225 protein-coding genes and 6 pseudogenes (2 of these 231 running past the window's edge) are annotated in these 224,576 nt (G+C 73.0%); 119 read left to right on the plus strand and 112 right to left on the minus strand.

The window, feature by feature from the left end:
- The 4 genes from BJ983_RS28665 to BJ983_RS28680 form a co-directional block, all read right to left on the minus strand.
- On the minus strand, positions 1-926 hold the 5' portion of the coding sequence (locus BJ983_RS28665) for a methyltransferase domain-containing protein (RefSeq protein ID WP_179796932.1). Its footprint begins 532 nt before the window's first position; only the first 926 of its 1,458 coding nucleotides appear in the window; its start codon is at positions 924-926; its stop codon lies off the left edge, out of view.
- A gap of 45 nt (positions 927-971) precedes the next feature.
- A complete protein-coding gene (locus BJ983_RS28670) occupies positions 972-1,448 on the minus strand; it encodes a hypothetical protein (RefSeq protein ID WP_179796933.1) in 477 nt (158 codons plus the stop codon).
- A gap of 100 nt (positions 1,449-1,548) precedes the next feature.
- Positions 1,549-1,860, minus strand: coding sequence for a hypothetical protein (locus BJ983_RS28675; RefSeq protein WP_179796934.1), 312 nt, complete (start codon positions 1,858-1,860; stop codon positions 1,549-1,551).
- A 41-nt stretch (positions 1,861-1,901) separates the two neighbouring features.
- Positions 1,902-2,606, minus strand: coding sequence for an RraA family protein (locus BJ983_RS28680; protein WP_179796935.1), 705 nt, complete (start codon positions 2,604-2,606; stop codon positions 1,902-1,904).
- Between the two features lie 202 nt (positions 2,607-2,808).
- Between BJ983_RS28680 and BJ983_RS28685 the strand changes: the two genes are divergently transcribed.
- Complete coding sequence (locus tag BJ983_RS28685) at positions 2,809-3,246, plus strand: ATP-binding protein (protein ID WP_179796936.1); 438 nt, start codon at positions 2,809-2,811, stop codon at positions 3,244-3,246.
- 32 nt (positions 3,247-3,278) lie between these two features.
- On the opposite strand, the gene BJ983_RS28690 is transcribed toward BJ983_RS28685, so the two are convergent.
- Both BJ983_RS28690 and BJ983_RS28695 read right to left on the minus strand, forming a co-directional pair.
- Entirely contained in the window at positions 3,279-4,082 is an 804-nt protein-coding gene (locus BJ983_RS28690; protein ID WP_179796937.1) for an enoyl-CoA hydratase-related protein, read from the minus strand.
- A gap of 41 nt (positions 4,083-4,123) precedes the next feature.
- Positions 4,124-5,734, minus strand: coding sequence for an adenylate/guanylate cyclase domain-containing protein (locus BJ983_RS28695; protein ID WP_343054399.1), 1,611 nt, complete (start codon positions 5,732-5,734; stop codon positions 4,124-4,126).
- Between the two features lie 232 nt (positions 5,735-5,966).
- Between BJ983_RS28695 and treS the strand changes: the two genes are divergently transcribed.
- Positions 5,967-8,183 (plus strand): maltose alpha-D-glucosyltransferase, encoded by a 2,217-nt coding sequence (gene treS, locus BJ983_RS28700; protein WP_179796938.1) that lies wholly within the window; start codon positions 5,967-5,969, stop codon positions 8,181-8,183.
- Between the two features lie 33 nt (positions 8,184-8,216).
- On the opposite strand, the gene BJ983_RS28705 is transcribed toward treS, so the two are convergent.
- On the minus strand, positions 8,217-9,890 hold the full coding sequence (locus BJ983_RS28705) for a Na+/H+ antiporter (RefSeq protein WP_179796939.1): 1,674 nt from the start codon (positions 9,888-9,890) through the stop codon (positions 8,217-8,219).
- Between the two features lie 76 nt (positions 9,891-9,966).
- Here BJ983_RS28705 and BJ983_RS28710 point away from each other — a divergent pair, with 76 nt between their 5' ends.
- The 4 genes and pseudogenes from BJ983_RS28710 (at position 9,967) to BJ983_RS28725 (ending at position 13,415) form a co-directional block, all read left to right on the plus strand.
- On the plus strand, positions 9,967-11,148 hold the full coding sequence (locus BJ983_RS28710) for an MFS transporter (protein WP_179796940.1): 1,182 nt from the start codon (positions 9,967-9,969) through the stop codon (positions 11,146-11,148).
- Between the two features lie 153 nt (positions 11,149-11,301).
- A pseudogene (locus tag BJ983_RS32755) lies at positions 11,302-11,643 on the plus strand (ATP-binding cassette domain-containing protein); the annotation flags it as partial.
- Between the two features lie 182 nt (positions 11,644-11,825).
- The gene (locus BJ983_RS28720) at positions 11,826-12,599 is read left to right on the plus strand and encodes an ABC transporter permease (protein WP_179796941.1); all 774 of its coding nucleotides are present in this window, start codon (positions 11,826-11,828) and stop codon (positions 12,597-12,599) included.
- A gap of 9 nt (positions 12,600-12,608) precedes the next feature.
- Positions 12,609-13,415: an LLM class flavin-dependent oxidoreductase gene (locus BJ983_RS28725; RefSeq protein ID WP_179796942.1), complete on the plus strand. Its 807-nt coding sequence runs from the start codon at positions 12,609-12,611 to the stop codon at positions 13,413-13,415.
- Here the strand turns inward: BJ983_RS28725 and BJ983_RS28730 are convergent.
- A complete protein-coding gene (locus BJ983_RS28730) occupies positions 13,348-13,659 on the minus strand; it encodes an STAS domain-containing protein (protein ID WP_179796943.1) in 312 nt (103 codons plus the stop codon). The genes BJ983_RS28725 and BJ983_RS28730 overlap by 68 nt on opposite strands.
- A 257-nt stretch (positions 13,660-13,916) precedes the next feature.
- Between BJ983_RS28730 and fdh the strand changes: the two genes are divergently transcribed.
- The 4 genes from fdh (at position 13,917) to BJ983_RS28755 (ending at position 19,967) form a co-directional block, all read left to right on the plus strand.
- Positions 13,917-17,162, plus strand: coding sequence for a formate dehydrogenase (gene fdh / locus BJ983_RS28740; protein WP_343054401.1), 3,246 nt, complete (start codon positions 13,917-13,919; stop codon positions 17,160-17,162).
- Positions 17,163-17,207: 45 nt separating this feature from the next.
- Positions 17,208-17,810 (plus strand): hypothetical protein, encoded by a 603-nt coding sequence (locus tag BJ983_RS28745; RefSeq protein WP_179796945.1) that lies wholly within the window; start codon positions 17,208-17,210, stop codon positions 17,808-17,810.
- Between the two features lie 73 nt (positions 17,811-17,883).
- On the plus strand, positions 17,884-18,765 hold the full coding sequence (locus BJ983_RS32590) for a Rieske 2Fe-2S domain-containing protein (RefSeq protein ID WP_179796946.1): 882 nt from the start codon (positions 17,884-17,886) through the stop codon (positions 18,763-18,765).
- A 254-nt stretch (positions 18,766-19,019) separates the two neighbouring features.
- A complete protein-coding gene (locus BJ983_RS28755; protein ID WP_179796947.1) occupies positions 19,020-19,967 on the plus strand; it encodes an SDR family NAD(P)-dependent oxidoreductase in 948 nt (315 codons plus the stop codon).
- A 145-nt stretch (positions 19,968-20,112) separates the two neighbouring features.
- Here the strand turns inward: BJ983_RS28755 and BJ983_RS28760 are convergent, their stop codons facing one another.
- The 3 genes from BJ983_RS28760 to BJ983_RS28770 all read right to left on the minus strand — a co-directional run bounded on the left by BJ983_RS28760 (position 20,113) and on the right by BJ983_RS28770 (position 22,087).
- On the minus strand, positions 20,113-20,706 hold the full coding sequence (locus BJ983_RS28760; protein WP_179796948.1) for a hemerythrin domain-containing protein: 594 nt from the start codon (positions 20,704-20,706) through the stop codon (positions 20,113-20,115).
- A gap of 86 nt (positions 20,707-20,792) precedes the next feature.
- The gene (locus BJ983_RS28765; protein WP_179796949.1) at positions 20,793-21,200 is read right to left on the minus strand and encodes a hypothetical protein; all 408 of its coding nucleotides are present in this window, start codon (positions 21,198-21,200) and stop codon (positions 20,793-20,795) included.
- 146 nt (positions 21,201-21,346) lie between these two features.
- Entirely contained in the window at positions 21,347-22,087 is a 741-nt protein-coding gene (locus BJ983_RS28770) for an AfsR/SARP family transcriptional regulator (RefSeq protein WP_179796950.1), read from the minus strand.
- 189 nt (positions 22,088-22,276) lie between these two features.
- Between BJ983_RS28770 and BJ983_RS28775 the strand changes: the two genes are divergently transcribed.
- Positions 22,277-23,116, plus strand: coding sequence for a manganese catalase (locus BJ983_RS28775; RefSeq protein WP_179796951.1), 840 nt, complete (start codon positions 22,277-22,279; stop codon positions 23,114-23,116).
- 894 nt (positions 23,117-24,010) lie between these two features.
- Here the strand turns inward: BJ983_RS28775 and BJ983_RS28780 are convergent.
- Together BJ983_RS28780 and BJ983_RS28785 are read right to left on the minus strand one after the other, a co-directional pair.
- Complete coding sequence (locus tag BJ983_RS28780) at positions 24,011-24,424, minus strand: AAA family ATPase (protein WP_179796952.1); 414 nt, start codon at positions 24,422-24,424, stop codon at positions 24,011-24,013.
- A gap of 82 nt (positions 24,425-24,506) precedes the next feature.
- Positions 24,507-25,079, minus strand: a complete 573-nt coding sequence (locus BJ983_RS28785; protein WP_179796953.1) for a hypothetical protein — start codon at positions 25,077-25,079, stop codon at positions 24,507-24,509.
- A gap of 421 nt (positions 25,080-25,500) precedes the next feature.
- Here BJ983_RS28785 and BJ983_RS28790 point away from each other — a divergent pair, with 421 nt between their 5' ends.
- Positions 25,501-25,992, plus strand: coding sequence for a nuclear transport factor 2 family protein (locus BJ983_RS28790; RefSeq protein ID WP_179796954.1), 492 nt, complete (start codon positions 25,501-25,503; stop codon positions 25,990-25,992).
- Positions 25,993-26,038: 46 nt separating this feature from the next.
- Here BJ983_RS28790 and BJ983_RS28795 read toward each other — a convergent pair whose 3' ends face one another.
- The 6 genes from BJ983_RS28795 to BJ983_RS28820 all read right to left on the minus strand — a co-directional run bounded on the left by BJ983_RS28795 (position 26,039) and on the right by BJ983_RS28820 (position 31,131).
- Complete coding sequence (locus BJ983_RS28795; RefSeq protein ID WP_218890526.1) at positions 26,039-26,698, minus strand: glycosyltransferase family 2 protein; 660 nt, start codon at positions 26,696-26,698, stop codon at positions 26,039-26,041.
- 11 nt (positions 26,699-26,709) lie between these two features.
- Complete coding sequence (locus tag BJ983_RS28800; RefSeq protein WP_179796956.1) at positions 26,710-27,315, minus strand: class I SAM-dependent methyltransferase; 606 nt, start codon at positions 27,313-27,315, stop codon at positions 26,710-26,712.
- 5 nt (positions 27,316-27,320) lie between these two features.
- On the minus strand, positions 27,321-28,052 hold the full coding sequence (locus tag BJ983_RS32595) for a PIG-L family deacetylase (RefSeq protein ID WP_179796957.1): 732 nt from the start codon (positions 28,050-28,052) through the stop codon (positions 27,321-27,323).
- Complete coding sequence (locus BJ983_RS32600; RefSeq protein WP_179796958.1) at positions 28,049-28,984, minus strand: acyl-CoA dehydrogenase; 936 nt, start codon at positions 28,982-28,984, stop codon at positions 28,049-28,051. Before BJ983_RS32600 ends, BJ983_RS32595 begins: the two co-directional genes overlap by 4 nt.
- Positions 28,985-29,094: 110 nt before the next feature.
- Positions 29,095-30,270 carry a zinc-dependent alcohol dehydrogenase gene (locus BJ983_RS28815; RefSeq protein ID WP_179796959.1) on the minus strand — a complete coding sequence of 392 codons (1,176 nt, stop codon included), beginning with the start codon at positions 30,268-30,270 and terminating at the stop codon, positions 29,095-29,097.
- Between the two features lie 42 nt (positions 30,271-30,312).
- A complete protein-coding gene (locus tag BJ983_RS28820; protein ID WP_179796960.1) occupies positions 30,313-31,131 on the minus strand; it encodes an MBL fold metallo-hydrolase in 819 nt (272 codons plus the stop codon).
- A 119-nt stretch (positions 31,132-31,250) separates the two neighbouring features.
- Between BJ983_RS28820 and BJ983_RS28825 the strand changes: the two genes are divergently transcribed.
- A complete protein-coding gene (locus BJ983_RS28825) occupies positions 31,251-32,687 on the plus strand; it encodes an alpha,alpha-trehalose-phosphate synthase (UDP-forming) (RefSeq protein ID WP_179796961.1) in 1,437 nt (478 codons plus the stop codon).
- 17 nt (positions 32,688-32,704) lie between these two features.
- Here the strand turns inward: BJ983_RS28825 and BJ983_RS28830 are convergent, their stop codons facing one another.
- On the minus strand, positions 32,705-33,007 hold the full coding sequence (locus BJ983_RS28830; RefSeq protein ID WP_179796962.1) for a hypothetical protein: 303 nt from the start codon (positions 33,005-33,007) through the stop codon (positions 32,705-32,707).
- Positions 33,008-33,203: 196 nt separating this feature from the next.
- Between BJ983_RS28830 and BJ983_RS28835 the strand changes: the two genes are divergently transcribed.
- Positions 33,204-34,346 carry a hypothetical protein gene (locus tag BJ983_RS28835; protein ID WP_218890528.1) on the plus strand — a complete coding sequence of 381 codons (1,143 nt, stop codon included), beginning with the start codon at positions 33,204-33,206 and terminating at the stop codon, positions 34,344-34,346.
- A gap of 22 nt (positions 34,347-34,368) precedes the next feature.
- On the plus strand, positions 34,369-34,659 hold the full coding sequence (locus BJ983_RS28840; protein ID WP_179796963.1) for a hypothetical protein: 291 nt from the start codon (positions 34,369-34,371) through the stop codon (positions 34,657-34,659).
- An 11-nt stretch (positions 34,660-34,670) separates the two neighbouring features.
- Here BJ983_RS28840 and ilvD read toward each other — a convergent pair whose 3' ends face one another.
- Positions 34,671-36,410, minus strand: coding sequence for a dihydroxy-acid dehydratase (ilvD, locus tag BJ983_RS28845; protein ID WP_179796964.1), 1,740 nt, complete (start codon positions 36,408-36,410; stop codon positions 34,671-34,673).
- A gap of 19 nt (positions 36,411-36,429) precedes the next feature.
- Positions 36,430-37,149 carry a DUF1990 family protein gene (locus tag BJ983_RS28850; protein WP_343054402.1) on the minus strand — a complete coding sequence of 240 codons (720 nt, stop codon included), beginning with the start codon at positions 37,147-37,149 and terminating at the stop codon, positions 36,430-36,432.
- 203 nt (positions 37,150-37,352) lie between these two features.
- On the opposite strand from BJ983_RS28850, the gene BJ983_RS28855 reads away from it, so the two are divergent.
- From BJ983_RS28855 to BJ983_RS28875, 5 genes are all read left to right on the plus strand, one after another.
- Positions 37,353-38,639 (plus strand): ammonium transporter, encoded by a 1,287-nt coding sequence (locus BJ983_RS28855; RefSeq protein WP_179796965.1) that lies wholly within the window; start codon positions 37,353-37,355, stop codon positions 38,637-38,639.
- A 7-nt stretch (positions 38,640-38,646) separates the two neighbouring features.
- On the plus strand, positions 38,647-38,985 hold the full coding sequence (locus BJ983_RS28860) for a P-II family nitrogen regulator (RefSeq protein ID WP_179796966.1): 339 nt from the start codon (positions 38,647-38,649) through the stop codon (positions 38,983-38,985).
- Positions 38,986-39,085: 100 nt separating this feature from the next.
- Positions 39,086-40,774, plus strand: a complete 1,689-nt coding sequence (locus BJ983_RS28865) for an HD domain-containing protein (RefSeq protein WP_179796967.1) — start codon at positions 39,086-39,088, stop codon at positions 40,772-40,774.
- Between the two features lie 239 nt (positions 40,775-41,013).
- Positions 41,014-41,637 carry a hypothetical protein gene (locus tag BJ983_RS28870; RefSeq protein WP_179796968.1) on the plus strand — a complete coding sequence of 208 codons (624 nt, stop codon included), beginning with the start codon at positions 41,014-41,016 and terminating at the stop codon, positions 41,635-41,637.
- A gap of 118 nt (positions 41,638-41,755) precedes the next feature.
- The gene (locus BJ983_RS28875) at positions 41,756-42,622 is read left to right on the plus strand and encodes a 3-keto-5-aminohexanoate cleavage protein (RefSeq protein WP_343054404.1); all 867 of its coding nucleotides are present in this window, start codon (positions 41,756-41,758) and stop codon (positions 42,620-42,622) included.
- A 19-nt stretch (positions 42,623-42,641) separates the two neighbouring features.
- On the opposite strand, the gene BJ983_RS28880 is transcribed toward BJ983_RS28875, so the two are convergent.
- Entirely contained in the window at positions 42,642-43,130 is a 489-nt protein-coding gene (locus BJ983_RS28880) for a hypothetical protein (protein ID WP_179796969.1), read from the minus strand.
- 138 nt (positions 43,131-43,268) lie between these two features.
- Entirely contained in the window at positions 43,269-43,964 is a 696-nt protein-coding gene (locus tag BJ983_RS32605; protein WP_179796970.1) for an ANTAR domain-containing protein, read from the minus strand.
- A 207-nt stretch (positions 43,965-44,171) separates the two neighbouring features.
- Here BJ983_RS32605 and BJ983_RS28890 point away from each other — a divergent pair, with 207 nt between their 5' ends.
- The 4 genes from BJ983_RS28890 to BJ983_RS28905 all read left to right on the plus strand — a co-directional run bounded on the left by BJ983_RS28890 (position 44,172) and on the right by BJ983_RS28905 (position 48,804).
- On the plus strand, positions 44,172-44,525 hold the full coding sequence (locus tag BJ983_RS28890) for a hypothetical protein (RefSeq protein WP_179796971.1): 354 nt from the start codon (positions 44,172-44,174) through the stop codon (positions 44,523-44,525).
- A 96-nt stretch (positions 44,526-44,621) separates the two neighbouring features.
- A complete protein-coding gene (locus BJ983_RS28895) occupies positions 44,622-45,629 on the plus strand; it encodes a chemotaxis protein CheB (RefSeq protein ID WP_179796972.1) in 1,008 nt (335 codons plus the stop codon).
- On the plus strand, positions 45,623-47,551 hold the full coding sequence (locus BJ983_RS28900; protein ID WP_179796973.1) for a CheR family methyltransferase: 1,929 nt from the start codon (positions 45,623-45,625) through the stop codon (positions 47,549-47,551). Before BJ983_RS28895 ends, BJ983_RS28900 begins: the two co-directional genes overlap by 7 nt.
- 32 nt (positions 47,552-47,583) lie before the next feature.
- Positions 47,584-48,804: a helix-turn-helix transcriptional regulator gene (locus BJ983_RS28905; protein ID WP_343054406.1), complete on the plus strand. Its 1,221-nt coding sequence runs from the start codon at positions 47,584-47,586 to the stop codon at positions 48,802-48,804.
- A 28-nt stretch (positions 48,805-48,832) separates the two neighbouring features.
- Here BJ983_RS28905 and BJ983_RS31325 read toward each other — a convergent pair whose 3' ends face one another.
- Positions 48,833-49,837 carry an ANTAR domain-containing protein gene (locus tag BJ983_RS31325; protein ID WP_179796974.1) on the minus strand — a complete coding sequence of 335 codons (1,005 nt, stop codon included), beginning with the start codon at positions 49,835-49,837 and terminating at the stop codon, positions 48,833-48,835.
- A gap of 232 nt (positions 49,838-50,069) precedes the next feature.
- Here BJ983_RS31325 and BJ983_RS31945 point away from each other — a divergent pair, with 232 nt between their 5' ends.
- Together BJ983_RS31945 and BJ983_RS28915 are read left to right on the plus strand one after the other, a co-directional pair.
- Complete coding sequence (locus tag BJ983_RS31945) at positions 50,070-50,198, plus strand: hypothetical protein (RefSeq protein WP_281376308.1); 129 nt, start codon at positions 50,070-50,072, stop codon at positions 50,196-50,198.
- A 125-nt stretch (positions 50,199-50,323) separates the two neighbouring features.
- Positions 50,324-51,280, plus strand: a complete 957-nt coding sequence (locus BJ983_RS28915) for a manganese catalase family protein (protein WP_179796975.1) — start codon at positions 50,324-50,326, stop codon at positions 51,278-51,280.
- A gap of 106 nt (positions 51,281-51,386) precedes the next feature.
- Here the strand turns inward: BJ983_RS28915 and BJ983_RS28920 are convergent, their stop codons facing one another.
- The 12 genes from BJ983_RS28920 to BJ983_RS28975 all read right to left on the minus strand — a co-directional run bounded on the left by BJ983_RS28920 (position 51,387) and on the right by BJ983_RS28975 (position 59,176).
- Entirely contained in the window at positions 51,387-51,560 is a 174-nt protein-coding gene (locus BJ983_RS28920; RefSeq protein WP_179796976.1) for a CsbD family protein, read from the minus strand.
- A 76-nt stretch (positions 51,561-51,636) separates the two neighbouring features.
- A complete protein-coding gene (locus BJ983_RS28925) occupies positions 51,637-52,803 on the minus strand; it encodes a hypothetical protein (RefSeq protein WP_179796977.1) in 1,167 nt (388 codons plus the stop codon).
- A complete protein-coding gene (locus BJ983_RS28930; protein WP_179796978.1) occupies positions 52,800-53,387 on the minus strand; it encodes an alkaline shock response membrane anchor protein AmaP in 588 nt (195 codons plus the stop codon). Before BJ983_RS28930 ends, BJ983_RS28925 begins: the two co-directional genes overlap by 4 nt.
- A gap of 5 nt (positions 53,388-53,392) precedes the next feature.
- On the minus strand, positions 53,393-53,986 hold the full coding sequence (locus BJ983_RS28935) for a DUF6286 domain-containing protein (RefSeq protein ID WP_179796979.1): 594 nt from the start codon (positions 53,984-53,986) through the stop codon (positions 53,393-53,395).
- Positions 53,983-54,381, minus strand: a complete 399-nt coding sequence (locus tag BJ983_RS28940; protein ID WP_179796980.1) for an Asp23/Gls24 family envelope stress response protein — start codon at positions 54,379-54,381, stop codon at positions 53,983-53,985. The genes BJ983_RS28935 and BJ983_RS28940 overlap by 4 nt, the downstream gene beginning before the upstream one ends.
- The gene (locus tag BJ983_RS28945; protein ID WP_179796981.1) at positions 54,378-54,584 is read right to left on the minus strand and encodes a DUF2273 domain-containing protein; all 207 of its coding nucleotides are present in this window, start codon (positions 54,582-54,584) and stop codon (positions 54,378-54,380) included. The genes BJ983_RS28940 and BJ983_RS28945 overlap by 4 nt, the downstream gene beginning before the upstream one ends.
- Before the next feature lie 48 nt (positions 54,585-54,632).
- Complete coding sequence (locus BJ983_RS28950) at positions 54,633-54,953, minus strand: Asp23/Gls24 family envelope stress response protein (protein ID WP_179796982.1); 321 nt, start codon at positions 54,951-54,953, stop codon at positions 54,633-54,635.
- The gene (locus BJ983_RS28955; protein ID WP_179796983.1) at positions 54,950-55,393 is read right to left on the minus strand and encodes an Asp23/Gls24 family envelope stress response protein; all 444 of its coding nucleotides are present in this window, start codon (positions 55,391-55,393) and stop codon (positions 54,950-54,952) included. The genes BJ983_RS28950 and BJ983_RS28955 overlap by 4 nt, the downstream gene beginning before the upstream one ends.
- A gap of 93 nt (positions 55,394-55,486) precedes the next feature.
- Positions 55,487-56,224 carry an Asp23/Gls24 family envelope stress response protein gene (locus BJ983_RS28960; protein ID WP_179796984.1) on the minus strand — a complete coding sequence of 246 codons (738 nt, stop codon included), beginning with the start codon at positions 56,222-56,224 and terminating at the stop codon, positions 55,487-55,489.
- A complete protein-coding gene (locus BJ983_RS28965) occupies positions 56,221-56,859 on the minus strand; it encodes an RNA polymerase sigma factor (RefSeq protein WP_343054407.1) in 639 nt (212 codons plus the stop codon). The genes BJ983_RS28960 and BJ983_RS28965 overlap by 4 nt, the downstream gene beginning before the upstream one ends.
- Before the next feature lie 260 nt (positions 56,860-57,119).
- Positions 57,120-58,010, minus strand: coding sequence for a DUF2188 domain-containing protein (locus tag BJ983_RS28970; RefSeq protein ID WP_218890534.1), 891 nt, complete (start codon positions 58,008-58,010; stop codon positions 57,120-57,122).
- Between the two features lie 179 nt (positions 58,011-58,189).
- Positions 58,190-59,176: an alpha/beta fold hydrolase gene (locus BJ983_RS28975; protein WP_218890535.1), complete on the minus strand. Its 987-nt coding sequence runs from the start codon at positions 59,174-59,176 to the stop codon at positions 58,190-58,192.
- 80 nt (positions 59,177-59,256) lie between these two features.
- Here BJ983_RS28975 and BJ983_RS28980 point away from each other — a divergent pair, with 80 nt between their 5' ends.
- From BJ983_RS28980 to BJ983_RS28995, 4 genes are read left to right on the plus strand one after another with little or no spacing between them, the layout of a single operon-like run.
- On the plus strand, positions 59,257-59,904 hold the full coding sequence (locus BJ983_RS28980) for a hypothetical protein (RefSeq protein ID WP_179796986.1): 648 nt from the start codon (positions 59,257-59,259) through the stop codon (positions 59,902-59,904).
- A gap of 29 nt (positions 59,905-59,933) precedes the next feature.
- The gene (locus BJ983_RS28985) at positions 59,934-60,233 is read left to right on the plus strand and encodes a YrhK family protein (RefSeq protein ID WP_179796987.1); all 300 of its coding nucleotides are present in this window, start codon (positions 59,934-59,936) and stop codon (positions 60,231-60,233) included.
- A 4-nt stretch (positions 60,234-60,237) separates the two neighbouring features.
- Entirely contained in the window at positions 60,238-61,326 is a 1,089-nt protein-coding gene (locus tag BJ983_RS28990) for a glycosyltransferase (RefSeq protein WP_179796988.1), read from the plus strand.
- Between the two features lie 36 nt (positions 61,327-61,362).
- Complete coding sequence (locus BJ983_RS28995; protein ID WP_179796989.1) at positions 61,363-62,079, plus strand: hypothetical protein; 717 nt, start codon at positions 61,363-61,365, stop codon at positions 62,077-62,079.
- Here the strand turns inward: BJ983_RS28995 and BJ983_RS29000 are convergent, their stop codons facing one another.
- Both BJ983_RS29000 and BJ983_RS29005 read right to left on the minus strand, forming a co-directional pair.
- Positions 62,080-62,334, minus strand: a complete 255-nt coding sequence (locus tag BJ983_RS29000) for a hypothetical protein (RefSeq protein WP_179796990.1) — start codon at positions 62,332-62,334, stop codon at positions 62,080-62,082.
- A 341-nt stretch (positions 62,335-62,675) separates the two neighbouring features.
- On the minus strand, positions 62,676-63,599 hold the full coding sequence (locus BJ983_RS29005; RefSeq protein ID WP_179796991.1) for a type IV toxin-antitoxin system AbiEi family antitoxin domain-containing protein: 924 nt from the start codon (positions 63,597-63,599) through the stop codon (positions 62,676-62,678).
- A gap of 194 nt (positions 63,600-63,793) precedes the next feature.
- Between BJ983_RS29005 and BJ983_RS29010 the strand changes: the two genes are divergently transcribed.
- Genes BJ983_RS29010 through BJ983_RS29020 form a run of 3 tightly spaced genes read left to right on the plus strand, consistent with a single transcriptional unit; the run spans position 63,794 to position 65,377 of the window.
- Complete coding sequence (locus BJ983_RS29010) at positions 63,794-64,285, plus strand: VOC family protein (protein ID WP_179796992.1); 492 nt, start codon at positions 63,794-63,796, stop codon at positions 64,283-64,285.
- 40 nt (positions 64,286-64,325) lie between these two features.
- Entirely contained in the window at positions 64,326-64,505 is a 180-nt protein-coding gene (locus BJ983_RS29015; RefSeq protein WP_179796993.1) for a hypothetical protein, read from the plus strand.
- 53 nt (positions 64,506-64,558) lie between these two features.
- The gene (locus tag BJ983_RS29020; RefSeq protein WP_179796994.1) at positions 64,559-65,377 is read left to right on the plus strand and encodes a TIGR03619 family F420-dependent LLM class oxidoreductase; all 819 of its coding nucleotides are present in this window, start codon (positions 64,559-64,561) and stop codon (positions 65,375-65,377) included.
- Positions 65,378-65,454: 77 nt separating this feature from the next.
- Here BJ983_RS29020 and BJ983_RS29025 read toward each other — a convergent pair whose 3' ends face one another.
- On the minus strand, positions 65,455-65,745 hold the full coding sequence (locus tag BJ983_RS29025; RefSeq protein ID WP_343054408.1) for an IclR family transcriptional regulator domain-containing protein: 291 nt from the start codon (positions 65,743-65,745) through the stop codon (positions 65,455-65,457).
- Positions 65,746-65,869: 124 nt separating this feature from the next.
- Between BJ983_RS29025 and benA the strand changes: the two genes are divergently transcribed.
- From benA to BJ983_RS29055, 6 genes are read left to right on the plus strand one after another with little or no spacing between them, the layout of a single operon-like run.
- Positions 65,870-67,279 carry a benzoate 1,2-dioxygenase large subunit gene (gene benA, locus BJ983_RS29030; RefSeq protein ID WP_179796996.1) on the plus strand — a complete coding sequence of 470 codons (1,410 nt, stop codon included), beginning with the start codon at positions 65,870-65,872 and terminating at the stop codon, positions 67,277-67,279.
- 2 nt (positions 67,280-67,281) lie between these two features.
- Positions 67,282-67,836, plus strand: coding sequence for a benzoate 1,2-dioxygenase small subunit (gene benB, locus BJ983_RS29035; RefSeq protein ID WP_218890536.1), 555 nt, complete (start codon positions 67,282-67,284; stop codon positions 67,834-67,836).
- Positions 67,837-67,845: 9 nt separating this feature from the next.
- Positions 67,846-70,647 (plus strand): benzoate 1,2-dioxygenase electron transfer component BenC, encoded by a 2,802-nt coding sequence (gene benC, locus BJ983_RS31950; protein ID WP_179796997.1) that lies wholly within the window; start codon positions 67,846-67,848, stop codon positions 70,645-70,647.
- A 5-nt stretch (positions 70,648-70,652) separates the two neighbouring features.
- Positions 70,653-73,331, plus strand: a complete 2,679-nt coding sequence (locus BJ983_RS29045; RefSeq protein ID WP_179796998.1) for a LuxR C-terminal-related transcriptional regulator — start codon at positions 70,653-70,655, stop codon at positions 73,329-73,331.
- The gene (locus tag BJ983_RS29050; protein ID WP_179796999.1) at positions 73,328-73,999 is read left to right on the plus strand and encodes a maleylpyruvate isomerase family mycothiol-dependent enzyme; all 672 of its coding nucleotides are present in this window, start codon (positions 73,328-73,330) and stop codon (positions 73,997-73,999) included. Before BJ983_RS29045 ends, BJ983_RS29050 begins: the two co-directional genes overlap by 4 nt.
- Before the next feature lie 25 nt (positions 74,000-74,024).
- Positions 74,025-74,648, plus strand: a complete 624-nt coding sequence (locus tag BJ983_RS29055) for a TRIC cation channel family protein (protein ID WP_179797000.1) — start codon at positions 74,025-74,027, stop codon at positions 74,646-74,648.
- Between the two features lie 28 nt (positions 74,649-74,676).
- Here the strand turns inward: BJ983_RS29055 and ybiA are convergent, their stop codons facing one another.
- Positions 74,677-75,138, minus strand: coding sequence for a riboflavin biosynthesis intermediates N-glycosidase (gene ybiA / locus BJ983_RS29060; RefSeq protein WP_218890537.1), 462 nt, complete (start codon positions 75,136-75,138; stop codon positions 74,677-74,679).
- A gap of 235 nt (positions 75,139-75,373) precedes the next feature.
- Here ybiA and BJ983_RS29065 point away from each other — a divergent pair, with 235 nt between their 5' ends.
- Together BJ983_RS29065 and BJ983_RS29070 are read left to right on the plus strand one after the other, a co-directional pair.
- Entirely contained in the window at positions 75,374-75,976 is a 603-nt protein-coding gene (locus tag BJ983_RS29065) for a TetR/AcrR family transcriptional regulator (RefSeq protein ID WP_218890538.1), read from the plus strand.
- A 59-nt stretch (positions 75,977-76,035) separates the two neighbouring features.
- A complete protein-coding gene (locus tag BJ983_RS29070; protein ID WP_179797001.1) occupies positions 76,036-76,242 on the plus strand; it encodes a hypothetical protein in 207 nt (68 codons plus the stop codon).
- A 49-nt stretch (positions 76,243-76,291) separates the two neighbouring features.
- On the opposite strand, the gene BJ983_RS29075 is transcribed toward BJ983_RS29070, so the two are convergent.
- Positions 76,292-76,738, minus strand: coding sequence for a cupin domain-containing protein (locus tag BJ983_RS29075; protein ID WP_179797002.1), 447 nt, complete (start codon positions 76,736-76,738; stop codon positions 76,292-76,294).
- 45 nt (positions 76,739-76,783) lie between these two features.
- A complete protein-coding gene (locus tag BJ983_RS29080; protein WP_179797003.1) occupies positions 76,784-77,191 on the minus strand; it encodes a MerR family transcriptional regulator in 408 nt (135 codons plus the stop codon).
- 111 nt (positions 77,192-77,302) lie between these two features.
- Here BJ983_RS29080 and BJ983_RS29085 point away from each other — a divergent pair, with 111 nt between their 5' ends.
- The 3 genes from BJ983_RS29085 to BJ983_RS29095 all read left to right on the plus strand — a co-directional run bounded on the left by BJ983_RS29085 (position 77,303) and on the right by BJ983_RS29095 (position 80,063).
- Positions 77,303-78,805: a SulP family inorganic anion transporter gene (locus BJ983_RS29085; protein WP_179797004.1), complete on the plus strand. Its 1,503-nt coding sequence runs from the start codon at positions 77,303-77,305 to the stop codon at positions 78,803-78,805.
- 14 nt (positions 78,806-78,819) lie between these two features.
- Complete coding sequence (locus BJ983_RS29090; protein WP_179797005.1) at positions 78,820-79,155, plus strand: hypothetical protein; 336 nt, start codon at positions 78,820-78,822, stop codon at positions 79,153-79,155.
- 71 nt (positions 79,156-79,226) lie between these two features.
- A complete protein-coding gene (locus BJ983_RS29095; protein ID WP_179797006.1) occupies positions 79,227-80,063 on the plus strand; it encodes a CHASE3 domain-containing protein in 837 nt (278 codons plus the stop codon).
- Between the two features lie 32 nt (positions 80,064-80,095).
- On the opposite strand, the gene BJ983_RS29100 is transcribed toward BJ983_RS29095, so the two are convergent.
- Positions 80,096-81,499, minus strand: coding sequence for a mycothione reductase (locus BJ983_RS29100; protein ID WP_179797007.1), 1,404 nt, complete (start codon positions 81,497-81,499; stop codon positions 80,096-80,098).
- Positions 81,500-81,584: 85 nt separating this feature from the next.
- Between BJ983_RS29100 and BJ983_RS29105 the strand changes: the two genes are divergently transcribed.
- Complete coding sequence (locus tag BJ983_RS29105) at positions 81,585-83,591, plus strand: FAD-dependent oxidoreductase (protein ID WP_179797008.1); 2,007 nt, start codon at positions 81,585-81,587, stop codon at positions 83,589-83,591.
- A gap of 60 nt (positions 83,592-83,651) precedes the next feature.
- On the opposite strand, the gene BJ983_RS29110 is transcribed toward BJ983_RS29105, so the two are convergent.
- Positions 83,652-84,236, minus strand: a complete 585-nt coding sequence (locus BJ983_RS29110; RefSeq protein WP_179797009.1) for an NAD(P)H-dependent oxidoreductase — start codon at positions 84,234-84,236, stop codon at positions 83,652-83,654.
- Between the two features lie 92 nt (positions 84,237-84,328).
- On the minus strand, positions 84,329-85,246 hold the full coding sequence (locus BJ983_RS29115; protein ID WP_179797010.1) for a LysR family transcriptional regulator: 918 nt from the start codon (positions 85,244-85,246) through the stop codon (positions 84,329-84,331).
- A 74-nt stretch (positions 85,247-85,320) separates the two neighbouring features.
- Between BJ983_RS29115 and BJ983_RS29120 the strand changes: the two genes are divergently transcribed.
- A complete protein-coding gene (locus tag BJ983_RS29120; RefSeq protein ID WP_343054410.1) occupies positions 85,321-86,193 on the plus strand; it encodes a formylglycine-generating enzyme family protein in 873 nt (290 codons plus the stop codon).
- A 32-nt stretch (positions 86,194-86,225) separates the two neighbouring features.
- Here BJ983_RS29120 and BJ983_RS29125 read toward each other — a convergent pair whose 3' ends face one another.
- From BJ983_RS29125 to BJ983_RS29135, 3 genes are all read right to left on the minus strand, one after another.
- Positions 86,226-88,577, minus strand: coding sequence for an arylsulfatase (locus tag BJ983_RS29125; protein WP_343054411.1), 2,352 nt, complete (start codon positions 88,575-88,577; stop codon positions 86,226-86,228).
- 173 nt (positions 88,578-88,750) lie between these two features.
- Positions 88,751-89,347, minus strand: a complete 597-nt coding sequence (locus tag BJ983_RS29130) for a hypothetical protein (RefSeq protein WP_179797011.1) — start codon at positions 89,345-89,347, stop codon at positions 88,751-88,753.
- Positions 89,348-89,430: 83 nt separating this feature from the next.
- Positions 89,431-89,928 carry a MarR family transcriptional regulator gene (locus BJ983_RS29135; RefSeq protein WP_179797012.1) on the minus strand — a complete coding sequence of 166 codons (498 nt, stop codon included), beginning with the start codon at positions 89,926-89,928 and terminating at the stop codon, positions 89,431-89,433.
- Positions 89,929-90,027: 99 nt separating this feature from the next.
- Here BJ983_RS29135 and BJ983_RS29140 point away from each other — a divergent pair, with 99 nt between their 5' ends.
- The 3 genes from BJ983_RS29140 (at position 90,028) to BJ983_RS29150 (ending at position 92,889) form a co-directional block, all read left to right on the plus strand.
- Complete coding sequence (locus BJ983_RS29140) at positions 90,028-90,966, plus strand: NADP-dependent oxidoreductase (RefSeq protein ID WP_179797013.1); 939 nt, start codon at positions 90,028-90,030, stop codon at positions 90,964-90,966.
- Positions 90,967-91,072: 106 nt separating this feature from the next.
- On the plus strand, positions 91,073-92,446 hold the full coding sequence (locus BJ983_RS29145) for a SpoIIE family protein phosphatase (protein ID WP_179797014.1): 1,374 nt from the start codon (positions 91,073-91,075) through the stop codon (positions 92,444-92,446).
- A gap of 116 nt (positions 92,447-92,562) precedes the next feature.
- Positions 92,563-92,889 carry a hypothetical protein gene (locus BJ983_RS29150; RefSeq protein ID WP_343054412.1) on the plus strand — a complete coding sequence of 109 codons (327 nt, stop codon included), beginning with the start codon at positions 92,563-92,565 and terminating at the stop codon, positions 92,887-92,889.
- 12 nt (positions 92,890-92,901) lie between these two features.
- Here the strand turns inward: BJ983_RS29150 and BJ983_RS29155 are convergent, their stop codons facing one another.
- From BJ983_RS29155 to BJ983_RS29165, 3 genes are all read right to left on the minus strand, one after another.
- On the minus strand, positions 92,902-93,540 hold the full coding sequence (locus BJ983_RS29155; protein WP_343054413.1) for a TetR/AcrR family transcriptional regulator: 639 nt from the start codon (positions 93,538-93,540) through the stop codon (positions 92,902-92,904).
- 14 nt (positions 93,541-93,554) lie between these two features.
- The gene (locus tag BJ983_RS29160) at positions 93,555-94,727 is read right to left on the minus strand and encodes an acyl-CoA dehydrogenase family protein (RefSeq protein ID WP_343054414.1); all 1,173 of its coding nucleotides are present in this window, start codon (positions 94,725-94,727) and stop codon (positions 93,555-93,557) included.
- Between the two features lie 61 nt (positions 94,728-94,788).
- Complete coding sequence (locus BJ983_RS29165; protein ID WP_179797017.1) at positions 94,789-95,583, minus strand: SDR family oxidoreductase; 795 nt, start codon at positions 95,581-95,583, stop codon at positions 94,789-94,791.
- 70 nt (positions 95,584-95,653) lie between these two features.
- On the opposite strand from BJ983_RS29165, the gene BJ983_RS29170 reads away from it, so the two are divergent.
- Positions 95,654-96,925 carry a cytochrome P450 gene (locus BJ983_RS29170; protein ID WP_179797018.1) on the plus strand — a complete coding sequence of 424 codons (1,272 nt, stop codon included), beginning with the start codon at positions 95,654-95,656 and terminating at the stop codon, positions 96,923-96,925.
- Entirely contained in the window at positions 96,922-97,716 is a 795-nt protein-coding gene (locus tag BJ983_RS29175; RefSeq protein ID WP_179797019.1) for an enoyl-CoA hydratase-related protein, read from the plus strand. The genes BJ983_RS29170 and BJ983_RS29175 overlap by 4 nt, the downstream gene beginning before the upstream one ends.
- Here BJ983_RS29175 and BJ983_RS29180 read toward each other — a convergent pair.
- The 6 genes from BJ983_RS29180 to BJ983_RS29205 form a co-directional block, all read right to left on the minus strand.
- Positions 97,713-98,864, minus strand: a complete 1,152-nt coding sequence (locus tag BJ983_RS29180; protein ID WP_179797020.1) for an acetyl-CoA C-acetyltransferase — start codon at positions 98,862-98,864, stop codon at positions 97,713-97,715. The genes BJ983_RS29175 and BJ983_RS29180 overlap by 4 nt on opposite strands.
- Before the next feature lie 130 nt (positions 98,865-98,994).
- Positions 98,995-99,618, minus strand: coding sequence for a TetR-type transcription factor C-terminal domain-containing protein (locus BJ983_RS29185; protein WP_179797021.1), 624 nt, complete (start codon positions 99,616-99,618; stop codon positions 98,995-98,997).
- Positions 99,619-99,627: 9 nt separating this feature from the next.
- Positions 99,628-99,870, minus strand: coding sequence for a hypothetical protein (locus BJ983_RS29190; protein WP_218890548.1), 243 nt, complete (start codon positions 99,868-99,870; stop codon positions 99,628-99,630).
- A complete protein-coding gene (locus tag BJ983_RS29195) occupies positions 99,870-100,409 on the minus strand; it encodes an aromatic-ring-hydroxylating dioxygenase subunit beta (RefSeq protein ID WP_179797022.1) in 540 nt (179 codons plus the stop codon). The genes BJ983_RS29190 and BJ983_RS29195 overlap by 1 nt, the downstream gene beginning before the upstream one ends.
- The gene (locus BJ983_RS29200) at positions 100,406-101,671 is read right to left on the minus strand and encodes an aromatic ring-hydroxylating oxygenase subunit alpha (protein WP_179797023.1); all 1,266 of its coding nucleotides are present in this window, start codon (positions 101,669-101,671) and stop codon (positions 100,406-100,408) included. The genes BJ983_RS29195 and BJ983_RS29200 overlap by 4 nt, the downstream gene beginning before the upstream one ends.
- Before the next feature lie 10 nt (positions 101,672-101,681).
- Positions 101,682-102,887 carry an enoyl-CoA hydratase-related protein gene (locus BJ983_RS29205; protein ID WP_179797024.1) on the minus strand — a complete coding sequence of 402 codons (1,206 nt, stop codon included), beginning with the start codon at positions 102,885-102,887 and terminating at the stop codon, positions 101,682-101,684.
- A gap of 62 nt (positions 102,888-102,949) precedes the next feature.
- Between BJ983_RS29205 and BJ983_RS29210 the strand changes: the two genes are divergently transcribed.
- Together BJ983_RS29210 and BJ983_RS29215 are read left to right on the plus strand one after the other, a co-directional pair.
- Positions 102,950-103,708 carry an enoyl-CoA hydratase/isomerase family protein gene (locus BJ983_RS29210; RefSeq protein WP_179797025.1) on the plus strand — a complete coding sequence of 253 codons (759 nt, stop codon included), beginning with the start codon at positions 102,950-102,952 and terminating at the stop codon, positions 103,706-103,708.
- Positions 103,709-103,909: 201 nt separating this feature from the next.
- Positions 103,910-105,616, plus strand: a complete 1,707-nt coding sequence (locus BJ983_RS29215; RefSeq protein ID WP_179797026.1) for a class I adenylate-forming enzyme family protein — start codon at positions 103,910-103,912, stop codon at positions 105,614-105,616.
- A 69-nt stretch (positions 105,617-105,685) separates the two neighbouring features.
- Here the strand turns inward: BJ983_RS29215 and BJ983_RS29220 are convergent, their stop codons facing one another.
- Entirely contained in the window at positions 105,686-106,999 is a 1,314-nt protein-coding gene (locus BJ983_RS29220; protein ID WP_179797027.1) for a phytoene desaturase family protein, read from the minus strand.
- 73 nt (positions 107,000-107,072) lie between these two features.
- On the opposite strand from BJ983_RS29220, the gene BJ983_RS29225 reads away from it, so the two are divergent.
- The 4 genes from BJ983_RS29225 to BJ983_RS29240 are packed head-to-tail and all read left to right on the plus strand — an operon-like array spanning position 107,073 to position 110,676.
- The gene (locus tag BJ983_RS29225; protein WP_179797028.1) at positions 107,073-107,525 is read left to right on the plus strand and encodes a MaoC family dehydratase; all 453 of its coding nucleotides are present in this window, start codon (positions 107,073-107,075) and stop codon (positions 107,523-107,525) included.
- A 13-nt stretch (positions 107,526-107,538) separates the two neighbouring features.
- On the plus strand, positions 107,539-108,402 hold the full coding sequence (locus BJ983_RS29230; protein WP_179797029.1) for an SDR family NAD(P)-dependent oxidoreductase: 864 nt from the start codon (positions 107,539-107,541) through the stop codon (positions 108,400-108,402).
- Positions 108,399-109,568, plus strand: coding sequence for a thiolase family protein (locus tag BJ983_RS29235; RefSeq protein ID WP_179797030.1), 1,170 nt, complete (start codon positions 108,399-108,401; stop codon positions 109,566-109,568). Before BJ983_RS29230 ends, BJ983_RS29235 begins: the two co-directional genes overlap by 4 nt.
- Before the next feature lie 7 nt (positions 109,569-109,575).
- Positions 109,576-110,676 carry an LLM class flavin-dependent oxidoreductase gene (locus BJ983_RS29240; RefSeq protein ID WP_179797031.1) on the plus strand — a complete coding sequence of 367 codons (1,101 nt, stop codon included), beginning with the start codon at positions 109,576-109,578 and terminating at the stop codon, positions 110,674-110,676.
- Here BJ983_RS29240 and BJ983_RS29245 read toward each other — a convergent pair.
- A complete protein-coding gene (locus tag BJ983_RS29245; protein WP_218890549.1) occupies positions 110,664-111,407 on the minus strand; it encodes an SDR family oxidoreductase in 744 nt (247 codons plus the stop codon). The two genes, BJ983_RS29240 and BJ983_RS29245, sit on opposite strands and share 13 nt — an antisense overlap.
- A gap of 18 nt (positions 111,408-111,425) precedes the next feature.
- Between BJ983_RS29245 and BJ983_RS29250 the strand changes: the two genes are divergently transcribed.
- Positions 111,426-112,580 (plus strand): CaiB/BaiF CoA transferase family protein, encoded by a 1,155-nt coding sequence (locus tag BJ983_RS29250; RefSeq protein ID WP_179797032.1) that lies wholly within the window; start codon positions 111,426-111,428, stop codon positions 112,578-112,580.
- Positions 112,581-112,703: 123 nt separating this feature from the next.
- A complete protein-coding gene (locus tag BJ983_RS29255; protein WP_179797033.1) occupies positions 112,704-113,546 on the plus strand; it encodes a GH12 family glycosyl hydrolase domain-containing protein in 843 nt (280 codons plus the stop codon).
- A 6-nt stretch (positions 113,547-113,552) separates the two neighbouring features.
- Here the strand turns inward: BJ983_RS29255 and BJ983_RS29260 are convergent, their stop codons facing one another.
- From BJ983_RS29260 to BJ983_RS29270, 3 genes are read right to left on the minus strand one after another with little or no spacing between them, the layout of a single operon-like run.
- On the minus strand, positions 113,553-115,151 hold the full coding sequence (locus BJ983_RS29260; RefSeq protein ID WP_179797034.1) for a class I adenylate-forming enzyme family protein: 1,599 nt from the start codon (positions 115,149-115,151) through the stop codon (positions 113,553-113,555).
- Positions 115,152-115,175: 24 nt separating this feature from the next.
- Positions 115,176-116,372, minus strand: a complete 1,197-nt coding sequence (locus BJ983_RS29265) for an acyl-CoA dehydrogenase family protein (RefSeq protein ID WP_218890550.1) — start codon at positions 116,370-116,372, stop codon at positions 115,176-115,178.
- Between the two features lie 8 nt (positions 116,373-116,380).
- Positions 116,381-117,355 (minus strand): acyl-CoA dehydrogenase family protein, encoded by a 975-nt coding sequence (locus tag BJ983_RS29270; protein WP_343054415.1) that lies wholly within the window; start codon positions 117,353-117,355, stop codon positions 116,381-116,383.
- A 253-nt stretch (positions 117,356-117,608) separates the two neighbouring features.
- Between BJ983_RS29270 and BJ983_RS29275 the strand changes: the two genes are divergently transcribed.
- The 3 genes from BJ983_RS29275 (at position 117,609) to BJ983_RS32760 (ending at position 121,315) form a co-directional block, all read left to right on the plus strand.
- Positions 117,609-117,767, plus strand: coding sequence for a DUF6131 family protein (locus BJ983_RS29275; protein WP_179797037.1), 159 nt, complete (start codon positions 117,609-117,611; stop codon positions 117,765-117,767).
- 105 nt (positions 117,768-117,872) lie between these two features.
- On the plus strand, positions 117,873-118,679 hold the full coding sequence (locus tag BJ983_RS29280; RefSeq protein WP_179797038.1) for a COG4705 family protein: 807 nt from the start codon (positions 117,873-117,875) through the stop codon (positions 118,677-118,679).
- Positions 118,676-121,315, plus strand: coding sequence for an AMP-binding protein (locus BJ983_RS32760; RefSeq protein WP_179797039.1), 2,640 nt, complete (start codon positions 118,676-118,678; stop codon positions 121,313-121,315). The genes BJ983_RS29280 and BJ983_RS32760 overlap by 4 nt, the downstream gene beginning before the upstream one ends.
- On the opposite strand, the pseudogene BJ983_RS30310 reads toward BJ983_RS32760, so the two are convergent.
- A pseudogene (locus BJ983_RS30310) lies at positions 121,213-121,728 on the minus strand (GNAT family N-acetyltransferase); the annotation flags it as partial. The gene BJ983_RS32760 and the pseudogene BJ983_RS30310 sit on opposite strands and share 103 nt — an antisense overlap.
- A 10-nt stretch (positions 121,729-121,738) precedes the next feature.
- On the minus strand, positions 121,739-122,554 hold the full coding sequence (locus BJ983_RS29290; RefSeq protein WP_179797040.1) for a UTRA domain-containing protein: 816 nt from the start codon (positions 122,552-122,554) through the stop codon (positions 121,739-121,741).
- Between the two features lie 504 nt (positions 122,555-123,058).
- Between BJ983_RS29290 and eat the strand changes: the two genes are divergently transcribed.
- The 3 genes from eat to eutC are packed head-to-tail and all read left to right on the plus strand — an operon-like array spanning position 123,059 to position 126,584.
- Positions 123,059-124,471: an ethanolamine permease gene (eat, locus tag BJ983_RS29295; protein ID WP_179797041.1), complete on the plus strand. Its 1,413-nt coding sequence runs from the start codon at positions 123,059-123,061 to the stop codon at positions 124,469-124,471.
- A complete protein-coding gene (locus BJ983_RS29300) occupies positions 124,468-125,847 on the plus strand; it encodes an ethanolamine ammonia-lyase subunit EutB (protein ID WP_179797042.1) in 1,380 nt (459 codons plus the stop codon). Before eat ends, BJ983_RS29300 begins: the two co-directional genes overlap by 4 nt.
- Positions 125,844-126,584, plus strand: coding sequence for an ethanolamine ammonia-lyase subunit EutC (gene eutC, locus BJ983_RS29305; RefSeq protein ID WP_179797043.1), 741 nt, complete (start codon positions 125,844-125,846; stop codon positions 126,582-126,584). Before BJ983_RS29300 ends, eutC begins: the two co-directional genes overlap by 4 nt.
- A gap of 40 nt (positions 126,585-126,624) precedes the next feature.
- On the opposite strand, the gene BJ983_RS29310 is transcribed toward eutC, so the two are convergent.
- On the minus strand, positions 126,625-127,338 hold the full coding sequence (locus BJ983_RS29310; RefSeq protein ID WP_179797044.1) for an SGNH/GDSL hydrolase family protein: 714 nt from the start codon (positions 127,336-127,338) through the stop codon (positions 126,625-126,627).
- Positions 127,339-127,397: 59 nt separating this feature from the next.
- Positions 127,398-127,664: a DUF2277 domain-containing protein gene (locus BJ983_RS29315; protein WP_179797045.1), complete on the minus strand. Its 267-nt coding sequence runs from the start codon at positions 127,662-127,664 to the stop codon at positions 127,398-127,400.
- A gap of 157 nt (positions 127,665-127,821) precedes the next feature.
- On the opposite strand from BJ983_RS29315, the gene BJ983_RS29320 reads away from it, so the two are divergent.
- Positions 127,822-128,967: a hypothetical protein gene (locus BJ983_RS29320; RefSeq protein ID WP_179797046.1), complete on the plus strand. Its 1,146-nt coding sequence runs from the start codon at positions 127,822-127,824 to the stop codon at positions 128,965-128,967.
- A gap of 27 nt (positions 128,968-128,994) precedes the next feature.
- Here the strand turns inward: BJ983_RS29320 and BJ983_RS29325 are convergent, their stop codons facing one another.
- On the minus strand, positions 128,995-129,624 hold the full coding sequence (locus BJ983_RS29325; protein WP_343054416.1) for a GAF and ANTAR domain-containing protein: 630 nt from the start codon (positions 129,622-129,624) through the stop codon (positions 128,995-128,997).
- A 69-nt stretch (positions 129,625-129,693) separates the two neighbouring features.
- Here BJ983_RS29325 and BJ983_RS29330 point away from each other — a divergent pair, with 69 nt between their 5' ends.
- A complete protein-coding gene (locus BJ983_RS29330) occupies positions 129,694-130,482 on the plus strand; it encodes an alpha/beta fold hydrolase (protein ID WP_218890555.1) in 789 nt (262 codons plus the stop codon).
- A 4-nt stretch (positions 130,483-130,486) separates the two neighbouring features.
- On the opposite strand, the gene BJ983_RS29335 is transcribed toward BJ983_RS29330, so the two are convergent.
- From BJ983_RS29335 to BJ983_RS29345, 3 genes are read right to left on the minus strand one after another with little or no spacing between them, the layout of a single operon-like run.
- Positions 130,487-131,818 carry an amidase family protein gene (locus BJ983_RS29335; protein ID WP_179797048.1) on the minus strand — a complete coding sequence of 444 codons (1,332 nt, stop codon included), beginning with the start codon at positions 131,816-131,818 and terminating at the stop codon, positions 130,487-130,489.
- A gap of 9 nt (positions 131,819-131,827) precedes the next feature.
- Positions 131,828-133,288 carry a phytoene desaturase family protein gene (locus tag BJ983_RS29340; RefSeq protein ID WP_343054417.1) on the minus strand — a complete coding sequence of 487 codons (1,461 nt, stop codon included), beginning with the start codon at positions 133,286-133,288 and terminating at the stop codon, positions 131,828-131,830.
- A complete protein-coding gene (locus BJ983_RS29345; protein WP_179797049.1) occupies positions 133,285-135,144 on the minus strand; it encodes a DUF3556 domain-containing protein in 1,860 nt (619 codons plus the stop codon). The genes BJ983_RS29340 and BJ983_RS29345 overlap by 4 nt, the downstream gene beginning before the upstream one ends.
- 147 nt (positions 135,145-135,291) lie before the next feature.
- Here BJ983_RS29345 and BJ983_RS31955 point away from each other — a divergent pair, with 147 nt between their 5' ends.
- Positions 135,292-136,506, plus strand: a complete 1,215-nt coding sequence (locus BJ983_RS31955; protein ID WP_179797050.1) for a PucR family transcriptional regulator — start codon at positions 135,292-135,294, stop codon at positions 136,504-136,506.
- A 2-nt stretch (positions 136,507-136,508) separates the two neighbouring features.
- On the opposite strand, the gene BJ983_RS29355 is transcribed toward BJ983_RS31955, so the two are convergent.
- The gene (locus BJ983_RS29355; RefSeq protein ID WP_179797051.1) at positions 136,509-137,126 is read right to left on the minus strand and encodes a TetR family transcriptional regulator; all 618 of its coding nucleotides are present in this window, start codon (positions 137,124-137,126) and stop codon (positions 136,509-136,511) included.
- Positions 137,127-137,268: 142 nt separating this feature from the next.
- Here BJ983_RS29355 and BJ983_RS29360 point away from each other — a divergent pair, with 142 nt between their 5' ends.
- The 3 genes from BJ983_RS29360 (at position 137,269) to BJ983_RS29370 (ending at position 140,597) form a co-directional block, all read left to right on the plus strand.
- On the plus strand, positions 137,269-138,804 hold the full coding sequence (locus BJ983_RS29360; protein WP_179797052.1) for an acyl-CoA synthetase: 1,536 nt from the start codon (positions 137,269-137,271) through the stop codon (positions 138,802-138,804).
- 43 nt (positions 138,805-138,847) lie between these two features.
- The gene (locus tag BJ983_RS29365) at positions 138,848-139,603 is read left to right on the plus strand and encodes an SDR family NAD(P)-dependent oxidoreductase (RefSeq protein WP_179797053.1); all 756 of its coding nucleotides are present in this window, start codon (positions 138,848-138,850) and stop codon (positions 139,601-139,603) included.
- A 64-nt stretch (positions 139,604-139,667) separates the two neighbouring features.
- Positions 139,668-140,597: a CorA family divalent cation transporter gene (locus tag BJ983_RS29370; protein ID WP_179797054.1), complete on the plus strand. Its 930-nt coding sequence runs from the start codon at positions 139,668-139,670 to the stop codon at positions 140,595-140,597.
- Positions 140,598-140,604: 7 nt separating this feature from the next.
- Here BJ983_RS29370 and BJ983_RS29375 read toward each other — a convergent pair whose 3' ends face one another.
- The 5 genes from BJ983_RS29375 to BJ983_RS29395 form a co-directional block, all read right to left on the minus strand.
- The gene (locus tag BJ983_RS29375) at positions 140,605-141,399 is read right to left on the minus strand and encodes an alpha/beta fold hydrolase (RefSeq protein WP_179797055.1); all 795 of its coding nucleotides are present in this window, start codon (positions 141,397-141,399) and stop codon (positions 140,605-140,607) included.
- Positions 141,396-142,133, minus strand: a complete 738-nt coding sequence (locus BJ983_RS29380) for a DUF998 domain-containing protein (protein WP_179797056.1) — start codon at positions 142,131-142,133, stop codon at positions 141,396-141,398. Before BJ983_RS29380 ends, BJ983_RS29375 begins: the two co-directional genes overlap by 4 nt.
- A gap of 80 nt (positions 142,134-142,213) precedes the next feature.
- Positions 142,214-144,157 carry an acetoacetate--CoA ligase gene (locus BJ983_RS29385; RefSeq protein ID WP_179797057.1) on the minus strand — a complete coding sequence of 648 codons (1,944 nt, stop codon included), beginning with the start codon at positions 144,155-144,157 and terminating at the stop codon, positions 142,214-142,216.
- Positions 144,158-144,214: 57 nt separating this feature from the next.
- Positions 144,215-145,198 carry a TIGR03617 family F420-dependent LLM class oxidoreductase gene (locus BJ983_RS29390; protein WP_179797058.1) on the minus strand — a complete coding sequence of 328 codons (984 nt, stop codon included), beginning with the start codon at positions 145,196-145,198 and terminating at the stop codon, positions 144,215-144,217.
- Positions 145,195-146,775 carry a fatty acyl-CoA synthetase gene (locus BJ983_RS29395; RefSeq protein WP_343054418.1) on the minus strand — a complete coding sequence of 527 codons (1,581 nt, stop codon included), beginning with the start codon at positions 146,773-146,775 and terminating at the stop codon, positions 145,195-145,197. Before BJ983_RS29395 ends, BJ983_RS29390 begins: the two co-directional genes overlap by 4 nt.
- Positions 146,776-146,919: 144 nt before the next feature.
- Between BJ983_RS29395 and BJ983_RS29400 the strand changes: the two genes are divergently transcribed.
- The 3 genes from BJ983_RS29400 to BJ983_RS32615 all read left to right on the plus strand — a co-directional run bounded on the left by BJ983_RS29400 (position 146,920) and on the right by BJ983_RS32615 (position 150,107).
- Entirely contained in the window at positions 146,920-148,035 is a 1,116-nt protein-coding gene (locus BJ983_RS29400) for an NDMA-dependent alcohol dehydrogenase (RefSeq protein ID WP_179797059.1), read from the plus strand.
- Between the two features lie 301 nt (positions 148,036-148,336).
- Entirely contained in the window at positions 148,337-148,561 is a 225-nt protein-coding gene (locus tag BJ983_RS29405; protein ID WP_179797060.1) for a hypothetical protein, read from the plus strand.
- 142 nt (positions 148,562-148,703) lie between these two features.
- Positions 148,704-150,107 (plus strand): wax ester/triacylglycerol synthase domain-containing protein, encoded by a 1,404-nt coding sequence (locus BJ983_RS32615; protein WP_179797061.1) that lies wholly within the window; start codon positions 148,704-148,706, stop codon positions 150,105-150,107.
- Between the two features lie 6 nt (positions 150,108-150,113).
- Here the strand turns inward: BJ983_RS32615 and BJ983_RS29415 are convergent, their stop codons facing one another.
- From BJ983_RS29415 to BJ983_RS29425, 3 genes are read right to left on the minus strand one after another with little or no spacing between them, the layout of a single operon-like run.
- The gene (locus tag BJ983_RS29415; protein ID WP_179797062.1) at positions 150,114-150,416 is read right to left on the minus strand and encodes a hypothetical protein; all 303 of its coding nucleotides are present in this window, start codon (positions 150,414-150,416) and stop codon (positions 150,114-150,116) included.
- A gap of 50 nt (positions 150,417-150,466) precedes the next feature.
- Positions 150,467-150,703 (minus strand): hypothetical protein, encoded by a 237-nt coding sequence (locus BJ983_RS29420; RefSeq protein WP_179797063.1) that lies wholly within the window; start codon positions 150,701-150,703, stop codon positions 150,467-150,469.
- Positions 150,700-151,266, minus strand: coding sequence for a DUF5994 family protein (locus tag BJ983_RS29425; protein WP_179797064.1), 567 nt, complete (start codon positions 151,264-151,266; stop codon positions 150,700-150,702). Before BJ983_RS29425 ends, BJ983_RS29420 begins: the two co-directional genes overlap by 4 nt.
- A gap of 273 nt (positions 151,267-151,539) precedes the next feature.
- On the opposite strand from BJ983_RS29425, the gene BJ983_RS29430 reads away from it, so the two are divergent.
- The 5 genes and pseudogenes from BJ983_RS29430 (at position 151,540) to BJ983_RS32770 (ending at position 155,547) form a co-directional block, all read left to right on the plus strand.
- Positions 151,540-152,229, plus strand: a complete 690-nt coding sequence (locus BJ983_RS29430) for an ANTAR domain-containing protein (protein ID WP_179797065.1) — start codon at positions 151,540-151,542, stop codon at positions 152,227-152,229.
- A gap of 368 nt (positions 152,230-152,597) precedes the next feature.
- Positions 152,598-153,194: an ANTAR domain-containing protein gene (locus BJ983_RS31970; protein ID WP_179797066.1), complete on the plus strand. Its 597-nt coding sequence runs from the start codon at positions 152,598-152,600 to the stop codon at positions 153,192-153,194.
- Positions 153,191-153,943, plus strand: a complete 753-nt coding sequence (locus BJ983_RS29440; protein WP_179797067.1) for a GAF and ANTAR domain-containing protein — start codon at positions 153,191-153,193, stop codon at positions 153,941-153,943. Before BJ983_RS31970 ends, BJ983_RS29440 begins: the two co-directional genes overlap by 4 nt.
- Positions 153,944-154,548: 605 nt before the next feature.
- Positions 154,549-154,875: pseudogene (locus BJ983_RS32765) on the plus strand (cyclic nucleotide-binding domain-containing protein); the annotation flags it as partial.
- Between the two features lie 93 nt (positions 154,876-154,968).
- Entirely contained in the window at positions 154,969-155,547 is a 579-nt protein-coding gene (locus BJ983_RS32770) for a helix-turn-helix domain-containing protein (RefSeq protein WP_246326724.1), read from the plus strand.
- Between the two features lie 603 nt (positions 155,548-156,150).
- On the opposite strand, the gene BJ983_RS29450 is transcribed toward BJ983_RS32770, so the two are convergent.
- Both BJ983_RS29450 and BJ983_RS29455 read right to left on the minus strand, forming a co-directional pair.
- Positions 156,151-157,119, minus strand: a complete 969-nt coding sequence (locus BJ983_RS29450; protein ID WP_179797069.1) for a helix-turn-helix transcriptional regulator — start codon at positions 157,117-157,119, stop codon at positions 156,151-156,153.
- A gap of 413 nt (positions 157,120-157,532) precedes the next feature.
- Entirely contained in the window at positions 157,533-157,730 is a 198-nt protein-coding gene (locus BJ983_RS29455; RefSeq protein ID WP_179797070.1) for a hypothetical protein, read from the minus strand.
- A 396-nt stretch (positions 157,731-158,126) separates the two neighbouring features.
- Here BJ983_RS29455 and BJ983_RS29460 point away from each other — a divergent pair, with 396 nt between their 5' ends.
- Entirely contained in the window at positions 158,127-158,627 is a 501-nt protein-coding gene (locus BJ983_RS29460) for a protein disulfide oxidoreductase (RefSeq protein WP_179798427.1), read from the plus strand.
- Between the two features lie 11 nt (positions 158,628-158,638).
- Complete coding sequence (locus tag BJ983_RS29465; RefSeq protein WP_179797071.1) at positions 158,639-159,520, plus strand: cytochrome c biogenesis protein CcdA; 882 nt, start codon at positions 158,639-158,641, stop codon at positions 159,518-159,520.
- A 99-nt stretch (positions 159,521-159,619) separates the two neighbouring features.
- Here the strand turns inward: BJ983_RS29465 and BJ983_RS29470 are convergent, their stop codons facing one another.
- The 4 genes from BJ983_RS29470 to BJ983_RS29485 form a co-directional block, all read right to left on the minus strand.
- Positions 159,620-159,964, minus strand: coding sequence for a twin-arginine translocase TatA/TatE family subunit (locus BJ983_RS29470; RefSeq protein ID WP_179797072.1), 345 nt, complete (start codon positions 159,962-159,964; stop codon positions 159,620-159,622).
- A gap of 25 nt (positions 159,965-159,989) precedes the next feature.
- On the minus strand, positions 159,990-160,808 hold the full coding sequence (gene tatC, locus BJ983_RS29475) for a twin-arginine translocase subunit TatC (RefSeq protein WP_179797073.1): 819 nt from the start codon (positions 160,806-160,808) through the stop codon (positions 159,990-159,992).
- Positions 160,809-160,902: 94 nt separating this feature from the next.
- Complete coding sequence (tatA, locus tag BJ983_RS29480; protein ID WP_179797074.1) at positions 160,903-161,163, minus strand: Sec-independent protein translocase subunit TatA; 261 nt, start codon at positions 161,161-161,163, stop codon at positions 160,903-160,905.
- A 96-nt stretch (positions 161,164-161,259) separates the two neighbouring features.
- The gene (locus BJ983_RS29485; protein ID WP_179798429.1) at positions 161,260-162,207 is read right to left on the minus strand and encodes a ferritin-like domain-containing protein; all 948 of its coding nucleotides are present in this window, start codon (positions 162,205-162,207) and stop codon (positions 161,260-161,262) included.
- Between the two features lie 532 nt (positions 162,208-162,739).
- Here BJ983_RS29485 and BJ983_RS32775 point away from each other — a divergent pair.
- Entirely contained in the window at positions 162,740-163,150 is a 411-nt protein-coding gene (locus BJ983_RS32775) for a single-stranded DNA-binding protein (protein ID WP_179797075.1), read from the plus strand.
- 464 nt (positions 163,151-163,614) lie between these two features.
- Here BJ983_RS32775 and BJ983_RS29495 read toward each other — a convergent pair whose 3' ends face one another.
- From BJ983_RS29495 to BJ983_RS29525, 7 genes are all read right to left on the minus strand, one after another.
- On the minus strand, positions 163,615-163,926 hold the full coding sequence (locus tag BJ983_RS29495) for a hypothetical protein (RefSeq protein WP_179797076.1): 312 nt from the start codon (positions 163,924-163,926) through the stop codon (positions 163,615-163,617).
- A 759-nt stretch (positions 163,927-164,685) separates the two neighbouring features.
- Positions 164,686-165,909: a CaiB/BaiF CoA transferase family protein gene (locus BJ983_RS29500; RefSeq protein ID WP_179797077.1), complete on the minus strand. Its 1,224-nt coding sequence runs from the start codon at positions 165,907-165,909 to the stop codon at positions 164,686-164,688.
- Between the two features lie 7 nt (positions 165,910-165,916).
- Positions 165,917-166,774, minus strand: a complete 858-nt coding sequence (locus BJ983_RS29505; protein ID WP_343054419.1) for an enoyl-CoA hydratase/isomerase family protein — start codon at positions 166,772-166,774, stop codon at positions 165,917-165,919.
- 148 nt (positions 166,775-166,922) lie between these two features.
- Positions 166,923-167,816 (minus strand): alpha/beta hydrolase, encoded by an 894-nt coding sequence (locus BJ983_RS29510; protein ID WP_179797078.1) that lies wholly within the window; start codon positions 167,814-167,816, stop codon positions 166,923-166,925.
- Between the two features lie 77 nt (positions 167,817-167,893).
- On the minus strand, positions 167,894-169,549 hold the full coding sequence (locus BJ983_RS29515; protein WP_179797079.1) for a linalool dehydratase/isomerase domain-containing protein: 1,656 nt from the start codon (positions 169,547-169,549) through the stop codon (positions 167,894-167,896).
- A gap of 12 nt (positions 169,550-169,561) precedes the next feature.
- On the minus strand, positions 169,562-170,125 hold the full coding sequence (locus BJ983_RS29520) for a hypothetical protein (protein WP_179797080.1): 564 nt from the start codon (positions 170,123-170,125) through the stop codon (positions 169,562-169,564).
- Between the two features lie 82 nt (positions 170,126-170,207).
- Entirely contained in the window at positions 170,208-170,573 is a 366-nt protein-coding gene (locus BJ983_RS29525; protein ID WP_179797081.1) for a SaoD/DsrE family protein, read from the minus strand.
- A 184-nt stretch (positions 170,574-170,757) separates the two neighbouring features.
- On the opposite strand from BJ983_RS29525, the gene BJ983_RS29530 reads away from it, so the two are divergent.
- From BJ983_RS29530 to BJ983_RS29545, 4 genes are all read left to right on the plus strand, one after another.
- Entirely contained in the window at positions 170,758-171,225 is a 468-nt protein-coding gene (locus BJ983_RS29530; protein ID WP_179797082.1) for a winged helix-turn-helix transcriptional regulator, read from the plus strand.
- Between the two features lie 135 nt (positions 171,226-171,360).
- Positions 171,361-171,852 (plus strand): hypothetical protein, encoded by a 492-nt coding sequence (locus BJ983_RS29535; RefSeq protein WP_179797083.1) that lies wholly within the window; start codon positions 171,361-171,363, stop codon positions 171,850-171,852.
- A 310-nt stretch (positions 171,853-172,162) separates the two neighbouring features.
- Entirely contained in the window at positions 172,163-173,023 is an 861-nt protein-coding gene (locus tag BJ983_RS29540; protein WP_179797084.1) for an alpha/beta fold hydrolase, read from the plus strand.
- Between the two features lie 55 nt (positions 173,024-173,078).
- Positions 173,079-174,125, plus strand: a complete 1,047-nt coding sequence (locus BJ983_RS29545) for an NADP-dependent oxidoreductase (RefSeq protein ID WP_179797085.1) — start codon at positions 173,079-173,081, stop codon at positions 174,123-174,125.
- A gap of 66 nt (positions 174,126-174,191) precedes the next feature.
- Here BJ983_RS29545 and BJ983_RS29550 read toward each other — a convergent pair whose 3' ends face one another.
- The 6 genes from BJ983_RS29550 to BJ983_RS29575 form a co-directional block, all read right to left on the minus strand.
- A complete protein-coding gene (locus BJ983_RS29550) occupies positions 174,192-174,716 on the minus strand; it encodes a DUF302 domain-containing protein (RefSeq protein ID WP_179797086.1) in 525 nt (174 codons plus the stop codon).
- A gap of 70 nt (positions 174,717-174,786) precedes the next feature.
- On the minus strand, positions 174,787-176,346 hold the full coding sequence (locus BJ983_RS29555) for a class I adenylate-forming enzyme family protein (protein ID WP_179797087.1): 1,560 nt from the start codon (positions 176,344-176,346) through the stop codon (positions 174,787-174,789).
- Positions 176,347-176,389: 43 nt separating this feature from the next.
- Positions 176,390-177,625, minus strand: coding sequence for a thiolase family protein (locus BJ983_RS29560; protein ID WP_179797088.1), 1,236 nt, complete (start codon positions 177,623-177,625; stop codon positions 176,390-176,392).
- Positions 177,626-177,721: 96 nt separating this feature from the next.
- On the minus strand, positions 177,722-178,534 hold the full coding sequence (locus BJ983_RS29565) for an enoyl-CoA hydratase-related protein (protein ID WP_179797089.1): 813 nt from the start codon (positions 178,532-178,534) through the stop codon (positions 177,722-177,724).
- Positions 178,535-178,695: 161 nt separating this feature from the next.
- Complete coding sequence (locus tag BJ983_RS29570; RefSeq protein WP_179797090.1) at positions 178,696-180,105, minus strand: aldehyde dehydrogenase family protein; 1,410 nt, start codon at positions 180,103-180,105, stop codon at positions 178,696-178,698.
- A gap of 422 nt (positions 180,106-180,527) precedes the next feature.
- Positions 180,528-181,241, minus strand: coding sequence for an FCD domain-containing protein (locus tag BJ983_RS29575; RefSeq protein ID WP_179797091.1), 714 nt, complete (start codon positions 181,239-181,241; stop codon positions 180,528-180,530).
- A 578-nt stretch (positions 181,242-181,819) separates the two neighbouring features.
- On the opposite strand from BJ983_RS29575, the gene BJ983_RS29580 reads away from it, so the two are divergent.
- The 8 genes and pseudogenes from BJ983_RS29580 to BJ983_RS31370 form a co-directional block, all read left to right on the plus strand.
- On the plus strand, positions 181,820-182,221 hold the full coding sequence (locus BJ983_RS29580) for a tautomerase family protein (RefSeq protein WP_179797092.1): 402 nt from the start codon (positions 181,820-181,822) through the stop codon (positions 182,219-182,221).
- A 13-nt stretch (positions 182,222-182,234) separates the two neighbouring features.
- The gene (locus tag BJ983_RS29585) at positions 182,235-183,563 is read left to right on the plus strand and encodes an MFS transporter (RefSeq protein WP_179797093.1); all 1,329 of its coding nucleotides are present in this window, start codon (positions 182,235-182,237) and stop codon (positions 183,561-183,563) included.
- A 20-nt stretch (positions 183,564-183,583) separates the two neighbouring features.
- Positions 183,584-183,955 carry a tautomerase family protein gene (locus tag BJ983_RS29590; RefSeq protein ID WP_179797094.1) on the plus strand — a complete coding sequence of 124 codons (372 nt, stop codon included), beginning with the start codon at positions 183,584-183,586 and terminating at the stop codon, positions 183,953-183,955.
- Between the two features lie 249 nt (positions 183,956-184,204).
- Positions 184,205-185,164, plus strand: a complete 960-nt coding sequence (locus BJ983_RS29595) for a fumarylacetoacetate hydrolase family protein (RefSeq protein ID WP_179797095.1) — start codon at positions 184,205-184,207, stop codon at positions 185,162-185,164.
- An 11-nt stretch (positions 185,165-185,175) separates the two neighbouring features.
- A complete protein-coding gene (locus tag BJ983_RS29600; RefSeq protein ID WP_179797096.1) occupies positions 185,176-186,420 on the plus strand; it encodes a cytochrome P450 in 1,245 nt (414 codons plus the stop codon).
- A 135-nt stretch (positions 186,421-186,555) separates the two neighbouring features.
- On the plus strand, positions 186,556-188,157 hold the full coding sequence (locus tag BJ983_RS29605) for a GMC family oxidoreductase (RefSeq protein ID WP_179797097.1): 1,602 nt from the start codon (positions 186,556-186,558) through the stop codon (positions 188,155-188,157).
- A 423-nt stretch (positions 188,158-188,580) separates the two neighbouring features.
- Positions 188,581-188,778 carry a hypothetical protein gene (locus BJ983_RS29610; protein ID WP_179797098.1) on the plus strand — a complete coding sequence of 66 codons (198 nt, stop codon included), beginning with the start codon at positions 188,581-188,583 and terminating at the stop codon, positions 188,776-188,778.
- 369 nt (positions 188,779-189,147) lie between these two features.
- Positions 189,148-189,423: pseudogene (locus BJ983_RS31370) on the plus strand (hypothetical protein); the annotation flags it as partial.
- A 698-nt stretch (positions 189,424-190,121) separates the two neighbouring features.
- On the opposite strand, the gene BJ983_RS31375 reads toward BJ983_RS31370, so the two are convergent.
- The 4 genes from BJ983_RS31375 to BJ983_RS29635 all read right to left on the minus strand — a co-directional run bounded on the left by BJ983_RS31375 (position 190,122) and on the right by BJ983_RS29635 (position 193,875).
- Positions 190,122-190,715: an ATP-binding protein gene (locus tag BJ983_RS31375; RefSeq protein ID WP_246325683.1), complete on the minus strand. Its 594-nt coding sequence runs from the start codon at positions 190,713-190,715 to the stop codon at positions 190,122-190,124.
- A gap of 30 nt (positions 190,716-190,745) precedes the next feature.
- A complete protein-coding gene (locus BJ983_RS29625) occupies positions 190,746-191,522 on the minus strand; it encodes an ABC transporter permease (protein ID WP_179797100.1) in 777 nt (258 codons plus the stop codon).
- Positions 191,519-192,169 (minus strand): ATP-binding cassette domain-containing protein, encoded by a 651-nt coding sequence (locus BJ983_RS29630; RefSeq protein ID WP_179797101.1) that lies wholly within the window; start codon positions 192,167-192,169, stop codon positions 191,519-191,521. The genes BJ983_RS29625 and BJ983_RS29630 overlap by 4 nt, the downstream gene beginning before the upstream one ends.
- A gap of 68 nt (positions 192,170-192,237) precedes the next feature.
- Positions 192,238-193,875, minus strand: coding sequence for a Na+/H+ antiporter (locus BJ983_RS29635; protein ID WP_179797102.1), 1,638 nt, complete (start codon positions 193,873-193,875; stop codon positions 192,238-192,240).
- A 179-nt stretch (positions 193,876-194,054) separates the two neighbouring features.
- On the opposite strand from BJ983_RS29635, the gene BJ983_RS29640 reads away from it, so the two are divergent.
- Positions 194,055-195,332, plus strand: coding sequence for a PP2C family protein-serine/threonine phosphatase (locus tag BJ983_RS29640; protein WP_179797103.1), 1,278 nt, complete (start codon positions 194,055-194,057; stop codon positions 195,330-195,332).
- A 42-nt stretch (positions 195,333-195,374) separates the two neighbouring features.
- Here BJ983_RS29640 and BJ983_RS29645 read toward each other — a convergent pair whose 3' ends face one another.
- Positions 195,375-196,118, minus strand: coding sequence for an adenylate/guanylate cyclase domain-containing protein (locus BJ983_RS29645; protein ID WP_179797104.1), 744 nt, complete (start codon positions 196,116-196,118; stop codon positions 195,375-195,377).
- 277 nt (positions 196,119-196,395) lie between these two features.
- On the opposite strand from BJ983_RS29645, the gene BJ983_RS29650 reads away from it, so the two are divergent.
- Both BJ983_RS29650 and BJ983_RS31975 read left to right on the plus strand, forming a co-directional pair.
- Complete coding sequence (locus BJ983_RS29650) at positions 196,396-196,722, plus strand: hypothetical protein (RefSeq protein ID WP_179797105.1); 327 nt, start codon at positions 196,396-196,398, stop codon at positions 196,720-196,722.
- A gap of 247 nt (positions 196,723-196,969) precedes the next feature.
- On the plus strand, positions 196,970-197,392 hold the full coding sequence (locus BJ983_RS31975; RefSeq protein WP_179797106.1) for an ANTAR domain-containing protein: 423 nt from the start codon (positions 196,970-196,972) through the stop codon (positions 197,390-197,392).
- 293 nt (positions 197,393-197,685) lie between these two features.
- Here BJ983_RS31975 and BJ983_RS29660 read toward each other — a convergent pair whose 3' ends face one another.
- Positions 197,686-198,441: an MIP/aquaporin family protein gene (locus BJ983_RS29660; RefSeq protein ID WP_179797107.1), complete on the minus strand. Its 756-nt coding sequence runs from the start codon at positions 198,439-198,441 to the stop codon at positions 197,686-197,688.
- A gap of 233 nt (positions 198,442-198,674) precedes the next feature.
- On the opposite strand from BJ983_RS29660, the gene BJ983_RS29665 reads away from it, so the two are divergent.
- The 9 genes from BJ983_RS29665 (at position 198,675) to BJ983_RS29705 (ending at position 203,762) form a co-directional block, all read left to right on the plus strand.
- Positions 198,675-199,304: a sigma-70 family RNA polymerase sigma factor gene (locus BJ983_RS29665; protein ID WP_179797108.1), complete on the plus strand. Its 630-nt coding sequence runs from the start codon at positions 198,675-198,677 to the stop codon at positions 199,302-199,304.
- Positions 199,301-199,933 (plus strand): Asp23/Gls24 family envelope stress response protein, encoded by a 633-nt coding sequence (locus BJ983_RS29670; RefSeq protein ID WP_179797109.1) that lies wholly within the window; start codon positions 199,301-199,303, stop codon positions 199,931-199,933. The genes BJ983_RS29665 and BJ983_RS29670 overlap by 4 nt, the downstream gene beginning before the upstream one ends.
- 136 nt (positions 199,934-200,069) lie before the next feature.
- A complete protein-coding gene (locus BJ983_RS29675; protein ID WP_179797110.1) occupies positions 200,070-200,564 on the plus strand; it encodes an Asp23/Gls24 family envelope stress response protein in 495 nt (164 codons plus the stop codon).
- 140 nt (positions 200,565-200,704) lie between these two features.
- Positions 200,705-201,019, plus strand: coding sequence for a hypothetical protein (locus BJ983_RS29680; protein WP_179797111.1), 315 nt, complete (start codon positions 200,705-200,707; stop codon positions 201,017-201,019).
- A 177-nt stretch (positions 201,020-201,196) separates the two neighbouring features.
- On the plus strand, positions 201,197-201,391 hold the full coding sequence (locus BJ983_RS29685) for a DUF2273 domain-containing protein (RefSeq protein ID WP_179797112.1): 195 nt from the start codon (positions 201,197-201,199) through the stop codon (positions 201,389-201,391).
- A 106-nt stretch (positions 201,392-201,497) separates the two neighbouring features.
- Positions 201,498-201,947, plus strand: coding sequence for an Asp23/Gls24 family envelope stress response protein (locus BJ983_RS29690; RefSeq protein ID WP_343054420.1), 450 nt, complete (start codon positions 201,498-201,500; stop codon positions 201,945-201,947).
- A complete protein-coding gene (locus tag BJ983_RS29695; protein ID WP_179797114.1) occupies positions 201,944-202,492 on the plus strand; it encodes a DUF6286 domain-containing protein in 549 nt (182 codons plus the stop codon). The genes BJ983_RS29690 and BJ983_RS29695 overlap by 4 nt, the downstream gene beginning before the upstream one ends.
- Before the next feature lie 11 nt (positions 202,493-202,503).
- A complete protein-coding gene (locus BJ983_RS29700; RefSeq protein WP_179797115.1) occupies positions 202,504-203,076 on the plus strand; it encodes an Asp23/Gls24 family envelope stress response protein in 573 nt (190 codons plus the stop codon).
- 134 nt (positions 203,077-203,210) lie between these two features.
- Positions 203,211-203,762, plus strand: coding sequence for an HD domain-containing protein (locus tag BJ983_RS29705; protein ID WP_179797116.1), 552 nt, complete (start codon positions 203,211-203,213; stop codon positions 203,760-203,762).
- Here the strand turns inward: BJ983_RS29705 and BJ983_RS29710 are convergent.
- Both BJ983_RS29710 and BJ983_RS30315 read right to left on the minus strand, forming a co-directional pair.
- The gene (locus BJ983_RS29710) at positions 203,759-204,226 is read right to left on the minus strand and encodes an NUDIX domain-containing protein (protein WP_179797117.1); all 468 of its coding nucleotides are present in this window, start codon (positions 204,224-204,226) and stop codon (positions 203,759-203,761) included. The genes BJ983_RS29705 and BJ983_RS29710 overlap by 4 nt on opposite strands.
- 10 nt (positions 204,227-204,236) lie before the next feature.
- Positions 204,237-205,070: a DUF5919 domain-containing protein gene (locus BJ983_RS30315; RefSeq protein WP_218890559.1), complete on the minus strand. Its 834-nt coding sequence runs from the start codon at positions 205,068-205,070 to the stop codon at positions 204,237-204,239.
- 196 nt (positions 205,071-205,266) lie between these two features.
- Between BJ983_RS30315 and BJ983_RS29720 the strand changes: the two genes are divergently transcribed.
- From BJ983_RS29720 to mobF, 10 genes and pseudogenes are all read left to right on the plus strand, one after another.
- A complete protein-coding gene (locus BJ983_RS29720) occupies positions 205,267-205,551 on the plus strand; it encodes a helix-turn-helix domain-containing protein (RefSeq protein WP_179797118.1) in 285 nt (94 codons plus the stop codon).
- Positions 205,551-205,766 carry a hypothetical protein gene (locus BJ983_RS29725; protein ID WP_246325685.1) on the plus strand — a complete coding sequence of 72 codons (216 nt, stop codon included), beginning with the start codon at positions 205,551-205,553 and terminating at the stop codon, positions 205,764-205,766. The genes BJ983_RS29720 and BJ983_RS29725 overlap by 1 nt, the downstream gene beginning before the upstream one ends.
- 325 nt (positions 205,767-206,091) lie before the next feature.
- A pseudogene (locus tag BJ983_RS31385) lies at positions 206,092-206,322 on the plus strand (WhiB family transcriptional regulator); the annotation flags it as partial.
- A 323-nt stretch (positions 206,323-206,645) separates the two neighbouring features.
- Positions 206,646-206,918 carry an RRQRL motif-containing zinc-binding protein gene (locus BJ983_RS32780; protein ID WP_425484820.1) on the plus strand — a complete coding sequence of 91 codons (273 nt, stop codon included), beginning with the start codon at positions 206,646-206,648 and terminating at the stop codon, positions 206,916-206,918.
- The gene (locus BJ983_RS29735; RefSeq protein WP_179797120.1) at positions 206,884-207,312 is read left to right on the plus strand and encodes a hypothetical protein; all 429 of its coding nucleotides are present in this window, start codon (positions 206,884-206,886) and stop codon (positions 207,310-207,312) included. The genes BJ983_RS32780 and BJ983_RS29735 overlap by 35 nt, the downstream gene beginning before the upstream one ends.
- A complete protein-coding gene (locus BJ983_RS29740) occupies positions 207,309-209,306 on the plus strand; it encodes a type IV secretory system conjugative DNA transfer family protein (RefSeq protein ID WP_179797121.1) in 1,998 nt (665 codons plus the stop codon). The genes BJ983_RS29735 and BJ983_RS29740 overlap by 4 nt, the downstream gene beginning before the upstream one ends.
- Positions 209,303-210,373: a hypothetical protein gene (locus BJ983_RS29745; protein ID WP_179797122.1), complete on the plus strand. Its 1,071-nt coding sequence runs from the start codon at positions 209,303-209,305 to the stop codon at positions 210,371-210,373. The genes BJ983_RS29740 and BJ983_RS29745 overlap by 4 nt, the downstream gene beginning before the upstream one ends.
- Positions 210,370-211,080 carry a hypothetical protein gene (locus BJ983_RS29750; protein ID WP_179797123.1) on the plus strand — a complete coding sequence of 237 codons (711 nt, stop codon included), beginning with the start codon at positions 210,370-210,372 and terminating at the stop codon, positions 211,078-211,080. The genes BJ983_RS29745 and BJ983_RS29750 overlap by 4 nt, the downstream gene beginning before the upstream one ends.
- Positions 211,077-211,910 carry a hypothetical protein gene (locus BJ983_RS29755; RefSeq protein ID WP_343054421.1) on the plus strand — a complete coding sequence of 278 codons (834 nt, stop codon included), beginning with the start codon at positions 211,077-211,079 and terminating at the stop codon, positions 211,908-211,910. Before BJ983_RS29750 ends, BJ983_RS29755 begins: the two co-directional genes overlap by 4 nt.
- Before the next feature lie 328 nt (positions 211,911-212,238).
- Positions 212,239-216,603 carry a MobF family relaxase gene (gene mobF, locus BJ983_RS29760; RefSeq protein WP_343054422.1) on the plus strand — a complete coding sequence of 1,455 codons (4,365 nt, stop codon included), beginning with the start codon at positions 212,239-212,241 and terminating at the stop codon, positions 216,601-216,603.
- Here the strand turns inward: mobF and BJ983_RS29765 are convergent.
- From BJ983_RS29765 to BJ983_RS29775, 3 genes and pseudogenes are all read right to left on the minus strand, one after another.
- A complete protein-coding gene (locus BJ983_RS29765; protein ID WP_179797125.1) occupies positions 216,600-217,007 on the minus strand; it encodes a hypothetical protein in 408 nt (135 codons plus the stop codon). The genes mobF and BJ983_RS29765 overlap by 4 nt on opposite strands.
- Positions 217,008-217,508: 501 nt before the next feature.
- The gene (locus tag BJ983_RS29770; protein WP_179797126.1) at positions 217,509-219,197 is read right to left on the minus strand and encodes a DUF6119 family protein; all 1,689 of its coding nucleotides are present in this window, start codon (positions 219,195-219,197) and stop codon (positions 217,509-217,511) included.
- Positions 219,130-219,618: pseudogene (locus BJ983_RS29775) on the minus strand (alpha/beta hydrolase); the annotation flags it as partial. The pseudogene BJ983_RS29775 and the gene BJ983_RS29770, both read right to left, overlap by 68 nt.
- Positions 219,619-219,919: 301 nt before the next feature.
- Between BJ983_RS29775 and BJ983_RS29780 the strand changes: the two are divergent.
- The gene (locus BJ983_RS29780) at positions 219,920-221,230 is read left to right on the plus strand and encodes a hypothetical protein (RefSeq protein ID WP_179797128.1); all 1,311 of its coding nucleotides are present in this window, start codon (positions 219,920-219,922) and stop codon (positions 221,228-221,230) included.
- Positions 221,231-221,322: 92 nt separating this feature from the next.
- On the opposite strand, the gene BJ983_RS29785 is transcribed toward BJ983_RS29780, so the two are convergent.
- Entirely contained in the window at positions 221,323-222,204 is an 882-nt protein-coding gene (locus BJ983_RS29785) for a hypothetical protein (RefSeq protein ID WP_179797129.1), read from the minus strand.
- Between the two features lie 715 nt (positions 222,205-222,919).
- On the opposite strand from BJ983_RS29785, the gene BJ983_RS29790 reads away from it, so the two are divergent.
- The gene (locus tag BJ983_RS29790) at positions 222,920-223,486 is read left to right on the plus strand and encodes an RNA polymerase sigma factor (RefSeq protein ID WP_179797130.1); all 567 of its coding nucleotides are present in this window, start codon (positions 222,920-222,922) and stop codon (positions 223,484-223,486) included.
- Positions 223,487-223,558: 72 nt separating this feature from the next.
- The gene (locus tag BJ983_RS29795; RefSeq protein WP_179797131.1) at positions 223,559-223,828 is read left to right on the plus strand and encodes a hypothetical protein; all 270 of its coding nucleotides are present in this window, start codon (positions 223,559-223,561) and stop codon (positions 223,826-223,828) included.
- 47 nt (positions 223,829-223,875) lie between these two features.
- Here BJ983_RS29795 and BJ983_RS29800 read toward each other — a convergent pair whose 3' ends face one another.
- On the minus strand, positions 223,876-224,576 hold the 3' portion of the coding sequence (locus tag BJ983_RS29800; protein WP_179797132.1) for a phage integrase central domain-containing protein. The gene runs 460 nt beyond the window's last position; the window shows 701 of its 1,161 coding nt (coding positions 461-1,161); its start codon lies beyond the right edge, outside the window — the gene reads right to left on this strand; its stop codon occupies positions 223,876-223,878.

Consider the following 224,576-nt stretch of genomic DNA (forward strand, 5'->3'; position numbering starts at 1 on the left):
AGCGGCCCGTCGGTGGGGGCGAGGCGGGCGTTGCCGAGCCGGTCCAGCAGCACCGTGTCCGCCACCGCGACCCGCCGTAGCTCGTCGAGCGAGCCCTGCTGCGCGTCGAAGTAGTGGAAGGCGTCCGAGCACACCGACGCGGCGAACGCGTCGTCGTCGAACGGCAGCGCGTCCACGCGGTCGGCGCACACGAAGCCCTGCGTCGGCGCGACGTAGCGCCGCCCGACCCACAGCTGCAGGAAGTTCCGGTCCACCCCCACCACCGGACGCGGGTCCGGGCGGTGCGCGAGGTGGTGCGCCACGTGCCCGAAACCGCAGGCCAGGTCGAGGACCGGGCGCGACCCGGCGTCGGGAACGGCATGCAGCAGCGACGTCGTCGCGAGGAAGCGCGGCTGCCCGAACCGGGCGAGGAAGTAGGGCAGCAGCTCGGCGTCGATGCGGTCGCTGGAGCGCGCGTAGGCGAGCTCCATCCAGTCCTGCGCGGTGAGCCGGTCGAGGTCGGAGAGCATCGCGCGGACCTCCGCGCGGCGGGCGGCGAGCGCGACCCGCGGCCACGGCCCCCGCGTGAACGGCAGGCGCACCCCGGGCCGCGACGACGGCGCGGGCGGCGGGAACGCGAGGAGCGCGACCAGCGCGTCGAGCGGACGGTCGGCGGCGAGCAGGGCGACGAGCTCGTCCGCGGTCGGGCCGGCGACCTCGCAGCGACCGGTGAGGTGGTCCTGCGAGTCGATGCGGCCCCGGCGCAGGACGGGGATGTCGTCGATCTGCGGGTAGGTGGAGCACGTGCAGCGCAGCAGCCCGAAGGTCCCGCCCGGCAGGGGCTGGGTGGGGGTCGGGGTGAGGGTCGGGCGGTCACCGCAGTCGGGGCAGCGCAGCGCCGCCACGGCGGGGGTGCGCACGGTGGGCAGGGCAGGGGAGAGCGTCACGGGACCTCGCGCGGGGAGTCGACGGGGAGCGGGCGCGGAACGGGATCAGGCGCGCGGGGGTCCGCGCCGCGGCAGGCAGCGCGCGAGATCGACCCCGGCGAGCCCGACGGCGGGTGCGGCCGCCGGGACCGGACGGCTCGGCCCGTCGGGCACGAGGGTGGTCAGCAGGCGGACCAGCGGCGGCAGGGACACGGCCGCGAGCAGGGGTTCGCTGAGGGCGACCGTGACGACGAGGAGGGTCGTCGCGAGCTGCAGCGCCACGTGCGACGTACCGCCGGCGGGCGGGGTCAGCGCGGTGACGGCGAGCGCGGCGGGCTGGGCGAGCACCGCGAGGTTCAGCAGCGCGAACGGCCCGGGCGACCGGTGGGGGAGCGTGAGGCGCGCGATCCCGACGACGGCCGCGGCCAGCGCGACCCCCAGCACGTGGGCGCCGGCGGCGTGGGCGACGACGTCGAACGCCACCGCGGTGATCAGCACCACGACGGCGCTGAATCCCCTCGGTGTCATTCCTGCCCCGGCCATGGCGGCGAACCGTAGCAGCGGGATCCGGGCACTTCCGGGGGGTCCGGTGCCCGCGGACGACGCGCCGAGGGCCGGGTGACGGGCCCTGCGGCGCGCCGCGTCAGGGGCCGGTCAGACCCAGCCGTCCGTCGGGATCCGAGGTCGGGTTCGGCTCCGGCTCGAGGACCGTGCCCGCCTCGCCGATGACCGACGCGTCGCCCTCCACCGACCAGGTGCGTCCGTCCGCCTCGACCTCGGCGCCCTCGGCGGGAGCCGGCTGATCGAGCCGGCCCGCGTACCGGAACTCGTCGTCCTCGAGGAGCCAGGCGTCGTCGGGGCGACCGACGGGTGCGCCCGCGGTCGGGCCGCCCTCGGGGCGGTACTGCACGTCGGCGCGGGGGCGCGTGGCGTCGTCGGGGGCCGGGCGGACCATGGGTTTCTCCCTCTCGCGTGCTCGCGGGAGGAATGCCCTCCTCAGGGCAGGTGTACGCCGACCGCCTCGCGCCGGGCGCGGATCACGTCGTCGATCCCCGTGGCCTCTGCGAGGCCCGCGCCCTGCTCCATCGCGTCGAGCCAGACGCGCTCCCGGTCCTCCACGGCCTGCGTGAGCCGGACGACCTCCTCGACGTGCTCGCGGGGCACGACGACGAGCCCGCTCGCGTCGCCGCGGACGACGTCACCGGGACGCACCGCGACCCCGCCGAGGACGACGTCGACGTTGATCGCGCCCGGCCCCTCGTTGGACGCCGTCGTCGGGTAGACCCCGCGGGCGAAGACCGGGAGTCCGATCCCGTCGATGCCGTCGGCGTCGCGGATGACCCCGTCGATCGCGATGCCCACCGCGCCGATCCGCGCGAGCGCGCCGCTCATGATGTCGCCGAGGACCGCCGCGTCCGTGCGGCCGCCGCCGTCGACGACGAGCACGTCGCCCGCCCGGGCGAGGTCCGGAGCCTTCAGCAGGAAGAGGATGTCGCCGGGCTTGGTCCACACCGTGAGTGCCGGGCCGCAGAAGTCGCGGCCGCCCGCCTGGCGCACGATCCCGGGCCCGACCACCGACACCGGTCCGCCGCAGTCGGCGATCTGCGTGGTGGGGAACGCCGCGAGGGCGGCGACGGCGGCCGGGTCGGGCCGGTGGTCGTCGTCGTTGATCGTCCACTGCTGCGGGTGCGCCTTGCTCACGACGACGGAGCCTTCCGCACCCGGGGGCGACGCGCAGCCCGCCGTCCGGAAGAGCCCGGTGGTCGTGCGTCGCGGGCCGTCGATCGCACGGCGTCGGGGCGCGGGGAATGGAGGGACGGTGCGCCGGGCTACCCGGTCCCCGAACGATGTCTGCATCGATCGCGTCCAGTCACGGCGGGTCGGGCCACCGGGAGGACCGAGCATGGACGCCGTCGAGTTCGAGCGCGTCGAGTACAGCGCCGACGTGGGCCAGGGCCCGCGCATCCGGGACGACCTGCGGCAGTGGCTGCGCTCCTCGGCGGTGCCGGGCGGCGTCGCCGACGGCATGGTGCTGGCGGCGAGCGAGGCGATCGACAACGTCGTCGTGCACGCCTACGACGACGATCACCGCCGCGACGGTGTCGCCCGGATCGACCTCACCGTGATGCTCGACGACGGCGAGGTGCTGGTGACCGTCGCGGACGGCGGGCGCTGGCGGGAGCCGACGAGCCCCGACCTCGAGCACGACGTGGTCGGGAAGCCCGCGCTGCACGGGCGCGGGATCACGCTGATGACCTCGCAGGTCGACGAGGTCGCCATCAAGCACGGCCTGCGCGGGACCACGGTGCTGCTGCGCTCGAGGTGGGCTCCGCCCTCGTGAGTACTCATCCGTGCTGGAGCACGGATTACTGCTCACAGGGGCTCGGCCCACCTCGGCGGACGCTTTTCCGCGAAGGCCCGTAGCCCCTCCGCGCGCTCCGCACCGTCCACGATCGCGGCGACCGCCGTGTCGGTGTCGGCCCACCCGCGGGCGTCGGTCTCGAGCACGGCGGAGTCGACGGCGGCGAGCGTGGCGGCGACCGCGGCGGGGGAGCGTTCGGCGATCCGGTGCGCCACGGCCAGCGCCGCGTCCTCGGCGCCGCCCGGCTCGGTCAGGTCGGTGACCAGGCCCAGCTCGTAGGCCCGGCCCGCGTCGATCGGGTCGCCGGTGAGCAGCAGCCGCTTCGCGACGGCGGGAGTGAGGGCCCGCGGGGTGCGGAACAGGGCGCCGCAGTTCGCGACCAGGCCGAGCCCCACCTCCGGCAACCCGAAGCGGGCTGCGGTGGAGGCGACCACCAGGTCGCATGCGAGCGCGAGCTCGAACCCGCCGCCGAACGCGATGCCCTCGACCGCGGCGATCAACGGGGTGCGGCGCCGGCGGGCGACCACGCCGTAGTTCCCACCCCGAGGGGTCGGCGCCCCGGGCCCGACCGCCACGTCGGTGCCGGCGCAGAACGCCCTGGCGCCGCCGAGCAGCACCCCGCAGCGCAGGGCGGGGTCGTCGTCGAGGCGGTTCAGCGCGTCGTCGAGCCCGCGGGTCATCGCGGCGTCGATCGCGTTGTGCTTCTCCGGCCGCGTCATCCGGATCATGAGCACATGGACGTCAAGCTCCGTCCGCACCCGGGCGGCGACCTCCTCGGCGGTCGGCTCGGGTCGGTCGGGCCAGGGGTAGGTCACGCCGTGACCCTAGAGCTGCCGGCGGCGCCGCGAGGTTCACCTCAGGCAGGCGCGGCGGCCTCGGACTCTGCCTGACGTACACCTCGCGCCGCGGCCGCGTCGACCGGAGCGAGGAGTTCGGTCTCGGTCGTGCGGCCGCGCAGGGTGCGGGAGCCGATGGAGGTCCAGCGCGACGCCTCGTCCCCGGCCCGGGCGACGGCGGCTCCGGACCCGACGACGCCGCCCTCGACGTCCTTGGCCAGGTCGCACAGGCGGGCGGCCTCGTTCACCGGGTCGCCGATCACGGTGTACTCGTAGCGGCGGCGGTCGCCGATGTTCCCGGCCACCGCCTCCCCGGCCGACACCCCGATCCCCGCACCCAATTCAGCCGAGCCGGAGAACACCTCCTCGGCCAACCGGACCGCCATCACCCGCCCCGCCGCCAACGCACACCCCGCCGCGTCTGCCATGTCGGTCGGGGCGCCGAACACCGCCAGCGCGGCGTCGCCCTCGAACTTGTTGATCCACCCGCCGTGGTGCTCGACCACGTCGATCACGACGGCGAAGAACTCGTTGAGCAGCTCCACGACCTCGGTCGGTGGGCGGGTCGCGGCCAGTGTGGTGGACCCGACGAGGTCGACGAACAGCACGGCGACCTCGCGGACCTCCCCGCCGAGCTCGACGTCGTTCTCCAGCGCGTGGCGGGCGACGTCCTCGCCGACCTGGCGGCCGAAGAGGTCCCGGACCCGTTCCCGGTCGCGCAGTCCGGAGACCATGGTGTTGAACCCGGCCTGGAGCAGTCCGAGTTCGGTGGTGTCGAAGACCGGGACGTCGACGTCGTACTCGCCGCGTTCGACCTTCTTCAGTGCCCGGCGCACCGCGAGCACCGGCGCGGCGGTCGACAACGCGGTCAGGGTGATCACCGCCCCGCCCAGGACCAGTGCGACCCCGCCGAGCACCACCACCACGATCGCCAACCGCGTCACGTCGTACGTCCCGAACGCCAGCGCCGCGACCGCCGCCAGCACCACCCCGAGCAGGGGCACCGCCGTGCCGAACAGCCAACCGCCCAGCGTGCGCATGAGCACCCCCGGGAGCACCCGTCCCGACGGCGGACGTGCGCTCAGCACCCGCCGGGCGGCCGGCCGCAGCACGGTCTCCACGAGCCGGTAGGTGATCGACACCGTCGCGAGCCCGCCGAGCAGCACCGTCGCCAGGACCTGGAGCGCGATCCGCCAGGAGTCGAGCACGTTGAGCAGCAGGAACACCACGGACGCGACGCCCCACAGGGTGGTCTGCACCGCGGCGAGCCGGACCGGCCCGCCGAGCACGACCCGCCGGAACCGCCGCTCCCACCCGCGCCGCTGCCGCTCGTCGGCCCCGTCGCGCAGCGGCCGGACCCGCATCAGCAGGTGTCCCCACCCGGCGCCGACACCGACCGCGAGCAGCACGTAGCCGGCGAAGACGATCAGGTTGCGCAGGAGCAGCGACGGGGTGTCGACGAGATCGCGCGGCAGGATCCACGCGGCCAGGACCAGCACGATCCCCGCGCCGATCACGTTGGGCAGCACCACCACGAGCAGCAGCAGTGCCCGGGTCCCGGCGCTCAGCCCCCGGTCGCCGGCGCGGGCCTCGATGGGCGGGCCGGACCGGCGGGAACGACGACGGGCCACACGACCTCCTAGCGGTACCACGGGTACCGGAAAGATAGCCCAGGTGCGCTCCGCGCCTGTGAGCAGTGATCCGTGTCAGGGCACGGACAAGTACTCACGGGGGCGCAGCCCACCCCTGGATCGAGTCAGTTCGCGACACCCCCCGACGGTGCGCGATCCCGACGGCGGTCCCGTCGGGACTGCGTGTGACCATGTCGCCGCGAAAAACGCGCGGGGAGCAGGAGGTACGTCGGTGACGGACGGGGCGGACGGCGGCACGGTCGACGAGGGCACGGGGCCGATCGACCTCACCTACGCCGAGCACTTCCATCCCGCCCGACCCCGCGCCCTGCGGCACCGCCCGAAGGTCCGCTCACCGTTTGAGCGGCGCTCCGCGGGCCGTGACGGCGAGCCGATCGGCACCAACCCGGCCTACGTCGCGTGGCTGCGCGGGCAGTCGATGCTTGCCGACGCCGACGCCATCGCCCGGCAGTTCTCGGGACGCGGCGCGATGTGGCAGAACCCGTACGCCGACCCCGACCCGCGGGGCGCCGTCGACACCGCGAGCGTGTGGTTCACCGCCTACCCGCTGTCGTTCATGACACGCCCGGGCCAGCCCTTCCTCGCCGCGATGGCGGAGGAGGAACTGTGGCGGGCGTTCGCCGCGATCGGGGTCGAGGGCGTGCACACCGGCCCGGTGAAGCGGGCGGGCGGCATCTCCGGCTGGGAGCACACCCCGAGCGTCGACGGCCACTTCGACCGCATCTCCACGGTGATCGACCCGGCGTTCGGCTCCGAGGCCGACTTCCGCGCGATGTGCGGCATGGCGACCTTCCACGGCGGCACCGTGATCGACGACGTCGTGCCCGGCCACACCGGCAAGGGCGCCGACTTCCGCCTCGCCGAGATGGGCTACGCCGACTACCCGGGCATCTTCCACATGGTCGAGATCGACCCGGAGGACTGGTCGGAGCTGCCGGTCGTGCCGCCGGGGCGGGACTCGGTCAACCTCGACGTCGCCACCGAGGAGCGCCTGGAGAAGGCCGGCTACATCATCGGCGCCCTGCAGCGGGTGATCTTCCACGCGCCCGGGGTGAAGGAGACCAACTGGAGCGCGACGAAGGCCGTCGTCGGGGTGGACGGCATCGCCCGGCGCTGGGTGTACCTGCACTACTTCAAGGAGGGGCAGCCCTCGATCAACTGGCTCGACCCGTCGTTCGCGGGGATGCGCCTGACGATCGGCGACGCGCTGCACTCGCTGGCCGACCTCGGCTCCGGGGCGCTGCGCCTGGACGCCAACGGCTTCCTCGGCGTCGAGAAGTCGGCCCTCGGCGGCCCGGCGTGGTCGGAGGGCCACCCGCTCTCCGGTGCCGCGAACCACCTCATCGCGAGCATGGTCCGCAAGGTCGGCGGGTTCACCTTCCAGGAACTGAACCTGACGATGGACGACATCCGGGAGGTCGGGCGCGCCGGCGCGGACCTCTCCTACGACTTCGTCAACCGTCCCGGCTACCACCACGCCCTCGCCACCGGCGACGCCGAGTTCCTGCGCCTGGGCCTGCGCACCGCCCGCGACCTCGGGATCGACCCCGCGTCGCTGGTCCACGCGCTGCAGAACCACGACGAGATGACCTACGAGCTCGTGCACTGGGCGGCCGGGCACCGCGACGAGACGCTCGTCTTCCGCGGCGAGGAAATGACCGGCGCGCACCTGGCCGAGATCGTCCGCGGGGAGCTGCTCGACGCCCTCGCCGGGCCCGGGCACCCCTACAACCTGGTGTTCACCACCAACGGGATCGCCTCGACGATCGCGACCGTCATCGCCGCCTCGATCGGTATCGCCGACCTCGACGACATCGGTGCCGCCGAGGCCGAGGAGATCCGCGCGGTCCACCTCATGCTCGCGATGTTCAACGCGATGCAGCCCGGCGTCTTCGCGCTCTCGGGCTGGGACCTGACCGGGATGCTGACGCTGCCCGTCGACGACGTCGCCGACCTGGTCTCCGAGGGCGACACCCGCTGGGTCCACCGCGGCGCGCACGACCTCATGGGTTTCGCGGGCGACGCCGAGCGCTCCGCCGAGGGGATGCCGCGCGGCCGGAGCCTCTACGGCACGCTGCCCGAGCAGCTCGCCGACGAGGCCAGCTTCGCCCGCCAGCTCCAGGCGATCCTCGCTGTGCGCAAGCACTACCGCATCGCCACCTCGCGCCAGGTCGACATCCCCGACGTCTCCCACCCGGGGCTGCTCGTCCTCGTGCACGAGCTCGACAGCGGCTCGCACGCCCTGACGGTGCTCAACTTCGCCGGCGAGCCCGTCCGCGGCACGGTCCGCTCCGAGGCCCTCGCGACGGGCGGAGCGGTGCTGGACATGTTCAGCCAGGAGCCCCTGGGCTTCGTCGACGACCTGCACGCCTTCGCCGTCGACCTGCCCGCGCGCCGGGGCATGGCGCTGCTGGTGGAGCCTTCCTGACGCCGGGTCCTCCCGGGCCCTGACGGCGCGGTGCTACCGGACCGTGAGGGCCGCCTGCTCCAGGTCGAGCTCGTGCTGGAGGCGCACGAACGCCTCCTCGCCGAGCGTCCCGGCGTCGCGCAGGGCCAGGAGGCGGGAGCGTTCGGCGACGAGCATCGCCTGCCCGTAGCGGCGGTAGGTCTCGCGGACGCCCTCCGAGCTGCTCGCGGAGTCGTCCTCGTCGCCCTCCGCGTCGGCCTCCGCCACCGACTCGACGGCCCCGCCGCGACCGGCGGACTCGGCGCCGCCCTCGGGGTCGAACGCGTCGGACGCGGCCTCGAGGGACTCGCGGGCGTCCTCCATCCGGTTGTTCACCCGGCGTCGCAACTGCTCGACGACCGGTTCGCGGCCCGGGTTCTCCCGCTCGATCTCCTCGAGGCACTCTAGCGCCGCGTCGGCCGCGAGCCGCCGGGCGCGGGCCTCCTCCTTGGCCTCCTCGCCGGCCTCGTTGCGGGCGCTCGGCAGGCGGCGCGCCAGCGCGGGCAGCGACAGCCCCTGGCCGAGGAGCGTCACCAGGATGACGACGAAGGTGACGAAGACGATGAGGTCCCGCTGCGGGAAACCGGCCGGGAGGGTGAGCACGGCGGCCAGCGAGACCGCTCCTCGCATCCCCGCCCAGGAGGTCAGGATCGACTCCGACCACGACGCGTGCCGTCGGCCCAGCGCGGTGCCCGCCACCTGCTCGGAGAGCACCACCCACGCGAACCGCACCACGATCAGGGCCCCGACGACGGCGGCGGTCACCCCGGCCACCTGCAGCGCCGGCATGCCGGAGATCCCGCTGACGACGCTGCGCAGCTGCAGGCCCACGAGCAGGAACACCATGCCCTCGAGCAGCCACGACACGGCGGTCCGCACTGCGCCGGTGACCACCCGCGCACCCGGTTCCATGATCGTGGTCGCCCGGTGGCCCAGGTAGAGCCCGGCGACGACGACCGCGACGAGGCCGGACACCCCGAGCTCCTCGGCCGGCAGGTAGACCACGAACGGCGCGACGAGGAAGACGACCACGTCGGTGTAGGGGTGGAGCACCCGGCGCCGGACCCAGCCGATCGCGAATCCCACGACCGCGCCGACCGCGACCCCGCCGAGCGCCACGAGCAGGAACTCCCCGGCCGCGCCCGCGAACGACGTCGCCCCGGTCACGGCGGTGACCGCGACGGTGAGGGCGGTCAGGGCCGCGGCGTCGTTGAACAGGCTCTCGCCCTCGAGCAGCGCGACCACGCGGCGGGGCAGCCGGATGGTGCGCGCGATCGCGGTCGCCGCCACCGCGTCGGGCGGTGCGACGACCGCCCCGAGCGCGCACGCCGCCGCGAACCCGAGCCCGGGCACGAGCGGCGACGCGACCGCCCCGACGACGAGCGTCGAGGCGAGCGTCAGACCGACGGCGAGCAGCAGGATCGGTCGCAGGTGGATGCGGAAGGCCGGCACCGAGGCGGCGAACCCGGCGCAGTAGAGCAGCACCGGGAGGATGACCACGAGCACCAGGTCGGGGTCGATGCGGTAGTCGGGGAGCCCGGGGATCCACGACGCGGCGACGCCCACGAGCAGCAGGGCGATCGGGTCGGGCACCCCCGTGCGTCGCGCCCCGGCGCGGACCAGGGCGGTGACGATCACGAGGCCGACGACCGCGGCGACCAGGTGGACCATGAGGCGTGGACTACCCACCTCGCGCCCAGAACCCCGCACGATGTGCTGTTCCTGACGGCCCTCACGTCCGCTATGTCCATTAGCGTGGCTCACGATGACGGAACAGACGGCGTGGCGGGTCGGGGCCGGGGCGGTCGCGATCACCACGTCGACCGTGCTGCCCGTGTTCCTGCTCGGGGCGTCCTCGGTGCAGGTGGGCGCCGAGCTCGGCTTCGACCCGGCGGTGCTCGGCCTGCTCGTGGCCGCGTACTTCGCGGTCTCGGCGCTGACGTCGCTGCCCGTCGGCCGGCTCGTCGAACGGTTCGGCTCGCGGGTGACCAGCCGGGTCGCGGTGCTGGGCTCCGCCACGGGGCTCCTCGCGACGGCGCTGCTCGCCCGCTCCCTGACCACCCTCACCGTGATCCTGTTGAGCTCGGCGTGGTGCAACGTGATGGGCCAGCTGTCGTCGAACCTCACGCTCGCGCGCTCGATGCCGCAGCGCCGGATGGGGCTCTCGTTCGGGGTCAAGCAGGCCTCGGTGCCGCTCGCGACGCTGCTCGCCGGGATCGCCGTGCCCGCGCTCGCCCTCACCGTGGGCTGGCGCTGGTCCTACGTCGGCGCGGCGGCGCTCGCCGTCACCGCCTTCTTCGCCGCTCCGCGGGGCTCGGCCGCCCGCGAGGCCGACGCGGGGCGAGACGCCGACCGCGCGACGGGGGCGCTCGCCGTCATCGGGGCCGCGTCCGGACTCGGCGCCGCGGCCGCGACCGGGCTCGGCATCTTCCTCGTGGCCTCCGCCGTCGACCGCGGCATCTCACCCGGGCTCGCCGGACTGGTGCTGACGCTGGGCAGCGTCGTGGGACTCGCCATGCGGGTGCTGCTCGGGTGGCTCGCCGACCGGCGCTCCGGCGGACACATCGCGGTGGTCGCGGGATGCCTGCTCGCCGGCGCCGTCGGGCTCGTGCTGCTGGCCCTGCCGGGCCCGGTGGCGCTCGTCGTCGGGGTGGTGCTCGGGTTCGGTCTGGGGTGGTCCTGGCCCGGCCTGCTGCAGTTCGCGGTGGTGCGCCTCAACCCGGAGGCACCGGCGGCGGCGACCTCGATCGTGCAGGTCGGGGTGTACGCCGGTGGCTTCCTCGGACCGGTGGGCTTCGGCCTCCTGGCGGGCACCGTGTCCTTCACCGCGGCCTGGCTGGTCGCGGCAGCGGCCATGATCCTCGCGGGGATCGGGGTACTCGTCGGACGACGGATGCTGCTGGCCCACCGGGCGGCGCGGTCTGCGCCACCGGTCGCGGTGCGCTGAGGAGGCGATCATGACGGCGGGCTTCGTCCTGCGCGGGGTGACGGTCCGCCGTGGCGGACGCACCGTCCTCGACGGCGTGGACGCCGAGATCCCGGCCACGGTGTCACGGCCCTCTGGGGTCCGTCCGGCGCGGGGAAGTCGACGCTGCTGCGCCTGCTCGACCGCCTCGACGTTCCCGACGACGGGTCCATCACCTACGAGGGCACGCCGCTCGACGAGCTCGACCCGCACCGCCTCCGTCGTCGGGTGGGCATGGTCTTCCAGCGGGCGACGCCGTTCGCGGGCACCGTGGCCGACAACCTGGCCGTGGCCGCCCCGGACGCCGACCGCGCGCGGATGTCCGGGGCGCTGGAGCGGGTGTCGCTCGATCCGGAGCTGCTCGACCGCGACGCCGACACCCTGTCCGGCGGCGAGCTGCAGCGGATGTGTCTGGCCCGCACGCTCATCACCTCGCCGGAGGCCCTGCTGCTCGACGAGCCGACGTCGGCGCTGGACGCCACGCCCGCGCGCGAGTTCGAGCGCACGGCGCTCCGCCTGGTCGACGACGGGGACCTCACTGTGGTCTGGGTCGGGCACGACGACGCGCAGGTGCGCCGGGTGGCCGACCGCGTGCTCGAGCTGCGCGACGGCGCCCTCGCCGAGAGCGGCGCGTGGGAGCTGGCCCGGGGGAGGACGTCATGAGGATCAGCTGGACCGGACTCGCCGTCTCGCTGGTCCTCGTCGTCGTCGCGGCGGGTATCTCGCTCGCGTGGCGGCTCGGGCTCGAGCGCAGCATCGTCTGGGCCGCGCTGCGCGCCCTGGTGCAGCTGCTGATCGTCGGCGGCGTCCTCGCGCTCCTGCTCCTGCCCGGGGTGTCGCTGTGGTGGTCGTGGCTGTGGGTGGCGGCGATGCTCGCCTACGCCGCGTGGACCGCGAAGCAGCGGGCGCCGTCGATCCCGGGCCTGCTGCCGGTGGCCGGGCTCGCCTTCCTCGCGGCCGGGACGGTGTGTCTGGCGGTGCTGTTCGGGCTCGGGGTCTTTCCGCTGACCTCCCGCACGCTGGTGCCGATGGCGGGCCTGATCGTCGGCAACGCGATGACGTCGACGGTGCTCGCCGGGCGGCGCCTGCAGGAGGAGTTCGCCGACAAGCGGGCCGAGATCGAGGCGCGCCTCGCGCTCGGGCAGTCCGGCCGGGACGCCGCCCGGCCCTATCTGCGTGGCGTCCTGCGCTCGGCGCTCAGCCCCCAGATCGAGACGACGAAGGCGACCGGGCTGGTCTTCCTGCCGGGCGCGATGACGGGCCTGATCCTCGCCGGGGTGCCGCCTGTGCAGGCCGTCCTCGTCCAGGCCGTCGTCATGTTCCTCGTGCTCGCGGCCGCCGCCACGACGACGAGCGTGGTCGCACTCGGCCTGGTCCGGCGGCTCTTCACCCCCGACGACCGGCTCCTCGCGCTGTCGCGCGAGCGGGTGTAGGAGGTCCGGGTGCGGCTCGGGGCGACCCTCGTCCGCCTGTCCCCGGGCGACCCCTACCCGGTGGCCGAGTGGGCGCGTCGTCTGGCGGGGGAGGGCTTCGAGAGCCTCTGGACCCCCGAGATCGTCGGCCGCGGCCCGCTCGTGCCCGACCCGTGCGTCACGCTCGCCGTCGCGGCCGCCGTCACCGCGGGCGTCGAGCTGGGGACGGCCACCGTGCAGGTCCCGCTGCACCACCCGGCCGACCTCGCACACCGGTTCCTCTCGCTCGCGCAGGTCTGCGGGGACCGGCTGACCCTCGGCCTCAGTCCGGGCTCCACCGTCGACGACCACGCCGCCCTCGACGTCGACTTCGGTGCCCGCTTCCGGGTCTTCGGCGCACACGTCGAGCGGCTCCGGACCCTGCTCGCCGACGGCGGGGACGACCGCGCCCGCCTCGCCCCGCACGGGATCGCGGTGCCGCTGCTGCTCGGCTCCTGGGGCGCGAACGTGGAGCGGGCGGCCCGGGCGTTCGACGGCTGGTTGGCCTCCGGGTACCGCACCTCGCCCGATGAGATCGTCGAGGCCCACGCCCGCTACCGCGCGGCGGGTGGTGGGCGCGCGCTCGTCTACGCCGTCCCGACGACGGATCTCGGCGCCACGCGGGACGCCCTGGCGCGCTACGCGGAGGCCGGGTTCGACGACGCGATCGTGCTGATCGAACCCGGGGGTCCCGACCCGGCGGCGGTCCGGGCGCTGGTGGGTCGACCCGTCAGCGGCGCAGCAGCAGGGCCCCGTCCAGGCCCGCCATCGTCAGCGCCCGACGACCGCGCGGGTTGACGCACACGACCCAGTCCAGGCCGTGGCTCTCGGCCACGCCGCGCGCCCGGAGCAGCACCGTCATCCCCGCCGCGGCGAGCAGGTCGACCGCCTCGAGGTCGATCGTCATGCGGACGACCGACGTCCGCGGACCTTCCACGACCTGCGCGATCGTGTCGGTGAGCACCCGGTGGAGCCGGGGGGCCGCCCCGGCGTCGAGATCGCCGTACATGCGGATGCGGACGGCGCGCGGATGCACGTCCACGCCGATCGTGCACCGACCGGGGCCCTCGCCACCGTGCACGGTTCCTCCTCGGGGGACGCAGCTCGCACCGACGAGCTGCGCTCGTCAACCCGAGTGCGCCCGATCCGATCGCGGACCCGGCGTGCTGCCGAGGGTAGTGGCTCCGGAGCCCTGCGTGTACCACCCGAACGGCGGCGGGCACCCGCACCTGGCACCCTTCCTGGTGCGCGGTTGACCTCTCAGCCGGATCCGACCCGTCGTCGTCCGAGAGGTCTGCCGTGGATCCGTTGGAGCTCGTCCGTCGTTGGCCCGTGGTCCGCCAGCTCACCGGAGGCGACCCGCTCGGGCGGGGCGAGGCCGTGCGCTCGAACGCCCCGGAGCCCTGGAAGCCCCGCACGGACGAGGCGGACACCGTCACCCGGTCGATCTGCCCGTTCTGCGCGGTCGGCTGCGGGCAGAAGGTCTACTCGAAGCAGGGCCGGGTCACGCAGATCGAGGGCGACCCCGACTCGCCGATCAGCCGCGGCCGGCTCTGCCCCCGCGGCTCGTCGAGCCTGTCGCTGGTCACCTCGCCGTCGCGCATCACGAAGGTCCGCTACCGGCGTCCCGGCGGGACCGACTGGGAGGACCTCGACCTCGACACGGCGATGGACATGATCGCCGACCGCGTGGTGGACACCCGCGCCCGGACCTGGCAGGACACCGACGACGAGGGCCGCGTGCTGAACCGGACCCTCGGGTTCGCCCACCTCGGCGGCGCCACCCTGGACAACGAGGAGAACTACCTCCTCATGAAGCTCTACACCGCGCTCGGCGCCGTCCAGGTGGAGAACCAGGCGCGCATGTGACACAGCTCCACCGTCCCCGGTCTGGGGACCAGCTTCGGGCGCGGCGGCGCCACCAACTCCCAGCAGGACATCGCGCAGGCCGACTGCGTGGTCCTGGAGGGCTCGAACATGGCGGAGGCCCACCCGGTGGGCTTCCAGTGGGTGATGGAGGCCAAGCGCCGCGGCGCGAAGATCATCCACGTCGACCCGCGCTTCACCCGCACCTCCGCGGTGGCCGACACCCACGTGCCGATCCGTCCCGGGACGGACATCGCGTTCCTCGGTGGACTGATCAACCACGTGCTGTCGAACGAACGCGACTTCCGGGACTACGTCGTGGCCTACACCAACGCCCCGATGCTCACCCGCGAGGGATTCGTCGACGCGGGTGACGACGACGGGCTGTTCTCCGGCTGGGACCCCGAGACGCGCAGCTACGACACCTCGACCTGGCAGTACGAGGGCGTCGAGGTGGCGGCCGCCTCGGGCAACCGGGACCGGTGGGGGAGCGGCGACCCGGAGACCCACCGGGTCAGCCACCTGCTCGGGCAGTCCGAGAGCACCGGGTCGGGCGGGGCGACGCTGCGCGGCGACCCGGTCCGCGACGACACGCTCCAGCACCCGCGGTGCGTCTACCAGGTGCTCAAGCGGCACTTCGCGCGCTACACCCCGGAGATGGTGTCGTCGGTGTGCGGGATGAGCCCCGAGCAGTTCACTGAGGTCGCGGAGGCGATCTGCGCGGACTCCGGACGCGAGCGCACGACGATGTGGGTCTACTCCGTCGGCTGGACGCAGCACACCGTCGGCGTGCAGTACATCCGGTGCGCCTCGATCCTGCAGGCACTGCTGGGGAACATGGGGCGCCCCGGTGGCGGGATCATGGCGCTGCGGGGGCACGCGACGATCCAGGGTTCGACGGACATCCCGATGCTCTACGACCTGCTGCCGGGCTACATCCCGATGCCGAACGCCCACAAGGAGATGCACCTCCCCGACTTCCTCGCCGCGGACGCCGCACAGAAGGGCTTCTGGGGCAACATGCCCGCCTACATGATCAGCATGCTCAAGGCGTGGTGGGGTGGGGCGGCGACCGCGGAGAACGACTACTACTTCGACCGGATGCCGCGGATCACCGGCGACCACTCCACGTTCCCGACCGTGCTGAACATGATCGACGGCCGCTGCGAGGGCTACTTCGTCCTCGGGGAGAACCCGGCGGTCGGCACCACCAACTCCAAGCAGCAGCGCCACGGGCTGTCGAACCTGAGATGGCTCGTCGTGCGGGATCTGCAGGAGAACGAGACCGCGACGTTCTGGAAGAACGGCCCCGAGATCGAGACCGGGGAGATGCGCACCGAGGACATCGACACCGAGGTCTTCCTGCTCCCCGCGGCCACGCACATCGAGAAGGCCGGCTCGTTCACCAACACCCAACGACTGCTGCAGTGGCGCCACCAGGCGGTCCAGCCACCGGGCGACGCCCGCAGCGACCTCTGGTTCGTCCACGAGCTCGGACACCGCATCCGCGCCCGGCTCGCGGCCTCGCAGCTCGACCGGGACCGCCCGATCCTCGACCTGACCTGGGACTACCCGACCGAGGGTCCGCACGCGGAGCCCGACGCGCACGCGGTGCTCGCCGAGATCTCGGGCTACCGGGTCGCCGACGGCACGCCGGTCGACGGGTACACCGACCTGCGCGACGACGGGTCCACGGCCTGCGGGTGCTGGATCTACTCCGGCGTGTACGCCGACGGCGTCAACCAGGCCGCGCGGCGGACGCCGGCGGGCGGGGAGAGCCCGGCCGCGCTGGAGTGGGGCTGGGCGTGGCCGATGAACCGGCGGGTGCTCTACAACCGCGCGTCGGCCGACCCCGAGGGCCGGCCGTGGAGCGAGCGCAAGGCCTACGTGTGGTGGGACGAGGAGGCGCAGCGCTGGACCGGGCACGACGTCCCGGACTTCGAGGCCGACAAGCCTCCGTCGTACCGGCCGCCCGAGGGGGCGGTGGCGCAGGACGCGATCGGCGGCGACGAGCCGTTCATCATGCAGGCCGACGGCCGCGCGTGGCTCTACGTGCCGACCGGCCTGGCCGACGGTCCGCTCCCGGTGCACTACGAACCGGAGGAGTCGCCGAGCCGCAACGCGATGCACCCCCGCACCCGCGCGAACCCGGTCCGGGAGCGGTTCGACCGGCCGGACAACCGGTACAACCCGCCGGACGGCGAGCCGGGGTCGGAGGTCTACCCGATCGCGTTCTCGACCTTCCGGATCGCCGAGCACCACACGGCGGGCGGGATGAGCCGGTGGACGCCCTACCTCGCGGAGCTGGCGCCCGAGATGTTCGTCGAGGTCTCCCCGGCGCTGGCCGCCGAGCGGGGGCTCGAACACACCGGGTGGGCCACCATCGTCACCGCGCGGTCGGCGATCGAGGCCCGGGTGATCGTCACCGAACGGTGCAAGCCCCTGCGGATCGACGGGCGGGTGGTGCACCAGATCGGGCTGCCCTGGCACTGGGGGCCGAACGGCCTCGTCACGGGCGACGCGGCGAACGAGCTGATCGGCATCTCGCTCGATCCCAACGTCCACATCATGAGCACCAAGACCGGGACCTGCGACGTCGTCGCCGGGCGGCGTCCGCGGGGGCCCGCGCTCCCGGAGTTCGTCGCGTCCTATCGACGTCGGGCCGGTATCGGGAATTAACGTGCGCCTGGTGTGAGCTGCGGGTCGGATCGGGTTATCTGGGCCATGAGCGAGCGATCGACCGATTACGACCCCGCCGCGCAGAGCGAGAACGCCGGGCGATCGCGCGCCCACGACGAGTCCGCCCAGGGGGCCGGACCGTACGTCCAGCCCGGGCACGACGAGCAGGGCAACCCGGTCCCGTCGGTGCCGCACGAGGGCGTCCTCGGTCGGATCGCCACCTCGATCCTCCTCGGGCAGAGCGTGGTGCTCGCGGTGCTCGCGATCTGGGCGTTCATCGCGAACGCCGTCTCCGGGAGCCCGGCGCAGGTCCTCAACCTGACGATCGGCCCGACGCACGCGACGCTGCTGGCCGCGACCGCGGTGCTGGGTGCCGCCTCGACGGTGACCCGGCGGTGGGTGCGCCGCTGGTGCGTGCTGCAGGTGCTGGCCTACCTCGTCATCTACCTGATCGGGCTCACGAGCCCGGGATGGTTGACGCTCGGCACCGCCGACCACTTCCTGCACCTCGCGCTGGCCCTCCTCGGCTTCGTGATGATGATGCTGTTCAGCGCCCGCATCGTGGAGCCGCCGCCCGGGCCGGAGCCCTACCCGAACAACCGCACGGACGACCCCGACGCCGAGGCGCAGCAGCCCGGGCAGGGCTGAGAACCGGGTGTGACGCCGCCGGGGGGCGGGGCACCCGCGCCGACCACCACCCTCCGGCGAGAGCGAGCGACCTGTGCGCCCCTTCGACGACATCGACCGGATCGCCGCCACCGAGGCGCTCGACCGCGTCGCCGCCCCCGCGCGCGACCTCGTCAACAAGCTCCTGACCAATCAGAAGGTCGCCGACGTCCTGCACGGCGTCCCGATCGGCCACCCGCTGCACCCGATCCTCGCGCAGGCGTCCTTCGGCAGCTTCCTGTCCGCCGGCCTGCTCGACCTCGTGCCCCGCACCCGCCGTCCCGCCACCGCGCTCATCGGTGTCGGGCTCGTCGCGGCCGTCCCGACCGCCGCGGCAGGCTGGGCGGACTACTCGCAGGCCCACGAGGAGCGGCAGCGCGTCGGCATCGTGCACGCGGCCGCCAACATCGCGATGCTCTCCGGCTACGTCGTCTCGCTCGGGGCCCGCCTGCGCGGGCGCAGCACCCGCGGTGCTCTCTGGGGGTGGACCGCGCTCGCGATCGGCTCGGCGGGTGCCGCCCTCGGCGGCCACCTCAGCTACCACCAGGCCCTCGGGGCCAACCACGCCGAGGACTACCCGCACATCGGCCCGGAGGACTGGACCGACGCCGGGACCCTCGAGGAGCTTCCCGACGGCGAGCCGGTGGAGCGTCGGGTCGGCGAGGTCCGGGTCGTCGTGGTGCGTCACGGGGACCGGATCCGCGCTCTCGGGCAGCGTTGCCCGCACGCGTCGGCCCCGCTGTCCGACGGCGAGCTCACCGACGTCGACGGCGACGCCTGCATCGAGTGCCCCTGGCACGGCAGCGTGTTCCGCCTCGAGGACGGCCGCGTCATGCGCGGCCCCGCGACCGCTCCCGCGGCGCCGTTCCCGGCCCGCGTGCGCGAGGGCCGGGTGGAGCTGCGCGTCGCGACCTGGCCGGGCGTCCCGGCCGGCTGAGCCGACCGCCTCCCACGCCGAGGTGCGGGGCCGCGCGGCGACGTGATCCGTGCGGTCGAGGGTCGAGGGTCGAGGGTCGAGGGTCGAGGGTCGCGGTCGGCGCGAGGTGGGCCGGGCCCCAGCAGGCGCCGATCACGCGGTCTCCTCGGCGATCGGCTGGTAAGCCCGACCCGGACCGGCCCGAGGTACCCGGGTGGGCGCGTCCGCGTCGCGCCGGACGTTTCGGGCGATGAGGGGCCCGTCCACCCGCAGGGATGACTTCGCAGCGTCGCCCCGGTGCCCTCGTCCTCGGCGCCAGCCGCGGGCTCGGACTGTTGGTGGCCACCGAGCTCGGTCGGGCCGGCTACGACCTCGCCGTGGCCGCCCGGACGGCCGACGACCTCGAGGCCGCGCGCCCCGAGCTCGAGGCCACCGGCGCCCAGGTGACCACGCATCCGGCCGACCTCGCGGAGCGCGATCAGGCGGAGGCCTGTGTCGACGCGGCCGAGCAGGCCCTGGGCGGGCTCGACGTCGTGGTGGCCTGTGCCGGGGTGATCGGGGTGGGCCCGCTCGAGGCGCTGTCGGCGGGGGAGGTGGTGGGCCTGCACGACGCCGTCTTCCGGCCGGTCGCCTACCCGGTGCTGCACGCCGCCGAGGCGATGCGCCGTCGCGGCTCCGGGCGGATCGGGATCGTCAGCTCCGTGGGCGGCGCCGTGCCGGTGCCGCACCTGCTGCCCTACACGGCGGGCAAGTTCGCGGTGCGTGGGTTCTCCGAGGCGCTGCGCACCGAGCTCGCGCCGCACGGGGTCACCGTGACGACCGTGCTGCCCGGCCTGCTCCGCACCGGGTCGCCCCGCCAGGCCCTCGTGGCCGGCGACCGGCAGGCCGAGTACCGCTGGTTCGCCGCCCTGGACAGCCTCCCGGTGGTGTCGACGTCCGCACCGCACGCCGCGCGCACGATCGTGTCGGCGACGCTGTCCGGCCGCGCGGAACGGTTCCTGACCCCCGCCGCCATGATCGGCGCCCGCCTGCACGGGGTGGCCCCGGGCCTCACCACCCGGCTCAGCGGGCTCCTCGCGCGGGTGCTGCCGGACGCCGACGGCGGAGCCGACGCCGGGGTCGCCCGACCGGGCTGGACCCTGCCGGAGCAGCCGGGCTGGTTCCGTGCCCTCACCACGCTCACCCGCCGGGCGGAGGCCCGCTTCCAACCGGCGGACCGCTGACCATCCGTCCCCGGTTTCGAGCGAAGGGCCCCCTCGGTCGAATAGGCCGTCCGGGGGCGCCCTTCGCCAGAGGCGCCCCGCCCCGAGCAAAGGGGCCCTTCCTTCGACCTATGCGACGGAAGGGCCCTTCGCTCACCAGGGCGGGTCAGCTGCGGAACAGGTCCCGCACCCTGTCCACCAGGCCCGCGCCCGGAGCCGCCGCCGCGAGGGCCGCGCCCTCGCGCGGGGCGTGCGGGTGCGGGTGGGTCGGCGCCGTGCGCGCCGTCCTCGCCGCCCTGGCGCCGGCGTCCCGCAGTTCCCCGGCCGGGCAGGCCGCGGCCAACGCGGGGAACACGTGGCTCTCGAGCTCACCGGCGTGCTGGGTCACGAGGGCGTCCACGATCTTGAGGTGGATCCAGAAGTCGCCTTTCATCGGGAGCCGTTCGAGCTGCTGCAGCTGGTACTCGAGCTTCTGCTGCCCGGCGTCGATGCGGTCGGCCGCCGCGTCGCCCTCGGGGACGTAGCGCCGCACGAGGGGCAGCAGGTGGATCCGCTCGGCCACCGAGTGCCGCACCAGGTCGGTGATGAGCTCACGGGCCGTCTCGACCGGGTCGCCCGCGCCGGACCCGGTCCAGCGCTGCAGGGCGAGCACGAGGCCTGCCGCATCGCGGTGCTCACGCGTCAGGCGCAGCAGCAGGTCCTCGCCGTCGGTCTCGGGCGCGGGACGGGTGGTGCTCTGGTCGGCGGTGCTCGGCAGCATGGGGACCCTCCTGTCGTCCGGACCTGACGGCTGGGAGGTCAACCGTCCGGCGCGTACCCGGCGGCCCCGATCCGGCAACCTCGCCCTCAGCGCGACCACTCGTCTCTCCAGGGCAGGAAACGGCTCGTGCGCAGGGCGTCGACGAGCCGGTCGGCGACGTCGACGAGGACGTCGTCGGCATGGGGGGCGGCGGTGGCGATCGCGGGCAGGCCGATCAGCGCCGACCCGCACCGCCCGTCCTGCCGCCGGGCCACGAACGGCTGGTCACCCGCGATCGAGGGCAGCGCGACCACCGCCAGGGTGAGGTCCCACCCGTCGTGCGGACCCGGGCACGAGCTCTTCTCCCAGGCGACGTCGAGGTCGGTCTCGCGTTCCAGGCGGGCGGCGACGACCCGCGCCAGGGCCGACACCGCAGCACCCGGCACCGATCCCGCGGCCCACAGCCCGAGGACGAGCGGACGGCCGCCGCAGGGGCCGCCCGCCGTCGGTGTCATCGACCCGCGGGCTGCGCACCCGAGAGCCGGGCGAGGTACTGCACCGATACGAGGTCGACGCCGACGTCGTCGAACCCGGTCTCGCCAGTGGCCATGGTGGTCCTCCCGAACGGGGGTCGTGCGTCGTCGGGCCCGGCTGGGCGAGGTCAACCGGCGTGCCCGCGTGCGGCGCGGGTGACCGACGGCACGGCCCGTCGAAACGACGGATCGTCGACGACGCCGTCGAGGTGCTCGTCGATCACGCGGCGCAGGGCGGGAGAGGGTGCGAGATCGAGTTCCGAGTGGAGGAGCCGGCGGTACCCGTCGTACTGCCGCAGCGCCTCCACGACGTTGCCCTCGTCGAGGTGCACCTCGATCACCTCGCGCTGCGCGGTCTCGCGGAGCGGGTCGCACGCGACGGCGACCAGGCCGAGCCGCAGTGCGTCCGCGAAGCGCCCGGAGCGGCGGTGGGTCGCGCACAGGTCCTCCAGGGCGTGCAGGCGCAACTGCCGGAACCGTTCGCGCTCGGAGTCGACCCAGGGGTCGTCCCAGCCCGGCAGCAGGTCACCCGCGAGCAGGCGGTGCTCGGCGTCGGTGGCGGGGCCGGCCTCGAGGTCCCACAGGTCGATCCGGACGTGCGGGGCGATCGAGACGTAGCCGTCGGCGGCCTCGGCCAGGGGCTGCTCCGCGACGCGGCGCAATCGCCACAACGTCGAGCGCAGGTTCCCCGCCGCCCGGTCCTCCCGATGATCGCCCCAGAGCGCCGCGGTGAGCTCCTCGCGGCGGACCGAGCGTCGGGCGAGGGAGAGGAACGCCATCAGGCGCTCGGCGCGGGGGGCGAGCAGCAGCGGCCGCTCGTCCTCGCGGCAGGTGAAGCGACCGATGACGGTCAACTGCACGGCGCACATGCGGGCCTCCGGTCGGTCGACGACACGGGCTCGCAGGTGAACCTCCTCCACCCGGGAGATGACCCCCGCCGCGATGCGGGCAAACACGCCGCGGTGACGCGGCGGGGCACGGCGGCGACACGACCGCCGTCGAGGGTGCGGTCGTCGTCGGGGCGTCCGCCCCGGCGCGAGCCGTCCCGAGGAGAGCGCGTGTTCTACCACTACAAGGGTCTGCAGTTCGAGGCGTCGCCCGAGCGGCCCGACCCGGTCTTCGCCATGAAGCTCCAGGAGCTCATCGGGGGCCACTGGGGCGAGATGACCGTGGCGATGCAGTACCTGTTCCAGGGCTGGAACTGTCGGATCCCGGGGAAGTACAAGGACCTGCTGCTCGATGTCGGCACCGAGGAGCTGGCGCACGTCGAGATGCTCTCGACGATGGTCGCGAAGCTGCTCGAGGGTGCGCCCGCCGAGGCCACGGCCCGTGCGTGCGAGGACGACCCGATGCTCGCGGCGATCGTCGGCGGGATGAACCCGCAGCACTCCATCGTCTCCGGCGGTGGCCCGGTGCTCGCCGACTCCGCGGGTACGCCGTGGAGCGGGAAGTGGATCGTCGCCAGCGGCAACCTGCTGGCCGACTTCCGCGTCAACGCCGCCGCGGAGGGCCAGAGCAAGCTGCAGGCCGCCCGCGTGTTCAACATGACCGACGACCCCGGCGTCAAGGAGATGCTGCGGTTCAACCTCGCCCGCGACACCGCGCACCAGAACATCTGGCTCGCCGCGATCGAGGAGCTCAAGGACGAGGGCCTCGAGTACGACCCGGTCCCCGCCGGCATCCTCCCCGAGGAGAACAAGGAGCACGACCACACGCTGTGGAACCTCTCCGCCGGCGGTGATTCGGCGCAGGGTCGCTGGGCCACCGGGCAGCGCCCGGACGGCCGGGGCAGCTTCGAGTACCTCGACAGTCCGGAGCCCCTCGCCCCGGAGCCCACGCCACCGACGGCGGACCCGTACCTCTACGCGACGGTGCCCGGCGGGCCCAACGGCTCCTAGGTCCCCGTCCTGACGGCGGGTCGGTCCGGCTCGCACCTGGCCGTCGCCGGTGCGGCCGCCCCTCCGCGTCCACGGACCGGAAGGGCGGCGCGTCGTGCCGACCGGCCGGACCGGATCGGATCGGATCGGATCGGATCGGATCGGTCGACCGTCCGGCCACCGCATCTCGTCGCGACCGACGGCCGGGCCGAACGGGGGGCCCGGCCCGCAGGTCGTCGGCGGCGGCGGGACCGCTGACGGTCGCGCGCGGGAGACGTCCGGCGACCAGCGCGGACTTCGGGGCGCGCCGGCGGACCGTCGTCCTCGTCCGCGCTCTCGCCGTCCGGCGATCGGGCTGCACTGCGGCCGGGCTCGTCGGGCGTCCTGCCGTCGACGGCAGCGGTGTCGGTCGTGGGCCGCGGCGATCCTGGGCCCGTCGGGCGTCGAGCCATCGATGGCAGCCGCGGCAGTCGCGCTCGCGGCACTCACGGGCTCGTCGGATACGGGCTCGCCGATGCAGGCTTCGTCGCTCCCGGCCCCGTCGTTCCCAAGGGCTTCGGCCCAGGCCTCGTCGTCATCCAGCTCGTCCTGCTCGTCCTCGGCCAGGTGCGGCCGCAGGACCTCGTCGCAGTGCACGCGCAGCTCCCGCTCGACGGACGCGGGGTCGGTGGCCGCGGCGATGGAGGTCAGGAACTCCTCGGCCTCCGCCAGGGCCGCGGCGTCGTGGCCGTCGGCGGCCAGCGAGGCCAGGCAGTCGAGCACCGCGCGCACGCCCGTACCACCGATCGCACCGGCGGCGACGGCGCGCGCGAGCAGCGGCAACCCGGAGGTGGCGAGGGTCGACGCCACCTCGGTGCGGGGGTCGGTGAGCAGGTCCTGCGGCATGATTCGAACACTAGTACGAGGGTCCGACAGTCACGGGTGCTCGACCAACTCGTCGAAGCCCTCGTCGAGCCGGGGCTCCTCCCATCGCGCCGACGCCGCGTAGAGACCGACGAGGGGCACCGGCTCGGCGCGCCGGGCGTTGCGCTCCAGCGAGAGCGGCAGGTCGGGGTGCCACCAGTGCCCGACCACCTGCGCCCCGGCCGCACGGGCCGCCGCGATCACCCCGGCTCGTTCCGCGGCCGACGGCTGGGTGTTGTCGACGCACACGTCGTGCCCGGCCGCCAGCGCCGCCGCCAGTTCCCGGATCAGTCGCGCCTCCCTGTGCCGCGCCGAGCGGGGCATGGCGTCCTTCGACACCAGCACGTGGGTCGACCCCAGGTGCACGCGGAAGAACGTCGTCTTCCCGCATGCCTGCAACCCGATCACCAGCACCACCTCTGCCACACCGGGGAGTGGACCACGCGCAGCACGACACCCGCCGTCGGGAAGGAGCTTCCCGACGGCGGGTGCGGTGCGGTGCGGTCGCTCAGCGCGGCGGCACGTTCGACGTGCCGGTGCGGCCACGGCCGGTGTCGCGGGTCAGGGCCGCGCCACCGACGGCGGCGAGGAACGAGACGCCGAGCCAGACGGCGGCCCAGCCGGCCCCGTCGCGGACTGCGTCCGTCGCGGCCGCGGGGTCGGCGGGCGTCGCGACGACGGCGGTGTCACCGATGCTCCCGACCGCACCGAGGACCGCGCCGGCACCCGCCACGCCGAGGGCGAGGATCCCGACGACGGCCAGTGCCCAGACGGCGGCACCCTCGAGGAGGGCGGTCGACGACGGCGAGCAGCTGCCCGCGGCACCGGAGGCCGCGCCGCCGATCGCGAGCGCGACGATCCCGAGGATCGCCGAGATGATGCCGCCCCCGTCGCTACCGGCGCCGGGGGTGATCCAGCCGAAGGCGACGGCGAGGAGCTGCAGGACGAGGAAGACGGGCACCGCGGTGAGCGCGCCCACCCAGGCCGCGCTCCACCGCACGGTGCTGTGTCCGTGGCCGCCGTCCGGGACGTCCGGGGCGCGGGCGCCCGTCGTGCGGGTGTCGGTGTCCATGTCGGTCATGAGGATGGTCCCCTCGCGAGATGCGCCCCGTCGGGGCGCTCACGGACGCCGACGCCTCGAGGGTTGGAGCGCCGACGCGAATGCAGCCGTCGGGTCGCCGATCGCCTCCGGGCGGCAAACGTCGGTCTGGGGCGACCATGAGGTAGTCCGAGGGCATGTCGCGGCCGTCGGCGAACGCGTCGAGCATCTCGCGGACGCCGAAGTCCTGCCAGACCGTCGCGAGCGCCGCGTCCCGCAGGGCGGTGTCGAGGTCGGGCGCCATGTCGGGTCATGTATCCACCACGGGCCGCGCCCGCGTCGAGGACCCCGGCTGTGCGATCGACCGTTCGGGTTGGGTAGCGACCGGGTCACGTTTGTCGTGGCAGCGGTCGCGCGCACCCGACGGCCGACACCGCCGGACCACACTCGTGGAGGACGACTCATGGCATCGGAAGGCGCCGAGACGCAGTTGACCTCGGCCACCGCCCGGACGTTCGTGGACGCGCTGCGCGCAATCGAGAACGACGGCGACCCCGAACCGATGGCAGGGCTCGCCACCGACGGAACCCGGTGGACCAGTTCGGGGGCGGCACACTCGTCGACCGGCGCGGAGGGCGCGCGGCAGTTCTGGGAGGCCTACCGCCGGGCCTACGCCGACATCACCTCGCACTTCACCACCGTCACCGAGACCGACTCGCGAGCCGTCCTGGAGTGGGTCAGCACCGGTCACCACCACGACGGGCAGCCGGTCCGCTACGTGGGCGCGACGATGATCGACCTGGACGGCGAGAAGGTCCGCGAGGTGCGTCTGTACTTCGACACCACCGCCGCCCGAGCGGTCGCCACCGAAGGCTCCGGCGACGCGGAGGCGGCCGCGGACATGCTCGACGACTCGACGGCGGCCTCGGGCCGGAACTCCGGCCTGGCGCCGTAGCGCGGCCGGAGCGGACGACCGGCACCCCGCCGTCACGGGGTGCCGGTCAGCCGACCTCCAGCTCGCCGAGCCGGGCCGCGAAGCCGCCGGCCGCCCGGGCGAGCCGACGACCGCTGGTGAGCACCGGGCTGCGCCGCGAGCGATGCACCCCGCCGTCGGCGTCGAGGGCCGCGACCAGTGCCACGTCCTCCCCGAGCGCCAGCCCGCGGAACCCGCCGCACCGCTCGTAGGCCTCCCGACGCACCCCGAGGTTCGCCCCGTGGACGTGCGGGTGGGGGTCGGCGGCCGTGTCGTAGACGGTGCGGAACCACTCGCGGGTCGAGCCGCCGTGGCCGTCCCAGTCGTCGACGTAGACCGCGCCCACCCGGGCGTCGGCGCCGCGCTCGTAGGCCGCGAGCTGCGCGAGCAGCCAGTCCGGGGGCACCCGTGAGTCGGCGTCGGTGGTGGCGATCCAGTCCGGGATCGCCCCCGGCCCGTCCAGCAGCGCCCGGAACCCGGCGTCGCGGGCCGTCCCGACGTTGCGGGCGGCCACCGCGACCGCCTCGACGCCGTGTGTACGGGCGATCTCCCGGCTGGCGTCGCGGCACGAGTCGAGGACCACGAGGGTGCGCACCGTGGCGCTGCCCCGGGCCCAGCGCGCGGCCCGGTCGAGGGCCTCGAGGCAGCCGTCGAGCAGGGCCTCCTCGTCGTGCACGGGGACCACCACCCCGAGGACCGTCACCGCAGGCCCACGCGCTGTGCCACGGAGCGGGGGGCCGGTGGGGTACGCCCGTAGACGTCGAGCCGGAAGTCCGCCTCGCGGTGCTCGGCGACGCGGCCGAGGCCGGGCCGGTCGGCCAGCTCGTCGTGCACGCGGTTCCCGTCCACGGGGTACTCCGGCGCCGGACGGATCCAGTGCACGGCGAGCAGCGTGCCGCCGGGCTCGAGCGCGTCGACGACGCCGGTCCAGAACGCGTCCCGGTCGGCCGCGCCGAAGTAGTAGGCCAGCTCCGAGACGACGACGAGGTCGAAGCGACCGGCCGGGAAGGCGGGCGTCTGCTCGACGCGGACGTGGTCGAAGCCCGCGAGGCGGCTGCGGGCCCGTCCCACCGCGGTGGCACTGACGTCGGTGCAGACGAGCTCGGCGCAGCGCGGCGCGAGCTGGACCGACAACGCCCCGCCGGCACACCCGGGCTCGGCGGCCCGCCGGTACTGCGCGTCCGGAAGCGCGGCGAGCACCAGGGACCGCTTGCGGTCCTCGTAGAAGGAGGACTCGAGTCCCCACGGGTCCGCCTCGGCGGCCCACAGGTCGTCGAAGTGCTCGCGCGGCAGGCTGGTGTCCATCGGCGTCACCTCCACAGCACCTCGTCCCGGCGCACCAGGCGCTCCAGCACCGGCCGCGGCAGGATCGCCGCGTCCGCCGGGTGGTCCGACAGCGGCTCGACCTGGGTGCGGAAGCAGGCCACCGCCTCCCGCTTGGCCTGCCGCGCGGCGGCGTCGGGCTCGACGACGACCGCCCCCGGCCGCAGCTGCCCGGCGTCGGCCCAGTGCCACCACCACACCGCGTAGCCCAGCACCGGCACCCCGGCCCCCGCCGCCACCTCGGCGACGGCGTCGTGGTCGGGGTGGCCGTCGCCGGGGACCGGGGCGAGCAGGGTGTCGCCGGGCGCGACCAGGTCGGCGAGCAGGTCCGCGAGCTCCGCGCGATGCGCGGCGACCCCGCCGTCGGCAAGACCGGCCCGGACGACGGGGGCGCCGGCGAGGCCGAGGCGGTCCAGCGCGGCCGTGCGCTCGGCGACGCGACGCTCGACGAGCTGGGCGGGGGACAGGGTCGGGCTGCCGGGGTGGCTCGCCTCGCCGTCGGTGACCGCGAGGACGGTGACCGGTGCACCGCTGCGGGCCCAGGCCGCGAGGGTCGCGCCGGCGCCGAGCGTCTCGTCGTCGGGATGGGGGGCGAGCACGACGACCCGCCCCGCGGGGCGGACGTCGTCCGGCCTCGTCCGGGGGAGTGCGGCGAGGACGCCGGAGGCCCGCCAGTCCTCCTCGGCGGTCCCGGTGCCGGTGAGGTCCCGGTCGGTCACAGCGTCACCTCCGGGGCCGTGGCGGCGAGGCCGCCGAGCGTCGCGAGGTCCCGTTCGGCGTGGCTCTGGCGGACGTAGACCTCCAGGTCGGCGACGTGCCGGGCGTGCCGGGCGTCGTGGGCGAGCGGCGCGGGACCGGTCGCGCGGCCGGTGCTGCGCAGGGCGGTCTCGACGGCGGTCTCCACCGTCGCGCGGACCACGAGGGCCCGCCGACGGGCCCCGTCGAGCGGGTCGGTGCCCGCGTCGGCGGCCGCCGCGGCCTCCCGCAGCAGCGCCGCCGCTGCGCCGAGTGCGGCGTCGACCCGGCCGAGGTGCGCCGCGTCGTGCGCGTCGCCGCGCCCGGAGCGGATCCGGCGGCGCAGGGGTCCCGAGACCCCGACCGCGCCGCCGAACCAGACCGCCGCCACCCCGGCGGCCGCGTGCCAGAACCCGGGGCGGTCGAGGTAGTCCCCGGGGCCGCCGACGGGGTGGGCCACGGTGCCGTGGAACCGGACGGTGGTGGTCCCGGCCCCGGCCATGCCGAGACCGCGCCACGGGTCCTCGCCCGGGACCACGGTGGGGTCGTCGAGCCGGACCGCGAAGAGCCGGTCGCCCGCCACCACGAGGGCGTCGGTGCACCGGTCACTGCCCGAGCTCCACGGGGTCGCGCCGTGCAACGTCCAGCCCTGCGGGCCGTGCTCGGCCTCGAGCACCGCGTGCGGTGCCCGCGCGGCCCACACCCCCCACAACGAGCCCGGGGCCGGCGGATCGCCACCGAGCTGGCGCAGGATGCCGGTGGCGTCGAGGTGGGCCTCCGCGAGGCGGGCGGCGACGAGGTCCCGGGACGCGGTCGCGGCGAGCACCCGCCAGGAGCCGAGCGTGTCCGCCGTCGTGCCGAGAGCGTCGAGGGCGGCCGGCAGGGGGTCCACCGGGCCCGTGTCGAGATCGAACACGGGCGCCGGGTGGGCGTTCGACCCCCGTGTGCAAACGCCGAGGTGCGCCGAGCGCCTGTGAGCAGAAATCCGTGTCAGAGCACGGAGAAGTGCTCACGGGGCGAAGCCACCTACGGCTTGAGCACGACCTTGATCGCGTTGTCGGCCTTGCGCTGGAAGATGTCGTAGCCGTGCGCGGCCTCGTCCAGCGGCAGGGCGTGGGTCTCGAGGTCGTGCACGCCGAGCGGGTCGTCGTCGGTCAGCAGCGGCAGGATCTCGGGGACCCACTGCTTCACGTGCGCCTGGCCCATCGCGAGCCGGATGCCCTTGTCGAACATGGTGAGCATCGGCAGCGGGTCGGCCATGCCGCCGTAGACCCCGGAGATCGAGACGGTGCCCGAGCGCCGGACCGCGTCCACGGCGCCGAGCAGCGCCGCGGTCCGGTCGACACCGGCGACCTTCATCAGCGGGGCGGAGATCGCATCGGGCAGCTTCGCCGCCACCTTCTGCACCGCCTGGGGCAGCGGCGAGCCGTGCGCCTCCATCCCGACGGCGTCGATCGCGGAGTCGGTCCCGCGCCCGTCGGTCCGGTCCCGGATCTCCTGCGTCACATCGGTGTCGGCGCCGTTGATCGTCTCGATCCCGTGCCGCTGGGCCATCGCGAGCCGCTCGGGCACGGAGTCGACCGCGATCACGCGGAACCCGAGGTGCCTGGCGATGCGCGAGGACATCTGCCCGATGGGGCCGAGACCGAACACCGCGACGCTCCCGCCGTCGGGGATGTCGGCGTACTGCACGGCCTGCCACGAGGTGGGCAGCACGTCGGAGAGGTAGAGGAAGCGCTCGTCCGGCGGGCCGTCCGGGACCTTGATGGGACCGAACTGGGCCTGCGGCACCCGCAGGTACTCCGCCTGACCGCCGGGCACCTGGCCGTAGAGCTTGGTGAAGCCGAACAGCGAGGCACCGCAGCCCTGGTCGCGGTTCTGCGTGGTCTCGCACTGGGCGAAGAGCCCGCGCGAGCACATCCAGCAGTGCCCGCAGGAGATGTTGAAGGGGATGACCACGCGGTCGCCGACGGCGAGGTCGCCCGCCTCGGAGCCGACCTCCTCGACGATGCCCATGGGCTCGTGGCCGAGGATGTCGCCCTGGTCGAGGAACGGGCCGAGGACCTCGTAGAGATGGAGGTCGGAGCCGCAGATCGCGGTGCTCGTGACCCGGATGATCGCGTCGTTGGGCTGCTGGATCCGCGGGTCCGGGACCTGCTCGACCCGCACCTCGTCGGGCTTCTGCCAGGTGACTGCCTTCATGGCCGACGGCTCCCCGATCATGCGCGAGCGGGAAACGACCGGCTACAACGGGATCGTGTCGCCACGGCCGACGTAGTCCACCCGGTCCGCCCAGCCCCGCCGTTCCACCTCGGCGACGAAGTCCGACAACGGGGAGCGGAAGACGGTGTAGTCGTCGTAGTGCACCGGGGTGGCGCGCCGCGGCGCCAGGATCTCGAGCGCGTCCGCGCCCTGCCGACCGTCCATCGTCACCATCACGCCACCGGGCAACGTGGTGCCGCCCAGGTGCAGGACGGCACGGTCGACCTCGCCCACGCGCTCCGCGAGGTACTCGCGGATCCGATGGAGACCGTCGAACAGGAGGGTGTCGCCGGAGAGGTAGATCCGCTGCACCGTGCACCCGCCCGCCGCGCGGAACTCCAGCAGGCTGCCCATCACGGGCGGCAGCAGCCGCTGCACCGGGTCGGGCGCGTGCCGGCCCGGCAGCGCCGTGACGGTGCACGTCGCACCGTCGGGGCCGGCGAGCACGTGGGACTCCCACGTCGTGAGTCCGATCGCCCGCGGGAAGCCGTGCCGGGTCTGCAGCCGCCGCGACGCGTGGCTCGTCGTGACGATCGGCGTGCTGCGCGGCAGCCGGCGGCGCGTCTCGCGGTCCCAGTGGTCGCCGTGCAGGTGCGAGAGCACGACGGCGTCCACCGGCGCGAGCTCCTCGGGGGTCCACGCCGGGTCGGTCAGCCGCTTCGAGGTCAGGCCGTGCCCGAGCCAGGCCCGTTGCCCACGGTGCAGGAAGTTCGGGTCGGTGAGCACGCGCATCCCCGCGCACTCGAGCAGCACGGTCGCGGTCCCGACGAAGGAGAGCGTCCCCCCGGTTCCGGAATCCATCACGAATCACCCCTGTCGTCGAGCCTGTCGTCACCGAAGGCGGCTGGGGTGTCAACCGGGGAGTGCGGATAGCCCGCCCGCGGGCGTGCCGACACGTGCTCTCCGGGTAGCCGCCGCGCATGCCCGAACCGGTCGACTTCGTCGTCGTCGCCAACCGCCTGCCCGTCGACCTCGTCACCGATCCCGACGGCGGGCAGCGCTGGCAGGCCTCCCCGGGCGGGCTCGTGAGCGCGGTGGCCCCCGCCCTCGCCGGACGTCGCGCCGCCTGGGTCGGGTGGCCGGGCGTGCCCGACGCCGAGCCGGAGCCGTTCACCGACGACACCGTCGGCGACGACGTGACCCTCACCGCCGTCGCGCTGACCGCCGACGAGATCGCGGCGCACTACGAGGGCGCCGCGAACGCCACGCTGTGGCCGCTGTACCACGACCTCGTCGCCACCCCGGTCTACGACCGCGACTGGTGGGAGACCCACCGCGCGGTGAACCGCCGCTTCGCCGACGCGGCCGCGACGGTCGCGGCCGAGGGCGCCACGGTGTGGGTGCAGGACTACCAGCTCCAGCTGGTGCCCCGGATGCTGCGCGAGCAGCGCCCCGACCTGCGCATCGGGTTCTTCCTGCACATCCCGTTCCCGCCGGTCGAGCTGTTCCGGCAGCTGCCGTGGCGCCGCGAGGTGGTCGACGGCCTGCTCGGCGCCGACCTCGTCGGGTTCCACACCCCGGGCGGCGCGGCGAACTTCCGGTGGCTGGCCGAGCGGCTCTGCGGGGCGGAGGTCGACGACGCCCCGATCGCGCTGCGCAGCGCGACCGGCGAGGTGCACCTCGACGGCCGCACCACCCACGTCGGGGCGTTCCCCATCTCCATCGACAGCGCCGCCTTCGCCCGCCGTGGGGCCGATCCCGCCACCGCGGAGCGGGCGCACGCGCTGCGCCGCGAACTCGGGGACCCGACGACGCTGCTCCTCGGGGTGGACCGCCTCGACTACACCAAGGGCATCGAGGTCCGGCTCGACGCGCTCGGCGAGCTGTTCGACGCCGGGCGGCTCGATCCGGCCGACACGGTGTTCGTGCAGGTCGCGACGCCGAGCCGGGAGCGGGTCGACGCCTACCGGCGCACGCGGGACCGCGTGGAGCGGACGGTCGGACGCATCAACGGCGATCACGCCGGGATCGGTCGGCCGGCGATCCACTACGTGCACCGCTCGCTGCCGCCCGACGAGCTCGCGGCGCTCTACCTCGCCGCCGACGTGGCGCTCGTGACCCCGCTGCGCGACGGCATGAACCTCGTCGCCAAGGAGTACGTCGCCACGCGCACCGACGACTCGGGCGACCTCGTCCTCTCCGAGTTCACCGGCGCCGCGGAGGAACTCACCGCCGCCCGCCTGGTCAACCCGCACGACCTCGACGGGGTCGCCGCGGCGATCGCGGACGCCGTCGCCGGGCTCGGGTCGGAGGGTTCCCGACGACGGATGGCGGAGCTCTCCGCGCAGGTCGCCGAGCACGACGTGGCGGCCTGGGCGGAGGCGTTCCTCGCCGCCCTCGGTGCGCCGCCCGCCTGACGGCGCACCGGGCGAGGTCAGCGCGGGAACAGGCTCCGCACCTGGTCGATCGCGAGGAACGCCTCCTCGGCCGAACCGGCCGCCACGTGGGCACTCGCGACGCCGATGACCGCGGCCGCCCGCCCGTCGGTGCCGTCCTCGCCGGACGCCGCGGCGGCCCGGGCGTGGGACAGCGCGGCCAGCAGCGTGCGGTCCTCGGTCACGCTGGCCGGGTCGCCGGTGATGAGCACGTGGGCGGCGGTCTCGGTCGCCTGGATGATGGCGCGCTGCGCCGGCGCGGAGCCGGCGGCGCGGGATACGGGGTCACGGTCGATCGTCACGGGTCACTCCCGTCGTCGGGAACTGCATCCGACGGCTGGAAGCGGTCAACCGGCGACGGCGGGTTACCCGACGTGCGCCGCTTCACACGGCCTGCATCACGTGTAGGACGCGAGGCCGGTGGGCAGCCCGGGGGCCGCCCGTCGAGACCGGACGCGGGCTCGCCCGTCGGCCGCCCGTCGTCCTCCGGAGCCTCGCGTGACCTCGTCCGACACCTCCACCGCCCGCGTCACTCCGACCGAGCAGGGCGAACTCGTGGTGGGCCTGCTCGCCGATCCCGGCCTCGCCACCGACCTCGTGGCCCGCGTCGCCACCGATCTGCCCGGCGCCCTCGCCTCCGCCGCCCCCGACCACCGCTGGCACGTGGAGACCGCGCAGGGACCGGTCGGGCTCGACTCCGAGGGCCTGCTGCCGATGCTGCGCCGCGGCGCACGGTTGCGTCAGGACCACGACTGGGACGTGGTCGTCCTCGTCACCGATCTACCGCGCCGCGCCGGCACGCAGCCGCTGGTGTCGGACTACGGCTCCGACGAGGGCGTCGGGCTCATCTCGCTGCCCGCGCTCGGCACCGTGAGCCTGCGGCGGCGGTTGCGCCGTGCGGTGGTCGACCTCGTCGCCGACGGCCTCGTCGGTCGACGTGCGGCCGCGCCCGTGACCGGGCCGCACTGGCCGCGGTTCTCCCCGCCCGTCGCCCGGATCGCCTCCGAGGAGCCGGGGATCGACTCGCACCTGGCGTTGCAGGGCACCCGCGGGACGGTGCGGCTGCTCGGCGGGCTGGTGCGGGCGAACCGGCCGTGGCGGCTCGTGCCCTCCCTCTCGCCCGCGCTGGCCGCCGCGGCCGCCGGGGCCGCCTTCGGCGTCTTCTACTCGAACATCTGGCAGCTCGCGGCCGTGTTGTCGGTCCAGCGCCTCGCCGTCGTCGCGGTCCTCGCGGTGACCGCGATGGCGACGTGGCTCGTCGTCGACAACGGGCTCTGGGAACGCGCCGCCGCCCGCCACCACCGTCGCGAGGCGACCCTGTTCAACGCGGCCACCGCCGCCACGATCGGCCTCGGCGTGGCGTGCATGGCCACCGTGCTGATCGTCATGACCACCCTCGCCGCCCTGCTGGTCATCCCGCCGTCGCTGCTGCCCGGCCCCGACGGCTGGCCCGACGTGCTGACGGTCTACCTGCGCCTCGGCGTGCTCTCCGGGTCGATGGGCATCGTCGCCGGCGCGCTCGGATCCGGTCTGACCAGCCCCGAGGCCGTGCGTCAGGCCGCGTACAGCACGCGGGAGCAGCAACGCCGGGCCCTCATCGACGACGAGGAGCCGAACGCCCACGCCGACGACGCGGCTTGACGGCACCGGACACTGGATCGGTATGAGCGACACGCAGACCACCGCGGTCACGGCCCTGCGCGAGGCGGGCGAGGCGCTGCGCATCGGCGGGCGCACCGGCGGGATCGCCGGCCGCCTGCCCGAGGACGGGCTCCCGCTGCTCGCGGGGGAGGTCGGTCAGGTGCTCGACGCCCTGGTCGACCTGCTCCGCCAGGCCGGCCTCGACCCGGTCCCCACCGACCCGCGTGAGCACGGGATGCACGCCGTCACCCAGCACCTCGTCGCGGGCGCCGACGCCGCCCGCGCCGTCGCGCGGCCGGACGGGAGGACCTGAGTCGGGGCCGGTCAGTCGAAGCCCACCACCGCTCCCTCGGCGGCCGAGCCGACGAGCCGCGAGTACTTGCCGAGCACGCCCGTGCGGTGCTTGCGCGGGGGAGTGGTCCACCCCTCGCGGCGCGTGGCCATCTCCTCGTCGGACACCAGCAGGTCCAGCGTGCGGGCCGCCAGGTCGAGGCGGATGCGGTCGCCGTCACGGACGAAGGCGATCGGCCCGCCGTGGTCGGCCTCGGGCGCCACGTGGCCGACGCACAGCCCGGTGGTCCCGCCGGAGAAGCGCCCGTCGGTCAGCAGCAGCACGTCCTTGCCGAGGCCCGCGCCCTTGATGGCACCGGTGACGGCGAGCATCTCGCGCATCCCCGGCCCGCCACGCGGCCCCTCCTGGCGGATCACCACCACGTCGCCGGGGTTCAGCGTGTCGTTCGAGACCGCCTCCATCGCGCCGGCCTCGCCGTCGAACACGCGCGCGGTGCCCTCGAACGACGCCGAGTCGAAGCCCGCCGACTTGACCACGGCCCCGTCGGGGGCCAGGGAGCCGCGGAGGATCGAGAGCCCGCCGGTGGGGTGGATCGGGTTCGTCAGCGGCCGCAGGACGTCGCCGTCCAGCCCCGCGGGCTCGAGCGCCTCGAGGTTCTCGGCCACGGTGCGGCCGGTGACCGTCAGGCAGTCGCCGTGGATCAGCCCGGCGTCGAGCAGGGCCTTCATGACGACGGGCACGCCCCCGACCCGGTCGACCGTGTTCATCATCCAGCGGCCGAACGGCTTCACGTCGGCGAGGTGCGGGACCTTGTCGCCGATCCGGTTGAAGTCGTCGAGGGTCAGCGGCACGTCGGCCTCGCGGGCGATCGCGAGCAGGTGCAGCACCGCGTTGGTGGACCCGCCGAACGCCATGACCACGGCGATCGCGTTCTCCAGCGACTCGCGCGTGATGATGTCCCGCGCGGTGTGCCCGCGCTGCAGCATCCCGACGACGGCCTCGCCCGACGCGCGGGCGAACCCGTCCCGGCGCCGGTCGGCCGAGGGCGGCGAGGCGGAGCCGGGCAGCGACATGCCCATCGCCTCGGCGGCCGACGCCATCGTGTTCGCCGTGTACATGCCGCCGCAGGCGCCCTCACCGGGGCAGATGGCGCGCTCGATCTCGTCGACCTTCTCGCGGGTGATCAGCCCGCGGGCGCACGCGCCGACGGCCTCGAAGGCGTCGATGATCGACACCTCCTTGCCGTCGACGTAGCCCGGGGCGATCGAGCCCGCGTAGATGAACACCGACGCCAGGTCGAGGCGGGCGGCCGCCATGAGCATCCCGGGCAGCGACTTGTCGCAGCCGGCCAGCAGGATCGTGCCGTCGAGCCGCTCGGCCTGGACCACCGTCTCCACCGAGTCGGCGATGATCTCCCGGGAGACCAGGGAGTAGTGCATCCCCTCGTGGCCCATGGAGATGCCGTCGGACACCGAGATCGTGCCGAACTCCATCGGGAAGCCGCCCGCGGCGTGCACGCCCTGCTTGGAGGCGTCGGCCAGGCGGTCCAGCGACAGGTTGCACGGCGTGATCTCGTTCCACGAGGACGCGACGCCGATCTGCGGCTTGGTGAAGTCGTCGTCGGTCATGCCGACCGCGCGCAGCATCCCGCGCGCCGCGGCGCGCTCCAGCCCGTCGGTGACGTCGCGGCTGCGGGGCTTGACGTCGTGCTCGGTGGTGGTGGCCCCGGAGCCGCCGGGTCGAGCTCCGCTGCGCTGCGTCTCCGTCGTCATACCGCGCGACGCTAGTGCCTCAGGCCGCCTCCCGGCCCTCCGAGGCCGCCACGCGCCGGGTGTGGGCGTACACCTGGCCGGCCGGCCCTCGGCCCGCGATCCGGGTGGCGGCGAGGCACGCGCGCACCCACATGAACAGCTGCATCTCCTTGGCCACCCGCAGGTGGGTGAAGAACAGGTTCACCAGTGCCGTCCCCGGTCGGGCCCAGGTCTCGATGGTGAACCGCAGGCCCTCGGCGGTGTCGTCGGCCCGGAACTCGATCTGGCCCGCCTCGAGGTGCCCGGTCAGCGTCGTCAGCCGCAGGTGGGTGTCGTCGCTCGCGATCACGCGCACCGGCCCGTCCCACGGCCCCGGCATCCGCACGACGAACTCGTCCCCGGGCTTCGGCGGCGTCCCGTCGCCGTGCGGGGTCACCGCCGCGACCTCCTTCGGCAGCAGCCGTTCCAGGTCGCCCCGGACCACCGACATCAGGCCCTCGGCGTCGGTCGTCGCCCCCTCGACCAGCACCGTGAAGCGGCGGTGGAAGAGCGGTCCCCGGCCGTGCTCCTGGGTCTGCACCCGGTCGTCGTGCAGGTCGGCGGGCACGCTCGCGGGGAGGTCGGCGTCGTCGCCGGGCTCCTCCGAGCGGACGACGAGGTGGCGGTCGCGCAGGTAGCTGACGGTCATCAGACCCATGCCGGCCATCCAGCGCAGCACGCGGGTCGGACCACTCAGGCTGTCGGGGTGAGGGGTGGGCACGGCCCGGACTTCCCGACGGCGGGTGCGGTCGACACGTATTCCTGCGCGTCACGAGGTCGTCACCCGTCAGGGCACGACGTAACACTCCCGACTCTTCGCACGCGATCGTCCGAAACATCCCGAAGAGAACGTTCGACGCGAATTGTCCGGTTGAGGAAGGGAAGCCGCCTGCCGTGGAACTCGACAGCGGAACGATCGCCTGGATGTTGACCAGCTCCGCGCTGGTCCTGCTCATGGTCCCCGGTCTGGCCCTGTTCTACGGCGGCCAGGCCCACTCCAAGAGCGTCCTCAACATGATGATGATGGTCTTCTCCACGTTCGCCACGGTCGGCGTCCTGTGGGTGATCGTCGGCTACTCGCTCGCCTTCGGCGACAACACCGTGGGCGGCTGGTTCGGCAACCCCGCCCAGTACTTCATGCTCTCGAGCCTGCTCTCGGAGACGGTGCAGACCGACGGACTGCCCGACGTCGCGTTCGCGGCGTTCCAGGCGATGTTCGCGATCCTCACGGTGGGCCTGATCGCCGGTGCGGTCGCCAACCGGATGAAGTTCACCTCCTGGATGGTGTTCTCGCTGCTCTGGGCGCTGCTCGTCTACTTCCCGATCGCGCACTGGGTCTTCGACCTCGACGCCGGCTGGATCGCGAGCGGCATCGGTGCGGTCGACTTCGCCGGTGGTACCGCCGTGCACATCAACGCCGGCATGGCCGCCCTCGTCCTCGCCCTGCTGCTGGGCAAGCGCCGGGGCTGGCCGAACGACTCCGCGCGCCCGCACAACCTGACCATGGTCATGCTCGGCGCCGGGATGCTGTGGTTCGGCTGGTTCGGGTTCAACGCCGGCTCGGCCGCGGTCGCGGGCTACGCCGCTTCGTACGCGTTCCTCAACACCGTCGTCGCCACCTGCACCGCCATCTGCGGCTGGCTGATCATCGAGCAGGTCCGGGACGGCAAGCCCACCTCCCTGGGCGCGGCCTCCGGCATCGTCGCGGGCCTCGTCGCGATCACCCCGGCCTGCGCCGCGGTGACGCCGCTCGGAGCCATGGCGATCGGCTTCATCTCCGGCCTCGCCTGCGCCTTCGGGGTCGGCCTCAAGTACCGCTTCGGCTTCGACGACGCGTTCGACGTCGTCGGCGTCCACCTCGTCGGCGGCCTCGTGGGCACGCTGCTCATCGGCTTCTTCGCCTGGGACGGCGCGCCGGCGGCGGCGGGCGGCGTCTTCTACGGCGGCGGCTGGGGCCAGCTCGGCATCCAGGCCCTCGCGGCGGTCGCGGTCATGGCCTACTGCGGCGTGGTCACCGCGATCATCGCGCTGATCGTCAAGGCGACGATGGGGCTGCGGATCGAGTCCGAGGCCGAGGCGGTCGGCATCGACGAGTCCGAGCACGCCGAGTCCGGCTACGACTACTCCGGCATGACCAACCGGACGACCTCGGGCCTCGGGGCCGGCGCCCCGACGACGCAGGTGCCCGCGGGCACGACGGCGGAGCGCTGACGCCGCCGTGCGGATGGTCACGGCCATCATCAAGCCGTTCGTCCTGGAGGACGTGAAGTCCGCGCTCGAGCAGCTCGGCGTCCTCGGGATGACGGTGAGCGAGGTCCAGGGCTACGGCCGGCAGAAGGGCCACACCGAGGTCTACCGGGGTGCGGAGTACTCGGTGGACTTCGTGCCGAAGGTCCGCATCGAGGTCGTCACCGACGACTCCACCGCGGTGAAGGTCCTCGACGCGATCGCCGAGACCGCCCGCACCGGCAAGATCGGTGACGGCAAGGTCTGGGTGACCCCGATCGAGACCGTGGTGCGCGTGCGCACCGGCGAGCGCGGCATCGACGCGCTCTGACGCGGTCCGCGTCCGGACCCGCCGTCGGGAAGCCTCCCGACGGCGGGTCCGGGCCCGCGTCCGACCCCCAGCCCGACCACCCCGCCGACGAGAGGACCGGATGGTCGGAGCCGGCCCCGTCCCGCCACTGCCCCACGACGACCCCGCGACGGACCTCCTCCGGGCCCGCGACGCCCTCCTCGCGCCCCCGCCCGGCGCACGCCGCCTCGCCCCCGCGGCCCTCCGGGCCGCCCTCGTCGACCTCCACGACCTCTGGCTCGCCACGCGGGCCCGCGCGCTCGGGGTGGGTCGGGGCAGCGCCCTCGTCGCGATCGGGTCCCTCGGCCGCCGGGAGCTCGCCCCGTTCTCGGTGCCCGACCTCCTCCTGGTGCACGACGGCACGCGGCCCGGGCCGCACGGCATCCGCGCGGTCGCCGCGGCGCTCGGGGCGCCGGTGCACGCGGTGTGCACCGTCGGCGAGGCGGTGGAGGCCTCGCTGGCGGATCTGCCGACCGCGCTGGGCCTGCTCGACGCCCGCCTCGTCGCCGGCGACGCCGAGCTGGCGGAGCGGCTGGTGGGGACGGCCCGGCGCGCCTGGCGCGCGGGTGCCGCGACCCGCGGCGCCGACCTCGTCGAGCTCACCCACGACCGCTGGCGGCGGGCCGGGGACGTCGCCCACCGTGTGGAGCCCGACCTCGTGCACGGGCGGGGCGGGTTGCGCGACCTCACGCTGCTCGACGCCCTGGTCACCGCGGGGACGACGGACCGGCTCCCGCCCGAGATCCGGGCGGCCCGCGGGGTGCTGCTCGACCTGCGCACCGACCTGCACCGGCACGCGGGCCGCGCGCGGGACGTCCTGCGCGCGGAGGACGCGCCCGACCTCGCCGAGCCGCACGACCTCCGGCGCGCGCTCGGGGGCGCGGGCCGCGCCGTGGCGGCGGCCACCGGCGCGGCGCTGCGGGCCCTCCGTCCGCCCACGTGGGGGTCGGCGCCCGCGTCCGGGTCCGACCTCGGCGACGGTGTCGTCGTCCACGCCGGTGAGGTGACGCTCGCGCGGGGCGCGAGCACGGCGCGCGACCCGGTGCTCGTGCTGCGCCTGGCCGCCGCCGCCGCGCGGTCCGGCCGTCCGATGGCGCCGTCGGCCCTGCGACGGCTCGCCGACGCCGCGCCCGAGCTCCGGGCGCCCTGGCCCGACGCCGCGCGTGCCGCTCTGCTCGCGCTGCTGGGCGCGGGGGAGGGACTGGTCGAGGTGGTGGAGGCGCTCGACCGCGCCGGGTTGTGGGGCCGGCTCCTGCCGGAGTGGGGCGCCGTGCGGGATCTCCCGTCGTCCCGCTCGCGGCACGCCTTCACCGTCGGGCGCCACCTGCTCGAGACGACCCGGTGGGCGGGCGTCGTGGCGGAGCGGGTGGTGCGGCCCGACCTGCTGCTGCTCGCAGCACTCGTGCACGATCTCGGGCGGGGCCGCGCGGAGGACCCCGTCGTCGTCGCGACCACGCTGGCCGGTCACGTCGGGCGACGGCTCGGCCTGCACGACGACGACGTCCGGCTCCTCGCGGCGGTGGTGCGCCACCAGGACCTGCTGCCCCGCACCGCTCTCCGGTGCGACCCCGACGACCCGGCGACCGTCCGTGGCGTCCTCGACGCACTGGGCGGCGACCCACAGCTGCTCGAGCTCCTCCACGCCCTGGCCGAGGCGGACGCCCGCGGTGCCGGGCCGGACCTGTGGACCCCGTGGCGGGCGCGCCTCGTCGGCGACCTCGTGGCCCGGTGCCGGGCCGCCGTGCGGGGCGTGCCGGCGACGCGGCGATAGGCGCGCCGGGGTGAGGCCGCTCACCCCGCCCCCGTGGAGGGAGGGATCGTCGGAGATCACCCGCGAACTGCAGCGCCTGGGCGGGGTCGCCGACGTCGTCACGCCGCTCGTCGGCCGCCTCGCCGCCGTGCTCAAGGGCACGTTCGAGCAGGCCGAGCCCGTCGACGAGGCGATCCTCGGCGACCTGGTGCTCGAGCACCAGCTGCACGATCGCGCGACCTACCTCCGCGGCCCTCGCCGTGTCCGCGCACGACACCTCGGTGCGGTCGCTGGCCGACCGGCTCATCGAGGCGCACCGTGCCACCGTCGAGTGGCTGACCACCGTGCTGGCCGAGCACGCGCTGGGCGGCCCGCCCGCGCTGCGCGCGACGCCGACGCAGGTCGTCGCCGGCGGGGTCACCCGCGCGGTGAACTACCCGGTGCGGTTCGCCCGTGACCAGGTCAACCGCGCGTTCGGCCGCGTCCAGCGCACGGGGGAGCAGGTCCGCAGCGGGGTCACCCAGGTCGCCGGCAAGGCCGCGCAGTTCAGCGACAACGCCCGCGACGTCCTCGTCACCGGTCGGGACGCCTCGTTGGAGCGTGCCGAGCACGTCGCTCGCGCGCAGGGCGACGCGGCCACGGCCCGCTCGGTGCACGAGACCCGCGCGGGGCTCGGCGCCCTCGAGGCCTCCGAGCTGCCGATCGCCGGGTACGAGAAGCTCGGTGCCGCTGAGGCCGTGCAGGCGATCAAGCAGCTCACCACGGTCGACGCCCTGAACACGGTGGTCCACTACGAGGAGGCCCACAAGAACCGCAGCAGCGCGGTGTCCGCGGCGCAGACGCGGCACGCGGCCCTCGCTCAGGAGGTCGTCGGCCTGCGCTGACGTCACCTCCCCGCCGGTGCGCGGCACCCTCCCCGGGTGCCGCGCACCCGTGTGTCCGGACCTGTCACCGATCGGGACGAACCGTTCACGTCGGGCGTCGGCCCACGGAGCGGGGACGGTGCCAGGATGGACCTGGGGGATCGGCCGTACGGGGGAGAACGACGTGCTGCAGTGCTGTCCCAACGGGGCACGGGCCGGAGGCGACACCCCGGCCCTGCCCGCGACGGCCGCCGATCTGGCCCGGGACGCCGCCGCGGTCGCCGCCCTGGGCGTGCGCAGCTTCCACGTCCACCCGCGCGACGACCAGGGCCGCGAGAGCCTCGAACCGGCCGTGGTCGCCGAGACGGTGGGGGCGATCCGCCGGGCCGCACCCGCGCTCGAGATCGGGGTCCCGCTCGCGCGATGGGTGGAGCCGAACGCGTTCCGGCGGACCGAGATCGCCCAGGAGTGGGCGCGCCTGCCGCGTCACCAGCGCCCTGACGTCATCGCGGTCAGCGTGCACGAACGCGGCTGGGAGTCCGTCTGCGAGGCCGTCGCCTCCGTCGGACTCGGCATCGAGCTCGGCGTGTGGACCACCGGCGACGCCGTCCAGCTGCGCCTGGCCGGGGTGCCGGTCAACACGGTGCGGATCGCGGTCGAGGTGACCGTGACCGACCCGGACCACGCCGTCGCCGAGGCCGTCCGCCTCCTGCGCGCGCTGCAGCCGATGCCGGTGCCCGTGCCGGTGCTGCTCCACGGCGAGGAGGACGGCGCCTGGCCCGTGCTGGAGTACGCGCGCCGCCAGGGCTTCGACACCCGGATGGGGTTCGAGGACACCCTCTACGGTCCGGACGGGATCTGGATCGCGACCGGCAACGAGGAGCTCATCCGGTTCGCCCTCGGCCAGCCGGTCGCCCCCCGGACGGGGCCGCGCCGCAGCCCGCGCCGCGGTCTGTTCGGCGGCGGGTTCGGGTTCGGCGGCCCGCGCGCCGCGCACCGGGGCTGAACGGCGCCCCGCCGGGGCGTCAGTCCGGCGGTCGGGTGATGTCGGAGAACGCCCGGGCGAGGCGACGTTGCTGCGCCGCGGTGGGGACCAGCGGCGGACGGTCGGTGAGCGGGACGACGCGGTCGATGTCGCACGGCTCGATCCGGCAGGCCTCGAACAACGCGTCGTCGATGCGGATCGGGACCCTCGTCCGGTGCGCGAGGCTCAGGGCCTCCACCCACGAGGTCGCCCGGCCGGAGGCGGGGGCCGGCACCAGCCCGTCGGTCTGCTCCACCACCTCGACCACCGGACACAGCCCGCCGTCGTCCCGGACGATCCGGATGGTGACCTCCCGTCCCGCCGGCACCGTCCCCAGCCACGGGTCGAGGAGGCGCACCAGTCCCAGCAGTTCCCCCGATCCGAGCGGCACCGTCATGAGCCGCGGGACGTCGCCGTCGTCGGAGAGCACCGCGCAGGGCTCGTCGAACATCGTGCGGCGCGCGACCGCGACGAGGCCGACGACAGCCATCCCCGGTCCTCTCCACGGGCGCGGCCGGGAGGCAACGCCCGGGTCGCACGTCGGTCCGGTGTCGACGGCGCCGCGGGGTGGACGGTCGTCGCTGGTCCACCCAGCATCGCACGGCGCCCCGGTCCGCCCGGGTCCGGCTCAGCCCCGCGCGGCGTCCTCCACCAGCCACCGGGCGACCTCGAGGAGCTTGAGGTTGGTGTGTTGCGAGGCGGCCACGAGCCGGTCGAACGCCACGTCGGGCCCGATGCCGTCGCGCTGCATCAGCACCCCCTTGGCCTGCCCGATGAGGTCCCGCGAGCACACGGCCTGGTCGAGCCCCGCCATGCGGCGGGCGGCGTGCAGCGCCATGGCGGCGGGCATCGCGAAGGCGGACAGCTGGGCCGCTGCGGTCCCGGGCAGAGCGCTGTCGCGGGCGTAGAGCGTGAGCGCGGCCAGCGGGCGGTCGCGGGGCACGAGGGCGATCGAGAGCAGGGCGGTGACCCCGCGTTCCCGGGCCGCCGGGGCGAACGCGGGCCACCGCGCGTCGGCGCCGGTGAGGTCGGTGACCTCGATGACGGCGGAACCCGCGGCCCGGAGCATGTCGACGGCGGGCCCCTCGCCCAGGTCGATCTGCAGGCGGTCGAACTCGGTGGCGGGCGTCGGAGAGCCGGCGGGCTCCGGATGCCCCCGACGGCAGAGGACGAGACCCGCGCACTCGGCGCCGGGCGCCATCCGCAGCGCCAGCGAGGTGATCGCGGTGAGCGTCGCCGCCAGGGCGTCCTCACGGTCGCTCAGACCGGCGTTGAGTGCACTCGCGGCGACGGCGAGTTCGACCGCGGGCGTCTCGACGGGCACGGCTGGAAGGAGAGTCTGTCGCGGCTGCATCGTCGCCCCCGGGGGTCGGCTGCGATTCCCGCCTCACTGGTGAAACAGAGTCTTCTGGGGCGCACAGCCTAGCCGTGCAACGCACGGATCGACACCCCGATCGCGGTCCGGCCGTGCCACCATGGGCGGAGGTTGACCCCCCAGCCGCCGACCACGGCGAGGGGAGGGATCGTGCGGGTGCCCAGTCCCACGGTCGATCTGGTGGTCCGGCGCCCGGCTGCGGGTCGGGTCGTGATCCACGTGTCCGGTGTCCCGGGGCGGGCCGACGTCGCGGTCCTGCGGCGCACCCTCGACGAGGAGCTCGACCGGAGCCCGGCGCTCGTCGTGGTGTCGGTGGACCGGAGCGGCATCACCCCCGACCTCCGCGCAATCCTCGGCGCGGCCCGCGACCGGGCCCGGTCCGGCGGCGGCGGGCTGCGGGTGGTGCGCACCGACCCCGACCGGTCGGTCGAGGTGACCGACCTCCTGGGCGAGGCCCCGGGCGGGGTCGGAGCCGGGTCTCCGGATCCGTCCGGACTTCGCGTGCCGTGATATCACCGTCGTGGGTTGACCCGCTCCAGCCCGGCCCGACGCCTGTCGTCCGGAGGAGCCCGTGACCATGCCCTTCCCCTCAGTCCGGCACGACCGATGAGCCCCGGCGAGACCGACCCTGCGCGGGTGATCGGCATCGGCGCGTCGGCCGGCGGCCTGGAGGCGGTCGGCGCGGTGCTGGCCGGACTCCCGGCCTCGCTGCCGGCCGCCGTCCTCGTCGTGATCCACCAGTCCGACAGCGCGCCGGGACGGACGGCGGACCTGCTGGACCGCCGGACCGACCTCCCCGTCCGACCTGCGTCCGACGGCGACGTCCCGGCCGCGGGCCTGGTGCAGGTCGCGGTGCCCGGGCACCACCTGCTGCTCGAGAAGGGCACGCTGCGCGTCACCCGCGCGCCGCGCGAGAACGGGCACCGTCCCGCGATCGACCCGCTCTTCCGCTCCCTCGCGCTCGAGGTGGGCGCGGGCGCGATCGGGGTGGTGCTGAGCGGCATGCTCGACGACGGGGCGGCGGGGCTCCTCGAGATCGTCCGGCACGGGGGCGCGGCCGCGGTGCAGGAGCCCGCCGACGCGGCCTTCGACGCGATGCCGGACGCGGCGCTGCGCCAGGTGCCGGGCGCCGTGGTCCGCCCTGCGACGGAGCTGGCCGGGGCGCTGCTCCCGCTCCTCGCCCGGCCGCTGCACGACGTCGGCCGTGGGAGCGAGCGCCTCGCCGAGGAGGTCGACGTCGCCCTCGGCCGACGCCCTATGGGCTCGGAGCCGTTCCGGGAGGCCGCGGGTCTGTCCTGCCCCGACTGCGGTGGCCCGCTCTACGGGGCGGACGGGCCCCCGCAGCTGTTGCGCTACCGGTGCCGCATCGGGCACGCCTGGACCCAGGAGAGCCTGCGGCAGGCGCAGACCGCCGGGGCGGAGCGGGCGCTCGAGACCGCCCTGCGCGCCCTCGAGGAGAAGGCCGCCCTCCACCATCGCATCGCCCGCAACGCCGAGGGGCGGGGCTCCTCGCGCCTGGCGGGTCGGGCGCGCGAGACTGCACACGACGCCCTCGCCTCCGCGGCCGTGGTGCGTGACCTGCTGTCGAGCCCCGGGGACGGAGAGGCGTGGTGACCGACGACGACGCCGAGGACGAGTACGCGACCGAGAGCGGGCTCCCCGGCGACCGGCCCGCGCTCACCCCGGCCGAGGAGGTCGAGTTCGAGGCCCTGCTCTCGTTCCTCAAGGAGAGCCGGGGGTTCGACTTCACCGGGTACAAGCGCTCGAGCATCCGTCGCCGGGTCACGCGACGGATGCAGCAGGTCGACGTGGCGACGTTCGCGGAGTACCTCGACCTGCTGCAGGTGGACACCGAGGAGTTCACGCAGCTGTTCAACACCGTGCTCATCAACGTGACCGGTTTCCTGCGCGACACCGAGGCGTGGGAGGAACTGGCGGAGCAGATCGTCCCGCAGCTCCTCGCCCCCAAGCCGCGCGGCGAGGCGGTCCGGGTCTGGTCGGCCGGGTGCGCCAGCGGCGAGGAGGCCTACGGGCTCGCGATGGTGTTCGCCGAGGCGCTCGGGATCGAGGAGTTCCGCGCCCGGGTGAAGGTCTACGCCACCGACGTCGACGAGGACGCGCTCGCGGCGGCCCGCCAGGCGACCTACGCCGAGAAGGAGCTGGCGGCCCTGCCCGCGGGGTGGCGGGAGCGCTACTTCGAGCGCACCGGCTCCCGCTGGACCTTCCGCAGCGACCTCCGGCGCTGCGTGATCTTCGGCCGCAACGACCTCGTCCAGGACGCGCCGATCGGTCGGCTGGACCTGCTGGTCTGCCGCAACACGCTGATGTACCTCAACGCCGAGACGCAGTCGCGCGTGCTGCGCCGGTTCCACTTCGCGTTGAACACGGCCGGGGTGCTGTTCCTGGGCAAGGCCGAGATGCTCCTGAGCCACGGGCGCCTCTTCCTGCCCGTCGACCTCAAGCGCCGGTTCTTCCGCAAGGCCGACCAGGTCGACCCCAGCGGACGCGGCGTCGGCCCCGTGGGTCGCCTCCAGGCGTCGAGCGCGGTCGCCGACCCGCAGGTCGAGGACGAGGCCCTGTTGTTCAGCCCGCTCGCGACGCTGGTGGTGACCGCCGACGAGGTGGTCGCGACGGCGAACCGGCGGGCGGAGGCGCAGCTCGGGGTGACGAGCCGGGAGATCGGGCGCCGGTTCACCGAGCTGGAGCTCTGCCACCGCATCGCGGGGCTGCGGTCGTCCTACGAGGACGTCCGCCGCAACCGCACCGCGCTCTGGCAGCACGAGGCCGAGTTCGCGCGCTCGTCCACCGAGACCCTCTACTTCGATATCCAGGTCGTGCCGCTGCAGGGACAGGTCGACACCGGCCCCGCGGTCGCCCTGTTCTTCACCGACGTCACCCGCTACCGGCGGATGACCGGGGAGCTCCAGGCGGCGCACCGCCAGGTGGAGACCGCCTACGAGGAGCTGCAGTCGACGGTCGAGGAGCTGGAGACGACCAACGAGGAGCTCCAGTCCACCGTCGAGGAGCTGGAGACCACCAACGAGGAACTGCAGTCCACCGTCGAGGAGCTGGAGACCACCAACGAGGAACTCCAGTCCACCAACGACGAGCTGCAGTCGATGAACGACGAGATGCGCCAGCGCACCTCGCAGCTCGACCGGGCCAACGACTTCCTCGAGTCGGTGCTCGGCGGTCTGCGCACCGCCGTCGTGGTCGTCGACGGCGAGCTCATCGTCCAGGCCTGGAACAGCCAGGCCGACGACCTGTGGGGACTGCGCTCGGACGAGGCGGTGGGGCAGCACCTGCTCAACCTCGACATCGGCCTCGCGACCGACCGGCTCCGTCCCCTGGTGCGCGAGGTCCTGCACGGCGACGGCGTCCGCGAGGATCCGTTGCGCGTCGAGGCGATCAACCGCCGGGGTCGCACGGTCCAGCTCTCCATCGGGGTCTCGCCCCTCGTGGGGCGCCAGGGGCGTCCGGACGGCGCCATCATCCTGATGGACCAACGCGATGTCGGTTCGGCGCACGCAAGGTGACGAAACGGATGTCAGGGGAGGAGAGTGGAGACGTGGATCGGGAGGGGATCGACGACGGGTTGGCCGGGCTCGTCGTGATGCTGGAGACGGTGTCCGAACGCCTCGATGCGTTCCACCGGCTCGCCGGCGAGGACGGATCGGCGCAGGAGAACCGCACGATCCGGCAGGGCCGGGCCCACCTGGCCCGCGTGGAGGCCCGCCGGGTCCGGGACGAGGTGGCCGAGGTCCGTCGTCGGGCCCGGGATCTCGCGCGCCGCTCGGAGCTGATCCGGCACGTCGCGGCCACGGTCACCGCGTCCCCGCTCCCGGACGCCGACGGGGGGCCCGCCGAGCTCGCCGCCGCGCGGACCGCGGCGGCGGTCCGGCCGTCCGGCGACCGGCGGGACCGCCTCGTCGAGCTCGCGCGCCGGGTGACGCCCGGCGTGACCTGGTGCCGCTTCGTCGCCCCCGCCGGTGAGGTCTCGGCCTCCGCCGGGGCCCTCGCGGCGACCGCGGTCGACGCGGTCGACGCCGCCGTCCGCACCGCGCTCGCCGGGGGGACGGCCGAGGTGACGGTGTCCGGCGCGCCGGACGACCCGACCTGGGGCGCCGCGGCCCGGGCCGCCGGGGCGCGGACGCTGCTGCTGCGGGCCGTGGGCGATCGCGCGGGTCTGGTCCTCGGGTGGGGGCAGGACGTGGTCGTCGACGGGACCGCGCGCGCCGTGGTCCGCGGGGTCGCGCTGCAGCTCGAGCGGACGGAGGCCGTCCCGGCCCCCGACCTGACCGGGGCGTCCACGGTCCTCGCCCGGCACCTCGACCTGGCGGAACCCGAGGCCTTCGAGGTGCTGCTCGAGACGGCGACGGCCCTGCACGAGCCCGTCGTCGACGTGGCCCGGCACATCGTCTCGGCCCTCGTCCCGCCGCTGCGCGAGGAGCGGTCGGAGGCCGAACCCGCGGCCCTCCGCCGGGCCGTCGACTACATCGAGTCCCACGCCTGCGAGGACGTCACGCTCGACGAGATCGCCCGGGTCGCGCGGATCGGACCCCGGGCGCTGCAGCTGGCGTTCAACCGGCACCGCGGCGGGTCCCCGATGGCCTACCTGCGCCAGGTGCGGCTCGCCCGCGCGCACCGCGACCTGGAGACGGCCGACCCCACGCGCGGCGACACCGTCGCGGCCGTCGCCGCCCGGTGGGGCTTCGCCAACCCCGGCCGGTTCGCGACGATGTACCGCGAGAGCTACGGCGTGTCGCCGAGCCGGACGTTGCGGGCCTGACGGTCGGCGGCCACCCGGACAGCGGGACTCACTCCGTCGTGGGCCGCCAGGTCTGGTCCACCAACCAGGCCGCGACGTCGCGGAGCTTCACGTTCGTGGACTGGGAGGCCTCGGTCAGCCGGGCGAAGGCCTCGTCCGGCGAGATGCCGTCCCGGGCCACGAGGACACCCTTGGCCTGACCGATGACGTCGCGGCTGTCGAGGGCCCGCAGCAGCCCGGCGGCCCGCCGCGAGCCGAGCAGGAGGATCGCGGCCTGGCGGGCGAACAGCCGGCCGGCCGTCACGGCGGTGACCCCGAACGCGTGCGGCCGCGGGGCGTGGAACACCGCGGCGACGTGGGGCCCACGGTCACGGCCGCGGTCCTGGCCCGCCACGGTGAGGCGCACGGCCAGCAGGCTGACCGCGCCGACGCGCTCGGCATCGGCGGCGAGGCCCGGCCAGCGTCGGTCGTGGCGGAGATCGGGGACGTGGACGACGCCCTCGGCGAGCGCCGCCGTCGCGGGTCCGCCCCTGCTGCGGCGGACGTGCTCCGCGAGGGCGTCGAGCACGGGGTCGTCGCGGTGGAGCGCCTCGAACACGCCGCCGTCGCCGCACCACACGAGACCCGCACCGGCCGCGGCCGGGACCGCCGACCCGGCCGCCTCGAGGAGGCGGTGCCGCACGTCGTCGGGGTCCTCGAGACGGGCGTCGAGGAGCCGGTCCGCCGCGGCGGTCACCGCGTCCCACCAGGTGGCCACGGGGCCCGGCGCCTCGTCGTCGCGGGTCCGCCGGTCCCGCCGGTCCCGGCGGTCGCGCATGTCGGCGGCGACGGCCTCGGCGCGACGACGGACCTCCTCGAGGCCCTCCCGCATCTCCTGCGTCCGCTGCTGGGCGTGCGAGGCCCGCGTGCGGTGCATCGCCCCGGTTTCGGCGAGTACGGCGGCACCGTCCGGGGGCGTGCCCGTCAGGGCATCGAGTCGGGCGCCGACCCGGTCGAGCAGGTCGATCACCTCCGCGAGCGTGGCCTGCGGCTCGTCGGGCACCGTCGTCCTCATCTCCCGCTGCACGGCGCGGGCGCGCGCCGCCGGGCCGGCACCGGAGGCCGGCCGTCACACCCCTCGATCGGCCGCCCCCGGGGTGGAGCGGCGACCGCTGACACGCGCGAGCGGTCAGTAGACCGTGTGCCCCGTCATCGGGCAAGCGCACCCGCCACAGCCGGACGGTTGGGTCGGGTCCCCGGTCGGCCATCCGCTCGTGTCGTCCCCCGTCGACCCGAGGAGATCCCTGATGACGAGCCCGTCCGACCCCCCGCCCGACGACGACGCCGAGGACCGGTCGCTGGACACCGTGCCGGCCGACCAGGACCCGGCCGACGACCGCGAGGCGGCCGACCCGGAGCCCCCCGGGGACCGCTGAACCGGACGGCGGGGGAGATCCGGGCGTTTGCCCGACCGCCCCCGCCGTCCATCCGCGCCGCGTCGTCGACGCCGTTCCAGCCCCGGACGCGTCGCAGTGCCTTCATGTCCCCGAGGGGCTCCACCGTGTTCCTTCACGTCCAGCGCATGCTCAACGAGATCGCCCCCGACGAGCCGGACCCGGCCGCCGCGAACGCCCTGCAGGAAGGGCTGGGCGGCCAGTTCGGCGAGATGCGCACGATGATGCAGTATCTGTTCCAGAGCTTCAATTTCCGTGGCCCGACGGGCAAGCCGTTCCGCGACCTGCTCTACGGCATCGGCACCGAGGAGATCGGCCACGTCGAGCTGATCGCGTCCACCATCGCGCAGCTGGTGGACGGGTCGCCGCGCTACCAGGGCAACCCGTCGAACCTCGACGAGCCCGGCGCCGGGGGCGCGACGCCGCTGAACATCGCCCTGTCGGGCGGGAACATCCACCACTGGCTGGTCGGCGCCCAGGGCGCGCTGCCGGTGGACGCGCAGGGCGACCCGTGGACGGGGAAGTACGTCTACGACTCGGGCAACCTGCCGCTGAACCTGCTCTACAACCTCATGCTCGAGTCCACCGGCCGACTGCAGAAGTGCCGGCTCTACGAGATGACCGACAACAAGACGGCGCGGTCGACGATCGCGTACCTGATCGTCCGGGACCAGGCGCACGAGAACTCCTACGCGAAGGCGCTGGAGTGCCTCGGGGTGGAGTGGAACAAGCTCCTGCCGATCCCGAAGACGAACGCGGAGCAGTTCCCCGAGGTCAAGCAGCTCACCGACCAGGGTCTGCAGTCCAAGCAGTACACGTTCAGCCTCGACCAGCTCTCCGAGGCGGGCCGGATCATCCAGGGCACCTCGCCGTCGAAGGACGGGACCTCGATGTCCATGGAGCAGGCGCCCGAGGGCATCCCGTTCCCGGGGATCGCCGTCGAGCGTCCGGAGGAGTTCGGCCCGGGTCTCGACCCGGACCTGATGGAGCTCGTCCAGGCCACCGCCGAGATGGAGATGCAGGCCGAGAGCGCCCCGCCGCAGTGGGGTCCGGCGAACGCCTGACCATCCTTCGGTGACCGGGGTCCCGATGCGTCGGGACCCGGGGAACGACGAACGGGCCGCCCGTCGCCTTCGAGGGTGACGGACGGCCCGTCCGGAGTGGGGGCGATCAGGACTTGAAGGCGTCCTTGATCTTCTCGCCGGCCTGCTTGACGTTGGCCTTGCCCTGCTGGGCGCGACCCTCCGCCTCGAGCTTCTCGTTGCCGACGGTCTTGCCCACGGTCTCCTTGACCTTGCCCGTGAGCTCGTCGATCTTGTTGCCGGCCTTGTCGTCCGCGCTCATGTGGACTCCTCTCTCCTGGCGGCTCTGCTCACCGCCACTGGCTGGCTAGTACCCCGTCCAGGGGTACGTGTTGCACCTAGGCCAGCGTGATTTGCAGCTGGCCGGTGCGGGGGCTCGCGACGTAGACCCGTCCCGTGCCGAGGGCGATCAGGTCGGGCTGCGCGATCGTCGCGAGGTCGAGCACCACCCGCGGCTGGTCCACCGAGCTCAGGTCGACCGCCACGAGGCGGTCCGTCCCGGTCAGCGTGACCCACAGGCGGTCGGTGGTCGCGTCGTACGCCGTCCCGTACGGGGCGGTCGACGCGCCGAGCTGGATCGGCGCCAGGGGCGCCGGGCTCTGCCCGCTGAGGTCGTAGCGCCGGATCACCCCGGCGCGGGTGTCGGTGACGAGCAGCCGGCCGTGCCGGTCGATCGTCACGCCGGTCGGACCGTCGCCGGCCGGCACGGAGGTCTGTTCGCGCAGCGTGGCGAGGTCGACGAGATGGACCACGTTGCGGGCGGTGTCGAGCACCGCCACGCGGTCCCCGGCCACGGCGATCGCGACCGGGCGGCCCAGACCGCCGACGCGACCGGCCGCGCGGCCGTCGCGCAGCACCGTGAGGCTGCCGTCGACGTCCACCCCGGCGGCCTCGCGGCGCGCGTCGCCGGCGACCCCGGTCGCCGCGACCAGGAGCTCCCCGGCCGGACCGACCGCGAGGGCCTGCGGTCCGGTCGGCGCGCCCTGCGGGGCGTTCGTGTCGGACCCGGAGGGCAGGGCCACCCCGACCAGTCCGCTCGACGGGTCCGCGAGCACGAGGCCCGAGCGGTCGGTGCTGGGGACGGCGGCCCGCGGGCTGCCGGTCACGGTCGAGCGGGTGGCGACGGCCGCGGTGTCCGGGTTCACCTGCACGGTCGCGGCGGACCCGGACCCGGACCCGACCAGGGTCACCACCGCCCGCTGGTCGACGGGGGAGACGGTCAGCGTGGTGGCGGCCCCGTCGCCGAGATCGAGGACCCGGCCGGAGGGGGCCGCGGTGGCCTCGGGCGAGGTGGCCGGCTGCGCGGTCGCCGGGGGTGCGGTCGGCGCGGCCGGTACCGGGGAGGCGCCCGGGGCCTGGCCGGCACCGGGAGCCGCGGTGGCCGACGGGGCGGCGGTGGAGGTCGGTGCCCCGGTGTTCGGGGGCACCACCAACGGGGTGTCGGCGCAGGCGCCGAGCAGGGCCGCGAGGGCCACCGTCACCACCGCGGCCCGTCGGGCGCTCACGCGACCCGCCGCTCGTCCCGGCCGCCGCGCCCGGTGCGCAGCAGCAGCTGCGTGGGCAGCGTGTCGGCGCCGAGTGCGGTGCGCAGCCGCGGCAGGGCGTGCTGCTCGAGGTGCGCCCGGGCGGCCGCGGCGTCAGCCTCCGCGTCGACCGCGAGCTCGACGTACAGCGTCGGACGCGGGCCGGGGGCGGTCAGCCGCGCGGTGGCGTCGGCGATCGCGGGGTGGGCGGTGAGGTCGTCGCACAGGGCGTCCGCGATCACCGAGGACGACGCGGTGGTGCGGCCCTCGACGGGTCCCGCGGACTCGGCCGACCACGGCGAGCCGGCGGGCCGGCGCCGGGCCTGGGCGATCAGCCAGCGCAGGGCGAGCAGCCCCACGACGATGCCGACGACGGCCACGACCCAGGCGGCCCAGGAGGGCAGCGAGGACGACGGCACGACCGCGGCGTTCGACGCGATCAGCGGGAGCTGCCCGGTGGAGATGCCCGCGGCCAGCAGTGCCGCGGCGATCAGGACGATCCCGATCACCGCCAGCAGGCTGCGGTTGAGCCGGGCGGGCGGATTGGTGGCACGGCCACGAGCCATGACGATCACCGCTCCTTGCGGGTGGAGGACACGCTCACGCGCAGCCGCGGACGACGGGCGAGACCGAGCGTGTCGAGGTCGGTGGACAGGGCGGACTCGACGGCTTGGCGCAGCTCGTCGGTGGTCGCCCGGTGGGTCCGGGCGATAACCTTGATGCTGCGCTTCCGGACCGTCGCGGAGGCGCCGGTGACGCCCTCGACGGTCTGGGCGCGGCGGCGCAGCCGGACGCCGAGGTCGTGGCGGTGCCAGCCGGCCTCCTCGACGCCGCCGCCGGACCAGGGACCCCACTCGCCGGTGTCGCCGGTGGTGGCGGGGGCCGGCCCGGAGGTGGTGGACAGGGGCAGCACGTGGGACGGCCCGGGCAGGATCGCCGCGAGCAGGAGCACGAGGCCGACGAGGGCGGCCGCACCGGCCGCGATCAGGACGGCCGGGGACTCCCAGGCGACCCCGGACAGGGCCGAGGGCACGGCGTCGAGCGACACGACGGGCGTGCGGCCGAGCAGCGTCTGGATGGCACTGGTCGCCGCGAGGGCCCCGAGGGCCAGCAGCACGAGGGCCACCAGCAGCGCGGGCACGGTGCGGCGGGGTCGGCGGGTCATGAGACCTTCCTCCCGGTCGGGCGCGGCGCGGCGCCGGTCAGCACGCTGACCGTGACGTCGATCCGCGTCACCTGCAGTCCCGTGTACTCGTCGATCCGCGTGCGGATCCGATCGCGGGCGGCGTCGGCGGTGGCGGCCAGGCCGTACGGGTACCGCACGGCCGTCTGGAGGTCGGCCTCCACCTGGTCGCCGCTGCGTCGTACTCCGGCCCGGGCCGAGCGGCCGAGCGTGCCCGACCTCGAGGTCGTGTCGACCCCCTCGATCTCGGCCGCGGCGGCGACGACGAGCTTCTCGACGACCGAGTCCGCGATGGTCAGCGTTCCCCGGTCATCGGCGGACGCGGGCACGGACACCGGCGTGGTGACGGGATCGAGGTCGGTCGTCGCCGCGGTCACAGTCGGTTCCTCCCCCGGTCGGCACCACGGAGCTGGTCGGAGATCTCGGCGAGGTCGAGCTGCCCGTCGAGCCATCGGCCGACGGCGAGGCCCACGGCGCCGAGGACGAGGACCAGCAGGAAGGCGCCGAAGCCGCCGAAGGCGCCGGCGAAGCCGAGGGCGATGCCGATGGCCAGCCCCAGGACGGTGTTGGTGGTGAACATGGGATCTCCTTCTCCGGGAGGGGGGTGGGGCGCGGTGCGCCCGCTCGGTCAGATGACGTCGGCGACGGTGACGTCGGCCGGGAGGCCGGGGGCGAGCGCCGCGACAGCGGCGCGGACCTGCTCGCCGACCCGGTCCAGGACCGCGCCGTAGGGCGCGGTCACCGCGATCTCGAGTCCGACGGCGCGGCCGTCGACCTCGAGGACCCGGATGCCCGGCACCCGTCGTCCGGGGAGCAACGTGGCGACGGCGCCGTGCGCTCCGGGGTGCAGGCCGGCCACGAGGGGGCAGGCCTGCACCGCGGCCGCGATCCGGTCGACGTCGAGCCCGTCGATCACCGCGGGGGTGGAGTGGGGCCCGGGGGAGCTCATCGCACGCGGGCGGGCTCGGCCGGGGTCTCGTCGGCGCCGTCGTCGTCGCTGGGCAGGTGCAGGTCGACGACGTCGACGTTGACCTCGGTGACCTCGAGGCCGGTCATCCGCTCCACGGCGGAGATGACGTTGCGGCGCACGGAGCGCGCCAGCTCGGCGATCGCGACGCCGTACTCGACGACGATCGTCAGGTCGACGGCGGCCTGGCGCTCGCCGACCTCGACCGAGACGCCCTGGGTGACCGACGAGCGGCTGCCGGGGATGCGCTCGGTGATGGCGCCGAAGGCGCGGGCGGCGGACCCACCGAAGCCGTACACGCCGTTCACCTCGCGGGCGGCGAGACCGGCGACCTTGGCGACGACCGCGTCGGCGATCGTGGTCTTGCCCTGGGTGCTCTCGAGCGCGCCGGTGGCCTTCGGGGTGGTGGCCGGGGTGGTCATCGCGGTGTCCTCCTTCGCGTCGACGGGGGCCGCCCCGGGTGGGCGGCCCTGCCCGTCGAACTCAGTGGTGAGACACCTGGTCGCGCACGATCCTCACGCACCTTTCGAGTGAGCTGGCTCTCCCGCCGGATCCCGGGGCATCAGGACCTCGTCGATGACGACGGAGACCGACACCGGCTCGAGTCCGGTGTAGGCCCGGACCCCGGCGACGACGGCGGCGCGGACCTGCTCGGCGAGCGCCACGAGGTCGCGGCCGTAGTCGGCGGCCAGCACGATCTCGATCGCGGTCGACGCCCCGGCCACCCCCGCACTCGCGCGTGGTCCACGCGCCATGTCCGCCGGTTGGGCGGCGTGCACCGAGGTCTCCGGATACTGCGGGTCCGGGTCGCCGTGACGATGCCCGGCCCGGTCGAGCTTGCCCAACGCGCCGCGCACCCCGGCCACCCGCGCGGCGTGGTGCCGCGCGATGGAGGCCACCACCCGCCCGGAGATACGGGTGTGCCCGAACCCTTCGTCGAGGCGGGCGAACTCCGGGTCCTCGCTGACCCCGCGGATGCTGGAGAGCACCGAGTCGAGCACCCCCGGCGGGGCCTGCGGCCGGTCCGCCGCCACGCTCCGCATCGGTGCCCACAGGCGGTCGAACTCGGCCAGCGCGGCCTGGCAGTGCAGACAGCCGCGCTGGTGGTCGTCCCGAGCTTCGGCGCCGTGTTCGGCGACCTGGTCGAGCAGCTGCTGCGGGTCCCGCCCGCACGGCAGCACGGACTCGGCGTCGAGCAACTCGACCGCCGACTCCGACGAGGCGGGGGTGCCCGGAGCGGGCCCGTCGGTCATGACCAGCTCCTCATCGACTTGACCAGCTGCGCGCGGCCGCGCGCCAGCCGGCCGCGGACGGTGGCCTCGGGGACCTTGAGCACCGCGGCGGCCTGGGCGTAGCTCAACCCCTCGAGCTGGATCAGCACGAGTGCGACCCGGAGTTCCTCGGGCATGTCGGCCAGCGCGGCGATCCCGGCCTCCAACTCCTGGCCGGCGACCACCCGGGCCTCCGGGCCGGGCGCGGTGGGGTGGGTGGCCTCGGTGAGCTCCTCGGTACGCCGCCGGCGCCGCCTCAGGTTCAGACACCGGTTGACCACCACCCGGTAGAGCCAGGTGGTGAACGCGGCGCTGCCGGTGAAGCTCGACAGGCCGGTCCAGAGCTGGATGGCGATGTCCTGGGTGACGTCGTCGGCGTCGGCGGGGTCGGCCAGCACCCGCAACGCGATCCGGTAGATCCGGTCGCGGTGACGGCGCAGCAGCTCCTCGTAGGCCTCGACGTCCCCGGCGACCACGCGACCGACCAGCCACCGGTCGACGTCCGGGTCGTCCCCGGGCCCGCGCGGGGCGGGCCTGGTCGAGGCGGCGCTGCCCGCGGCGGCGCCGGCAGGGGGCGCGTCCGGTGGGGGATCCGGATCGAGCAGGGACGCCTCCACCCGGTCCACCATGACCTTCCACTGGGTCGTGACCCGCTGCCCGAGCCACGCCTCAGCAATCCAGTACCCGGATGGTTGAACGCTCTCCCATTGCGTGCCACCGATCACACGGCCGGGTGAGAACGACTGGGCCGTCCGTGGTGATCGGCGCGTGCACCGGGTCGCGGCGGGGCGCCGAGCGCCCGGTCCCGACGGACGGGACCCGGACACAGATCGGCGCCGGACCCGTGTCGGGTCCGGCGCCGATCGGAGCATCGTCGTCAGCGGTTCGCGAGCTTGCGCGCTCCGCGCTCGGCCTGGGCGCTGCCGCGGGCCGCCCCGAGGCCGACGAGCCGCAGGCCGCCGGTCGCCACCGCGCCGACGACCCGACCGGTCACGCGCACCGGGTTCAGGAGCACCGCGAGCCGGTCGAACGGCGTCGCGGCCGCCTCCGTGGCGGCGTGGATGGCGTTCCCGGTGCGGTCGGCGACCGAGTCGAGCTCGCGCTGCGCCCGCTGTCCCTCGCGTGCGGCGCGGTCGGTGGCGTCCACCAGCCGCTCGCCGGCGTCCTCGGCGGTCTCCCCGACGACGGACGCGGCACGGCGGCCGAGGCCCCGGGCCTCCCCGGCGATCTGACGGCCGGTGCGGTCGGCCTGGTCGGCGACCTGGCGGCCGGTCGTCTGCGCGATCGACGAGACGTCGCGGGCGGCGGAGCGGGCCGACTTGGTGCCGGAGCGGACCTCCTCGACCTCCTGCGCCACCCCGTCGGCGGCGGCGGCCGCGGTGGCGGCGACCTTCTCGGCGCCGTCCTGGGCCTGCCCGGCGGTCTTCTTCCCGACCGTCCTCGCGTCGGCCGAGATCTCCTCCGCGTCCTCCTTGACGGCCTTGCCGGCCGCCTTCGCCGTCTCCTTGCCCTTCTTGCCGGTCACGGCGGTGGCGAGCTCGGTGGCGATCGCGCCGGCGTCGTCGGCGGCCCGCTCGACGGTGCGCCGCTCGACCTCCTTGCCGTCCAGGTCGTGGACGATGACGGCCCCGCCGCCGTCGTTGGCCACGATCTCGACCGCGCGGGCGATCGCCTCCGCCTGGACCGCGAGCACGGCGCTCGCCCGGCTGGCGTCGGTCTTCTCGACGGCCCAGCCGTCGTCCACCGCGCGTACGTGTCGATCCGACATGGTTGTCCTCCCGTGTGTTCGAGTGGCTCGTCGTCCGCCTCGTGTCCGGCGCATGACCCGGACGGACTCCACGAGGCGATTTCCCCCTACGACACGCCGGGCGCCGGATCGTCATCGACGTGTCGCGTGAGCCCCGACACACCGCAGTCCGGGCGAAGCATCCGTCGTCGGGACCGCGGTCAGCCCGGCGCGGGCTCGAGGTCCGCGTGGGCGGCGATGCGGGCGGCCTGCTCGCGGACGCTGCGGTGGCCGGGCTCGGTGCCGTCGAGGAACTCGACGAGCAGCGCGGTGAACCGGGCCGGGTCGTCCGCGTGCGGGAAGTGTCCGGCGCCCTCGAACAGCTCGAGCCGGCTCCCCGGGATCAGGGTGTGCGCCCGGTGGCCGTGCGCCACGGGGATCATGGAGTCGGCCGTGCCCCAGACGATGAGGGTCGGCAGGCCCTCGGTGAGGTAGAGCCGCTCCGTCGCGCGCACCCGTTGTCCGCCCGGGTCGAGGACGCTGCGGGCGGTGTGCAGGAACGCCCGGCGGTGGTCCGGATCGGCGAGCGAGGCGAACGCCCGGGCCGACTCGCCGACCGAGCCCCGCAGCAGGCCGAGCCCGGGCAGCGTGTGCACGGCCCGGTCGATCCCGGCGGCGACCTGACGGTTCGCGAGGACGGGCAGCACCCACTCGGCGCCGGGGAGGGTCGCGGCGCGCAGGACCGGGCTCACCTCACGCCCGAGGCCGCCGGACGCGACCAGCACGAGCCGGTCGCAGTGCTCGGGGAACTGCAGCACGAACTGCTGCACCACCCCGCCGCCGAGCGAGTGCCCGACGACCGCCGCGTGGTCGTAGCCGAGGACCGCGAGCAGGTCGCGCAGGCCGGTGGCGTAGCCGCCCAGCGAGTAGTCGGCCCATGGCGCGGAGGACGACCCGTGACCCACCAGGTCGGGGACGATGACGTGCCGGCCGTCACGGCGACGGGCGAGCTCGGCGAGCACGGGACCCCAGGTCGCCGCGCTGCCCGCGATACCGTGCACGAGCAGGACGACCTCGCCGTCGGGATGGGTCCACGGCCCGTCGTGGTCGGGCCCGACGTGGTGGGCCGGGATCGACTCCCAGAACCCGACCGACTCGCCGTGCACGGTCACCGTGCGCCGGCGGGTGCGCCGGCCGTGCGTCTCCATGGAACGGGTTTCCCGACGGCGGGTGCCCGGGCACGTGACGCCGACGACCCGGCCGGATGTGGCCGGGGGATCATCGGGGGATGACCCGCGTCGAGGAGCAGCGTCCCGTGGTGCCCCGGGTGCTCGCGATCCTCGGTGTTGCGGTCCTCGGCGCGGCGCTCGGCGTCGGGGTGGTGCTCGCGGCCTCCTCCGCCGGGCTGCGGCCCTGGCGCTATCCCGGTCTGTCCCCGCTGGTCACGGTGTCCTACGCGCTGGTCGGCACGCTGCTCGGAGCGCTCTGCTGGTACCTCGTGCGCCGGCGGGCCCGGCGTCCACGCGCGGTCCTGACGTGGTCGGTCGCCGCGGTCACCGTCGTGTCCCTGGGCGCCGACGTGGTCGCCGCTCTGAGCAGCCGGCTGCTCGTCGGCCTCCTCTCCGCGGTGGCGCACGTGGTGGTGATCGCGACGACGGTGGCCGTGCTCGGCTGGGCCCTGCCCGTGCCGCCCGACGACCGGGCGCGGGAGGTGCCGCCCGGCCGCTCCTCGCTCTCCCCGGCCCGACGTCGGGTCCTCGCCGTGCTCCTCGTCGTCGCGGCGGGGGTGTGGGTGGTGGTCAACAAGGCCGTCGAGGGCCCGACCCTGCTCGTGATCACCACGCGCCACGGGCTCACGGTGGCCGACCTGTTCTCGATCGCGGCGCTGGTCGCCGCGGGCCACCTGCTGCGACGCGGTGACGAGAGAGACGGCTGACCGACGGCCCGGGCGGGAACTCGGCCGTCATGCCGCCGACGGACACCCCGCACCCGCTCGTCCTCACCCTCGGAGATCGTGAGCTGGTCATCCGACGGCGCTACCAGGCGCTGTCGATCGTCAACGACATCCTCGTCGCGATCTGGTTCCTGGTCGGCAGCATCATGTTCTTCTCCGAATCCTGGACCTACACCGGGACGTGGTTCTTCGTGATCGGCAGCGTCGAGCTGCTCATCCGTCCCGTGATCCGGCTGGCCCGGCAGATCCACCTGCAGCGCCTCCCGGGCGGGCAGGGTCGCCGCGCGACCGAGTCCGAGCACGACTTCTGACCGCGTGCGGACCCTGCGGATCGTCCCGCACCTGCGCAGCTCCGTCGTCGAGGAGATGCCTCCGGACCAGGCGCTGCTGTTCACCTCGGAACGCGACGACACCGACGTCTCTCTCTACGCGCACCGCGACGTGCGGCCGTTCTCCTGGCCCGCGCTGGTGCGCGCCCTGCGCGACCCGGAGCTCGAGCTCCTCGAGGTCGCCGAGCCCCTCTGGACCGCGGAGTGGGTCCGGGCGCTGCGCTACGCCGTGCTCGCCCGGCTCCTGCGACCCCGCTTCCCCCGGTCCCGACGCCGGGTCGCGGTCGCCACCTACGCCATCGAGAACCTCGACGCCCACGACCGGCTCCGCCGGTTCCCGGACCGGCCCCTCCTCGGGCCCGTCGTGTCCCGGCTCCGGCTCCTCGCGACGGGGGCCTCGATGCTGCTGCTCGACGCGGTCGTCTTCGGGACGACGGGCGCGGCGGAGAACCATCGCCGGGCCTTCGGGTGGGCGCTCCGGCGGACCCGGCACGCCGTCCTCCCGCCGCGCTTGGGTCCGTGCAGCGTGTGCGGACCGGTGGACGGCGCCGGCGAGCGCGAGCCCACGGTGCTGTTCCTCGGGACGCCGAGCGAGCGGAAGGGCTTCGGCTCGCTGATGGCGGCGTGGGAGCTCAGCGGCGCGACGGACCGGGGCTGGCGGCTGCTGGTCGCGGACCCGGAGGGCGCGCGCGAGCACGACGGTCTGCCGACGGGCGTCACGGTGCGGGTCGCCCCACCGCGCGCCGAGGTGCACGCCCTCCTGCGCACCGCCGCCGTCGTCGCCATGCCGTCGGTGCGGCGGCCGGGGTGGCGGGAGCAGATCGGGCTGCCGCTGGTGGAGGGGCTCGCCCACGGCTGCCGGGTGGTCACCACCACCGAGACCGGCCTCGCTCCCGACCTCGGCGACCACCCGCAGGTGGTGCTCACCGCCCCCGGTGACGTCGACGACCTCGCCGACGGGCTGCGCCGCGCCATGGCGCCGGCCCCGGCCGGGATGTCCGCCTACTCCGGGCACACGAAGGGCGACGTCGTCGCGTGGTGGCTCGACGCCGTGGGGGCGCGCAGGGGGACGTGAACGCCGTCCCGACGACGGGCCGGGGATGCTGCGCGGGTGCCTCCCGACGCCGCACCCCTCCGCTCCCGCCGTGCCGCGCTGGGCGTCCTCGCCGCCGGCCTCGCCGTGCCGGCCCTCGCCGCCTGCTCCTCGGGGCACCACCACGCCGAGGCCGCCGTCGCGTCGGCGACCGTGGGCGCACCCCGCCCCGGGACGACGATCATGATCGTGCGGCACGCCGAGAAGCCGGCCGGGTCGACGAAGGGCGTCGATGCCGACGGCTCCGCGGACGAGGAGGGCCTGACCGCCCGGGGCTGGTCGCGGGCCGGTGCCCTCGCCACGCTGTTCGCCCCGCTCGTCGGCCCGGTCCGGGCGGGCCTCGTGCGGCCGACCGCCCTGCTGGCGTCGGACCCGGGGAGCGACGGCAGCCGCCGTCCGGAACAGACCCTCACCGAGGTCTCGGCCACCCTGCGGCTGCCGGTGTCCGCGACGATCCGGAAGTCCGACCACGCCGGGATCGCCGCCGCCCTCGTGGCCGCCGGTGGCGCGCCGTTGGTCGCGTGGCAGCACCAGGACATCCCGGGGATCGTCGCCGCGCTCGGGACGGTCGCGCCCACCCCGCCCGCGGTGTGGCCGGGGGACCGGTTCGACGTCGTGTGGATCCTCCGGGCGCAGGGCGACGGCTGGTCGTTCACCCAGGTCCCGCAGCTCCTGCTCGCCGGGGACTCGCCGGAGCCGATCACGACGGCGGGCCCCGGGGGCGACGACGACTGATCACTGGTCGGGGGGCGGGTCTTCGGAGCGCTCGGACTGCTCGGGCCGTTCGGGTCGCTCGCCCTCGTAGAGCCGGCGCAGGATCTCCTCCTCCTCGCCGACCGGTTGCCCCCGGTCGAGACGGCCCAGGACGACGCGCTGCCACACGGCCATCACCGCGTCGTGCGTCGCCGGGCGCAGCGCGTCCTCGACGGCGTCCGACAGCTCGGGCCCGGGGCCCTGCCGCTCGGGTTCTGGTTCGGGTTCGTGGGTCACGGGCCCACCTCCGTCGGTCTCGGACCGTCCAGCATGACCCCGTCCCGCCCCGTGGGCGAACCGATCATCCGTCGTCGGGAAGGTCCGCCCGACGGCCACGCCCCCCGGGCCGCCGACCGCGGACTCCCGTGCAGCCGCGCCGTCCGCCGACCGAACCGCTTCTCAAGATCCGAACTCGTGGGGCGTGTCTTCCCGCAGCCCGGGCGCGTCGCCACGACGTTCGGGATCTTGATGCAGAAGAACGGGTGTCGAGCGGGCACACCGCTCCGTGGCCGGCGGCCACGACGCCGGAACCGCCTCCGACGAACGCGGTCTCGACGGGGTGGTTCCCGTCGGCGTCGTCAGAGCCCGCTCCGGCGGCGCTCGGCCAGCGCGCCGGCGACGTTCGCGCGGAACGTCCCGGGCGACCCGGTGAGTTCGAACCAGTTCGTGCGGATCACCACCCAGCCCTGCAGCACGAGGGCGTTCTGGCGGGCGCTGTCGCGTAGGAAGGCCCGGAGATCCCGGTGGTACGCCCATCCGTCGATCTCGACGAGCACCCGGTCCTCGCGGAACGCCAGATCGAGCACCGCCCGTCCGTAGCCGGGCAGCAGCACGTCGAGATCGGCCACCCACCCGACGATCCCCGCGTCCGCCAGGACCCGGTGCGCGACCCGTTCGGCCTCGGAGCGGGCGCCGCCCCCGGCCAGGTGCAGCAACACGGCGCACACGCCCGCGCCGCGACGCCCGGAGCTGCGCAGGTGGGCCCCGCGCAGCGCGTCGAGCCCGACCGTCCCGGCCAGCAGGACCCGGTCCATCAGGTGCGCCCCGGCGACGAGCCCGAGGGCCGCCACCGCGGTGAGCACGGTGACGGCCTTCTTCGTCACCGCGACGCCGTGCACCACCACCCGGTCCTCGGGTGCCACCGCCCGACGCACGATCCGCACCCCCGCCCGAGGTCGCGGCTGCGCCGGGGGCGTCACCGCGATCTGCACCTCGGCCGGCGCCACGTCGGTCATCCGCCACCAGAACGCCGCCGACCCGCCCACGAGCGTGGCGCCCGGACCGACCGAGAGCATCGCCGCGCGGATCCGGGACCGCGGGGTGTCGGCGTGCTTGGCCGACCGCAGCACCCCCGACGTCACGCGCACCCACTCCCCGCGTGCCACCCGGGCGGCGATCATCGTTCGGCTGTACCCGGCCTCCTTCGCCTGCTCGACGGCGAACACCCCGTCCTGGTCCCGGATCCGGTCCCACAACCACGCCGCACCACGTCCGCTCTCCACATGGGTTCCGACGCAGCCCGACCGTCCGCGGACCCATGTCCGACCAAGATCCGAACTCGTGGGGCGTGTCTCCTCGCAGCTCGGGCGCGTCGCCACACAGGTCGAGATCTTCGAACCGCCGCGCCGCCCGTCGTCGGGAATTGGTTGACGATTGAACGAGTTGGAGCCGGTGTCGCCGAGCTGGGGAGAACCGCATGAGCACCACGCACGACATCGCCGCCGACCGCGCCGCCCTGCGGGCGGAGTTCCTCGCGCCGGCCGAGGAGCGGCCCGCCTCGAGCGCACGGGGGCTCCACCACACCGCGCTGGTGTCCTCGGACGTCCGGCGGACGATCGAGTTCTACCAGGGCGTCCTCGGGTTCCCGCTGACCGAGCTGATCGAGAACCGGGACTACCCGGGGTCGTCGCACTTCTTCTTCGACATCGGCAACCAGAACCTGCTGGCGTTCTTCGACTTCCCCGGCCTCGATCTCGGGCCGTACGCCGAGGTGCTGGGCGGCCTGCACCACGTGGCCATCTCGGTCGACCCGCAGCGCTGGGAGCAGCTGCGCGGGGCGCTGACCGACGCCGGGGTGGAGCACGTCGTGCACAGCGGGGTGTCCATCTACTTCCGCGACCCCGACGGCGCCCGCATCGAGCTCATCGCCGACCCGCTCGGCGAGATGTACGGCGAGATCGTCCTCTGACGGGGTTTCGGTCGCGGGTCGACGGGGAACGCATGCGCCCGTGCGTGACGACGAGTACCGCGCCCTGACCGAGTGGCTCGCCGAGGGCCCCGCAGGGATCGGCAGCGAGACCGCGGAGGGGGAGCTGGCCGCCGACTGGCAGCGGTCGGTCAGCGCCGTCCGCTGGTCACGGCTGTGCCGTCACCGTGGCGTGGCCACGCCCGGGGCCGCGTCGGCCTGAGCCGGTCCGTCCGGACGCTGGCGCTCCGGGGACCGCACGGCGATCATGACCGGGTGAAGTACGGGGTCGTGCTGTTCGCCACCGACGAGACCATCGCTCCTGCGGTCGTCGGGCCGGCGCTCGAGGAGCGGGGGTTCGAGTCGCTGTTCGTGCCGGAGCACTCGCACATCCCCGCCCGCCGGGAGAGCCCGGCGCCGGGTGGCGGTGAGCTGCCGCGCCACTTCTCCCGCACCATCGACGTCTTCGTGACGCTGTCGGTGGTCGCGGCGACGACCACGCGCCTGACGCTGGGGACGGGGGTGGCCCTGCCCGCGGAGCGCGACGTCTTCCACACGGCGAAGCAGGTCGCGAGCCTCGACCTCGTGTCGGGCGGCCGGGCGCTCTTCGGCGTCGGCGCGGGATGGAACCGCGAGGAGGCGGCGGACCACGGGATCGACCCCCGCAGGCGCGGGCGCATCCTCGACGAGAAGCTCGCCGCGATGGCCCGCATCTGGGCCGACGACGAGGCGGAGTTCCACGGCGAGTACGTCGACTTCGACCCCATCTGGTGCTGGCCGAAGCCGGTGCAGACGCCCCCGCCGGTGTACGTCGGCGGTGACAGCGACGCCGCCCTGCGCCGCCTGCGCGACCACGGGCAGGGCTGGCTCCCCGACAGCGGTGACGCCGGTTCCTACCGCACGGTCCGCGACTGGCTCACCGACGAGGGCCGCCCCGACGTGCCGTTCACCGTGTTCGGGGCCGACGCCGACACCCTCGACCCGGCGGGCTACGAGGACGTGGGCGTCGACCGGATCACCTTCTGGGTCGACCCGGGCCCGGAGCGCGACGTGCTGGCCCGCCTCGACGCGATCTCGGAGCGCTGGATCCGCTGACCCCTCGTGGCAGGAACGCGTCGTTGCTGTCACCGGACGACGGCAACGACGCACCGCTGCCAGGTGGGGGAGGAGGGTCACCCCGGCTCGCCCGCGATCCGTTCCGCGGCCGAGGTCAGGGCGGCGACCCACTCCGCGAGCCGGTCACGCCGGAAGCGGGCGGTCGGCAGGGCGATCGACAGGGCGGCCCCACCCGGCCCCGGGACGGCGACGCCGATCCCGGTCAGCCCCGCCTCGGTGCGCCCGTCGTTGATCGCGAACCCCTGGCGGCGGAAGCGCCGGAGGTCGCGCAGCAGGGCCTCGACGTCGGGAGCAGGCGAGTGCGCGCGGCAGGGCGAGCCGGCGGAACTCGTTCGGCACAGCGGCACGGTAGGCCCCGGCGGCGTGCTCCGGGGGCACAAGACCTAGGTCAGGACTAGGTATCTGGCCGGTGCGTCGTGTGCCATGGCGGGGGACGGTGGTGACACACCACCCCACCATCTGGAGGACGCGATGACGCAGAGCCTCGAACGAGCCGAGCAGGTCCTCTCCGACGCGGTCGTGGACGACCGCGAGGCCGGGGTGGTGAAGGCCAACCGTCGGATCTTCACCGACGAGGAGATCTTCGAACTCGAGATGAAGCACATCTTCGAGGGGAACTGGGTCTACCTCGCCCACGAGAGCCAGGTCGCGGAGCCCGGGGACTACTTCACCACCTCCATCGGCCGGCAGCCGATCGTCATCACGCGCGACAAGGACGGCGCACTGCACTGCCTGATCAACGCCTGCGCGCACCGCGGGGCGATGCTCTGCCGCAAGAAGCGGGACAACCGCAAGACGTTGACCTGTCCGTTCCACGGGTGGACCTACCGCAACGACGGCACCCTGCTCAAGGTCAAGGACCCGGAGGGCGCCGGCTACCCGGAGAACTTCAACACCAACGGCTCGCACAACCTCGTGAAGGTGCCGGTCTTCGAGAGCTACCGCGGGTTCCTGTTCGGCAGCCTGAACCCCGACGTCGTCTCCCTGGACGAGCACCTCGGGGACACCACCGAGATCATCGACATGCTCGTCGACCAGTCGCCCGAGGGCCTCGAGGTGCTGCGCGGCTCCTCGACCTACACCTTCGACGGGAACTGGAAGGTCCAGGCCGAGAACGGCGCCGACGGCTACCACGTGACCGCGCTGCACTGGAACTACGCCGCCACCACCTCGCGTCGCCAGAGCGGCGAGTCGAAGAACGAGACCAAGGCCCTCGACGCCGGGGGCTGGGGCAAGTCCGGCGGCGGCTACTGGTCCTACCCGAACGGCCACCTGTGCCTGTGGACCTGGAAGGCCAACCCCGAGGACCAGCCGCTCTACAGCGAGATCGACAGCCTCAAGGAGCAGTTCGGCGACGCGACCGGCGACTTCATGGTGCGCGGCTCCCGCAATCTGTGCCTCTACCCGAACGTCTACCTGATGGACCAGTTCTCGACGCAGATCCGGCACTTCCGCCCGATCGCGCCGAACCAGACCGAGGTCACCATCTACTGCATCGCGCCGAAGGGCGAGAGCGACGAGGCCCGGGCGAACCGGATCCGGCAGTACGAGGACTTCTTCAACGCCTCGGGCATGGCCACGCCGGACGACCTCGAGGAGTTCCGCGCCTGCCAGCTGACGTTCCGGGCCACCACCGCGCCCTGGAACGACATGACCCGCGGGGTGCAGCACTGGATCGACGGTCCCGACGAGGTCGCGCGGTCGCTCGGCATGGACGGCGTCATCTCCTCGGGCGCGAAGAACGAGGACGAGGGCCTCTACCCGGTCCAGCACGGCTACTGGCTCGAGACGATGCGCGCGGCGCTCGGGCGGGAGACGCAGCATCGAGGGGAGCACGCCGATAGGGGAGCTCGACCCTCTCAGACCGAGAAGGAGGCCTGATCATGACGACCACCGAGAAGGCCGTCGAGAACGGCCGCGACGCGGACACCCCGGGGAGCGGGAACGCCCTCATCACGCAGAACCTCATCGAGCAGTTCCTCTACCGCGAGGCGCGCTATCTCGACGACCGCGAGTTCGAGCGCTGGCTCGAGTGCTACGCCGACGACGTCGTGTACTGGCTGCCGTGCTGGGACGACGACGACACGCTCACCCAGGACCCGCAGCGCGAGATCTCGCTGATCTACTACCCGAACAAGGGCGGGCTCGAGGACCGGGTGTTCCGCATCCGCACCGAGCGTTCCAGTGCGACGTCGATCCCGGAGCCGCGCACCAGCCACAACATCTCGAACGTCGAGGTGATCGAGCGGACCGGCGACCTGGTCGACGTGCGCTTCAACTGGCACACCATGTACTTCCGGTACAAGACGGTCGACCCGTACTACGGCACGTCGTTCTACACGATCGACTTCTCCGGCCCGTCGCCGCTGATCCGGCGCAAGACCGTGGTGCTGAAGAACGACTTCATCCACCACGTCGTCGACATCTACCACTTCTGAGGAGGGGTCATGACGACGAGCTTCGACGTCGCCCTCGCCTTCGAGGACGGTGTCACCCGCTTCGTGACGTGCCGCGAGGGGCAGACCGTGATGGACGCGGCCTATCGCTCGAAGATCAACATCCCGGTCGACTGCAGTGACGGCGCCTGCGGTACCTGCAAGTCCTTCCTCGAGTCCGGCCGGGCCGAGATGGACGACTACGTCGAGGACGCGCTGGCCCCCGACGAGGAGGCCGCGGGCTACGTCCTGACCTGCAGCCTGACGCCGAAGTCGGACCTCGTCGTGCAGATCCCGACCACGTCCGCCGTCGCGCGGACCAGCGCCGGGAGCTTCACCGCGACCATCGCCGAGATCGAGCGGCTCTCGGAGACGACGGTGTCGTTGACGCTCGACTGCGAGGACCGGGAGAAGCTCGTCTTCCTGCCCGGGCAGTACGTCAACATCGCCGTGCCGGGCACCGACCAGACCCGCTCGTACTCGTTCTCCTCCGGTCCCGACGACGGGCCACTCAGCTTCCTGATCAAGCTCTCGCCGGGCGGGGTCATGTCCGAGTACCTCGACCAGTGGGCGTCGGTCGGCGACTCGCTGCAGTTCACCGGGCCACACGGCAGCTTCTTCCTGCGGGAGTCCGAGTCGCCGCTGCTGCTGCTCGCGGGCGGCACCGGGCTCGCCCCGATTCTGTCGATCCTGCGGCGGCTCCGGGCGACCGGCAGCACGCGCCCCGCACACCTGATCTACGGGGCGACCACCGACGACGACGTCGTCGAGCTCGAGACCCTGCGCGGACTCGAGGAGTCCCTGGAGAACTTCACCTGGGTGCACACCGTCGCCGCCGAGGACACCACGGCCGAGCGGCAGGGCTACGTCACGGCCCACACCGAGCCGGGACACCTGCACGACGGCGAGGCCTCGGTCTACCTGTGCGGGCCCCCGCCGATGGTCGACGCCGTCCGGCGCGACCACGCCGAGCGCGGGTTCGAGCCGGCCGGCTTCTACTACGAGAAGTTCGCGCTGGCGGCGAAGCCGGACTCCGAACAGGACGCCGCGGCCGACCTCGAGGGTGCCGAGCCCGAGACCGACGCGACCACCCCCGACGTCGGGACGGTGGAGGGCGCGGCCGAGGAGGCCGACGACCGCCCGACCCCCGCTCCCGTCGTCCTCGACCAGGAGCCGTCGGCCGGGCTGCTGGAGAGCGGTGAGGGGCGCGAGCTCGACGGGCGGACGATGCTGCCGCGCACCGGGCTCACGCCCCTCGGCGCGGACGCCCGGGTGGCCGCCGCGTCCGACCTCCCGGACGGGAGCCCCGTCGAGGACCTGCCCCGGAGCGTCCTCGGCCGGGTCGTGCTCCCGGCTCGCGACGACGGGGACGGTCGGGTGACCGACGACGACGGCCTGCTCGTCGCCGCGGACGCCCGCGGCGTCCTCGGGCAGGACGTCTTCGTGTCCGGCGGGATCGAGCCGCTGGTCGCGCCGCGCACCCCGGAGCCGGAGGCCGTCTCGGTGCCGGGGACGGTGACGACCGACGGCTACGAGATCGGCGAGCAGCACCCGTCGATCCAGGTCTCGGACGCCATCTTCGACGCGCGCCGGGCCCTGGAACTGGGCGCCCTGGAGCTGACGATCGGGCGGGTCACCTCGCGGCAGATCGCGGGGTACCGCGTGCTCGCGGAGTCGACGGTGCCCTGGGTCGACGTCGAGAACGAGCGGTTCACCGACGCGCACGCCTACACCGAGTCGAACGCCGCGTTCCACGACTACCTGTTCACGCTGACCGGCAACAGCCACCTGCTGCACGCCTACCAGGACCTCGGCGTGAAGGGGCACATGGAGGAGTCGCTGCGCTCCGCGACCTGGTGCGACCCACGGTGCGCCCAGGACCACCTCGACATCGTCGACGCGATGGAGTCCGGCGACCGCGAGGAGGCGCGCCGGCTGTTCTCCGAACACGCCGAGCGGTCCAAGGCCACCACGCGGCGGGCGATGAACGAGCGGCGGGCCTCCCGCCGCCCCCGGTTCGTGACGCCGGGTCGCTTCGCCGACCAGGTCGTCGTCGTCACCGGCGCGGGGCAGGGCATCGGCGAGACCACGGCCCGCCGCATCCACGCCGAGGGCGGCCTGCTGGTGCTCGCCGACCGCGCGGACACCGTCAAGGAGCTGGCGGCGGAACTCGTGGAGGACCGCAGCCCCGGTGTCGGCGACGCCGTCGCGGTGCTGGCCGACCTCGAGACGTTCGAGGGTGCGCAGGCCGTGGTCGACGCGGCGATCGAGCAGTTCGGACGGGTGGACGTCGCGATCCACACCGTCGGCGGGACGATCTGGGCGAAGCCCTTCGAGCACTACCCGCCCGAGGAGATCCAGGCGGAGATCCAGCGGTCGTTGTGGCCCACCCTGTGGGGCTGCCGGGCGGTCGCGCCGCACATGGTCGAGCGGGGAGCGGGGACGATCGTCAACGTCTCCTCGGTGGCCACCCGCGGCATCCACCGCGTGCCCTACGCCGCGGCGAAGGGCGGGGTCAACGCCATCACCTCGGCGCTGGCGCTCGAGCTCGCGCCGCACGGCATCCGCGTCACGGCCACCGCGCCCGGCGGGACCGACGCGCCCGAGCGGAAGACCCCGCGGGGCCCCGGCCCGGCGTCCGACCAGGAACGGGAGTGGTACCAGGGCATCGTCGACCAGACGAAGGACTCGTCGCTCATGAAGCGCTACGGCACGCGGGACGAGCAGGCCGCGGCCATCTGCTTCCTGGCCTCGCCCGAGGCGTCGTACATCACCGGGTCGGTCCTGCCGGTGGCCGGCGGGGACCTCGGCTGACCGCGGTGACCACCGGACCGGACCCCGTCGCGCGCGACCGCAAGGAGATCCGTCGGGCCCTGCTCGACGTCCTCGCGGACGGCGGCGGTCCGGTCCTGCTCGACGGCGGGATCGGCGCGGGCAAGAGCCGGCTGCTGCGGGAGGTGGTGGCCGGGACGGACCGGGTCCGGCTCGCGGCGACCGCCGTCGACTGGGAGCAGGACCAGCCCTACGCCGTGGTCGCCCAGCTGCTCGGGGTCGCGGTCGGCGACCTGGCCGGGGACGACCCGTTCGCCGCGGCCGGCCGCCTCGCCGACCACGTGGGCGACCGCCCCGCGGTCGTCGTCGTCGACGACGCGCACTGGTGCGACCTGCCGTCGTTCCGGGCGCTCTCGACCCTCGCCCGTCACCACCGCGGCACGCCCGTCGTCGTCCTGCTCGCGGCCACGCCGGGCGGGGCGCGTCCGGAGCTCGCCGACCCGATGCGGCGCGCGGCCGAGCTGTCGCTGACCCTGGGGCCGCTGTCGGCGCACGAGGTCGAGGAGCTGTGCACCGAGCAGGGGCGCCCGCTCCCGCCGTGGTCGGTCCAACGCCTGACCCGGCACACGCTGGGCAACCCCCGCCACGTCCTCGCGCTCCTCGACGAGCTCGACGGGTGGGACACCCCGGACCTGCGGTTGCCCGCGCCACGCGAGATCGCGGTGCGGGTCGGGGAGCAGATCGCCGGACTGGGAGCGGACGCGCGGACCCTCGTCGAGACCGTCGCGTGCTTCGCGGAGCCGGTGGGCCTGGACGAGGTCGCGCGCACCGCGGAGCTCGACGACGTCCTCGAGCCGTTGAGCGAGGCGGCGCACCGGGGTCTGGTCGTCCGGTTCGGCGGACGCTCACTGCCGGTCGTCGGCCCGGGCGACCCGATGATCCGGGCCGCGGTGCTCGACCTCGTCGGACCGCACCGCGCCGCGGGCATCCGACGGCGGGCGGCCGCGGTGGTCGCCGACCCGCAGCGCCGGTTGACCCTGCTCGCCGCGGCCACGCCGGGGCAGGACGACGGGCTGGCGGACCGGCTCGACGAGCTGGCGACGCGGAAGGCGGGTGACGGTGCCTGGTCCGACGCGGCGTACGCCCTGCTCGAGGCGAGCCGGCTGACCGGCCGGCCCGAGGACCGCGAGCTCCTGCTCATCCGCGCGGTGGACGCGCTGATCGGAGCGGGCGCGGTCGTCGAGGCCGAGGCCCTCATCCCCGCCGTCGAGAACCTGCTCGACACCGCGATCCGGAACTCGGTGCTGGGCTACCTCGCCATCCTGCTCGGGCGGACCGCCCAGGCGGAGCGGGCGCTGACCCGCGCCTGGGAACTCCGCGACGAGGCCACCGACCCGGACACCGCGGCGTGGATCTGCCAACGGCGCGTGCTGCACGCCCTGTGCTGCGGGGACGGCGCCGATCTCGTCGCGTGGGCGGACCGGGCCACCGCGCTCGTCGGCGCCGAGCACCCGGCCGCCGTCGAGGCCCTGGCCATGCGCGGGCTCGGCACGGCGGCCTCCGGCCGTCCCGAGGAGGCGCTGGGGGAGTACCGCGACCTGGCCGTCCAGGTCCTCCGCGGACCGCAGGTCCAGCGGATCACCATGGGGCACGGCTGGCTCCACCTCGTCGTCGGGAACCTCGACGAGGCCCGGGCGGACCTGGAGAGCGCCGTACCCACCACCACCCTCGGCGGCTCGTCGCGCATCTCGCTGTGGGCCGCGGGCTGGCTCGCCCGGGCGCACTTCCTCGCCGGGGACTGGGACCTCGCCCTCCGCGTGGTCGCCGACGGCCTGCGCCGGGCCGAGGCGTCCGGGATCGCCATCGTCACGCCGCTCCTGGGCTGGACGGCGGCCCAGATCCACAGCCTGCGCGGCGACCCCGACCGAGCCGAACGCGTCCTGCGCGACACGAACGCGGGCGCCGAGGGCTACGAGATCATGGCGGTGCCGCGCCGGCTGGCCCGCGCGGCGCTGGCCGAGGCCCGCTCCGACTACGGCGCCGTGGTCCGGGCCCTGCGCCCGCTGACCGTCCGCGGCGACGACAGCACGGTCGCCCGCCCCGGCTGGTGGCCGTGGCGCGACGTCTACGCGAACGCCCTGGTCCTCGAGGGCCACCTGGACGAGGCCGAGGCGTTCCTCGCCGAGCACGAGTCCCGGGCGGAGGCCCACGGCAACGCCGCCGAGTGCGCCCGGCTGGCCTGGGCACGCGGCCGCCTGCACGCCGCGCACGGCGACGCGGACGCCGCGCGCGAGTCGTTCGAGACCGCGATCCGGGCCCTGGACGGCATGTCGTTGCGGTGGGACCGCGCCCGCGCCCACTTCGCCTACGGCGGCTCGATGCGCCGGCTCGGGCGGCGCCGCGAGGCCGACACCGTGCTCTCCACCGCGCGCGAACTGTTCCTCGCCCTGGGCGCGACCAGCTACGTCGCGCGCTGCGACCGGGAGCTGCGCGCCGGCGGCGTGCACCAGAGCCGGACCGGCCGGGACGCGAACGGCCTGACGTCGCAGGAGACGGCCGTCGTGCGGCTGGTCAGCACCGGCATGTCGAACAAGGACGTGGCGGCCGAGCTGCAGGTGTCGCCGAAGACCGTCCAGTACCACCTGACCCGCATCTACACGAAGGTCGGCGTCCGGTCGCGCACCGAGCTCGCCCGGCTGCACGTCGAGGAGGAGTCGTCGGCATGAGCGCCCCCACGAGGACCGCCCGCTCCGTCGTCAGCGACCTGGGGGTGATGGAGCGCGAGGCGGGGATGGCGATGGCCACCGTCGTGAGCCTCGCCGACGACGAGCTCGACCGTCCCACCGGCTGCGCGGACTGGACCCGTGCGGACCTCGTCACCCACCTGACCCGGGGTGCCCACGAGCTCGCCGACCTCGTCGGACCGGTGTCCGAGCGCCCGACGGCGGCGTCCACGTCGGCGCGGGAGCTGGCCCGCGCCCTGGACGCGGCGAACCGACGGCTGTCGGCGGCCCTGTCCCGGCTGCGGCACGGGGCGGAGCAGGAGACGGTCGAGGTGCCGTCGTACGGCGAGGTCAGCGTGTACGCGCTCCCGGCGCTGCGAACCGCCGAGCTGGTCGTCCACCACCACGACCTGTCGACGACGTGGGAGTGGCACGAGGCCGCGCCCGATGCCCTCGTCGACGCGATCGAGGCGCGGGTCCTCCGGATGCGGGCCGAGCCGACCGGCCCCGGGTTGCAGGTCGTCGCCCGCGAGGGGGAGGAGTGGACCGTCGGGGACGGCGTCCACCGGATCGAGGGGTACTACGAGGAGCTGCTGCCCTTCCTCGCCCGCGGGGAGGTCGAGCCCGGTCTGCGGATCGTGGGGGAGCCCCCCACGCTGCCGGCGTGGTGAGCACGGCCGACACAGGACTGCGTCCGTGACGACGGCGCTCGTCCTCGACCTCCTGGGCACCTTCGCCTTTGCGTTGAACGGGGCGTTGACGGCGGTCCGGGCCGCGCGGCTGGACATCGTCGGGGTCGTGGTGCTGGGCATGATCACCGCGCTGGGCGGCGGCATCCTCCGCGACATCCTGCTGGGGGCGCTCCCGCCGGCGACGTTCAGCGACTGGCGCTACCTCGTCGTCGCTGCGGCCGGTGGGCTGGTGGCCTTCGCCCTGAGCCGTCAGCTCGAACGGCTCGCGCGGTCGATCACGGTCTTCGACGCCCTGGGCCTGAGTCTCTTCGCGGTGACCGGGGCCGCCCGCGCGGTCGAGCTCGGCGCGGGCGTCGGGCAGGCGGTGCTCCTGGGCACGATCACCGCGGTCGGGGGCGGCACCCTGCGCGACGTGCTCGTGCGCCGGGTGCCGAGCGTGCTGTCGAGCGAGCTGTACGCGATCCCCGCCCTGGTCGGGGCCGCGTTCGTCGTGATCCCGGCCCGCTTCGGGGCCGGTGGCCTGCTCTGGGTGTTCGTCGGCGCCGGGGCCTGCCTGGTGATCCGGCTGCTCGGCGTGGGGTTCCGGATCGATGCGCCGCGGCCACCCGGGGGTGGCTCCGCCCCGTGAGTAGTCATCCGTGCCGGGGCACGGATTACTACTCACGGGCGCGGAGCGCACCCCGTCGTTCCATCAGCAGGACGCCCAACAGGTTGCGGCCGCGCCCGTCGCTGACGCCCCACAGCTGGTCGCCCCAGTCGTTGCCCTCGATCAGGGTGGCCTCGCCGGTCGCGAGCAGGAACCGCCCGGCCTCGGAGTCGGGCGTGAACTTCGCGGCGAGCGCGCGGCGCATCACGTCCGTCCGGCGGTCGCGCCAGTCGGGGACCAGGTCGACCTCGCGGCCGAGCCGTTTCGCCTCGTCCGGGGTCGCCGCGTCCCGGATGCAGTCGTGGTCCTCCGCGGAGACGGCCTTCATCGCCTGGAAGTAGTGCTCGACGGTCGCATAGCGGTGGCCGTCGATGTCCATCGGGTGCTCCGCGAAGTTCGACAGCGTCCAGGTCGGGCCGCGGAACTCGGCCACCATGTCGGTGAGCACGATGGGCGCGTCGTCGTCGGTCACGGCGTGAGCCTGCCACGGCGTCCGGTCGCCGCGAGGTGTCCATGAGGCAGGCCCGAGGGCCGAGCAGCCTGCCTGGTGTGCACCTCGGCGCGGGGGTGGGCCGTGCGGTCGTCCCGAGGGCGACATGGTGCAGGCCAGATGGCCCAACTCCGTGCCTGGTGTGCACCTCGCCGCGCGGGAACCGCCGTCGGAGGGGACATCAGGGCATAACCTCGACCGCGTCGAGGGAGGCACGATGCCGAAGACTCAGGACCGCGTCGGGTCGACCCGGGACCGCATGGTGGACAGCGCCGCCGTCCTGCTGCGCGAGTACGGCACGGCCGCCACCACCATCGACGCCGTCCTCGCCCACAGCAGCGCCCCGCGCGGCTCGGTCTACCACCACTTCCCGGGCGGGCGGCGCGAACTCCTCGCCGCCGCGGTGACCCGCGCGGGCGACTCCGTCTCGACGCTGCTGCACGACTACGCGGACACCGCCGACTCCCCGTCGGCGCTCCTGCGGCGCTTCGCCTCGCTGTGGCGGTCCCGGCTCGTCGCCACCGACCACCGGGCGGGCTGCCCGCTGGTGGCCGTCGCGGTCGACCACCCCGCCGACGAGCCCGAGCTCCTCGACCTGGTCCGCTCGATCACCGACCGCTGGACCGCCGAACTCCGCGCCGGCCTCCTCGCCCAGGGGGTCCCCGACACCCGGGCGTCCGCGCTCGCCGCGCTGGTGCTCGCGTCGATCGAGGGCGCGATCGTGCTGTGCCGGGTGGAGGGCAGCGCGGCCCCGCTCGACGCGGTCGTCGCCGAGCTGCAGCCGCTCCTCGACGGGGCCGCACGCGATACATCACCGTGACCGCCGTCGGGTACAGCCGCAACGGGCACGGACCCGCCGTGCCACGTTGAGGGAGGACCATGGCAGGCATCGCGGACAAGGTCGACAAGGCCTGGGAGTCCAAGGACATCAACGAGATCGCCGACGCCCCGGTCGAGGCGCTGCAGGGCGTCTCCGAGGCCGACGCGCAGCACCTCAAGGACGCCTTCAACATCAAGACCGTGCGCGACCTGGGCACCAACAAGTACTTCCTCTGGGCCCAGGGGATCGCCAAGCTCGCGGAGTGAGCCCCTTCCCGACGGCGGGTCCGCGGACCCGCCGTCGGGACCTCCGGGTCTAGGACTCCAGCGGCGTGAGCGCGGGCAGGTTGACGACGATGGCCTCCTGCGTGGTGCGGGAGATGACCACGACCGCCGGGTGCTCCGGGTCGGGGTTCTCCTCGCGGTGGGGCACCCACGGCGGGACGTAGACGTAGTCGCCGGGCTCGGTCTGGAGCACGACCTCGCCCTCGCCGTCGTGGAAGACGAACCGCGGGCGGCCGGACACGACGTAGATCGAGGTCTCGGACTCGCCGTGGTGGTGGTCCGACGACGCGGTGTCGGGGGCGACGTGGGTCTCGCCGGTCCACAGCGCCGACGACCCGACGGACTTCCCGCTGACCGCCTCGAGGCGGCGCATCCCGCCGGACTGCGCGGTGTCGCCGGTCAGCTCGGCCGAGCGCACGAGGTGGACCCGGGTGTGCGGCGGGCGGTCGGGCAGGTCGGGGTGGAACGGCTCGGACACGCGTCGGCTCCTGCGGTGCGGTGGGACCCTCGGGCGTCGGTGAAGTTACGGCACGTCCGCCGCGCCCGGCAGGCGTGACGGCGACCCGAGCAGGTCCGCGAACTCCTCGGCGCGACGCAGCCGTTCGCGCAGCGCCCCCACCTTCTCCTGCACCGCCGCGCGGTGTCCCGCGATGCGGGCGGTCAGCGCGGCACCGCGCTCCGGCGTCGGGTCCGCGGCGAGCTCCGCGACCGCGTCGAGCAGGTCCCGCATCTGCTCCAGGGAGAAGTCGAGCGGCTTCATCCGCATGATCAGCCGGAGCTGGGTGACGTTGTCCTCCGAGTAGAGCCGGAAGCCGCCGGGGGAGCGACCCGCCGGCACGACGAGCCCGACCTCCTCGTAGTAGCGGATCGTCCGCAGGGACAGGCCGATGCGCTCGGCCACGGTGCCGATCTGCATCAGGTCCTCGCGCATCGTCGGCCACTGTACGAGGGCTCACAACGGGGTGAACTCACAGACGCCCGATCTCGACTCTCACGTCACCGTAGAGTTGGCGGCGTCTCCGCTCCCCCTCGGAAAGTGCCGATGTCGTCTCCTGTCTCCGTCCGTCCTCCCCTGCGCGACCGGTGGGCGGCCTGGCGCCCGCCCACGGTGCGCCGGGTCCGCACCGAGGTCCTCGCGGGCCTCGTCGTGGCGCTCGCGCTCATCCCCGAGGCCATCTCGTTCTCGATCATCGCCGGGGTCGACCCGCGGGTCGGGCTGTTCGCCTCGTTCACGATGGCCGTCACCATCGCCGTGGTGGGCGGTCGGCCGGCGATGATCTCGGCGGCGACCGGTGCCGTGGCGCTCGTGATCGCGCCGCTGGTCCGCCAGCACGGCGTCGAGTACCTGTTCGCGACGGTGATCCTGGCCGGGGTCATCCAGGTCGTGCTCGCGCTCTGCGGCGTCGCCCGGCTGATGCGGTTCCTGCCCCGCATGGTGATGGTCGGGTTCGTCAACGCCCTGGCGATCCTGATCTTCGTCGCGCAGCTGCCCTACCTCGTCGGCGTCCCGTGGCCGGTGTACGCCCTGGCCGCGGCCGGGCTCGTCGTCATGAACGTGCTCCCGCGGGTGACCACCGCGGTGCCGGCCCCGCTCGTCGCGATCGTGGTGCTCACCGTGGTGACCCTCGGCTTCGGGATCGCCGTCCCCACGGTCGGCGACCAGGGCGCGCTGCCGGACAGCCTCCCGGTGCTCGGCCTCCCCGCCGTCCCGTTCACGGGCACCACGCTGGCGATCATCGCGCCCTACGCGTTCGGCATGGCGCTGGTCGGGCTCATGGAGTCGCTCATGACGGCGAAGCTGGTCGACTCGATCACCGACACCCACTCCGACAAGACGCGCGAGTCCTGGGGTCAGGGCGTGGCCAACGTCGTCACCGGCTTCTTCGGGGGCATGGGCGGCTGCGCCATGATCGGCCAGACGATGATCAACGTCCGGTCCGGCGCCCGGACCCGGATGTCGACCTTCCTCGCCGGGCTCTTCCTGCTGGTCCTCGTCGTGGCCCTCGGCGACGTCGTCGCCCGCATCCCGATGGCGGCGCTGGTCGCGGTGATGGTGATGGTCGCCGTCGGCACGTTCGACTGGCACAGCGTGGCGCCCGCGACCCTGCGTCGGATGCCGTGGAGCGAGCTCGCCGTCATGGCCGCGACGGTCGTCGTCACGGTCACCACGGACAATCTGGCCATCGGTGTCGTGGTGGGGGTGCTCGTCGCCTCTGTGCTGTTCGCCCGCCGCGTGGCGCACCTCGTCGAGGTCGACGGTGTCCTCGACGCGGCGGGGACCACGAAGACCTACCGGGTACGCGGTCAGCTGTTCTTCGCGTCCAGCAACGACCTGACGTTCCGGTTCGCGTACGCGGACGACCCGGCGCGGGTGGTCATCGATCTCTCCGAGGCCCACGTGTGGGACGCCTCGACGGTCGCCGCGCTCGACGCGATCACCACGAAGTACGCCGCCCGCGGCACGGAGGTCGCCATCACGGGACTGAATCCCGACAGCAAGCAGCGGCACGACGCGCTGGCGGGCACCCTCACGGCAGGTCACTGACGACGGGAGGGTTCATGGAGGCCGCCGCCACGCTGCGGACCGCCGCGCGTCTGCTCGAGGAACTGCGGGAGCGCACCCCGGGCGGCGAGTGGGAGGTCGCGGGACTCCTCGCGACGCGGCCGGAGATCGTCGCCCGGCACGACGACGGGACGAGCGAGCACGTCGCCGAGGTCCGGGCCCGGAGCTCGGCGTGGATCTCCGGCCTGGCCCCCTCGCTGGCCGATCCCCTCGTGCGGTGGCTGCGGACGACGGCGGACGCGGTCGACGCGGGCCGCGCGCCGGCCGAGGTCGCCGGGGCGGCGGCGGACTTCGCGGCTGCCGTCACCGACCGGCTGGACCGCCGGCGGTAGGGCATGACCCGCCGTCGGGAAAGGCTGTTTGTCGACACGACCGGCCGGGACCGGTGTCGTACTGTCCGGGCGTGGCCCGAGGCGCCGGACTCCTGAGCGCCCTCGTCGGGCCACCGATGCGGGCGTGGGAGCGCGTCCCGATCCGGGTGCAGGGGCGGATCACCGTCGCGCTCCCGCTCGTGGCGGTCGTGATCTCGGCGGTGCTGGCGCTCAACGGCAACCTGACGCGGGTCGCGATCGAGACCGACATCCAGCGGAAGTTCGAGATGACCGCGGCCCTCGGCAACGTCTCGTCGCTGATGGTCAACGCCGAGACGGGGATGCGGGGCTTCCTGCTGACCGGGCAGGGCGAGTTCCTCCAGCCCTTCGCCCAGGCGACGCAGCAACTGCCGTCCGCGTTCGCGGAGCTGACGGCGCTCGCGGGCGACGAGCCCGGGCAGGAGCCGCGCACGGAGATGTTCGGGCGCCTGCGGGATCTGGAGACGCTGACCGGTCAGCAGATGGCCGACCTGTCCTTCCAGCAGCAGTTCGTGACGGGCGGCGGCAGCCCGGCCGACCCCGAGATCCGTCGGCACCTGGAGTACGGCAAGGGGCTGATGGACCGGATCCGCGCCGAGGTGGCCGACTTCCAGGGCCAGGAGCGGGCCCTGCTCGACGACCGGATCGCCGAGATCAACGCGATCCGGGTGCGCGACTACGTGTCGGTCGCCCTCGCGCTGGTCGCCGCGCTCGCGACGCGGTTCCTCGCCTGGTTCCTCTTCCGGCGCGGCATCCTGCGTCGGGTCGAGCGCCTGACGACGTGCCTGCGCGGGAAGCGCGAGGGCACGCCGGCGGAGCTGCCCGAGCCGACCAAGCGCGACCAGATGGGGCAGCTCGAGCGGGAGGTGCACCAGGTGCTGCGCAGGTGAGCACTCAGAGGGCCTATCACCCCACTGAGTGCTCACCTGCGCGGAGCGCACCCCGGCTTCGCGTCCGCGGTGGCCGAGAGCTGCCGCAGGGCGTTGTCGACGACCTCGGTGAGCGCGGGGTGGATCCAGTACGGCCGGCCGGACAGGGCGGCGGCGTCGATGTCGAAGGTCATCGCCATCGCGAGCGGCTGGATCAGCGTCGGGGCCTCCGGGCCGAGGATGTGGGCGCCGAGGATCCGCCCGGTGCCGCGTTCGGCGAGCACCTTGCAGAAGCCGGTCTCGTCCTCCATGGCCCAGCCGTAGGCGACGTCGGAGAAGTCCACCTGCGCCACCTCGTAGTCCAGGCCCTCGTCGCGGCACTGCGCCTCGGTGCGCCCGACCGTGCCGATCTGCGGGCTGGTGAACACCGCGGCCGGGACGAGGTCGTGGTCGACCTCGCGGAGGTCGTCGGGGTGCAGGAGGTTGTGGGTGACCACCTCGGCCTCGCGGTTGGCCACGTGCTTGAGCTGCACCGGGGAGCTGACGTCCCCGAGCGCCCAGACGCCGTCCACCGAGGTGCGTCCGGCGGCGTCGACGGCGACCCGCCCGTCGTCGTGGGTCTCGAGGCCGGCCGCGTCGACGTCGAGGGAGTCGCCGTTCGGGGTGCGGCCGATGACGACGAGGAGGGTGTCGGCCTCGATCACCGTGTCGTCGTCGAGCCGGAGCCGGAGCGCCCCCGGCGCACCCTCGACCGCGGTGACCTCGTGACCGAGGTGGAGCTCGTAGCGCTCGCGGGCGATCTCGGTGAACGCCGCCGAGATCGACTCGTCCTGCGGGCCGAGGAGCTCCTCCGCCATGTCGATCATGACGATCTCGCTGCCGGCCGAGTGGAACACGTGGGCGAGCTCCGCGGCGATGTACCCGCCGCCGAGTACCGCCAGGCGACGGGGGAGCTGGTCCAGCCGCATGACCGTGTCGGAGGTGTGGAAGGGCAGGCCCGACTCCTGCACCGGCGGTGGCACGACCGGGCGGGCGCCCGCCGCGATCACGATGCGGTCGGCCTCGATCTCGGCGGACCCGCCGTCGTGCAGGTCGACGACGAGGGTGTGCGGGCCGGTGAACCTGGCCTCGCCCGCGTAGACCGTGACGTCGCTGTCCTCGCGTCCCTTGCGGCCCTCGGCGGCGATCGGGTCGAGCCGGCCGAACACGCGGTCGCGCAGCGCGGGCCAGGCGATGCCGTCGAGCTGGGCACCGACGTCCCACGTGGCGGAGTCGCGGACCGTGTCGGCGACCTCGGCGGTGTAGGCGAACATCTTCGTGGGGATGCAGCCCCGGTTCAGGCACGTCCCGCCGAACTCCGTCGCCTCCACGATCGCGACGTCGAGGTCCGCGAACTCGTCGGAGACCACCATGTTGCCTGAGCCCGAGCCGATCACCACGAGATCATGTCGTCGCACGGCGTCACCGTAAGTCGCCTTCAGTACAGCTCGCGCGTTCAAGCCGAGATGAGCGGAACCCGCGGTCCCGGATATCGTCGCCGCCGTGGCGTACCCCCTGCTCACGACGCCGGTGCGGATCGGCCCGGTGCAGCTGCGCCACCGGGTGGTCATGGGCTCGATGCACACCGGGTTCGAGGAACGGCCGGGCGGTCACCGGCGGCTGGCGGCCCTCTACGCCGAGCGGGTCCGCGGTGGCGCCGACCTGGTCGTCACCGGCGGTCTCGCCCCGGACGCGCGTGGGCGCCTGCACCCGCTCGCGGCGACGCTCACCCACCACCGGCAGCTCCACGGGCACCGCCGGGTCACCGACGCGGTGCACGCCGAGGGCGGCCACGTCCTGCTGCAGCTGCTGCACGCCGGGCGCTACGCGTTCCACCCGCTCGCGGTCTCGGCGTCCCGCCGGAAGGCGCCGATCGCGCCGTTCGCCCCGTGGCGGCTCACCCACCGCGGCGTCGTCCGGGCGGTCGAGTCCTTCGCCCGGGCGGCCGGGCTCGCGCGGGAGGCGGGCTACGACGGCGTCGAGGTCATGGGCTCCGAGGGTTATCTGGTCAACCAGTTCCTCGCGCCCGCGACCAACGACCGGGACGACGCCTGGGGCGGCTCGCCGGCGGCGCGACGACGGTTCGCGCTGGCCGTGGTGTCCCGGGTGCGGGAGGCGCTCGGCCCCGACGCCGTGCTCTCCTACCGCATCTCGCTGGCCGACCTGGTCGCCGACGGGCAGACGTGGGACGAGGTCGTCACCCTCGCCCGCGGCGTCGAGGCGGCGGGCGCGGACCTGCTGAACAGCGGGGTCGGCTGGCACGAGTCCCGCGTGCCGACGATCGTCACGTCGGTGCCCCGGGCGGCGTTCGCCGACCTCACGGGGCGCCTCCGCCCGCACGTGGGCGTGCCGGTGGTCGCCTCGAACCGCATCAGCACGCCCGCCGACGCCGAGGCGGTGCTGGCCCGCGGCGACGCCGACCTCGTGTCGATGGCGCGCCCGTTCCTCGCCGACCCGGAGTGGGTGGCCAAGGCGGCGTCCGACCGGGCCGACGAGATCAACGTCTGCATCGGCTGCAACCAGGCCTGCCTGGACCGGACGTTCGCGCTGCGCAGCGTCAGCTGCCTGGTCAACCCGCGGGCCGGTCGGGAGACCACGCTGACCCTCACCCCGGTCCGACGCCCGCGGCCGGTCGCCGTCGTCGGGGCGGGCCCGGCCGGTCTGGCCGCCGCGGCGGGCCTCGCCGACCGCGGGCACCAGGTGACGCTCTACGAGGCCCGCGACCACCTCGGCGGGCAGTTCGACCTCGCCCGGCGCATCCCGGGCAAGGAGGAGTTCGCCGAGACGATCCGGTACTTCACCGGACGGCTCGAACGGGCGGGGGTGGAGGTGCGGCTCGCGACGAGCCCCGGCGCGGCCGAGCTGGCCGGGTTCGCGGACGTCGTGGTCGCCACCGGTGTCCGCCCGCGGCGGCCCGCGATCCCCGGCATCGAGCACCCGAGCGTGCTCACCTACGACGAGGCGCTGCGCGACCCCGGACGTCTGGGGGCGCGGGTCGCGGTGATCGGCGCGGGCGGGGTCGGCGTCGACGTGGCCACCTTCCTCACGCAGCACCCCGCGCCGGACCTCGCGGCGTGGCGGGCGGAGTGGGGTGTGGCCGCCGACGGCGGGCTCGTCGCGGCCGCCCCCGCGCCGCCGGCGCGTCAGGTCCACCTCGTCCAGCGGAAGCGCACGCGCGTCGGTGCGGACCTCGGCACGACGACGGGGTGGGTCCACCGCGCGACGCTGCGCGCGAAGGACGTCGAGACGGTCACCGGTGCGCAGTACGAACGCATCGACGACGACGGCCTCCACCTGCGCGTCGGCGACCGCCCGCGCCTCCTGGCCGTCGACACCGTCGTGGTGTGCGCCGGGCAGGAGCCCGTCCGCGACCTGGTGGACGAGCTCGCGGGCCGGTCCGTCCGCACCCACGTCATCGGCGGCGCCGACGTCGCGGCCGAACTCGACGCCGAGCGCGCGATCAGGCAGGGGACGGAGCTGGCGGCCCGGCTGGGCGGCAGGCGCGGATGAGCCCGACGGACCTCGGCGCGGCCGCCGTCGGGGGACGAGGACCGGGAGCGGTCGGGACGTTCAGGACTCCGCGGCCGACCGGCGGGGGATGTCGGGCGCGGCGGGCCCGGCGACGACGGGCATGTGGCGGGCGAAGGTGACCACCGCGTCCGCGAGGTCGTGCAGTCGTCCCCGCACGCCGTCGTCGGTCAGCTCGCCGCCGGAGAAGTGCGTGTTGTTCGCGTACACGGCCCCGGGGACGGCCCAGGCGCGGAAGAAACCGACCAGCGGCTTGAGCTCGTGCTCGAGGGCGAGGAAGTGGTGGTCCGTGCCGCCGGTGGCGACGAGCCCGATGGGCTTGCCCGCCAGCGCGTCGTTGGGCAGCACGTCGAAGAGGTTCTTCAACCGGCCCGTGTAGCCGCCGCGGTACATCGGCGTGCCCACCAGCAGCGCGTCCGCGGCGACCACCCGGTCGATCGCGTCCCGCGTCGCGCCGGTGTAGTCGGCCGGGTCCCGCCCGTCGCTGAACACGAGTTCCTGCTCGCGCAGGTCGAACAGGTCGGTGTGCACGTCCTCGTGCTCCCCGCCCCGGGCGAGCGCGACCGAGAGCGCCAGCACCGTCTTCGACGGCGAGGACGGGCTCCCCGAGATCGCCAGCAGTTCCACGACGTGTCCCTCCCGCGGACCCCGACGTGGGCCGCGTGTCGATGATCCCCGGGAGGACGCGGTCGGGCCGCGTGGGATTCAGGACGTGGGACTCAGCCCATCGCCACCAGGCCCCGGTCGACGGCGGCCCGCCCGAAGGCCTCCACCGTCGCGCGGACGCTCGGGCGGTCGTCGGCGTGCGGGAGGTGGGCGAGCACGATCGTGCGCAGCAGCGGCCGCCGGAGCGGGACCACGTCGATCCCTGACGCCGGGAGGAACGCGCGGCCGAGGTCGCTGGCGAGCGTGACCCCGAGCCCCGCGGCGACCATCGCGAGCGCCGTGGCGAGCCCGTCCACCCGGTGGCGCACCTCCGGCTCGAACCCGGCCCGGCGGCAGGCGGTGCGCACGGCCCGGCCGTAGTAGCTCTCGGCCCCGGAGATCACCCAGGTCTCCCCGGCCAGGGCGGCGAGGTCGGTGCCCGGCCGGTACGCGGTGCCCGCCGGCGCCGCGAGGTGGATGCGGTCCTGGCCCAGCGGGACCATCGTGAGGCCGGGCGCCCAGGGCTCCGGGGCGTCCGGGTAGTCCAGGAGCAGGGCGAGGTCGAGGTGCCCGTGCCGCACGTCGAGCACCGCCTGGTCGGGGTCGGTCTCCAGGCTCTCCAGCGTGATCCCGGGGTGGTGGGCGGCGAGGTCGGCGATGACGGCGGGCAGCAGGGCCGCCGCCGCGGCGGCGAAGACGCCCACCGACAGCCGCGCCGAGAGGTGCTGGCGGGCGCCCTCGACGGCGGCGACGGCGCGCTGCTCGGCGGCGAGCAGGAACTCGGCCTGCTCGACGAGGACCCGGCCGACCTCGGTGAGCCGCACCCCTCGACCCACGCGCTCGATCACCGGGGTGCCGACCTCGACGCCGAGTGCCTCGACCTGCTGCGACACCGCGGACGGCGAGTAGTGCAGGGCCGCGGCGGCGGCGTTCACCCCGCCGCGGCGGGCGACCTCGCGGAGCGTCCGCAGGCGGCGCAGCGACAGTTCCATGCGCTCCATCTCAACAGTTCCGTGCAGATCTGTCCGCTGGCGCCGAACGGTGGGTCGGAGTAGAGCTGGTGATCATGACGACGCGTCCGCCCCGTGGCCAGGTCCTCGTCCCCGGCGGTTCCTTCGCCATGGGCGACCACCACGGCGACGGCGACCCCGCCGACGGGGAACGCCCGGTCCACCGCGTGACCCTGTCGTCCTTCCTCATCGACGCCACGGCGGTGACCAACGCGGCCTTCGCCCGCTTCGTCAAGGAGACCGGCTACGTCACCGACGCGGAGCGGTGGGGCTCCTCCGGTGTCTTCCACCTGGCCTTCACCGGCGACCGGTCCGACGTGCTCTCCAGCGTCGAGGGCGCGCCGTGGTGGCTCGCCGTGCGCGAGGCCTGCTGGCGCCGCCCCGAGGGACCCGGGTCGTCCATCGGCGACCGCGCGAACCACCCGGTCGTCCACGTCTCCTGGAACGACGCGCAGGCCTGGTGCGCGTGGGCCGGGAAGCGGCTCCCCACGGAGGCGGAGTGGGAGTACGCCGCACGCGGCGGGCTCGCGGGCGCCCGGTTCCCGTGGGGCGACGAACTCGGCCGCCGCTGGGCCCTCAACATCTGGCAGGGCCGGTTCCCCACCGAGAACACGCGCGAGGACGGGTTCCTGACAACGGCGCCGGTCAAGACCTACCGCCCCAACGGCCACGGCCTCTGGCAGACCGTCGGCAACGTGTGGGAGTGGTGCGCCGACCGCTTCGCCGCCGACTGGTACGCCCGCTCGCCCGAGCAGGACCCGGTGGGCCCGGAGGAGGGCGACGCGCGGGTGATGCGCGGTGGGTCGTACCTCTGTCACGACTCCTACTGCAACCGTTATCGGGTCGCGGCCCGGACCTCGAACACCCCGGAGTCGAGCTCGGGCAACCTCGGCTTCCGGTGCGTAGGTGAGCAGAAAGTGGGGCCATAGCCCCACTTTCTGCTCACGCGCGCGCAGCGCACCTAGTGCGACGCCATGACCCGGCGGTGCAGGCCCTCCACGTCCGGGTCCGTCGCGCGTCCCGACCCGGGCAGCAGGTCGACGCGCACGGTGTGGACGGTGCCGGTGAACGCGTTGTCGCCGGCCGCGTAGTCCTCGGTGACCGGGGTGCCGAGGTCGACGCCCACGTCGAAGGTCTCGTCGAAGGAGAAGTAGTACGGGATCGTCGCGTCCACCCGCACCGACCCGACGTCGTGGGAGTCGACCCGCAGCGTGGCCGTCCCGCCGCGGCCGACGCCTCCGCCGTCGTAGGCGAAGTCCATCCGCAGCTCGTGGCGCCCCGGCGTCAGGGGGACCGCGGAGCGCACGGTGTACCGGCGCAGCCCGAAGAGGTTGTAGACGTAGCAGGCGCGCCCGCCGGAGACGTAGAGCGACCAGCCCCCGAAGCGCCCGCCCTGGGCGACCACGACGCCCTCCGCCCCGCCCGCGGGCACGTCGATGTCGGCGACGACGGCGTGCGAGCGGTTCTTGACGTTCGGCACGGTCTCCTCGATCAGCCGACGCACCGTGCCCCGGTAGGTCACCGACCTCCGGTCGCCGACGAGGTCGAACCGGCCCGCGAGCTGCGGGTTCTCCCGTTCGGTCACCCGGTCGTCGAGGGGGAGGACGTGGTTCTGCACCGCCTCGGCGTGGAACATCGCCTGCAGGCGCGCGAGCGTCGCGGGGTGCTCGGCGGCCACGTCGTGCGCCTGGCTCGGGTCGGTGGTCGTGTCGTAGAGCTCCCAGACGTCGTCGGCGAAGCTCCGACCCGCCGTCGGGACCATCTCCCACGGCGTGCCGTGCCGGGTCACGGCGGTCCACCCCTCGTGGTAGATGCCGCGGTTGCCGCACATCTCGAAGTACTGGGTGCGCCGGCGGTCCGCTGCCCCCGGATCGGCGAACGTGTACTGCATGCTCGTCCCGTCGACCGGCTGCTGCTCGACGCCGTCGACGCTGGTCGGAGGGGTGATGCCCGCGCACTCCAGGATCGTCGGGAGCACGTCGATGACGTGGTGGAACTGATGGCGCAGGCCGCCCGCGTCGGTGATGCCGCTTGGCCAGTGCACCACCAGACCGTCGCGGGTGCCGCCGAGGTGCGACGCCACCTGCTTCGTCCACTGGTAGGGCGTGTTCATCGCGAGCGCCCACCCGACCGGGGCGATGGGGTAGCTCTCCGGTCCGCCGATCTCGTCGAGGTGGGTGAGCATCTCGCCCGGGTCGTCGACGAGGCCGTGCCCGAGCCGGTGCTCGACGTGCGTGCCCTCGATCCCGCCCTCGCCGGAGGCCCCGTTGTCGCCGAGCAGGTAGAGGAACACGGTGTCCTCGAGCTCGCCGAGCTCGGAGAGGGCGTCGACGAAGCGCCCGAGCTGGACGTCCGCGTGCTCGGTGAACCCGGCGAAGGTCTCCATGAACCGGGCGCCGAGCGCGCGGCGGGTCGGGTCGAGGGAGTCCCAGTGCGGCACGGAGTCCGGCCAGGGGGAGAGCTCGGTGTGCTCCGGGACCACGCCCAGCGCCTTCTGTCGGGCGAGCGTGGTCTCGCGGAGCTCGTCCCACCCGCCGTCGAACTCGCCGCGGTAGCGCTCCTGCCACTCCGGGGCGACGTGCAGCGGGGCGTGCGAGGCGCCGAAGGCGAGGTAGGTGAAGAACGGGCGGTCGGGCGTCATCGTGCGCTGCGTGCGCACCCAGTCGACGGCGTGGTCGACCAGGTCCTCTGACAGGTGGTAGCCGTCCTCGGGACGTCGGGAGGGCTCCACCGGCTTCGTGCCCTCGAACAGCAGCGGGTACCAGTGGTTCATCTCGCAGGCCATGAAGCCGTAGAAGTGGTCGAAGCCCTCGCCGGTCGGCCAGCGGTCGAACGGCCCGACCGGGCTGATCTCCGACGGCGGGGTCTGGTGCCACTTCCCGAACGCCGCGGTGCTGTAGCCGTTGCCCTGCAGGGTGCGCGCGAGCGTCGCCGCGCTCCGCGGGCGCACCCCGGTGTAGCCCGGGGCGGAGGTCGCCATCTCGGTGGTGGCGCCCATCCCGACGGCGTGGTGGTTGCGACCGGTCATCAGCGCCTGCCGGGTCGGCGAGCACAGCGCCGTGACGTGGAAGCGGGTGTACCGCAGCCCGCCGTCGGCCAGCCGCTCCGCCGTCGGCATCCGGCACGGCCCGCCGTAGGCGCTGGAGCTGCCGAACCCGAGGTCGTCGAGCACCACGACGACGACGTTCGGCGCGCCCGAGGGCGCACGCGTCGGCCCCGTCGGTTCGAACACCCCGTCGTGCTCGTCGATCCCGATGGCCGTGACCACCGGCTTGGCGGGCTCCGGCTCCGGCAGCACCCGACGACCACTCACGAGAACGTCTCCTCATTGCACGGGCACGCGTCGACTCCACGTGCGGGACAGGGACCGCGCAGCTCGACGGGACGACGGTGTCCCGGGGCGCGGTGCCTCCAGCCTCGTCGAGCGGATCGTTCACGTCCAGCGGACGTTCGCGCACGATGTCGTTCAGCAGCAGCGCACGGTCGTCAGGACCGGCCCAGAAAGACCTGGCGGCGCGGCCACGGGCCCGGGCACGGCGGGTCCTCGGCTCGGATCTCGGCGGCGCGCGACACGAGCCAGCCGGGTTCGAGGACCTCGCAGGGCGACCACGACGTCGGGCCCCAGGTCAGGCCGCAGCGCTCGGTGGTGGTCGCGACGAGACGGTCGAGCGTGCCGCGCAGCACGTCGGTGGCGGCCGTCGCGGCGAGCGCGTCGAGGTCGACGGGATGGGCCTCCCGGCCGTCGCGGGTCGTCTGCCCCACGAAGAAGTGCACGTGCGGGCGGAGGCCGTTGGTGCGCGGGACGCGCTCCTCGACGATGTGGGTGATCCTCAACCGCGCGGTGTCGGCCACGTCGGGCCCGGTCACCGCCGCCATCGCGGCCTGCAGGTGCCGGGCGGTCTCGCGGGCCTCGTCGACGAAGACCGCGCGCAGGACGGCGACGTCGGCGGCGTGCCCGGTCGACTCGAGCATCGTCATGTAGACCGCGAGCGAGAGCGGCATCGACAGCGTCAGGTCGAGCGCGTCGTCCGGCGGGAATCCCGTGACCTGGTCGAAGAGCGGCGCGGGGTGCGGAAGCACCACGGCGACCACCCCCTCGTGTCGGCCCCTGGAACGGTACGGCGGCCCGGGCGTGCCCGCCGGACGATCGTGGTCGGTGACGGTCGTCAGGGCCGCGTGCGGCGCGGTGTCGCCGAGCGGGGCGGCGCCGCGCGCATGTGGTCGCGCACCGGCGTGAGCAGGTCGGTGAGGGTCCGGGCGTCGTCCTGGGAGAGCCGGTCGAACAGCAGTCGCTCGACGACGGCCTCGTGACCGGGCAGCACGGCGTCCACCAGGGCGCGCCCGGCGTCGGTGATCGCGATGGTGACGCCGCGCTCGTCGTCGGGAGTCCGATTCCGGACGACGAGCCCGGCCTTCTCCAGCAGCCCCGCCTGGTAGGTCAGTCCGCTGCGGCTGAAGACGATCGCGTCGGCGAGGTCGGTCATGCGTCGGCTGCCGGCGGGGGAGAGCTGGAGCCGCCGCAGGATCTGGAAGCGCACGAAGGTCAGGTCGCCGTCGGCCTGCAGCTGCTGCTCGATGGCGTGGCGCAGCAGGCCGGACACCTCGATCAGCGCGAAGTAGGCGCCGAGCCGGACCGGGTCGACGTCGTGCTGCGGCTCGGACACGCGTCGAGTGTCACCTTGCTTCGAGTTCGAAGCAACTCTAGGGTCGTCCATGTGCTTCGAGTTCGAAGCGCTGTGGGACGACGAGGAGCGAGGCGCGCGATGAAGGCAGTGCGGTTCCACGAGTACGGCGGCCCCGAGGTGCTGCGTTACGAGGACGTGGAGCAGCCCGTCCCCGGGGCCGGTCAGGTCCGCGTGCGCGTGGCGGGGACGTCGTTCAACCCGGTCGACGACGGCATCCGCGGCGGCTACCTGCAGGGCCCGTTCCCGGTGGCGCTCCCGCACGTGCCCGGCATCGACGTCGCGGGCACGGTCGACGCGCTCGGGGACGGCGTCGAGGGTCTGCGGGTCGGCGACGAGGTGGTGGGCTTCCTGCCGATGGTGGACGACGGGGCGTCCGCGGAGTTCGTCGTGACCCCGGCCGAGGTCCTCACCGCCGCGCCCCGCGGCCTCCCGCTGGCCGACGCGGCGGCCCTGCCGGAGGTGGGGCTGACCGCCCGTCAGGCCGTGGTCGAGGACGCGGCCGTGCGCGCCGGTCAGCGCGTGCTGGTCAACGGCGCCGGCGGGGCCGTCGGCGGCTACGCCGTGCAGCTCGCGAAGCGCGCCGGGGCCCACGTCGTGGCCACCGGCAGCCCACGCAGCGCCGGGCGCCTGCGCGCGCTCGGGGCCGACGAGGTCGTCGACCACACCGCGGGTGCCGTGGCCGACGCCGTGACCGAACCCGTCGACGTCCTGCTCAACCTGGCACGGCTGACCCCCGAGGCGTTCCGGGCGCTCGTCGGTCGGGTGCGCGACGGCGGCGTCGTGGTGAACACCGTGCCCGCGTCCCCGGCCCCGGCCGACGAGGCCCGCGGGGTGCGGGCGGTGGAACTCTTCGTCCGCAACGACGCCGCGGCGCTGGCCGAGCTGGTGGGTCTCGTCGAGCGGGGCGAGCTGACCGTCGACGTCGACCGACGGGTGCCGCTGGCCGAGCTCGCCGGCGTCCACGCCGAGGCCGACGCGGGCACCCTGCGCGGGAAGGTCGTCGTCGTCCCGGAGTGAGGGGTCAGGCCGCCGTCGCCCGTGGATCGTCTCGACGGGCGACGTGACCCGCCCCGATGTCCACTTCACGCCGGATCGACGGCCCCGGATCCGTAGGCTGGCCGCCGTGGACAGCGGGACGACGCCGGGGCACGGCCGCAGCGGTGCGATCGCCTCGACGACCCGTGTCGAGGCGGTGGCCGCCACCGGGCTCCTGGACACCGAGCCCGAGGAGTCCTTCGACCGGCTGACCCGGCTCGCCGCCGCCCTGCTGGACGCCCCGATGGTGTTCGTGACGCTGGTCGACGAGCGCCGGTCGTACTGGAAGAGCACCACCGGTCTGGACGCCGGACCGCCCGAGCACCGGCAGAACCTCGTCGAGGAGTCGTTCTGCCGCTTCGTGGTGGAGGCCGACGCCGAGCAGGTCGTCACCGACACGCGCGCCGACCCCCGCACGCGCGGAATGGCCGCCGTGGGCGTCCTGGACATCGGCGCGTGGGTGGGCCTCCCCATCCGCTCGCAGGACGGCGAGGTGCTCGGGACGTTCTGCGCGATGGACACGCGCGCGCGGGAGTGGGGCGCGCAGGACCTGGACGTGCTCCGCACGCTCGCCCAGGCGGCGGGCGGGGAGATCGCGCTGCGGGTCGCACTGCGGCAGACCCAGCTCGCCTACGCCGAGGCCGCCAGGCACGCCGCCAACGCCGAGCACCACGCGGCGGTGGCCGAGCACAACGCCCGGCGGGCCGAGCAGAGCGCGGCCGAGGCCACCGAACTGGCCGAGACCCTGCAGCAGTCGCTGCTCCCGGCGGACGCCCCGCGCATCCCGGGCATGGAGGTCGCCGCCCGGTACCGGCCCGGCGGACGGGGCGCCGAGGTGCTCGGGGACTTCTACGACGTCTTTCCCGTGTCCGGGGGCTGGGGCGTCGTGATCGGCGACGTCTGCGGCAAGGGCGCGTGGGCGGCGCGCACCACGGCGCTCGCCCGGTCCACCGTGCGCGCGATGGGACACACCGAGGACAGCCCGGAGGCGGTGCTGCGGGCGCTGAACGAGGTGCTGCACGTCTGGTTCAGCGAGCGCCGCAGCTTCGTCACCGCCACGTACGCCACGCTCACCGCCCGGTCCGGGGAGGGGCTGGACGTGGTGGTGGTCAACGGCGGGCATCCGCCGTCGTTCGTGCTGCGGGCCGACGGCGAGGTCGTGCGGCTGCGGGAGGGCGGGCGGGCGCTGGGCATCCGTGCCGACGCCCGCGTCGCCCGTCAGGAGACCGCCCTGTTCCCGGGCGACAGCCTCGTCTTCTACACCGACGGCATCACCGAGTCGCGGGTGACCGGCGGCGAGCAGTTCGGGGAGGACGGTGTCGCGCGCACGCTGGCCGGCCTGCCGTCCGCGCCGGGCGCCGAGACCGTCGCCGACGCCCTCGCCAGCGCAGCCCTGGAGCACGCCGGTGGCGCCGTTCTCGACGACACGGCGGTCATCGTCGTGCGCAGCCCGGCGGGCTGACGCCCCGACCGTTCCCGGCGTCAGACTTCCGCCGGGCGCCCGCGACGAGGCCGACACCGCTTCGGGGCTTGCGCGCGGCGCCGTCGGTGAAGAGGGTCGGGGCCGTGAATCAGCACGTGACCAAGTTGGAACTCGACGACCTCGGCCTCGCCGCAGGTCTTCCCCGGCCCTCGGGGAACCAGGACCGCATCGAGGACGTGCCCTACCGCGCGGTCGAGTTCTGCGACGACGAACTGCCGGACGCCCTGGAGCGCTGTGCCGGCTGGCTGCGCGAGACGGAGAACTGGCTCGGCGAGGCCGTCGACGTCATCGCCATCCACCTCGACTACGACGACGCCCAGGGCTCGCCCTACTTCAAGGTCAAGGTCCTGTGCAACGAGGAGGACCTCGCAGGGGCGCCGCTCGCGGCGCGGGAGGACACGGTCCGGCGCACGGCGGGCTGATCCCCGGCCGGCTCACTCGTGGTCGGCGGCGAGCCCGTCGACCACGAGGCGCTGGGCGGTGTCGATGATGCCCTCGAGGGATCCCCGTTCCGGGTCCCACCACTCGGCCGTCCAGTTCAGGGCGCCGAGCACCACCATGAGCGCGACGCCCGGGTCGAGGTCGGGGTCGATCTCGCCCGCGGCCCGGGCGTCCGCGACCAGGCCCCGCCAGATCTCGATGTAGTCCCGCTCGGCCTGGCGGTGGCGCGCCCGCATGCTCTCCGGGAGCTGGGGGACGGTGCGGATCGCGGCGGCCGCGTGGTCGGAGTGCGTCAGCAGGGTGCTGAGGTGCGCCGCGACGGCGACGCGGAGCCGTTCCAGGGGGGAACCGTCCGCCGCGGCCAGCGCCTCCTCGACGAGGGCGCGGGCCTGCGCGAGCCCCACCGCGACGGCCTCCTCGATGAGCTCGTCGCGCGAGGAGAAGTAGTAGTAGATCGCCGGCGCCTGGACCTGCGCCACGGCGGCGACGTCCGAGAGCCGCGTGCCGGCGTACCCGCGGCGCACGAGCACGTGCGCCGCGGCGTCGACCACCCGACGACGGGTCCGGGCGGACTTGGCGCCCCGGCCGGAGGACACGCCGCCGTCGGTCGACGGGGCGGACGGCGGGACCACACGCCGGAGCCTAGTCAGTACGACGCGGGCAGCCCGAGCGAACGCTGGGAGACGAAGTTCAGCACCATCTCGCGGCTGACCGGCGCGGTCTTCAGCATGCGGGCCAGGAACCAGAGGTCGGCCAGCCCGTACTCGAGCGACATGCCGTTCCCGCCGTGGGTCTGCATCGCCTGGTCCAGGGTCCGCAGCGAGGAGTCGGCGGCGGCGAACTTCGCGATGTTGGAGGCCTCCGCCGCGTCCTCGCCGGCGTCGAAGAGGTCCGCCGCCCGCTGCGCCATGAGCCGCGCCTGGGCGACCGCGATGTAGCACTCGGCGAGCGGGTGGGCCACGCCCTGGTGGGCGCCGATCTTGACGCCCTTCCACACGGCGCGCTCGTTCGCGTAGGCCGTCGCCTTCTCCAGCGAGTACAGCGAGATGCCGTTGCTGATCGCCGCGGCGGTGATCCGCTCGGGGTTCAGCCCGGCGAAGACCTGCCGCAGCCCGTTCCCGTCGTCGCCGATGAGCGCCTCCGGTCCGAGCGGGACGTCGTCGAAGAACACGGTGAACTGCTGCTCGGGCTGCGTGAGCGCTGCCGGGATCGGCTGCCACGTCAGGCCGGGGGAGTCGGTGGGCACGACGAAGAGCGACAGGGGCTTGCGGTCACCCTTCGCGGGGGCGCTGCCGCTGCGGGCGACGACGAGGACGGCGTCGGCCTCGTCGATGCCTGACGTCCAGTACTTCGTGCCCGAGAGCCGCCAGCCCTCGCCGTCGGCGTGCGCGGTCGTCGTGACCTCGTGGCTGTTGGACCCGGCGTCGGGCTCGGTGATGGCGAAGGCCATCTTCAGCGAGCCGTCGGCGATCCCGATCAGCCAGCGCTGCTTCATCTCGTGCGAGCCGTGGTGGGCGAGGATCGTCCCGCAGATGGCGGGGGAGATGACCGTCATGAGCAGCGGGCAGCCCGCGGCCGATGCCGCCTCGACGACGACCAGCAGGTCGCCGAGCGTGCCGCCCCCGCCGCCGTACTCCTCGGGCAGGTGCACCCCGAGGAACCCGGCGGCGCCGAGCTCCTTCCAGAGCTCGGAGGGTTCGGAGTGGGCGTGCGCCTTCTCGACGAAGTAGTCGTGCCCGTAGCGGCCCACCAGCGCGGTGACGCTCTCGCGCAGCGCGGCGCGCTCGGCGGTCTCCGGGACGATCGAGGACTTGTTCACGGGGCTCTCCCAGCGGCTGAATTTCATCGAGAATAAAAAACGACGACGGGGCGGGTCAAGCTCACGGCATGGACGATCCGCCGCCCACGGCCACGACCTGCCCGGTGACCTGACGCGCGGCGGTCGGGGAGGCGAGCCAGACGACGGCGGCGGCCACGTCCTCGGGGGTGGTCAGGCGCCGCAGCGGGGTCTGCCTGGTGACGTACTCGACCTGGTCCGGGTTGAAGATCGCGTCCCGGCCGGCGGCCCAGAGGCTGTCCGCGCCGACCCCGCCCTCGTCGGGCAGCACGAGTCCGGGGCACACGACGTTGGCCCGGATGCCGTGCCGGCCCTGTTCGCGGGCGGTGGTCCGGGCCAGGGCGATGAGGCCGGCCTTCGTCGTGCCGTAGATCCCCTGGCGGACGGCACCGAACGCCGCGTCGCTGGAGATGAACACGATCGCGCCCGCGGACTGCCCGGTCATGGGGCCGAGCACGGCCTGCGTGGCGTCGATGGCGGTGTAGAGGTTGGTCTCGATCGTGCGCTGCCACAGGGCGCGGTCGGTCTGCTCGGTGAGGAACCCCGGCACGCTCCAGCCGCAGTTGTTCACGAGCACGTCCACGCCGCCCCAGGCGTCGACCGCGTCGGCGACCACGCGGTCCCCGGCGCCCTCGGCGGTGAGGTCGCCGATCACCTCGCGCACCTCGGTGGCGCCCGCCTCCACCGCCTCGGCGTGCACCCGGGCCGCCTGCGCGGCGTCCCGGTCGGCGAGCAGGACCCGGGCCCCCTCGCGGGCGAAGCCGTGGACGATGCCGCGTCCGATGTTCGAGGCGCCGCCGGTCACGATCACCCGGGCGCCGGTCAGTCCGAGGTCCACCGGGGTGTCCTTCCGTCTCGCCGTCACTTCTTCTAATCTAGATTAGACCACCGGCACGAGGGAGTGTGCGATGACGACCGCGACCACCGACCGCCCGCCCTACGACGAGGTCTCGCTCTCCCCGCTGTCGTTCTGGGCGAGGTCCCCGGAGGAGCGCGAGGCCGACTTCGCGGTGCTGCGTCGGGAGCGGCCGATCAGCTGGCACCCGCCCGCCGAGGGCGCGATGATGCCGCCCGAGGACGGCGCCGGGTTCTGGGCCGTGACCCGGCACGCCGACATCGTCGCCGTCAGCAAGGACCCGGAGACGTTCTGCTCGGGCGAGGGCATCCAGATGGAGGATGTCCCCGTCGCGATCCTCGAGTCGGCCAGCTCCTTCCTCGCCACCGACGCCCCGCGGCACACCCAGCTGCGCCGCCTGGTCTCCGCGGCGTTCACCCCGAAGCGCGTGCGGACGATCGAGGCGCAGATCCGCGACCAGGCCCGCCGGCTCGTCGACGAGCTCCTGACGACGGAGCGCGGCGACTTCGTCGCGCAGGTCTCCCGCCGCCTGCCGCAGTGGACGATCTTCGAGATGATGGGGCTGGAGGACCAGGAGGTCCGGGAGCAGGCCACCGCGGCGGCCGACGGGATGGTCAGCTGGGGCGACGAGGACGTCCGGCAGGGCCGTGAGCCCGCCGAGCTGCTCTGGGAGTCGCTGCTCGGGTTGATGCGCATCGCCCTCGAGCACGCCGAGGCCCGCCGCGCCCACCCGGCCGACGACCTCATGAGCAACCTCGTCCAGGCCGAGGTCGACGGCGAGCGGCTCTCCGACGAGGAGATCGCGGCCTTCTTCGTGCTGCTCTCGGTGGCGGGCAACGACACCACGCGCAACACCATCTCCAGCACCGTCCGCGCGTTCACGCGGTACCCCGACCAGCGGGACCTCCTCGCCGCGGACCTCGACGGTCGGATGGGCCCCGCGATCGACGAGTTCGTCCGCTGGGCCACGCCCGTGATGACGTTCCGGCGCACCGCCACCCGCGACGTCGAGCTCCACGGCCGGCACATCCGCGCGGGCGACTGGGTGGTGCTGTTCTACGCGTCCGGCAACCGCGATCCCGAGGTCTTCTCCGACCCGATGCGCTTCGACGTCACCCGCGCCGAGAACCCGCACGTCGGGTTCGGCGGCGGCGGGCCGCACTTCTGCATGGGCAACCAGCTCGCGAAGACCCAGCTCCGCGCGATCGTCGGCGAACTGCTGACCCGCGCGCCCGGGCTGGAGGCCGGCGAGCCGGTGTACCTCGCGGGCAACTTCATGCAGGCGATCAAGTCCATGCCCTACACCCTGACGAGGTCCGCGTGAGTGACTCACCCGTCCTGCTCGACGTCGATGAGCGGGGCGTCGCGCACCTGCGGCTGAACCGTCCGGAGGCGAGCAACGGGCTCGACGTGCCCCTGCTGCGCGCCTTCTACGACGCCGTGATGGCCTGCCACAGCCGGCCCGGTTTACGGGTCCTCGTCCTGTCGGGGGAGGGGCGGCACTTCTGCGCGGGCGGCGACGTCAAGACGTTCGCGAGCAAGGGCGAGGGCCTGCCCGACTACCTGCGCGAGGCCACGTCCTGGCTCCAGATCGTGGTGCAGGGGCTGCTGAACCTGCCCGCACCCGTCGTCACGAAGGTGCAGGGGTTCGCCGCCGGCGGCGGGGGCTTCGGTCTCGTGTGCGCCTCCGACCTCGTCGTCGCGGCGGAGTCGGCGTCCTTCCTCGGCGGCGCCACCCGCGTGGGGATGGCTCCCGACGCCGGGACCACGGTCACCCTCCCGGCCCTGGTCGGGCTGCGGAAGGCGCTGGAGATCGCGCTGACCAACCCGGTGCTCACCGCGGCGGAGGCGCTCGACCTGGGCCTGCTCACGCGGGTCGTTCCCGACGACGGGCTCGACGCGGCGGTCGACGAGCTCGTCGACCGCCTCGTGGCCGGCGCCCCGTTGGCCCTCGCCGCGACCAAGCGCCTGCTGTGGTCGGGGCTCGGGTCGCGGGTGGAGGCGCAGCTGCCGGAGGAGGCGCGGACCGTGTCCGAGCTGTCCGGCACCGCCGACTCCCTCGAGGGGCTCGCCGCCGTCATCGAGCGGCGGCCCCCGAGGTTCGTCGGGAACTAGAGCCGCTCGATGATCGTGACGTTGGCCTGGCCGCCGCCCTCGCACATCGTCTGCAGCCCGTAGCGGCCGCCGGTGCGCTCCAGCTCGTGGAGCATCGTCGTCATGAGCCGCGCGCCAGTGGCCCCGAGCGGGTGCCCGAGCGCGATGGCCCCGCCGTTGGGGTTGACGCGCTCCGGGTCGGCGCCGGTCTCGATGAGCCACGCCTGCACGACGCTGGCGAACGCCTCGTTGATCTCGACGACGTCGATGTCGCCGATGTCCAGGCCCGTCTTCTCCAGCGCGTGTGCGGTGGCCGGGATCGGGGCGGTCAGCATGATCACCGGGTCGGTGCCGCGGGCCGAGACGTGGTGGACACGGGCGCGCGGGGTGAGTCCGTGGTCGCGGACGGCCTGCTCCGAGGCGACCGCGAGGCAGGCCGCCCCGTCGGAGATCTGGCTGGCCACGCCGGCGGTGATCTTCCCGCCGGGAGCGAGCGTCTTGAGGCCGGCCATCTTCTCGGGCGTGGTGTCGGGGCGGGGGCCCTCGTCCACGGACAGCCCGGCGACCGGCGCGATCTCGCGGTCGAACCGGCCCTCGTCGATCGCCCGCAGGGCCCGCCGGTGGCTCTCGTAGGCGAACCGCTCCATGTCCTCGCGGGAGAGGTCCCACCGGTCGGCGACCATCTCGGCCGCCCGGAACTGGGAGATCTCCTGCGAGCCGTAGCGCGCCTCCCACCCCTCGCAGCCCGTCCACGGGTCGACGGCGCCGAAGGGCTCGCCGGCCGCGAACGACGACAGGATCGGGTACTGGCTCATGATCTGGACGCCGCCCGCGAGCACGAGGTCGGCGGTCCCGGACATCACGGCCTGCGCGGCGAAGCTGACCGCCTGCTGCGACGACCCGCACTGCCGGTCGACCGTCACGCCGGGCACGGACTCGGGGAGTCCGGCCGCGAGCGCCGCGGTGCGCGCGATGTCGCCGGCCTGCGCGCCGATCGTGTCGAGGCAGCCGAGGATGACGTCGTCGATCGCCTCCGGGTCGACCCCGGTGCGCTCGACGATGCGCCGGATCGGGTGCGCCGCCAGGTCGGCCGGGTGGACCTTCGCCAGCCCACCGTTGCGTCGACCGACCGGGCTCCGGACGGCGTCGACGATGTAGGCCTCGGGCATGGGCACCTCCGCGTGCTGGAACCGGGATCGCCGTTGAGTTTAATCCAGAGTAAGAATCGTGGACAGGGAGTGTGGCGGGTTCCTGACGTCGGATGTCAGCGGCGGGCCACGGCTGAGCCACACCCCGTCGTCAGGAAGGGCGGAGGCCGTCTCGGACGATCCGCTGGGTGATCGCGACGACCTCCTCGAGCGGGTTGCGCTCCGGGTCCCACCACTCGGGGGCCCAGTTGAGGGCGCCGAGCACGAGCATCCGGGCGGCCCGGGTGTCCACGTCGGGGGCCATCTCGCCGGCGGCGACCGCGTCCTCGACGAGGGCGCGCCAGACGTCGGCGTAGGCCCGCTGGCCCACGAGCTGGCGTTCGCGGATGTCGGCCGGGAGCTGGCCCGCGTTGCGGATCGCGGCCTGCGAGAAGTCCGAGCGCCCGAGCACCACCTCGAGGTGCGCCGCGATCGCGCGGGCGATCCGCTCCATCGCCGGGGTGCCGGCGGGCAGCGCCGCCAGGGACGCGACGACGTGCTCCATCGTCGCCCGCTGCCCGACGGTCACGACCTCCTCGAGCAACTCCTCGCGCGAGGTCCAGTAGTAGTAGACGGCGGGCGCCTGGACCTCGGCGACCGCGGCCACGTCGGAGAGCCGGGTCCCGGCGTAGCCCTTGCGGCTGAGCACCCGGGCGGCGGCGAGCAGGATGCGTTCCCGCGTCCGCGCGGACTTCGCCCCCTCGCGCACCGCGCCGGCGGACCGTTCTCGAGCCACGGGCGGAGCCTACGGTCCGCCGCCCTCCGACCCGTCGTCCCGCCACCGGTGCCGGGACGGGTCGAGCAGCTCGCGCAGGAAGCCCTCGGGCGCCCAGACGATCGACTCCAGCTCCAGCGCGTCGAGGAACCGCACGGCCCCGGACCGGAGGTCCTCGAGGCGCAGCCGGGGGCTGTTGCCCTCCCGGTCGATCGAGACGCGCACGGTGGCGAACTCGCTGGCCACCACCCCGACGTCCTGCGGGTCGTCCATCAGAGCAGGAACGACATCGAGGGCAGCGCCCGGTCGGAGTCGACGAGCACGACCTTCTTGCCCGCCATCCGCAGCTCGCCGTCGACCCGCCGCAGCCGGTGGGTCACGCGGCCCACCCACCACGTCGAGCCCCGGTCCCGCGACTCCAGGACCTGGACCACCGAGGTGACGACGGTGTCCCCGCCCTCCTGCCCGAGCACTTCGACGTTCGTCACCGAGCGGCACAGCCGGGACAGCGGCCGCTGGGAGTGGCGCTTGCCGGTCTGCAGCTGCTTGATGCGGGTGGCGATGCGGTTCCGGTTGTCGAAGATGATCGACATGTGGCTCCGCGGGTCCTGGGTGTCGTCGACCGGGACGTAGTAGGTCGCGTCGTCGGTCCAGAGCGCCTCCCACGCCTCGAGCTCCCAGCCGTCGGCCAGCCGCGCCTCGCGGTAGAGGAACGCCTCGGCCTCGGCGAGGGCGATCGGGTCGCCGACCCCGGCGGCCGGCCCGACGGGCGGAGGGGTCCCGTCGACGATCTGCTGGGCCGCGGCGGTCATGCCGGGTCCATGAGCGTGAGGTAGTGCGCCCACATCGCGCGCATCGACGTCTCGTCGGTGGCGGTCCCGACGGTGAACCCCTGCTCGTCGGGGTGCTCGCGCTGCAGCCCGCGGCTGAGGTCGAGCCACTCGGGCTGCCGCTGGGCGACGCCGCGCTGGTTGCGCTCGTACATCTCGGCGTCGTCGGCGAGGAGCATCCCCGCGGGTCCGACCGAGCCGACGCACTGGGTGACCAGGCGGCGGTTGAGGTCGGGCGCGCCCGCGAACTGGATGGCCGTGACGTGCTGGACGGTGCGGTCGACCGCGAGCGGCTGGATCACGAAGAGCTGGATCTCCGCGATGAACAGGTTCGGGAAGATCATGACGTGTGGTGACCCGTTGATCATGATCTCGTCGCCGGTCTCCGCGCCGTAGGTCGCCCGCATGGCCGCGGCGTAGTCCGGGATCCTCGACTCGGGGGTGCCGGACCAGCCCATGGGCACGCCGAGCTTGCGGAACTCGGGGCTCAGGTCGTTCTCCGAGTGCCCGCCGCCCAGGGCCCGCGTCACCGCCGTCGACTTGTCGCTGTAGAGCGCGCCGATCCCGCTGCCGGAGATCGAGAAGATCGACGAGTGGACGAACTGCGGGTGGTAGCCGTCGGTCTCGTTCTCGACGAGCATCTTCCAGTTCGCGGTGACCTCGTGGCGGACCCAGCCCGCCGTCAGCTCCACCTCGCCCTCGGGGGAGAGGCGGCACAGTTGGTCGATGCGCTCGGCGGCCGCCCCGAGGTGCTCGCGCAGCGTCGGGCCCTCGGCGGCGAGGCTCGCGAACACGAAGCCGCGGTAGCTCTCCACACGCGGCGCGGCGCCGAGCCCGGACAGCCGCTCCCGGGCCTGCGCTCCGCCGTAGCCCTGGTTGAAGGGGAAGCCGAGCAGCTCGCCGGTGTTCGCGAAGGTCCACCCGTGGTACGGGCACCGGAAGGACGACGAGTTGCCGCGGTCGGCGTCGCAGACCAGGTTCCCGCGGTGCGAGCACCGGTTGTGCAGGACGTGGATCGCCCCGGTGCGATCCCGGGTCAGCACCACCTGCTGTGGCCCGATGGTCTTGCGGACGTAGTCGTTGGGCTGCGGGATCTCGCTCGTGTGCCCGACGTAGACCCATGTCGAGTACCAGATGCGCTCGAGCTCGAGGGCGTAGACGTCCGGGTCGGTGTAGAGCGACCCGTGCACGCGGTCGGGTCCGACCCGGGACCGGAGGTCGCCGGTGAGTCCGGTGGTGCTCATCGCTGTCTCCTCATCGCCCGTGGAACTCCGGACGCCGCTTCGCGACGAAGGCGCGGATGCCCTCGCCGGCGTCGGCGGTGGTCCCGGCCCGGCTCATCTCGTCGGTCTCGGCCACGAGCTGCTCGGACAGCTCGGTCTGCCAGCTCTGCCGCAGCAGCCGCCGCATCTGTCCGAAGGCGGCCGTGGGCCCGACGGCGAGCCGGTCGGCGAGGGCCCGCGCGCGGGCCTCGACCTCGTCGGACGGCAGCACCTCGGTGACCAGGCCCCACGCCAGGGCCTCCCGCCCGTCGAGGCGGCGGTTGAGCAGGAACATCTCCTGCGCCCGGCGCATCCCGACGACCCGGGGCAGGTACCAGCTGTTCGCGCCGTCGATCGCGAGCCCGATCGCGGCGTACCCGAGCGCGAACGCGGCGTCCTCGGCGGCGACGACGATGTCCGCGACGTGGGCGAGCCCCATCCCGCCGCCCGCCGCCGCGCCCCGGACCGCGCACACCACGGGCACGTCGAGGGCGGCGAACCGGTCGAGCGCGAGGTGGTAGAGGTCGGTCATCTGGCGCAGCCGCGACCCGCGGTCGGCGTCGTCCAGCTTCGCGAAGAAGGGCAGGTCGCCGCCGACGCTGAGGTTGCGCCCGGCCCCGCAGATGAGCACGGCGCGCACCGAGGGGTCGGCGCCCGCCCGGAAGGAGGCCTCGTAGAGGTCCTCGACCATCGTCGGGTCGATCGCGTTGCCGGCGTCCGGTCGGTTCAGGCGGACCGTCGCCACCCCGCCGTCGACGGTGTACTCGACCACGCGGAACGGTCGTTCCCCGGCCGGCGGCGAGGGGAGCGCGGCCGCCCAGCGGGCGCTGTCGGTGTACTGCGCGAGTCCGACGATCCGCTCGTCGTCGGCGAAGGCCAGGACGTGGGCGAACGCCGCGTCGAGCGGGGCGCCGCCGTCCCGGGCGCTGCCGGTGTAGCGCCCCAGGACGACCAGTCCGCCGTCCGCGAGGGGCAGCATCCGCTCCGGCTCGGCGCGGGCCCGGTAGTGCCGCCCGATCGCCCACCAGAAGTCCTGCGTCATCGCCTCGGGGCCGCTGTGGCGACCGCCCAGGTCGAGGGGCAGGCCCTCCGTCGTCTCGCCGACGAAGTCGGGGTGGAGCAGGTCGGCGAGCGTGGCGGCGTCGCCCGCGGCGAGCGCGTCATAGAGCGTGCGCGCGAGCTTCTCGCGGTCGGACATCGGCACTCCCTCGGCTACAGTTCTAATCCAGATTAGAACACAGCTCGACGAGGAGGTCTCTCATGTCGGACGCCCCGGTCCTCACGCGGGTGGAGGGACGCGTCGGCCACGTGACGCTGAACCGGCCGCACGCGCGCAACGCCGTGACGATCGGGCTGGCGGACGGGCTGCACGACGCGCTCGTCGGGCTCGCGCCGCAGGTCGGGGTGATCGTCGTCCGGGGTGCCGGCGGCACGTTCTCCGCGGGCGGGGACGTCGACGAGGTCGCGCGGCTGGCCGAGGAGGGCCCGTCCGCGCTGCGGGTGCTCTTCGAGCGCTTCGGCCGGGCGTGTTCGGTCGTCGCGACCCTGTCGGTGCCGGTGGTGTCGGTCGTCGAGGGCCACGCCATGGCGGGCGGCTTCGAGTTCATGCAGGCCAGCGACATCGCGCTGGTCCGCGACGACGCGGTGATCGCCGACAACCACCTCGCCGTCGGCCAGGTGCCGGGCGGGGGCGGATCGCAGCGCCTGCCGCGGCTGGTCGGCCCGCAGCGGGCGCTGGGCCACATCCTGCTCGGCGACCGGCTGTCCGGTCGTCAGGCCGTCGAGTGGGGACTGGCCTACCGGTCGGCGCCGGCCGAGGAGTTCGAGGCGATGGTCGACACGGTCGTCGCGCGTCTGGCGAGCCGGGACGCGAAGGCGGTCGCCCGGACCAAGCGGCTCGTGCACGAGGGGCTGCGCCTCCCGTTGGCCGACGGGCTGGCGCTGGAGACCGACGTCGTCGTGGAGCACCTGGCCGACGGCGCCGCCGAGCGGCTGGTCCGGGCGGTGCGCTCCCGGTAGTCGGTCGGCTCACGCACCGCACCGAGATGTCGCCCATCGGTCTCCGACCCCGGTCGTCGGACCGATGAGTGACATGTCGTCGCAGCGGCCCGGCTCCTCGTCACCACGCGTGCCGATCACGTGACGGATCTGGTCGTGGCCCGGCTCACTTCTCTTCTCTACTCTTGATTAAAAGATCAGCGAGCAGGAGTGGGTGCCGAGATGAGCGAGAGCCTCGACGACCGTCGCGACGCCCTGCGTCGACGGTTCGCCGTGTGGACCCCGATGACGCTGCACGAGCGGCTCGCCCAGGTCGCGGACGAGTTCGCCGACAGGCCCTTCGTCATCACCGACGACCGCACGGTCACCTACGCGGACACCGACGCCTGGTCCCGCCGGCTGGCCGACGGGCTCGCGGCGCTCGGGGTCCGGCCCGGTGACCGGGCCGGCATCGTCATGGCCAACTACCCGGAGTTCGTGCCGCTGAAGTTCGCGGTCGCGCGGGCCGGGGCGGTCGCCGTGCCGTTCAACTACCTGTACCGCACCGAGGAGCTGCGCTACGTCCTCGAGCAGTCGGCGTGCCAGGTCCTCGTGACGATGACCGGGTTCATGGGCCTCGACCAGCTCGGGATGCTCGACGAGATCGCCCCGGGCTGGGACCGCGGCGAGCAGACGGCGCTGCCGGAGCTGCGCGAGGTGGTCGTGCTCCCCACCGACGGGCGCACGCGCGACGGGGTCCGCACGGTCGCCGACCTGGAGAGCCTCGGCGGGGCGCACGCCGGAGCGTCCGACGGCCGCGGGGCGGAGCCGGGCGACGTCGCCGACATCCTCTACACCTCGGGCACCACCGGCTCGCCCAAGGGCGTGCTCATCACCCACGACGCGAGCCAACGGACCGGCTACGCGTCCGCGCTGACCCGTGCGTTCGAGGACGGCCGGCGCATCCTGTTCTCGCTGCCCTGCTACCACATGTTCGGCTACGTCGAGGGCCTCATGGCCGCGATGATGGTCGGCGGCGCGATCATCCCGCAGACCGCGTTCGACCCCGGCCGGTACCTCGAGGGCATCGAGCGTCACCGCGCCACCGATATCCTCTGCGTCCCGACGATGACGGTGGCGCTGCTCGAGCACCCCGACGTCGCCACCCGCGATCTGTCGAGCCTGCGCGCCATCCTCTCCGGCGCGGCCCCAGCACCGGTGTGGCTGTGGGAGAAGGTCCGCGACGGCCTCGGCGTCGACGAGATCGTCACCGGCTACGGCATGACCGAGCAGGGCGGCGCGATGACGCTCTCGCTGCCGGAGGACCCGCTCGAGGTCATGGCGACGACGGTCGGTCGCGTGAAGATGGCCGGCGCGGCCGGGATCCCGGAGCGCGACGGCGACCTCACCGAGTTCCGCACGATCGACGTGTTCGACGGCGAGCCGCTGCCCGACGGGCAGGAGGGCGAGCTCGCTGCGCGCGGCCCGACGAACATGCTCGGCTTCTGGGGCAAGCCCGAGGAGACCGCGCTCGCGCTCTCCGACGACGGGTGGGTGCGCTCGGGCGACCTCGGCATCGTCCGCGAGGACCGCTACCTGGTGCTGACCGGGCGGAGCAAGGAGCTCTACAAGTCCGGCGGCGAGCTCGTGATGCCGAAGGAGGTCGAGGAGGTCCTCTCCCGTCACCCCGGCGTCAGCCAGGCCTACGCGGTCGGGGTCGCGGACGAGCGGTGGGGCGAGATCGGCGTCGCCTGCATCGTCCGGAGGCCGGGCGTCGACGTGGAGTCGGAGGAACTGATCGCGCTGTGCAAGGAGCAGCTGGCGCGGTTCAAGGTGCCGCGCCGGGTCGTGTTCCTCACCGCCGAGGAGCTGCCCAGCACCCCGACCGGGAAGATTCAGAAGTTCCGGCTCGCGCGGATGGTGGCCGAGCGCGCGACGGTGGCGGGCTGAGCCGCCGTCAGCCGTGGCCCACTGCTGACGACGGACGTCAGTGGTGGGCCACGGCTGACACGGGCGACCTCAGGCCGGAGCCGTCACCGGGTAGCGCGCGGTGATCTCGGAGACGACGAGCTTCGCCGTCTCCGCGCACGCCGTCGTGCCGCCGTTGGCGTACTGCTTCACCGCGTCGCCGACGTTCCAGAGGTTGGGCACCGGCGTCGTGTGCGTGATGTCGAAGCCCGCCACCGCGCGCTGGGGCGGCCAGCCGTCGCGCCACACGGACGTCGAGAGGATGCGGGCGTCGCCGAACCCGGGGATCTGCTCGTGCAGGTCCCGGTGCAGCAGCTCGGTCTCGGCGGCCTCGTCGAACGGGCCGGTCGCGGGCTGCGGCACCGACGTCCCGTTGTAGAGGTGCCAGCCCTCGGGGGCGGTCTCCGGGCAGGTGGCGGTGAAGTTCGCGACGTACGCCATGCGCCGGGTCTTCGCGAACGACAGCAGGCCCGGGGCCTCGACCAGCGGCGTCCGGCTCGCGAAGTTCACGACGATCATCGAGCAGGGCGTGGTGTCCACCGTCGCCACGTACTCCGCGGCGAGGCGCTCCCGTCCGACGAGGTCGGCGGTCGCGGCGGGCCCGACGTCGCTGACCGCGACCCGACAGTCCACCTCCACCTGCTCGCCCGGGCGCGAGACGGACGCCCCGGCGACCGACCCGTCGTCGTGCAGGCGCAGGTCGGTGACCTCGCTGTCGAGCCAGACCTCCCCGCCGTTCCCGACGACGAGGTCGGCCAGGGACTGCCAGATGCCGATCGTGCCCTCGGGGCAGAACCCGAACTTCTTGAAGGCGCTCCTGCGGGTGAAGTAGGTGAGGAACACCTGCGCGGGCAGTTCCTCGGAGCTGACGGCGAACACCGAGCCGCACATGTTGCGGAAGATGCCGTGGACGTTCTCGTTCGAGGTGTAGCGCCGGATCCAGTCGGCGGTGGAGAGCGAGCCGGTCGGCATCCCCTCGTCGGTGCGGGCGGCGCCGAGCCCGTCGAGCAGCTTCGCGCCCTGCCGCGTGAGCTTCGAGAGCAGGAAGCCCCAGCCGCCCCCGGTCACGTCGACGTCCTTCCCACCGATCCGGTAGAGGATGGGCGGCTTCGGACGGCGGACGTCGAAGCGCGCCCCGACGTCGGCGAACGTCTCCTCGGTGATGCCGCCGACCTCGATGACGATCGCCCCGTTGTTCACGGTGAACCCGTCGATCACCTCGCTCGAGGCGCGGCCGCCGACCCGGTCGAGCCGCTCGACCACGAGCGTCCGGTAGCCCTGGTGCGACAGGCGGGCGGCGGCGAAGAGGCCGCCCGCCCCGGCGCCGATCACGAGCGCGTCGAACCGGTGCTCCGGGTTCGCCATGGGTGTCCTCCTCGACCGCAGCATGTTTTAATCGAGATTAGAACAAGGGCTCGCCGAGCAGCAAGGAGGTCCGATGCGGACGTTCGCCGGGGTCGACGAGGTGCTCGCCGCGGTCGGGGAGAGGCTCGGGCCGGGGGAGTGGGTGACGGTCGACCAGAAGACGGTCGACACGTTCGCCGACGCGACCGGGGACCACCAGTGGATCCACGTCGACCCGGAGCGCGCGGCGCAGGGACCGTTCGGCGGGCCCATCGCGCACGGGCTGCTCACCCTCTCGCTCCTGCCGGTGCTGCTCGCAGGGCTGTACCGCATCGAGGGCGTGCGGATGGGCGTGAACTACGGATTCAACAAGGTCCGCTTCCCGGCGCCCGTCGCCGTGGGGTCCCGGGTTCGCGCCACCGCCACGGTCGCGGAGGTGACCCCGCTCGACGGGGCCGTGCAGGTCGTGTTCGCCACCGTCATCGAGATCGAGGGCGGGTCCAAGCCCGCCTGCGTGGTCGAGAGCGTCGGCCGCTTCTACGTCTGAAACGGGAGGACCAGTGTCCGGAGTCGAAGGTCGCGTCGTCGCCGTCACCGGGGCGGGCGGTGGGCTCGGCCGGGAGTACGCCCTGCTGCTGGCCCGGCACGGCGCCCGCGTCGTGGTGAACGACCTGGGCGGCGCCCGGGACGGCACCGGGTCGGGCCACTCCGCGGCCAACGCCGTCGTCGAGGAGATCCGGGTCGCCGGCGGCGAGGCCGTCGCGAACCACGACAGCGTCGCCGACCCCGCGGGCGGCGCGCAGGTCGTCGCCGACGCGGTGGAAGCGTTCGGGCGCATCGACGGCGTCGTCGCGAACGCGGGAATCCTGCGCGACGGCGCGTTCCACAAGATGAGCGAGGCCGACTGGCGGGCGGTGCAGGACGTCCACGTCGGCGGCGCCTTCCACGTGGTCCGGGCGGCGTGGCCGCACTTCCGCGAGCAGCGCCACGGACGCGTCGTCGTCGCCACCTCGACGTCGGGCATCTACGGCAACTTCGGGCAGGCGAACTACGGCACGGCCAAGGGCGGGCTGATCGGCCTCATCCGCACGCTCGCCATCGAGGGAGCGCGGTACGGGATCCTCGCCAACGCGATCGCCCCGATGGCCGCGACCCGGATGACCGCGGACATCGCGCCGCCGGAGGTGCTGGAGAAGCTCGGGCCGGCGCACGTCGCGCCCGTGGTGGCGCACCTGCTCGGCGACGAGTGCACCGATTCCGGCGAGGTGATCGTCGCGGGCGGCGGCCAGGTCCAGCGGGTCGCCTGGTTCCAGTCGAAGGGCGTCACCTTCGCCGAGGTCCCGACCCCGGAGCAGGTCACCGACCGCTGGGCCGAGATCACCGACCTCTCCGGCGCCGTGCCCGGCGTCAACCCGGTCGGATGAGCGCCGCGCGCGAGGCCGTGATCGTCGAGGCCGTCCGCACCCCGGTCGGCCGCGGCAAGGCCGGCGGTGCCCTGTCCGGAGTCCACCCGATCGACCTGCTCGCGGGCACCCTCGAGGCGCTCGTCGCGCGCACCGGGCTCGACCCCGCGCTGGTCGAGGACGTCATCTGCGGCTGTGCGCAGCAGGTCGGGGAGCAGTCCGGCAACATCGGGCACAACGCCTCGCTCGCGGCGGGGTTCCCCGAGGCAGTGCCCGGCACGACGATCAACCGGCAGTGCGGTTCCAGCCAGCAGGCCGCCGCGTTCGCCGCGCAGGGCGTCATCGCCGGCGCCTACGACGTCGTGGTCGCCTGTGGGGTCGAGTCGATGAGCGCGGTGCCGATCGGCAGATCCCGCCCGAGCAGCCGAGGCGAGCGGACGGCCCGGCGCTACCCGGAGGGCCTGGTCAACCAGGGCGTCTCGGCCGAGCTCGTCGCCCGGCGCTGGAAGCTCTCCCGCGAGGAGCTCGACGCGTACGCCGCGGAGTCGCACCGCCGGGCGGCGGTGAGCTGGTCGGACGGGTTCTTCGACGCCGAGGCCGTGCCGGTCGGCGGGCACCGCACCGACGAGACGGTCCGCGCGGGGACGACGGCGGAGGGTCTTGCGGGGCTGCGGCCCTCGTTCCGCACCGACGAGATGGCCGCCCGCTTCCCGGAGATCGACTGGAGCATCACCCCGGGCAACTCCTCGCCGCTGACCGACGGCGCCTCCGCGGTGCTGATCATGGACGCCGACCGGGCCGAGGCGCTCGGGCTGCGGCCGCGGGCCCGGTTCCACGCGTTCTCGGTGGTCGGGGACGACCCGCTCATGATGCTCACCGGCCCGATCCCGGCCACCCACAAGGTCCTCGCCCGCGCCGGGCTCACGCTCGACGAGATCGACGCCTACGAGGTCAACGAGGCCTTCGCGTCGGTGCCGCTGGCGTGGCAGCACGAGTTCGGTGCCGATCCCGCCCGCCTCAACCCCCGGGGTGGCGCCATCGCGCTCGGCCACGCCCTGGGCTCGTCGGGGACGCGGTTGCTGGTGACGCTCCTGCACCACCTCGAGGCGACCGGCGGGCGCTACGGGCTGCAGACCATGTGCGAGGCCGGCGGCATGGCCAACGGCACGATCATCGAGCGGATCTGAGGGCGACATGCACGTGGGGATGGGGCTGTTCTTCCAGGGCCTGGAGCCCGGCCGCGACGACCACGACGTCGTCCGCGGCGGCCTGGCGCTCGCCGACCAGGCCGAGCCGCGGGGCTTCGACTCGATCTGGACCGCCGAACACCACTTCACGCGGTATCACATGATGCCGAACCCGGCGCAGCTGTTGACCTACCTCGCGGGCCGCACGCGCACCGTCCGGCTCGGCACGATGGTCATGGTGCTGCCGTGGCACGACCCGGTGCGCGTCGCCGAGGAGATCGCCTGGCTGGACTCGGTGTCCGGCGGGCGGGTGCTGCTCGGGCTCGGTCGCGGCCTCGGCGCCATCGAGTTCGACGACTTCCGCCTCGAGATGGGGGAGTCCCGGCAGCGGTTCGTCGAGTACGCGACGGCGATCTCGGCGTCCTTCGAGTCCGGCGCGATCGAGCACGACGGCGAGCTCTACCGCCAGCCGCGCGCCGAGCTCCACCCGCCCGCGTTCACCACGTTCCGCGGGCGGACCTACGCCTCGGCGGTGTCGCCGGAATCGGCCCGCATCATGGCGACCCTGGGCTATGGCCTGATGCTGATCGCGCAGAAGCCGTGGGAGGTCACGGTGCGCGAGACCGCGGAGTACCGCGAGCTCTACCGGGAGATCCACGACGAGGACCCGCCCGCACCGGTCCTCGTGAACTTCACGACCGTCGACCCCGACCCGGCCCGGGCGCAGGACCTGCACGACGAGTACGCGACGGCCTACGCGCGCTCGACGATCGAGCACTACGGGTTCACCGACCCGCGTCTGGAGACCGTGCCGGGCTACGAGTACTACGCCGGGCTGCGGCGCAACATCACCAGGCACGGACTGCCCGCGTTCAACCGGTTCCTGGCCGACCTGCAGATGGGCGGGACGCCCGACGAGCTGGTCGAGCAGACCGTCGAGCGGGTCCGCGCCCTCGGTGCCGGCGGCGTGGTCAACCTGTTCGCCTTCGGCGGGATGCCGCAGCACGTCGCGCAGCGGGCGGTGGACGTCTACGCCGAGCAGGTGCTCCCACGGCTCGCCGCGATCGACGTCCACCGCGACGTGGGGCTCACGGCTCAGAGGGCGTAGCCGCCGTCGACGTTGAGCGTCTGCCCGGTGATCCAGCCGGCCCGGGCGGAGACGAGGAAGCGCACCACCTCGGCGACGTCCTGCACCGACCCGAACCGTCGCAGGGCGAGGTTCGCGCGGGCGGTCGCGAGGAGCTCGTCGGTGTAGTCGCCGCGCGCCACCAGCTCCTTCCACATGCCCTCGCCCTCGAGGAGCCCGACGCCCACGCAGTTCGCGCGCACGCCGTAACGGCCCTCCTCGGCGGCGATCCCGCGGACGGTCGCGGCCACCGACGCCTTCGGCGCGGACGAGAGCATGTCCTTCTTCGAGTAGCGCTCCACCGCCGGCGTCACCAGCGCGACCATCGACCCCTGCGTGCCGCGCAGCACCTCGATCGCCGGGTGCAGCAGGTTGTAGGCCGCCACGGTGTCGCCGAGGAGCTGGTCGCGGTACTGCTCGGGGGTGACGGCGGAGATGTAGCGCATCGGGATGTGCGGGCCGGCCGCGTAGACCACGGCTCCGAACCGCTCGGACCGGACCACGGAGGCGGTCGCGGCGGCGTCGGTCAGGTCGACCTGCGCCACGACGGCCCGCCGCCCGGCCGCCTCCACGTCGCCGGCCGCGGCCGCCGCGGCCTCCGCCCCGTGCCGGTAGGTCAGCACGACGTCCCAGCCGTCCGCCGCGAGCGCCCCGCACACCGCCCGACCGATGCCGCCCGATCCGCCCGCCACCAGTGCCCAGGAGCCGTCCACCCCCGTATTCTAATCTGTATGAGAAACTCGGGCCCCCTCGACGGCGTCCAGGTGATCGAGCTGGCCGGGATCGGTCCCGGGCCCTTCGCCGCGATGCTGCTCGCCGACCTCGGCGCCGACGTGATTCGCATCGACCGGCCGACCGGCGCGGGGCTCGCCCCGGCACCGCCCACCGCGGACGTGCTGAACCGGGGGAAGCGCTCGATCGTCCTCGACCTCAAGCGCCCGGAGGCGGTCGAGGCCCTGCTGGCGCTCACCGCGACCGCCGACGTCCTGGTCGAGGGCAACCGGCCGGGCGTCACCGAGCGCCTCGGCGTCGGGCCCGAGGACGTGTGGGCCCGCAACCCGCGGCTGGTCTACGGCCGCATGACCGGCTGGGGCCAGGACGGGCCCTGGGCGCAGGCCGCCGGGCACGACATCGGCTACATCGCGCTCACGGGTGCGCTGCACGCGATCGGCCCCGCGGACGGTCCGCCCGTGCCGCCCCTGAACCTCCTCGGCGACTTCGGCGGCGGGTCGACCTACCTCGTCATCGGCATCCTCGCGGCGCTCACCGAGGCGGCGCGCACGGGCCGCGGGCAGGTGGTCGACGCCGCGATCCTCGACGGCACCTCGCACCTGCTCGCGGCGATCCACGCGATGCTCGGCTCCGGCCGCTGGACCGACCGCCGCGGCGCGAACATGCTCGACGGCGGGACGCCCTACTACGCGGTCTACGCCGCCGCCGACGGCGGCCACCTGGCGGTCGGGGCGCTGGAACCGACGTTCTACGCCGAGTTCCTCCGGCTGCTCGGCGTCGACGAGGACCCGGCCCGCCAGCACGACCGCGACCACTGGCCGGAGCTGCGCACCACGATCGCCGCCGCGTTCGCGACCCGCACCCGCGACGAGTGGGCCGCGGTCTTCGCCGGCACCGACGCGTGTGTCGCGCCCGTCCTCGGGCTCACCGAGGCGGCGGCGCATCCGCAGGTCGCGGCCCGGGACAGCGTCGTCGAGCACGAGGGCCGGCTCCAGCCGGGGCCCGCACCCCGCTTCTCCGGTCACCCCGTGGCCGGGCCGGCGCCCTCCCCGACGCCGGGTGCCCACTCCTGGGAGGTGCTCGCCGCGGCGGGCGTCGACGTGGACGCCCTGCTTGCGTCGGGCGCCGCGGTCCAGGCGCCGGTGCCGTCCTGAGACCGTGCGGCCGGGGCATGTCTCGCCGACGATTCGATGCGCTTCGGTAACAATTCCGCGACCTGTTCCGAGGAGGGGGACGAGCGTCCGGCGCCATGCCGGGCCCGTCCCGGGGGAGCAGACGTGGAGCCGAAGACCGACATGGGGGGTTCGCGGAGGACGACGCGTCCCGGGCGGCACCGCGCGCGACGCCCGCTGGTGATCGTCGCCCTGGTCGCAGCCCTGGCCGCCGGCCTCGGCGCCCTCGTCGTGGGGCCGGCCATGGGGTCGGCCGCGGCGCCCCGTCAGACGTGCGACCAGTTCGGGTCGCTGGGCGTGTCCGGCGACAAGTACGTGATCCAGAACGCCCGCTGGGGCGCGGACACCAAGCAGTGCATCACCGAGAACGGGCCCTCCGGGTTCGTCGTCGACACGGCCGAGCACACGAACACCAAGGGCCCGGCCGGCTACCCGTCGATCTACCGGGGCTGCAACTACGGCTACTGCACGAAGACGTCGCCGTTCCCGGCGCAGGTCTACAACCTCGGCGCGATCCGGTCCTCCTGGGCCACCACCGGCCCCACCGACAAGACCGCCGTCCAGCAGTACAACACCGCCTACGACATCTGGTTCCACCCGACGAAGGACAACCCCGGCCGCCCGCAGGGCGCGGAGCTGATGATCTGGCTCAACCGGACCTCGTGGGTCCAGCCGATCGGCAAGCCGTACTACGACGTCACGATCGCCGGGACGAAGTGGACGGTCTGGTACGGCAAGGCCGACCCGCCCGTCATCTCCTACGTCCGCAAGACGCCGGTGACCTCGGTGACCAACCTGCCCCTCGACGCCTTCGCCCGTGACGCGATGCTGCGCGGCGTCGTCAAGCCGACCTGGTGGCTCCAGAGCGTGCAGGCCGGGTTCGAGCCGTGGACCGGCGGCGCCGGCCTGACGACGACGTCCTTCTCGGTCACCCGCAACGGCCAGTAGCGCCCGTCAGCGCAGCTCGCGGAGCTCGCCCGACGCGGCGAGCTCCGCGAGCCGGAACTTCTGCACCTTCTGCGTGGGCGTCAGCGGGAACTCGTCGACCACGAACCAGCACGCCGGGATCTTGTGCGGCGAGAGCCGCTCCCGGCAGTGCGCGACGAGTTCGTCCCGCAGGCCGGGCGCGGCCTCCCGGACCCGCAGGACGGCGGCGACGACCTCCCCGGACCCGTCGTCGGGAAGACCGAGCACCGCCGCCCCGTCGACCGCGGCGTGGGCGACGAGCACGTTCTCGATCTCCGGCGGGGCGATGTTCTCGCCCTTGCGGATGATCAGTTCCTTGAGCCGGCCGGTGAGGCGCAGGTAGCCGCGCCCGTCGAGGGCGCCGAGGTCGCCGGTGTGCAGGAAGCCGTCGGCGTCGACGGTCGCGGCGGTGGCCTCCGGGTCGTGCAGGTAGCAGAGCATCTGCTGGTAGCCGCGGGCACAGATCTCACCCGGTGCCCCGAGCGGCACCACCTCGCCGTCGACCGGGTCGACGATCTTCACCTCGACGTGGGGGAGCGGGCGGCCGACGGTCCCGAGCTGGTCGGCGCGGGCGTCGTCGGGACGGGTGGCCGTGAGGACCGGGGCGAGCTCGGTCTGCCCGAAGAGGTTGATCACGGCGGCGCCGAAGACGTCCTCGGCGGCCTGGATCATCGTGGGGGAGACGGTCGAGGCCCCGCCCATCACGGTGCGCAGGCGAGGGGCCGGGCGGTCGTCGGTGCGCTGCGCCTCGAGGAGTGCCCCGAGCACGGCCGGGACGTAGAACAGGACGGACGCCTCCTCGCGGTGCAGGAGGTCCAGGACCGGCCCCGGGGCGAACTGCTCCACGAGCACCTCGGTGCCGCCCAGGCACAGCGGGCCGAGGGTGCCGATGACGCACGAGGCGGTGTGGAACATCGGCAGCGGGTTCACGCACACCGCGCCGGGGGCCGCTGCGGTCACCGCCATCGTCAGCTGCGCGACGCCGACCAGCGACCGGTGCCGCAGCAGGACGCCCTTCGGGTTCCCGGTCGTGCCCGAGGTGTACTGCAGCATCACCGGCGCGGACGGGTCCGTCGGCTCGGCGGCGACCACGGCGTCGTCGGCCGCCTCGGCGCGCCACCGGGCGGTGTCGGCGAGGCTGATCGCGGTGACGCCGGGGAGCTGCCGCGCGATCGCCGTCATGTCGTGGTCCCGACTGCGCTCGGCGTGCAGCAGCACCGTTGCGCGCGAGTGCCCGAGCGCGTACTCCAGCTCCGGGCGCCGCAGCACCGGGTTGAGCGCGACGAGCACGACGCCCGCGAGCGCGGCGCCGTACTCGATCACCGGCCACTCGACGACGTTCGGCGCCCACAGCGCGACCGGCTCCCCGGGCCCGACGAGCCGGGTCAGCGCGGTGGCGACGCGGCGGGCCTCGTCGAGGAGCTCCGCGTAGGTCAGCCGTACCGGCGCGCCGTCGCCGTGCCGGGTGCCGACGAGCGCGGGCCGGTCGGGGTGCTCGGCCGCGCGTCGGACGAGCAGTGCGCCGACGGTCTCCTCCCACAACGGCGGGTCCGTGTCCGCCGGGCGGTACGAGGTCGTGAGGGTCATCGTCGGCTCCTCGTCGTCGGGGTGTCAGCCACGGCGCAGGTCGCGGAACGGGACGTCGCGGTCGGTCGAGGGCTCGCGGGGCAGGCCGAGCACCCGCTCGCCGAGCACCGTGCGCTGGATCTGCTCGGTGCCCCCGGCGATCGACAGCGACGGCGCGTAGAGCTCGCCGTAGGCCCAGAGCCCGCCGTCGGGGTCGGCCGGGTCCCACGCGACGGCGTCCGGTCCCGCGACCTCCATCGCGAGGGCGGCGACCTGGGTGGCCAGCCGCCCGGCGGCGAGCTTCCCGATCGACGCCAGGGCGCCCGGGTCCCGTCCGACAGACACCTCACCCGCGATGCGGCGCGCGAAGAGCTCCACCTGCTGGTGCGCGACGTACGCGTCGGCCACGGCCTTCCGGACGACGGGGTCGCCGGCCCGGCCGGTCCGTCGCGCGAGGGCGACGACGGCCTCGAGCGTGACCGGCGAGCCGATCGGGCTGTCGGCGAGCGCCACCCGCTCGTTCATCAGCATGAGCGTGGCCGCGCGCCAGCCCTCGTCGACCGCGCCGACGACGTCCTCCGGGCCGACCCGGACGTCGTCGAGGAACACCTCGTTGAACTCGGCGTCGCCGGTGGCCTGACGCAGCGGACGCGTGGTGACCCCGGGCGCGGCCATGTCGAGCGCGAACATGGTGATGCCGCGGTGCTTCGGCTTCCCGGGGTCGGTGCGGGCGAGCAGGAGGCCGCGGTCGCTGTGGTGGGCGTAGGTGGTCCACACCTTCTGCCCGGAGACGCGCCAGCCGTCGCCGTCCGGGGTCGCCCGGGTGGCCAGGGCCGCGAGGTCGGAGCCGGCGCCCGGCTCGGAGAACAGCTGGCACCACACCTCGTCGGCGCGCAGCAGCGGCGGCAGGTACCGCGTCCGCTGCTCCTGGGTGCCGAGGGCGAGCAGGACCGGCCCGCACATCCCCAGCCCGATGGTGAACAGTGCCGAGAACGTCTCGTACCCGGCGGCCTCGGCGTCGAACGCCGCCCGGTGCTCCGGCCCGAGACCGAGCCCGCCGTACGCCTGCGGCCAGGTGATCCCGGCGAGCCCGGCGTCGGCCAGCGCGCGCTGGTGGACGCGCGCCGCGGCGACGTACTCGCCCGGTCGTCGCGACCGGCTCGGCGCCTCACCCGTCCGGCACCCGTGGACGGCGAGGAAGTCGGCGACGCGACGCCGCAGCTCCGCGATGCTCCCGGTCATGGTTCCGGTCATGACGCCGACCCGACGAGTCCGGCGTGCGTGGCGAGCCGGTCGGCGTCGTCGCCCGGGGCGAACAGCACGGCGGAGGCGCGGGCGCGACGGAAGAACCGGTGCGCGTCGTGCTCCCACGTGTAGCCGATGCCGCCGTGCACCCGGATCGCGTCGCCCGACAGGCGGGTGAACGCGCGCGAGCAGGCGACCCGGGCCGTGCGGGCCGCCGCGTCGAGGGCGGTCGGGGACGTCCCGGGGTCGGCGGCGAGCGCGACGGCGTGCCACTGCGCGGAGCGGGCCAGCTCCAGGTCGATGAGCATGTCGGCCAGGAGGTGCTTCACCGCCTGGAACGACCCGACCGGCCGCCCGAACTGCACCCGCTCGCCCGCGTAGGTCGTGGACATCTCCAGCACCCGGTCCGCGCCACCGATCTGTTCGCAGGCGAGCAGCGTGGCCGCCAGCGCGTGGACCCGCTCCGGCGGGACGTCGATCGCACGGCGGGGCGCGCCGCGCAGGTCGAGGTGGGCCTGCCCCCGGGTGGGGTCCATCGTCGCGAGCGGGGTGCGCCCGACGGCGGAGAGATCGGCGACCTCGACGATCGGGCCGACGAGCACCAGCACGTCCGCGACGTCGCCGTCGGGCACGTGGCGGCCGCCGGGGGAGAAGGACACGGTCGCGAGCCGCTCGCCCCGCGCGATGGCGGCGACGTCCTCCCCGGCGGCGTCGAGCGCGAGCCCGCCCAGCGTCGTCGTCAGGAAGGGGGAGGGGAGGTTCGCGCGGCCGATCTCCTCCGCGACGACGGCGAGCTCGACGACCCCGAACCCCGACCCGCCGCGCTCCTCGGCGACGGCCAGCCCGGCGAGCCCGAGCTCGTCGCACATCCGGCGCCAGAGGACCGGGTCGTGGCCGGGGTCGTCGCGTCGTCGGGCGGTGCCCAGCAGCCCGCGCACGGACGCGCGCAGCTGGTCGTGTTCCTCGGCGTAGAGCGCCACGTCCACCTCCGGGAGAGCCGGAGTTGAACCTAACTTAAAAACGAGGGAGCGACCAGCGTCCGGTGAGGTCAGGTCCGTTCGCCGCGGCGGAGAACGATCAGGCTGGGCCGAGCGCGACCTCGGGGGAGCACGACCGGACCAACTTCGGGCGGATCGGTAACCACCCAGTACCGCCGGTCGAGGGACATCGTTGTGCGGCCAGGTCGAGTACACGGCCGTGTCCCGACCCCCTCAGTGACCCTCGGAGGCACTCATGATCATTCTGGGCATCATCCTCATCCTCGTCGGCTACCTCCTGCCGGTGCCGGCGTTCGTCGCGACCATCGGGTGGATCCTCCTGGTGATCGGCCTGATCCTCACCGTCCTCGGGGCCGTCGGTCGCGGGGTCGGTGGGCGCAAGACGTACTTCTGACCGAGGTCCCGCGCGCCCGCCCCCGGGTGGGCGCGCGGCCCGTTCTCACCTGATTCCGACCCGGGTCACGTCGGCGCTTCACCGCTGTCGATCACGGTGGGCCGCATGCCTGCGACCGACATGCCCCCGGCACGGGTCTCCACCCCGGCGAGCAAGGTCCCCGAGATCACGCTGGTGTTCTGGGTGGCGAAGCTGCTCACCACCGGCATGGGGGAGACCACCTGGGACGCGCTCGACATCGCCTTCGACCAGGTGATCGCCGTGGCCGTCACCGGCACCCTGTTCGTGCTGGCGATGGTGCTCCAGTTCGTGCGCCGGACCTACGAGCCGTGGACCTACTGGTTCGCGATCGTCATGGTCTCGGTCTTCGGCACCACCGTGGCCGACCTCGTGCACAACGACCTCGGGGTGCCCTACACGGTCTCGACCGGCGTGCTGCTCGTGCTGGTGCTCGCGGCGTTCGCGCTCTGGTACCGGGTGGAGGGGACGCTGTCGATCCATGCCGTCACCACCCGCCGTCGGGAGACCTTCTACTGGGTGGCGGTGCTGCTGACCTTCGCGCTGGGCACCGCGGCCGGCGACTGGACGGCCTCGACGCTGCACCTGGGCTACCTGCCGTCGGGCATCCTCTTCGGCGTCCTGTTCCTCCTGCCCGCGCTCGCGTACCGGTTCCTCGGGGCGAACGCGATCGCCTGCTTCTGGATGTCCTACGTCCTGACCAGGCCCTTCGGAGCCTCCTTCGCGGACTGGTTCGGCGGGCCTCCCGGGCGCGGCGGGCTCGCCCTCGGCATGGACCGCACGGCGATCGTGCTGACCGTCCTCATCGTCGGGGTCGTCGCTTTCCTCGCGATCACGAAGGTCGACCGTCCGGCGGCACTGGACGGGGCCGGGAGCGGGAACACCGCCGGGTGACCACCGCAGCCCCACCCCGGCCCGCACCGGCCTTCGTCACCGGTCTGCGCGCCCACGGCGACCGGACCGCGATCATCACCCCGGACGGCGCCCTGACCTACACGGAGCTGGCCGACCGGGTCGACGCGGAGGCCTCCGCGCTCGCCGGGGACGGAGCGCAGCGGAGCTCGACCGTCGGGACCGGCCCGCGGAAGCTGGTGCTGGTCACCCTCGCCGCGACGGTGCCGGCGCTGGTCGCCTACCTCGGCGCGCTGCGCGCCGGGCACGTCGTCCTGCTCGCCCCGGCGGCCGACCCGGCCACCGTGGCGGAGCTGACGCGCGACTGGCGCCCGGACGTCGTGGACGGCGTCCCGACGACGGGTGCGGCCGGGCGGGTCCTGCACGACGACCTCACGCTGCTGCTCGCGACGTCGGGCTCCACCGGCTCCCCGCGGCTCGTGCGCCTGGCGGCGGCCTCGCTCGACGCGAACGCCGCCGCGATCGCGGACTCCCTCGACATCCTCCCGACCGATCGCGCGGCCACGACGCTGCCGCTGCACTACTGCTACGGCCTGTCGGTCGTCCACGCGAACCTGCTCGCCGGTGCCGGGCTGCTCCTCACCGACGCGTCGGTCACCGACCCCGCCTTCTGGCGTCAGGTCCGCGAGCATGCGGTGACCAGCCTGCACGGCGTCCCGCACACTTTTGCGCTGCTCGACCGGGCCGGCGTCGACCTGGACCTGCCGCACCTGCGCTACGTCACCCAGGCCGGCGGCCGGCTCGCGCCCGACGAGGTCCGGCGGTGGGCCGCCCGTGGCGCCGAGCACGGCTGGCGGTTCGTGGTCATGTACGGCCAGACCGAGGCGACCGCCCGCATGGCCTACCTGCCCCCGGAGCTCGTCGCGGCGGCCCCCGAGGCGATCGGCGTCCCCGTCCCCGGTGGGGCGCTGCGCATCGACGACCCGGACACCGACGGCGTCGGCGAGATCGTCTACTCCGGCCCGAACGTCATGCTCGGGTACGCGGAGTCGGACGCGGACCTCGCGCTCGGCCGCACCGCGACCGAGCTGCGCACCGGCGACCTCGGTCGCCGCCGCCCCGACGGGCTGTTCCAGGTGGTCGGCCGCCGGTCACGGTTCGTCAAGCCGTTCGGGATCCGCGTCGACCTCGACGCCGTCGAGACGTTCCTGCGGTCCCGGGGCCACACGGCCGCCGTGACCGGCGACGACACCGGGCTGGTCGTGGCGGTCGAGGACGGCGACCCGACCGCCGTGCGCGTCGCCGTCGTCGAGCGGCTGCACCTGCCCGGCCCCTCGGTCACCGTCGTCGCGATCGACGCGCTCCCACGGCGCGCCAACGGCAAGCTCGACCATCCCGCGGTGGCCGCCCTCGCCCGTCGTCCGGAAGGGCCTTCCCGACGACGGGTCGCGGGGGTCCGGGAGGTCTTCGCCCGGACCTTCCCGGGGCAGGTGCTCGACGACGGTGCCTCCTTCGTCGACCTCGGCGGGGACTCCCTGACCTACGTGCAGGTCTCGGCGGACCTGGAGCGGGCGCTGGGCCACCTGCCGGAGCGCTGGGACACCACGCCGCTCGGCGAGCTCGCCGCCCGCACCCCGGCCGCGCGGTCGCGGTGGGCGGGCCTGGAGCCGGCCGTGGTGCTCCGGGCGCTCGCGATCGTGCTGGTCGTCGGCGAACACGACCACCTCTGGACCTGGCTCGGTGGCGCGCACCTCCTGCTCGCCGTCGCCGGCTGGACCTTCGCGCGGTTCGTGCTCGCCGGTGGCGGGCCGGGACGGATCCTGCGGTCGGCCGCCCTGATCGCGGTGCCGAGCTCGCTGTGGATCCTGGGGCGCTCGTTCGTCACCGGCTCGGTCCAGCACCAGGACGCCCTCCTGCTCGGCGGCGTGTTCCACCCGCTGGTGCAGGGCTACTGGTTCGTCGACTCGCTCGTGCAGATCCTCGTCGGGGCCGCCGCGCTGTTCGCCGTCCCCGCCGTACGCCGGTTCGAGCGCCGGCACCGGTTCCGGCTGCCGGCGATCGTGCTCGCGGCGTCGGTCGTCCTCTGGCTCGTGCCGGGTGACCCGTCCGTGCCCGGCGACCTGTACAGCACCCACCTCGTCCTGTGGCTGTTCGTGCTGGGCTGGATGCTGCAGCGGGCCGGGACCCCCGCACAGCAGTGGGTGACCGCGGCGGCCACGGTCGTGCTGGTCCCCGCGTTCTTCGGGGTCGAGTACGAGCGGGCGGCGATCGTCGCGGGCGGCGTGCTCGTGCTGCTGTGCGTGGCCCGCGTCCGGGTCCCGCGGTTCCTGGTCGCCCCGGTCACGGCGGTCGCGAGCGCTTCGCTGGGCATCTACCTGACGCACTTCGCGCTGCTCGGGCTGGCCGACGTCGGCGTGCCGCCGGCCGCGCTCGTGGTACTGGGGCTCGTCGTCGGGATCCTGGCGTGGCGGGCGGGGACCGGCGTGGCGCGAGCCGGCGTCCGGGCGTGCGCTCAGATCTCCTGGCCGTCGCGCTCGAGCGGGCCGGCGGGCCAGGCGTCGAGCGAGGTGAGGACCGGCAGCACCATGCCGTTGCGGTGGTCGTCCTCGACCTGGTGGTGGACGCCGATGGCGCGCAGGTCGGTGTCGGGCAGGGCCACCCAGCCGGAGCGTTCGTAGAACGGCCGCAGGCCCGGGTCGCACGTGAGGAACCCGTGCGGCACCGCGAGGTCGACGAGGGTCCGTCGGATCTCGGCCAGCAGCGCGCCCCCGAGGCCCGTGCCCTGCCGTCCGGGATGCACCGCGACCAGCCCGACGTCCCCGACGAGCAGCGAGCCGCCGGGGGAGCGCAGGAAGCGGCGGATGACCCCGGCGTGCGCCACGACCTCGTCGCCGACCCGGCCGAGCACCCGCAGCTCCGGGCGCGCGCCGACCCAGCTCCGCCCGGGGGCGAACGTGGTGGGCCCGTAGCTGGCGGCGAGCAGCCGGTGCACCGCCGCGTGGTCCTCGGGGCGGAGACGGGTCTCCCAGACGACGTCCCACGCCGGCGGCGGCTTCCTCGTGGCGGTGCGCGATGCGGTGTCGGAGTACACGCTGCCTCCCCTACGCGGTCACGACGGCGGGTCGGCGCCGGTCGGTGTCGGTGGTGAGCTCCGTGTCGGACGTGAGCTCCCAGCCCTGCCGGGGTCCGAAGTCGGCGGTGAGGCTGAACCGGTCGGCCCGGATCACGCTCTGCCGCCACTCGACGAGATCGCCCCGGTGGGCGCCGGTCCGCTCGATGTGGAACACGGCGTCCCCGGCGGCGATCCCGAGCAGGCGGGCGCGGACCGGGTCGGCCACGGCCACCCGGATCCGTTCGCGGCCCTCGTCGACGCGGACGCCGGTGAGGCGGGCGAGCTCGTCGTAGAGGGAGGTGTGCGTGAGGTCGCGACCCAGGAGCGGGGCGCCGAGGTCGTACGGCAACCACACCCGGTCCCAGGCGAGGGGCTCGTCGTCGGCGAGCCGGAGCCGCTCGAGGTGCAGGAGCGGGGTCGACTCCTCGAGCCCGAGGCGGGTGGCGACGACGCCGTCGAAGGTCCGGACGACGGCCCGCACCACGCTGGTCTGCACACGCCCGGTGCGCTCGACGACGTCGAAGAGCGTCGACGTGGTGCCGACGGAGTAGACCATCTCGGGCTGCACCCGACGGTCGGTCACCCGCGGGGAGCGGCCCCGCTCGGCGGTGACGACGCCGTCGGCGCGCAGCTGGGCGAGCGCCTGGCGGACCGTGTTCCGGCTGACCGCGTACTCGCCGACCAGCGCGTGCTCGCCCGGGAAGCGTTCGGCGAACTCCCCGGCGGCGATCCGCCGCTGCAGGTCGTCCTGCAGCTGCGACCACAGCGGGGCGTCGTCCGACCGGTCGAGCGGAGACGGCGCCACCCGATTGACCCTACATACGGCGGCGCACAAAGGTCAGGTCATTTCGACGGCATCCAAGGGGATGGCGGCGCCAGGCAGTTGATCATGGCGAGCGCGACATCGCGCGCTCGCCATGATCAACTGCCTGGCCCTCCGGGTCGTGGTCGGTCGACCGGCGTCGCCCCGCCGTCGGGATGATCGCGACTTCGTGAGCGTGTCCCAGCAGCGCTTGCGCGTGTCGCGCACCGAGTCGCGATCTCGATCCAGGTCCGTTGGGTCGCAACCCGATCGGGATCGCACTCGCCGTCGGGGTGCCCTTCGCTTCGGCGCAGGAGAGCGGCGGCGGGAGGCGTGCCCGCTCAGTAACGCCCGAGGGGCCGTCCGGCCGTGCCCGCTGCGCCGGTCGCTGTCGGAGATGGGAGTTTTCGCCGGGATTTACACGGCGGTCCTTCTCGCGACCTCACGTGCTTCCTACGGTTCACGGCACCGCCGGCACAGGCCCGGCCGAGCAGGACGGAGCCGGCGATGACCACGACCGGGGTGGGCTCCAGCGCGGACGACGAGTACCTGGCGAAACGGCAGCTGCGCAGCGGCGCCGCGGGGTGGGTGCTGCTGGCCGGGCTCGGCGTCAGCTACGTGATCTCGGGGGACTACTCGGGCTGGAACTTCGGTCTCGCCGAGGGTGGGTTCGGGGGGCTCGCGATCGCCGGGGTCGTCATCGCCGCGATGTACTTCGCGATGGTGCTCGGCATGGCGGAGCTCTCCAGCGCGCTCCCGACGGCGGGTGGCGGCTACACCTTCGCGCGGCGCGCGCTGGGCCCGTGGGGCGGGTACGCGACCGGCACCGCGATCCTCATCGAGTACTCCATCGCTCCGGCCGCGATCGCCACGTTCATCGGCGCCTACGTCGAGTCCCTGCAGCTCTTCGGCATCACCGACGGCTGGTGGGTCTACCTCGCGGCATACGCGATCTTCGTCGGCATCCACCTCTCCGGGGCCGGGGAGGCGCTCAAGGTCATGTTCGTGATCACCGCGATCGCGGTGGTCGGTCTGATCGTGTTCGCCGTCGCCGCGATCCCGCTGTTCGACCCCGCGAACCTCGTCGACATCCCCGCGACCGACGCGGTCGGCGCGAGCGCGACCCTGCCGTTCGGGCTGCTCGGCGTGTGGTCCGCGGTGCCGTTCGCGATCTGGTTCTTCCTCGCTGTGGAGGGCGTCCCGCTGGCGGCCGAGGAGGCCCGCGACCCGCGTCGCGACGTGCCCCGCGGCATCGTCGTGAGCATGCTCGTGCTGGTGGTGACCGGCGCCGTCGTGCTCGTGCTCTCCACCGGGGCGCTCGGGGCGGAGGCGCTCTCGCAGTCGGGCAACCCGCTCGTCGAGGCGCTCGGCACCGGCATCGCGGCCACCGTCGTCAACTACATCGGGCTGGCCGGGCTGATCGCGAGCTTCTTCTCGATCATCTACGCCTACTCGCGGCAGACGTTCGCGCTCTCCCGCGCCGGCTACCTGCCCCGGGTGCTGTCGGTGACCAACTCCCGCAAGGCGCCGGCGCTCGCGCTGATCGTGCCGGGCGTGATCGGCTTCCTGCTCACCTTCACGGGCGAGGGGGCGACCCTGCTGAACATGGCGGTGTTCGGGGCGGCCCTGAGCTACGTGCTGATGATGGTCAGCCACATCGTGCTGCGCCGCCGCGAGCCCGACATGCCGCGCCCGTACCGCACCCCGGGCGGCACGGCCACGACCGGTTTCGCGCTGGTCGTCGCGTGCATCGCGGTCGTCGCGACCTTCCTCGTCGACACCGTCGCCGCGCTCTGCGCGCTCGGCGCCTTCGCCCTGTTCATGGCGTGGTTCGGGTTCTACTCCCGCCACCACCTGGTCGCGTCCGCCCCGGACGAGGAGTTCGCCGCACTCGCGGCCGCCGAGGAGGCGCTGAAGTGACCCGACGGATCACGCTGTCCGGGCACACCTACGAGTTCGCCGACCTGAAGGCACTGCTCGCCGCGGCCACCCCGGAGCGCTCCGGGGACGCGCTCGCCGGGGTCGCGGCCGCCTCGGAGCAGGAGCGGGTCGCGGCCCAGTGGCTGCTCGCCGACCTGCCGCTGACCACGTTCCTCGACGAGCAGGTCGTGCCCTACGAGGACGACGAGGTCACGCGGCTCATCGTCGACTCCCACGACGCGGCGGCCTTCGCGCCGGTGGCGGCGATGACCGTCGGCGAGTTCCGCGAGCACCTCCTGCGCCCGGAGACCGACACGGTCGCCCTGCGCGACGGGCTCACCCCCGAGATGGTCGCCGCCACGAGCAAGCTGTGCCGGGTCCAGGACCTCGTCTCGGTCGCGCGGCGCACGCCCGTCGTCACGGCGTTCCGCTCGACCATCGGGCGGCCGGGCACGCTCGCCACGCGCCTGCAGCCCAACGACCCCACCGACGACCCGCTCGGCGTCAGCGCCGCGATCGTCGACGGCCTGCTGCACGGCTGCGGGGACGCCGTCATCGGCATCAACCCCGCCACCGACTCCCCACGGCGCACCATCGACCTGCTGGGACTCATCGACGACGTCCGGCAGCGCTACGACATCCCGACCCAGAGCTGCGTGCTCGCCCACGTCACGACCACGCTGCAGATCCTCGAGCGCGGGGCGCCGGTCGACCTGGTGTTCCAGTCGATCGCGGGCACCGAGGCCGCCAACGACGGGTTCGGCGTGACGCTGGACCTCCTCCGCCAGGCCCACGAGGGCGCCCTCGCGCTCGGGCGCGGCACCGTCGGGACGCAGTGCATGTACTTCGAGACGGGGCAGGGGTCCGCGCTGTCGGCCGACGCGCACCACGGCGTCGACCAGCAGACCCTCGAGGCGCGGGCCTACGCGGTGGCGCACGCCTTCGACCCGTTGCTGGTCAACACCGTCGTCGGGTTCATCGGCCCCGAGTACCTCTTCGACGGCAAGCAGATCATCCGGGCCGGGCTCGAGGACCACTTCTGCGGCAAGCTGCTGGGCCTGCCGATGGGTGTCGACGTCTGCTACACCAACCACGCCGAGGCCGACGCGGACGACACCGACGTCCTGCTCACCCTGCTCGGCGCCGCCGGCTGCCCGTTCGTCATCTGCGTGCCGGGCGGCGACGACGTGATGCTGCACTACCAGTCGTTGTCCTTCCACGACGCGCTCTACGCGCGCCAGACCCTCGGCCTGCGGCCGGCGCCCGAGTTCGCCGACTGGCTCGCGCGGATGGACATGATCACCGACGACGGGCGCGTCCGGGACCTGCCCGCGGACGCGTCGAGCCTGCGCGCGCTGACGGCGGGTGTGCGGTGAGCATTGACCCGCTCGACGCCCTCCGGCACGCGACCCGCGCCCGCGTGGCGCTCGGGCGGGCGGGCGACGCCATGCCGACCGGACACCTGTTGACGCTGCGCCAGGCCCACGCCGCCGCCCGGGACGCCGTGCACGACCCGTTGGACGCCCCGGCGCTCGCCGCCGAGATCGAGGGGGAGCTCGGCGTCGGGGTGTGCTGCGTGCGCAGTGCCGCGCCGGACCGTTCGCGCTACCTGCAGCGTCCCGACCAGGGCCGCCGTCTGGCGGAGGACACCGACCTGCCCCACGGCGAGCACGACCTGGTGGTCGTCGTCGGCGACGGGCTCTCCCCGCTGGCGATCCACCGCCACGCGGTGCCGATGCTGCGGGAGGTCCTCGCCCGCCTCGACGGCTGGCGGGTGGCGCCCGTCGTGGTCGCGACGCAGGCCCGGGTCGCCCTGGGCGACGAGATCGCGACGGCGGTCGGCGCGCGCAGCGTGCTGGTGCTCATCGGGGAACGGCCCGGCATGAGCTCCACCGACAGCCTCGGCGCCTACTTCACCTACGACGCCCGCCGCGGTCGTCGCGACTCCGAGCGCAACTGTCTGTCGAACATCCGCCCGCCGCACGGCGTCGACTACCCGCCCGCCGCGGACACGCTGGCGATGCTCATGGCCGAGGCGCGCCGGCTGAAGCTCTCGGGGACGGGGCTGAAGGCCGACCCGGCCCTCGGCGCGGGGGAGGACGGGACGTCCTGACGGCGGGTCCGGCCCGGTGCGTGCCGGACCGGTCGTGGGGTCAGAGCCCGGCGGTGCGCAGCGCCGCGTCGATGCGCTCGGCCATCAGCCGGTGGCCGGCGTCGGTCGGGTGGATCCGGTCGGCGCCGATCAGGCCGGTGGGCCGGGCGAACCACCCGTCCGCGACCGGGTCGACCCACTGCGCGCCGGCGGCGAGCGCGGCGGTGCGTACGGCGTCGCGGACGGTGAGGACCGGCGCGGGCGCGTTCCCGTCCGACCACACCGGCCCGATCACCACGAGTCGGGCCTGCGGCGCCCGCGAGCGGATCTCCCGGTAGAGGGCGGTGGCCTCGCTCCCCACCCGGGCGGGTGCCGTCCCGGCGTCGTTGCGGGAGCCCTCCACGATCACCAGCCGCGGCGCGGCGGCGAGAGCGGTCCCGAGCTGGGCCGAGGCGTAGGGCCGCGTGCCGGGGATGGTGGCGACGTATCCGGTCCCGCCGACGGCGGTCGGGGTGATGGTCCAGTTCCGGGGACCACCGACGATCGAGGCCCAGTTCGCCGCGCCCGTGCCGCCCTGGGCGGTGCCGGTCGTGAAGCTGTCCCCGATGATCGCCACCGGCGTCGTGGGTCGGGCGGTCCCGGCGAGGACCGCCGTCGTCGTCCGGGCCTCGTCGGAACGCCGTTGGTCGGCCGAGCCCTTGACGCCGATGGCGACGAACAGGGCCGACAGGGTCGCGAGGACCACGACGGACAGGACGAGACGACGACGGACCATGGCTCCCCCGGACAACGTGCGCGTTAGCACGAATGACGTCGCCCGTTAGGCCATATGCGTTACGCGTAGCGCTCGCGGGCCCGCTCCCGGGCCTTCTGCGCCTCGATCTCCCGGTCCTTCGGCGGCGCGGTGGTGACCAGCTCGTCGAGCAGGGTGCGGGTGCTCGCGGTGATGTCGGCGACGGCCCGGGCGAAGGCCGCCTCGTTGGCCCGCGAGGGGCGGGCCGCACCGCTGATCTTGCGGACGAACTGGAGGGCGGCCTCGTGCACCTCGTCCTCGGTCGCCGGGGGCTCGAAGTTGTGCAGGACCCGGATGTTGCGGCACATGCCCGCGATGGTGCCCCATCCGCGTGCCCGGTCGGCAGGGGTGCGACCCGGTGTGACGCCGGTTCGCCCGCACCCGTCACCCGGTGGATGCAGCGTCGTTGCTCCGGTGATCGGTAGTCGACGCGGCGCTGGTGCCGCAGCAGTGGGAGGTCCGGCCATGTCCGTCCCGGCACGCGGCGTCGCCCGCCAGCTCGTCATCACCGGCTCCGTCGCCGCGGGGCTCCTCGGTGGTGCCGCGGCGGCCCTCGCCGCGCCCGCCCCGGCGGCGGCCGGCCAGACCATCCCGGCCTCCTGTGGGCAGAGCGTCACCGCCAGCCCCGGCGACCAGGTCCGTATCAGCTCGCGGACCGGCAAGCCGTACACCGTGAACGTCACCGAGTCGTCGCCCTCGACGCAGGTCTGGTCGGCGGGCCCGCTCTGCCAGGTCCGGGTCAATGCCGTGCAGCGTCCGGTCACCGCGGCGCCGGTGGCCGCGGCCCCCGTCGCGCCGGTCGCCCCCGTCGCTCCGGTGGCGCCGGTCGCCCCCGCCGGCGGGGCGCTCGCGCCGACCGCCCCGGTCGCGCCCGTCGCCCCGGCGCCGGCCGCGATCGCGCCGCGGGCGACCGCCCCGGCCGCGTCGTCGCTGGGCAGCCCGTCCTTCGGGACCGCCCCGCTCGGCGCGACCGCGCCCGGCCTCCCGCTGGGGGCGATGGCCCCGGCGCCGTCCGCGGCGTTGCCGCCGGTGGCCCAGGACCCGACCAGCGAGGTCAGCCGCACCGCCGAGGGCCGCCCCGACACCGGTGAGGGCCCGTCCGACGTGCCCCTGGTGCTCGGTGCCCTCGCCGTCGGCGGGGTCGCCGCCGGTGCGATCCGGTACCGGATGCTGCACCGCCGGATGGCCGGCGACCAGCCCGCCGGTCCGGCGCCCGAGCCGGTCGTCGGCGAGTCCGGTCGGCACGCCGCCCCCGCGGCCGACATGGCCGACGGGTCCGACGACGCCACGCAGCTCGCGCCGGTCGGGGCACCCGCGCCGTTCGCGTCGGCGGTCGAGGAGGAGCCCACGCAGATGGCGCCCTTCCGGCTCGCGCCGTTCGCGCCCCGGCCGGTGGAGCCCGCCTTCGGGGCCGGGCCGTTCCACGCCGACCCGACCGACCACGCCCCGCTCGACGGGGAGCTGGACCCGGCGCTGGCGGACACCACCTACGTGGAGCGGGTCGTCGACACCTGGGCCGCGCGTCCGTACCTCGACGCGGACCTCGGTGCCGACCACGACACCGACGCCGACACGACGATCGTCGAGCGGGTGCCCGCGGGTCGTTCCTGACCCGCTCGCCGTGGAGCGGGCACCGGTTCAGCCCCCGGTGCCCTTCCGCTCCGTCTCGGTCACGATCCACTCGGCCACCGTGGCGAGCTTCATGTTCGTGTGCTGCGAGGACTCGACCAGCATCGCGAACGCGCGGGCCTGCCCGGTGCCGAAGCGCTCCATGAGGACGCCCTTCGCCTGCCCGATGACGTCGCGGCTCTCCAGGGCGACGTGCAGCCCCTGGATGCGCTGGGCGCCGTGCAGGACGAGGGCGGCCTGGGCGGCGAACAACCGCCCGACGTCGGCGGTGCCCTGGTCGAACACGTGGGACCGCGAGGAGTAGAGGTTGAGCGCGCCGGCACTGCCGCGCTCGGCGAAGAGCTGGAACGACATCAGGGACCCGATGCCGCGCTCGGCCGCCGCCGAAGCATAGCGGGGCCACCGGTCCTGCGCGGCCCCCATGTCGTCGACGACGATCCGCTGCTCCTCCCAGATCGAGTCGAGGCAGGGGCCCTCGCCGAGGCTGTTCTGCAGCTGGTCGAGGTCGTTGACGACCGGGCTGCTCGGGGCGTGCGACTCGACCGTGCCGCCGCGCGTCACCAGCGAGATCCCGGCCTCGTCGATGTGCGGGACGCTCGTCGGTGGACGCCACACGAAGCCGCTACCCGCCGGCCGCACGGCAGTACACCTTCGGCGGGGTGCGACCCGTGTGCCGGGTCCCGGCGTCGGGTAACTGGGAAGATGACCTTGAACCACGTCCGGCGCGGCACCGGCGCGCCCCTGGTCCTCGTCCACGGCCTCGGCGGCTCCTGGCGGTCGTGGGGCAGCGTGCTCGACGACCTCGCCGCCCACCGCGAGGTCGTCGCCCCCGACCTGCCGGGCTTCGGCGACAGCGCGCCGCTGGCCGGCGAGGTCAGCATCGCCACGCTCACCGACGCGCTCGAGGGGTTCCTCGACGAGCACGACCTGCGGGGCGCCGACCTGGTCGGCAGCTCGATGGGCGCCCGCATGGTGCTGGAACTCGCTCGTCGCGGGGTCGGGGGAGACGTCGTCGCGCTCGACCCGGGCGGGTTCTGGACGCCGGGCGAGCAGCGCGTGTTCTCCGCGTCGCTGCGGGCGTCGATCGCGCTGGTGCGCCGGATCGACCCGGTGCTGCCGACCCTGCTGGGCAACCCCGTCACCCGGACCGCGCTCCTCGCCCAGTTCTCCGCGCGTCCCTGGGCGCTGCACCCCGCGGTGCCGCTCGAGGAGCTGCGCCGCATGATCACCTCGCCGTCGTTCGACGACGCCCTGGACGCGCTGACCCACGGCCCGACCCAGGAAGGGACCCCGCGCGGGACCGCCCCGGGCCGGATCACGCTCGGCTGGGGGCGCTACGACGGGGTGACGCTGCCCCGCCAGGCGGCGCGCGCCCAGGCCGCCTTCCCCGACGCCGAGCTCCACTGGTTCGACCGGTGCGGACACTTCCCGCAGTGGGACGCCCCGCAGGAGGCCGTGCAGCTCGTGCTCGCGCGCACCGGGGCCCGCACGGGCTGAGCCCCTACGCGAGCAGCCGTTCCACCTCTCCGGCCAGCGCGAGCAGCAGCGCGTCGTCGCCCGGGCCCGCCTCGAGGGAAAGGCCGATCGGCAGCCCGTCGGTGGTGGTGCCGGCGGGCAGGCTGATCGCCGGCATGCCCGCCGTGGACCCGGGGCCGGTGTTGCGGATGGTCGTGAGGAAGGTCGGGACCGGCCGCCCGTTGTGCTCGGTGGTGTCGTCGTCGCCGAGCGGGATCGCGGGCAGCGGGACCGTGGGGTAGACCAGCGCGTCGACGTCCGCGAGCGCACCCGCGTAGGCGGCGCGCAGCCGGTCCCGCGCTCCGAGGGCCTCGCGGTAGACCTCGTCGGTCACGCTGCCCGAGGCGGCGAACTCGCACCCGGCGCGCACGTCGGGGGACGCGATCTGCGCGAGCACGTCGGCGAAGGTCAGGTCCCGCTCGGGCCAGGGGAGCGTGGCGAGGTAGGCGGGCAGGTCCCGGACGATCTCGTGGAAGACGATGGGGAACCCGCACTCGGCGTCGAGGGCGTGGGCGTCCGGCACGGCGGTCTCCACGAGCTCCACGCCCGCGTCGGCCAGGCGGTCCAGCGCGCGGGCGACCACGGACGCGACCTCGGGGTGCAGGTCGTCGAAGAATCCGGGCCGCGGGACGCCGAGCCGCAGCGCCCGCGCCGGCAGCGTTCCGGTCGCGATGCCCGTGACGATGGTGTCGACGAGTGCGGCGTCGGCGACGGAGCTCGTGAGGACGCCGGCGGTGTCGCGGGTGTGCGAGATGGGGACCGCGTTCCCGTCGCCCCACCGCCCGACCGTCGGGCGCCAGCCCACGATGCCGCAGTGGGCGGCCGGCACCCGGAGCGAACCGCCCGTGTCGGTGCCCAGCGCGATCGGCACGATCCCGGTGGCCACCGCCACGGCCGAGCCGCCGGAGGAGCCACCTGGTGAGCGGCTCGGGTCCTGCGGGTGGCGGGCGGGCCCGAACGCGGTGTTGTTCGAGGTGATCCCGAGCGCGAGCTCGTGCAGGTTGGTCTTGCCGATCACCGCGGCACCCGCCGCCCGCAGGGCCGCGACGGCGGGGTGGTCGCGCTCGGGCCGCGACCTCCGCAGGGCCGGGGTACCGCCCGTCGTCGGGAGGTCGTGGGTGTCGAGGTTGTCCTTGACCGCCACCGGGATCCCCGCGAGCGGTCCGTCGGTCCCGGTCCGGATGTCCTCGGCGACGGCGAGGAACACGCCGAGGTCGTCGCTGCGGCGCGCGGCGTCGAGGGACTCCTCGATCACGGCTGCGGCGGAGGAGGCCGCGACGCGGGCACGGACCTGGCTGATCGACGTCGGTGCGGACATGCGGATGTCCTACCGACCGACGCCCGCCTCCGCCAGGGCCCGCTGTGCCGCGTGCCAGCCCGCCATGCCGTGCGCGCCGGGCCCCGGGGGAGCGGCCGCCGACGCGAGCCAGTGCCCGGGCAGGCCGGTGGCGTAGGGGTCGCGCAGCGGGCGGGGGCCGAGGGCGAGCTGGACCGGGTCCTTGGCCCCGGCGAGGATGTCGCCGCCGGCCATGGTCGCGTTGGTGGCGGCGAACCCCGACGTCGTCGTGACCGAGAAGCCCGTGACGCGGGCGCGGAACCCGGGGGCGAACCGCTCGATCTGCGCGGTCACCAGCGCCTCGACCTCGGCCTCGGTGCCCGGCCAGCCCAGCGGCACGTGTGCGTAGGCGTAGACCGGGTGGACGTCGCCGCGGGCACGCGACGGGTCGGCCACGGACTGCTGCCCGACGAGGACGAACGGCCGCTCGGGGAGGTGGCCGCGGTTCGCGGCGGCCTCGGCGGCGGCGATCTCGGGTGCGGTCCCGCCGAGGTGCACGGTGCCGGCCCGCCCGACGTCGGGAGCGGTCCACGGCACCCCGCCGTCGACGGCATAGTCCACCTTCACCGAGCCGATCCCGCGGCGGAACCGCCGGTAGGCCCGCTGCGTCGCGGGCGGCAGGCGGTCGCCGAGGATGCGCAGGATCGAGGCCGGGTCGAGGTCGTGGACGACGATGTCGGCGCCCGCGAGCTGGTCGGCCGAGGTGACGCGGACGCCGGTCTCGATCTTTCCCCCGAGGTCGGCGAGCCGGGCGGCGAGCGCGTCGGCGATGGCCCGCGACCCGCCGACCGCGACCGGCCAGCCCGCGCTGTGACCCGCCGTCAGGATGCCGAGGCCGATCGCGGAGGACAGCGGTTCGGTGTGCGGGCGCATCGCGTGCGCCGCGACCCCGGCCCACAGCGCGCGGGCGCGCTCGGTGCGGAAGACCCGCCCGAGCACCGCGGCCGGCAGCACCGTCGGGGCGCCGAAGCGCGCGAAGAGGAACGGTCGGCGCGGCACGTGGACGACGGGGCCGAGCAGGTCGGGGGCCAGGTCGGGGTAGCGGCGGGACGGGCCGGCGACGAGGGCCCGGTAGCGCCCGGCGTCGGGACCGAGGCCCGCCGCCGTCGTCGCGACCGAGCGGTGGAGGAGTGCGGCGGACCCGTCGTCGAGCGGGTGGGCGCAGTCGATCTCGGGCCAGGCCCAGCGCAGGCCGTAGGTCTCGAGGCCCGCGAGCGCGGGGGAGTCGACGGCCATCGGGTGGAAGCCCGAGCAGTGGTCGACGAGCAGCCCCGGCCCGAGGGGCTCGTGGGTCCGGGTGCCGCCACCGATCTCGGGTTCGGCCTCCAGGACCGTGACCGAGCAGGCGGCGGCGGCGAGGACGGCGGCGGCAGCGAGCCCGTTGGGCCCGCTGCCGACCACCAGTGCAGTCGGTGCGGTCGAGCTCCGCTGCGCTCCGTCTCCAGGGCTCACGCGGGCAGTGTCCGCGATCCCTCGGGCACCGGCGCGGCGGAGGCGGCGGCCGGGTGCTCCGCCGCGGGGACGCCCTCGGCCGGGTCCCGACGCCAGGTCGGGTGCAGCGGGATGGGCCCGTCCGGCAGCCACGGCTGCGCGTCGACGGCGTCCTTCACGCTCCACCAGCCCCGCTCGACGACGCCGAGCGCCGCGTCGATCACCTGGTACTCCTGGATGCCCTTGTGGATCGGCTGCGACTCGACCCACGCCACCACGAGCTCCCCGGGCGCGAAGTGGCAACGGCGCTGCAGGGCGGCGATGAGGTCGGCGTTGTGCAGGTGCCCGTCACCGAAGTTGAAGCCGATCACCGAGTTCGCGGCGAACTCGGCCTCGCGCACGGTGTACCGGTCGACGTCCGGGACGTGGGTGAGCAGGAGCGAGAACAGCCCGCGGCCCTGCGAGTGCATGGAGCGCCACGCCGCGGTCTGCTGCATCGTCACCTCGGCGACGAGCGGCTCGTAGCCCAGCGCCTGCAGCTGGTGGACCTGGTTGCGGCAGGGCCGCACGACGGCGTCGAGCTTGTCCTCGCAGCCGGGCGCGAAGGCCCACAGCGCGGAGGCCCAGTTGCCGGCGTACTGCCGCATCGACGGGGTGAAGGCGACCAGGTCGGGGCGCAGGTTGCCGAGGATCGGGAAGAACACCAGGCCCGCGATCAGCGGCACGAGCAGCCACGCCGGGTCCATGTCCCAGACCGCGAAGCCCGCCTGGTTCGGGTGCCCGGCGAAGAGCGTGATGGTGCCGAAGGCGAAGAGCAGGTTCCACTCCAGCGGCACGGCCAGCGGGAACGTCGAGGTGATGAACAGGTGGAAGACCACCATGAGCGTCACGGCCGCGAGGGTGAGCGTGGTGTTCGTGGAGAACAGCAGGGTCAGCGGCGCGACGATCTCGACGGTGGTGCCGCCGATGTGGGCGAGTGCCCCGCCGGCCTTCGACGGGCGGATGTCGCGGGGGAAGTCCCGGTAGTTCAGCCGGCGCAGCCACCGCGTCGGGACCATCGGGCTGTTGGAGACCATCGGCGGGACGACGTTGGAGAAGTGCCGGCCGAACTTCGAGCAGCCGGCACCGATCCACACCGACACGATGAGCACCTTGAGCGCCACGATCATGTCGACGAAGCCGTTCCGACCGACGACGCCGACCAGCGAGAAGATGACCAGGGCGGGTGCGTACTGCTCGATCCGGGAGGCGATCGCGATCGTCTTGTCCCGCAGCGACACCAGCGCGAGCAGCACCAGCGGTGCGACGAACAGCGCGGGGGCGACGAGACCCGAGGTGTTCTCCGGGAACACCGAGGAGAGCGACGCGCTCGGGACGCCGGGCAGCACGACCGGCAGGAAGAGGGTCACCAGCAGCGCGAGGTAGAGCGCGACGTCGAGCGGGGTGCGGGCGTCACCGCGGGTCAGCGGGACCTTGCCGGGCCACGGGGGCATCCGGATGGTGCCGACGCGGGCCCAGAACAGGACGCTGCCGGTCATCGGCTTGAACTTGCCCGCGATCGGTCCCCACGAGCCGGCGAGGCCCAGGGTCTCGAGGAACATCGTCCAGGCGATCGCCTTCTGGTAGACGATCGGCTCCGCCCACCAAGACCCGACGTCCCACGCGGGGCCGAGCCCGCTCGTGGACGTGATGAGGAACGAGCCGAGGCCCAGGTAGAGCACGACGAGCTTCACGACGTAGGTCGTCGGGATGAGCTTCGGGGTGCCGAAGCCGTAGTCCACCCAGTGCAGGGCGAGCACCTTCATCCGCTCCATGAGCGGCCGCTCCAGGAATTCCGCCGGCTCGACCGGCGGGAACGTCCCCGTCGTGAATCCCACTGCCTTCTCCTCCCGACGCGCGGCCCGTCGGGGCCGGCGCGGGAACGCTAGGGGCGGGACTGTGACAGGGGCCATATTCTCCCGTCACGAAGCTCCGGGGACCTGTTGTGCCGGCAGCACAACGAGGTCTGGATAGGGTCCGCCGGCATGGAGCAGGGGGACGTCGACGCCGTCGTCGCCACGGTCGCCCGCGGGATCGCCGTGACGCTGCCGGCGCTGACCCGCGAGATGACCGAGCACTTCGTCGAGGTCATCCCCGAGTTCCGGCACGACGACGCGGTCCGGGAGCTCATGGTCTCGAGCACCGCGTCGAACCTCTCGGCGATCGTCGACCTGCTCGAGCACGGGATCGCCTTCGACGACCTCGCGGTGCCGGCTGCCGCGGCCGAGTACGCGCGCCGCTTCGCCCAGCGCGACCTGTCCCTGGAGGCGCTGCTGCGGGCCTACCGCCTCGGCGAGCACCGGTTCGTGCAGTGGGCCCTGCGGGCGCTCGGCGACCTCGACCTCGACGCGCGGACGGTCCTCGCGGCCGCGTCGGAGCTCGGCGCGCGGACCAACCGCTACATCGACCAGGTCATCGAGGGCCTCATCGACATCTACGAGGAGGAGCGCCGCACCTGGGACGCGCGCTCGGACGCCGTCCGGGCGGCCACGATCCGCGCCGTCCTCGCCGCCTCCGACCTCGACGTGGGCGGCGCCGAGCAGACCCTCGGCGCGCCGCTGCGGGGCTGGCACCGGGCCGCCGTGCTCTGGGCGCCCGCGCCGGGCCCCGACCTCCGTGACGTCGAGCGCGACCTGGTCACCGTGGCCGGGCGCGCCCCGCTGTCGGTCCTGGCCGAGCAGAACTGCCTCTGGGTGTGGTGGAGCGCGACCACCCGCCTCCCGCTGCACGCGGCGTCCCTCGCCCGGCTGGTCGGCGCCCACCCCGGCCTCCGCGTCGCCCTCGGCGGCGCCGGCAGCGGGCTCGAGGGGTTCCGGACGAGCCACCGGGAGGCCTGGCGGGCCCGGGCGCTCGCGGAGCTGCGGGCGGACGGCCCGGCGGTCGTCGACTACGACGAGGTGGCGGTCCCGGCCCTGCTCGCCGAGCACCAGGACGACCTGCTCGCCTGGCTGCGGCGCACGCTCGGCGGGCTCGCCGCGGGCGACGAGGCGACCGGCCGGCTGCGCGAGACGCTGCACGCCTACCTGGCCGCCGACCGCAGCTCCTCGGAGGCGGCCGGGCGGCTGCACCTGCACAAGAACACCGTCCACTACCGGCTCCGGCGTGCGGAGGAGGTCCTCGGGCACCCGGTGGCGGAGAACCGGCTCGACGTCGAGGTCGCGCTGCTCGTGTGCCGCCACCTGGGGTGGCCGGTCGGGTGAGGTCAGACGAACAGGCGCGGGAGCAGGTCGCGCGCGCCGTCGCGCAGGTCGTCGACCGCCACCGGCGACCCGTCGAGGTGGCGCAGCAGCGCCTGCCCGAAGAGGCCGTCGAAGAGGGCGTACGCGTACGACGGCGAGGCCGTGGGCGTGCGGCCGCCGAGCTCGCCGTAGCTGCTCACCACGCGCCAGATCATGCCCTGCAGGCTGTCGTCGATCGCGGCGACGTCGGCGCGGAACGCCGGCTCGAACAGCGCCTGGGCCCGCAGGTCGTACCAGAGCCGGTGCAGCAGGGCGTCCTCGCGCAGCGTCGTCGCGAGCCCCTCGCCGCACGCCGTCGCGAGCCCCTCGGCGGTGTCGGCGGCCGCGACGAGGCCGTCGTAGCGCGCCACGCAGGCGACCTTGTAGCGCTGCACGCAGTAGGTGATCAGCTCGACCTTGTCGCGGAAGTAGTAGTGCAGGACGCCGTGCGAGAAGGACGTGTTCTCCGCGATCGTGCGCAGGCTCGTCCGGGCGTACCCCAGGTCCGCGAGGGTGACCAGAGCGGCGTCCGCGAGCTCCCGACGACGGTCCTCGAACTTGTCGGCCTGGGGCCGTCGCGATCGGACGTCGGAGCTGGTCACACGGTCACGATACGTCGGACGACCCGCCGCCGTCGCCGTTCCTGACCACTCGTCCACGATTTCCTTGACAGTCGTCCAGGGCCACGCCAGTGTCGTGATCCGGCGCACAGGGGCGCCGCCGATCGGAGGTACGCACCCGCCGATGTCGCTCTGCTTCTACCTCGACAAGGGCGCCTCGCTCGATCCCGACGCGCCGTGTCTGACCCTCGACGGGGTCTCGCGGACCTACGGCGAGGTCGTCGAGCTCTCGCACGCCGTGGCCCGCGCCCTGCGCCGCTCGGGCGTCGCGCCCGGCGACAAGGTCGGCATCCTCTCGGCCAACGACCCGGTCGCGTTCTCCTCCGTGTTCGGCATCGCCCGCGCCGGTGCGGTGTGGTGCCCGATCAACCCGCGCAACGCGGCAGGGGAGACCGCCGAGCTGCTGGACCTGTTCGACTGCTCGGTGCTGATCTACCAGCCCGCCTTCGACGAGCTGGTAGCCACGATCGCGCCGGACCTGCCGTCGTTGCGGACGCTGGTGCGGTTCGGCCCGGCCGACGGCACCGCGCAGGCCTTCGACGCCTGGCTCGACGCCGCGCGGGACGACCCCTCCGAGGAGACCGCGCCCGCCGACGACGTCGTCGCCCTCGTGGGCACCGGCGGCACCACGGGGCGCCCGAAAGGCGTGATGCTGACCGACCGGAACATCGAGGTCATGTCGGCGATCACGCTGATGAGCTACCCGTTCGGGGAGCGGCCGGTCTACCTCGCCCTCGCGCCGCTGACGCACGCCGCGGGGGTGCTCTGCTTCCCCGTCCTCGCGCGCGGCGGCGAGGTCGTGATCATGGCGAAGCCCGACGTCGCGCGGTTCCTGGAGCTGATCGAGGCGCACCGGGTCACGCACACGTTCCTGCCGCCGACGCTGATCTACATGGTGCTCGGGCACGAGGCCCTGGCGACGACGGATCTCTCCTCGCTGCAGTGCTTCTGGTACGGCGCAGCCCCGATGTCCCCGACCCGGCTGGCGGAGGCACTCGAGCGGATCGGGCCGATGGCCCAGCTCTTCGGGCAGTCCGAGGCGCCGATGATGATCTCGACGATGGCGCCCGCCGACCACCGGCGCGCCGACGGCTCGATCCACACCGAGCGGCTCACCTCGGCGGGGAAGCCCTCGCCGCTGGTCACCGTGGCGATCCTCGGCCCCGACGGGCAGCCCGTGCCCCGGGGCGAGCGCGGCGAGATCGTGGTGCGCAGCGCGCTGGTGATGGCCGGGTACTACCGCAACCCCGAGGCCACCGCGGAGGTCTCCGCGCACGGCTGGCACCACACCGGCGACATCGGCTACCTCGACGACGAGGGCTTCCTGTTCATCGTCGACCGCGCGAAGGACATGGTCATCACCGGGGGCTTCAACGTCTACTCCGCCGAGGTGGAGCAGGCCGTGATGGCCCACGACGGCGTCCGCGACTGCGCGGTGATCGGCCTGCCCGACGAGAAGTGGGGCGAGCGGGTGGTCGCGGTGATCCAGCCGCAGCCCGACACCACCCTCGACGCCGACGAGGTCATCGGCTTCGTCAAGGCCCGCGTCGGCAGCGTGAAGACCCCCAAGCAGGTCGAGTTCTGGCCCGACCTGCCGCGCTCGACCGTCGGCAAGGTGCTCAAGGCCGACATCCGCTCGTCACTCGCACCCCAGTCCTGACCGACCACATCCCCGTTCACATCGACGTGAGGAACGAACGAACATGACCGAACTGGCGGGCAAGCGCGTCTTCGTCACCGGCTCCGGCGCCGGCATCGGGAAGGCCATCGCCACCCTGTTCACCCAGAACGGCGCCCGGGTCGTGGTCAGTGACCTCGACCCGGCCACCAGCAAGGCCGCGGCCGACGAGATCGGCGCGGCCGGGGTCGCCGACTGCGACGTCACCGACGAGGCGCAGGTCCAGTCGGCCATCGGCAGGGCGGTGGAGATCCTCGGCGGGCTCGACGTCCTGGTGAACAACGCCGGCATCGAGATCTCCTCGCCGCTGCTGCAGCAGTCGACCGAGAGCTTCGACAAGATCTGGGCCGTCAACGTGCGCGGGCCGTTCGTCGCGATGAAGGCCGCGATCCCGCACCTGATGGAGTCGAAGGGCAACATCGTCAACATCGCCTCGATCGCGGGCGTCGGCGGCAGCCCGCTGCTCGGCTCCTACTGCGCCACCAAGGCGGCCGTGATCCAGATGACGCGGGTCACCGCGGTGGAGATGCGACCGGCCGGCGTCCGCGTCAACGCGGTCTGTCCGGGCTTCGCCGACACCGCGATGGTGGAGCGGCTCGTGCCGGACTTCGAGGCGGCCACGCAGGTGCCGTTCACCGACCTGGTCGCCATGAAGCAGGGCCGGCTCGGGACGCCGCAGGACATCGCCGAGGTCGCGTCCTTCCTCGCCTCCGACCGCGCCTCCTGGGTGACCGGCAGCCACTACGTGCTCGACGGCGGGCTGACGGCCTCGCTGGTCTGATCATCACCCGGACCGGGCCCGCGGAGGTGACTCGCGGGCCCGGCTCCGGGGTAGACCAGCGCGCGTGCTGGCACTGGACACCCCTGACCTCGACGACCTGCGCGCGCGGCACGCCCGCCACGAGCCCGCGTGGCTCGACCTGACCGACCCCGACGAGGCCGAGCTCGCCGCCGTCGCGGAGGCCCTCGGGCTGCACCCGCTCGCCCTGGAGGACAGCCGGGACTTCGGCCAGCGCCCGAAGCTCGACCGGTACGACGAGCAGATCCTCCTGGTCCTCTACGGACTCGCGACGGCGCCCGCCGGTACGCCCGAGCTGGTCGAGGTGCACGTCCACGTCGTCGGCTCGTCCGTCCTGACGATCAGCCGCCGACCGCCCGCGCAGCTGGAGCGCGTCCGGCGTCGGCTGCACGACGCCTGCAGCCCGGGCGAGCTGGTCTACCGGGTCGTCGACGCCGTCGTCGACTCCCTCACCGAGAGCCTCGAGCTGGTCGCCGAGGAGGTCGACGCCTTCGAGGAGACGATCTTCGACCACCCGCGTGCCCGCGACCGCGACCGGATGGCGGTGCTGCGCCGCGCCCTCAACGGGCTGCGCCGGACCCTGATGGTGCAACGGCAGGTGTTCCCGCGGCTGGTCGAGGCGGTCGTCGCGATCTCCGACGACGACGACGAGGCGCGTGCCTACCTCGCCGACGTCGGCGACCACCTGTCCCAGGCGCTCGACGAGATCGACGCGGACCGGGAGTCGCTGCAGGGGATGCTCGACACGTACTCCAACGAGGTGCAGGAGCGCCTGACGATCGTCGCGACGATCTTCCTGCCCCTGACCGCGCTCACCGGGTTCTTCGGCACGAACTTCCAGTGGATGCTCGACCACATCGGCTCGGCGTGGGCGTTCTTCGTCTTCGGGGTCGGCGGCACGGTCGTCTCGTGCGTGGCCATCATCCTGTGGCTGCGCCGCACCGGGCTGCTGGACCGGACCCGACCCGAGGCCTGACCCGTCGTCAGGAATCCGCGAGGAGAGCCCGGACCTCGGTGACGACCGCGTCCGGCCGGTCGAGGGCGACGAGGTGCCCGGCGTCGTCGAGCAGCCGGGGCTCCGGGGCCCCGAGCCGGGCGGCCAGGTCCCGCTGGGTCGCGATCCAGCGCGCCCGGCCCCGGCCCGAGCCGGCCGCGCCGACCAGCAGCCGTACCGGAGGAGTCGGGGCGCCCCGCTCGCGCTGCCACGCGAGCACGCCGGCCTGCAGCGGGCCGTGCCCGAACCACGCGTCGACGGTGGTGCGGACCCAGGCCCGTGAGGAGTAGACGGTGCGCACGGCAGCAGGGGTCAGGCGATCCCGACGACGGGTCGATGCGGCCCGCACACCCAGCCGCCGCACGGCGGGCCCGAGCAGGGTGCTGATCCCGGTAGCCAGGACGACGTCGGCCACAGCGCGCCCGACGGCGCCGAGAGCCGCGGGCGCGAGGCGGACCGCGCTCTCGTGGGAGGCGTCGACCAGCAGAGCACCCGCGATCCCGGCGTCGGCGTGCCCGTCGCCCGCGTAGAGCGCCGCCTGCACGTGCAGCCCGCCCGAGGAGTGCCCGACGAGCAGGACCGGCCGTGCTGTACCGATCAGCCGCTCGGCGAGCCGGGCGGCCACGGCCTGCGGCGTCCAGTCCGTGCGGGTGCGCAGCGGGGGAGCGTCGGCCGGGTCGACGACGAGCACCGCGACCTCGGCGGACAGGGCGTCGACGACGTCGTCCCACTCACCTGGGGTGGACCCGAGCCCGGGCACGATCACGACGGTGCGTGCCCTCACCGGTGGCTCCACCGGGAGCCGCTGACGACCACGAGACCGATCGTCACCAGCACGGCCGAGAGGGCCAGCACCTGCACCCGCTGCACCCAGCCGATGACGTGGTCGAGCCCGAGCGTCACGGTCTCCTCCAGCACGACGACGAGCCCGGGCGCGGCGACGAGGGCCAGCCCGATCAGCAGTGCCCCCTCGAACGGGGTGGCGGGCTGGTCGGCGCGACGACCGCTCGACCGGGCCACCGCGAGGAGTGCGACCGCGACGATCGCCGCGAGGTTCGACACGAGGCTGGTCAGCTCGTGGACCCCGAACGCGAGCGCCGACCGCGAGGCCTCCGCCGCGGCACAGGCGGCGTCGGCGGAGGGCGCGCAGGTCATCGGGGCCAGGACGTCGAGCACGGTGGCGACGCCGAACAGGCCGAGCGCCACGCCGGCCCAGCGCACCGGGGTGAGGCGGCTGCGGGCGACGTGGAGGCCGGCGATGACGACGACGAGCCCGACCACGGCGTCCACCCCGCGGAAGACCGCGCCGTGGGGCTGGTCGAGGGCGGCGAGCTCGCTGACGTAGGAGCGTCCCGGGTCGAGCCGGGTCCCGAGCAGCGGCGTCACGAGGAAGGCCGAGTAGACGAGCCCGGCGACCACGGTGGCGATGCCGACGGCGCGGTCCGTGGCGGTCACACCGGGGGCCACCGTCGGATCCTCCGCGCCCGGGGCGTCGCCGGTCTGCTCCTCGGCGGTCACGGCTCCTCCTCGCTCCCGACGTCGGGGCGGGCCCGGGTACCCACCTCCGCCGCGGGGACCTCCCGCCGTCGGGACGGCGCTCATCCCTTCGCGCGGTAGGCCTCCTGGAAGGCCGGCACCGCGTCGGCGCCGCGGACCGCGTCGGCGCTGAGCACTTCGTCGACGGGGCGGCCGCGCAGCACCTGCTTGACCGGGCGCTCCAGCTTCTTGCCGGTCAGCGTGCGGGGGATCGCCGGGACGGCGGCGATGAGATCGGGGACGTGGCGGGGGGACAGGTGCCGACGGATGTCGCGGACGATCCGACCGCGCAGGTCGTCGTCGAGCTCGGCGTCGGGAAGGAGCTCGACGAACAGCAGCAGCTCGCCCGAGCCGCCCTGGTCGTCCTCGAGGTGCACGACGAGCGAGTCGACCACCTCGGCCATGTCCTCGACGACGTCGTAGAACTCGGCGGTGCCCAGCCGCACGCCGCCGCGGTTGAGGGTGGCGTCCGAGCGGCCGGTGATCACGCAGCTGCCGCGCTCGGTGAAGCGCACCCAGTCGCCGTGGCGCCAGACGCCGGGGTAGGTGTCGAAGTAGGCCTCGCGGTAGCGCTCGCCGTCGGGGTCGTTCCAGAACGACACCGGCATCGAGGGCATCGGCGCCCGCACCACGAGCTCGCCGAGCTCCTCGACGAGGACCTCGCCCGCCTCGTCGAAGGCGGCGACGTCGAGGCCGACGCCCGGGCCGGACATCTCGCCGCGCCAGACCGGCTGCCACACCCCGCCGCCGACGAACCCGCTGCACACGTCGGTCCCGCCGCTGAACGGGTTGAGGATGACGTCCGGGCCGAGGTGCTCGTAGACGTAGTCGAAGGCCTCCGCGGGCAGCGGTGCCCCCGTCGTCCCGATCTGCCGCAGCTCCGGCCAGCGCGGGGGGACGACGTCGGTCTTGCGGCACGACATCAGGTAGCCGGGGCTGGTGCCGAACAGGGCCACGCGCTCGTCGGCGGCGAGGCGCCACTGCGTCTCCAGGTCGGGGTGCAGCGGGTTGCCGTCGAGCAGCACGATCGTGGCGCGGTGCAGCAGCACGGAGATCGTGATGTTCCACATCGCCCACGCCGTGGTGGTGAACCAGAGCGTCCGGTCGCCGGGGTGGATGTCGAAGTGCAGCCCGTACAGCCGCAGGTGCTCGAGCAGGATCCCGCCGTGCCCGTGCACGATCGCCTTGGGCAGCCCGGTGGTGCCCGAGGAGAACAGCACGTAGAGCGGGTGGTCGAAGGCCACCGGCGCGAACTCGAGCGGGCCGGACCCGGCGAGCAGCTCGTCCCAGGTCAGGGCGTCGGGTACCGGGTGCGGGCCGTAGTCGAGACCGACGACGTGCCGGACGGTCGTCAGGCCCTCCCGGATGCGGGCCAGCTCCTCGCGCTGGTCGACGACCTTGTCGCCGTAGCGGTAGGACGCCACCGCGACCAGCACCGTCGGCTCGACCTGTCCGAGGCGGTCCACGACGCTGCGCGCGCCGAACTCGGGCGCGCAGGCCGCCCAGATCGCGCCGAGGCTCGCGGCGGCGAGGAACACGACGATGGTCTCCGGGACGTGCGGGAGGTAGCCGACGACGCGGTCCCCGTGCCCGACGCCGAGCCGCACGAGCCCTGCGCGGGCGCGTGCGACCTGGTCGCGCAGCTCGCCGAACGTGAGCTCGGAGTCCCCCCGGGTCTGGGAGCGGGCGACGATCGCCGGCAGGTCGGCGTCGGCCTCGGTGCCGACCATGTGCTCGGCGTAGTTCAGCCGTGCTCCCGGGAACCACTGCGCGCCGGGCATCTCCGAGGACCCCAGCACCTGCTCGTAGGAGCCCGACACCCCGAAGTGGTCCCAGATCGAGGCCCAGAACGCCTCGGGCTGGGCCACCGACCAGCGCCACAGGTCGCGGTGGTCGTCGAACGTCAGGCCGCGCGTCGAGGACAGGTACTCCAGGTAGACGCCGAGCGTCGTCCCGTCCGGAGTTCCCGCCGGGCGCAGCAACGTCGGTCCGTCCGGGGTGGTCATGGCGATGATCGTGCCGTGACGTAGGTCTCTCGTTCAACGCCGGAATCCGGCGTCGGGTCAGCGCAGCGCCGCGACCAGGTCGGCGAAGTGCCGCGGCGGGGGAGGGGCGTCGCCGGGGCGGTTGAGCCGCAGGCGGTCGGCGACGTCGCCGAAGCGGTCCCGGAGGGTCCGCGCGGCCTCGTCGGGCGAGCCGACCGCGCACATGGCGTGCAGGAGGTCGTCGTCGACGAGGGCGGGCATGTCGTCCCAGCGCCCCTCCTTGGACAGCCGGTGGAGCTCGGTCTGCAGGTCGCCCTGCCCGTGGAGTTCGAGCACCCGGCGGTAGGCGGGGGTCGAGCCGTAGAAGGAGATCTGGCGGCGCACGGCCTCGACGTCGCTCTCGTCGAGGGCGACGAACGGCGACAGCGCGATCTGCAGGGGAGGGGCGTCGGCCGGCCGGTGGGCGGCGACCTCGGGGACGATCACCTCGCGCAGGTAGGCCTCGGTGCAGAACGGGTGGACGAACAGGCCGTCGGCCACCTCGGCGGTCACCCGGAGCATCCGCGGTCCGACCGCGGCGAGGAAGACCGGCGGCGGGCCGTAGGGGTTCGACGGCGGGGTGAACGCCGGTGCCATGAGGGTGTGCTCGTAGAAGCGGCCGCGGTGCTCGAGGCGCTCACCGGTGGACCAGGTCCGCCAGATCGCGCGCAGGGCGACCACGAACTCGCGCATCCGGTCCGCCGGCTCCGACCAGGGCATGGAGAACCGCCGGGTGACGTGCGGCCGGATCTGGCTCCCCAGCCCGAGGATGAGGCGGCCCTCCGAGAACCGCTGCAGGTCCCACGCCGGGTAGGCCACCGTCATCGGGGTGCGGGCGAAGGCGATCGCGACCGACGGCCCGACCTGCAGGCGCTCCGAGTGCTCGCAGGCGAGGGTCAGCGAGAGGAAGGGATCGGCCCGGTTCTCGGTGTTCCACGCCCCGTCGAACCCGATCTCCTCGATGGCACGGACGTCCGCGGCGACCCCGGACAGCGCCGTCTCGAGCCTCGCGTCGATCTTCATCGGGCCGACGCCAGGTCGGCGTAGGTGTCGCGGAGCTCGCGCTTGAGGATCTTCCCACTGGGGTTCTTGGGCAGTTCGTCGACGATCACCACGTACTTGGGCGCCTTGAAGCCGGCGAGGCGCTCCCGGGTGTGGGCGACGATCTCCGTCGGCTCGGCGGTGGCGCCGTCGCGGAGCACCACGGCCGCGGCGACCGCCTCGATCCACTCGGGGTGGCTGACCCCGAACACCGCGACCTCGCTGACGGCGGGGTGGGCGTAGATCGCGTCCTCGACCTCGCGGCTCGCGACGTTCTCGCCGCCGGTGATGATGAGGTCCTTCTTGCGGTCGACGATGGTCAGGTAGCCCTCGGCGTCCATCACGCCGAGGTCGCCGCTGTGGAACCAGCCGTTCCGGAACACCTCGGCGGTGGCCTCCGGCTTGCCCCAGTAGCCGCGCATCGCGTGCGGCGTGCGGTGCACGATCTCGCCGACCTGCCCCACCGGCACCGGGCGGTCGTCGTCGTCGTGGAGGCGGGTCTCGACGTTGAGGCTCGCCCGTCCCGCCGTGCCGGCCTTCGTGATCTGCTCCTCGGGGAACAGGACGGTCGCGTTCGGGGCCAGCTCGGTCTGGCCGTAGTAGTTGAACAGCCGGATGCCCGGGAGGCGCTCGCCCAGCTCCTGGAGCACCGCGACCGGCATGATCGCGGCGCCGTAGTACCCCTTGCGCAGCGACGACAGGTCGTGGCGGTCGAAGGCGGGGGAGCGCAGCAGCCGGATCCACACGGTCGGCGGGCAGAACATCTTCGTGACGCCCTCGGCGGCGACCGTGCCGAGGATCGTGTCGGGATCGGGCGAGTCGACGACGACGCTGGTGGCGCCCAGGTAGACGTCCGGCGTGAGGAAGTCGTGCAGCGCCGCGCAGTGGTAGAGCGGCAGGGCGTGCAGCTCGACGTCGTCACGGTGGTACTCGCCGTCGACGATGTCGCTGAGGTACTGGGCGATCAGGTTCCGGTTGGTCATGATCGCGCCCTTGGGCGCCGACGTGGTCCCGCTGGTGTAGAGCAGCTGCACCGGGTCGTCGTCGCCGATCTCGACGTCGGGCTCTCCTGCGTCGTGGTGCTCGAGCAGCCGGTCGAACGACGTCCAGCCCGGTCGTCGGCCGATGACCACCCCGATCGCGATCGCGACCCGGGCCGCCCCGAGGGTGTCCACCAGATCGTCCTCGACGATCACGGCCCTCGCCCCGCTGTCCTCCAGGACGTAGCGCAACTCGGGCGCGGTGAAGTTGAAGTTCACCGGCACCGAGATGGCCCCGATCCGGGCGAGTGCGAAGTAGGCGACGACGAACGCGTAGGAGTTGTGGGAGAAGATCGCGACCCGGTCGTTGCGGGCGACCCCGCGTTCGATCAGGGCGTTCGCCACCCGGTTGGCATCGGCGTCGACCTCGGCGAACGTGCGTCGGGTGTCCCGGTGGACGATCGCGGTCTTCGCCGGGAACTTCCCGGCCGTGCGGGACAGGATCGTGCCGAGGGTCTGCCGGCGGGCCCGGGCGACGTCGGGGGTGTACGGCGGCAGGTACCGGTCGAGATCGTCCACGCGAGGCTCCCTCAGGTCGGCGCGGGGTGATCCTCTCCCGTCGGCGCCGGTGCGGGAAGCCGACCGAAGCGCCCGTGTTGCGCTCGCAGCCGAGGGCGGACGACGCTGACCTCACCTGGTCGAGACGAGCCCGGAGGCTGATCGATGAAGACCCGCGCCGCAGTGATGGACAAGGGGCAGAAGGAGTTCGAGATCGTCGAGCTCGACGTCGACGAGCCGGGTCCGGGCGAGGTGCACATCAAATTCACCGCCTCCGGTCTGTGCCACTCGGACCTGCACCTGGTCGAGGGCATCTACGGCGACTCCCCGCGCTATCCGATCGTGGCCGGGCACGAGGGCGCGGGGATCATCGAGTCGGTCGGCCCCGGCGTCACGCACGTGGAGCCCGGTGACCACGTCGTCTGCAGCTTCATGCCGAGCTGCGGGTACTGCCGCTACTGCGAGACCGGGCACACCAACCTGTGCAACATCGGCGCCAACATCCTGCAGGGGTGCATGCCCGACGGGACGTTCCGCTACCACCGCGGGGGGACCGACCTCGGCGGCTTCTGCATGCTCGGCACGTTCTCCGAGCGTGCCACCGTGCACGCGCGGTCGGCGGTGAAGGTCGACCCGTGGCTCCCGCTCGAGGTGGCCGTCCTCGCCGGGTGCGGCGTCCCCACCGGCTGGGGCTCGGCGGTCAACGCGGGCGGGGTGCGCGCCGGGGACACGGCGGTGATCTTCGGGGCCGGCGGGGTCGGGATGAACGCGGTCCAGGGCGCCGCCCAGGCGGGGGCCCAGTACGTGGTGGTCGTGGACCCCGTGGAGTTCAAGCGGGAGACGGCGTTGTCGTTCGGCGCGACCCACGTCTTCGCCGACGCGGCGGAGGCCGACGTCAAGGTCAAGGAACTGACCTGGGGCAACGGCGCGGATCAGGCGGTCATCACGGTGAGCGTCATGGACGAGACCGTCATCCGGCAGGCGTTCGACATCGTCGGCAAGGGCTCGACGGTGGTGATGGTGAGCCAGGCCAACGCGGCGAACAACACGATCCAGCTGCCCAGCGCGCTGATGGTCCGCAGCGAGAAGGTGCTCCGGGGCGCCCAGTTCGGGTCGTGCAACCCGCACTACGACATCCCGCGCCTGCTGCGGCTGTGGAACAAGGGCAGCCTGAAGCTCGACGAGCTCGTCACCAAGCAGTACACCCTCGACCAGGTCAACGACGGCTACCAGGACCTGCGCGACGGCAAGATCATCCGCGGGGTCGTGGTGCACGGCTGACCCCGCTCCTTCCCGCCGGCCGCGCCGTGGGTGTCGGGTGCTCCGACGCCCTCGGCCGCGGTTGCGTGGGTCCCGTGTGCGGAGGACAGTCGGCAGTGCAGAGACCCTCGACGATCACCGGGATGGTCGGCTCCGCGTCCGCCCGCATCGGGAGCCTGGGCCCTCTCGGAAGGCCACGTCCTGGCCGGTCTCCGGCTGCTCCCGAGGCACGGTGCGGGTCGTCCGCGTCGCGCAGACCCCTGTGACCGCACCCGTCGTGCCGCACGGCCCTCGGGAATTCTCTCCGCTCCCGAGGACTCTCATGACACTCATCGCCGTCTCCGCGTGGGACTACGACGCACCTCCGGCCCCTCGTCCCGCGGACGAGGAATGGATCGATCGGCTCACGGCACTGCAGATCCTGACCCGGCACGGCGACGTGGAGGCCGAGGCGCAGGCCCGGGCGTGGCTGGCGGCCGACCCGGCGGCGCGGACCGTGTGGGACACGGTGGCCGAGGTGTGCGGGCACGCCGCGGACACCCGCTGATGCGGCGGAGCGCCCGGCAACTCGTGGTGGACCTGATGGACCTGAGCCGCGAGGCGGTCGGGGCGGTCGGCATCCTCGTCCGACCGTCGCTCGCGCCCGAACGGCGATCCGGGCACGGAGCGCCGCCGCTCCGTGAGGTGACGTGACCGGCGCGGACCCCATCCGTTCGCCGCGGCGGCTCAACGCGCTCGAGGCGATGATGTGGCGGGCGGAGGTGGATCCCCGCCTCCGCCACCCGGTGGTGATCGTCGATCTGCTCGACGTCGAGCCCGCCTGGGACCGGCTCCTCGAGTCCCACGACCGGGCGACCCGATACGTGCCGCGGCTGCGCGACCGCGTCCTCGAGCCGTGGTGGGGCTGGGGCCTGCCCGAGTGGTCGCCCGACCCGGGCTTCGCTCTCGACTACCACGTCCGGCGGTCCCGGTTGGCGGAGCCCGGCGACCTGACCTCGCTGCTCGACCACGCCGCGACGTGGGCGACGACGCCTTTCGACCGCGCCCGCCCTCCGTGGGAGGTCCTCCTCGTGACGGGCCTCGACGGCGGCCGCGCCGGCTACCTGCTGAAGGTCCACCACAGCCTGGCGGACGGCGTCGGTCTGGTGCAGATCCTGTCCCTGCTCCACGGACACGCCCGTGAGCCGGAGCCGACACCCCCGGTGTCGGTGATCCCGGACCGTGATGATCGATCCCGCGTCAGTCTGACCGCGTCGCGCACGGTGGCGGCGATCGCGAGGACCCCCGTCGACCTGCTCGTCGGCCTCACGGGTGCGCTCGGCGCCTCCTCACGCCACGCACGGCATCCCGTCGCCGCGACGCGGGACGGCGCGGCGTTCGTCGCGTCGGCCGCGCGTGCGGCCCTCCCGCACCGCGCCCCTGCGTCGCCGCTGCTGCGACACCGCAGCCTCAACCGCCGGTTCCTGGTCTGGGACATCGGGTTGGAGGCCCTCAAACGGGCGGGGCGGTCGGCGGGGGGCTCGCTGAACGACGCCTACGTCGCCGCGGTCCTCGGTGGCGTGGCCCGGTACCACCGCAGGATGGGCGCGCGGGTGCCGGAGCGGATTCCGGTCGGGATGCCGATGAACACGCGCGTGGCGTCCGATGCGCTCGGCGGCAACCACTGGGCGGGTCTCCGGTTCGCGGCCCCGCTGGACGAGGACGACGCGGCCACGCGCATCCGTCTCGTTCGCGACATCGTCGTCGGGCTGCGGCAGGAGCGCATCACGGATGCGCTCGGACTCGTCGCGCCCGTGCTCGCCGCTCTCCCCCCGGTGCTGCTGGCGCGCGTGCAGGGCGGCGCCACCCGCGGCAACGACGTGCAGGTCAGCAACATCCCCGGCGTGACGCGCCCGGCCTTCGTCGCCGGCGCGCACATCGAGCGCAGTTACGCGTTCGGGCCACTGCCCGGGGGCGCGGTGATGGCGGCCCTGATGTCGGACGCCGACACCTGCCACGTCGGGGCCACCATCGACACCGCCGCGATCACCGCTCCCGGAACGTTCGCCGCCTGCGTCGAGGAGTCCTTCGCCGAGGTCCTGGCCCTCGGCTGAGGTGGTTCAGCCCGGGTGTCCGTTCTCGACGGCGAGCGCAGCGGCGACGGCGTCGTAGGTCGCCCCTCGGGCATCGATCGCCGCCACGAGGGTGTCACTGTCGACCTCTGCCTCGCCGACCAGCGTGTCGCCCTCGCTCAGGCTGATCCGGGTGCGTTGTCCGAGCGGTTGCAGACGGGCCCGACGTGCTGCCGGTCCGTGGACGGTGACGCCGCCGTCGGGGGAGAAGGACGGTGGCTCGACGTCCGAGGCGCCCGTCCGCCGGACGGCACGTCGCAGGGCGACGGCCCGGTCCGACGTCGAGGTCACGGCCGGCTCCGAGCCGACCGACCGGGATCGCGGACCGGTCGGACCACCGCTCACGGTCGACCCGGCTGTGGCGGCGTGAACTCGACGAACTCGTCGGGCGCCGGACCGGGCAACCCCGCGGCCCGGTGCAGTCCGAGCATGCCGAGCAGTTCGCGGCAGTCCTCCACGCCGGTACTCAGGGCCGCTACGACACGAACCGCCCGGCGACGAGCGGCGGCCGAGGTCGCGGCGTCCCGTTCCAGGTCCCGGGCCGGCTCGATGGGGATGAAGCGGGGCCGGGCGTTCACGAGGCACCCGCGCCCGTGAGCACCTCGGAGGGAGAGCGTCGCTCGCCGCCCCGGCCCGCTGCCTCGAGCAGCTCCTCGCCGCGTTCCTCGTCGGTCGAGGACGGGATGACCCTGAGCCCGACGCGCGCCCGGCCTCGCCCGCGGACGACGAGCCAGAGCGTGGAGGCCTCGATCGACCGGAATCCCTCGACCGGGATGCGACCCTCGGATCCGGCGAGACGCCGGACCCCGACCGCGTCCCAGTCGGCGAGGCCGAAGGCGACCCGCTCCACCGGCCCCACCCGCGCACCGACGGCGGCGAGCAGCGAGGGGAGTTCGGCGGCGAGGTCCCGCGTCCGCGGCCACCACGCGCCGTCGACGTAGCCGTTGTCGTTCCCCGCTAGGTCCCGGAGCCGCAGCCGCGGCTCGCCCGGGGTGTCCGAGTGGTCGTGCACGTCGTGCGGTCCCGACATCGCGGGCGCCCCGTCCCAGGCCGCCGAGCGGCCGGTATGGCAGTTCTGGCGAGGGGGACCGGCGTGGACGCCGATCGGGAACGCCCCGATACGCTCAGCGTACGTGCTCACGAGGATGTCGCGGCGATCGACCGTGATCCGGACGGACCCGCGACGCCGGCCGTGCGTCGACGGAGTCTCAGATGGTGTGGTGCGCAACCGGATCGCGTTATGGTGCTCACCGTGGGCGGCGAGCCCGGACCCGCTCGTCGCCGGTAGGTACTGCAGCTCGGTGTTCCGAGGACGTACGCGCAGCGAGAGGTCCGTCCATCCGTGAACTCGATCCCTCCCGGTCGTCGGCACCTGAGGTCGGTCGCGCCCATCGATACCGATCCCGGGACTCCGGTGCCCCTCCACCTCGCCGTGCGACGACTGATCCCGACCAGGGGCCCGGAGAGCGTCGACGAGACGTTGGCGCTGATCGTGGCTGGGGCCGTCGCGTCGTTGCCGCTCGTGCGGCGGGCCGGCATCTCGTACCTTGAGCGTGACGGCACCGTCAGCTCGCGGGCCCCGTCCGACGCCGTGGTCGCCGAGCTCGACGCGCTGCAGAACACGCTCGACCAGGGACCCTGCCTCGACGCGGTCCGGGGCGGAGGCCCGGTGACCGCGTCGGACATGAGCACCTCGGGCGTCGACCGGTGGCCGCAGTTCGCCCCGGTCGCAGCGCAGCGAGGAGTGCTCGTGGCGTGCTCGCTGCCCCTCTTCAACCGCCACGACGGCGTCGTCGGTGCGCTGACCCTCTACGGCGGACACCCGGAGGTCGTCGGCGAGGACGGCCTGTCCCGGGCGGCGGTGTTCGCGTCCTGCGCCTCCCTCGCGCTGCACGGCGCTCATCGCGTGGCCCGGATGACGACGGCGCTGGCCAACCGGGATGCGATCGGTCAGGCCAAGGGCATCCTGATGGAGCGGTACGGGCTCTCGGACGACGAGGCCTTCGCGCGCCTCGTGGCCTCGAGCCAGCACGTCAACCTCAAGGTCCACGCCGTCGCGCGGTGGTTGATCGACGACGCACGAGGAGCGGGGTCCCGACCGTGAGGCCGCGGTGATCGACCGACCGGAGGCGGTGCTCGGCCGAGGCCCTCGGCCGGGTCGCTGACCACCCGCGCCGGGGCTAGGGTCGGCGGTCCTCGTCGCAGTGGAACGAACGGGTCCCACTGCCCGCCCCGGATCCGACCCGGCGATGCTCCGAGCGGCGCATCCGCGATGGGGGACTCCGGATGGGGGGCGACGGCACCGATCGGCCGCCCGACGACGAGGCCGCGGACGGCGATCTGCCGCGCGGGCCGGGACCGGTTGCGCTCGGACACCGCCTTGGCCAGGTCTGCGCGGACCTCCGGTCCCGAGTCGCCGTCGACGGGGCCGGGATCACGGTGATGGGCAGTCTGGCGGGAGGGCTGCGCGGAGTGAGGGACCAGATCGCCGCCGTCGGGGCCCTGTCGAGCCGACTCGAGGACCTTCAGCTGACGACGGGGGAGGGCCCGTGCCTCGATGCCTTCGCCCGAGGGGTCCCGGTGCTGACCGCCGATCTCGCCGCGGAGCTCGGTCGATGGCCCGGCTTCGCCCCGAGTGCTCTGGCTGCCGGGGCGGCGGCGGTCTTCTCGTTCCCGCTGCAGCTCGGAGTGGTCCGCCTGGGCACGCTCGACCTGTACCGCACCCGCTCCGGGGGACTGTCGCGATCGCAGCTCGCGAGCGCCCTCGCCGCAGGGGACGCGGTGACGGAGGCCCTGCTCACGGACCCCGACACCGATCCCGGGGCAGGGGAGGACATCGGCTGGCTGCCCGGCGTCCACGCCGATGTCCACATCGCCTCCGGCATGCTCTCGGCGCGGTCCGGGATGGACGTCGGTACGGCGTTGCTGCGCCTGCGTGCCCACGCGTTCGCGCACGGCGAGCCGCTGCACGAGGTGGCTCGCCGGGTCATCGCGCGCACGCTGGACCTCACCGACCCGATTCACGACGATCCGCGACCCACCCCGGACCCGGAGGACGACCACCCATGAGCGAGACCCGTGAGGCGGAGGTGGTCGACACCTTCCTGGCGCTGACCGACACCCTGGTCCACGACTTCGACGCGCTGGACATGCTGACGATGCTCGCCGAGCGTTGCATCGCGCTGCTCGACGTCTCCGCCGCGGGCGTCATCCTCGTCGACGGGCAGGGGAGGCTCTCCGTGGCCGCGGCCTCCTCCGAGCGGTCCCGATTGCTCGAGGTGTTCGCCGTCGCGATCGACGGCGGGCCCTGCGTCGACTGCGTACGGACGGGGGAGCAGCAGCTCTGCGACGATCTCACCGCCGCCGACGCCCGGCACCGCTGGCCGCACTACGCACACGGTGCCGTCGAGGCGGGATTCCGGGCGACGCATGCGCTGCCGATGCGACTGCGCGACGACGTGATCGGGGTGCTGACCCTCCTGCACACCCGTCCACACGCCCTCTCCGACATCGACGCCCGTCTCGGGCAGGCCCTCGCCGACGCGGCCACGATCGGACTGATCCACGAGCGCGCGGTCCGCAGGGCGGAGACCGTCCAGGAGCAACTGCAGGGCGCTCTCAACAGCCGGATCGTCATCGAGCAGGCCAAGGGAGTGCTCGTCGCCGAGTCCCACCTCCGCTCCCGCACGGCGGTCGATCCCGAGGAGGCGTTCGCCCTGCTGCGGCGCCACGCCCGCTCTCGCGGGCAGCGCCTCACGGACCTGGCCCGCAGCCTCGTCGAGCGCACGGTGGATCCGTCCGTCGTGCTGGACGGCTGACCTGATCCCCGACGCGGTCCACGCGGCGGGAACGTGTGGGGGTGGGCGCGGCGAGCCGTCGGTCCCGGAGGTGGGGACGGTGCCCGCGGGTAGCGACCGCGCGACAGCGTCCGCAGTGGCCCGGTTCGGCTCGGAGCTGGGCGGTGCCGCGTGGTCGACGTCCACCCGACTCGGAGAGCGCGACGCCGATGAGGCCGGTCATTGCGCCCACGGGGCGTGCGGAGGACGATTCATGGCGCGATGACGGTTCCTACGACCGTCTGCTTCGCGACCACTCGCTTCGAGAGCCCTGGACACTCTCGAAAGGTTCATCCGGGCTGCGTCGTCCGGTCCTTTCTCCAGCATCGACGAGTCGTGAACGGGTCCGCACCTCCCACGGGCCCGTCACCCCCGCGCCTCGTGGGCGGGGTGGAGATCGCTCGGATGACGCCGCCCCGATCCGGGGTCCGGTGCGCTCGGCGGCGAACACCCTCGCGCAGCGGGGCCCGGTCGGCTCGGCACTCCGCACCGTGCACGACCCGGGCGTCCGCTGTGGACGCCCGCCGTGTCCAGCCACGACGCGGCGCACAGGACCCGATGACGCTCCGGGCGACGGAAAGGCACTGATGGACGAGGCACTGCTCAGGTCTGATCTCTTCGGTGGACTGGACCCGACTGCCGCGGAGGCACTGGCGGCGGCGCTCGATCGCGTCGATCTCCCTCGTGGTGCCGTCGTCTTCTGTGAGGGCGAGCAGGGCGACCGGCTCTTCGTCCTGCAGAGCGGGGTGGTCACGGTGGGCCGTCGGGCCGCCGACGGGCGGGAGAGCCTGCTGTCGGTCATCGGGCCGTCCGACGTGTTCGGCGAACTCGCCGCCTTCGATCCCGGCCCCCGGACCTCGACGGCCACGTGCGTCACCGATGTCCACGTCTACTCCCTGGGTGGAGCCGCGCTCACCAGGTGGATCACACGATCACCGGAGTTCGCGGACCACCGGCTGCGCCTGCTCGTCCGTCGACTCCGTCGCGCCGAGAGTCGACTCACGGAGATGGCCGTCAGCGAGGTGGCGAGCCGGGTCGCCGCGGTCCTGCTGCACCTCGCGCATCGCTTCGGCTACCAGGAGGCAGGCACGCTCCGGATCAGGGCGGTCCTCAGCCACGACGAGATCGCCGAGCTCGCGGGTGCATCGCACGAGGTGGGCAGGAAGGCCCTGGAAGACTTCGTGGCCCGTGGGTGGCTGCTGGTGGACAAGAAGTCCCTCGTCGTTCTCGAACCGGACCGCCTTCGCCGTCACTCCCGTCGAGCGGTGAGCGGAGACCTCCAGGTCGGCTCATCGGTGGGTCACGACGACCGTCACCGGGCGGCCCCCGTGCGCGCGATGTCCAGGGAGCGGAAGGTCGAGCCGATCGCCGCCTCCACGTGGGTGTCGATCCCGTGTCTGCCGACCATGACTAGGTCGATCTCCCACCGCTCCGCCGCCGGCGAGGAGCTGCTCGAGCGTGCCCACCGGGCCCGAGCCGAATCGGTCCGCCTCGGCCTCGAGGCCGTCGGTAGCCGTCAGCGGTCACGAGAGATCTGTACCGGGTCCATCCGCGTGCGGGACGGCACTTTTCGGAGGTGGACGTGATCCCTCATCGGCTACGACGCCCGCCGACCGGTCGTGGCCATCGCCGCTGAGCGGTTCGCCCGACGAGTCCTGCTCCCGCCCGACCGGTCGGTCCAGGTGCCGCCGATGTCGAGGGAGCCGCCAGGAGCAGGCCGACACACGACGAAGGCCCCGACCGATGCCGGTCAGGGCCTTCATGTGAGGGTGCGCCGTCAGGGACTCGAACCCCGAACCCAGTGGACAGGGTTCACGTCGGCTGCGATTGCCCGTCATTTGCATCCGTGCTGCTCAGGGACATGATCGATTCCTCGCGATCTTCTGCCGTAGCGGGCCGTCGGCGGCGATGGTGTGACGTAAGCGGTACTCAATGCGTTCGTGCAGGCCCTTGCCGAGACGTCGTCGTCGCCTCAGCCGTCACAGGTGTCGTGGCGCGGCGACCCTTACTCAGGCGTCGACATCAAACGGTGGTTCCCGTCCTACCTGGGCTGCGCCCAAGGCCGCTCTCCCGATGTCCGAAGCCCTTGCCGACCTCACCGGGGGCTCCACCGAGCGGACGGGGCCAGTGTCTCGACCGTGGGCTCGCCGCGGACTAGGCGTACGGCGCCCTGACATCGAGGGCGGGGTTCAGCTCTTGAGGACGTCGCGGGGGTAGCGGTCGTAGCGATTGCGGTAATCGTCGGAGAAGCGGCCGGGGTTCGAGAATCCCCAGCGCATGGCGATGGCCGCGACGGTGTCGCCGCGGCTGGGGCCGGCGTTGAGGAGATCCACGTGGGCTCGTCCCATCCGGGTCTCGCGCAGGTGCTCGATCGGTGTCCTGTCGAGGTGTCGTCGGAAGGCGAGTTGTAACGCGCGGACGCCGATTCGGGCCGCAGCGGCGATCTCGGTGATTCCGATGTCCTCGTGGGCGTGTTCCTCGATGTAGTCGAGGGCGCGGCGGAGTGCCCGCGGGCTCATCGATTCGACGCTGTAACGGTTCGCGGCGTGTAGGGCCGTGTTGGGGAAGGTCGTCAGCATCGCGGTGGCGAGTTGCCGGAACGCTCCGGCGAGGAGGAGCGGCGGCGGGGAATTCAGGCTCAGGAGGTCGGCGCGAACGTGCTCGGTGAGCGCACGCCAGTGGCGTTCCAGCGGCTTGGAGATCGCGGTGACGCCTTCGAAGCGCACGGTCGATGGGAGCGCGCCGGTGAGCTCGGCGGCGATCACGGCGACCCGCCGCTCGTCGAGGGTCACCGTTTGCATGACTACGTGCTCCCACTGCCCGACGTACGACGTCCAGGTCGGGGCGAGCATGAGATCGGTCGCGTAGCGCTCCTCTCCGAGGCGGAGCCTCAGGGTGCTGCCGGCGCGCGGAGCCATCGTGATCAGCTTGCCGTCTGCTGGTTCGGAGGGTCCGAGGAAGCCCATCGAATGGGCCATCGTCGTGATGTCGAGGTCGATGGTGGACGTGCTGGACACATCGAAGGCGAAGGAGGCGCGGTCGCCGTGTAGTTCCGGGGTGTGCTCGGTGTAGGCGGTCCGCATCCACTCGAAGGCTTCGTCGGGGTCGCCGCTGGCGAAGTGATCGTGCTGGATCAGCGCCGCAGCTCGCTCCGTCATCGTCGCTCCCTCAGCTCCGTGGCTCGGGCCAACGTACCGACGCAGGCCAGACCGGCTGAGCGTCGAGCACGAAGAGCTCGAGCATGAGCACCTGATGAAGTCGTCGTAGTTCAGGTAGACGATGCTGCTGGGGTACGAGGTTTGACGGTGTCTAGCGGGGCCGGTCGCTCAAGCTTCGCCGCGTCTGCCGAGAACCTCGGCGGGCCAGCGTAGGCCGTCGGCACGTTCCGGATCGTTCAGCACGTCGTCAGCTCCCGACATCGCGGGCGCCCCGTCCCGGGCCGACGAGCGGTCGGTCCGGTACTTCTCCGGGAAGGCTGGCACGGATACAGATCGATGACGCCCGACCTGCGTAGCGTACGCACTCGCGCCGCCCCGGACGGTGGACAGCGCGTCCGGGACACTCGCTGCGGTCAGTCGAGTTTCGAGCCGATGGTCCGCGCGGCACGATCGACGATGAGGTCGATGTCGACGTCGCGGCCCGTCGTGACGGTGTCATGGACCATCTCGACGGCGAGTTCGGCGGTCGCCACGTCGACCAGCCAGGTCGAAGGCAGGCGCCCCGGCTCGAACCACTCCTCGCCGTGACGATCGTCGACGGCAGCGAGCACGACCAGACCCGAGCATCCGATCGGTTCCGAAGCCCACAACTGCATCGCAACAGTCTGCGCGGGGAGGATCGAGGACCTGCGCTGGGCGCGGGCAGGTGAGGAAGCCGGACCGTCCGGTTGGCGCGGTCGCCGCCTCGTTCGCGAGCATGGGCCGCCGTGGTGCTCGCGGCTCTGGCTCCGGGCCGGCGCCCCCGTCGACACGTCCACGTCCACGTCCACGGTCTCGGGCCGCGGACGGGACGCGACCGCCCGTCTGCTCACCCCGTCGAGCGTGCCGGTCGGCCGTGCCGCGCGAGTGGTTCGGACTCGCGTTGCTGATGAGCAGCATCGGCCGGGGACGGCGGCCTCAGACCGGGGAGGCGTACGGTCGCGTGCAACCGATCGTTGGAGGTCGTGATGCGGCTCGTCCGCGCTCTGGTCCTTTCCGTCGCGGCTCTCGCCCTGGTAGCCGGATGCTCCTCTTCGCCGGGAGCCGTCTCGAGTTCCTCGCCCCCGTCCGGGGCCGATTCGTTGAGCTTCTCCTCGACGACGCTCGACGGTGCGCCGTTCGACGGGAAGAGTCTCGCGGGGAAGCCGGTCGTGATGTGGTTCTGGGCGCCCTGGTGCCCGACCTGCAATGCCGAGGCCCCTGGGGTCGCCAGGATCGCGGCGCAGCATCCGGGCGTGACCTTCATTGGCGTCGCCGCGCTCGACCAGGTGCCCGCGATGAAGGCTTTCCAGGCCAGGTACGGGCTGAACTTCACCCAGCTAGCCGACACCGACACCTCGGTCTGGCGCCACTTCGGGGTCACTCAACAACCCGCGTACGCCTTCATCGCTCCGAGCGGCGCGGTGCAGGTCGTCAAGAACGGGCTCTCCGAAGAAGACCTCACGCAGCGCCTGAGCAACCTCACCTGAGGCCTGGACCGGTGGATCCCTCCCTGCTCGGGTTCGCCACGGCGGCCGGGCTGGTCGCGGCGCTCAATCCCTGCGGTTTCGCGATGCTGCCCGGGTACCTCGCGCTAGTGCTCGTCGGCGAGGACCGGAGCACCAGCCCGAACGAACGCCCTCGTGGCACGGTGGTCGGCCGGGCGCTAGCCGCGACGGCGCTCATGGCGCTCGGATTCCTGCTCGTGTTCGGTGTGTTCGGCCTGGTGGTGGCGCCGGTCGCGGCCTCGCTGCAGCAGTACCTCCCCTTCGCCACCGTGGTGATCGGGGTAGTGATGGTGCTGCTCGGGCTCTGGCTGCTCTCCGGGCGCGAACTCGCGAGCTCGTTGCCCAGGCCCACCCGCGGCGCCCCCACCGGCGGGCTGGGCTCGATGACCGGTTACGGCGTCGCTTACGCGCTGGCGTCCCTGTCGTGCACGGTCGGCCCTTTCCTCGCGGTCACCAGCGCGAGCTTCGGCTCAGGCTCGTTGGTCGGCGGGATAGCTGCCTATCTCGCGTACGGCGTCGGGATGACGGTGGTCGTCGGGGTCCTGGCGGTGGCGGTGGCACTGGCCGGAGCGGGCGCGGCGACCTGGTTCCGCCGGGTGCTCCCCTATGTGAACCGGCTCTCGGGGGTGCTGCTCGTGGCCGTAGGGCTCTACGTCGGCTACTACGGCGTGTACGAGTTGCGGCTCTTCCTCGGTGGCGGCAGCGCCGACGACCCGGTGGTCGGATTCGTCGTGGGAATGCAGGAGGTCGTGTCGGGATGGATCGACGGGCTGGGGCTCTGGCCTGTCGCAGCGGTACTCGCCGTGCTCGTCGCCGTCGGGGTCCTGGTGGGTCGCCGCCGACGAATGGCAGTCGGCTCGAGGCGGCGCGACTGAGGGACGGAGTTCCTGGGCCATGGCGGAGACCACGACGGAGCCGGGGCTCTCCCGAAGGCACGCCCGATCACCCGTGTGACCGACCTGCCCGGTCCTTCTCTAAGCGACTGCTCCACCGCTCGTGTTCTGCGAGTCGCCGGAACTCTCCGCAGGCGTTGCCGCTGCGGCAGTTCGGGCGGGACGAGCGGCGAGGAGATCGCGGGCCGCGCGGCGCGGGTCGGCGGCACGCAGCTCGGCCAGAGGTGCGCGTAGTTCCTCGAGCGGCTCACGCAGCTGCTGGAGTTCCGGGGTGTTCAGCTGGTCCTTCGCGCTGTCCATCCAGCTCTTCGCCTGGGTCATCGCGGCGCTCACGGCTCGGATGGCCCCGGGTAGGCGCTCGGGCCCGAGCACGAACAGGGCGACGAGCCCGAGGACGACCAGCTCGCCGCCACTCATTCCGAACATCGGTTCTCCTTCGGACGGTGTGCGGTCAGGGGAGTTCGGAGGCCCGGACCGGCTCAGGGGTGGTCAGCGCCGCGCGTGCGGCGGAGCGGGCGAGCCGACGGTCGTGGACCCGGCAGACCTGGATCGCGATCTCGACGAGCACGCAGAGCGTGAGCGCGAGCGCCGACATGGAGATCGGGTCGCCGCCCGGCGTCGCGATCCCGGCGAAGGCGAAGAGGCCGACGATGATCCCGCGGCGCCAGTGGGCGAGGCGCGCGTAGGAGAGCACCGACACCCGGTTGAGCGCCACGACGACGAGTGGAGTGAGGAAGCTCGCCCCGAACACGACGACGAGTGAGAGCACGAGGGAGAAGTAGGCGTCTCCGCCCAGGGCGGTGACCTGGACCTCGGAGCCGACGGTGAGGAGGAAGTTCAGAGCCTCGGCCACCACCAGGTAGGCCAGTACGGCACCCAGGACGAACAACAGGCTGCCGGTGCCAATGAACCAGCGGGCGGTCCGCCGCTCGACGGGCCGGAGCCCCGGGACGACGAAGCCCCAGAGCTGGGTGAGCCAGATCGGCGCGGCGACCACTGCGCCGGCCGTCGCGGCGACCTTGAGTCGCAGCAGGAACTGGTCGAAGGGACCGATCGCGAGCAGGCGGCAGCCCTGCCCGCCGGGACCCAGGTCGAGCCGGGCGCCGACGGGCAACGAGCAGTACGGGCCGGTGAGCAGCGCCCCAAGGCTGGGAACCACGCCCACCGCGTGGTCGTACCACCAGAAGCCGACGATCGTGCCGAGAGCGATCGCGAGCAACGCGACCGCGAGCCGACGCCGAAGCTCGAACACGTGCTCCGCGAGGCTCATGGTGCTCGACCGGTCACGCCGGCGCGGCCGCCACCACCGGGACGGGGGCCCCTCGGCTCGAGGGAGGTCCCGGTCCACGGTGTCGGTCACGATGTCAGGCCGCCGGCTCGTTCGCGGGGCGACCGGACGTGGACGCCGGGGCCGATGCGGCCGTCGGGCCCGATGCGACCGCGGGTGTCTCGTCTACCCGCTTCTCCTGCGCACGCTCCTCGGCAAGCGCGGTGGTCTCGGCCTTGAAGATGCGCATGGACTGGCCGAGTCCGCGCGCGGCCGCCGGCAGGCGCTGTGCGCCGAACAGCAGCAGGACCACGAGGAGGATCAGCAGCCAGTGGGTGGGGCTCAGTGCTCCGGTCACGCGAATGTCCTCTCCACGGGCGAGCGGCGCTCGCCGGACGGGCCCGGCGCCCGCGGCCCCGGGACGGGGTCACGGGCACCGGTGGGGGTGGGCGACTCAGCCGTTGGCGGCGCTCTCGCGGATCTCGCCGTTGGTGCCATTCGGGAAGAAGCCACCGGAGGTGGCCTTCTTCGGCGTCAGATAGACGACGTTGAGGACCTGACCGGCGGAGCGGCTGAACGCGATGCTGTTCTTGTCCGCCGGCACGATGTTCGCCTTGCCGTCGGGGTTGACCACGCCCTGGTCGAGGTCCGAGGACCCGTCGAGGCTGTCGCGGGCATCGGAGATCTTGTTGGCGGCCTTCTCGAGGTCGATGCCCTTCGCGACGATCGAGGTGCGGATGTTCGCGGCGTGGTAGGCCTCGACGGCGAGGATGCCGGCGGCGGCCTCGAGGTAGGTCTTGTTCGACACCAGAGGAGCGGCACCCTTGTAAGCCGTGACGCCCACGTCCTCGAACACGAACGCCGCGAGCAGGAAGTTCTCCTCGCTGGCGTAGGCGTCGAACGGCTTGGCGTCGGTGGCGAGCCCCGCCGCCTTCGCGGCGGCCTGGAACGCCGCGTCGATGTCGATCGCCGGACGAGCGACCGCCGCCCCGCCGAGCGCGGTGCGCAGGAACTCGACATGGTGACGCTCGTCGAAGGTGATCTCGCAGGCGTAGTCCCGGATCGCCTTGGTCTTGAAGTCGACCTTGCGGCCACCCTTGACCGGACCGCGGTCGCCCTTGCCGCCAGTCAGGTTGTCGGGCAGCCCCTCGCCCAGGTAGGCGCGCGAGTAGAACTCGGCCTCGAGGTACTCGAGGTTGAGAGCGAAGTTGAGGATGGCCGCGTCGCTGGGCCCCCCGCCGCTGCCCTGGTCATCGTTGGCGAAGGCTCCGCTGGCGCCGAGCACGCCGGCGCCGGCGACACCCAGGCCCGCCACGCCCGCGGCAGCAAAGAACTTCCGACGGTCGAGCCCGTTCTCGGCACTGCGACTGATCGCCTGCGTCACGAACTTGTTTCCGAACACGCGCATGTCCCTCTCGCCAAGGAGGACGACGAAGGCCACTTCCCCCGGCCCACCCCGTCCACGGAACTGCTGTCGGCGACCACAACCGACGCAGGTGCCTTGGAGAAACGCGTCGATTTCGCTCGTCAGGACGAACGGTTGCGCCCAACTGCCGAGCGGTGCCCTTCGTTTCAGGCCGCGTGCCGGTTCGTCGATTCCCCGATCTCTCGGCGCAGACGCGCAATCGGGGCCTCGGAGGGAGCCGTGTCAGCGTCGTCGAAGTGCACCACTGGCGACGCGGACCTCGGGCGCCGGCGGCGTCGGACGAGCGACCATCCTACGGCGATCGCGACGAGGATTCCGGAGGTCGGAAGCGGCGCGCCGATGAGCGGCACGGCCAACGCTGCTCCCGCTGCCATCGACACGAGCAGCCCCAACCACAGCGGCAGCCGCGCCAAGGCCGCCGCCCGAGGGGCGCGATGGCGACCGCCGCGAACGGGCGATCGGCCGACGGATGACAGGGCCACGAGCAGACCAACGACCGCCGTCATCGATGGACACGGTCACCGACCCCGACCCCGACCAAGATTATTATTTCCACACCGCAGGCGACCGGTTCAGACGTCCCCCGATCCACCTCACCGGCAACCTCACCGCTGACCCCGAGCGGCCGCGCCGCCACCCGCTCCATTATCGCGGCCGACTCTCGCTCGCGCACCGAGGCCGACGAGTGGGTCGACGACGAGCCCAGCTTCCACCCGCTGAGCGCTTTGGAGAGCGGGGCGAGCATGTCGCCGAGTCCCTGACCAAAGGTGCTCGCGTGGTGGTCCCGGGGACAATCACGGCCAGGTCTTGGACGCCGGACGCCGGACGCCGGACGCCGGCCGCGGGCGGGCGTTCGGGGGAAGACCTTGACTCGTCCCGAGGACCGCCGAGACCGTCGCGGCGAGCCTGTAGTGGGTGACCGTGTCCGTCACGAAGGGGGAGCGGCCGGCCGGTGGTTCGAGGCGTCGGTGGCGAGCAGGAAGCATCGCTTTGATCAACACGCATCGGGTCGGCCCACTGTCGCCTGAGCGAAGACGGCCAGCGGTCGTGAGCCTGTTAGGAGTCAGTCACTCTAGGAACGATGATCTTCGACGGCGAACTCGAGAAAGAGTTTCCGGTCCCTCAAGCGACCAGCGATCACGTCGCAAACTATGAGGCAAACCGCTGACCAGCAAGTATGGTGCGCCGTCAGGGACTCGAACCCCGAACCCAGTGGACAGGATTCACGTCGGCTGTGGTGAACCACCATCGGCATCCGTGCTGCTCAGCGACATGATCGGGTTGTAGCGATCTTGTGCTGTGGGTGCCCGTCGGCCGCCGTGGTGTGACGTAAGCGGTACCCAAAGCGGTAAGGGCCGTGACGGTCTGGACCTATTGCGATACTCATAGTGGCGGTAGCTGGCTGGTAGCGGCGAAGAACAAGTTGGCCACCGTGACGGGTACGAAGATCACTGCCCACCAGCGAGCGGCCTTGATGCAAGCCCCGCGGAGCCAGTCGTCCCTGCCCTGGAAGATGCCTGCGTAGGAGGCGGCCCAGCCGAGCACGAACGCCAGGGTGGCGAGCCACTGAAGGATCGCCTGTGGCTGACCGTCAAGAAGCACGGCGATGATGGTGAGTACTAGACCTACCGCAGCGAACGAGCACGAGCACCGGGTCGCCAGGACAACCGATGCGAGCTTGTCGGAGACGCTCACCGGCCCGTGGCTCCCAGAGCTCGCGTCGTCATCGTCGGCGCGGCTGGATAGGCGAGCCTTCCTCGCGTTCTCCACGGTGGAGCGGACCCAGTCGGGAACTAGGGTCGCGACGTCGACGGGTCGTCGAACGTAGCCGTTCTGGTACAGAAGGGCCCGTCCACGTGGCCTCAGGCGGAAGAAGCCGACGCCGCTTAGCTCTATGTCTACTATTTTGTTGGACCGGGTGAGGGTCTGTCAGCGGCGGACGTCCGTTCTGACAGTGTGACCGTAGGAGTAACAGTTCGGTTGTGGAAGCCGCAGCGACGCCACTCGCCGGTCACGATCTTGCGGCACGGTCCGCCTCTCTGCGTGCGGGGATATGCGCACCGGACGGGCCAAACGCATCCGCGAAAGACCCACACCGAGACTGTGAGCACACTCAGGTACACGGGCAAGAGGATGCCGATCCATCAAGGCCACGGAATCGGCGAGACGCTGTCCAAGAGTTCCGACAGCCATTGAAGCGTAGCTGGCAGGAGCGAGAGGTAGTCCTTCATGTCTCGCGGCGGCGCGTCGCCCAGTCTATGTGCATCTAATGGGATCTACAGGGAGCAGGAGATCAACAGAGCTCAGACGCAGAACGACATGTAGGTGATTCGATGTCCAGGTTGACCCAATCACTCAGCTGGGCGTTGCATAACCTTGGGCTCCGATCGCGCAAGGCTCCATATGTGCGACATATGCCGCGTGGCGGCTCACACTCCCAGGCCGGCCACCGCGTCAGGATCGCGCCCTGTCGGGTTCGACGAGCCCGGCGGCCGTGTAGAACGACTCGATCTGCTGCTGGTCGTACCCGAGTTCGGTGAGCACCTCGACGTTGTGTTCGCCCTGCAACGCGGGCACCTGCTCGCCCAGCGGCTCCTCGTGCCTGCTGAAGTGCCACGGCATCCCGGGGATCGTGATCGTGCCGGCAGCACGGTCGGACACCGTGCGCGTGACGCCCCACTCATCGGCCCACTCGGACGCGGCGAACTCGTCGATGCCGCGGACGATGCCCGTCGCGATCTTGGCCTCGTCGAACTGGGCGTCGAGCGCGCCCATCGTGTCGAACGTGCCGATCCAGGTCTGGACGATGGCGTGCAGGGCCGCGAAGTTGGCCTCGCGCAGCTCCGCGGCGAGGAAGCGCGGGTCGTCCGCCAGGTCCGGGCGGCGCATCGCCCGGCAGTAGAACGGGAACGTCAGCGACCCGACGAGGCTCATCGGCACGACGAACGGGTCGCCCTCCGGGCTGGTGAAGAACGGCGCATCGGTCGCGCCCAGGACCGGACGTTCCGCGCCGAGCTCCACCTCACCGAGGTCGACGTGCACGCGTTCGTTGATCGACGTCATCACCGCGGCCATCGCGACGTCGACGTACTGGCCCTGCCCCGTGGCCGCGCGGTGCTGCAACGCGGCGAGTACGGCGATGGTGGCGTGCAGCCCAGAGTAGACGTCGGCGTGCGAGAGCGCGTCGGTCCGTCGCGCGCCGCCCTCGGCCTGGAAGTGCGTGAGGGTGGTGCGGGTGAAGCCGACCTCGGCCTGCACCGTCGGTGCGTAGGCCATCCGGCCCGCCCAGTTCCCGCGCTGGCCGTAGCCACTGACCGAGACGTAGACGATGTCGGGCTTGACCGCCGCGACGGACTCGTAGTCGAGCCCGAAGGAACCGAGCGCGCCCGGCCGGAAGTTCTCGACGATCACGTCGGCGGTCTCGCAGAGCCGCATGACGACCTCCCGCATCTCCGGGACGTTGAGGTCGACACTGATGTCGCGTTTGCCCGCGTTCTGCTGGGCGTAGTAGCCGGCGACGGCGCCCTGCATCGGGAACGCCCTGCGCGACAGGTCACCACCCGGCGGCTCGACCTTGATCACCTCGGCACCGAGGTCGATCAGGTGCTTGCCGCAGTGCGGGCCGGCGAGCACGCGCGAGAAGTCGACGACGCGCAGGCCGCTGAGGGGAAGAGGCATCGTCAGCCTACCGCCCCTCGAAGCGAGCGGCGCCGGGGCCGTTCTGCGCCAGCGACTGCAGACCGACCTGGAGGTCGTTCGACGTCCAGATGTCCTTCTGCAGCTCGGCCATCCGGGCGTCGGTCGCGCGAGGGCCGTGGCCCGCCGCGTAGGAGACGAGCGCCTTCGTCGACGCGTGCGCGACGGTCGGGCCGTGCGCGAGCTCCTGCCCGAGGGCCAGGCTGACCGCCTCGAGGCTGTCGTCGGACACGACCCGGTTGATGATGTTCCAACGCTCCAGCGTCGCCGGGTCGTAGCGGCGGGCCAGCAGCGCCATCTCCTTGGCCCGGGCCGACCCGGCGCGCTCGGTGATCCGTTGCACGGCGCCCATCAGCGGGTTCATCCCGATCGTCGCCTCGACGCACCCGATCTTCGCCGACTGCGCCGCGACGATCAGGTCGCACGCCAGTGCCAGCTCGAACCCGCCGCCGACGCACACGCCGTGCACGCTCGCGACGACCGGGACCGGGAGCTCGTCGAACATCCGCAGTACCTCGACGAGGTCGACGTCGGGAGCCTCGCCACGGTCGGCACTGCTGAAGAGGCCGAGGTCGGCCCCCGCGCAGAAGTTGCGCAGGCCGCTGCGCAGGACGATCGCGCGGGCGTCTTCGGCGACGGCCCACTCCACCGCGGCCAGGACCCCGTCGATGAGGTCGGACCCGAGGAAGTTGTGGGGTCTGCTCTGCATGGTCAGCACGGCCAACGTGCCGTCCATCCGTCGCGCGACGTGCAGGTCCTCGGCGTGTCCTGCCGGACCGGCCGGTGTTCCACCACCGGCCGGCCGACCGACTACGTCGTCGGAGGTCTGCGGGACTGCCTGGGCCACGATGCGCTCCTCGACGTCGGAGGGTGGGCGCGGACGTCGTCGGTCGCGCACGGCTGCGGCCGGTGCCGACGCCGGACCTGCGTCCGCGCTGCGGGACCGGAGGATCGACGTCCGGTGAAGAGACCTAATCGACGTCCGGTGAAGAGACCTAGAGGTGAGTCAGGTACCAGTCGAGGGCTGCGCTGCTGGACGCCTCGAAGCCCGGGCCGTAGGCGTCGTAGTGCCCGCCCGGCAGGATCGTGATCTTCTTCGGTTCGCGGGCTTCCTCGTAGGCCCGCAGCGCGAAGATCGTCGGGGCCACGACGTCGTTCTGGGCCGGCATCAGCAGCATTGGCGTGGGCGCGATCCTGGCGATGTAGTCGATGGGGTTGTACTCGGTCATCATCTCGAGACTGCGGACGGTGACTTCGTTCTTCCAGTTGGGGGCCCGGTTCTTGCTGGTCTCGGTGAACCAGGTCCAGGAGTCGGCGCTGGGAAGCGCGGCCGGGTCCATGGGGTTCGCGGCGACGACCGGGACGGTCGCGGGCTCCTTCCCCTCGAAGCGGTTGGCCCGGTCGGTGTCGAAGAGGGTCTGGTAGCCGTCGATGAAGTCGGCCCGGACGAGAGCCCGGTAGTTGTCGTAGCCGGAGATCAGCGACACCTGTGAGACGACCGCCTTGACGCGCCGGTCGATGGCGCCGACCACGAGGACGTGCCCGCCGGAGTAGCTGCTGCCCCAGATCCCGATGCGCTGCGGATCGACGCCGTCGAGGGTGGACGCGTAGGTGATCGCGTGGCGGTAGTCGCGGATCTGCGCCCACGGGTCGATCTCCTGGCGAGGGGTTCCGTCGCTGTCGCCGAACCCCCGGTTGTCATAGACCAGGACGTTGATGCCGTGGGCGGAGAACACCTCGGCGTAGCGGTCGAGTTCCATCTCCTTGACTGCGGTGAAGCCGTGGGCCATCACGACCGTGGGCGCCTTGTCGGTCGTGCCGGAGGCCGGGAAGAACCACCCTCGGATGGTGGTGCCTTCGGCGTCGAACTCGATGTCCTGGTGGGGCATGGGGGCTTCTCCCGGGTGAGGATCTCTGCGGATGATGGCGTCGGCGGGTCGGACGTCTGCGGCGGGCGTCGACGAGGTCAGCCGCAGCAACCGCACATGGTCGGGCGGCGGGCCGTGGGCGGCGCACTGATCGGTGTCGGGGCGACGAGGGACGACGGCGTGCTCACGCTCTGCCGGGTCCGGCCGGCGTCCTGCGTGCGCGGGGTCGTCGACCGGGACGTGGTCGCGACGATCAGGTCGTGGTCGTCGACGTCCAGACTCAGCTCGACGGTCGAGTCGTCCAGGACACGCCAGTTCCCGAATTCCTGGCCGTCGCAGACGATGCGCACGCCCGCGGGGTCGGGCAGGTTCGTGATCCGCCACGTCGTCGGTGTGCGACGTGCCGACGGCGTCGCGGCGTAGGTGCTGACGTGCAGTTCGCCGACGTCGGTCAGGTTGTGCGCGGCGGAGACACCGAGCGTCGGGAAGTCGATGCCCTCGACGGTCGGTTCGGTGAACTTGGCGAGGTTCGGCTGGTTGAAGGGCTTCGACCAGCTACCGGGCGTGGCCAGCTCGCCGGCCATCAGCAGCGCGCTCTGTTGACCGCGGGGCCACTGCTCCCCCCAGCCGAAGTAGTAGCCGAACTGGCTGTCGTCCTCACCGAAGAACCGGGGCTCGAACTCGTTCTCCACGACCGCGGACAACCGGTCGAAGGTGGTCCAGTCGCCGAGCTCCTTGGAGATCAGGTAGCCGATGGACAGCCAACGAGGGTCGGGATGGAACTGGTGGAGACGGGCGCGCGGATCGCTCCAGCCCAGGCCCCGCATCGACAGCTCGTAGAGACGCGTCGCCCATTCGGGCTGCTGCGGGAGGACGTAGGGGAGGATGACGAGCGACATGTAGCCCGCGAGGCCCTCCGGCAGGGTGCACGCCTCCTGCTGGATGGGGTCGTAGTACATGGCGAACCACTCGAGGTCCCCGCGGCGGGTCAGGCCCATGTAGTGCTGTTGCGCGTACTCGCACCAGGCGTCGTAGGGGCTCTGCAGGTTGGTTCCGTGGGAGGCGTCGAACAGCTTCAGCCCGAGCCCAGTGGCGCTGACGCAGAAAGGCCAGATCTTGGTGTTCTCGCAGTGCGGACCCTCGGGCCGGTCCGCGAGCTGGGAACTGATGAAGTCGGCCACGTCCGGGTGCGTCCACGAGAACTGTCGGTCGCGGTAGCCTGTGACCTGGAACGGGGTGTCGAACGTGTCACGCCCGGAGATGTACCGGTAGACCGACAGGACGAGGTTGAGGAAACCTCGGACGAAGACGTTCCCGTCGGCGCCGATCGGGTCGGGATTCAGGCCCCAGGGAGCGAGGCCGTTGCCGACCCAGCCGGGCGAATTGTATCGACCTCGAAGGCGCTCGGGCAGATAGGTGAGCCATTCGGGCGGGTAGCGATCGACGTTGGGGTCGTCGCCGATGAGGGTGATGTTGTCGATCGACGACCAGAAGGACATGTGCCGTTGGCAGAGTTCGAGGGCCACGCGTTCGTAGACCTCCCGCCACGCCGGGGTGATGTCGGCGTACTGCAACAACGGATAGGTGTTCTCGCTCAGCTCGAAGCGGGGGAACGCACACATGGGGGCCGTGGAGTCGCGGTCCCACCACGGCAGTGGCTCACCCTGGCTCGACCAGTCGTCCGGGGTCGTCGTCTTCTCCCAGAGGAAGCGGAGCCATCCCCGGGCGCGATCGTTGAGAGCGGTGGTGCTCATCGGTGATTTCCTTCAGCCAGGAGGGAGCGGGTCGCCGGCAGTCGCACGCAGCTGCAGGAGTTTGGCCCGTGCCTCCCACGCGGCGGTCCACGTCGGGTCGAGCTCGTCGAGGGCAGGCTCGCGGGTGATCCGGGCCGACCACGGTGCGTGGCGTTCGGGTTCACGGACCTTGATCGGCGGGAGGTGCCTCTTGCGCGGGCGACGGGAGCTGCCGATGGGCAGAACGGTGCGGGTGAGGCCGTGGAACCACAGCAGCAGCACCGGGTTGCCGTCCAGCCGCGTGTCGCCGTAGTTCATCCCCGCGACGATGTGCGCGACGGTCCGGGTGGACACGAGAGCGCGGATTCCGTCCCAGGCGCGACCGAACCGGACCGAGGTGTCCGGACGGGCCGGGCTCATCGGCTCGATACTGATGGTGCGCGTCGCGGCGTGGAGGGCGAAGCGTCGGAGGACCCCGTCGTCGCTCGAGAACTCGAAGAGCACGTCCCTGGTGATCTGGGAGCGGAGCCTGGGACGGAATCGGCTCGCCACCGTGAGCAGGAGCCCGACGGTGACGAGGAGGACGTCGAACACCACCACGGTAACTCTGGTCGCGGCGCGCGCCGGCAGGCCAGGGGCGCGTCGGTCGGGTGTCGGTCTCACCGTGTCCGACTCTCGGCTAGAGCGTGATGATGTGGTCCGGGGGGTTCCCGCCGAGCGCCTCGTAGAGGTCGGGGAAGCACCCGACCGTGACGCCGGGAACCGTTCCCTGCACCTTGCAGGAACCGGGCTCGCCCACCGCGAGTCCTCGCTCGATGGCGCACTGGTCGCACAGCATCAGCAGGATGCCCTGCTCGCTGGCGACCTTCGAGAGGCGCGCACCGAGAGGGTCGCCGTCGCGGAGGACGTAGGTGTTGTCGTCGAAGAACATCATGCCCACCACCTCCGCCCCGTGTCGGCGTTCCTCGAGCTGGGGAAGGATCATCTTCCCGAGCTTGTAGCTCGCGGTGTGACCGGACGTGGAGAAGACGTAGGCCACCTTCATGGGAACCTCCGAGGCGTGAGAGGGACATCGGCGACACGGCTCGACAGACGGGCGCGTCGGGACTCTCGACGAGAGTGCGGCGACGTCGCTTCCGTGTCCGGCGCGGGACGAGAGCGCCGTCGGCGGCGAAACGCTCCCACGCAGAGTTCAGAAAGTCAATCCAGCTTCGGGTAACCTCGGGACCATGGTGTACCCGGCCACGCGAACCCACGAGACCGCTTCCAACTGCACGGTCGCGCTGACTCTCGCGCAGGTCGGCGACCGATGGACCATCCTCATCCTGCGGGAGTTGTTCTACGGGGCCTCGCGCTTCGACCAGATCCATTCCGTGCTGCGGTGTCCCCGTAACCTCCTCGCCGAACGCCTGGAGCGTCTGGTCGACGACGAGATCATTGAGCGGTCGTCCTACCAGGAGCCGGGGCAACGGTCCCGGCCGGCCTACGGCCTCACCGATCGCGGTCGGGATCTGTTTCCCGTGCTGCTGGCGTTGATGCAGTGGGGTGACCACTACCTGGCCGGCGACGTCCCGCCCGTCATTGCCGAGCACTCGGCCTGCGGAGGGATCCTGCATGCCGTCCTCGAGTGCGAGCACGGGCACCACCCCGTCTCCGTCGACGAGATCGACATCCGGCCGGGCCCGGGCGCGCTGTGAGCCCCCCGCCAAGGTTGAGTTGACTTTCTGAACTCAGCGTGCGAGAACTTTGGTCGCCGGTGCGAACCGGGCGCGGGAGCACCGCGCTCGTGTGACGGACTCCGCCTGGCCAACGACGACCGAAGGAGACCTCTCATGCCCCTCGTCGATCTTTTCGTGCAGGAAGGACGCCTCGATGCCGGGGCGGAGAAGCGGCTCGGCGCCGAGATCAGCCGCGCCGTCCTCGGCCACGAGCAGATTCCTGACACCGCGGCCAACCAGAGCATCGCGTGGGTCTACATCCACCGGCAGCCCGCCGGCACCCTCCTCGTCGGCGGCGAGGTCGCGGACCACGCCGACCCCCACTACCGGGTCATCGTCCGTTGCCAGCAGGGCTATCTCGACGACGAGCACAAGCAGGCAGTGGCCGCCGACGTCGCTCGGATCATCCGGGACGTGGACCCGGAGCTCCCCACCGACGTGCCGCGCATCTTCTGCATGATCGAGGAGGGGATCGACGGGACCTGGGCCCTCGAGAACTCGATCGTGCGAGCCGTCGAGACCGTGGACCTGCTCGGTGTGACCGACGAGCGGATCCGCTCGGCCGCACGACGCCTGGCTGCAGAGAGCGGCGCGGTGTCGGTCTAGTTCCCGCAGCCCACCGTCCGAGCCCGCACGGGCCCTGGGGCGAAGGTGCGGCAGGTCGGGTGGTCGCCGTTCCGACGGATCGACCACCCGGCGCTGTGCCCGCGGTGGCGGTGGTACGTCGACCGCGAGCGAGCAGGGACGGGCGAAGGACGACCGCGCCGGCCTCGGACGGCACCGTGGTGTCCCGATCGCGGAGCTCGTCCCCATGACCGCCGCATGAACGAGCCGCAGCACATCGTCACCACCATCATCCGAGCGCTGAGTCGGCATCCCGGACAGCGCGAGCAGGTCAATCGCACGGGGAGTCCGCATGACGAGCACGGTCAGCACGGCGACCGCCGCAGAGACGCAGTTCGTCGACGTCGACGGGACGCCGTTCGCCTATCGCACCCTCGGTGTCGAGCAGGCCGGTGAACCACCGCTCGTGCTGCTCCACCGTTACCGCGCGGAGATGGACGACTGGGACCCGCTGTTCCTCGACACCCTCGCCGCCGGTCGCCGCGTCGTGATCTTCAACAACCGGGGCGTGGCCTCGTCCGGGGGCGAGACTCCCGTGACGCTGGAGGAGGCCGCCGACGATGCTGCGGCCTTCGTCCGGGCCCTGGACATCGAGAAGGCCGACGTCCTGGGGTGGAGCATGGGCGGCATGACCGCCCCGATCGTGGCCCAGCGCCACCCGGAGCTGGTGCGTCGCCTCGTCCTGACCGGGACGTGCCCCCCGGGCAACCCGGAGTTCGTGCCCTGCCCCGACCACTGGTTGGAGGTGGCGTCCAAGCCGGAGTTCGAGGACGAGGACATCCTCCACATCTTCTTCACCGACAGCGAGGCGAGCCGGCGGAAGGGACGCGAGTCGCTGGCGAGGATGGACAAGCCCGGACGGCCCGGCTCGTCGGTGAAGACCTCTCCCGAGACGATGCAGGCGCAGATCACCGCCATCGGCGCGTTCTGGGGCAACGAGCAGGGCTGGTTCGAGAGGCTGAAGGACATCCAGCAGCCGACGCTGGTCGCCAACGGCGATACGGACGTGGCCTTCCCGATCATCGACAGCGTCATCTTGTTCCGGGAGATCCCGAACAGCCAGTTCACCGTCTACCGCGACGCCAACCACGGGTTCCTCTTCCAGGAGCCCGTGGTCTTCGCGAACGAGGTCCTCGCCTTCCTGGCCGAGTGAGCGTCATCCCGGCACCACGCCCCGTACCGCCGCCGAACGGGCACGAGGAGACGCCATGACCAGGACGGGTGAACGACCCGTCGTGGCCCACGAGTGGGTACTGGACCGGCTCCTCGAGGGCCCGCTGCGTCCGGACGACCTGCGGCTGAGGGCCCGGGAACTCCCTGCGCTGCAGCCGGGCGAGGTCCTGGTCCGCAACGAGTTCATGGCGGTCGATCCGGCCATGCGACTGCGGATGGACCGCCGCCGTGCCGGACGCCTCGCCTACCCCGAGGGGGAGGCGGTCGGCGCGAAGGCGGTGGGCACGGTGCAGGAGTCGGCGGCCGACGGGATTCCGGTCGGTGCTCGCGTCGTCACCTTCCTGGGTTTCCGCGACTTCGCGGTGGCCCGCGCTGATGCGCTCGACGTGGTGGACGACCTGGTGGGTGACCTCCCGCCGGAGAACGCTCTCACCGCGCTGGGCAACCCCGGCCTGACCGCCTGGGTCGGGCTGACCGTCATCGCCGACCTCCAGGCCGGCGAGACCCTGCTCGTGTCCTCGGCCGCCGGTGGTATCGGCTCGCTCGCGGTACAGATCGGCCGGCTGCGCGGGGCCCGGGTGATCGGCAGCGCCGGCACCGAGGACAAGGTTCGCTGGATCACCGAGGAACTCGGCGCGGATTCGGCGTTCGACTACCACGCGGAGTCACCCGGGGCCCCCCTGGACCGACTCGCGCCCGACGGCCTGGACGTCTACTTCGACAACACCGGCGGACCGCTGCTCGAGGCGGCCGTGCCGCGGATGCGCCGCCTGGGTCGGATCGCGCACTGCGGCTCGGTGTCCGGCTACGACGGGGGCGGCAGTCCGCTCCGGATCGACGACGTGGCACAGATCGTGCTGAACTCGCTGACCCTGCGCGGCTACATCGTCGACGAACACCGTGCGATCTGGCCGCGAGCGCTCGAGGAGTTGCGCACCTGGCTCGCCGAGGGGCACCTGAGAGCGCCGCACACCGTCGTCGACGGACTCGACTCGGTGCCCGAGGCGCTGGCCGACGTCCTTCGCCCGGGCGCCACCCACCGCGGCAAGCTCCTCGTCCGGCTCGACGTGGCTCGCCCCTGACCGGGAACCGGCCCTGGTCGGCGACGAGCGGTCGTCGTCGCCCCGGGTGCGGCTCGATCAGGGGTGTCAGGCCCGGAGTATCGCGGTGGAGTCGACGTCGAGGGCGGTGAGCAGGTCGGCGACCTTGTGGTCGAGCTCCACGCCGACCTCGGCGATGCGGGGGTCGTCGAAACTCGCGAACCGGGTGCTGGGCCGGTCGATGGTGAACCAGACCTGGCCGTCGGGGTCCTCGTGGATCTGGGTGCGCAGGGGGGCGTAGAGCATGACGGCGTGGTCGTGGCGGTACATGCGCTCGGCGATGGTGTGGTTGCCCATGAGGTAGGACGTGCACCGTTCGGGGTGTCCGGCGAGGCGCATGACCAGGTCGACCTCGTTGCGCAGGTAGAGCAGGAAGCCGCGCGGGGCAGCGGCGTCGGCGTTCGCCTGCACCGTGGCCCAGTCGAGGTCACGCGGGTCGACGTCGCCCCAGCGGCTCGCGTCGAAGGCGGGCACGGCGCGTTCGTAGCGGTCCCGGAACTCGTCGTAGGTCTGGTCGACGGGGAACTCGAGTCGCTGGACCTCGTGGGAGGTGACACGGGTGCGGACGGTCATGATCTGCCTCCAGGGGCGGGTCGACGGATCGGTCGGGAGGGACCGCGGGAAGCGGGGACGGGACCGGCTGTCAGATCTGCATCTCGCGGCCGTGCCAGTGCTCGTCGCGGAGGCTGCGCTTGAGGATCTTGCCGGCGCCCGACTTGGGCAGCGGGTCCTCCTGCAGCGCCACCGAGCGCGGCACCTTGTAGCCCGCGATCGTCCGGCGGCAGTGCGCGACGAGCTCGTCGGCCCCCACCGAGGTCCGTACCTGGACCACCGCGTGCACGGCTTCACCGAAGCGCTCGTCGGGAATCCCGAACACCGCGGCCTCGACCACCGCGGGGTGCGAGTACAGGGCGTTCTCCACCTCGGCGGAGTACACGTTCTCCCCGCCCGAGACGATCATGTCCTTCGCGCGGTCGACCAGGAACAGGTAACCGGCGTCGTCGAGATAGCCGAGGTCGCCGGAGGTGAACCAGCCGCCGGTCAGGACCTTCGCGGTCTCGTCGGGCTTGTGCCAGTAGCCCGGCGTCACGTTGGCCCCGCGGATCGCGACCTCCCCCACCTCCCCGGCCGCCAGCGGCGTGCGCTCGACGGGGTCGATCACGACGACCTCCACGCCCACCGCGGGCCGCCCGCACGACATCGCGCGCGGGGAGTCGAGCCGGAGCTGCTCGTCGGGATGGAGCGTGACGATCGGCGAGGTCTCGGTCAGGCCGTAGATGTGCAGCATGCTCGCCTGCGGGAACGTCGCGTGCGTGCGGCGCAGCAGCTCCCGCGCGGCCGGACTGGACCCGTGGGAGAGCCACCGCAACGACGACACGTCGCGCGGGCGTTCGCGCTGTTCCACGGCGAGGGCGTCCATCATCGTCGGGACGACGAGGGTGGCCGTCACCCGCTCGTGCTCGACGACGTCGAGGACCCCGCCCGGGGTGAACGCCGGCACGATCACCTGGGTGCCGGCCGCCCAGATCGTCGCGAGGGTGCCGATGGTGCCGGCCGCGTGGAACATCGGCGCCACCACCATGAACCGGGTGTCCTCGGTGAACGGCCAGCACGCGAGGAAGTGGAAGGCGTTCGCGACGAGGTTGCCGTGGGTCAGCATCACGCCCTTGGCCGCACCCGTGGTGCCGCCGGTGTAGAAGATGCCGGCGAGGTCGTGCTCGGCCACCGTCGCGGACCACGCGGCCGGGGTGCTCGACCCGATCAGGGCCTCGGATTCGGCGCCGAGCCCGATCACCGTCACGTCGAGCCCGTCGATGCCCTCGACGTCGCGGTCGGTGAAGAAGGCCTCGGCGCCCGAGTCGGTGATCGCGTAGCGGCGCTCGGCGTCCGAGTGCCGCGTGTTGAGCGGCACCACCACCAGTCCGGCCGCGGGCAGTGCGAGGTAGAGCTCGAGGAAGCGGTGACAGTTCGAGCTCAGCACGGCCACCCGGTCGCCGGGGGTCAGCCCGAGCCCGTCGAAGGCCCCGATGAGCCTCCCGATCCGCTCGGCGAGCTCCCGGTAGGTCAGCGTCGCGTGCGGGCAGACCACCGCGGTGGCCTCCGGGGCGACGGTCAGCGCCCGCTGCAGGGCTGCGGACATCGTCCGGGTCGCGTTGCGCCGGTCGCCCGCCGGAGCGAGCGGCGGCGTCTCGAGGGTCGTCATCGAGCGGCTCCGGGGGAGGGGAGGGGGCGGACAGGGGAGTGGCTCAGACGCGCTCGAGCAGCAGGGCCGCTCCCTGGCCGACCCCCACGCAGAGGGTCGCGAGACCGCGCCGCGTGCCGGCCCGGCGCAGCCGGTGGGCGAGCGTGAGCGTGATGCGGGCGCCCGAGCAACCCAGCGGATGCCCCAGGGCGATGGCGCCACCGAGAGGGTTCACGATGTCGCCATCGAGCTTGAGACGGCGGATCACGGCCAGGCTCTGCGCCGCGAACGCCTCGTTCAGCTCGACCTCCTCGAGGTCCTCGATGGTCCAGCCGGCCCGGGCGGTCACCTTCTCGGTGGCCGGGACCGGCCCGAGGCCCATCACGTGCGGGGCGACCCCCGCGCTGGCCCCGGCGACCACGCGGGCCAGCGGGGTCAGACCGTGGCGGGTCACGGCCTCCTCGGAGGCGACCATGAGAGCCGCGGCGCCGTCGGAGAGCGGCGAGGACGACCCGGCGGTGACGATGCCGCCCTCGCGGAACACCGGGCGCAGGCCGGCCAGCGACTCCATCGAGATGTTCTCCCGGGGCCCCTCGTCGTGGGCGACCACGATCGGGTCGCCCTTCCGCTGGGGGACCTCGACCTCGACCAGTTCGTCGTCGAACGCGCCGGAGCGGAGCGCCGCCAACGCCCGCTGGTGGCTGGTGTACGCGAAGCGGTCGGACTCCTCGCGGGTGATGCCGTCGAGGGCGGCGACCTCCTCGGCCGTCTCGCCCATCGACAGTGTGATGGGACCGTCGGTCTCGGTGTGCCGGGCCGGTGCCTGGCGGTCGAGCTTCGTGAACCGGGGGTTGGTGAAGCGCCATCCGAGGCTGGTGTCGGCGACCTCGCCCGGAGGCGCCCACGGGGTCCCGGGCTTGGCGGTCACCCACGGCGCGCGAGTCATGGATTCGACGCCGCCGGCGACCACGATCTCGGCCTCGCCGGACTTGATCGACTGCGCGGCCGAGGCGACGGCCGTCAACCCGCTGGCGCACAGCCGGTTGACGGTGTAGCCGGGAACGGTGTGCGGCAGCCCTGCCAGCAGCACGGCCATCCGCGCGACGTCCCGGTTGTCCTCCCCGGCCTGGTTGGCCGCTCCGAGGATCACCTCGTCGACCGCCTCGCCGGGGACGCCCGCGCGGGCGACCGCCTCGCCGACCACGAGTCCCGCGAGATCGTCGGGCCGTACCTGGGCGAGAGCGCCGCCGTACCTGCCCTGCGGTGTGCGGGCCCCGGCGACCAGGAAAGCCTCGGGCATCGTCGTCTCCGTCTCTAGCCGAACGATCATTCGGTCGGTACAGGAAGGTAGCAGTCAGCCGTCGCGCGTCCCACGACGTCTCCGGGTCGGGGCCGGTCACCGACCGGTGAAGGCGGGTTGCTGCTTGGCGAGGAACGCCTCGACGGCGTTGCGGTGATCGTCGGTGAGTCCGAGTCGGGCCTGGGCCTCGGCCTCGTGCGCGAGGACGTCGGGCAGGGACGAGGTCGCTCCGAGAGCCACGGCCCGCTTGATCTCGGCGTAGGCGCGCGTGGGTCCGGCCGCAAGTCGGGCGGCGAGCGTGACCGCTTCGTGGTCGAGGGCGTCACGGGGGACGATCCGGTGCAGGATTCCCCAGTCCCGGGCCTGGTCGGCGGTGAACGCGTCGCCGAGGAGGAGCAGCGCGGTCGCGCGGGAGGCCCCCACGCAGTGGGCGAGACTCGCGGAGAGGCCGGAATCGCCGCCGAGCCCGATCGCGGAGAAGGCGGTGCTGAACGAGGTGCCCTCGGCGGCGAGGCGCAGATCGCAGGCGAGGGCGAATCCGAGGCCGGCCCCGACACAGGTCCCGTTGATCGCCGCGACCACCGGTTTCGGCATCTCGGTCAGGGCGCGGGCGATGGGGTTGTAGTGCTCGGTGACGGTGTCGAAGGCCGTGGCGGCGTCGTGTCGGAGGGCGGCCGCGTGTTCGCGGAGGTCCTGCCCGGCGCAGAAGGCCTTCCCGGTGCCGGTGAGGACGACGGCCCGGATGCTCTCGTCGGCGCCGACCTCGGTGAGGGCGTCGCGGAGAGCGGTCTTGACCTCGCCGGTGAGGGCGTTGCGGGAGTCGGGTCGCTCGAGGCGGACGACGGCGACGGCCGGGGTGGTGCGGTCGACGGTGACCGCGTCGTCGTCGGTGCCGGTCTCAGCAGGCACGGGCAGCTCCTGGGTCGATGGGGCCGGACGCGGGGCGACGCAGGCCCCGCCGTCCGCTGCTGGTCCTGCGTCGGCTCGTGGGTCGGTCGATCACCCTCGACACGCCCGTCCGGCCCGCGGCGGCCGCCCCCTGGAGCGGCCGTCCGCGGCGCCGGGTGCGGTCAGAGCACCTTGCGGAGGATCTTCTGCGCCCGCTCGGAGTAGGGCGGGTAGAGCAGGTCGGGGTCGGGCGTGGTCGGGCGCGAGAGCACCGCCTTGCGGTGGCTGAACGCCTCGAAGCCGAACTGGCCGTGGTACGCGCCCATGCCGCTGGTGCCGACCCCGCCGAAGGGGAGCTGCGGGACCAGGCAGTGCATCATCGCGTGGTTGATCACCGTGGCTCCGGACGGGACCTCGGCGGTCACCCGTTCCGCGCTCTGGCGCGAGCCGGAGAACACGTAGGCGGCCAGCGGCTTCGATCCGGCGTTGACGTGGCTGATGGCGTCGTCGAGCGAGGCGACCGTGATGACGGGCAGGATCGGCCCGAAGATCTCCGTGGTCATGAGGGGCGAGTCGAGGTCGGGGTCGACGAGGACCGTCGGCTCGATCGCGAGTGCGTCGCGGTCGTGCCCGCCGCCGAACACCAGGCGTCCGCCGTGGGAGTCGAGCAGTCCGACCAGGCGGTCGAACTGGCGGTCGTTCACGATGCGCACGCCGGACGTGTCGCCTTCGCGGAACTCGCGATAGGACGCCATGAGCTTCCCGAGCAGCCGCTCGCGGACGGACTCCTCCACGAGCACGTAGTCCGGCGCGATGCAGGTCTGGCCGTGGTTGAGCGTCTTCGTCCAGACCAGGCGCCGGGCGGTGGCGTCGAGGTCGGCGTCGGCGGTGACGATGGCCGGGCACTTGCCGCCGAGCTCGAGCACGACCGGGGTGAGGTGCTCGGCCGCGGCCGCCATCACCTTCTTGCCGATCTCCGGACCACCGGTGAAGAACGCGAGGTCGAGCCCCTCGGCGAGCAGCGCCTGCGTGGTGTCCGCCTCGCCCTCGACGACCGCGACGGCGTCCGCGTCGAGGTAACGCGGGATCAGCCGGGCGAGCAGCGCGGAGACGGCCGGGGCGTGCTCGGACGGCTTGACGACGACGGCGTTGCCTGCCGCGAGGGCGCCGACGACGGGGCCGAGGGTGAGGTAGATCGGGTAGTTCCAGGGTCCGATGACGAGCACGGTGCCCAGCGGCTCGAAGCGGTAGTGCGCGCTGCCCGGCAGCTGCGCGGCGGGGAGGGCGACCCGGCGCTTGCGGGTCCACCGGCGCAGGTGCTTGCGCGCGTACGCGGCCTCGGACTTCGTGGCGGCGAGGTCCCCGAGCCAGGTGTCGTGCGGCGTGCGGCCCAGGTCGGCGGCCATGGCCTCGGCGATGGCGGGCTCCTGCTCGGAGACGAGGCGCTCGACGCCGCGGAGCTGGCGACGCCGCCACTGCAGGTCGCGGGTACGGCCCGTGGCGAAGGTCGCGCGCAGGCGGGCGACGACGTCCGCGGCGGACTCCGTGGGGGCGGCCTTCGGGGGCGCCACGCTGGGTGCGGTGGTCGTCATGGAATGGCCCTTTCTCGGAGACGGCAGTGATGGAGAGGGGCGGCGGACGCCGGCTCGCGTCGAGCGCCGACGCCCGACGCGACCACCGACGGGACCGCAGGTGGGCTCACGTACCACTCGGGTACGGCGCGGAGGCATCGCCTCCGCGTCCAGCGTGACCGGTCAGCGCCAGCGGCCGCGGAACCGTCCCACGCAGAGTTCAGAAAGTCAATCCAGCTCCGGGTCGCCTCCGACCCATGACGTGCCCGGCCGGATCCCCGAGACCGCCCCGAACTGCACGGTCGCGCTGACTCTCGCGCAGGTCGGCGACCGATGGGCCATCCTCATCCTGCGGGAGTTGTTCGACGGGGCCTCGCGCTTCGACCGAGAATGTCAGTGCTTCCCGGTGCTGCTGGGTACCACCCGATGCCGGTCGAATCGAGTCATTCGCCGGTCGAGGAGGTCGCGGCCCATTCGTCGAATGCCTCGATGGTTCGCCACAAGTGATGCGAGTGATGGTCCGCCGCCAGATCACCCTCTCCGGTCACGCACGCGTCGGCGATGGCGCGATGTTCGGTGACGATGGCCGCGAAGTCGGTCCGAACCGCAAGCGTCAGCCGCCGGACCCTGCGCGAGTTGTCCAGCATCGTGTCGGTGAACCGCCGGAGCCACACGGAATCACACTGGCTCATGGTGGCTCGGTGGAACGCGACGTGCGCCTCTTCGTGGGCTGCGTACTCGGACGGAGAAAGCGCGGACAGGTCTGCCGATCCGGCCTCCATCATGTCGTCGAACGCTCGCTCGATCGTGTCGACCCACTGGGTCGTCGATCGTGCGACGGAACGCCTGATGGCGACGGGTTCGAGCAGGAGTCTGGTCTCGTAGAGGTCCCGGACATCGGCGGGGGATATTTCGCTCACGCGCACACCACGTTGCGGTAGCGCGACCACGAACCCCTCCCCGGCCAGACGAGCGAACGCTTCCCGGACCGGCGTCGGACTGACATCGAAGCGGCTGGCGATCGGCTCGGCGGCGAGCCGCTCACCGGGAGCCAGCTCGAGATTGATGATGGCGTTTCGCAGCAGGTCGGTCACGCGATCGACCAGGGGCGCCTTCGGGGAACGCACGGCACGGGGTTGCGCTCCGAGCTCGGTCACGGACCGAGCCTATCCGCCGAGCCCTGGTGCGCATCGTCGTCGCGGCGCGACGGTTCGGGTGCGCAGGGCATACGCCGTGGTCGCGCAGGCGACGTCGACCATCACCGCGCGGGTCGAGACGTGAGCAGGTCTGCGCCTCAGGGGCGACCCAGCCGTCGACGGCTGGAGGCCGTCCGCCGCGCCTCGGGCCGGACCGTGGCGGGCGACGTGGCATAGATGGAGGGGTTCCCGTCGCGGGCCGGAGACATGGGCCGGACCTGCGTATCGCCGGCGTCGACAGACGCCAGGCGAAATCCCCTCGAGGTTGCGGACGCCACCTCTACCCCGATCGAGCCGGGCAAAAATCTATAGATTCTCTTGCCCTCGGTGGTCCGGCGAGTTACCTTCACCACGCCACCGGCGCCGGGCGAGCCGAGCACCGGCACCCGACGGTCGACGGGTGCGGGGCGCCAGTCGCTCGGCCGGGACACGCTGCAGCCATCCTCGACAGCCGTGACGCGCAGTTCCTCGTCGCGGTGCTCGAGCACCCTTCTTCACCCCCGCCAGGAGGCGACGTGCCGCTCGTCCGAATCTCTCTCATGGAGACCACCACCGAACGGGCCCAGGCGATCGGTCGATGTGTCTATGACGCGATGCGCGAGACCATCGGCATCCCCGAGGGGGACAACTTCCAGGTCTTCAACCACTGTCGCCCCGGCGAACTCGTCTACGACCCCAGCTGGCCCGGGATCGAACGCACGGACGGATACATGATCATCGAGATCATGTTCGGGGCCGGCCGCGAGACGGCAGTCAAGCAGGCGCTGTTCGCCCGCATCACCGAACTGCTCGAGGAGCGATGCCAGGTCCGACCCGAAGACGTGATGATCGCCCTGCAGGGACTCGGGCTCGACGACATGTCGCTCGGTCAGGGGCGAGCCCAGTTCGTGGAGAACCCTCCCGCCCGGTTGCAGTCGCCGGCCACCGCCGAAGCTCGCTAGGAAAGGCCGGGCCATGGCAACGGAGCCAGCCGACACGTCACACGCTCGTCGTGTCGCCATCGCCAGTGCGATCGGCACGATCATCGAGTTCTACGAGTTCTCGATCTACGCCACTGCTGCGGCACTGGTGTTCAGCCGGACGTTCTTCCCGTCGCTCGGTGGCTTGCAAGGCACGGTCGTCGCCTTCGCCACCTTCGGTGTCGCGTTCGTCGTCCGACCGCTGGGTGCGGTGGTCTTCGGACACCTCGGCGACCGGAAGGGCCGCAAGAACACCCTCGTGTGGTCTCTGCTGCTCATGGGTGTCGCCACGATCGGCATCGGTCTGTTGCCATCGGCAGCGACGATCGGCGTCGCCGCACCCGTCCTGCTCGTGGCCCTCCGAATCGTTCAGGGTCTGGCCCTGGGCGGCGAATGGGCCGGCGCCTCGTTGATGACGACCGAATCGTCACCGGCCGGCAAGCGGGCGAAGTACGGAATCGGCCCTCAACTCGGGCCGGCGATCGGGTTCATCCTCTCCAGCGTGACCTTCCTCGTCGTCACGGCAACACTGTCCCCCGAGCAGTTCGTCGCCTGGGGCTGGCGTGTTCCTTTCCTCGCCAGCGCGGTGCTCATCGTGATCGGTTTCGTCATCCGGGTGAGGCTTCACGAGTCACCGGTGTTCGCTTCCGACGCGACGGTCATCGAGAAGTCGACACGACTTCCCATGAGCGAGCTCTTCTCACGGCAACTGCGGGTGTTGCTCCTTGCCTCCGGAGGCTCGATCGCGCTCTTCGCCTTGTTCTACGTCGTCGTGGCGTTCCTGCCCACCTACGGGACACAGACGCTCGGCTTCTCCCAGTCCGCCGTGCTCCTCGTCAGCATCGGTGGAGCCATCGTCGGCGGGGTCACGGTGGTCATCTCGGCGGTGCTCTCCGACAGGCTGGGGCGCAAGCGGGTCCTGCTGCCGGCGAACGTCCTGTGCCTGATCGCGGCGCTGCTCTTCTTCCCCGTCATCTCGGCCGGACACATCGCCTGGTACGTGACGGGCGTGTTCGTCCTGCAGGCGGCAGTAGGGGCAGCGTACGGCCCCCTGGCGGCCTTCCTCCCCGAACTGTTCGCCACCCGGTACCGCTACACCGGTGCGGGTCTCGCGTACAACATCGCCACGGTCCTCGGAGCGTCGCTCACGCCCATCGTCGCCGCCGTTCTCATCAGCAGCTACGGCGCATGGGCGGTCACCATCTACCTGGTCGCCCTGTGCCTGGTCACCCTCGCGTGCCTGGCCGCGAGCCGCGAGACAGCGCGGACAGGCCTGGTCACCGATTCCGCCACGCAGTCGGACGCCGCAGTCCCCGCACCCTGAGAACCACCGAAGGAGACGTCATGCCGAACTACCAGTTCACCGTCACGGCCGGGTCCACGAGTGCCCTCCGGAAGAAGGAGATCGCCGAGGCCATCACCAAGGCGCACTGCGCCGTCACCGGCGCACCGGACTACTACGTCAACTGCACCTTCGTCGAGGTGCCCGAGGACGCCCTCTGGCAGGCCGGCAACCTCCTGCCCGGTGCGCGGATGGTCGGCCTCATCCGGGAGCGGCCCGAGGCACTGAAGAAGGAGCTGCTGCTCGCCCTGGGCCACGCGTGGGCGGAGGCCACGGGCGAACCGTTCGAGGCGGCGGCGATGGGACTCGTCGCGGTCCCCGGCTACCAGACCCTCGAGAACGGCGCCCTGCTCGGCGAGGCCGAGGACGACTGACCAGGCTGCGGTAGCGGGACCCGAAGGACCACCCGCGGTGAACGTCCAGGGTCCCGCCGACTTTGCGGTCCCGCTCTACCGCGGCCGTGAACGGCGCCGGCCCCGTCCGGCCTCGGCCCTGGGCCCACGTCGAGACCGCCCACCACGCGAGCACGACCCAGCCGGCTGATCGCCACCACCGCCACTCCGGCCCTTCCGGTCGACGACCGTCGCTACCCGGTGCCGCGAGGAAATCATCAAGGAGACGCAATGAAGGTCGTCCGGCACCGCACCTCGGCCGGGCCTACGTTGGCCGTCCAGCTCGACGACGAGACCATCGCGGACCTGCCCCCCGGGGTGGAGCTGGCCGAGCTGCTGGCCACCGACGGCCTGCTGCACGACGCCGGGGAGAAGGCCCGTCGCACCGGAGAGCGCCGGGCGCTGGCCCGCGCGCAGCTCATGGCCCCTCTGGACCCACCGACCTTCCGGGACTTCTCCACCTTTCCCGAGCACACCGCGGGCAGCGTGAAGCTGCTCGACCCCACCGCCGGGCTCCCGCCGGAGTTCTACGAGATCCCGACCTTCTACTTCTCCAACCCCTATGCGATCGCCGGGCCGCACGACGACGTCCCGGTCCCTCCGGGGTGCGAGTTGTTCGACTACGAGCTCGAGGTCGGCGCCGTGGTGGGGCGTGCCGGGCAGGACCTCACCGTCGAGGAGGCCGGGGACCACATCGCCGGCTACGTGGTCCTCAACGACTTCTCCGCGCGCGACGTCCAGTTCCACGAGATGCGGATGCGCCTGGGCCCGGCCAAGGGCAAGGACACCGCGACCACCCTGGGCTCGGTGTTCGTCACCGCTGACGAGCTGGAGCCCCACCGATCGGGGGCCTCCTTCGACCTGGAGATGGAGGTCCGGGTCAACGGCGAACTCCTGGGCAGCGACCGCCTGCACAACATGGCCTGGTCCTTCCCGGCCCTGGCCGCCTACGCCTCTCGCGGCACCGTCATCCGGCCTGGCGACCTCCTGGGCTCGGGCACCTGCCAGGGCGGGTGCCTCGCCGAGCTCTGGGGCCGACACGGCTGGGGGCATCACCCGCCTCTGCAGCCGGGCGACGTCGTCACCACCACCGTCGACGGCCTCGGTGGGACCCGCAACCGCATCGTCGCCGGGTCCCCGAGCCATCCCATCCACCCCTGGACGTCGATGGCGACGTCCCTTGCGGAATGAGACCACCGATCATGAGCTCTCCGACCGTGCCGCCCGGCCACCGCGAGGTCGCCCAGCTCGACCTCGAGTCCGTCGACCTGACCGACCTCGGCTACTTCGAGGACGGGCCCCCGCACGAGCTGTTCGCGCGGATGCGCACCGAGGCGCCGGTGCGCTGGAACCCCTCCGCGGACGGGGTCGGGTTCTGGTCGCTGACGCGCGCCGAGGACATCATCGCGGTCAGCCGGGACCCCGAGACGTTCTCCAGCGAGACCGGCGGGGTCTGGGCGCGCCCGGACACGATCGCCCCCCTGGAGTTCACCCGCAACCTGCTGATGTTCAAGGACGCCCCGGAGCACACCAAGTACCGCAAGATCATCCAGCGCGCCTTCCTGCCCCGGACCGTCACCCGCCTCGAGGACGAGATCCGCGACATCGTCCGCGGCCGCCTGGCCACGCTCGCCGGGAAGACCGAGTCCGACCTCGTCGCCGAGATCGCCGTTCCCGTCCCGCTCACGGTCATCAGCCGCCTGCTCGGCTCTCCCGACGACGACATCGACCGTCTGATGCAGTGGACCGAACAGCTCGGGAGCGGGGTGACCCACAACGAGGACCGGACCCAGGTCCTCGGCGAGATGGGGCAGTACTTCGCGGAACTGGTCGCCCGCCAGCGTGGCGGCGATCGGGAGACCCTCGCCGACGCCCTGTTCAACGCCGAGGTCGACGGCAAGACCCTCAACGAGATCGAGATCGCGCTGTTCTTCGGCATCCTCGTCTTCGCGGGCAACGACACCACCCGCAGCACCTTCGCCGGCGGCATGCAGGCCCTCATCGAGAACCCCGACCAGCTCGACCTGCTGCGCCGTGAACCCCAGCGCATCCCCAACGCGATCGAGGAGATCCTGCGTTGGGCCAGCCCGTTGAACTTCTTCGCCCGGACCGCCACCCGCGATACGACGATCGGCGGCGTCGACATCGCCGCCGGTGAGCGGATCATCATGTGGTATACGGCCGGCAACCGCGACTCCGCGATGATCCCGAACGCCGAGGTCTTCGACATCACCCGCGACAAGCCCACCCACATCGCCTTCGGTGGCGGCGGGCCGCACTTCTGCCTCGGCGCGCACCTCGCGCGACGTGAGCTCACCGTGCTGCTCGAGGAGGTACCGCCCCGGCTGCACGACCTCGCGATCAACGGACCGGTCACCCACCTGCGCTCACACTGGGCCAACTCACTCACCTCGCTGCCGGTGAGCCATCGGCCCGTGAGCGGCTGACACGGCCCGCTGACTTCCCCGACCACCACGTGTGGTCCGGGCCGGGGTCGGCCACCGCACCACGAGCGGTGCGGTGGCCGACCCCGCTCGATGCCCGCCGAGCCCGACACGGGCCGCCTCACCCTCGGAGACACGATGACCAACGCTCAGTACTCGGACGAGTCCGCGGACTACGTCGTCGTTGGAGCGGGCGCGGCCGGCGCCGCTCTGTCGGCGCGGTTGAGCGAGAACGGCCGCTACCAGGTCGTCCTGCTCGAAGCCGGTGGCACCGCCCGCGCCCAGGCAGTGAACGTGCCCGCAGCGTTCTCCCAGCTGTTCAAGACCGACCGGGACTGGGACTACCAGACCGCTCCCCAGACGTCCTTGGACAACCGGTCGATCTACTGGCCGCGAGGGCGGATGCTCGGCGGGAGTACGTCGATGAACGCCATGATGTGGGTGCGCGGGTTCGCCCAGGACTACGACCGGTGGGCCGAGCTCGCGGGTTCGGACTGGTCGTTCGAGGCGCTCCTGCCCTACTTCCGGCGCGTGGAGCACGTCGCGGGGTCCGCCGACCCCGATCACGGCACCTCGGGCGCGATCCAGGTCCAGGCCCAGCGTGACCCCCGGCCGCTCACCGGCGCATTCCTGGCCGCGGTCGAGGAGACCGGGCACGCCGTCGAGGCCGCCAACACCCGCACCCCGGCCGGATTCAGCCAGACGATGGTCACCCAGGCGCGCGGCGCCCGCTCCAGCACGGCCGTGGCCTATCTCAAGCCCGCGCAGTCGCGCCGTAACTTCACCGTGCACACCGGCGCGCACGCCACCCGGGTGCTGTTCGAGGGCACCCGCGCCGTCGGCGTCGAGTTCGAGCAGAACGGGCGCACCCGCACCTGCCGCGCGCGCCGGGAGGTGGTGCTCTGCGGCGGGACGATCAACACCCCGCAGCTGCTGCAGCTCTCGGGCATCGGCGATCCGGCCCTGCTCCGGAGCCACGGGATCGACGTCGTCGTCGACGCCCCCGACGTGGGACGGCACCTGCGCGATCACCTCGTGGGCTTCCTCGTCGCCGAGGTCGAGGGCGGCAGCCTGCTCGACGTCACCAAGCCCCGGGCCCTGGTCGACTACCTCCTGCGCCGCCGCGGCATGCTCACCTCGAACGTCGCCGAGGCCTACGGCTTCCTGCGTGTCGGTGACGGCCCCGGGTTGCCCGACGTGGAACTGATCTTCGCTCCGGCCGCCTACGTCGACGAGGGCCTCACCGGCATCCCCTCGCACGCGATCACCCTCGGGGCGATCCTGCTGCAGCCGGAGAGTTCCGGTGTCGTCGAGGTGACCAGCAGCGACCCGCACGCGAAGCCGACGATCGACCCGCGCTACCTCTCCGACCCCGACGGTCACGACATGCAGATCCTGACCGCCGGCCTCGAGGCCTGCGCGGACATCCTGGCCGCGCCGAGCCTGAAGGCGGTGACCACGGGCCGGTTCGTGCGCCCCTTCGGCGGCGAGACGATGAGTCCCGAGGACCGCATCCGGGCGGCCATCACCCGCCACGCCCACACCCTCTACCACCCCGTCGGCACCGCTCGGATGGGCGACGACCCCGCCAGCGTCGTCGACCCGCAGCTGCGCGTGCGCGGTGTCGAGGGCCTACGGGTCGCCGACGCCTCGGTGATGCCGCAGATCATCCGCGGCCACACCAACGCCCCGTCCATCGTCATCGGCGAGAAGGCCGCCGATCTCCTCGCGGCCGGCTGAGTCCAGCGCGCCACCCCGCGGGTCTCCCGGGGGCCGGCGCTGGATGCCGCTTCGCCCGCTCCCGATCGACTTTCTCAGGAGAACCAATGACCGTCCTATTCGTGCTCAGCGGCCTCGCTGTGCTGTCCATGATCCTTCTCGGTCTGTTCTCCGGAGGCTCTGGGGCGGGCGCGAAGCGATACCCCGTCGCACCCGCCCGCGCCATTCCGGTAGCCCCGGCCGTCCGAGACGCCAGCGCCAGGGAGGACACCGACACAGGGAGAGACGCCAACGCCGCTCGACACGCGGCGTAAGCGTCGGGCCCGACTCAGCGTCTCCGACGAAGAATCGCACGCGGCGGAGCATTGGTGTGTTCGACCAACAAGGGCAGAGCCTGGCAGCTACTTGAGCTGCGGACACGCGCGCCGCTGCCGAGGGCGCCTGATGAGCGGCATCGGGCTGTTGATCCTCTTCGCGATCCTCGGAGCGTTCATCTGCGCCAAGACCCGCTCGCCCTCCGGCGCGGTGGTGTTCTCGCTGATCGCGTTAGTGCTGTTCATCGGCACGCCGGTCGGCCAGGCGGTGCCGGGAGCGGTCGGCACGGTCATGTCGACCGTCGACCAGGCGACGACCCGACCCTGAACGGCGGCGAGCAGTGACCGGCCGTGTGGCCGGTGCGCTCATGGCCGCGCGAGCCGGGGAACTGGAGGACGTCGCCTGCGGCGACTCGAGCGGGCAGCTCCGGGAGCTTGTCGCGGCCGCTCTCTCGGTCAAGGGCGCCTGCGGAGTCGCTGCGCGACCGGACGTCGTCCGGCCCTGGACCGCGAGCCTCGGCGGCCCCGCGGCGCCCACGGCGCGGTGGAGGCGGCACGGCACCTCCACCCACGGTCCCGGGTCCGACCGGGGTCTTCCCGACGGCGGGTCCGGTCCGATGAGGCGTCCTGGACCGGTCCCGCCCACCACGAGCAGGAGGTGGCAGCCATGACCAGCGACTAGCGTTCGAGCGCCGCGTGTCGAGACACCGACCCGGCGCTGTTCTTCCCGGCCGCGAACACCGGCCCGGCCCGGGCAGCGCAGATCTCCGCGGCGAAGGCCGCGTGTCGTCGCCCGCCTGCGTTGCGGCCGGGCGGGCGGGCGCGTACACCGGAGCCTGAGCGGCGTCCGGTTCGGCGGGCTCGCAGGTCACGGGTGTCGGTCATCCGCTCGGCGTGCCGCGGCGCGTGTCGACACCGGCTCGCGCCGACGTCAGTGGCGGGGAGTGCCGTCAGGGTGCCGCGCTGCCACTGAGGTCGGGGGGAGCGGCCAGGAGCCGGCCACCCGCGACGAAGGCCCCGACCGGTACCGGTCAGGGCCTTCATGTGAGGGTGCGCCGTCAGGGACTCGAACCCCGAACCCAGTGGACAGGGTTCACATCGGCCGTGGTGCTTCACCGTCTGCATCTGTGCTGCTCAGCGACATGATCGACTCGTCGTGGTCTTCTGCTGTGGCGGGTCGTCGAGGGCTGTGGTGTGACATAAGCGGTACCGAAAGCGGGCCGTTGGACGAGCGTTCCCATCGTGGATCGTGGCGGACGCGCCCGTGTTTGTTGGTCTCGCCCCGGGGCGACCCGAGCAGGGTGAGTGACGAGGACGACGTTCACGGCAGGAGCGACCGGCCTGCCCCACCGCCAGACGCTGTTGAGGCTCCCAGTCAGCAGCATCCCCACACCAGGGCGGAGGCCAGGGCTGATCACGACATGGCAGAGGCCGAGGAAGCGGTGGCGCGTGGGAGCGGTTCATCTGACCAGCAGGACTCAGTGGCCGGCATGGCAGGCGAGCGCGGGCAGGAGGATCGGCGCACGGTGTGGATGGAGCGTCATCCGGATCGCGACAGATAGTCCTCCCGGGGCTCCTATCGGCGCGGCCGGCCTCGCAGCTTGTTGACCTCGGTGACCAGGCCCTCGGGCGACGAGTCCGAGATCGTGCCCATGGAGCTGGTAGCGGAGGTCAGTTCAGCCGAGGGTCCGTCCAGCACATGCGCACGGTGGTCCCGGATGCGGAGGTCGTAATCGTCGAACGGTCGGACATGAGTCCGATCAGTCGGACGCCGCGACCTCGGTAGCCGGGGTCGCCCGGCGGCTTCCACGTACCATCGTCGTGCACGACGACCGCGACACCGCTTCCGCATGGCGGCCGGTTTGCCAGCACGTCGACGACGCAGGTGTCGCCGTCGGTCGTGGCGTGTTCGACGGCGTTGGTGACGGCTTCGTCGGTGAGTTGGACGACCGCGTCGGCGGTGTCCTCGTCGAGGTCTGCGGCGGCGACCCACTCGCGCAGCTGGAGTCGGACGGCGCGCACCGCATTGGGGCGAGCCGGCCCGTGGAAGGCGAAGCCGCCGGGGCAGGCCCCGGGCTCGGAGATCGACGGGATGCAGCCACAGGGGTGGAAGCTGGTCGCGACGACGGATGTGTTGGTGATCTGGTGCTCCTCAGAACGCCGATTCCTTCCGCGGAGTCCGCGGACGTGGCAGAACTCGGCTACCACATTCCGCGGCCCGGCACGCGCCGATGGGCCGCAATCAGATGGCGAGCGTCGCCACATCGGAGAGCAGCCCAGTGTCGGATGTGAGGCTCAGCCGGTGCGCTCGCGGGTCAGCGGCACCAGGCGGTCGTCGGTGGTGAACAGCCGGCGGGTCAGTCCGAGCGCGACGACGCTGGTCGTGGTGGAGGCGGCGGCGAGGACGAGGAACATGACGACGGCCTGGACCAGGACGGCCTGGATCGGCTGCACTCCCGCGATGATCAGACCTGTCATGGCGCCGGGGAGGAAGACGAGGCCGGTGGCCTTCGTCGTCTCGATCTGCGGGGTGAGGGCCGAGCGCAGGACGCCGCGGAGGTAGGGGCGGGCGGCTTCGCGGGCGGACTGGCCGAGCGCGAGGCGGGCCTCGATCTCGGCGGTCTTGTCGGCGAACTCCTCCTGCAGCCGTCTCCCGGCGAGCACGGTCGAGGTCATGGCGTTACCGACGATCAACCCCGCCATCGGGACCAATGTTCGTGCGCTCAGGGGGAAGACGCCGAGCCCGAACAGCACGAGCAGGGTGACCGCGCCTGCGGCGCCGAACGCCAGGGCCGCGATCGGGATCAGCCCGGGGATCGAGGAGGCGCGGCGCTGGGCGGTCCACACGGCGTAGCCGATCATGGCCGCGACCCACAGCCAGGACCACCAGATCGAGACTCCGGGCTCGAGCAGGAGCACGAGCACGCCCCCGACGAGCAGGAGCTGGACGAGCGCCCGGACTGCGGCCCAGACGATGCTGCGTTCGAGGCCGAGTCGCCATGCCAGGGAGATGACGGCGGCGAGGGCGACCAGGACGAGGGAGGAGGCGGCTCCGGTCCAGCTGATGGTCACGCGGACTCCTCCCGCTGCGCGGTCACGGCACCGTCGCGGACGACGAGGACCCGGTCGGACACGCGCTCGACCTGGGCTTCGTCGTGGCCGACCCAGATCGCGGCCAGTCCGCGGCCGGTGAGCTCGAGGACGGTGTCCTCGAAGGCGCGGGCCGGTCGTTCGTCGAGGGCCGAGGTGGGTTCGTCGAGGAGCAGGGTCTCCGGCTCCGTGATGAGGGTGCGGGCCAGGCACACCCGCTGCAGCTCCCCGCCGGAGAGGGAGTCGGCGTCCCGGTCGAGCAGGTCCGGTTCGAGGGAGACGCGGCGCAGCGCGTCGGCCATGGCGTCCCGGTCGGAGTCCACGGCGGCGACCGCGAGGTTGTCGGCCACCGTGCCGGCGAAGGCCACCGGGCGTTGGAACACCATGCCGACCCGACGGCGGTGCTGGTGGACGTCGAGTTCGGCGATGTCGGTGCCCTGGTAGGTGATCGTGCCGGAGTCGGGGACGTCGAGGCGGTTGAGCAGCCGGAGCATCGTGGTCTTCCCGGCTCCGGAGTCACCCCAGAGCGCGGTCACTCCATCGCCGGGGATGTCGACGTGCACCTCGTCGAGCACACGTCGATCGGCGCGGAGTACGGACACGTCCCGCAGCTCGAAGCCTCGGGTCACGATCGACTACCTCCCGATGGTGCGGGGTGCCCGGCCGCTCCGGGACCACGATTGCGACGACTCTGCCCTCATCGGACGAGCAGCGCTGCATGTTCCAGGTCGAGTTCGCGCTGGATGCGGGTGAACGAGGTCTCGCTGAGCCGGCCGCTGTCGCGCAAGGCGAGCAGCCGCGCGCGCTCGGCGCTCAGCACCGCCTGCCCGTAGCGGCGGTAGGTGTCGCGGACCGATTCCTGTTCCGACTCGTCGCCCGGCCGGATGGGCTCGAGCTGGGCCTGACTGTCGGCCTCCTGCGGGCCGGGACCGTGGTCGACGGCGTCGAGCCGCTCGTCCGCACTGATCTGACGGTTGCGGACCCGCCGGCGGAGCTGCTCGACGATCTCGCTGCGCCCAGGGCGTTCGCGCTCGAGGTCGTCGAGGCACGCCGAGCCGGCGTCCGCGGCCTCCCGACGGGCCAGCGCCTCGTTGCGCGCGTCCTCGTTCAGCTCGTTGCGGGCGCCGGGCAGTCGACGAGCCAGTGCGGACAAGGTCGTCCCCTGGACGAGGAGCGTCACCGCGATCACGACGAAGGTCACGAAGACGATGAGGTCGCGCTGGGGGAAGGGGCGACCGTCCGGGAGCGCGATCGGGATGGTCAGCACCGCGGCGAGCGAGACGGCTCCACGCATCCCGGCCCAGGCGGTCAGCGTGGATTCCGACCAGGTCGCCTGGCGCCGACGAACCACCGCCGGCAGGACCTGTTCGCTCAGCAGCAGCCACACGACACGGGTGATCACGAGGGCCCCGACGACGGCGACGGTCACCGAGGCGATGAGCGTGGGGGAGTACCCGGCGATTCCTGCGACCACGTCGTGCAGTTGGAGGCCTACCACCAGGAAGACCAGCCCCTCGAGCAGCCAGGACAGGGCGGTCTGCACGGAGCCGGTCACCACCCGCGCCCCGGGCTCCATGATCGTGGTCGCCCGGTGGCCGAGGTAGAGCCCTGCCACGACGACGGCGACGAGCCCGGAGCCACCGACCGCATCGGCGGGTAGATACGCCGCGAACGGGGCGATGAGGAACACGACGACATCGGTGTAGGGATTCAGGACGCGGTGGCGGACCCAGCCGACAGCGACAGCGGCGACCAATCCGGCGACCACGCCGCCGGCGCTGGTCAGGACGAACTCGCCGGCTGCGCCCGCGAACGACGTCGAGCTGGTCGCGGCCGTGACGGCGACCGTGAGGGCGGTCAGAGCAGCGGCGTCGTTGAACAGGCTCTCGCCCTCGAGCAGCGTCACCACCCGACGCGGCATCCGCGTCCGGCGGGCCACCGACGTCGCGGCAACCGCATCCGGCGGTGCCACGACCGCGCCGAGCGCGCACGCCGCGGCGAGGCCGAGGCCGGGCACCAGGGCCGCGGCCACGACGCCTACGGCCAGGGTCGAGAGAAGCGTCAGCACGACCGAGAGCAGCAGGATCGCCCGGAAGTGATGTCGGAAGGCAGGCAACGAGGCGGTGAACGCGGCGCCGTAGAGCAACAGCGGCAGCACGACCACCAGGACCAGCTCGGGGTCGATGTGCACGCGCGGCACGAACGGCACCCACGACACTGCAGCTCCGATGAGCAGCAGGGCGATGGCATCCGGTACCCCGAGACGACGCGAGCCCGAGCGCACAAGTGCGGTCACCACGATCAGCCCGACGACTCCGCCCACGACTGCCACCACGCGCAGATCGTCGCAGACCCAGCGGCCGGACCGACCGGTCGTGGCCGTGGCCAGGGACACGGCTCGCGCGGTATCCGCTTGTGCTCAACCGTTCCTTGAGTCGCGTCCGCGAACTAGGTTCGGAGGTCGAGGCGGAGGGGCGCGGAGTGCGGACAGAGGACTCAGGGGTGGGTACTGCGATGGGTGCGATCGAGGGGACCGGGGTGCGCGACCAGTCGCCCGATGCGGTGTTCGACCGCCTGACCGCCATGGTGGCCGCGATGTGCGGAGCGCCCGTGGTCATGTTCACCATCCGGGACGACCAATTGACGTCCTTCCGAGGCGCGATCGGGCTGCCGGAGGCGATCGAGTCCGGGCCTGCCGTGCCGATGCAGGACTCGATGTGTCAGTTCGTGATCACCGACGGCGTCGAGATGATCGTCCCGGACGTCCGGAACGACCCGGCGCTCGGCTGTCTTCCACCTGCTCACCTGCTGGGCGCCGGTTCCTACGCCGGCTTCCCCGTCCACGACCCCGACGGCAGTACCCTCGGCAGTCTCTGCGTGATCGATTACGACGTGCGCGACTGGACCCCCGCAGAACTCGACATGTTCCGCAGCGTCGCGCTCGCCGCGAGCAGCGAGGTCGCCCTCCGCACTGCCCTGCGGACTTCCGAGATCGCGGCGCGGCAGGCCGAGGAGGCGTCGCGCCGTGCCGAGGAGCACGCAAAGGAGGCGTCCGATCTGGCTCGGGTCCTGCAGGAGGCGCTCCTGCCCACGGCGACGCCGCGCATCCCGGGGTTGGAGTTGGCGACGCGCTATCGCGCGGGAGCCGACGGTACGAAGGTGCTCGGAGACTTCTACGACGTGTTCCCGGTTCCGTCCGGCTGGGGCGTCGTCGTCGGCGACGTCTGCGGCAAGGGCATCCAGGCGGCTCGCACGACCGCGCTGGCGCGCTCGACGGTCCGTGCGGTCGGCCACGCCGAGGACGATCCGGAGGTCGTGCTCACCACGCTCAACGAGGTGCTCCACGTCTGGTTCGGCGACCAGCGCAGCTTTGCCACGGCGGTCTACGCCACGCTGCACCAGGGGGCGCACGGCGTGGAGGTCACCGTGGCCAGCGCCGGCCATCCGGCCGGCTTCGTGGTGTGCTGCGACGGGCGGGTGCAGCGCCTCCATGACGGCGGGCGTGTCCTCGGTATCTACGCCGAGTCCGATGTGGCTGTGGAGAAGGTCCGACTCGGCCCCGGCGACGGTCTCGTGCTCTTCACCGACGGCATCACCGAAGCACGGAGACACGGAAACCCCGAGCAGTTCGACGAGGACGGCGTCGACCGGACGCTGCGTGCGCTGTCTCCGGGAACTTCGGCCGACGGCATCGCGACCGCCGTCAGCAATGCGGCCCTCGCCCACGCCGGCGGTGAGGTCTCCGACGACACCGCTGTCCTCGTCCTGCGCAAGCCGCCCGAACAGCGCTGAACGGAGACCTCGGGCCGAGCACGCCCGGCCCCGCCGCCGCGGTCACCGAACGAGGACGTGCACCTCGACGTCGTCGGGCACGCCCTTGCGATTCAGGTCCGTGCGCGGCCGGAAGCGACCGTCGGACCCGGGACCGAGGACCCGGCATACCGCGTCGGAGACGCACACTTCGCCGCCCTCGGCGGCGTCCGCGATCCGCGCGGCGATGTTCACGTCGCGGCCGAAGTAGTCGCCGCCGTCGAACCTGGGCCGGCCGAGATGCACGCCGGCGCGCTGCCGTAGCCGGTGGCCACCCATCGCCTCTGGATCGAGCCCGTCGACCAGGTCGCGGGTCCACTCCGCGGCGGCGAGCGCGTCGGAAGGATCGGGGAAGACCACCATGAGGCCGTCCCCGAGTCGCTTCACGAGCGTCCCTCGGCGGGCCACGGCAGGTTCGACGACCTCCGCGATCCGGGTCAGAGCGGTCAGCGCGACCTCGTCGCCGACCTCCAGGGTCCAGTCGGAGAACCCAGCGATGTCGGTGAAGAGCACGGCGAGCTCGCCGGAATCGCCCCCGGCGCGCTCGCCTCCGTGCTGGGCCTGCCAGAGCTGGAGCGCCGTCGAGCCGAGCTCGCGCAGAACGCTGGGTCGGTGCGCCGCCACAGGCGCCAGGCGCAAGGCCAGGTCGGTGGCGAGCCCCGGACCGAGCGACAGCGGGTCGACGGCGACGTCCTGGCCGGGCAGGTGTCGCCGGGCCCACCTCACGAACCCCGCCACCAACGGGTCGCCGTCCAGTCGCTCGGCCACCCTCTCGACCCCGGCCGCCAGCGAGCACGACGCCCGAGACGCGTCGCCGTCAGACACCACGTGCCTCACCGGGTCCCGATGAACTCATGATGTCCATCCTCGCTGCCATCGCCGCCACGGGGCTGCAAAGGCGCTCACGGACACAGGACGGAGCCGACGTGACGCCGATCCGGTGCGCAACTCGGGCACGAGGGAACGATGGCAGCGCTCCGCGGTATGTCGCTGAGAGCCCCTGGAGGTGCGCCACCTGATCGCGCGTGGGGCAAACTCTCACTCCGTGACCGACGCTGCGGACGCCGCGATCTCTGCCCTGCGCGAAGCAACCCAGGCCCTGGGGATCGGCCAGCAGGCCGCCAGTCGTGCCGAGCCCACCGACGATGATGAGCCCGGGGTCGCTCTCGAGGTCGCCTACCTCCTCGATGCCACCGTCCACCTGTTGCGCAGCACGGACCTCGAGTCCGTCCCGGGCAGCAGCGAGTCCCACCGGCTGCACGCCGTCGTCCAGCACCTGAGCAACGGCGCCGAGCTCGCTCGCCGGGGCCAGGTCGCAGGCGGCCCTATTGCCGCGCATCCCGAACCTCGCACCGCGGGGCCACAACTCTGATCGCGCCCCACGGCGGGCCGCCACACCTCGCGCACGGCGATGGCAGCACAGGACGTGTCCGTCGTCGACGCTGCGCCGAGCTCCGACGGAGCTGCTTCGTTCGGTGAGCATCCTGTGCGCTCGACGTGGTGCCGATTGCGCGCGATCCTGTCGATAAACTCGATCTCCAACCCGGAGCCTCACGCTCCCACCAGGCGTCGACCCCAAGCGCGCCTGAGACCGCACACGCGTACAGGGAGACTGCGCTGTGACCGAACCAGCCGAATGCTCGTTGTTGGACTTCCTCAACGGACCCGACGTCGAGCCCTCCGCCGAGTGGGTAGCAGCAGCGACGAGCCGGGAGCCGTCCGACCGGGCCGAGCAGGCTCTGATCGTGCAACGGCGCGCAGAGGACACCGAGCAGCGTCTCGCGGCGCTCCGCGCCCGCCGCGCCGTCGCCTCCCGCGACGACGAAGCCGTCGGCGTGCTGATGGCTGCATTCAACGTCGGCGCCGAACGGGCCTTCGAGTGCCTGATGTGGGTCAGCCAGCAGAGTGGCACGCCGTTACCCGACGTCACCCACCAGTTCATGGACCGCGCCGAGGCTCTCGGGTCCGACAGTCACGACCGCGAAGCCCTGCTCGGGTTGCTCTCCAAGCTCGCCGGCCGTGTGAACGCCTCGACGAGCTGATCTCGCCCCCGGCTCCAACAGAGCCTGCTCGCCGTCGAGCCCGCGACTGTTCGCAGAGCCCACGTCCGGCCGCGCAGACTGCGCAGGACGGGCGCGGTGGGCGGGGATGCCGGAGCCAGTCACGCCGGCGCCGACGAGCCGTGACCCGGGCCTCTACCGCCACGCCCAGGCCGCGATCGCGCGCACCGTCCCTCGCTCGGCAAGGAGGAGAAAGGATCGCGTGGAGGGCAGGCGTCGACTCGCCGTGCGCACTCTCTGCGAGCGCCCTCGGCGCGAGCGGGCCCGTGAACCCCCTACTCGGGCTGCGGGTCGGGGTCGGGTGCGGATGCCTGGGCGAGGAAGCGGTCGTAGACGACTGCGGCGAGGACGGCGCCGACGATCGGGCCGACGAGGTAGGCCCAGAAGGCGGTGAAGGTGCCCGAGACGATCTCGGGCCCTAGCGCGCGGGCGGGGTTGACCGCGCCGCCGGACACGGGTCCGCCGATGAGGACCGCGGCCGCGAGGGCGAACCCGACCGCCGGACCGACCGCGGCGGGGGCGACGCGCTCGTCGGTGGCCACCGAGATGATCACCAACATCAGCAGGAAGGTGATCAGGACCTCGACCAGCAGGACCTGTCCGATTCCGGCGCCGGTGGCGGGGACGGTGGCGCCGAGCGCGGCCTGGTCCCGGGCGGCCGAGCCGAACACGCCCCACACCGCGAGCGAGGCCAGGACGGCGCCGACGATCTGGGCGACGAGGTAGGCGGGGGCGAAGCGCCACGGGAACTTGCGGGTCACGGCGAGGGCGAGGGTGACCGCGGGGTTGAGGTGGGCGCCGGACACGTGCCCGAGCGCGGAGACCAGGGCGACGAGGACGAGGCCGAAGGCGAGCCCGACGGCCAGGGAGTCGACGGGGGAGCCGGCGATCGAGCGACCGAGCGCTCCAGAGACTGCGACCGCGGTGCCGGTGAAGATCAGCGCGAAGGTGCCGATCAGTTCGGCGGTGGCGGCGCGGACCATGTTCGCGCCGATGTCGCTGCCGTAGAGCCCGGCGGTAGGGCTGCTCATGGTGGTTTGTTCCTCTCCGTCGTCCGCCCATGTGCTCGTGGCGGCTGCTGGGACCAGTTACGCCGGTTGGACCCACTCCGGAGGCCACCCTCTCCGCGCCCATGTGTGACATCTGGCATAGCCTGGCCGTGCCGTGAGTCGGGGTCGGCTGCGGCGTCGACATGTCGGGTAGGTCGGCTGCGGTGACAGGAGGTCCTGCGCGACGAGAGAGCGAGAGATCGGGGGTGGCGTCCGTGTCGAGCCCGGACCCGTCGTCGGGCGGCGACGGCGCGGCCGCCGCGTCGAAACCCGGTCGGGCGGGGCACGGCTGGGACGGTGCCGCCGACGAGTGGCTGATCGCGCAGGCGGTGTCGGGGTCGAAGTTCTCGGGGCAGGCGTTCGAGGTGCTGCTGCGAAGGCACCGGGACCGCATCTACAGGATCGCGCTGCGTCTGACGGGTGACCCCGTCGACGCCCAGGACGTCGCCCAGGACGTCGCGGTGCAGCTGTGGCGCGCGCTGGCCGGTTTCACCGGGTCGTCGACCTTCTCGACGTGGCTCTATCGCATCGTGGTGAACCGCAGCCTGAACCACCGCCGCGCGCAGCGGGTCCCCGGCCGCCGGACCGAGGTGCTCGGTGAGGCCGACCACCCCACGGTGCGCGGCCCCGAGCCCCGGGTTCTCGACGCGGCTCGGCTCGATGCCGCGGGCGCGGCCCTGTCCGCGCTGCCCGCCGAGCAGCGTGCCGCGGTCGTGCTGTGCCAGATCGAGGGGTTGTCCTACCGTGAGGCAGCGGCGATCGTCGGCGTCAGTGAAGCGGCTCTGCGCAGTCGTCTGGAACGTGGGCGCAGGAATCTCGTCGCGGCGATGCGGGAGTGGACATGAGTAGCGACGCGTCGCTGCCGTGCGGCCGCGACCCCGACGAGTTGCTCGCGCAGGTCGCCGACGGCTCGGGCGCCGCTCGCGACGACCACCAGCAGCAGTGCCCGCACTGCCGGGCGACGCTGGCGGAGTACACCCGGCTCTGGGCGCCCTTCGACGAGCTCGCCGCCGCCGAGGTGCAGGCACCGGCCGGCCTGTTCGACCAGGCCCTGGCCGCGATCCGCGAACAGGCCGCCCCGTCCGGATACGGGCGGGTGCCCGACCCCGAGAGTTCGATCCTGGTCTCCGCCCACGTCGTCGTCGCGGTGGCCGGGCACGCCGCCCGCGGCACCGTCGGGGTTCGCGCCGCGCTCAGCGCGCTCGGAGCGAACCCCGAGGACGCCGAGGGCGCATCGACCGTGCCGGTGACGGCGGGGCTGAGCGGGCAGAGCGTGGCGCTCGAGCTGGCGGTGGCCGCGGAGTACGGCCACGACCTCCAGCGACTCGCGACGCATCTGCGCGAGCGGGTCGCCGCCGAGGTCCGGACCCAGACCGGGCTCGAGGTCGTCGTCGTCGACATCACCGTCACCGACGTCTTCCCCCGACTCGACCCGCCTGACGACGGCCGGAGCGGCCCCGCGCGCCGAGAGTGACCGGAGTCACCCGTTGGTAGCGAGAGGATCCGTCGCGGCCCGGGTCCAACCACACGTGGACCGGGACGCCTGAGCGTTCCGGTCGCCGCTCCCTCGGGTTCGGGGGGTCGGCCCAGACGACGTGCGAGGAGCTCCCATGACCGTCCCCACCACCGCCACCACGCCCGACCCCGCCGGTAGCGCGCTGTCGACCTCCCCGGCCGGCGCGGGCAGCGCGCTGGACACCCCCGAGGGCAAGACCACCATCTCGGACTCGGTGGTCTCCAAGGTCGCCGGGATCGCCGCCCGGGAGATCCCCGGGGTGTACGGCTTCGGCGGCGGAGCCGCGCGGGCCTTCGGCGCGATCAGCGAGCGCATCTCCGGCGGCCGCTCCTCCTCGACCCAGGGTGTGTCGGTGGAGGTCGGCGAGCGCCAGGCCGCGATCGACCTGACCGTCGTCGTGGAGTACGGCGTCGGGATCGCCGAGCTCGCCCGCGCGATCCGCCGCAACGTCATCGGCGCCGTCGAGCAGATGACGGGCCTGGACGTCGTCGAGGTCAACATCAACGTCGTCGACCTGCACCTGCCCAGCGACGACAACGACGACGACCGGGACGAGACGACCTCGCGTCCGGCCAACCGCGTTCAGTGACCGTCCCACCCACCTCACCGTCACCCGGTGACGGTGGGGACGCCCCGGCCTCGACCGGTCCGGGGCCCATGCCCCCGACCACGGCGGCACCTCCTGGACCGAGGCCCGGGCAGCCGCCGCGTTTCGACCCGGCCGGGCCCGTGACCGCGCCGCCGGCGCGCGACACCGACGCCCTGGTCGACCCGGTCGCGGCCGCGGTACTGGCCTGCCCCGCGGTCTCGCGGCTCTCGGCCGGTCCGTACGGCACCGTCGGGACCTACCTGCCCGGGCGGCGCGTGGCCGGCATCCAGATCACCGCGACCGAGGTCACGGTGCGCGTCGTCGCTTTCCCCGGCCCGCTGCGGACGCTGGAGACCCAGGTCCGGGCCGCAGTGTCGGCGCTGGTGCCCGGCCTGCCGGTGCACCTCGGGCTCGACGGCCTCGACGTCACCGGGCTCGACGCCGCCGGGCCGTAGCACCTCCGCACGACCTGCCGTCCGAGCACGCAGGTCGCCCACCGGCGGCCCCGCGCGGATGCGGGGGCACCGGCCGTCTGTCGGGCCCGGCCCCTCGCCGGGCCCGACGCGCGTGCACCTCCGCCCCTCGACGGTGTCCTCCCGCACCCGTCCCCGCACTTCCTGGAGTTGATCGACATGCCTGTCTCGAACACCGTCCTCGGCCTGATCGTCGGACTGGTCCTCGGCGTCTCCGCCGCCTTCGGCGGCTTCGTGGCGTTCCTGATCGTGCTCGTCCTGGGCGCGCTGGGGCTGCTCATCGGCCGCGCCCTCGACGGACAGCTCGACCTCGACGGCCTCACCGGCCGCGGCCGCTCCTCCAGCAGGCTCTGAGGCACGCGTGATGAGCAACCGCGACCACCGCCCCGAGCCGGAACCGGACGACAGCCCGACCGGCCAGGTCCCCGTCGTCCCACCTACGCCCGCGGAATTCGCACCAGTGACCGAGAAGGTCACCTCGACCGCCAACGGCCCCACCCCCGGCGCCGGCCGCCACGCGGGCCTCCCCGCCGACCCCGCTGAGGCCGCCGAACGCGGCAGCCTCTCGATCGAGGACGTCGTGGTGGAGAAGGTCGCGATCGCCGCCGCCGGCGAGATCGACGGTGTCGGTGGCGCCGCGCGGCGCGTGCTCGGTGTCCCCACCGGACGCGACGACGGCGACGGCCGCCCCCGCGCCTCCGCACGGGTCAGCGCCCAGACCGCCGCCCTCGAGGTTCGCCTCACCGTCGCCTACCCCGCCTCGGTCCGCGAGACCACAGAAGACGTCCGCGCGCACGTCCGCGACCGGGTCGAAACCCTGACCGAGCTGACCGTCACCCGGGTCGACATCTCCGTCGCCGCCCTGACCGCGGCTTCGGCCCGCTCGAGCAGCAAGAGGGTGATCGTATGATCCGCCGCCCCCGCCGTAGCCTGCCCGCCACCATCGTCGCCCTGGTCATCCTCGCGGTCTGCGTGCTCGTCGTCGTCGCCGTCGTCCAGTCCCTGCTCGGCCAGACCCCGTTCCTCACCCTCTCCGCGCTGCTCGGGATCACCTCCTCGCAGAGCTGGTCGAGCGCCGGCACCGTCGCCGTGGCGATCGTGCTCGCCGTCCTCGGACTGATCCTGCTGCTCGTCGCGATCCGCCCCGGGGCCCCGACAGTGCTGCCGCTGCGCGCCCTGGTCGACGACGACGGCAGCCGCGGCGCCGACGCCGGCGTCCGCCGCAACACCTTGACCAAGGACCTCGCCACCACCGCGGGCGCCGTTCCCGGGGTCACCTCCGCCAACGTCTCCGCCCGCGTGGGACGCATCACCGCCACCGTCACGGTCGCCGCCGCCGACCCCGCCTCCGTCCCCGGCGAGGTCCAGACCCGCCTCGAGACCCGTCTCGTCGAGATTGGCCCCGCCACCCGCCCGAAGGTGCGGGTCCGCGCCCGCGCCGACAAGAACACCTAGGAGAGCCCGTCATGGCCAGCCCGAACCGGCCCGCCCGGCTCAACCGCACCCTGCTGCTGCTCGTGGCCGTCGTCCTGCTCGCCGCGGCGGCATTCACGCTACTCACCGCCTTCGGGGTGCTCGCCCTGGTCTCGGCCGATCAGACGCTGACCCCGACCTCGCTGTCCCCGCCGACCTGGGTGTCCTACGTGACCATTCTGGTCGCGGTCGTGGTCGGGCTGCTCGCGCTGCGCTGGTTGCTCGCCCAGACCCAGCGCCGCGCCAAGACCGGCACCTGGCGTCTCGAGGCCGACCCCGCCTCGGGGGCGACCCGCATCGACGCCCAGGACGCCGTCGCCCCGCTGGTCGACGAGGTCGAGAACTACCCCGGCGTGCACCGCGCCTCCGCGCGCCTCGCCGGCACCGCCAGCCGTCCAATGCTCTACCTCACTGTCGGCACCGAGGACGCCGCCGACATCACCGACGTCCGCCGCCGCATCGACACCGACGCCGTCCCCCGGCTCCGGCAGGCCCTCGACCTGTCCGCCCTGCCCGCCGAGGTCCTCTTCCGCCTCGACGATGCCCGCAGCGCCCGACTGTCCTAACCGCCCAGTTGCCACACTGATTCGGACCGCTCCCTGGGGTGGTCGCCCCGCCGATCTGGCCTGCCCAAGCCTTTGCTCGGGTTGGCTGCCAGCACATCGAGCGAGCTGTCGATGCCGCTCACTAGCCTGAGCCGGTGGTCGAGTTCGACGAGGCGTTCGTGCTGTCCGAGTCGTTGCTCGCGGAGCCGTTGCCCGACCGTTGGCGTCACGTGCAGGCCGTCGCTAGCGAAGCCTCACGTCTTGGTGGCCTCGACGGTGTCGACGCCGAGGACCTGCGCGTCGCGGCGATCCTGCACGACATCGGCTACGCCCCGGCGATCGCGCACGAGCGCTTCCACCCGCTCGACGGCGCGCGCTTCCTCGCGCGCGAGGGCTGTTCGGACCGCGTGGTCGCACTCGTCGCCCGCCACTCCTGCGCCGTCGTCGAAGCGCAGCTCCGTCAGGTCGTTGGTGTCGAGTACTACGTCGACGAAGTCAGCCCGACACGTGATGCGCTCTGGTACTGCGACGCCACCACCGGTCCGCAGGGGCAACGGCTCACTGCTGACGAGCGCTGGGCCGAGATTCGTCACCGGTACGGCGCAGGCAACGTCGTCACGGCCTTTCTCGACCAGGCCGAACCCGAGCTGCGAGCAGCAGTCGACCGCACCCTGTCGAGGATGTCCACGGCCGGCATTCCGATCTAGTCGACGTGTGGGGCAGCGCCACGAACGCCGTCGTCGATCCGGCGTCGCATCCGCCCATCGATCGGCAGCTGCTCCAGCTCTGCCCGACTCACCCACCGCACGGTGCGGCTCTCGCCGCTCGAGCGCGGGCTGCCGCCGATCACACGAGCACGCAGGCAGATCGAGAACTCCTGCCGGACCTCGCCGTCGTCGTAAGCGATGACGTGGCGGGGATCGGAGTAGATGCCGACCACGCCCGCGACCTCGACCTCGATCCCCGTCTCCTCGCGGGTCTCGCGAACGGCAGCCTCGCGGACGGACTCGCCGAGCTCCTGCGCGCCACCAGGAAGCGCCCACTTGCCGTTATCCGTGCGCTCGATCAAGAGGACACGGTCCTGGTCGTCGACGGCTACGACGGCGACGGCCACCACGAGGCTGTTCGGCGGAGGAGCGTCAGGGTCGTCGTAGTAGTCGGTCTTCGGCACGCTCACAGGCCTACCACTTGGGAGGCGTGCCGCCCTCCCAGACGCGGTCGAAGCTGTCGGAGTAGGTGTCGAAGAGGTCGGTCGTTGCCGCGCGCATCAGGTGCATCGCCGGCGCGTGCGGCGCAGGGGCTCCGAAGATGTGGGGATTGACGATCATCTGGTCGTCGTAGCGGTAGATCGAGTTGTAGAGCGTCGTCCCGTGGCAGCGAATCTCGATCCCCGGTTCACCTGCGAGCTTGCCGAAGAATGCGAGCGCATTCTTGATCTTCGCGCCGATCGCGCCCTTGCCGATGCCTTCGTCGAGGCTGCGGCGCGCGACCTCGCGGCTTGCGGGGTCTCCGAAGAGCAGCCGAATCTGCGCGCCGTCGGCTCCCTTGCGTCGGAGGGCAGGCAGGAGGCCCGGGTTCTCGGTCAGGAACATGCCGACGTAGACGAGGACGTCGATCCGCTCGCCGGCGTCGTCGAGCATCTGATCCCACAGCTCCCGCGGGATCGCGTTCCGGCTGGGGTAGATCGTGACCTGCACCGACCCGCCGTCGGGAACGCTCGTCCCCGGCGCGGCGGCCCGTTGAGCGGGGACCTGCATCAGCGTGCCGGCCGGCGCGAACATCTCCGCCACCGTGACCCCGGGGAACATCGCCTCGAGCACCTGGCAGTGGTGCGGGTAGGGGAGGCCCTTGAGTCCGCCCGCCTGCCAGCGGTGCAGTTGTGCGCGGCTCGGATAGGTACCGACGTACGACGAATCGATCTCGCGCGCCACGCGGTCGTACTGCAGGCAGAACGCGCGGTAGTTCTGCCAGTGCCGATCCCGCAGGAGATCGCGCAGTTTCACGGCGGTGTCCATCGCGCTGTTCCCCTCGCGCCGAAGATCCCGTTCGGAGCGTAGACGAGACGAAGACGCGACAGGGCGAAACAGACAAGTCCGAGGCGCGACATTCGCGCCGACGCGATGAGACGTGCCCTCCACCGACCGTCGTATCGCCCCGCTCAACTGGGGCGGACGACGGCGCACCTCGCGCCATGGCGATCCAGGAGGAGCCATGGGTGGCACTGCTCCCACACCCCGAACGACCACCGAGTCCACCGGACTCCTGATCACCGTCGAGGAGGTCGCTCGCCTCTGGTTCGGCGAGGTCGGAGACGGCGGCTCCGCAAGCACCAACTGCCAGCGCATCCGTCGGCTCATCCCCAGGACGCTGCCGGCGCGCCGCATCGGCAACCGCTGGTACGTCAGCCGCGCAGTCGCAGAAGCGTGGGCGGCCGGCTCCGACCCGGCGTCGGTCATGACCCACCCGGACACGCGCGCCGCAGCCGAGGGCGCCTGATGAGCGGCATCGGGCTGTTGATCCTCTTCGCGATCCTCGGCGCCTTCATCTGCGCGAAGACCCGCTCGCCGTCCGGTGCGGTGGTGTTCTCGCTGATCGCTCTCGTGCTGTTCATCGGCACGCCGGTCGGGCAGGCCGTGCCGGGAGCGGTCGGCAAGGTCATGTCGACCGTCGACCAGGCCACGACCCCGGCTCTCAACGGCGGCGAGCAGTGACCGGCCGCCACGCGATCGTCGCGCTCAGGGCCGCGCGGGCCGTGCAGATGGAGGACGTCGCCTGCGGCGACGCGAGCGGTCGGCCCCTGGAGCTTGTCGCGGCCGCTCTCCCGGTCAAGGGCGCCTGCGGCGTCGCTGCGCGACCGGACGTCGTCCGGCCCTGGACCGCGAGCCTCGGCGGCCCCGCGGCGCCCACGGCGCGGTGGAGGCGGCACGGCACCTCCACCCACGGCTCCGGGTCCGACCGGGGTCTTCCCGACGGCGGGTCCGGTCCGGTGGGGCGTCCTGGACCGGACCCGTCCACCACGAGCAGGAGGTGGCACCCATGACCAGCGACTGGCGCACGAGCGCCGCGTGTCGAGACACCGACCCCGAGCTGTTCTTCCCGGCCGCGAACACCGGCCCGGCCTGGGCAGCGCAGGTCGCCGCAGCGAAGGCCGTGTGCCGTCGCTGCCCCGTGATCGAGCAGTGCCGGACGTTCGCCGTGGACGGGCTGCGCTACGGCGTGGCCGGCGGACTGACCGAACAGGAGCGGGTCACGCACCGCCGCTCGCGCACGACCTCCGGCCGGAGAGGCACGCGGTCTCGACGGCTGGACCAGGTGCGCGACGACCGGCTCACGGGTCGGCGGCTGTTGGAGGAGGGCGTCCGCCCGCGCGACGTCGCGACCCGCTGCGGGGTGAGCGAACGGACCGCCCTGCGCTGGGCCGCGGCGCTGCGTCAGGAGCTGGATGCGCAGGCGGAGCGGGTGTCATGAGCTCGCGAGTGGCCGGCCTCATGACCGAGCAGTGGGGGTGGCAGCCGACCGCCTGGCTGGAGGACGGTCTGCCGACCTGGCGATGGCGGTTCGCCCCGCGTGGGCTGATGACGCGCCGTCAGATGCGGAGCGCTGGACTCGCTCCAGGAGGCCGGCCACCGGTGGCGCGCGTCGTCTGCCGGCGGGGCCGTCGGTGGGCTGCGCTGTGGGACGGCAGCGAGCTCGTGGCAAAGCGGACTCCTTCGGCGGCGCAGCTCGACGCGGTGCGCCGTGCTCTGGCTGCTCGCCGCTGGTGCGGGAGATGTGAACAGGACGTCGGCTATTGCATCCAGGTCTCGCTCGGGCTGTGCGTGGACTGCCATGCAGCTGGTCGCGGCGGTGGCGGCCGTGGGTGAGCCGAGGCAGGTGCGTCCGGCGGTCGCAGCGGCTGAGAACGCGACCCACTGGTGGCGCACTGCGGTCGCCGCACAACGGGCGCTCCGGGCGGAGGCGCTCGAGCACGCCGACTTCTACGACCTCACGGCTGAGGCGGTCGGGACGTTGCGCTCGATCGAGGAGCTCGCCGAGCTCCTCGCTCGTCAGGTCGGTGGCTACGGCAGCGGGCGGGTGCTGCGCGACGACGCCGGGTGCGACCCGGCCGCGCGACTCGTACGCGCGGTCGCCGACGTCGCCTCTCTGCGGATCGCGGTCACTTCTGCGCTGGCCGAGGGCGAGCGCTTCTGGTCGTCCATCGGCCACATCGGTCTCGAGATCGACCCCACTTCCGGTCCTGAGGAGGGACGGCCATGAATACGGCAAGTCTGGTCCTGCTCGTCCCGCTGGCCCTCGCGGCCTGGGTCGCGTTCCGGCGCGGTGCCCGCCGGCCCGCCGCTCTGTTGGGCGCTGCCGCCGCGCTGCCCGGTTACGCGTTCCTGACTTCGCTGACCTGGCCTTTCGTGCTCCTGCTCATGGGCCTCGGTGGGCTGCTGGCGTGGCAGCGGCTCGCGCGGACGTCGTCGATCGTGTCGCGCTGGTCGGGTCGGAGCCGCCGCAAGGCTGGCGTCGCCTCGAGCGTGGACATCGCCCGCCGGGCGGGTGCGGTCGCGATGCTGGCGATGGCGGCGAAGGTCCGGCCGTCGCTGGCCGGGCTATCCCGGTGGGAGCGCTGCCGGGTCCCGGTCGCGCAGGTCGCGGTAGAGCTGGTTCGGGTCGGGGTGCAGCGGGTCTGGTCCTCGGTCGAGGACGTCGTGCTGATTTTCGGCGGGCCTCGGACCGGCAAGACGGGCTGGCTCGCTGGCCGGGTGATCGACGCGCCGGGTGCTGCGGTGGTGACCTCGACGCGTACCGACCTGCTCGAGTTGTGCGCGCCGCTGCGACCGGGCCCGGTCTACGTGTTCAACGCGGTTGGGCTCGGTGATCGAGAGACGACGCTGCCGTTCGACCCGCTGGTTGGGTGCGAGGACCCAGTCACCGCGGTCGAGCGGGCGACCGACATGGTCGCCGCCACCAGCCGTGGCTCGGCGTCGGGTGATGCGGAGCGGTGGGATTCCCAGGCCCGCCGGGTGCTGGCGGCGCTGCTGCACGCCGCCGCGTTGGGTCAGGCGTCGATGTGGCAGGTGCTGGAGTGGGTCGCCGACAACGACCAGGCCGCTCACGAGGTCCCCGCCCTGCTGCGCCGTTCGCAGGTGCAGGCCTTCGAGCGGGACGCCTCGCAGTTCATCACCACCAACGACCGCACCCGCACGTCGATCACCAACTCGATCATGCCCGCCCTCGGGTGGCTCAATCACCCGGCCGCCGCGGCCGCGGCGCAGCCGGGGGCGTCATTCGATGTCGCCGAGCTGCTCGATCAGAAGGCCACCGTCTTCTTGCTGGGGGCGGAGGAGGCGAACACCGGGGCGCTGGTGTGCGCGCTGACCGGGCACATCGCTCGTGAGGCCCGCCGGCTGGCGAAGGGCGGGCGGCTGGATCCGCCGCTGACGTTGGCGTTGGACGAGGCGGCGTTGATCTCGCCGGTGCCGCTGGAGAACTGGTCGGCGGACATGGGCGGTCGCGGGGTCACGATCGTCGCGGCGTTCCAGTCTCGGGCCCAGTTGCTCGACCGGTACGGCCCGCACAAGACCGCGACGATCCTGAACAACACCGCCTCGGTGATGCTCTTCGGCGGCACGCGAGATCGCGACGATCTGCAGTTCTGGTCGACCCTGGCTGGGGAGCGCGACGAGCGGATCACCACCACCGACCTGCACGGTCGCGTCGCGTCCCGCACGGTGCGCAAGGTGCCGGTGTTCTCCCCGGCGCAGATCGCGAACCTCGCCCCGGCGCGGGCGATCGTGTTCCGCCGCGGCATCGACCCCGTCCTCGGCCGCGCGCGCATGGCGTGGCGGCGCCGAGACGTCCGTGCCACTTCGGCCGGCTACCCGGCCGCGGCCGCCGCGCGGGGTGTGCGGGCTCGGCTGCTGTACACGCGGCTGGTCACCGTCGGTCGAGCTGCGGCGGCGGCGAGCGCGGCGAAAGCCGGGTTCGCGACGGCGGGTCGGGTCTTGTCGTCAGCGTCGGTTGCCCGTGAACGGCTGCGGTTCTGGTGGGGACGACTGCGGCCGACGGCGTGGACCCGTCGTCGAGAAGAGCGCACCCAGGCCCAGCGCCAGAAGCTCGGCCTCGACCGGTCCTGGCGGCGCCCGGAGGGTGAGCCGCGGGTCAGCGACGCGCTGCGTGTGCCCTCGCAGCGCCTGGTCGTCGAGCTCGATCCCGCACCTGACGACGCTCGCGACGACGAGCCGGTCGGCGGGGGCGAGCGATGAACCTCGCCGAGGCGTTCGCGACCTGGCAGGCCTGGAACGAGCGCAACGTCCTCGAACAAGCGCTGCGCCGCGCCGAAGCGGTCGGCCGCAACGAGGACACCCAGCAACTGCGCGACAGCCTCGCCGACGACGCGGACGCGCCGTCGGCCCTCGAGGCGCTGGCCGCGCAGCACGAACTCGCCGAGCGATTGGGCAGGTGGCGGTGGCACACCATCACCGTCGCGCGGGAGCAGGGCGCCACCTGGCGAGATGTCGCAGCCGTCACCGGCTCCGACCCGGTCGCCGCGCAGCAGGCCTACCGCGACCGCGTGGCGCAGGCACAGCGCGCCGCGGCCGAGCTCGACATCCCTTTCCGCGACGCCGAGCGCTACCGCGCTGCTGGCCGCGAGGACACCGACTTGCGCGCCGACTCGCGCGCGGCGACCTCCGAGGAGAACCCCGCCATGACATACCCAGACGACCTGCGGGTCGAGCACATCAGCGGTCCCGACCAGCTCGACGACGGCCCCGTCGTCGGCGAGATCGCCCTGCCGGGCGGCCTGCCACTGGACGAGGACGACGACGACCAGAGGTGGGAAGAGGCCTTCGAGATCGCCGACCGCGACGGCTACGTCGTCTTCGACCCCACCGCCCCGGGCGGCTTCCGACCCCTCACTGCCGACGAGCGCAACGAACTCACCGCGGCCGCCGAGCCGACCCGCAGCCCCGAGGGACAGCCCGACCATGCGGCGTACTGGAACTCGCCGGAGGGCCAGGCCCGCGTCCGGGACTGGGCCGTCGAGACAGAGGCCCCGGAGAAGGCACTCGAAGCCGGTCCGCGCGATGACCCGGACGAGCTCGAGCAGCGACTCGACGACCTGCGGGTGCGGCTCAGCGGTTACACGTGGCGCGAGGGCATCGACCGCGACGAGGCCCTCGTCGACCGCCGGGAGCAGCTCGGCCGCTGGTACGCCGACGACCAGGCCGAGCAAGACACGGACACTGAGCTTGACGACGACGCATCGCAGGACGCCTTGCCGTCGGGTTGGCAGATCGAGTGCGGACCCGATGTCGGGAAGTCGTCGTGACCCGCCGGCCGCCGGGCGCCACGCAGGGCGGGGAGGAGTTCGCCCGCGCGGAGGCGCTGGCCGGGCTGGCCCGGGAGGTCGACGGGCTGCGCCGCGCCGTGACCGCGGTGACCGGGGTCCCAGCCCGGGTCGATGACCTCGCTCGCACGCTCGCGCAGCTCGCGGACGCCGTGACCGCAACGCCGACGCGGCCGGGGCCAGTACCGGCTCCTTCGTGGCTCGCGGCGCCGCGGGAGGACCCGGAGCAGCTCGCTGCGCTGCTCGGGGCGCTGGGGGAGTGGCTGGGGATGGTGTTCCTACGCTACCCGGACGCGTCGTCGGTGCTGCCGGAGTGCTGGCTGTGGCACCCGGACGTGGTCGAGGAGCTGCTGTGGCTCTGGCAGGCCTGGATCGCCGCCTACGAGGCTAAGGGCGCGTCGGTACAGCTCGCGGGGGACTGGCACGACCGCCAGCGGCCCGGGGTGGTGCGTCGCCTCAAGGCTGCGGTCGGGTCCTGCTCGATCGAGCGGCACCAGACCCGCACCGGGTGGAACGAGCGCCCCCGCTCGACCGGCACCGTGCCCGGCCTTGATGCCATCGCCCAGATCGCCGACTGGTGGGGGACCGCCCGCGACCAGCCGGCCCCGGAACCGAGCGGTAGCTCGAGCTCGTCGATCCCCGGCTTCCTCGGCGCGGGACCGGGCACAGGGACTGGACGGCGGCGGTGACCGCGCCGACGACGGGCCGGTGGACCCGGGCGGCGATCTGGGGTCCGGGTTTGGCGGTCGCGGTCGGCGCGGCGGCGGCGACCGCCCATGGGCTCTATGAGGTCGCGGTCGCTGCACGGGTGCCGGCCGGGATCGCGTGGCTCTACCCGTTGATCACCGACGGGCTCGCGCTCGTCGCCTACGCCGCCACCGCGCGATTGTCGGGAAGGCCGGCGCGCTACGCCTGGGCGGTCGTCGTGATCGCCGCCGGTCTCTCCGGCCTCGCCCAGGCGGCCTACCTCGCCGGCGAAGGCGACGGGGTCGCGACGCCGAGCGCGCTGCGCTTCGGGGTCGGCGCGTGGCCCGCGATCGCCGCGGCCGTCGTCGCGCACCTGCTCTATCTCCTCGCGCACGACACCCCCGACGCCCCGCGTCCGGCCGACGCTCCGGTTCAGGGTTCGGCAGTCGACGGTGTTCAACCGCTGCTGTTCACGCCGCCGGACGTACAGCCGTCTGCGCTGTCCGAGGCTGTTCACCCCGCCCCGGCCGCTGATGGGGAGAGGGGGCGGTCGGACCCGGTTCGGGCGGCGGCGTCGCCGCTGCGTGACCGGGCGGAGGCGACTGCGAGGCGGCACGCCCGCCGCAACGGCCGTTGGCCCACGGTCAGCGAGCTCGAGGCTGCGGCCGAGGTCTCGCGCGGCACCGCTGCGGCGGCGCTCAAGGCCCTGCGGGCCGCGCCGCTGCCCGCACCGCGCCTGCTCGCCGATTCCTTGGCGACGACCCGACCGGCGACCGCGGTCGACGAGGCGAGCGAGTCCCGCGACGACAACAACGAGGCCCAGACACCGTGACCACCACCCCGAACCAGACGACGAGCAGCAGCCAGACGAGGACCGATCAGCAGCCCAGCACCACGAGAAGAGCAGAAGAGAAGAACAGCGACGCGACGAGTGGGCTCCGAGCAAGCAGACCGACGAGCCACCAGCGAGGAACGACAAGATCAAAGGCAGCACACCTATGCATCACGATCCGTCGGTGCCGCCTGCGGCGGGCCCAGGGCGTTCCGCGCCCGGTCGTCACGATCGCACCGGTCATGGCTGTTGATCTCCAGGTCAAGACCGAGAAGGGCAGGCAGCGTCGCCTGGCGGATCTTGATTGCGAGTTCGGGCGGTGGGGCTCGTGCTGAGCGTCGCGTCGGGCTACTCACCGGACTACCTGCTCAAGGAGGTCGCGACCGGGCGGGAGAGCTACTACACCGGCGCGGTCACCGGTGGGGAGCCGCCGGGGCGCTGGTGGGGCGCCGGCGCGGAGAAGCTCGGCCTGACCGGATTGGTCGACCCGCAGGACATGCGCGCGGTCTACGAACGGTTCCTCGACCCGCGCGCCGACGGGTTCCGGAACCCCGAGCGGTGGGACGAGCTCGCCGAGACCGCCACTCTCGGGCACGCCGGTCGGCGGTATCCGAGCGAGGACGAGCTGTACGCCACCGCGCTCGAACGGGAGCCGGACGCCTCGGCTGAACGCCGCGCCGAGCTCCGGGTCGAGGCGGGCAAGGCGACCCGGCACAACGTCGCCTTCCTCGACGTCACGTTCAGCGTTCAGAAGTCGGTCACCGTGCTGCATACAGCGTTCGAGGCCGAGGAAGTCGCGGCCCGCGCCGCGGGCGACAACGAGGCCGCGGCGGCGTGGGGCGAGTACCGCCAGGCCGTCGAGGACGCCATCTGGGCTGGCAACAACGCCGCGCTGGGATACCTGTCCGAGCGCGCTGGCTACGCCCGGGTCGGGCATCACGGTGGCGCGGCTGGCCGCTACGTCGACGCCCACGACTGGATCGTCACGTCGTTCTTCCAGCACGACTCGCGCGACCACGACCCGCAGCTGCACATCCACAACCCGGTCCTCAACCGCGTCGAGGGCCCCGATGGCGTCTGGCGCACCCTCGACGGGCGCAGCATCTACCGCTTCCGCCCGGCCGCGGCGGCGGTCGCCGAGCGCACCACCGAGGAACGGCTCGGCGCGACTCTCGGGGTGCGGCTGGCGATGCGCCCGGACGGCAAGGCCCGCGAGGTCGTCGGGGTCGACGAGGCCGCCACCGACCTCTTCTCGTCCCGACGCCGGGCCGTGTCGGGCAAGGCCGCGGAGCTGATCGCCGAGTTCGAGGCCCGGCAAGGTCGTGAGGCCAACGGCCTCGAGCGCGACCGGCTCTCGCGTCAGGCCACGATGGCCACCCGTCAGGCGAAGTCCCATGACGGCGAGACCCGCACCGAGTTCCTCGACCGCGTCGACACCAAGCTGCGAGCCGAGGTCGAGCACGGCCTCCGTGGTGTCGCGCAGCAGGTTCTCGACACTCGCACCGACACCCGTGTAGCCGACCCCTGGACCCCGGGCGCGGTGCTCGAGACGGCCTTGGCCGACGTCCAGTCCAAAAGGGCCGGCTGGACCCGCGCCGACCTCACCCGCGCCATCAACGACGCCCTGCCCGACACCCTCGGTCTCACCGACGGCACCGACGTCGCGGCGCTGCTCGACCAGCTCACCGAGGAGGGCCTCGCGCTGGCGACCCCGCTCGACACCGCCCGCCCCGCTGCCGCGGACCTGCCCGACGAGTTCCGTCTCGCTGATGGCCGCTCGGCCTACGAGGCCTCCGGCGCTGCCCTGTTTGCGACCCCGACGCACGTCCACACCGAACGCGCCATGCTCAGCGCCGTCGCCCGCCACGACCTCCCACCCGCGGCCCCGCTGCACGCGATCGACACGTTCCTGACAGACCTGCGCGACACCGGCTTCGACCTCGGTGCGGACCAGGCCGCCGCGGTGCGCGGGGTCCTGACCTCCGGCGCCCGGGTCGAGACGCTCGTCGGGCCCGCCGGGACCGGCAAGAGCTTCGTCGTCGGCGCCATCGCCCGCGCCTGGTCACATCCCGAGCTCCGCGGTGCCGGAGCACGCCGCGTGTTCGGCGTCGCCACCAGCCAGATCGCGACCGACGTCCTCGCCGCCGAAGGCCTCAGTACCCGCAACGTCGCCCGCTGGCTAGCCACCCAGGACCGGCTCGCCGACTCGCCGGGCAACTCCCACGACGACGACCGCGGCTGGCGCCTGCACGCCGGTGACCTCGTGGTCGTCGACGAGTCCGCCATGACCGACACCGCCGCTCTGACCCGCATCCACGACCACGTCGAGCGCGCCGGCGGGAAGCTGCTGCTCGTCGGTGACCACCGCCAGCTCGCCGCCGTCGGCGCCGGCGGCGCGATGGAACTACTCGCGAACGCAGGCGCCCGCTACGAACTCGCCGACACCCGCCGCTTCACCGCCGCCTGGGAAGGCCCCGCCTCACTGCGGCTGCGCGACGGCGACGACACCGTCCTGCGCGACTACCACCGCGAAGGCCACATCCTCGACTGCGGCACCCTCGACGACGCCGAAGCCTCCGCCACCCGAGCCTGGCTCGCTGACACCCTCGCCGGCCGCCGCTCCGTCCTCGTCGTCGACACCAACGACCAAGCCGCGCGCCTCGCCGCCCGGCTACGCGCCGAACTCGTCAGACTCGGCCGCGTCGACGAGCACGGCGTCCCCCTCGGGCGGGACGGGACCATAGCCGGGGTCGGTGACCTCGTCGCGGCGCGCCGCAACGGCTGGGAACTGATCGGACATGCCGGCAACGGCAAGGCCCCGATCAACCGCGAGGTCTACCGCGTCACCGCCGTCGGCGACGACGGCGCCCTAACCGTCGCCTCGACGCGAACCGAGGGCGCGCCCATCGTCTTGCCGGCCGAGTACGTCGACCGCGACCTCTCCCTGGCCTACGTCGGCACCGTGCACTCCGCCCAGAGCTTGACCGTCGACACCAGCCACCTCGTCGCCTCGCCGTCCTCCAGCCGCGCCGCGACCTACGTCGGGCTCACCCGCGGCCGCGAGCGCAACACCGCCCACACCGCCACCGTCTCCGCGCCGAACGACGCCGCGCGCGGTCTGACAGCGGACCATGCCGTGCATCGCGACCCCGTCGCGGTCCTCGCCGGCGTCGTCGCCCGCGAGGACCGCACCGACGACGAGTCCGCCCTCGCCATCGCCACCCGCTCCGCCGACGAAGCCGACAGTGCACGCACCGCGGGAGAGTTGTTCGCCGACGCCGCTGCACTCGCTGCCACCGAGCGGACCGGGCGCTGGCTCGACGACCTTGCCGCCGACGGCACCATCACCACCCACGACCGACAACGCCTCGCCGCCGAAGACGGGGCGGCATCGCTGAGTCGCGTGCTGCGTCGCGCGGAGCTCGCCGGAAACGACCCAGAGACAGTGCTGCGCGAAGCCGTGACCGACAGACCTCTCGACGGAGCCCGCAACCTCACCAACGTCATCCACGCCCGCGTCCGCGACGCCCACGACTACGACCCCGCCGGCAGCACCTGGACCGACTGGGTCCCGACGACGGGCCGCGACGACTGGGACCGCTACCTCACCGGCCTGGCCGAAGCCGCTGACGACCGCGCCGCCGAACTGGCCGAACAGCTCGCCGCCGAACCACCGTCGTGGCTGACGGAGGCCCTCGGGCCGGTGCCTGAGCAGCTCGCGGATCGCGAGTTCTGGCTGGAGAAGGCGGCCGCCGTCGCTGGGTGGCGCGAGCTCAATGACCACGAGGATCCAAATGACGCCCTGGGACCGGCCCCCAGCCCGGGGCAAGTCGAGGCGTACGCCTCCTTCCGAGCCGCGTGGCGGGCCCTCGGCCGACCGGAGATCGACCGCGAGGAACTCGAGCTCTCCGACGGCCAACTCCGCGTTCGAGTCCGCGCCCACCAGCGCGAGGCCGCCTGGGCGCCGCGCTACGTCGGCAACGAACTCGCTGGCACCCGCCAGGCTGCTGATCGCGCTGAGCAGGACGCCCAGCTCCGTCGCGCTGAAGCCGAGACAAGAGCCGACGAGCAGGAGCGCGCCCAGGCGCTGCGCGAAGCCGAAGAGGCCCGCTCGCTCGCCGAGACCCTGCGGGCGCGAGCCGAGGAGCTCAGCGAGCTCGACGACGCCCGGTCGCAGTGGCTCGCGCACACCTCCGGCACGCGCGCTGCTGCGGATCGCGCCAAGGCCGAGCTGGCCGCCCGGCACGCCGACGACGTCGACCCCGAGCCTGCCGTGACCGCGGCCGAGTGGCTGGCCGCGCATCGCGAGTCGGTGGCCGAGGACGAGAAGGACAAGGTCGTCACTGACGAGGACGTCACCGACCGGCCAGACGAACTCGCGTCAGAAACGAGCGACGACAAGCCCGACGAATTGGCCGAGCCAGAGGGCTCAGAGCGTGACTTGCGCGAGGTCGCTGCGTACGAGCCGGGCCCGACGAACGAGGACGACGTGCGCGTCCCGACCGCTGACGAAACCAGCGCCGCAATCGGGCGGGCGAACCGTGCGCTCGTCGAGATGAAGGCACGGGACGAGATCGACGCCGCGGAGGAGGCCGATCACCGCAGCGAGCAGCTCGCCGACTGGCAGGCGCGCGACGCCGACGTCGAGACGGAGGACGCGACCACGGAGGTGGACGAGCCGGTCGAGGTCTAGCGAGCTGACTGCTCTGCCAGAACCTCGTACGGGGGCGGCCCTTCGCGCCGCCAGGCCCACCGCAGGGTGTCCCGCACGCCCTCGCACCAGCCCGGACGTGTCCGCGCCAGCCGCGGCCGTCGTTGCTCGAGGGTCAGCGCCTCGACGTACTCGGCCTCGATCAGCTCCTCGTACGGAACACCGCTCCGTCGGGAAGCAGGGGAGCGGAGGAGCCCAGCCGGCCCGCTCGACAACCTCACCGGTGCGGTCGCCAGCCAGCGACACGTCGTTGCGACCGCGCCCGCGTACCAGTCGTCGACACCGCGGTCGTCGTGCTCCGAGGCCGCCCGCCACACCGCGACGAACTCGTCGCGCTGCACGCGGACGTTTCCAGGCGGCAGCCCAGCAACGTCGGCTTCGGTCACGTTCACCTGCTCAGAGTGACGCCATAACCGGGGAAAAGCGACTTCGCGGCCTACACAGCGCCTGCGAGGCTGATGACCGCGAGTACCCCGACGAGGAGGACCAGTACGATCGCCCACGGGAGCGGGTCACGTCCGTCGTCGAGTCGGAAGAGGTGGACGGCTCGCCAAGCAGCCGTCGCCACCACCACCAGCAGCAGGAGCCCGCGCGTGGGCCCGATCGCGTTGACTACGTCGACCCCGCCCCCCGTCACGGGAGGCAACGCTACGAACTACTTGCCGACTTGTGTGGTCGATTGGTGAAATTGGCTCCCGCGGGGCCCTCCCTCCCGCGCGGAGCGAGCGAGCCCGTCCGCGCGAGCGGTGCTGTCGAGGGCTGGCTCGCTGGCGAGTGGCCATTGTGGTGTGGCTGGCCCACGCAGCGGGCGCTGAAGTGGACCGCATATGAGCCGCGCTTGTCGGGTTTCAGCGGGACCCCCGAAGCGCATATGTGACCGTTGGAAGTTAATCGGCTAATTCGACCCACATCGTTCTGAGCTGGGTCCTCTGACTGGCGGCGATCTGACGAAACTGGTTACTTAGCGAGACTGTTTCCATGCGAGCAACTACTGATTGGAAGTCGTCGACGGAATCTCTGGTAACCTTAGTCGCCGTTCCGTACGCCAAGACATAGGTTCGGTTCTTGCTAAATACGTCCAAGAAGTCTTTCTCGGACATCTGGGTTCTACCTCGCTTGACAAGTCGAGCGTGGTGTCTCTTCAATCGATCAGGAGAGTCCGACCTCAGGTCGTTCTCGATCAGCGTGGCGGAATTGATTACCTGCGACCGCACGTCGCGCATCTTCACGTCAAACCCGTGCTTGAGGTGGATAATAAAAACGCCCTCGTTTGTCCATGCCAGGGTGTCGAAGAGCTCGACATTGTCAGTAAGCACGCGATCGCCATTGATGCCTGCAATCAAGCTCGCGGCAAGTTCGTTGTACTCTTTCTCGGCAAATTCTTCTTGCCATTGCGGGAGGCCGAGAGTTGAAGCGTCGAGATCGGTCTCTTCTAGAACGGTGGCAAGGTCCTCGGTCACCAGCCTTACGTAATCTCCGTCAACGCGATACCAGCGTCCCGCGAGGAGAAAGTAGGTCTGACCCTCGTGCTGCATCTCGCCATGAAGATGCTCGAACAATGTTCCATTTGTTCCCACATCCGCACCAAGCTCAGGACAGCGAGATGCAATGGAAACGTCTCCGAGGAGAGGTTCTCCGCCTGCAAAGCCATCGAGGACTTCAACGACCTCACCGAGGCTCGGTCGATGGTCGCTCTCAAGGAGTGTCTCGGACCCTTTCGTCACAATGTACGTATCTGCATTGGCGTAAAGGGTTGCTTCTACATGCGTCAACGCAAAATTCGCCAGGTTCCTCTCGGTGAACAGCTTTGAGGAGAGCTCCTTCTTCAGAGTCTCTATGAGGCCCTTGCTTTTCCGAGGGTTGAGCAGTGCGATGGAATCGAGAACCCTCCACTCGTCATCTTCTGGAAGCTCGGCCTCGCTAGTCGCGAGCGTCCAGCGCATCAGCTTGATCAATTTTTCGAGACTCTCGACCCGCGGAGTAAATTTGATCGAGCTCGCCACTTCAACCCGCATCGATTTCTTGTGTCCATAGATCGAGACGAACTCCGACTCAGCAAGAGTGTCAGTGCGAACTTGTCCGCTGAGCGCCGTCCACACGTTCTCCAGGGACTCAGTGTGAGTGATGCGCCTCGGGTCGCGAAAATTTACGTCAGTCGCAAGTGCGGCGCCCGTGAGTGGACTCGAACGCGCTCTCTTCACCTCTGGCTGCGCCACTCGCCGCGCCACTGCAATCGGAAAAGAGACATCGATAAAGCGTTCGAAGACGTGGGAAGCTTGGCCCCCCGTGTGCGCGAATAGTTCGTCCTCTATCGCGACGAAACCGATGAATTGCTGATTTTGGCTCCGAGCCTCCCTTATCTCTACACCTGCTGGTTGGTAAAACTTCGACCACGGGCTTGCATAGCTCCTAGATGTAACATTGCGGTAGACCAGCAGATGGCAACCCTCGAACTCCCCGGAGTCCTCAAGAGCAAATGTGAGCGCCTTCTTGTTGCGATTATAGGCGTCAACGATCTTCTCGGGGAGGGCTGATACCGCAATATCGTCGCTTTGTAGGAATGCTCTGATCTCCACAACGTCGAGCCGAAAAATGGGCGGGGCGTTGAGCCCTGCCTGCGCTGCCGCCACTGATCCCCCCCACCGTGCACTCATCGCTTGCCTTGGGTGTCGAGATCTTGGGAGCAACTGTTACCAGGATGAAGCCAGCTTCAGCTACGAACGTGGACGACCAGCGGCCGCTGGAAGGCACTGACCAGCATCGAGCTCGTGCCGCGTCGAGCCCGGCGTAGAAGCGCTGCAGGGGAACGGCGCCGGTCTGCGCGGCGGCTGAGCCGACGACGCTGCGGCTCAGGTCGGGCAGCTCGCTCCACTGCGGAGCTTCGTAGCCGAGCCAGGTCACCGCCGCCGTCGTCCCGGGGGTGGTGTCGGGGTCGTACTGGGCGCTGAGGAACTCGGACTGATCGCGCAGGTTGGCCATGTCGGCGTCGTAGCCCTTGAGGCTGCCCTGGACGGTGGCTAGCCGCTCTCCCCGTCAGGGCGCCGTCGTCGTCGCTGCGCGACCGGACTTCGTCCGGCCCTTGACCGCGGGCCTCGGCGGCCCCCAAGCACTCGAGGCGCGTTGGAGGCCAGGAGGCGCCTCCACTCAGCACCCGCGCCCACCAGCCCGGCCTCCGACCGTGGGGTCCGTCTACTTCCGGGAAGGACCTCTCTAGGAGGTGCAGCCTCCGGAAGTCGACTGCAGACGGGAGCCTGCGTGGCGGCCCGGTCAGGCTCGGTTGCAGCGGCAGGATGAGCAGATGGACACGGGTGGGCCGCCGCTGGGGGAGCGGGCACGTCGGGCGCTGCTGGACCACGTGCTCGAGGTCGGGGACGCGGCCGAGCGGTCGTATCTCGAGGTCAAGACAGAGGTTGACCTGAGCAAGCCGGCTGGGGTCGCCAAGGTGGCGAAGTTCTTGCTCGGCGCCGCTAATCGGGACCCGGCGGATGCGAGCCGCTACTTCGGGGGGTATGCGGTCATGGTGCTCGGAGCCGGGAAGGGAGTCCGGCACGGTCTGCCGGCAGGGGTCGAGCCCCACGAGCTCGAGGATCGACTCCGTCCGTACCTGGGGACCAATTTCCCGACCTTCGACCTCGAACGGCTCCCCGCCGACGAGCCGACCCGTGAGGTGCTGTTCGTGCTGGCTGCCCCTCCGTCCCGAGGCCAGCCTCCCTACCCCTGCCGCAAGAACTTCCAGGGCGAGAAGGGGCAGGAGAACCTGGCCGACGGCGCGATCTACGTTCGGGGCCACAGCAACACCCGACCCGCCCACTCCGGTGAGATCGACGCACTGGTCGAGCGGGCCCGCGGTGAGCACGACCGGCGCGAGATCGATATCGCCGTCGACGCCCTCGGCCCCGTACAGCGCATCCTTAATGCCGACGAGCTGATGAGCGCCTTCTTTGACCAGACCGAACAGAAGTTCCGCGACGCGCTCGCAGGCCCAGAACCCGACCCGATCGCTTTCCCAGCAGCCACGCTGTCCGGCGCTCCCCGTCGGTTGTCCGTGGAGGAGCGCGAGGAGCACCTGGCGCGCTGGGTCGACGCCCGGCCCGCCCTTCTCGCGCAGGGCCGCGACCACCTGCTCGGCGTGCTCCTGCAGGGCATGCGCCTATCAGTGACCAGCAACGGTCGCTACATCGACCACCCCCGCCTGACGGTCGTGTTCCACGATTGCACCTTCGTCGAGCACCTCGAACACGGCGATCTCGACCCGCAGACCCTGATCGAACCGGTGATGGGGCGCCACCACGATTTCTACGACGCGGTGTCACCGCCGATGCCGATGCTCGCGAACTACCCGGTCCGCTGGGAAACCGACGGTCGAGGCGTGCGCGTGACCCTGACCCCCGACTCGCTGTACCCCGACGACCCGTGGATTACCGAAGGCGACGACTACTGCATCCTCGTCGACTCCGACCGCTCCACTGTGCGGGTCAGCTGGATGATGAGCGAGCGCGGGAACGACGAGGTCTACCGAGGCGAGTTCGATGTCCCAACTGCTGATCCCGAGGACCTCTTCGCTCTCTTCCGTGCTTTCCGCGACCAGGACCTGCGGGACACCACCTGACCATGGCCCTTCGGCCACGACGGCGCCCCGGGGCGCCGTCAGCTCCGGAAAGGGGAGGACTGGTCACACTCAAATCGAGGACCTCCTCGCGCTCAGTGAGGCTGAGCGCGTGAGGTGAACAGGTTGAGCGCTCGCTCCAACAGCAGCACCGGTCCTGCGATCATGTTCGTCAAATCCGTGGTTGTGGTGACGACGCGAGCGTGGAAGCCTTCTGGCGTGTCCAACGCGTGCGTGGCGCCCATGAGCATGTGCCAGCGGCCGCTGTGCGCTGCGGAGTTCAGCTGCGCGAGTGTGAGGTTCAACGCCGACCGCAAGGCCGTGTCGCACTCGTCGAGGCGTTCGTCGAGCGCGTAGCCCAGCATCTCCTTAAGGGTCGGATTCTTCTTCAGCTGCCCTCGGGGGAGGCCGATCTTATCGGATACCTCGAGGAGAGTCCTCTGTCGTTCCGCGACTGTGGTTTCGATCTGTTGCCACTGCTCGGGACTGCCGACGCCGATCGTGTCCCTTGCGTCTTTCAGCATGGTTTCGTAGGAATCGAGGTCGTCCTTGGCCAGGCGCAGCGCGTGCTTGGTACGGATGGTGCGGCTCGGCGGTGCGAGCACGAAGACGGCGGCGGCGGCGCCGTTAAGTGCCGCCCGGGCCAGCGCGCGGTGACCGGTGCCGTACGCGGTGCGGTCGCCGGCGAGGGCGGCGAAGAACGTCGAAAGAGCGTCGATGCCGGCTGCGATGCCCGTCCAGGCGATGCTGCTCGTCGGGTACTCGGGATAGGCGCGGTCGTCGGCGGCGAGGCTGCTGCCGGGCTGTGCCTGCATCGGGTGCTCCAGCATGGGGCGCAGCGCGGCGACGACTGTGGACAGCTCCTCGAGACGCTTGAGCGCGAACTCGCGTGCCTCCTCGGTCTCGCCGGTCCCAATGGGGACCGCACCCTCAGGTAGACCATTCGTCACGCAGCCAGGATGACGGATGCCGTCCACCCAGTTTCGCCCCGTCTGATGCCGAGCCACCCCGCGTGGACGGTGCCGCTCTCACTAAGGCGCACTTCTCGCGCCTCGAAGGTCAGTGCCTATCGAACCGAGACAGGGGCGCCGTTGCAGTTCCGGAGCTCGGCGATCAGGTGGTGAGGGCGTGGTGTTGCCGCACGACCGCTGTGAGGATCTCGCTCGGCTCCGGATCTGGCGACACCTCCGGCGCCGCGAAATCAGCCTGCTCGGCATGATGCGCGGCTGGTCCTGAGGCCGCCAGCCTCGGCGCTCCGCCGGAGCTGCGTCGACACGATCGGCACGCCCGCGGGCTCATCGCCGAGCCGACTCGGACCTCTGTGCTCGCCGCCGCGATCTCAGCGACCCCGCGGTGAGCGGAGCGCGCCAGCGATTGGTGCGCGGTGCCGCGCTCGCGCCGGGTGGTGGGTCTGACCATCTGTCGGTGAGGACCGGACGTTCAAGCGTCGCGCCTAGCGGCGCTCCGGTGGTGCCGCCTGCGGCGGCGCTGTTCTTTCCGGGTGGGCCCGGGAGTTTGATCGGGCCGCTCTCCCCGTCAAGGGCGCCTGCGGCGTCGCTTCGCGACCGGACTTCGTCCGGCCCTTGACTGCGAGCCTCGGCGGCCCTCAGGCGCCCGAAGCGCGGTGGAGGCCAAGAGACGCCTCCACCCAGCGCCCGGGCCCACCAGCCCGGCCCGGCAGGGGGAGGGCCGATGAGCGGCACGCACCACGACAGCGGAAAGACCTACGAGGGCGCCACCGATGGCGAGCTGATTCAGGCATGGCTTGCAGGTGACAACAACGGACTGAGCGAGCTCGTGGCCAGGCACCATGCATGGCTGACCGCCAGCGTCCGGTACCTGTCCTTCGGTGAGCGAGATGTTGAGGCCGTGGTGCAGGACGTCTGGGTGGACGTGATGCGAGGCGCGGGCGGCTACCGGGGGACCGGGTCTGTGCGGGCATGGCTGGAGACGATCGTCCGTCGACGCATTAGGAGCACCTGGCGAGGACGGAGGGTCCGCCCCCAGGTCCTCACCGAGACGATGGACGAGACCGCGAGGGTGGAGGTCGGGCTGGCGGAGCGGGTCGAGCAGCGCCTCGCTCTGCACGATCTCCTTGCAGCCCTGCCGGAAGGGCAACGAGAGGCGATCTGGTGTGTCGACGTACTGGGACTGTCGGTCAGCGAGGCGGCGGAGGCGCTCGGTGTGCCTGCGGGGACGATCAAGTCGCGGTGCAACCGAGGGCGTGAGTACATGCGGGTGAGGCTCAGCGCCGAGTAGTCCGCGCGGCATCCCCGACGGCTGGCGCCGTCGAGGATGGAACCGACGGACCGGTCCTGGCCTCTACGGGGCATGGACCAGCTTCACGACCACCGTCGCGTCGATGTCGCCCCCATCGGCGAGGAGTTTCGTCGTGCGCTCGAGGGCGACGAGTACGCGACCAGGGCGCTGCACGCCCTGGCCTACCTCTCCGACGATGGCCGGCTCAGCGAGGTCGCCTGTCGGGCGCTGCGTGCGCTTGGTGGTCCCCGGCAAGACGGTCGCCGGCCTTGGGAGGCAGACCGAGTGGACCAGCCTTGGGTCTGCGCCGTCGTCGACCAGTTGCTGAAGCACTACCGCTAGACGACGGCCCCCGCGAGCACCCGCTCTGCCGGAAGACTGGTGCCGGCTCAGCTCAGAGCCGAGTCGAGGAAGATCGCTGCGTCGGCGTGGAGCTCGCCGCGGCTGACATACGCGTCCTTCAAGAACCGCGCCTGGCCCATCAGGTCGGCCTTCATCCGGTCAGTGAGGGTGCCCTCGTCGTCGAGGATCGTCGCGTAGGTGCGCCGCCAGGTGTGCGGGGTCATCCAGTCGAGCCCGACGTCCTCGCGCACCGAGCGAAGAGTGCGGCGGACGTTCGACGGCCAGCGATAGGTCGGTCGGCCGTCGCGGCCGGCAGCCGGGAAGACCGGCCATTCCGGTTCGCCGGGCTCCTCGAGCCGGCGCCGCAGCATGTCGGCGGCGAGCTGAGGGAGAGGGACGACGCGGAGGGCGGCCTCTGTTTTGCCGTCGTGGCGCACGAGGCCCTTGCCCTTCACCCATGTCACGTTGCCGGCGATCGTGACCACCGGGACCAGTCGCTCGCCGGCGGCTGTGCGGACCGGCACGCCGTCAAGGTTGAGGTCGAGCCGACGGGTCGCCAGCGCCTCGCCGACGCGGAGGCCGGTACCGAGGAAGAAGCGGACGAGGTCGGGAAGCTCCGCGGCGCGCGCGACCTTCTGTCGACGTAGGACGGCCGGGTCGTCTGATGAGCCGTCGAGCCACGCGAGGAAGTCGCGCCGCTCGTCCGCGGTAAGTTCGCGTGGTCGGCTCGCGCGCTGGCCCTTCGGCT

It is taken from the genome of Actinomycetospora corticicola (genome assembly GCF_013409505.1).
Classification (GTDB): domain Bacteria; phylum Actinomycetota; class Actinomycetes; order Mycobacteriales; family Pseudonocardiaceae; genus Actinomycetospora; species Actinomycetospora corticicola.

What these genes read in the sequence shown, in the direction of transcription:
- BJ983_RS28670 (WP_179796933.1), bottom strand. Translation starts at nt 1,448, where the DNA reads ATGGCCGGGGCAGGAATGACACCGAGGGGATTCAGCGCCGTCGTGGTG.
- BJ983_RS28675 (WP_179796934.1), bottom strand. Translation starts at nt 1,860, where the DNA reads ATGGTCCGCCCGGCCCCCGACGACGCCACGCGCCCCCGCGCCGACGTG.
- BJ983_RS28685 (WP_179796936.1), top strand. Translation starts at nt 2,809, where the DNA reads ATGGACGCCGTCGAGTTCGAGCGCGTCGAGTACAGCGCCGACGTGGGC.
- BJ983_RS28710 (WP_179796940.1), top strand. Translation starts at nt 9,967, where the DNA reads ATGACGGAACAGACGGCGTGGCGGGTCGGGGCCGGGGCGGTCGCGATC.
- BJ983_RS28720 (WP_179796941.1), top strand. Translation starts at nt 11,826, where the DNA reads ATGAGGATCAGCTGGACCGGACTCGCCGTCTCGCTGGTCCTCGTCGTC.
- BJ983_RS28745 (WP_179796945.1), top strand. Translation starts at nt 17,208, where the DNA reads ATGAGCGAGCGATCGACCGATTACGACCCCGCCGCGCAGAGCGAGAAC.
- BJ983_RS28755 (WP_179796947.1), top strand. Translation starts at nt 19,020, where the DNA reads ATGACTTCGCAGCGTCGCCCCGGTGCCCTCGTCCTCGGCGCCAGCCGC.
- BJ983_RS28760 (WP_179796948.1), bottom strand. Translation starts at nt 20,706, where the DNA reads ATGCTGCCGAGCACCGCCGACCAGAGCACCACCCGTCCCGCGCCCGAG.
- BJ983_RS28765 (WP_179796949.1), bottom strand. Translation starts at nt 21,200, where the DNA reads ATGACACCGACGGCGGGCGGCCCCTGCGGCGGCCGTCCGCTCGTCCTC.
- BJ983_RS28770 (WP_179796950.1), bottom strand. Translation starts at nt 22,087, where the DNA reads ATGTGCGCCGTGCAGTTGACCGTCATCGGTCGCTTCACCTGCCGCGAG.
- BJ983_RS28785 (WP_179796953.1), bottom strand. Translation starts at nt 25,079, where the DNA reads ATGACCGACATGGACACCGACACCCGCACGACGGGCGCCCGCGCCCCG.
- BJ983_RS28790 (WP_179796954.1), top strand. Translation starts at nt 25,501, where the DNA reads ATGGCATCGGAAGGCGCCGAGACGCAGTTGACCTCGGCCACCGCCCGG.
- BJ983_RS28800 (WP_179796956.1), bottom strand. Translation starts at nt 27,315, where the DNA reads ATGGACACCAGCCTGCCGCGCGAGCACTTCGACGACCTGTGGGCCGCC.
- BJ983_RS28815 (WP_179796959.1), bottom strand. Translation starts at nt 30,270, where the DNA reads ATGAAGGCAGTCACCTGGCAGAAGCCCGACGAGGTGCGGGTCGAGCAG.
- BJ983_RS28820 (WP_179796960.1), bottom strand. Translation starts at nt 31,131, where the DNA reads ATGGATTCCGGAACCGGGGGGACGCTCTCCTTCGTCGGGACCGCGACC.
- BJ983_RS28825 (WP_179796961.1), top strand. Translation starts at nt 31,251, where the DNA reads ATGCCCGAACCGGTCGACTTCGTCGTCGTCGCCAACCGCCTGCCCGTC.
- BJ983_RS28840 (WP_179796963.1), top strand. Translation starts at nt 34,369, where the DNA reads ATGAGCGACACGCAGACCACCGCGGTCACGGCCCTGCGCGAGGCGGGC.
- ilvD (WP_179796964.1), bottom strand. Translation starts at nt 36,410, where the DNA reads ATGACGACGGAGACGCAGCGCAGCGGAGCTCGACCCGGCGGCTCCGGG.
- BJ983_RS28855 (WP_179796965.1), top strand. Translation starts at nt 37,353, where the DNA reads ATGTTGACCAGCTCCGCGCTGGTCCTGCTCATGGTCCCCGGTCTGGCC.
- BJ983_RS28865 (WP_179796967.1), top strand. Translation starts at nt 39,086, where the DNA reads ATGGTCGGAGCCGGCCCCGTCCCGCCACTGCCCCACGACGACCCCGCG.
- BJ983_RS28880 (WP_179796969.1), bottom strand. Translation starts at nt 43,130, where the DNA reads ATGGCTGTCGTCGGCCTCGTCGCGGTCGCGCGCCGCACGATGTTCGAC.
- BJ983_RS28895 (WP_179796972.1), top strand. Translation starts at nt 44,622, where the DNA reads ATGAGCCCCGGCGAGACCGACCCTGCGCGGGTGATCGGCATCGGCGCG.
- BJ983_RS31325 (WP_179796974.1), bottom strand. Translation starts at nt 49,837, where the DNA reads ATGAGGACGACGGTGCCCGACGAGCCGCAGGCCACGCTCGCGGAGGTG.
- BJ983_RS31945 (WP_281376308.1), top strand. Translation starts at nt 50,070, where the DNA reads ATGACGAGCCCGTCCGACCCCCCGCCCGACGACGACGCCGAGGACCGG.
- BJ983_RS28920 (WP_179796976.1), bottom strand. Translation starts at nt 51,560, where the DNA reads ATGAGCGCGGACGACAAGGCCGGCAACAAGATCGACGAGCTCACGGGC.
- BJ983_RS28930 (WP_179796978.1), bottom strand. Translation starts at nt 53,387, where the DNA reads ATGGCTCGTGGCCGTGCCACCAATCCGCCCGCCCGGCTCAACCGCAGC.
- BJ983_RS28935 (WP_179796979.1), bottom strand. Translation starts at nt 53,986, where the DNA reads ATGACCCGCCGACCCCGCCGCACCGTGCCCGCGCTGCTGGTGGCCCTC.
- BJ983_RS28945 (WP_179796981.1), bottom strand. Translation starts at nt 54,584, where the DNA reads ATGTTCACCACCAACACCGTCCTGGGGCTGGCCATCGGCATCGCCCTC.
- BJ983_RS28950 (WP_179796982.1), bottom strand. Translation starts at nt 54,953, where the DNA reads ATGAGCTCCCCCGGGCCCCACTCCACCCCCGCGGTGATCGACGGGCTC.
- BJ983_RS28955 (WP_179796983.1), bottom strand. Translation starts at nt 55,393, where the DNA reads ATGACCACCCCGGCCACCACCCCGAAGGCCACCGGCGCGCTCGAGAGC.
- BJ983_RS28960 (WP_179796984.1), bottom strand. Translation starts at nt 56,224, where the DNA reads ATGACCGACGGGCCCGCTCCGGGCACCCCCGCCTCGTCGGAGTCGGCG.
- BJ983_RS28970 (WP_218890534.1), bottom strand. Translation starts at nt 58,010, where the DNA reads ATGTCGGATCGACACGTACGCGCGGTGGACGACGGCTGGGCCGTCGAG.
- BJ983_RS28975 (WP_218890535.1), bottom strand. Translation starts at nt 59,176, where the DNA reads ATGGAGACGCACGGCCGGCGCACCCGCCGGCGCACGGTGACCGTGCAC.
- BJ983_RS28980 (WP_179796986.1), top strand. Translation starts at nt 59,257, where the DNA reads ATGACCCGCGTCGAGGAGCAGCGTCCCGTGGTGCCCCGGGTGCTCGCG.
- BJ983_RS28985 (WP_179796987.1), top strand. Translation starts at nt 59,934, where the DNA reads ATGCCGCCGACGGACACCCCGCACCCGCTCGTCCTCACCCTCGGAGAT.
- BJ983_RS29010 (WP_179796992.1), top strand. Translation starts at nt 63,794, where the DNA reads ATGAGCACCACGCACGACATCGCCGCCGACCGCGCCGCCCTGCGGGCG.
- benA (WP_179796996.1), top strand. Translation starts at nt 65,870, where the DNA reads ATGACGCAGAGCCTCGAACGAGCCGAGCAGGTCCTCTCCGACGCGGTC.
- benB (WP_218890536.1), top strand. Translation starts at nt 67,282, where the DNA reads ATGACGACCACCGAGAAGGCCGTCGAGAACGGCCGCGACGCGGACACC.
- benC (WP_179796997.1), top strand. Translation starts at nt 67,846, where the DNA reads ATGACGACGAGCTTCGACGTCGCCCTCGCCTTCGAGGACGGTGTCACC.
- BJ983_RS29050 (WP_179796999.1), top strand. Translation starts at nt 73,328, where the DNA reads ATGAGCGCCCCCACGAGGACCGCCCGCTCCGTCGTCAGCGACCTGGGG.
- BJ983_RS29065 (WP_218890538.1), top strand. Translation starts at nt 75,374, where the DNA reads ATGCCGAAGACTCAGGACCGCGTCGGGTCGACCCGGGACCGCATGGTG.
- BJ983_RS29070 (WP_179797001.1), top strand. Translation starts at nt 76,036, where the DNA reads ATGGCAGGCATCGCGGACAAGGTCGACAAGGCCTGGGAGTCCAAGGAC.
- BJ983_RS29080 (WP_179797003.1), bottom strand. Translation starts at nt 77,191, where the DNA reads ATGCGCGAGGACCTGATGCAGATCGGCACCGTGGCCGAGCGCATCGGC.
- BJ983_RS29085 (WP_179797004.1), top strand. Translation starts at nt 77,303, where the DNA reads ATGTCGTCTCCTGTCTCCGTCCGTCCTCCCCTGCGCGACCGGTGGGCG.
- BJ983_RS29090 (WP_179797005.1), top strand. Translation starts at nt 78,820, where the DNA reads ATGGAGGCCGCCGCCACGCTGCGGACCGCCGCGCGTCTGCTCGAGGAA.
- BJ983_RS29115 (WP_179797010.1), bottom strand. Translation starts at nt 85,246, where the DNA reads ATGGAACTGTCGCTGCGCCGCCTGCGGACGCTCCGCGAGGTCGCCCGC.
- BJ983_RS29120 (WP_343054410.1), top strand. Translation starts at nt 85,321, where the DNA reads ATGACGACGCGTCCGCCCCGTGGCCAGGTCCTCGTCCCCGGCGGTTCC.
- BJ983_RS29140 (WP_179797013.1), top strand. Translation starts at nt 90,028, where the DNA reads ATGAAGGCAGTGCGGTTCCACGAGTACGGCGGCCCCGAGGTGCTGCGT.
- BJ983_RS29170 (WP_179797018.1), top strand. Translation starts at nt 95,654, where the DNA reads ATGACGACCGCGACCACCGACCGCCCGCCCTACGACGAGGTCTCGCTC.
- BJ983_RS29180 (WP_179797020.1), bottom strand. Translation starts at nt 98,864, where the DNA reads ATGCCCGAGGCCTACATCGTCGACGCCGTCCGGAGCCCGGTCGGTCGA.
- BJ983_RS29190 (WP_218890548.1), bottom strand. Translation starts at nt 99,870, where the DNA reads ATGGACGACCCGCAGGACGTCGGGGTGGTGGCCAGCGAGTTCGCCACC.
- BJ983_RS29195 (WP_179797022.1), bottom strand. Translation starts at nt 100,409, where the DNA reads ATGACCGCCGCGGCCCAGCAGATCGTCGACGGGACCCCTCCGCCCGTC.
- BJ983_RS29200 (WP_179797023.1), bottom strand. Translation starts at nt 101,671, where the DNA reads ATGAGCACCACCGGACTCACCGGCGACCTCCGGTCCCGGGTCGGACCC.
- BJ983_RS29205 (WP_179797024.1), bottom strand. Translation starts at nt 102,887, where the DNA reads ATGTCCGACCGCGAGAAGCTCGCGCGCACGCTCTATGACGCGCTCGCC.
- BJ983_RS29210 (WP_179797025.1), top strand. Translation starts at nt 102,950, where the DNA reads ATGTCGGACGCCCCGGTCCTCACGCGGGTGGAGGGACGCGTCGGCCAC.
- BJ983_RS29215 (WP_179797026.1), top strand. Translation starts at nt 103,910, where the DNA reads ATGAGCGAGAGCCTCGACGACCGTCGCGACGCCCTGCGTCGACGGTTC.
- BJ983_RS29220 (WP_179797027.1), bottom strand. Translation starts at nt 106,999, where the DNA reads ATGGCGAACCCGGAGCACCGGTTCGACGCGCTCGTGATCGGCGCCGGG.
- BJ983_RS29225 (WP_179797028.1), top strand. Translation starts at nt 107,073, where the DNA reads ATGCGGACGTTCGCCGGGGTCGACGAGGTGCTCGCCGCGGTCGGGGAG.
- BJ983_RS29235 (WP_179797030.1), top strand. Translation starts at nt 108,399, where the DNA reads ATGAGCGCCGCGCGCGAGGCCGTGATCGTCGAGGCCGTCCGCACCCCG.
- BJ983_RS29240 (WP_179797031.1), top strand. Translation starts at nt 109,576, where the DNA reads ATGCACGTGGGGATGGGGCTGTTCTTCCAGGGCCTGGAGCCCGGCCGC.
- BJ983_RS29250 (WP_179797032.1), top strand. Translation starts at nt 111,426, where the DNA reads ATGAGAAACTCGGGCCCCCTCGACGGCGTCCAGGTGATCGAGCTGGCC.
- BJ983_RS29260 (WP_179797034.1), bottom strand. Translation starts at nt 115,151, where the DNA reads ATGACCCTCACGACCTCGTACCGCCCGGCGGACACGGACCCGCCGTTG.
- BJ983_RS29265 (WP_218890550.1), bottom strand. Translation starts at nt 116,372, where the DNA reads ATGACCGGGAGCATCGCGGAGCTGCGGCGTCGCGTCGCCGACTTCCTC.
- BJ983_RS29275 (WP_179797037.1), top strand. Translation starts at nt 117,609, where the DNA reads ATGATCATTCTGGGCATCATCCTCATCCTCGTCGGCTACCTCCTGCCG.
- BJ983_RS29280 (WP_179797038.1), top strand. Translation starts at nt 117,873, where the DNA reads ATGCCTGCGACCGACATGCCCCCGGCACGGGTCTCCACCCCGGCGAGC.
- eat (WP_179797041.1), top strand. Translation starts at nt 123,059, where the DNA reads ATGACCACGACCGGGGTGGGCTCCAGCGCGGACGACGAGTACCTGGCG.
- BJ983_RS29310 (WP_179797044.1), bottom strand. Translation starts at nt 127,338, where the DNA reads ATGGTCCGTCGTCGTCTCGTCCTGTCCGTCGTGGTCCTCGCGACCCTG.
- BJ983_RS29315 (WP_179797045.1), bottom strand. Translation starts at nt 127,664, where the DNA reads ATGTGCCGCAACATCCGGGTCCTGCACAACTTCGAGCCCCCGGCGACC.
- BJ983_RS29320 (WP_179797046.1), top strand. Translation starts at nt 127,822, where the DNA reads ATGTCCGTCCCGGCACGCGGCGTCGCCCGCCAGCTCGTCATCACCGGC.
- BJ983_RS29335 (WP_179797048.1), bottom strand. Translation starts at nt 131,818, where the DNA reads ATGTCCGCACCGACGTCGATCAGCCAGGTCCGTGCCCGCGTCGCGGCC.
- BJ983_RS31955 (WP_179797050.1), top strand. Translation starts at nt 135,292, where the DNA reads ATGGAGCAGGGGGACGTCGACGCCGTCGTCGCCACGGTCGCCCGCGGG.
- BJ983_RS29360 (WP_179797052.1), top strand. Translation starts at nt 137,269, where the DNA reads ATGTCGCTCTGCTTCTACCTCGACAAGGGCGCCTCGCTCGATCCCGAC.
- BJ983_RS29365 (WP_179797053.1), top strand. Translation starts at nt 138,848, where the DNA reads ATGACCGAACTGGCGGGCAAGCGCGTCTTCGTCACCGGCTCCGGCGCC.
- BJ983_RS29385 (WP_179797057.1), bottom strand. Translation starts at nt 144,157, where the DNA reads ATGACCACCCCGGACGGACCGACGTTGCTGCGCCCGGCGGGAACTCCG.
- BJ983_RS29390 (WP_179797058.1), bottom strand. Translation starts at nt 145,198, where the DNA reads ATGAAGATCGACGCGAGGCTCGAGACGGCGCTGTCCGGGGTCGCCGCG.
- BJ983_RS29400 (WP_179797059.1), top strand. Translation starts at nt 146,920, where the DNA reads ATGAAGACCCGCGCCGCAGTGATGGACAAGGGGCAGAAGGAGTTCGAG.
- BJ983_RS29405 (WP_179797060.1), top strand. Translation starts at nt 148,337, where the DNA reads ATGACACTCATCGCCGTCTCCGCGTGGGACTACGACGCACCTCCGGCC.
- BJ983_RS29440 (WP_179797067.1), top strand. Translation starts at nt 153,191, where the DNA reads ATGAGCGAGACCCGTGAGGCGGAGGTGGTCGACACCTTCCTGGCGCTG.
- BJ983_RS32770 (WP_246326724.1), top strand. Translation starts at nt 154,969, where the DNA reads ATGGCCGTCAGCGAGGTGGCGAGCCGGGTCGCCGCGGTCCTGCTGCAC.
- BJ983_RS29450 (WP_179797069.1), bottom strand. Translation starts at nt 157,119, where the DNA reads ATGACGGAGCGAGCTGCGGCGCTGATCCAGCACGATCACTTCGCCAGC.
- BJ983_RS29460 (WP_179798427.1), top strand. Translation starts at nt 158,127, where the DNA reads ATGCGGCTCGTCCGCGCTCTGGTCCTTTCCGTCGCGGCTCTCGCCCTG.
- BJ983_RS29470 (WP_179797072.1), bottom strand. Translation starts at nt 159,964, where the DNA reads ATGTTCGGAATGAGTGGCGGCGAGCTGGTCGTCCTCGGGCTCGTCGCC.
- tatC (WP_179797073.1), bottom strand. Translation starts at nt 160,808, where the DNA reads ATGAGCCTCGCGGAGCACGTGTTCGAGCTTCGGCGTCGGCTCGCGGTC.
- BJ983_RS32775 (WP_179797075.1), top strand. Translation starts at nt 162,740, where the DNA reads ATGGACACGGTCACCGACCCCGACCCCGACCAAGATTATTATTTCCAC.
- BJ983_RS29500 (WP_179797077.1), bottom strand. Translation starts at nt 165,909, where the DNA reads ATGCCTCTTCCCCTCAGCGGCCTGCGCGTCGTCGACTTCTCGCGCGTG.
- BJ983_RS29510 (WP_179797078.1), bottom strand. Translation starts at nt 167,816, where the DNA reads ATGCCCCACCAGGACATCGAGTTCGACGCCGAAGGCACCACCATCCGA.
- BJ983_RS29515 (WP_179797079.1), bottom strand. Translation starts at nt 169,549, where the DNA reads ATGAGCACCACCGCTCTCAACGATCGCGCCCGGGGATGGCTCCGCTTC.
- BJ983_RS29525 (WP_179797081.1), bottom strand. Translation starts at nt 170,573, where the DNA reads ATGAAGGTGGCCTACGTCTTCTCCACGTCCGGTCACACCGCGAGCTAC.
- BJ983_RS29530 (WP_179797082.1), top strand. Translation starts at nt 170,758, where the DNA reads ATGGTGTACCCGGCCACGCGAACCCACGAGACCGCTTCCAACTGCACG.
- BJ983_RS29535 (WP_179797083.1), top strand. Translation starts at nt 171,361, where the DNA reads ATGCCCCTCGTCGATCTTTTCGTGCAGGAAGGACGCCTCGATGCCGGG.
- BJ983_RS29540 (WP_179797084.1), top strand. Translation starts at nt 172,163, where the DNA reads ATGACGAGCACGGTCAGCACGGCGACCGCCGCAGAGACGCAGTTCGTC.
- BJ983_RS29545 (WP_179797085.1), top strand. Translation starts at nt 173,079, where the DNA reads ATGACCAGGACGGGTGAACGACCCGTCGTGGCCCACGAGTGGGTACTG.
- BJ983_RS29550 (WP_179797086.1), bottom strand. Translation starts at nt 174,716, where the DNA reads ATGACCGTCCGCACCCGTGTCACCTCCCACGAGGTCCAGCGACTCGAG.
- BJ983_RS29555 (WP_179797087.1), bottom strand. Translation starts at nt 176,346, where the DNA reads ATGACGACCCTCGAGACGCCGCCGCTCGCTCCGGCGGGCGACCGGCGC.
- BJ983_RS29560 (WP_179797088.1), bottom strand. Translation starts at nt 177,625, where the DNA reads ATGCCCGAGGCTTTCCTGGTCGCCGGGGCCCGCACACCGCAGGGCAGG.
- BJ983_RS29570 (WP_179797090.1), bottom strand. Translation starts at nt 180,105, where the DNA reads ATGACGACCACCGCACCCAGCGTGGCGCCCCCGAAGGCCGCCCCCACG.
- BJ983_RS29580 (WP_179797092.1), top strand. Translation starts at nt 181,820, where the DNA reads ATGGAGACCACCACCGAACGGGCCCAGGCGATCGGTCGATGTGTCTAT.
- BJ983_RS29585 (WP_179797093.1), top strand. Translation starts at nt 182,235, where the DNA reads ATGGCAACGGAGCCAGCCGACACGTCACACGCTCGTCGTGTCGCCATC.
- BJ983_RS29590 (WP_179797094.1), top strand. Translation starts at nt 183,584, where the DNA reads ATGCCGAACTACCAGTTCACCGTCACGGCCGGGTCCACGAGTGCCCTC.
- BJ983_RS29595 (WP_179797095.1), top strand. Translation starts at nt 184,205, where the DNA reads ATGAAGGTCGTCCGGCACCGCACCTCGGCCGGGCCTACGTTGGCCGTC.
- BJ983_RS29600 (WP_179797096.1), top strand. Translation starts at nt 185,176, where the DNA reads ATGAGCTCTCCGACCGTGCCGCCCGGCCACCGCGAGGTCGCCCAGCTC.
- BJ983_RS29605 (WP_179797097.1), top strand. Translation starts at nt 186,556, where the DNA reads ATGACCAACGCTCAGTACTCGGACGAGTCCGCGGACTACGTCGTCGTT.
- BJ983_RS29610 (WP_179797098.1), top strand. Translation starts at nt 188,581, where the DNA reads ATGAGCGGCATCGGGCTGTTGATCCTCTTCGCGATCCTCGGAGCGTTC.
- BJ983_RS31375 (WP_246325683.1), bottom strand. Translation starts at nt 190,715, where the DNA reads ATGTGGCGACGCTCGCCATCTGATTGCGGCCCATCGGCGCGTGCCGGG.
- BJ983_RS29640 (WP_179797103.1), top strand. Translation starts at nt 194,055, where the DNA reads ATGGGTGCGATCGAGGGGACCGGGGTGCGCGACCAGTCGCCCGATGCG.
- BJ983_RS29660 (WP_179797107.1), bottom strand. Translation starts at nt 198,441, where the DNA reads ATGAGCAGCCCTACCGCCGGGCTCTACGGCAGCGACATCGGCGCGAAC.
- BJ983_RS29670 (WP_179797109.1), top strand. Translation starts at nt 199,301, where the DNA reads ATGAGTAGCGACGCGTCGCTGCCGTGCGGCCGCGACCCCGACGAGTTG.
- BJ983_RS29675 (WP_179797110.1), top strand. Translation starts at nt 200,070, where the DNA reads ATGACCGTCCCCACCACCGCCACCACGCCCGACCCCGCCGGTAGCGCG.
- BJ983_RS29685 (WP_179797112.1), top strand. Translation starts at nt 201,197, where the DNA reads ATGCCTGTCTCGAACACCGTCCTCGGCCTGATCGTCGGACTGGTCCTC.
- BJ983_RS29695 (WP_179797114.1), top strand. Translation starts at nt 201,944, where the DNA reads ATGATCCGCCGCCCCCGCCGTAGCCTGCCCGCCACCATCGTCGCCCTG.
- BJ983_RS29700 (WP_179797115.1), top strand. Translation starts at nt 202,504, where the DNA reads ATGGCCAGCCCGAACCGGCCCGCCCGGCTCAACCGCACCCTGCTGCTG.
- BJ983_RS30315 (WP_218890559.1), bottom strand. Translation starts at nt 205,070, where the DNA reads ATGGACACCGCCGTGAAACTGCGCGATCTCCTGCGGGATCGGCACTGG.
- BJ983_RS29720 (WP_179797118.1), top strand. Translation starts at nt 205,267, where the DNA reads ATGGGTGGCACTGCTCCCACACCCCGAACGACCACCGAGTCCACCGGA.
- BJ983_RS29725 (WP_246325685.1), top strand. Translation starts at nt 205,551, where the DNA reads ATGAGCGGCATCGGGCTGTTGATCCTCTTCGCGATCCTCGGCGCCTTC.
- BJ983_RS32780 (WP_425484820.1), top strand. Translation starts at nt 206,646, where the DNA reads ATGCGGAGCGCTGGACTCGCTCCAGGAGGCCGGCCACCGGTGGCGCGC.
- BJ983_RS29735 (WP_179797120.1), top strand. Translation starts at nt 206,884, where the DNA reads ATGCAGCTGGTCGCGGCGGTGGCGGCCGTGGGTGAGCCGAGGCAGGTG.
- BJ983_RS29740 (WP_179797121.1), top strand. Translation starts at nt 207,309, where the DNA reads ATGAATACGGCAAGTCTGGTCCTGCTCGTCCCGCTGGCCCTCGCGGCC.
- BJ983_RS29745 (WP_179797122.1), top strand. Translation starts at nt 209,303, where the DNA reads ATGAACCTCGCCGAGGCGTTCGCGACCTGGCAGGCCTGGAACGAGCGC.
- BJ983_RS29780 (WP_179797128.1), top strand. Translation starts at nt 219,920, where the DNA reads ATGGACACGGGTGGGCCGCCGCTGGGGGAGCGGGCACGTCGGGCGCTG.
- BJ983_RS29790 (WP_179797130.1), top strand. Translation starts at nt 222,920, where the DNA reads ATGAGCGGCACGCACCACGACAGCGGAAAGACCTACGAGGGCGCCACC.
- BJ983_RS29795 (WP_179797131.1), top strand. Translation starts at nt 223,559, where the DNA reads ATGGACCAGCTTCACGACCACCGTCGCGTCGATGTCGCCCCCATCGGC.